General features: G+C 35.8%; 236 protein-coding genes, 10 tRNA genes and 1 pseudogene (2 of these 247 only partly in view). 86 read left to right on the plus strand and 161 right to left on the minus strand.

Annotated elements, in window-relative coordinates; all coding sequences use genetic code 11:
• Positions 1-733, minus strand: the 5' portion of a protein-coding gene (gene flhA, locus CIG1485E_RS05725; RefSeq protein ID WP_038455650.1) for a flagellar biosynthesis protein FlhA. Its footprint begins 1,412 nt before the window's first position; the window shows 733 of its 2,145 coding nt (coding positions 1-733); it begins with the start codon at positions 731-733; its stop codon lies off the left edge, out of view.
• A gap of 26 nt (positions 734-759) precedes the next feature.
• A complete protein-coding gene (locus CIG1485E_RS05730) occupies positions 760-1,164 on the minus strand; it encodes an RrF2 family transcriptional regulator (protein WP_038454557.1) in 405 nt (134 codons plus the stop codon).
• A 162-nt stretch (positions 1,165-1,326) separates the two neighbouring features.
• Between CIG1485E_RS05730 and rpsO the strand changes: the two genes are divergently transcribed.
• The 3 genes from rpsO to CIG1485E_RS05745 are packed head-to-tail and all read left to right on the plus strand — an operon-like array spanning position 1,327 to position 3,094.
• Positions 1,327-1,599 (plus strand): 30S ribosomal protein S15, encoded by a 273-nt coding sequence (gene rpsO / locus CIG1485E_RS05735; protein WP_038454558.1) that lies wholly within the window; start codon positions 1,327-1,329, stop codon positions 1,597-1,599.
• Between the two features lie 27 nt (positions 1,600-1,626).
• Entirely contained in the window at positions 1,627-2,544 is a 918-nt protein-coding gene (locus CIG1485E_RS05740; protein ID WP_038454559.1) for an aminodeoxychorismate synthase component I, read from the plus strand.
• Complete coding sequence (locus CIG1485E_RS05745; protein ID WP_038454560.1) at positions 2,507-3,094, plus strand: aminotransferase class IV; 588 nt, start codon at positions 2,507-2,509, stop codon at positions 3,092-3,094. The genes CIG1485E_RS05740 and CIG1485E_RS05745 overlap by 38 nt, the downstream gene beginning before the upstream one ends.
• Here the strand turns inward: CIG1485E_RS05745 and CIG1485E_RS05750 are convergent.
• The 15 genes from CIG1485E_RS05750 to CIG1485E_RS05820 form a co-directional block, all read right to left on the minus strand.
• The gene (locus CIG1485E_RS05750) at positions 3,087-3,734 is read right to left on the minus strand and encodes an HAD family hydrolase (RefSeq protein WP_038454561.1); all 648 of its coding nucleotides are present in this window, start codon (positions 3,732-3,734) and stop codon (positions 3,087-3,089) included. The genes CIG1485E_RS05745 and CIG1485E_RS05750 overlap by 8 nt on opposite strands.
• Complete coding sequence (locus CIG1485E_RS05755; RefSeq protein ID WP_038454562.1) at positions 3,718-4,719, minus strand: ABC transporter ATP-binding protein; 1,002 nt, start codon at positions 4,717-4,719, stop codon at positions 3,718-3,720. The genes CIG1485E_RS05750 and CIG1485E_RS05755 overlap by 17 nt, the downstream gene beginning before the upstream one ends.
• A 1-nt stretch (position 4,720) precedes the next feature.
• Positions 4,721-5,500 carry an ABC transporter permease gene (locus CIG1485E_RS05760; protein WP_038454563.1) on the minus strand — a complete coding sequence of 260 codons (780 nt, stop codon included), beginning with the start codon at positions 5,498-5,500 and terminating at the stop codon, positions 4,721-4,723.
• Positions 5,497-6,339, minus strand: a complete 843-nt coding sequence (locus CIG1485E_RS05765; RefSeq protein ID WP_038454564.1) for an ABC transporter permease — start codon at positions 6,337-6,339, stop codon at positions 5,497-5,499. The genes CIG1485E_RS05760 and CIG1485E_RS05765 overlap by 4 nt, the downstream gene beginning before the upstream one ends.
• A complete protein-coding gene (locus CIG1485E_RS05770; protein ID WP_038454565.1) occupies positions 6,336-7,139 on the minus strand; it encodes an alkaline phosphatase family protein in 804 nt (267 codons plus the stop codon). Before CIG1485E_RS05770 ends, CIG1485E_RS05765 begins: the two co-directional genes overlap by 4 nt.
• Positions 7,140-7,148: 9 nt before the next feature.
• Positions 7,149-8,195, minus strand: a complete 1,047-nt coding sequence (locus tag CIG1485E_RS05775; RefSeq protein ID WP_038454566.1) for an ABC transporter substrate-binding protein — start codon at positions 8,193-8,195, stop codon at positions 7,149-7,151.
• A 72-nt stretch (positions 8,196-8,267) separates the two neighbouring features.
• A complete protein-coding gene (gene cmoA / locus CIG1485E_RS05780; RefSeq protein WP_038454567.1) occupies positions 8,268-8,972 on the minus strand; it encodes a carboxy-S-adenosyl-L-methionine synthase CmoA in 705 nt (234 codons plus the stop codon).
• Positions 8,969-9,853 carry a bifunctional riboflavin kinase/FAD synthetase gene (locus CIG1485E_RS05785; protein ID WP_038454568.1) on the minus strand — a complete coding sequence of 295 codons (885 nt, stop codon included), beginning with the start codon at positions 9,851-9,853 and terminating at the stop codon, positions 8,969-8,971. The genes cmoA and CIG1485E_RS05785 overlap by 4 nt, the downstream gene beginning before the upstream one ends.
• Positions 9,819-10,517 carry a 23S rRNA (cytidine-2'-O)-methyltransferase TlyA gene (gene tlyA / locus CIG1485E_RS05790; protein WP_038454569.1) on the minus strand — a complete coding sequence of 233 codons (699 nt, stop codon included), beginning with the start codon at positions 10,515-10,517 and terminating at the stop codon, positions 9,819-9,821. The genes CIG1485E_RS05785 and tlyA overlap by 35 nt, the downstream gene beginning before the upstream one ends.
• Complete coding sequence (gene ligA, locus CIG1485E_RS05795; protein ID WP_038454570.1) at positions 10,514-12,448, minus strand: NAD-dependent DNA ligase LigA; 1,935 nt, start codon at positions 12,446-12,448, stop codon at positions 10,514-10,516. The genes tlyA and ligA overlap by 4 nt, the downstream gene beginning before the upstream one ends.
• Positions 12,448-13,584, minus strand: coding sequence for a dihydropteroate synthase (gene folP / locus CIG1485E_RS05800; RefSeq protein WP_038454571.1), 1,137 nt, complete (start codon positions 13,582-13,584; stop codon positions 12,448-12,450). The genes ligA and folP overlap by 1 nt, the downstream gene beginning before the upstream one ends.
• A complete protein-coding gene (locus CIG1485E_RS05805) occupies positions 13,581-14,198 on the minus strand; it encodes a DNA polymerase III subunit delta' (RefSeq protein ID WP_038454572.1) in 618 nt (205 codons plus the stop codon). The genes folP and CIG1485E_RS05805 overlap by 4 nt, the downstream gene beginning before the upstream one ends.
• Before the next feature lie 8 nt (positions 14,199-14,206).
• A complete protein-coding gene (locus CIG1485E_RS05810; RefSeq protein WP_038454573.1) occupies positions 14,207-14,749 on the minus strand; it encodes a HobA family DNA replication regulator in 543 nt (180 codons plus the stop codon).
• Positions 14,749-15,960: an aspartate kinase gene (locus CIG1485E_RS05815; RefSeq protein WP_038454574.1), complete on the minus strand. Its 1,212-nt coding sequence runs from the start codon at positions 15,958-15,960 to the stop codon at positions 14,749-14,751. The genes CIG1485E_RS05810 and CIG1485E_RS05815 overlap by 1 nt, the downstream gene beginning before the upstream one ends.
• Positions 15,960-16,430, minus strand: a complete 471-nt coding sequence (locus CIG1485E_RS05820) for an RNA pyrophosphohydrolase (RefSeq protein ID WP_038454575.1) — start codon at positions 16,428-16,430, stop codon at positions 15,960-15,962. Before CIG1485E_RS05820 ends, CIG1485E_RS05815 begins: the two co-directional genes overlap by 1 nt.
• 142 nt (positions 16,431-16,572) lie before the next feature.
• Here CIG1485E_RS05820 and hemW point away from each other — a divergent pair, with 142 nt between their 5' ends.
• From hemW to CIG1485E_RS05845, 5 genes are read left to right on the plus strand one after another with little or no spacing between them, the layout of a single operon-like run.
• Positions 16,573-17,610: a radical SAM family heme chaperone HemW gene (hemW, locus tag CIG1485E_RS05825; protein WP_038454576.1), complete on the plus strand. Its 1,038-nt coding sequence runs from the start codon at positions 16,573-16,575 to the stop codon at positions 17,608-17,610.
• Between the two features lie 50 nt (positions 17,611-17,660).
• On the plus strand, positions 17,661-18,131 hold the full coding sequence (tatB, locus tag CIG1485E_RS05830; protein ID WP_038454577.1) for a Sec-independent protein translocase protein TatB: 471 nt from the start codon (positions 17,661-17,663) through the stop codon (positions 18,129-18,131).
• A complete protein-coding gene (gene tatC / locus CIG1485E_RS05835) occupies positions 18,131-18,892 on the plus strand; it encodes a twin-arginine translocase subunit TatC (RefSeq protein WP_038454578.1) in 762 nt (253 codons plus the stop codon). Before tatB ends, tatC begins: the two co-directional genes overlap by 1 nt.
• On the plus strand, positions 18,885-19,901 hold the full coding sequence (gene queA / locus CIG1485E_RS05840) for a tRNA preQ1(34) S-adenosylmethionine ribosyltransferase-isomerase QueA (protein ID WP_038454579.1): 1,017 nt from the start codon (positions 18,885-18,887) through the stop codon (positions 19,899-19,901). Before tatC ends, queA begins: the two co-directional genes overlap by 8 nt.
• A 9-nt stretch (positions 19,902-19,910) precedes the next feature.
• On the plus strand, positions 19,911-21,134 hold the full coding sequence (locus CIG1485E_RS05845; RefSeq protein WP_038454580.1) for a hypothetical protein: 1,224 nt from the start codon (positions 19,911-19,913) through the stop codon (positions 21,132-21,134).
• Here the strand turns inward: CIG1485E_RS05845 and CIG1485E_RS05850 are convergent.
• From CIG1485E_RS05850 to ilvC, 5 genes are read right to left on the minus strand one after another with little or no spacing between them, the layout of a single operon-like run.
• Positions 21,131-22,000 carry an SAM-dependent methyltransferase gene (locus tag CIG1485E_RS05850; RefSeq protein ID WP_038454581.1) on the minus strand — a complete coding sequence of 290 codons (870 nt, stop codon included), beginning with the start codon at positions 21,998-22,000 and terminating at the stop codon, positions 21,131-21,133. The genes CIG1485E_RS05845 and CIG1485E_RS05850 overlap by 4 nt on opposite strands.
• Complete coding sequence (gene ruvX / locus CIG1485E_RS05855; protein WP_038454582.1) at positions 21,997-22,374, minus strand: Holliday junction resolvase RuvX; 378 nt, start codon at positions 22,372-22,374, stop codon at positions 21,997-21,999. The genes CIG1485E_RS05850 and ruvX overlap by 4 nt, the downstream gene beginning before the upstream one ends.
• Positions 22,374-23,135: a DNA-processing protein DprA gene (locus CIG1485E_RS05860; RefSeq protein ID WP_038454583.1), complete on the minus strand. Its 762-nt coding sequence runs from the start codon at positions 23,133-23,135 to the stop codon at positions 22,374-22,376. Before CIG1485E_RS05860 ends, ruvX begins: the two co-directional genes overlap by 1 nt.
• Positions 23,119-24,231, minus strand: coding sequence for a divergent polysaccharide deacetylase family protein (locus CIG1485E_RS05865; RefSeq protein WP_051870942.1), 1,113 nt, complete (start codon positions 24,229-24,231; stop codon positions 23,119-23,121). The genes CIG1485E_RS05860 and CIG1485E_RS05865 overlap by 17 nt, the downstream gene beginning before the upstream one ends.
• Complete coding sequence (ilvC, locus tag CIG1485E_RS05870) at positions 24,232-25,254, minus strand: ketol-acid reductoisomerase (RefSeq protein ID WP_038454584.1); 1,023 nt, start codon at positions 25,252-25,254, stop codon at positions 24,232-24,234.
• A 143-nt stretch (positions 25,255-25,397) separates the two neighbouring features.
• On the opposite strand from ilvC, the gene CIG1485E_RS05875 reads away from it, so the two are divergent.
• The 6 genes from CIG1485E_RS05875 to rpsR all read left to right on the plus strand — a co-directional run bounded on the left by CIG1485E_RS05875 (position 25,398) and on the right by rpsR (position 30,430).
• Complete coding sequence (locus CIG1485E_RS05875) at positions 25,398-26,210, plus strand: HDOD domain-containing protein (protein ID WP_038454585.1); 813 nt, start codon at positions 25,398-25,400, stop codon at positions 26,208-26,210.
• On the plus strand, positions 26,207-28,135 hold the full coding sequence (locus tag CIG1485E_RS05880) for an RNB domain-containing ribonuclease (RefSeq protein WP_038454586.1): 1,929 nt from the start codon (positions 26,207-26,209) through the stop codon (positions 28,133-28,135). The genes CIG1485E_RS05875 and CIG1485E_RS05880 overlap by 4 nt, the downstream gene beginning before the upstream one ends.
• Positions 28,128-29,120 carry a DNA polymerase III subunit delta gene (locus CIG1485E_RS05885; protein WP_038454587.1) on the plus strand — a complete coding sequence of 331 codons (993 nt, stop codon included), beginning with the start codon at positions 28,128-28,130 and terminating at the stop codon, positions 29,118-29,120. Before CIG1485E_RS05880 ends, CIG1485E_RS05885 begins: the two co-directional genes overlap by 8 nt.
• Before the next feature lie 86 nt (positions 29,121-29,206).
• A complete protein-coding gene (gene rpsF, locus CIG1485E_RS05890) occupies positions 29,207-29,593 on the plus strand; it encodes a 30S ribosomal protein S6 (protein WP_038454588.1) in 387 nt (128 codons plus the stop codon).
• 14 nt (positions 29,594-29,607) lie between these two features.
• On the plus strand, positions 29,608-30,159 hold the full coding sequence (locus tag CIG1485E_RS05895; protein ID WP_038454589.1) for a single-stranded DNA-binding protein: 552 nt from the start codon (positions 29,608-29,610) through the stop codon (positions 30,157-30,159).
• A gap of 10 nt (positions 30,160-30,169) precedes the next feature.
• Positions 30,170-30,430, plus strand: coding sequence for a 30S ribosomal protein S18 (gene rpsR, locus CIG1485E_RS05900; protein WP_038454590.1), 261 nt, complete (start codon positions 30,170-30,172; stop codon positions 30,428-30,430).
• A 36-nt stretch (positions 30,431-30,466) separates the two neighbouring features.
• On the opposite strand, the gene dnaJ is transcribed toward rpsR, so the two are convergent.
• Complete coding sequence (gene dnaJ, locus CIG1485E_RS05905) at positions 30,467-31,564, minus strand: molecular chaperone DnaJ (RefSeq protein ID WP_038454591.1); 1,098 nt, start codon at positions 31,562-31,564, stop codon at positions 30,467-30,469.
• A 184-nt stretch (positions 31,565-31,748) separates the two neighbouring features.
• Between dnaJ and CIG1485E_RS05910 the strand changes: the two genes are divergently transcribed.
• The 3 genes from CIG1485E_RS05910 to recR are packed head-to-tail and all read left to right on the plus strand — an operon-like array spanning position 31,749 to position 34,224.
• Complete coding sequence (locus tag CIG1485E_RS05910; RefSeq protein ID WP_038454592.1) at positions 31,749-32,420, plus strand: response regulator transcription factor; 672 nt, start codon at positions 31,749-31,751, stop codon at positions 32,418-32,420.
• On the plus strand, positions 32,417-33,655 hold the full coding sequence (locus CIG1485E_RS05915; protein ID WP_038454593.1) for an ArsS family sensor histidine kinase: 1,239 nt from the start codon (positions 32,417-32,419) through the stop codon (positions 33,653-33,655). Before CIG1485E_RS05910 ends, CIG1485E_RS05915 begins: the two co-directional genes overlap by 4 nt.
• Positions 33,655-34,224, plus strand: a complete 570-nt coding sequence (recR, locus tag CIG1485E_RS05920) for a recombination mediator RecR (protein WP_038454595.1) — start codon at positions 33,655-33,657, stop codon at positions 34,222-34,224. The genes CIG1485E_RS05915 and recR overlap by 1 nt, the downstream gene beginning before the upstream one ends.
• Here the strand turns inward: recR and CIG1485E_RS05925 are convergent.
• The 9 genes from CIG1485E_RS05925 to gatC are packed head-to-tail and all read right to left on the minus strand — an operon-like array spanning position 34,221 to position 41,441.
• Complete coding sequence (locus CIG1485E_RS05925) at positions 34,221-35,006, minus strand: shikimate dehydrogenase (protein ID WP_144242179.1); 786 nt, start codon at positions 35,004-35,006, stop codon at positions 34,221-34,223. The two genes, recR and CIG1485E_RS05925, sit on opposite strands and share 4 nt — an antisense overlap.
• Positions 35,006-35,740 carry an SPOR domain-containing protein gene (locus CIG1485E_RS05930; RefSeq protein ID WP_038454597.1) on the minus strand — a complete coding sequence of 245 codons (735 nt, stop codon included), beginning with the start codon at positions 35,738-35,740 and terminating at the stop codon, positions 35,006-35,008. Before CIG1485E_RS05930 ends, CIG1485E_RS05925 begins: the two co-directional genes overlap by 1 nt.
• Positions 35,741-35,751: 11 nt before the next feature.
• The gene (locus CIG1485E_RS05935; RefSeq protein ID WP_038454599.1) at positions 35,752-36,294 is read right to left on the minus strand and encodes a DUF1882 domain-containing protein; all 543 of its coding nucleotides are present in this window, start codon (positions 36,292-36,294) and stop codon (positions 35,752-35,754) included.
• Complete coding sequence (locus tag CIG1485E_RS05940) at positions 36,294-37,538, minus strand: serine hydroxymethyltransferase (RefSeq protein ID WP_038454601.1); 1,245 nt, start codon at positions 37,536-37,538, stop codon at positions 36,294-36,296. Before CIG1485E_RS05940 ends, CIG1485E_RS05935 begins: the two co-directional genes overlap by 1 nt.
• A gap of 10 nt (positions 37,539-37,548) precedes the next feature.
• Positions 37,549-39,045: a lysine--tRNA ligase gene (lysS, locus tag CIG1485E_RS05945; protein WP_235183870.1), complete on the minus strand. Its 1,497-nt coding sequence runs from the start codon at positions 39,043-39,045 to the stop codon at positions 37,549-37,551.
• Positions 39,046-39,060: 15 nt separating this feature from the next.
• Positions 39,061-39,525: a Fur family transcriptional regulator gene (locus CIG1485E_RS05950; RefSeq protein WP_038454605.1), complete on the minus strand. Its 465-nt coding sequence runs from the start codon at positions 39,523-39,525 to the stop codon at positions 39,061-39,063.
• Positions 39,522-40,088, minus strand: coding sequence for a CvpA family protein (locus tag CIG1485E_RS05955; protein ID WP_038454606.1), 567 nt, complete (start codon positions 40,086-40,088; stop codon positions 39,522-39,524). Before CIG1485E_RS05955 ends, CIG1485E_RS05950 begins: the two co-directional genes overlap by 4 nt.
• A complete protein-coding gene (locus CIG1485E_RS05960; protein ID WP_038454607.1) occupies positions 40,089-41,150 on the minus strand; it encodes a type IV pilus twitching motility protein PilT in 1,062 nt (353 codons plus the stop codon). It abuts the gene before it with no gap.
• 3 nt (positions 41,151-41,153) lie between these two features.
• Positions 41,154-41,441 (minus strand): Asp-tRNA(Asn)/Glu-tRNA(Gln) amidotransferase subunit GatC, encoded by a 288-nt coding sequence (gatC, locus tag CIG1485E_RS09525; RefSeq protein ID WP_038454608.1) that lies wholly within the window; start codon positions 41,439-41,441, stop codon positions 41,154-41,156.
• 192 nt (positions 41,442-41,633) lie between these two features.
• Between gatC and CIG1485E_RS05970 the strand changes: the two genes are divergently transcribed.
• The 8 genes from CIG1485E_RS05970 to CIG1485E_RS06005 are packed head-to-tail and all read left to right on the plus strand — an operon-like array spanning position 41,634 to position 47,948.
• The gene (locus CIG1485E_RS05970; protein WP_038454609.1) at positions 41,634-42,194 is read left to right on the plus strand and encodes a hypothetical protein; all 561 of its coding nucleotides are present in this window, start codon (positions 41,634-41,636) and stop codon (positions 42,192-42,194) included.
• Between the two features lie 4 nt (positions 42,195-42,198).
• Complete coding sequence (locus tag CIG1485E_RS05975; protein WP_038454610.1) at positions 42,199-43,200, plus strand: PQQ-binding-like beta-propeller repeat protein; 1,002 nt, start codon at positions 42,199-42,201, stop codon at positions 43,198-43,200.
• Positions 43,200-43,526: a hypothetical protein gene (locus tag CIG1485E_RS05980; protein WP_038454612.1), complete on the plus strand. Its 327-nt coding sequence runs from the start codon at positions 43,200-43,202 to the stop codon at positions 43,524-43,526. The genes CIG1485E_RS05975 and CIG1485E_RS05980 overlap by 1 nt, the downstream gene beginning before the upstream one ends.
• Positions 43,513-44,139, plus strand: a complete 627-nt coding sequence (locus CIG1485E_RS05985; protein WP_038454614.1) for a type III pantothenate kinase — start codon at positions 43,513-43,515, stop codon at positions 44,137-44,139. Before CIG1485E_RS05980 ends, CIG1485E_RS05985 begins: the two co-directional genes overlap by 14 nt.
• Positions 44,133-44,744 (plus strand): ATP phosphoribosyltransferase, encoded by a 612-nt coding sequence (gene hisG / locus CIG1485E_RS05990; protein ID WP_038454616.1) that lies wholly within the window; start codon positions 44,133-44,135, stop codon positions 44,742-44,744. The genes CIG1485E_RS05985 and hisG overlap by 7 nt, the downstream gene beginning before the upstream one ends.
• An 8-nt stretch (positions 44,745-44,752) precedes the next feature.
• Complete coding sequence (gene brnQ / locus CIG1485E_RS05995; protein ID WP_265182797.1) at positions 44,753-46,051, plus strand: branched-chain amino acid transport system II carrier protein; 1,299 nt, start codon at positions 44,753-44,755, stop codon at positions 46,049-46,051.
• Positions 46,048-47,154 (plus strand): metallophosphoesterase, encoded by a 1,107-nt coding sequence (locus CIG1485E_RS06000; RefSeq protein WP_051870943.1) that lies wholly within the window; start codon positions 46,048-46,050, stop codon positions 47,152-47,154. The genes brnQ and CIG1485E_RS06000 overlap by 4 nt, the downstream gene beginning before the upstream one ends.
• A 2-nt stretch (positions 47,155-47,156) precedes the next feature.
• Positions 47,157-47,948 carry a phosphatidylserine decarboxylase gene (locus CIG1485E_RS06005; RefSeq protein ID WP_038454618.1) on the plus strand — a complete coding sequence of 264 codons (792 nt, stop codon included), beginning with the start codon at positions 47,157-47,159 and terminating at the stop codon, positions 47,946-47,948.
• A 60-nt stretch (positions 47,949-48,008) separates the two neighbouring features.
• On the opposite strand, the gene CIG1485E_RS06010 is transcribed toward CIG1485E_RS06005, so the two are convergent.
• The 16 genes from CIG1485E_RS06010 to folD form a co-directional block, all read right to left on the minus strand.
• Positions 48,009-48,344 (minus strand): chaperone NapD, encoded by a 336-nt coding sequence (locus tag CIG1485E_RS06010; RefSeq protein WP_038454620.1) that lies wholly within the window; start codon positions 48,342-48,344, stop codon positions 48,009-48,011.
• On the minus strand, positions 48,341-49,243 hold the full coding sequence (locus CIG1485E_RS06015) for a WD40 repeat domain-containing protein (protein ID WP_038454622.1): 903 nt from the start codon (positions 49,241-49,243) through the stop codon (positions 48,341-48,343). The genes CIG1485E_RS06010 and CIG1485E_RS06015 overlap by 4 nt, the downstream gene beginning before the upstream one ends.
• A 3-nt stretch (positions 49,244-49,246) precedes the next feature.
• Positions 49,247-49,717: a 4Fe-4S dicluster domain-containing protein gene (locus tag CIG1485E_RS06020; RefSeq protein WP_038454624.1), complete on the minus strand. Its 471-nt coding sequence runs from the start codon at positions 49,715-49,717 to the stop codon at positions 49,247-49,249.
• Complete coding sequence (locus CIG1485E_RS06025) at positions 49,717-50,229, minus strand: nitrate reductase cytochrome c-type subunit (protein ID WP_038454625.1); 513 nt, start codon at positions 50,227-50,229, stop codon at positions 49,717-49,719. Before CIG1485E_RS06025 ends, CIG1485E_RS06020 begins: the two co-directional genes overlap by 1 nt.
• A complete protein-coding gene (gene napH / locus CIG1485E_RS06030) occupies positions 50,226-51,011 on the minus strand; it encodes a quinol dehydrogenase ferredoxin subunit NapH (RefSeq protein WP_038454626.1) in 786 nt (261 codons plus the stop codon). Before napH ends, CIG1485E_RS06025 begins: the two co-directional genes overlap by 4 nt.
• Positions 51,008-51,763, minus strand: coding sequence for a ferredoxin-type protein NapG (napG, locus tag CIG1485E_RS06035; protein WP_038454627.1), 756 nt, complete (start codon positions 51,761-51,763; stop codon positions 51,008-51,010). Before napG ends, napH begins: the two co-directional genes overlap by 4 nt.
• A 2-nt stretch (positions 51,764-51,765) precedes the next feature.
• A complete protein-coding gene (napA, locus tag CIG1485E_RS06040; protein WP_038454628.1) occupies positions 51,766-54,543 on the minus strand; it encodes a nitrate reductase catalytic subunit NapA in 2,778 nt (925 codons plus the stop codon).
• Positions 54,544-54,990: 447 nt separating this feature from the next.
• Positions 54,991-55,776, minus strand: a complete 786-nt coding sequence (locus CIG1485E_RS06045) for a transporter substrate-binding domain-containing protein (protein WP_038454629.1) — start codon at positions 55,774-55,776, stop codon at positions 54,991-54,993.
• Between the two features lie 23 nt (positions 55,777-55,799).
• Positions 55,800-56,903, minus strand: coding sequence for a redox-regulated ATPase YchF (gene ychF, locus CIG1485E_RS06050; protein ID WP_038454631.1), 1,104 nt, complete (start codon positions 56,901-56,903; stop codon positions 55,800-55,802).
• Complete coding sequence (locus tag CIG1485E_RS06055) at positions 56,903-58,375, minus strand: leucyl aminopeptidase (protein ID WP_038454633.1); 1,473 nt, start codon at positions 58,373-58,375, stop codon at positions 56,903-56,905. Before CIG1485E_RS06055 ends, ychF begins: the two co-directional genes overlap by 1 nt.
• Complete coding sequence (locus tag CIG1485E_RS06060; protein WP_038454635.1) at positions 58,356-58,967, minus strand: DedA family protein; 612 nt, start codon at positions 58,965-58,967, stop codon at positions 58,356-58,358. The genes CIG1485E_RS06055 and CIG1485E_RS06060 overlap by 20 nt, the downstream gene beginning before the upstream one ends.
• Before the next feature lies 1 nt (position 58,968).
• Positions 58,969-59,517 (minus strand): adenine phosphoribosyltransferase, encoded by a 549-nt coding sequence (locus CIG1485E_RS06065; RefSeq protein ID WP_038454637.1) that lies wholly within the window; start codon positions 59,515-59,517, stop codon positions 58,969-58,971.
• A gap of 10 nt (positions 59,518-59,527) precedes the next feature.
• Positions 59,528-59,860 (minus strand): membrane protein, encoded by a 333-nt coding sequence (locus tag CIG1485E_RS06070; protein ID WP_038454640.1) that lies wholly within the window; start codon positions 59,858-59,860, stop codon positions 59,528-59,530.
• A complete protein-coding gene (rpiB, locus tag CIG1485E_RS06075; RefSeq protein WP_038454643.1) occupies positions 59,850-60,302 on the minus strand; it encodes a ribose 5-phosphate isomerase B in 453 nt (150 codons plus the stop codon). The genes CIG1485E_RS06070 and rpiB overlap by 11 nt, the downstream gene beginning before the upstream one ends.
• A 75-nt stretch (positions 60,303-60,377) precedes the next feature.
• On the minus strand, positions 60,378-61,241 hold the full coding sequence (gene lepB / locus CIG1485E_RS06080) for a signal peptidase I (protein WP_038454644.1): 864 nt from the start codon (positions 61,239-61,241) through the stop codon (positions 60,378-60,380).
• Positions 61,241-62,089: a bifunctional methylenetetrahydrofolate dehydrogenase/methenyltetrahydrofolate cyclohydrolase FolD gene (gene folD, locus CIG1485E_RS06085; RefSeq protein WP_038454646.1), complete on the minus strand. Its 849-nt coding sequence runs from the start codon at positions 62,087-62,089 to the stop codon at positions 61,241-61,243. The genes lepB and folD overlap by 1 nt, the downstream gene beginning before the upstream one ends.
• A gap of 77 nt (positions 62,090-62,166) precedes the next feature.
• On the opposite strand from folD, the gene CIG1485E_RS06090 reads away from it, so the two are divergent.
• Genes CIG1485E_RS06090 through CIG1485E_RS06120 form a run of 7 tightly spaced genes read left to right on the plus strand, consistent with a single transcriptional unit; the run spans position 62,167 to position 67,784 of the window.
• Positions 62,167-62,523, plus strand: a complete 357-nt coding sequence (locus CIG1485E_RS06090; RefSeq protein ID WP_038454648.1) for a c-type cytochrome — start codon at positions 62,167-62,169, stop codon at positions 62,521-62,523.
• Positions 62,520-63,791: a glutamate-1-semialdehyde 2,1-aminomutase gene (hemL, locus tag CIG1485E_RS06095; protein WP_038454650.1), complete on the plus strand. Its 1,272-nt coding sequence runs from the start codon at positions 62,520-62,522 to the stop codon at positions 63,789-63,791. Before CIG1485E_RS06090 ends, hemL begins: the two co-directional genes overlap by 4 nt.
• On the plus strand, positions 63,788-64,078 hold the full coding sequence (locus CIG1485E_RS06100) for an AtpZ/AtpI family protein (RefSeq protein WP_038454652.1): 291 nt from the start codon (positions 63,788-63,790) through the stop codon (positions 64,076-64,078). Before hemL ends, CIG1485E_RS06100 begins: the two co-directional genes overlap by 4 nt.
• A complete protein-coding gene (locus tag CIG1485E_RS06105; protein ID WP_038454654.1) occupies positions 64,065-64,547 on the plus strand; it encodes a hypothetical protein in 483 nt (160 codons plus the stop codon). The genes CIG1485E_RS06100 and CIG1485E_RS06105 overlap by 14 nt, the downstream gene beginning before the upstream one ends.
• Positions 64,537-65,751, plus strand: a complete 1,215-nt coding sequence (locus tag CIG1485E_RS06110; RefSeq protein ID WP_038455657.1) for an MFS transporter — start codon at positions 64,537-64,539, stop codon at positions 65,749-65,751. Before CIG1485E_RS06105 ends, CIG1485E_RS06110 begins: the two co-directional genes overlap by 11 nt.
• A complete protein-coding gene (locus tag CIG1485E_RS09215) occupies positions 65,738-67,519 on the plus strand; it encodes a flagellar hook-length control protein FliK (protein WP_051870944.1) in 1,782 nt (593 codons plus the stop codon). Before CIG1485E_RS06110 ends, CIG1485E_RS09215 begins: the two co-directional genes overlap by 14 nt.
• 1 nt (position 67,520) lies before the next feature.
• Complete coding sequence (locus tag CIG1485E_RS06120) at positions 67,521-67,784, plus strand: FlhB-like flagellar biosynthesis protein (RefSeq protein WP_038454656.1); 264 nt, start codon at positions 67,521-67,523, stop codon at positions 67,782-67,784.
• Positions 67,785-67,931: 147 nt separating this feature from the next.
• Here the strand turns inward: CIG1485E_RS06120 and CIG1485E_RS06125 are convergent, their stop codons facing one another.
• From CIG1485E_RS06125 to CIG1485E_RS06195, 15 genes are all read right to left on the minus strand, one after another.
• Positions 67,932-70,259 (minus strand): autotransporter family protein, encoded by a 2,328-nt coding sequence (locus CIG1485E_RS06125; RefSeq protein ID WP_038454658.1) that lies wholly within the window; start codon positions 70,257-70,259, stop codon positions 67,932-67,934.
• A 737-nt stretch (positions 70,260-70,996) separates the two neighbouring features.
• Positions 70,997-72,799 carry a penicillin-binding protein 2 gene (gene mrdA, locus CIG1485E_RS06130; protein WP_038454660.1) on the minus strand — a complete coding sequence of 601 codons (1,803 nt, stop codon included), beginning with the start codon at positions 72,797-72,799 and terminating at the stop codon, positions 70,997-70,999.
• On the minus strand, positions 72,796-73,284 hold the full coding sequence (locus CIG1485E_RS06135; RefSeq protein WP_038454661.1) for a hypothetical protein: 489 nt from the start codon (positions 73,282-73,284) through the stop codon (positions 72,796-72,798). Before CIG1485E_RS06135 ends, mrdA begins: the two co-directional genes overlap by 4 nt.
• On the minus strand, positions 73,251-73,709 hold the full coding sequence (locus CIG1485E_RS06140; RefSeq protein ID WP_038454663.1) for an N-acetyltransferase: 459 nt from the start codon (positions 73,707-73,709) through the stop codon (positions 73,251-73,253). The genes CIG1485E_RS06135 and CIG1485E_RS06140 overlap by 34 nt, the downstream gene beginning before the upstream one ends.
• Entirely contained in the window at positions 73,709-74,305 is a 597-nt protein-coding gene (yihA, locus tag CIG1485E_RS06145; protein WP_038454665.1) for a ribosome biogenesis GTP-binding protein YihA/YsxC, read from the minus strand. The genes CIG1485E_RS06140 and yihA overlap by 1 nt, the downstream gene beginning before the upstream one ends.
• 1 nt (position 74,306) lies before the next feature.
• Positions 74,307-74,774, minus strand: a complete 468-nt coding sequence (gene lptA / locus CIG1485E_RS06150) for a lipopolysaccharide transport periplasmic protein LptA (RefSeq protein WP_038454667.1) — start codon at positions 74,772-74,774, stop codon at positions 74,307-74,309.
• Positions 74,756-75,214, minus strand: coding sequence for an LptA/OstA family protein (locus CIG1485E_RS06155; RefSeq protein WP_144242181.1), 459 nt, complete (start codon positions 75,212-75,214; stop codon positions 74,756-74,758). Before CIG1485E_RS06155 ends, lptA begins: the two co-directional genes overlap by 19 nt.
• 50 nt (positions 75,215-75,264) lie before the next feature.
• On the minus strand, positions 75,265-75,753 hold the full coding sequence (locus CIG1485E_RS06160; protein ID WP_038454671.1) for a KdsC family phosphatase: 489 nt from the start codon (positions 75,751-75,753) through the stop codon (positions 75,265-75,267).
• The gene (hisB, locus tag CIG1485E_RS06165) at positions 75,750-76,322 is read right to left on the minus strand and encodes an imidazoleglycerol-phosphate dehydratase HisB (protein ID WP_038454673.1); all 573 of its coding nucleotides are present in this window, start codon (positions 76,320-76,322) and stop codon (positions 75,750-75,752) included. Before hisB ends, CIG1485E_RS06160 begins: the two co-directional genes overlap by 4 nt.
• 2 nt (positions 76,323-76,324) lie before the next feature.
• Positions 76,325-77,101 (minus strand): septal ring lytic transglycosylase RlpA family protein, encoded by a 777-nt coding sequence (locus CIG1485E_RS06170; RefSeq protein WP_081867145.1) that lies wholly within the window; start codon positions 77,099-77,101, stop codon positions 76,325-76,327.
• Complete coding sequence (locus CIG1485E_RS06175) at positions 77,085-78,296, minus strand: lytic transglycosylase domain-containing protein (RefSeq protein WP_038454675.1); 1,212 nt, start codon at positions 78,294-78,296, stop codon at positions 77,085-77,087. Before CIG1485E_RS06175 ends, CIG1485E_RS06170 begins: the two co-directional genes overlap by 17 nt.
• 8 nt (positions 78,297-78,304) lie before the next feature.
• Positions 78,305-79,069, minus strand: coding sequence for a TatD family hydrolase (locus tag CIG1485E_RS06180; RefSeq protein WP_038454677.1), 765 nt, complete (start codon positions 79,067-79,069; stop codon positions 78,305-78,307).
• Entirely contained in the window at positions 79,066-80,310 is a 1,245-nt protein-coding gene (locus tag CIG1485E_RS06185) for a GGDEF domain-containing response regulator (protein WP_038454679.1), read from the minus strand. Before CIG1485E_RS06185 ends, CIG1485E_RS06180 begins: the two co-directional genes overlap by 4 nt.
• 49 nt (positions 80,311-80,359) lie before the next feature.
• Positions 80,360-81,889: a DNA repair protein RecN gene (locus tag CIG1485E_RS06190; RefSeq protein ID WP_038454680.1), complete on the minus strand. Its 1,530-nt coding sequence runs from the start codon at positions 81,887-81,889 to the stop codon at positions 80,360-80,362.
• Positions 81,879-82,742, minus strand: a complete 864-nt coding sequence (locus CIG1485E_RS06195; protein WP_038454682.1) for an NAD(+) kinase — start codon at positions 82,740-82,742, stop codon at positions 81,879-81,881. The genes CIG1485E_RS06190 and CIG1485E_RS06195 overlap by 11 nt, the downstream gene beginning before the upstream one ends.
• Positions 82,743-82,886: 144 nt before the next feature.
• Here CIG1485E_RS06195 and aspS point away from each other — a divergent pair, with 144 nt between their 5' ends.
• From aspS to ppa, 3 genes are read left to right on the plus strand one after another with little or no spacing between them, the layout of a single operon-like run.
• Entirely contained in the window at positions 82,887-84,641 is a 1,755-nt protein-coding gene (gene aspS / locus CIG1485E_RS06200) for an aspartate--tRNA ligase (RefSeq protein WP_038454683.1), read from the plus strand.
• Entirely contained in the window at positions 84,638-85,213 is a 576-nt protein-coding gene (locus CIG1485E_RS06205; protein WP_038454684.1) for an adenylate kinase, read from the plus strand. Before aspS ends, CIG1485E_RS06205 begins: the two co-directional genes overlap by 4 nt.
• A gap of 3 nt (positions 85,214-85,216) precedes the next feature.
• Positions 85,217-85,735 (plus strand): inorganic diphosphatase, encoded by a 519-nt coding sequence (ppa, locus tag CIG1485E_RS06210; protein WP_038454685.1) that lies wholly within the window; start codon positions 85,217-85,219, stop codon positions 85,733-85,735.
• A 22-nt stretch (positions 85,736-85,757) separates the two neighbouring features.
• On the opposite strand, the gene CIG1485E_RS06215 is transcribed toward ppa, so the two are convergent.
• The 14 genes from CIG1485E_RS06215 to CIG1485E_RS06280 all read right to left on the minus strand — a co-directional run bounded on the left by CIG1485E_RS06215 (position 85,758) and on the right by CIG1485E_RS06280 (position 101,121).
• Entirely contained in the window at positions 85,758-86,291 is a 534-nt protein-coding gene (locus tag CIG1485E_RS06215) for a hypothetical protein (RefSeq protein ID WP_038454687.1), read from the minus strand.
• Positions 86,292-86,349: 58 nt separating this feature from the next.
• Positions 86,350-88,173, minus strand: a complete 1,824-nt coding sequence (mnmC, locus tag CIG1485E_RS06220; protein WP_038454688.1) for a bifunctional tRNA (5-methylaminomethyl-2-thiouridine)(34)-methyltransferase MnmD/FAD-dependent 5-carboxymethylaminomethyl-2-thiouridine(34) oxidoreductase MnmC — start codon at positions 88,171-88,173, stop codon at positions 86,350-86,352.
• Positions 88,170-89,684, minus strand: coding sequence for an N-acetylmuramoyl-L-alanine amidase family protein (locus CIG1485E_RS06225; protein ID WP_051870945.1), 1,515 nt, complete (start codon positions 89,682-89,684; stop codon positions 88,170-88,172). Before CIG1485E_RS06225 ends, mnmC begins: the two co-directional genes overlap by 4 nt.
• Positions 89,668-90,780, minus strand: a complete 1,113-nt coding sequence (locus CIG1485E_RS06230) for a nitronate monooxygenase (protein ID WP_038454690.1) — start codon at positions 90,778-90,780, stop codon at positions 89,668-89,670. The genes CIG1485E_RS06225 and CIG1485E_RS06230 overlap by 17 nt, the downstream gene beginning before the upstream one ends.
• A complete protein-coding gene (gene tyrS, locus CIG1485E_RS06235) occupies positions 90,780-91,985 on the minus strand; it encodes a tyrosine--tRNA ligase (protein ID WP_231723705.1) in 1,206 nt (401 codons plus the stop codon). Before tyrS ends, CIG1485E_RS06230 begins: the two co-directional genes overlap by 1 nt.
• Before the next feature lie 3 nt (positions 91,986-91,988).
• Entirely contained in the window at positions 91,989-94,073 is a 2,085-nt protein-coding gene (locus tag CIG1485E_RS06240) for a RelA/SpoT family protein (RefSeq protein ID WP_407637586.1), read from the minus strand.
• Positions 94,074-94,170: 97 nt separating this feature from the next.
• Positions 94,171-94,392, minus strand: coding sequence for a DNA-directed RNA polymerase subunit omega (locus tag CIG1485E_RS06245; RefSeq protein WP_038454694.1), 222 nt, complete (start codon positions 94,390-94,392; stop codon positions 94,171-94,173).
• Positions 94,393-94,404: 12 nt separating this feature from the next.
• Positions 94,405-95,121: a UMP kinase gene (pyrH, locus tag CIG1485E_RS06250; protein WP_038454695.1), complete on the minus strand. Its 717-nt coding sequence runs from the start codon at positions 95,119-95,121 to the stop codon at positions 94,405-94,407.
• Between the two features lie 55 nt (positions 95,122-95,176).
• Positions 95,177-96,370: a murein hydrolase activator EnvC family protein gene (locus tag CIG1485E_RS06255; protein WP_038454697.1), complete on the minus strand. Its 1,194-nt coding sequence runs from the start codon at positions 96,368-96,370 to the stop codon at positions 95,177-95,179.
• A complete protein-coding gene (locus tag CIG1485E_RS06260; RefSeq protein WP_038454698.1) occupies positions 96,367-97,179 on the minus strand; it encodes an FtsX-like permease family protein in 813 nt (270 codons plus the stop codon). The genes CIG1485E_RS06255 and CIG1485E_RS06260 overlap by 4 nt, the downstream gene beginning before the upstream one ends.
• Complete coding sequence (locus CIG1485E_RS06265) at positions 97,166-97,837, minus strand: cell division ATP-binding protein FtsE (RefSeq protein WP_038455666.1); 672 nt, start codon at positions 97,835-97,837, stop codon at positions 97,166-97,168. Before CIG1485E_RS06265 ends, CIG1485E_RS06260 begins: the two co-directional genes overlap by 14 nt.
• On the minus strand, positions 97,822-98,997 hold the full coding sequence (gene trmB / locus CIG1485E_RS06270; RefSeq protein ID WP_038454700.1) for a tRNA (guanosine(46)-N7)-methyltransferase TrmB: 1,176 nt from the start codon (positions 98,995-98,997) through the stop codon (positions 97,822-97,824). Before trmB ends, CIG1485E_RS06265 begins: the two co-directional genes overlap by 16 nt.
• Positions 98,997-100,214, minus strand: a complete 1,218-nt coding sequence (locus tag CIG1485E_RS06275; protein ID WP_038454701.1) for a fibronectin type III domain-containing protein — start codon at positions 100,212-100,214, stop codon at positions 98,997-98,999. The genes trmB and CIG1485E_RS06275 overlap by 1 nt, the downstream gene beginning before the upstream one ends.
• A complete protein-coding gene (locus CIG1485E_RS06280) occupies positions 100,135-101,121 on the minus strand; it encodes an RluA family pseudouridine synthase (protein ID WP_081867146.1) in 987 nt (328 codons plus the stop codon). The genes CIG1485E_RS06275 and CIG1485E_RS06280 overlap by 80 nt, the downstream gene beginning before the upstream one ends.
• Before the next feature lie 50 nt (positions 101,122-101,171).
• Here CIG1485E_RS06280 and CIG1485E_RS06285 point away from each other — a divergent pair, with 50 nt between their 5' ends.
• A complete protein-coding gene (locus tag CIG1485E_RS06285; protein WP_038454704.1) occupies positions 101,172-102,278 on the plus strand; it encodes an FtsW/RodA/SpoVE family cell cycle protein in 1,107 nt (368 codons plus the stop codon).
• Here the strand turns inward: CIG1485E_RS06285 and CIG1485E_RS06290 are convergent.
• From CIG1485E_RS06290 to putP, 3 genes are all read right to left on the minus strand, one after another.
• Complete coding sequence (locus CIG1485E_RS06290) at positions 102,275-102,829, minus strand: SCO family protein (protein ID WP_038454706.1); 555 nt, start codon at positions 102,827-102,829, stop codon at positions 102,275-102,277. The genes CIG1485E_RS06285 and CIG1485E_RS06290 overlap by 4 nt on opposite strands.
• 119 nt (positions 102,830-102,948) lie before the next feature.
• Positions 102,949-103,025: transfer RNA gene (locus CIG1485E_RS06295), tRNA-Ile, on the minus strand.
• 87 nt (positions 103,026-103,112) lie between these two features.
• On the minus strand, positions 103,113-104,621 hold the full coding sequence (gene putP, locus CIG1485E_RS06300) for a sodium/proline symporter PutP (RefSeq protein WP_038455668.1): 1,509 nt from the start codon (positions 104,619-104,621) through the stop codon (positions 103,113-103,115).
• Between the two features lie 117 nt (positions 104,622-104,738).
• On the opposite strand from putP, the gene CIG1485E_RS06305 reads away from it, so the two are divergent.
• Genes CIG1485E_RS06305 through CIG1485E_RS06330 form a run of 6 tightly spaced genes read left to right on the plus strand, consistent with a single transcriptional unit; the run spans position 104,739 to position 109,082 of the window.
• Positions 104,739-105,449, plus strand: a complete 711-nt coding sequence (locus tag CIG1485E_RS06305) for an amino acid ABC transporter permease (RefSeq protein ID WP_038455670.1) — start codon at positions 104,739-104,741, stop codon at positions 105,447-105,449.
• Entirely contained in the window at positions 105,442-106,170 is a 729-nt protein-coding gene (locus CIG1485E_RS06310) for an amino acid ABC transporter ATP-binding protein (protein WP_038454707.1), read from the plus strand. Before CIG1485E_RS06305 ends, CIG1485E_RS06310 begins: the two co-directional genes overlap by 8 nt.
• Before the next feature lie 11 nt (positions 106,171-106,181).
• Positions 106,182-106,907 carry a basic amino acid ABC transporter substrate-binding protein gene (locus tag CIG1485E_RS06315; RefSeq protein ID WP_038454709.1) on the plus strand — a complete coding sequence of 242 codons (726 nt, stop codon included), beginning with the start codon at positions 106,182-106,184 and terminating at the stop codon, positions 106,905-106,907.
• A 27-nt stretch (positions 106,908-106,934) separates the two neighbouring features.
• Positions 106,935-107,660 carry a transporter substrate-binding domain-containing protein gene (locus CIG1485E_RS06320; protein ID WP_038454711.1) on the plus strand — a complete coding sequence of 242 codons (726 nt, stop codon included), beginning with the start codon at positions 106,935-106,937 and terminating at the stop codon, positions 107,658-107,660.
• A gap of 36 nt (positions 107,661-107,696) precedes the next feature.
• The gene (gene thiE, locus CIG1485E_RS06325; protein WP_038454712.1) at positions 107,697-108,305 is read left to right on the plus strand and encodes a thiamine phosphate synthase; all 609 of its coding nucleotides are present in this window, start codon (positions 107,697-107,699) and stop codon (positions 108,303-108,305) included.
• Positions 108,306-109,082, plus strand: a complete 777-nt coding sequence (locus tag CIG1485E_RS06330) for an undecaprenyl-diphosphate phosphatase (RefSeq protein ID WP_038454714.1) — start codon at positions 108,306-108,308, stop codon at positions 109,080-109,082.
• Between the two features lie 2 nt (positions 109,083-109,084).
• On the opposite strand, the gene CIG1485E_RS06335 is transcribed toward CIG1485E_RS06330, so the two are convergent.
• Positions 109,085-110,350, minus strand: coding sequence for an aminotransferase class V-fold PLP-dependent enzyme (locus CIG1485E_RS06335; protein WP_038454716.1), 1,266 nt, complete (start codon positions 110,348-110,350; stop codon positions 109,085-109,087).
• A gap of 73 nt (positions 110,351-110,423) precedes the next feature.
• On the opposite strand from CIG1485E_RS06335, the gene CIG1485E_RS06340 reads away from it, so the two are divergent.
• Together CIG1485E_RS06340 and CIG1485E_RS06345 are read left to right on the plus strand one after the other, a co-directional pair.
• On the plus strand, positions 110,424-111,254 hold the full coding sequence (locus CIG1485E_RS06340; RefSeq protein ID WP_038454718.1) for a DUF234 domain-containing protein: 831 nt from the start codon (positions 110,424-110,426) through the stop codon (positions 111,252-111,254).
• On the plus strand, positions 111,251-112,240 hold the full coding sequence (locus CIG1485E_RS06345) for a sensor histidine kinase (protein ID WP_038454720.1): 990 nt from the start codon (positions 111,251-111,253) through the stop codon (positions 112,238-112,240). Before CIG1485E_RS06340 ends, CIG1485E_RS06345 begins: the two co-directional genes overlap by 4 nt.
• Here the strand turns inward: CIG1485E_RS06345 and dnaE are convergent, their stop codons facing one another.
• From dnaE to CIG1485E_RS06360, 3 genes are all read right to left on the minus strand, one after another.
• A complete protein-coding gene (dnaE, locus tag CIG1485E_RS06350) occupies positions 112,241-116,251 on the minus strand; it encodes a DNA polymerase III subunit alpha (RefSeq protein WP_038454722.1) in 4,011 nt (1,336 codons plus the stop codon). It lies immediately after the preceding gene.
• A gap of 89 nt (positions 116,252-116,340) precedes the next feature.
• Positions 116,341-116,586, minus strand: a complete 246-nt coding sequence (locus tag CIG1485E_RS06355; protein ID WP_038455672.1) for an RNA recognition motif domain-containing protein — start codon at positions 116,584-116,586, stop codon at positions 116,341-116,343.
• Positions 116,587-116,721: 135 nt separating this feature from the next.
• On the minus strand, positions 116,722-117,270 hold the full coding sequence (locus CIG1485E_RS06360) for a DJ-1 family glyoxalase III (RefSeq protein WP_038454724.1): 549 nt from the start codon (positions 117,268-117,270) through the stop codon (positions 116,722-116,724).
• Positions 117,271-117,362: 92 nt separating this feature from the next.
• Here CIG1485E_RS06360 and CIG1485E_RS06365 point away from each other — a divergent pair, with 92 nt between their 5' ends.
• The gene (locus tag CIG1485E_RS06365) at positions 117,363-117,605 is read left to right on the plus strand and encodes an Rdx family protein (protein ID WP_038454726.1); all 243 of its coding nucleotides are present in this window, start codon (positions 117,363-117,365) and stop codon (positions 117,603-117,605) included.
• Positions 117,606-117,734: 129 nt separating this feature from the next.
• Entirely contained in the window at positions 117,735-117,974 is a 240-nt protein-coding gene (locus CIG1485E_RS09655) for a SelT/SelW/SelH family (seleno)protein (RefSeq protein ID WP_255349555.1), read from the plus strand.
• A 24-nt stretch (positions 117,975-117,998) separates the two neighbouring features.
• Here the strand turns inward: CIG1485E_RS09655 and efp are convergent, their stop codons facing one another.
• The 8 genes from efp to pheS all read right to left on the minus strand — a co-directional run bounded on the left by efp (position 117,999) and on the right by pheS (position 127,843).
• On the minus strand, positions 117,999-118,568 hold the full coding sequence (efp, locus tag CIG1485E_RS06370; RefSeq protein WP_038454728.1) for an elongation factor P: 570 nt from the start codon (positions 118,566-118,568) through the stop codon (positions 117,999-118,001).
• 14 nt (positions 118,569-118,582) lie between these two features.
• Positions 118,583-120,160: a phosphoglycerate dehydrogenase gene (gene serA, locus CIG1485E_RS06375; RefSeq protein WP_038454730.1), complete on the minus strand. Its 1,578-nt coding sequence runs from the start codon at positions 120,158-120,160 to the stop codon at positions 118,583-118,585.
• A gap of 3 nt (positions 120,161-120,163) precedes the next feature.
• Positions 120,164-120,601, minus strand: coding sequence for a hypothetical protein (locus tag CIG1485E_RS06380; protein ID WP_235183842.1), 438 nt, complete (start codon positions 120,599-120,601; stop codon positions 120,164-120,166).
• Between the two features lie 42 nt (positions 120,602-120,643).
• Positions 120,644-122,317, minus strand: a complete 1,674-nt coding sequence (locus tag CIG1485E_RS06385; protein WP_038454734.1) for a 30S ribosomal protein S1 — start codon at positions 122,315-122,317, stop codon at positions 120,644-120,646.
• A 109-nt stretch (positions 122,318-122,426) separates the two neighbouring features.
• Positions 122,427-123,251, minus strand: coding sequence for a 4-hydroxy-3-methylbut-2-enyl diphosphate reductase (locus CIG1485E_RS06390; RefSeq protein WP_038454736.1), 825 nt, complete (start codon positions 123,249-123,251; stop codon positions 122,427-122,429).
• Positions 123,241-124,521 carry a 3-phosphoshikimate 1-carboxyvinyltransferase gene (aroA, locus tag CIG1485E_RS06395; RefSeq protein WP_038454738.1) on the minus strand — a complete coding sequence of 427 codons (1,281 nt, stop codon included), beginning with the start codon at positions 124,519-124,521 and terminating at the stop codon, positions 123,241-123,243. Before aroA ends, CIG1485E_RS06390 begins: the two co-directional genes overlap by 11 nt.
• Positions 124,518-126,854: a phenylalanine--tRNA ligase subunit beta gene (pheT, locus tag CIG1485E_RS06400; protein WP_038454740.1), complete on the minus strand. Its 2,337-nt coding sequence runs from the start codon at positions 126,852-126,854 to the stop codon at positions 124,518-124,520. Before pheT ends, aroA begins: the two co-directional genes overlap by 4 nt.
• The gene (pheS, locus tag CIG1485E_RS06405) at positions 126,851-127,843 is read right to left on the minus strand and encodes a phenylalanine--tRNA ligase subunit alpha (protein ID WP_038454743.1); all 993 of its coding nucleotides are present in this window, start codon (positions 127,841-127,843) and stop codon (positions 126,851-126,853) included. Before pheS ends, pheT begins: the two co-directional genes overlap by 4 nt.
• Positions 127,844-127,958: 115 nt before the next feature.
• Here pheS and CIG1485E_RS06410 point away from each other — a divergent pair, with 115 nt between their 5' ends.
• Positions 127,959-128,318, plus strand: coding sequence for a histidine triad nucleotide-binding protein (locus tag CIG1485E_RS06410; RefSeq protein ID WP_038454745.1), 360 nt, complete (start codon positions 127,959-127,961; stop codon positions 128,316-128,318).
• 28 nt (positions 128,319-128,346) lie between these two features.
• Here the strand turns inward: CIG1485E_RS06410 and CIG1485E_RS06415 are convergent, their stop codons facing one another.
• The 9 genes from CIG1485E_RS06415 to guaA form a co-directional block, all read right to left on the minus strand.
• Entirely contained in the window at positions 128,347-129,198 is an 852-nt protein-coding gene (locus CIG1485E_RS06415) for a universal stress protein (protein WP_038454747.1), read from the minus strand.
• 10 nt (positions 129,199-129,208) lie between these two features.
• Complete coding sequence (locus CIG1485E_RS06420; protein WP_038454749.1) at positions 129,209-131,395, minus strand: polyribonucleotide nucleotidyltransferase; 2,187 nt, start codon at positions 131,393-131,395, stop codon at positions 129,209-129,211.
• 9 nt (positions 131,396-131,404) lie between these two features.
• Positions 131,405-132,085: a phosphoribosyltransferase gene (locus tag CIG1485E_RS06425; protein ID WP_038454751.1), complete on the minus strand. Its 681-nt coding sequence runs from the start codon at positions 132,083-132,085 to the stop codon at positions 131,405-131,407.
• On the minus strand, positions 132,082-134,271 hold the full coding sequence (locus CIG1485E_RS06430) for an LPS-assembly protein LptD (RefSeq protein ID WP_038454753.1): 2,190 nt from the start codon (positions 134,269-134,271) through the stop codon (positions 132,082-132,084). The genes CIG1485E_RS06425 and CIG1485E_RS06430 overlap by 4 nt, the downstream gene beginning before the upstream one ends.
• On the minus strand, positions 134,261-134,716 hold the full coding sequence (locus CIG1485E_RS06435; RefSeq protein ID WP_038454755.1) for an RDD family protein: 456 nt from the start codon (positions 134,714-134,716) through the stop codon (positions 134,261-134,263). Before CIG1485E_RS06435 ends, CIG1485E_RS06430 begins: the two co-directional genes overlap by 11 nt.
• Positions 134,713-135,960, minus strand: a complete 1,248-nt coding sequence (gene purD / locus CIG1485E_RS06440) for a phosphoribosylamine--glycine ligase (RefSeq protein WP_038454757.1) — start codon at positions 135,958-135,960, stop codon at positions 134,713-134,715. Before purD ends, CIG1485E_RS06435 begins: the two co-directional genes overlap by 4 nt.
• Before the next feature lie 254 nt (positions 135,961-136,214).
• Complete coding sequence (locus CIG1485E_RS06445) at positions 136,215-136,847, minus strand: uroporphyrinogen-III synthase (RefSeq protein WP_038454759.1); 633 nt, start codon at positions 136,845-136,847, stop codon at positions 136,215-136,217.
• A complete protein-coding gene (locus tag CIG1485E_RS06450; protein ID WP_038454761.1) occupies positions 136,844-137,317 on the minus strand; it encodes a DNA-deoxyinosine glycosylase in 474 nt (157 codons plus the stop codon). Before CIG1485E_RS06450 ends, CIG1485E_RS06445 begins: the two co-directional genes overlap by 4 nt.
• The gene (gene guaA, locus CIG1485E_RS06455) at positions 137,317-138,849 is read right to left on the minus strand and encodes a glutamine-hydrolyzing GMP synthase (protein WP_038454763.1); all 1,533 of its coding nucleotides are present in this window, start codon (positions 138,847-138,849) and stop codon (positions 137,317-137,319) included. Before guaA ends, CIG1485E_RS06450 begins: the two co-directional genes overlap by 1 nt.
• 173 nt (positions 138,850-139,022) lie before the next feature.
• Here guaA and CIG1485E_RS06460 point away from each other — a divergent pair, with 173 nt between their 5' ends.
• From CIG1485E_RS06460 to CIG1485E_RS06480, 5 genes are read left to right on the plus strand one after another with little or no spacing between them, the layout of a single operon-like run.
• Complete coding sequence (locus tag CIG1485E_RS06460) at positions 139,023-139,475, plus strand: hypothetical protein (RefSeq protein ID WP_038454764.1); 453 nt, start codon at positions 139,023-139,025, stop codon at positions 139,473-139,475.
• Positions 139,465-141,276, plus strand: a complete 1,812-nt coding sequence (gene uvrC / locus CIG1485E_RS06465) for an excinuclease ABC subunit UvrC (protein WP_038454766.1) — start codon at positions 139,465-139,467, stop codon at positions 141,274-141,276. The genes CIG1485E_RS06460 and uvrC overlap by 11 nt, the downstream gene beginning before the upstream one ends.
• Positions 141,277-141,321: 45 nt before the next feature.
• Positions 141,322-142,074, plus strand: coding sequence for a hypothetical protein (locus CIG1485E_RS06470; RefSeq protein ID WP_038454768.1), 753 nt, complete (start codon positions 141,322-141,324; stop codon positions 142,072-142,074).
• Positions 142,071-145,142, plus strand: coding sequence for an ATP-binding protein (locus CIG1485E_RS06475; RefSeq protein WP_038454770.1), 3,072 nt, complete (start codon positions 142,071-142,073; stop codon positions 145,140-145,142). Before CIG1485E_RS06470 ends, CIG1485E_RS06475 begins: the two co-directional genes overlap by 4 nt.
• A complete protein-coding gene (locus CIG1485E_RS06480; protein ID WP_038454772.1) occupies positions 145,139-145,519 on the plus strand; it encodes a response regulator in 381 nt (126 codons plus the stop codon). Before CIG1485E_RS06475 ends, CIG1485E_RS06480 begins: the two co-directional genes overlap by 4 nt.
• Here CIG1485E_RS06480 and CIG1485E_RS06485 read toward each other — a convergent pair.
• Complete coding sequence (locus CIG1485E_RS06485) at positions 145,508-145,912, minus strand: pyridoxamine 5'-phosphate oxidase family protein (protein WP_038454774.1); 405 nt, start codon at positions 145,910-145,912, stop codon at positions 145,508-145,510. The genes CIG1485E_RS06480 and CIG1485E_RS06485 overlap by 12 nt on opposite strands.
• 94 nt (positions 145,913-146,006) lie before the next feature.
• Between CIG1485E_RS06485 and CIG1485E_RS06490 the strand changes: the two genes are divergently transcribed.
• From CIG1485E_RS06490 to CIG1485E_RS06520, 7 genes are all read left to right on the plus strand, one after another.
• Positions 146,007-146,525, plus strand: coding sequence for a hypothetical protein (locus tag CIG1485E_RS06490; protein WP_038454776.1), 519 nt, complete (start codon positions 146,007-146,009; stop codon positions 146,523-146,525).
• Positions 146,526-146,594: 69 nt separating this feature from the next.
• Positions 146,595-147,290, plus strand: coding sequence for a dUTPase (gene dut / locus CIG1485E_RS06495; protein WP_038454778.1), 696 nt, complete (start codon positions 146,595-146,597; stop codon positions 147,288-147,290).
• Positions 147,287-148,021 (plus strand): EI24 domain-containing protein, encoded by a 735-nt coding sequence (locus CIG1485E_RS06500; protein ID WP_038454780.1) that lies wholly within the window; start codon positions 147,287-147,289, stop codon positions 148,019-148,021. Before dut ends, CIG1485E_RS06500 begins: the two co-directional genes overlap by 4 nt.
• A gap of 74 nt (positions 148,022-148,095) precedes the next feature.
• On the plus strand, positions 148,096-149,790 hold the full coding sequence (locus CIG1485E_RS06505; protein ID WP_235183843.1) for a Na/Pi cotransporter family protein: 1,695 nt from the start codon (positions 148,096-148,098) through the stop codon (positions 149,788-149,790).
• Between the two features lie 60 nt (positions 149,791-149,850).
• Positions 149,851-150,042 carry a hypothetical protein gene (locus CIG1485E_RS06510; protein ID WP_038454784.1) on the plus strand — a complete coding sequence of 64 codons (192 nt, stop codon included), beginning with the start codon at positions 149,851-149,853 and terminating at the stop codon, positions 150,040-150,042.
• A 237-nt stretch (positions 150,043-150,279) separates the two neighbouring features.
• A complete protein-coding gene (locus CIG1485E_RS06515; RefSeq protein ID WP_038454786.1) occupies positions 150,280-150,612 on the plus strand; it encodes a DUF485 domain-containing protein in 333 nt (110 codons plus the stop codon).
• On the plus strand, positions 150,609-152,225 hold the full coding sequence (locus CIG1485E_RS06520; protein ID WP_038454788.1) for a cation acetate symporter: 1,617 nt from the start codon (positions 150,609-150,611) through the stop codon (positions 152,223-152,225). Before CIG1485E_RS06515 ends, CIG1485E_RS06520 begins: the two co-directional genes overlap by 4 nt.
• Positions 152,226-152,254: 29 nt before the next feature.
• Here the strand turns inward: CIG1485E_RS06520 and CIG1485E_RS06525 are convergent, their stop codons facing one another.
• Positions 152,255-152,665, minus strand: coding sequence for an acyl-CoA thioesterase (locus tag CIG1485E_RS06525; protein WP_038454790.1), 411 nt, complete (start codon positions 152,663-152,665; stop codon positions 152,255-152,257).
• Between the two features lie 76 nt (positions 152,666-152,741).
• Complete coding sequence (gene msrB, locus CIG1485E_RS06530) at positions 152,742-153,752, minus strand: peptide-methionine (R)-S-oxide reductase MsrB (protein WP_038454792.1); 1,011 nt, start codon at positions 153,750-153,752, stop codon at positions 152,742-152,744.
• A 115-nt stretch (positions 153,753-153,867) separates the two neighbouring features.
• Between msrB and ciaB the strand changes: the two genes are divergently transcribed.
• From ciaB to CIG1485E_RS06545, 3 genes are all read left to right on the plus strand, one after another.
• Positions 153,868-155,688 carry an invasion protein CiaB gene (gene ciaB / locus CIG1485E_RS06535; protein WP_038454794.1) on the plus strand — a complete coding sequence of 607 codons (1,821 nt, stop codon included), beginning with the start codon at positions 153,868-153,870 and terminating at the stop codon, positions 155,686-155,688.
• Between the two features lie 107 nt (positions 155,689-155,795).
• Positions 155,796-156,098: a F0F1 ATP synthase subunit C gene (locus CIG1485E_RS06540; RefSeq protein ID WP_002850080.1), complete on the plus strand. Its 303-nt coding sequence runs from the start codon at positions 155,796-155,798 to the stop codon at positions 156,096-156,098.
• 43 nt (positions 156,099-156,141) lie between these two features.
• Positions 156,142-156,227: transfer RNA gene (locus CIG1485E_RS06545), tRNA-Leu, on the plus strand.
• Positions 156,228-156,403: 176 nt separating this feature from the next.
• Here CIG1485E_RS06545 and CIG1485E_RS06550 read toward each other — a convergent pair.
• The 5 genes and pseudogenes from CIG1485E_RS06550 to CIG1485E_RS06570 form a co-directional block, all read right to left on the minus strand.
• A pseudogene (locus tag CIG1485E_RS06550) lies at positions 156,404-156,640 on the minus strand (thioredoxin family protein).
• A gap of 9 nt (positions 156,641-156,649) precedes the next feature.
• Complete coding sequence (locus CIG1485E_RS06555) at positions 156,650-157,606, minus strand: permease (RefSeq protein ID WP_038454796.1); 957 nt, start codon at positions 157,604-157,606, stop codon at positions 156,650-156,652.
• 127 nt (positions 157,607-157,733) lie between these two features.
• Positions 157,734-158,048 carry an ArsR/SmtB family transcription factor gene (locus CIG1485E_RS06560; RefSeq protein WP_038454798.1) on the minus strand — a complete coding sequence of 105 codons (315 nt, stop codon included), beginning with the start codon at positions 158,046-158,048 and terminating at the stop codon, positions 157,734-157,736.
• An 18-nt stretch (positions 158,049-158,066) separates the two neighbouring features.
• On the minus strand, positions 158,067-158,357 hold the full coding sequence (locus CIG1485E_RS06565; RefSeq protein ID WP_038454800.1) for a TFIIB-type zinc ribbon-containing protein: 291 nt from the start codon (positions 158,355-158,357) through the stop codon (positions 158,067-158,069).
• 54 nt (positions 158,358-158,411) lie between these two features.
• Positions 158,412-159,668, minus strand: coding sequence for an arsenic transporter (locus CIG1485E_RS06570; protein ID WP_038454802.1), 1,257 nt, complete (start codon positions 159,666-159,668; stop codon positions 158,412-158,414).
• On the opposite strand from CIG1485E_RS06570, the gene CIG1485E_RS06575 reads away from it, so the two are divergent.
• From CIG1485E_RS06575 to argH, 6 genes are all read left to right on the plus strand, one after another.
• Positions 159,622-160,632: an AraC family transcriptional regulator gene (locus CIG1485E_RS06575; RefSeq protein ID WP_235183844.1), complete on the plus strand. Its 1,011-nt coding sequence runs from the start codon at positions 159,622-159,624 to the stop codon at positions 160,630-160,632. The genes CIG1485E_RS06570 and CIG1485E_RS06575 overlap by 47 nt on opposite strands.
• 92 nt (positions 160,633-160,724) lie before the next feature.
• Positions 160,725-161,873: an iron-containing alcohol dehydrogenase gene (locus CIG1485E_RS06580; RefSeq protein WP_038454804.1), complete on the plus strand. Its 1,149-nt coding sequence runs from the start codon at positions 160,725-160,727 to the stop codon at positions 161,871-161,873.
• Positions 161,874-162,097: 224 nt separating this feature from the next.
• Positions 162,098-163,474 carry a sodium-dependent transporter gene (locus CIG1485E_RS06585; protein ID WP_038454806.1) on the plus strand — a complete coding sequence of 459 codons (1,377 nt, stop codon included), beginning with the start codon at positions 162,098-162,100 and terminating at the stop codon, positions 163,472-163,474.
• Positions 163,475-163,495: 21 nt separating this feature from the next.
• Positions 163,496-165,319 carry a biotin/lipoyl-containing protein gene (locus CIG1485E_RS06590; protein WP_038454807.1) on the plus strand — a complete coding sequence of 608 codons (1,824 nt, stop codon included), beginning with the start codon at positions 163,496-163,498 and terminating at the stop codon, positions 165,317-165,319.
• A gap of 142 nt (positions 165,320-165,461) precedes the next feature.
• The gene (pckA, locus tag CIG1485E_RS06595) at positions 165,462-167,036 is read left to right on the plus strand and encodes a phosphoenolpyruvate carboxykinase (ATP) (protein ID WP_144242191.1); all 1,575 of its coding nucleotides are present in this window, start codon (positions 165,462-165,464) and stop codon (positions 167,034-167,036) included.
• Positions 167,037-167,131: 95 nt separating this feature from the next.
• Entirely contained in the window at positions 167,132-168,523 is a 1,392-nt protein-coding gene (gene argH, locus CIG1485E_RS06600) for an argininosuccinate lyase (protein ID WP_038454811.1), read from the plus strand.
• On the opposite strand, the gene CIG1485E_RS06605 is transcribed toward argH, so the two are convergent.
• Positions 168,511-168,780 (minus strand): metal/formaldehyde-sensitive transcriptional repressor, encoded by a 270-nt coding sequence (locus CIG1485E_RS06605; protein ID WP_038454813.1) that lies wholly within the window; start codon positions 168,778-168,780, stop codon positions 168,511-168,513. The genes argH and CIG1485E_RS06605 overlap by 13 nt on opposite strands.
• A 70-nt stretch (positions 168,781-168,850) precedes the next feature.
• Here CIG1485E_RS06605 and dmeF point away from each other — a divergent pair, with 70 nt between their 5' ends.
• The 3 genes from dmeF (at position 168,851) to feoB (ending at position 172,182) form a co-directional block, all read left to right on the plus strand.
• A complete protein-coding gene (dmeF, locus tag CIG1485E_RS06610; RefSeq protein WP_038454815.1) occupies positions 168,851-169,762 on the plus strand; it encodes a CDF family Co(II)/Ni(II) efflux transporter DmeF in 912 nt (303 codons plus the stop codon).
• 81 nt (positions 169,763-169,843) lie between these two features.
• Entirely contained in the window at positions 169,844-170,074 is a 231-nt protein-coding gene (locus CIG1485E_RS06615) for a FeoA family protein (protein ID WP_038454817.1), read from the plus strand.
• Positions 170,071-172,182: a ferrous iron transport protein B gene (gene feoB / locus CIG1485E_RS06620; protein ID WP_038454819.1), complete on the plus strand. Its 2,112-nt coding sequence runs from the start codon at positions 170,071-170,073 to the stop codon at positions 172,180-172,182. The genes CIG1485E_RS06615 and feoB overlap by 4 nt, the downstream gene beginning before the upstream one ends.
• An 89-nt stretch (positions 172,183-172,271) precedes the next feature.
• Here feoB and CIG1485E_RS06625 read toward each other — a convergent pair.
• From CIG1485E_RS06625 to CIG1485E_RS06755, 27 genes are all read right to left on the minus strand, one after another.
• Positions 172,272-172,348: transfer RNA gene (locus CIG1485E_RS06625), tRNA-Arg, on the minus strand.
• 74 nt (positions 172,349-172,422) lie between these two features.
• Complete coding sequence (fusA, locus tag CIG1485E_RS06630) at positions 172,423-174,498, minus strand: elongation factor G (RefSeq protein WP_038454820.1); 2,076 nt, start codon at positions 174,496-174,498, stop codon at positions 172,423-172,425.
• 12 nt (positions 174,499-174,510) lie between these two features.
• Positions 174,511-174,981, minus strand: a complete 471-nt coding sequence (rpsG, locus tag CIG1485E_RS06635; protein ID WP_038454822.1) for a 30S ribosomal protein S7 — start codon at positions 174,979-174,981, stop codon at positions 174,511-174,513.
• Positions 174,982-175,047: 66 nt separating this feature from the next.
• On the minus strand, positions 175,048-175,431 hold the full coding sequence (gene rpsL, locus CIG1485E_RS06640; RefSeq protein WP_002850111.1) for a 30S ribosomal protein S12: 384 nt from the start codon (positions 175,429-175,431) through the stop codon (positions 175,048-175,050).
• Positions 175,432-175,603: 172 nt separating this feature from the next.
• Positions 175,604-180,121, minus strand: a complete 4,518-nt coding sequence (rpoC, locus tag CIG1485E_RS06645) for a DNA-directed RNA polymerase subunit beta' (RefSeq protein ID WP_038454824.1) — start codon at positions 180,119-180,121, stop codon at positions 175,604-175,606.
• Positions 180,114-184,253, minus strand: a complete 4,140-nt coding sequence (gene rpoB / locus CIG1485E_RS06650) for a DNA-directed RNA polymerase subunit beta (protein WP_038454826.1) — start codon at positions 184,251-184,253, stop codon at positions 180,114-180,116. The genes rpoC and rpoB overlap by 8 nt, the downstream gene beginning before the upstream one ends.
• 97 nt (positions 184,254-184,350) lie before the next feature.
• Positions 184,351-184,722 carry a 50S ribosomal protein L7/L12 gene (gene rplL / locus CIG1485E_RS06655; protein WP_038454828.1) on the minus strand — a complete coding sequence of 124 codons (372 nt, stop codon included), beginning with the start codon at positions 184,720-184,722 and terminating at the stop codon, positions 184,351-184,353.
• Positions 184,723-184,760: 38 nt separating this feature from the next.
• The gene (rplJ, locus tag CIG1485E_RS06660; RefSeq protein WP_038454829.1) at positions 184,761-185,246 is read right to left on the minus strand and encodes a 50S ribosomal protein L10; all 486 of its coding nucleotides are present in this window, start codon (positions 185,244-185,246) and stop codon (positions 184,761-184,763) included.
• 99 nt (positions 185,247-185,345) lie between these two features.
• The gene (gene rplA, locus CIG1485E_RS06665; protein WP_038454830.1) at positions 185,346-186,050 is read right to left on the minus strand and encodes a 50S ribosomal protein L1; all 705 of its coding nucleotides are present in this window, start codon (positions 186,048-186,050) and stop codon (positions 185,346-185,348) included.
• Positions 186,051-186,109: 59 nt separating this feature from the next.
• Positions 186,110-186,535, minus strand: a complete 426-nt coding sequence (gene rplK / locus CIG1485E_RS06670) for a 50S ribosomal protein L11 (protein WP_038454832.1) — start codon at positions 186,533-186,535, stop codon at positions 186,110-186,112.
• A gap of 17 nt (positions 186,536-186,552) precedes the next feature.
• Positions 186,553-187,083 (minus strand): transcription termination/antitermination protein NusG, encoded by a 531-nt coding sequence (gene nusG, locus CIG1485E_RS06675; RefSeq protein WP_038454834.1) that lies wholly within the window; start codon positions 187,081-187,083, stop codon positions 186,553-186,555.
• 9 nt (positions 187,084-187,092) lie between these two features.
• A complete protein-coding gene (secE, locus tag CIG1485E_RS06680; RefSeq protein ID WP_002850125.1) occupies positions 187,093-187,272 on the minus strand; it encodes a preprotein translocase subunit SecE in 180 nt (59 codons plus the stop codon).
• A 13-nt stretch (positions 187,273-187,285) separates the two neighbouring features.
• Positions 187,286-187,361 (minus strand) — tRNA-Trp (locus CIG1485E_RS06685).
• Between the two features lie 28 nt (positions 187,362-187,389).
• Positions 187,390-187,557: a 50S ribosomal protein L33 gene (gene rpmG, locus CIG1485E_RS06690; protein WP_038454836.1), complete on the minus strand. Its 168-nt coding sequence runs from the start codon at positions 187,555-187,557 to the stop codon at positions 187,390-187,392.
• A 50-nt stretch (positions 187,558-187,607) separates the two neighbouring features.
• Positions 187,608-188,807: an elongation factor Tu gene (gene tuf / locus CIG1485E_RS06695; RefSeq protein ID WP_038454838.1), complete on the minus strand. Its 1,200-nt coding sequence runs from the start codon at positions 188,805-188,807 to the stop codon at positions 187,608-187,610.
• 75 nt (positions 188,808-188,882) lie between these two features.
• Positions 188,883-188,957, minus strand: a tRNA-Thr gene (locus CIG1485E_RS06700).
• A gap of 142 nt (positions 188,958-189,099) precedes the next feature.
• Positions 189,100-189,176 (minus strand) — tRNA-Gly (locus CIG1485E_RS06705).
• Between the two features lie 9 nt (positions 189,177-189,185).
• Positions 189,186-189,270: transfer RNA gene (locus CIG1485E_RS06710), tRNA-Tyr, on the minus strand.
• A 57-nt stretch (positions 189,271-189,327) separates the two neighbouring features.
• Positions 189,328-189,403, minus strand: a tRNA-Thr gene (locus tag CIG1485E_RS06715).
• Between the two features lie 185 nt (positions 189,404-189,588).
• Positions 189,589-189,679 (minus strand) — tRNA-Ser (locus CIG1485E_RS06720).
• 84 nt (positions 189,680-189,763) lie between these two features.
• Complete coding sequence (gene pyrF, locus CIG1485E_RS06725) at positions 189,764-190,450, minus strand: orotidine-5'-phosphate decarboxylase (RefSeq protein ID WP_038454840.1); 687 nt, start codon at positions 190,448-190,450, stop codon at positions 189,764-189,766.
• Positions 190,447-190,848, minus strand: a complete 402-nt coding sequence (nusB, locus tag CIG1485E_RS06730; protein WP_038454842.1) for a transcription antitermination factor NusB — start codon at positions 190,846-190,848, stop codon at positions 190,447-190,449. The genes pyrF and nusB overlap by 4 nt, the downstream gene beginning before the upstream one ends.
• Position 190,849: 1 nt before the next feature.
• Positions 190,850-191,320 (minus strand): 6,7-dimethyl-8-ribityllumazine synthase, encoded by a 471-nt coding sequence (ribH, locus tag CIG1485E_RS06735; RefSeq protein WP_038454844.1) that lies wholly within the window; start codon positions 191,318-191,320, stop codon positions 190,850-190,852.
• Between the two features lie 9 nt (positions 191,321-191,329).
• Complete coding sequence (locus CIG1485E_RS06740) at positions 191,330-191,653, minus strand: DMT family transporter (RefSeq protein ID WP_051870946.1); 324 nt, start codon at positions 191,651-191,653, stop codon at positions 191,330-191,332.
• Positions 191,650-191,976, minus strand: coding sequence for a DMT family transporter (locus CIG1485E_RS06745; protein ID WP_038454846.1), 327 nt, complete (start codon positions 191,974-191,976; stop codon positions 191,650-191,652). The genes CIG1485E_RS06740 and CIG1485E_RS06745 overlap by 4 nt, the downstream gene beginning before the upstream one ends.
• A gap of 1 nt (position 191,977) precedes the next feature.
• A complete protein-coding gene (kdsA, locus tag CIG1485E_RS06750) occupies positions 191,978-192,778 on the minus strand; it encodes a 3-deoxy-8-phosphooctulonate synthase (RefSeq protein ID WP_038454848.1) in 801 nt (266 codons plus the stop codon).
• A 56-nt stretch (positions 192,779-192,834) separates the two neighbouring features.
• A complete protein-coding gene (locus CIG1485E_RS06755; RefSeq protein WP_038454850.1) occupies positions 192,835-193,725 on the minus strand; it encodes a DMT family transporter in 891 nt (296 codons plus the stop codon).
• Positions 193,726-193,851: 126 nt separating this feature from the next.
• Here CIG1485E_RS06755 and der point away from each other — a divergent pair, with 126 nt between their 5' ends.
• Genes der through CIG1485E_RS06785 form a run of 6 tightly spaced genes read left to right on the plus strand, consistent with a single transcriptional unit; the run spans position 193,852 to position 200,848 of the window.
• Entirely contained in the window at positions 193,852-195,246 is a 1,395-nt protein-coding gene (der, locus tag CIG1485E_RS06760) for a ribosome biogenesis GTPase Der (protein ID WP_038454852.1), read from the plus strand.
• Positions 195,236-195,763 (plus strand): shikimate kinase, encoded by a 528-nt coding sequence (locus tag CIG1485E_RS06765; protein ID WP_038454853.1) that lies wholly within the window; start codon positions 195,236-195,238, stop codon positions 195,761-195,763. Before der ends, CIG1485E_RS06765 begins: the two co-directional genes overlap by 11 nt.
• Positions 195,760-196,269: a shikimate kinase gene (locus tag CIG1485E_RS06770; RefSeq protein ID WP_051870947.1), complete on the plus strand. Its 510-nt coding sequence runs from the start codon at positions 195,760-195,762 to the stop codon at positions 196,267-196,269. The genes CIG1485E_RS06765 and CIG1485E_RS06770 overlap by 4 nt, the downstream gene beginning before the upstream one ends.
• Positions 196,266-197,237, plus strand: coding sequence for a tryptophan--tRNA ligase (gene trpS, locus CIG1485E_RS06775; protein ID WP_038454854.1), 972 nt, complete (start codon positions 196,266-196,268; stop codon positions 197,235-197,237). The genes CIG1485E_RS06770 and trpS overlap by 4 nt, the downstream gene beginning before the upstream one ends.
• An 8-nt stretch (positions 197,238-197,245) precedes the next feature.
• Positions 197,246-198,490 (plus strand): serine--tRNA ligase, encoded by a 1,245-nt coding sequence (gene serS / locus CIG1485E_RS06780; RefSeq protein WP_038454856.1) that lies wholly within the window; start codon positions 197,246-197,248, stop codon positions 198,488-198,490.
• 9 nt (positions 198,491-198,499) lie between these two features.
• Entirely contained in the window at positions 198,500-200,848 is a 2,349-nt protein-coding gene (locus tag CIG1485E_RS06785; RefSeq protein WP_038454858.1) for a tetratricopeptide repeat protein, read from the plus strand.
• 20 nt (positions 200,849-200,868) lie between these two features.
• On the opposite strand, the gene CIG1485E_RS06790 is transcribed toward CIG1485E_RS06785, so the two are convergent.
• The 14 genes from CIG1485E_RS06790 to mraY all read right to left on the minus strand — a co-directional run bounded on the left by CIG1485E_RS06790 (position 200,869) and on the right by mraY (position 214,773).
• Positions 200,869-202,386 (minus strand): 2-isopropylmalate synthase, encoded by a 1,518-nt coding sequence (locus tag CIG1485E_RS06790; RefSeq protein ID WP_038454859.1) that lies wholly within the window; start codon positions 202,384-202,386, stop codon positions 200,869-200,871.
• 154 nt (positions 202,387-202,540) lie between these two features.
• Positions 202,541-203,278 carry a CDP-diacylglycerol--serine O-phosphatidyltransferase gene (gene pssA, locus CIG1485E_RS06795; protein WP_038454860.1) on the minus strand — a complete coding sequence of 246 codons (738 nt, stop codon included), beginning with the start codon at positions 203,276-203,278 and terminating at the stop codon, positions 202,541-202,543.
• The gene (locus CIG1485E_RS06800; RefSeq protein WP_038454861.1) at positions 203,278-203,895 is read right to left on the minus strand and encodes a phosphatidylserine decarboxylase; all 618 of its coding nucleotides are present in this window, start codon (positions 203,893-203,895) and stop codon (positions 203,278-203,280) included. Before CIG1485E_RS06800 ends, pssA begins: the two co-directional genes overlap by 1 nt.
• A 3-nt stretch (positions 203,896-203,898) precedes the next feature.
• Positions 203,899-205,827 carry an ATP-dependent zinc metalloprotease FtsH gene (ftsH, locus tag CIG1485E_RS06805; RefSeq protein ID WP_038454863.1) on the minus strand — a complete coding sequence of 643 codons (1,929 nt, stop codon included), beginning with the start codon at positions 205,825-205,827 and terminating at the stop codon, positions 203,899-203,901.
• Between the two features lie 8 nt (positions 205,828-205,835).
• Positions 205,836-206,645, minus strand: a complete 810-nt coding sequence (locus tag CIG1485E_RS06810) for a 50S ribosomal protein L11 methyltransferase (protein WP_038454865.1) — start codon at positions 206,643-206,645, stop codon at positions 205,836-205,838.
• The gene (locus CIG1485E_RS06815; protein WP_038454867.1) at positions 206,645-207,010 is read right to left on the minus strand and encodes a chemotaxis response regulator CheY; all 366 of its coding nucleotides are present in this window, start codon (positions 207,008-207,010) and stop codon (positions 206,645-206,647) included. The genes CIG1485E_RS06810 and CIG1485E_RS06815 overlap by 1 nt, the downstream gene beginning before the upstream one ends.
• 64 nt (positions 207,011-207,074) lie before the next feature.
• The gene (gene hisA / locus CIG1485E_RS06820; RefSeq protein ID WP_038454868.1) at positions 207,075-207,785 is read right to left on the minus strand and encodes a 1-(5-phosphoribosyl)-5-[(5-phosphoribosylamino)methylideneamino]imidazole-4-carboxamide isomerase; all 711 of its coding nucleotides are present in this window, start codon (positions 207,783-207,785) and stop codon (positions 207,075-207,077) included.
• Positions 207,785-208,396 (minus strand): imidazole glycerol phosphate synthase subunit HisH, encoded by a 612-nt coding sequence (gene hisH, locus CIG1485E_RS06825; RefSeq protein ID WP_038454869.1) that lies wholly within the window; start codon positions 208,394-208,396, stop codon positions 207,785-207,787. Before hisH ends, hisA begins: the two co-directional genes overlap by 1 nt.
• Positions 208,380-209,285 carry a PDC sensor domain-containing protein gene (locus tag CIG1485E_RS06830; RefSeq protein ID WP_038454871.1) on the minus strand — a complete coding sequence of 302 codons (906 nt, stop codon included), beginning with the start codon at positions 209,283-209,285 and terminating at the stop codon, positions 208,380-208,382. Before CIG1485E_RS06830 ends, hisH begins: the two co-directional genes overlap by 17 nt.
• 1 nt (position 209,286) lies before the next feature.
• Entirely contained in the window at positions 209,287-211,074 is a 1,788-nt protein-coding gene (gene pglF / locus CIG1485E_RS06835; protein WP_081867149.1) for a UDP-N-acetylglucosamine 4,6-dehydratase (configuration-retaining), read from the minus strand.
• Positions 211,068-212,162, minus strand: a complete 1,095-nt coding sequence (pglE, locus tag CIG1485E_RS06840) for a UDP-N-acetylbacillosamine transaminase (RefSeq protein WP_038454875.1) — start codon at positions 212,160-212,162, stop codon at positions 211,068-211,070. Before pglE ends, pglF begins: the two co-directional genes overlap by 7 nt.
• A gap of 179 nt (positions 212,163-212,341) precedes the next feature.
• Positions 212,342-212,417 (minus strand) — tRNA-Phe (locus CIG1485E_RS06845).
• 82 nt (positions 212,418-212,499) lie between these two features.
• Positions 212,500-213,705 (minus strand): UDP-N-acetylmuramoyl-L-alanine--D-glutamate ligase, encoded by a 1,206-nt coding sequence (murD, locus tag CIG1485E_RS06850; protein ID WP_038454877.1) that lies wholly within the window; start codon positions 213,703-213,705, stop codon positions 212,500-212,502.
• A 3-nt stretch (positions 213,706-213,708) separates the two neighbouring features.
• Entirely contained in the window at positions 213,709-214,773 is a 1,065-nt protein-coding gene (mraY, locus tag CIG1485E_RS06855) for a phospho-N-acetylmuramoyl-pentapeptide-transferase (RefSeq protein WP_038454879.1), read from the minus strand.
• Between the two features lie 97 nt (positions 214,774-214,870).
• Here mraY and gpmI point away from each other — a divergent pair, with 97 nt between their 5' ends.
• Positions 214,871-216,334 carry a 2,3-bisphosphoglycerate-independent phosphoglycerate mutase gene (gene gpmI / locus CIG1485E_RS06860; RefSeq protein ID WP_038454880.1) on the plus strand — a complete coding sequence of 488 codons (1,464 nt, stop codon included), beginning with the start codon at positions 214,871-214,873 and terminating at the stop codon, positions 216,332-216,334.
• Between the two features lie 103 nt (positions 216,335-216,437).
• On the opposite strand, the gene CIG1485E_RS06865 is transcribed toward gpmI, so the two are convergent.
• On the minus strand, positions 216,438-216,881 hold the full coding sequence (locus tag CIG1485E_RS06865; RefSeq protein ID WP_197408307.1) for an isoprenylcysteine carboxylmethyltransferase family protein: 444 nt from the start codon (positions 216,879-216,881) through the stop codon (positions 216,438-216,440).
• A gap of 120 nt (positions 216,882-217,001) precedes the next feature.
• Between CIG1485E_RS06865 and fabG the strand changes: the two genes are divergently transcribed.
• The 4 genes from fabG to CIG1485E_RS06885 are packed head-to-tail and all read left to right on the plus strand — an operon-like array spanning position 217,002 to position 220,209.
• Positions 217,002-217,745: a 3-oxoacyl-ACP reductase FabG gene (fabG, locus tag CIG1485E_RS06870; RefSeq protein ID WP_038454882.1), complete on the plus strand. Its 744-nt coding sequence runs from the start codon at positions 217,002-217,004 to the stop codon at positions 217,743-217,745.
• A 59-nt stretch (positions 217,746-217,804) separates the two neighbouring features.
• Complete coding sequence (gene acpP, locus CIG1485E_RS06875; RefSeq protein WP_038454884.1) at positions 217,805-218,038, plus strand: acyl carrier protein; 234 nt, start codon at positions 217,805-217,807, stop codon at positions 218,036-218,038.
• Positions 218,039-218,059: 21 nt separating this feature from the next.
• A complete protein-coding gene (locus CIG1485E_RS06880) occupies positions 218,060-219,274 on the plus strand; it encodes a beta-ketoacyl-ACP synthase II (protein ID WP_038454886.1) in 1,215 nt (404 codons plus the stop codon).
• Positions 219,274-220,209, plus strand: a complete 936-nt coding sequence (locus CIG1485E_RS06885) for an acetyl-CoA carboxylase carboxyltransferase subunit alpha (protein ID WP_038454888.1) — start codon at positions 219,274-219,276, stop codon at positions 220,207-220,209. Before CIG1485E_RS06880 ends, CIG1485E_RS06885 begins: the two co-directional genes overlap by 1 nt.
• A 432-nt stretch (positions 220,210-220,641) precedes the next feature.
• Here the strand turns inward: CIG1485E_RS06885 and CIG1485E_RS06890 are convergent, their stop codons facing one another.
• The 3 genes from CIG1485E_RS06890 to prfB all read right to left on the minus strand — a co-directional run bounded on the left by CIG1485E_RS06890 (position 220,642) and on the right by prfB (position 222,544).
• Positions 220,642-221,025 carry an SEL1-like repeat protein gene (locus CIG1485E_RS06890; protein WP_051870948.1) on the minus strand — a complete coding sequence of 128 codons (384 nt, stop codon included), beginning with the start codon at positions 221,023-221,025 and terminating at the stop codon, positions 220,642-220,644.
• Positions 221,026-221,095: 70 nt separating this feature from the next.
• A complete protein-coding gene (locus CIG1485E_RS06895; RefSeq protein ID WP_038454890.1) occupies positions 221,096-221,419 on the minus strand; it encodes a hypothetical protein in 324 nt (107 codons plus the stop codon).
• Positions 221,420-221,440: 21 nt separating this feature from the next.
• Entirely contained in the window at positions 221,441-222,544 is a 1,104-nt protein-coding gene (gene prfB / locus CIG1485E_RS06900; RefSeq protein ID WP_038454891.1) for a peptide chain release factor 2, read from the minus strand.
• Between the two features lie 168 nt (positions 222,545-222,712).
• Here prfB and panC point away from each other — a divergent pair, with 168 nt between their 5' ends.
• Genes panC through tilS form a run of 3 tightly spaced genes read left to right on the plus strand, consistent with a single transcriptional unit; the run spans position 222,713 to position 225,846 of the window.
• Positions 222,713-223,534 carry a pantoate--beta-alanine ligase gene (gene panC / locus CIG1485E_RS06905; RefSeq protein ID WP_038454892.1) on the plus strand — a complete coding sequence of 274 codons (822 nt, stop codon included), beginning with the start codon at positions 222,713-222,715 and terminating at the stop codon, positions 223,532-223,534.
• A 1-nt stretch (position 223,535) separates the two neighbouring features.
• The gene (gene rimO, locus CIG1485E_RS06910; RefSeq protein WP_038454894.1) at positions 223,536-224,840 is read left to right on the plus strand and encodes a 30S ribosomal protein S12 methylthiotransferase RimO; all 1,305 of its coding nucleotides are present in this window, start codon (positions 223,536-223,538) and stop codon (positions 224,838-224,840) included.
• On the plus strand, positions 224,833-225,846 hold the full coding sequence (gene tilS / locus CIG1485E_RS06915) for a tRNA lysidine(34) synthetase TilS (protein ID WP_038454896.1): 1,014 nt from the start codon (positions 224,833-224,835) through the stop codon (positions 225,844-225,846). Before rimO ends, tilS begins: the two co-directional genes overlap by 8 nt.
• On the opposite strand, the gene CIG1485E_RS06920 is transcribed toward tilS, so the two are convergent.
• Genes CIG1485E_RS06920 through CIG1485E_RS06945 form a run of 6 tightly spaced genes read right to left on the minus strand, consistent with a single transcriptional unit; the run spans position 225,788 to position 230,059 of the window.
• Positions 225,788-226,345 (minus strand): hypothetical protein, encoded by a 558-nt coding sequence (locus CIG1485E_RS06920; RefSeq protein WP_038454899.1) that lies wholly within the window; start codon positions 226,343-226,345, stop codon positions 225,788-225,790. The two genes, tilS and CIG1485E_RS06920, sit on opposite strands and share 59 nt — an antisense overlap.
• Complete coding sequence (locus CIG1485E_RS06925) at positions 226,338-226,859, minus strand: hypothetical protein (protein WP_038454901.1); 522 nt, start codon at positions 226,857-226,859, stop codon at positions 226,338-226,340. Before CIG1485E_RS06925 ends, CIG1485E_RS06920 begins: the two co-directional genes overlap by 8 nt.
• The gene (locus CIG1485E_RS06930; RefSeq protein ID WP_038454903.1) at positions 226,856-227,854 is read right to left on the minus strand and encodes a hypothetical protein; all 999 of its coding nucleotides are present in this window, start codon (positions 227,852-227,854) and stop codon (positions 226,856-226,858) included. Before CIG1485E_RS06930 ends, CIG1485E_RS06925 begins: the two co-directional genes overlap by 4 nt.
• A gap of 54 nt (positions 227,855-227,908) precedes the next feature.
• The gene (locus CIG1485E_RS06935; protein ID WP_038454905.1) at positions 227,909-228,535 is read right to left on the minus strand and encodes a lysophospholipid acyltransferase family protein; all 627 of its coding nucleotides are present in this window, start codon (positions 228,533-228,535) and stop codon (positions 227,909-227,911) included.
• Positions 228,519-229,817 carry a tRNA (N6-isopentenyl adenosine(37)-C2)-methylthiotransferase MiaB gene (gene miaB / locus CIG1485E_RS06940; RefSeq protein WP_038454907.1) on the minus strand — a complete coding sequence of 433 codons (1,299 nt, stop codon included), beginning with the start codon at positions 229,815-229,817 and terminating at the stop codon, positions 228,519-228,521. Before miaB ends, CIG1485E_RS06935 begins: the two co-directional genes overlap by 17 nt.
• Positions 229,817-230,059: an HP0268 family nuclease gene (locus tag CIG1485E_RS06945; protein ID WP_038454909.1), complete on the minus strand. Its 243-nt coding sequence runs from the start codon at positions 230,057-230,059 to the stop codon at positions 229,817-229,819. Before CIG1485E_RS06945 ends, miaB begins: the two co-directional genes overlap by 1 nt.
• Positions 230,060-230,250: 191 nt before the next feature.
• On the opposite strand from CIG1485E_RS06945, the gene nusA reads away from it, so the two are divergent.
• Positions 230,251-230,686, plus strand: the 5' portion of a protein-coding gene (nusA, locus tag CIG1485E_RS06950) for a transcription termination factor NusA (protein WP_038454910.1). Its footprint extends 659 nt past the window's final position; only the first 436 of its 1,095 coding nucleotides appear in the window; it begins with the start codon at positions 230,251-230,253; the stop codon falls past the right edge of the window.

Raw genomic sequence — 230,686 nt, forward strand, 5'->3', positions numbered from 1 at the left:
CCAAACCATCGCCGATAGTAAGGATTGTGTAGGCTTTTGCAGCTTCTCCCATATCCAAATCGTGTTGAAAAGCACCAATCAAAAATCCGCCGATTATATTTATGATAGTGATGATGATACCAGCGACTGCGTCACCTTTGATAAATTTAGACGAACCGTCCATCGCACCATAAAAGTTTGCCTCAGCTATGATCTCTTGACGTCTTGATCTTGCTGTTTGCTCATCGATGAGTCCAGCGTTTAGATCGGCGTCTATTGCCATTTGTTTTCCTGGCATCGCATCAAGAGTAAATCTAGCTTGAACCTCGCTCACGCGTGTTGAGCCCTTTGTCACGACCATAAAATTTATAAGTACCAAAATACAAAATACAATTATACCTATTACGTAGTTTCCACCCACGACAAACTGTCCGAAACTAGCGATGATCTCGCTCACAGCTTCAGGGCCGTTGTGTCCTTCGCTAAGAATCATACGAGTTGTAGCTATGTTTAAAGATAGCCTAAAAAGCGTAACGATAAGAATCAAAGTAGGAAAAGTGCTAAGATCTGTTGGCTTTGGTATATAAATAGAAATAAGTATGATAAGCACAGATATAGATAGCGACAAAGCTAGGAAAAAGTCCAGCACCGGACTTGGCAGCGGGACAATAATAATAGCTAGTATCGCGATGATAACAAAAACAACAGTTAGCCCTTTAGCCTTTACAAATGGTGCTAAAAAAGGAGCAACCATTGTTAAAATGTTGCGTTTTTCCAAATTTACTTCTTGATAATGTCAGCTAAGGTTATATCATCTAAAAAGTCATCAACCTTGCGTTGCAAAGTATTAAACATAGGCCACATCTTGCATATATTGCCTTTGTTGCTAGGACAATCTCCCCTATCATTGCTACACTCAAAAACATAAGCCTTTCTTTTTTCAGCGCTTTCCAGGATTCTTCTTATGCTTATGTTTGATGGTTTATCTGCTAAAACAAATCCACCGTTTGCACCTTTAAATGAATTTAAAATGCCCTCTTTTGCTAAATTTTGTAGAATTTTGGCTAAAAAACTTTTTGAAATTTGAAGTTCATTTGACATAGTATCAACGTCTTTTGGCGAATTGCTATGAGATAAAAATATAAGCGACAATAGAGCGTATTCACTAGCCTTAGTAAATAACATATGCTCTCCTTAAAAATTAATTCTATAATTCTACCCAATTTTATTTTAATTTTGACTAAGATTGTCTTATTTTATTTTGGACTGCGATGATTAAGCTTTGTTTTGGCTAATCTTGGCTATAATCAGCGCTCAATTTTAAAAATACCGCTCAGGAGGTCAAAAATGGCTTTAGATTCGGCTAAAAAAGCAGAAATAGTTGCGAAATTCGCTAGAAAAAGTGGAGATACAGGTTCTCCAGAAGTTCAAGTAGCTCTTCTTACTACAAGAATCGCTGAACTTACTGAACACTTAAAAATCAACAAAAAAGATTTCAGCTCTCGCTTAGGTCTTCTTAAACTAGTTGGTAGAAGAAAAAGACTTTTAAAATACCTAAAAGCAAATAACTACGAGTCATTTACAAAACTTGTAAGCACTCTTGGACTAAGAGATAAATAATCAAAAGCCCTTTTTAGGGCTTTACCTATGACTAAGCATTCTTTAAATTTCCCACAAAACAAACCATTTATCGCTCTTATCAGCTATGACAAACCAGAAGAAAATATCATCTGCAGTCTTGAAGATATAGCTAAATTTGGCATTAAATTTGAGCTAAATAAAACTGGCAAACTAGCCCCAAACTATGAATTACACAAATTCCCAATATCTTTTGAAGAGTATAAAAGTAAATTTGATCGCGTCATAAACGAGCAAAAAAATGGCAATAGCTACCTTTTGAATTTATGCTTTAAAACCAAAATCCAAACAAATCTGAGTTTGGAGCAAATTTATGAGTATTCATCAGCCAAAGCAGTAATCTACAAAAAAGACGATTTCGTCTGCTTCAGTCCTGAGCCGTTTGTATTCATTGAAGATGGATTTATCCATACTTTTCCTATGAAAGGCACTATAGACGCGAGTTTACCAAACGCAAAAGAGCTACTTTTAAATGACGCAAAAGAGCTTAGCGAGCAAGCCATGATGACTGATCTTATGCGAAATGACCTATCAATGGTAGCAACAGAAGTGAGAGTGGAGAAATTCAGATACATCTCAAAAGTCAAAAATCTATACCAAACAAGCTCACATATAAGCGGAAAATTAAATCCAGGTTTAAGCCTTAGCGAGATTTTTACTAAAATTTTGCCAGCTGGAAGCATAAGCGGAACGCCCAAAATCCAGACTTGCAATATCATAAAAGAGTGCGAAAATGAGCCACGCGGATTTTATACTGGGGTTTTTATATATTTTGACGGGGTAATTTGCCAAAGTTTTGTTATGATACGGTTTGTCAAAAAGCAAAGAGATGAGCTATATTTTTTTAGTGGTGGTGGGATAACAGCGATGAGTGATGCGAAAAAGGAGTATGAAGAGCTTGGAAACAAAGTCTATTTTCCTTTTTGAGACGATAAAAATCGTCAATTTTGAGCCGCTAAATTTGGATTTTCACATCGATAGAGCTGTAAATTCCACAAGTCAAAAGCTTAAATTTGACTTCAAAAGCATTTTAAAATCACCATTAAATGGGCTTGTGAGAGCAAAAGTAGTTTTTGAAATAAATGGAAATTTACATAGCGTGGAATATTTTGCGTATAAAATGCGTGATTTTTACGAGTTTAAACTAACCAAAATAGATTTTGACTACTCTAAAAAATACCTTGATAGAGGCAACATAGAGAAAATAACGCCACAAAATAGCGAAATAGTCATGCTAAAAAATGACTTGGTAACCGATACAAGCATAGCAAATATAGCTATTTTTGATGAAATTTCTGGCTCGTGGATAACGCCAAAAATCCCACTTCTTAAAGGCACCACTAGAGCAAGACTGCTTCAAAATGGCTTTTTAAAGGAGGCAAATATCACAAAAGATATGCTTTTAAAGGCTAAAAGATTTGCCATAATGAACGCAATGATTGGTTTTTATGAGCTAAAAAGCTTCAAATTTAGCTAAAAGCTAGCTCATCAAATTTGATTATCTCAAATTTAAACTCGTCATTTAGCTTTAGCAAAAGCCTATCTGGATTTACCAAAATCCCAGTCTTTGCAGCTTTTAAAAGTGGCAGATCATTTATACTATCGCTGTAAAAAACGCTTTTCTTAAGCTCTCCACCACTTAAAATCTCTTTGATTCGTTCCACTTTGCCATCTCTAAAAGCAGGAACGCCCTCCATAAATCCACTATAAACGCCGTTTTTGATCTGACTATTTGTCGCGACAAACTCCTCAATACCCAAAAACCCGCAAATCGCCCCCACGATAAAATCATTCGTCGCAGAAATAACAATAGCCCGACTGCCATTTCGCCTAATCAGATCCAAAGCACCTTTATAGACAACTGGGCGGATTTTCAGCTCTACAAATTTAGCCAAAAGCGGCTTCAATTCATCCACGCTCTTGCCCTTTACCACGCTTAAAAAGTGCCTTTGATACTCATCCATATCAAGAATGCCCTTAGCATAATCATCTTCGTACTTTTCTTGAGCTTTTACAAACTCACTTCCCACAAGCCCCTGCTCGCACAAAAAATCCATCCAAAGCTTGGCACTATCTTCTTTTATAAGCGTTTTGTCAAGATCATATAGATAAATCATCTAGCTCCTTTATCATTTCTTTGTGAATTGTCAAAAACACACTATCGCCGATATTATACAATGAATTTAAAGAATAATTTAGTGTATCGATCTTTAGTTCCACACCTTTTACTATGACAAAGTAGCGAATGACATTTCCTAAAAACATTTTTTCTTTGATAAGAGCTTCTATCGAGCCATATTTTGCTATTTCTATGGTTTCTGGTCTGATTGCCACGTCTGTTTTGAAACTATGTTCTATTAAATTTGAAAGCGCCTCTGGCGAGAGTATATTATAACTTCCTATAAAACTAGCTACAAATTTATTTTTTGGTTTGAGATACAACTCCAAAGCGTCGCTATTTTGGGCTATTTTGCCATTTTCCATAAGTATTATTCTATCACTCATCGCTAGGGCTTCTTCTTGATCGTGAGTTACAAATATAGTCGTTAAGTTCATCTTTTTGGTGATTAGTTTTATCTGTCCTCTTAGATGTTTTCTTATCTTTGCATCAAGAGCAGAAAGTGGCTCATCAAGCAAAAGTATACTTGGCTTAGTCACAAGTGATCTTGCTAGTGCCACTCTTTGGGCTTGACCGCCACTGAGATTATGCGGATAGCTTTTTATCTCTTTTTCAAGTCCAACTATCTCAAGCATTTTTTTAACTCTTTTTTCTATATCTTTTTTATCTAAATTTTTGATTTTTAATCCATAAGCAATATTCTCATAAACGTTTAAATTTGGAAATAAAGCGTAATTTTGAAAAACCATACCGATATTTCGCTTTTTGATGCTAACTTTTGTTATGTCTTTGTCATCTAAGATTATTTTCCCACTTTGTGGATCGCTAAGCCCACAAATACATCTTAAAAGCGTGGATTTGCCACATCCTGAAGGGCCTAAAAGTGTAACTAGCTCGCCTTTTTTCGCACTAAAGTTTATATCATCAAATACTAGTTTATCTTTGTATGATTTTTTTAAATTTTTAATTTGTAAATATGACATTTTATCCCTTTTTTCTATGGCTTATGTATGAGCTTATAAAATTTGCTATAAATATCAAAAGCAAATAACTAACAATAGCCGCACTTGAGACGTGACCGCTTTTGTTTTTGATATTATAAAGATATACTTGAAGAGTTTCAAACTGCGTGCCTACAAGTATATTGGCATACAAAAACTCACCTATCAAAAATGAAAACGACAAAAAAATAGATATAAGCAAAGCATCTTTTAAATTTGGAATTATCACTCTAAAAATAGCTCTAAATATTCCATTTCCAAGAATATAGTTTGAATATACTATCTCTTTTAAATTTAGGGCTGCAATATTGTTATCAATGCTTCTATATATAAAAGGCGTCGCGATACATACATAACAGCCTATAAGGATGTACGGCGTCCCGCTTATCGTATCACTATATAGGTTCAAAAGCCCGACGCTAAGCACAATAGGAGCAATAGCAAATGGCAAAATCGATATGAAACTCATCAGATTTTTTAAATTTAAAAAGTAAAAATTCGCACAAAATACCACTGGAAATATAACTATAATAGCCAAAAATATTGAAGCAAAACAGACTAAAAGTGAGTTAAAAAGAGCCTCAAAAAATCTAACATCGCCTAAAAGCTCTTTGTAATGAGCTAAGCTAAAGCCATCAGGCAAGATATTTGATGACCAGCTCGATGAAAAAGAGTAGATCAAAGTAGCCACCATAGGCAAAACTATGATACAAAACAGCACTGAAACGACGCTATAATGATAAATTTGGGATATTTTATTCATTTTTGCCTCTTGTAATTAAATAAATTTGATACGCAAAATAGTGTCAAAGACACAACTAGCATTAAGCAAAATAGCATAACACTAAGCGCACTAGCAAGATATGGATTTAGGCTTATATCTCCTGCGATGAGTGAGGCGATACGCACTGGAATGACATTAAAGTTTCCACTACTAAGAGCGTAAATCGTGGCGTAAGCTCCGATTGCGTTTGCAAATAAAACTATAAAAACTCCAATGATTGGTGGCATCATAATGGGCAAAGCCACTTTAAACCAGTAAGTCGCTCTGCTAGCTCCAAGTATATCACTAGAATCGCTACTTCCTTGATCTAGCGTGTGAAACGCAGGATATAAAAGCAAAATCGCAAGTGGAATTTGGAAATAAATATAAACCAAATTTATCCCAACGCTACCATAAATATCTATCATAAAATCTATTCCCAAATCCCTAAAAAGCAAATTTATAGCGCCATTTGCACCCATTAAAATAATAAATGCAAAAGCTAGTGGAACTCCTGAAAAGTTGCTTGTCATGGTATTGAGCGATAAAAACATATTTCCAAAATGCGAAGCTTGGATTTTATAAAGCGAATACGAACCAAACAATGAAATAATCAGTGCTATAAAACTAGAAATAAAACTTATATAAAATGAGTTTAAAAAACTCTGCATAAAAAATCTACTCTCAAATATCTCTCTATAATTATAAAATCCAAAATCCCCGTCTTCACTAACAAAACTATTTATCAAAATCCAAATAAAAGGAGCTACAATAAACATAAAAAATATGATAAAAAATGGAAGCAGAAATATAGTTGCAATTATCTTTTCTCTATTCATTTTAGAAGCTCTTTGTTAAAATTTTTACCTTGTTTTACACCTAAAAGCTCGCAAACCAAACCACAAATCTCGCTTTGTTCCACTTTAGCTTTACTAAGGCTAAATTTATCCCCAAAAACAAAAAACGCCACATCTCTTTCTATATCCAAATTGCCACCATGTGTCATATCATCATTCATGCCATGATCGCTTGTGATTATCACGCTAATGCCCTCTTCTAGCCACTTTAATACTAGAGATGACAAAATAATATCAACTCCCCTAGCTGCATTTCTATACTCTTTGCTATTGTGACCAAATTTATGACCAATATCATCGATATTCATGGAGTGAAAAAGCGTAAAATCAAGATCAAATTTGACCCTCAAACACTCTCCGTCACTAAATAAATGGCTATCATTGTAGTCATCTTCATAGTAAAACACGCCATAAGGTATATTTAAATCTTGCTCGTTTATGATTATTCTATCTTTTACTCTATCAAATACAGTCTTATTATACAGTTCACTCACCCAGTAATACGCAGCCGCACCAGCCTTGAGTCCAGCTGATTTGGCATATTCAAATATGCTTTTAGAACTACTAAAAGGCTTTGAATAGTTGTTTAAAATACCGCTAATTGCTGGTTTGACACCTGTTAATATACACTCATAAAGCGGCCTAGAAATAGAAGGAAGCTCACATTTTATCTTATAAACCTTGCCGATATTCTCATCGCAAAGCGCCCCCAGTCCTCCCATGCACTCTTTTGCCACGCTATATTCCAAACCATCTAATATGACCAAAACTACCTTTGACATTCCATTGCCTTATTTCATATTGATAATTACGTTTTCTTGCCAAAGTCTTGGAAGTTTTTTCGCAGTTTTTTCCCACTCTTGTGGATTTTTTATAGGTTTAGCATTTTTATACTCACTCTCAGGAATGAGCTTGTCTTTTACATCTTGTGGAAAATCTATATAAGCACTTCTTATAGGTCTTGCATAGCCTTTTGCTAAATTTATCTGACCTTCATTAGAAAATATATACTCTCTAGCAAGCTTTGCTGCATTTGGGTTTTTAGCATATTTGTTTATGATGGTTGTATAGCCGCTCATTATTGAGCCATCTTGTGGGATGATGACAGAGTATCTATCTTTGCCTACCTTATCTCTATAGTTAAGTGCGTTAAAATCCCAAATCACAGCTACATCGATTTCGCCTTTTTCTAAGTTTGCGATGCTAGGATCTACCATAGCTAGGCGTCCTTGTTTTGCCAAATCTCCAAAGAAATTTAAAGCTGGTTTTAAGTCTTTTTCATCTCCGCCAAGAGCGTAATTCGCAGCTAAAACTCCGCTAACTGCTTGAGCTGCTACGCTTACATCGCCGACTGTGACTTTATACGTTCCATTTTTTAGATCGCTCCAAGTTTTAGGCGGATTTTTTACTGTTTGATTGTTGATTATAAAAGATATGGTTCCAGTATATGCAAGCATCCAGTGGCCGTCTTTGTCTTTTGCCCACTGAGGCACTTCATCCCAGTAGCTAGTCTTAAATGGCTCGCTAACGCCCTCTTTCATAGCTATGGGTCCAAAGCTTTGTCCTACATCTCCGATGTCTGCAGTAGCGTTTTTCTTCTCAGCTTTAAATTTAGCTATCTCTTGAGCTGAGCTCATATCAGTATCGCTGTGTTTTAACGAATATAATCTAGATAGATCGTTCCAAGTGTCTTTCCAGTTTGCCCAGCTATCAGGCATTCCGACGCTATTTACCACGCCCTCTTTTTTAGCAGCTTCTATCAAATTTGGATCAATATTAGCTGCGTTTAACGCATTAAAGCAAATAGCCGTACAAAGAAAAGTTTTTAATAATCTCATTTTGTCTCCTTAAAAATTTGGCAAATTGTAAATTTTTTTGGAAACAAAACGATTACAAGTTATATTTATGATTTATTTAAACGCCACAAAAGTAGTGAAATTCGCCCATTTAAAGATGGTTTCAACACTTTTAAAACCAGCTTTTAAGCAAAGCTCTTTATTTTCGTTTTCGGTGTATGGGATCAGCACATTTTCTAAAGCTTGACGCTTTTGAGATATTTCAAATTTAGAATAACCTTGATTTGATTTGTAATTTTCATATATTTTTATCATCTCATTTGTGAGCTTTTTGTCCTCAAAAACAAGCTTTTCGCTAAATACAAAAACGCCATTTGGATTTAAATTTGCAAAGATTTTTGCTACGAACTCTTCTCTTTTTATCGGTCTGATGAATTGCAAAGTGTAATTAAGTAGCACGCAATCGCTCTTAGAAAAATCGCATTTTAGGATATCTGCGACGTCTAAGCTTAGATTTGCACCATACGCTAAGGCTTTGTTTTTGGCTGTTTTTATCATAGGCTCACTACTATCAACACCGTGCAAATCAAGGTCATTTCTAAGTGAAAAAAGCTTCAAAAGCGTGGTCGCAGTCGAGCAGCCAAGATCAAAAACTCTTGCATTTTGCCCTAAAGATAGTGCCAAATATTCGCACACTAAAGCTTGCACCTCTGCGTAAAATGGCACTGAGCGACTCACCATATCATCAAAGACACTTACCACGCTCTCATCGAACTCAAACTGCTTTTTAACAGGCTCTTTGAAGACCTCATCTCTCACAATATATCCCTTGAATGTATGAAATCGTCTTTCAAGCTTAGATCGCAGACTTTGGCGACATTTCTTGCTATAAGCATATCTTTTGTGATTTGCTCTTTTAAAAGCTCAAGTGAGTCAAATTTGATATTATCGCGAATTCGCTCGATAAAACAGACCCTAACATCATCAAATTTGCCACTAAGTTTAGCATCTAAAATATGGCTTTCTACGCTAAATTTGGCGTCCGTGCTAAGCCTACAACCTATAAAAGTAATTGAGCTATAAGTCACGTCGCCTATTTTCGTCCGTGTCGCATAAACGCCGTCTTTTGGGAGTAAATACGGATCAACGACTAAATTTAAAGTAGGATAAATCTTGTCTTTACCTATGCCTTGACCCTCCACGACTTTGCCTTTTATGCTGTATTCACGCCCCAAAAGGCGGTTTACTCTATAAATATCTCCATCTCTGATAAAACGCCTTATGGCTGAGCTATGCACGCCAAGTCCATCGAAGCTAAACTCATCGACAAACACAACTTCCCCACAAAATAGATTTTTCAAGTCGTGTTTATCCCAAGCTCTATCTTTGCCAAATTTAAAATCATACCCGACTACTATTCGTTTTAGGTTTGGGAACTCGCCAGTCAAAAGCTCTAAAAACTCATCGCCTCTAAGCTCACTAATATCTTTAAGATTATAATAAAAACAAGGCACGCCAGCGTATTCTTCTCTTCTATCTCCTGGCGTGATACAGGCTTTTGAGCTATCAATTACGACCAAAGCTCCGTTATTTCCAAGCTTTTTTATCAGCTCTTTGTGACCTTTATGAATACCATCAAAATGCCCTATGGCGATGGCTTCTATCTCATTTTTTTGTGTAGTAGTAGAAGATTTCAAGATTTCCCTCCTTGCCTGGTATTACGGACTCTTTGCTGGCTTTTAGCTCCCAGCCAAAGCTGGTACAAGCAGATTCAAATTTAGCCATAGCTAGTTTGATTTGCTTAGTGTCTTTGACGACGCCTTTTGAATTGCGTTTGGCGTTTTTGCCAACTTCGAATTGCGGTTTAAAAAGTATGATTATATCTTTTTTGGCTAGTTTGTCTATATGCTCTAAAATTTGCACCACAGATATGAAGCTCACATCGACGCTTATTAGATCAAATTTGCCAGCCTTAAACTCCCTAATATCAGTGTTTTCTTGTATTATAATACGTTTATCATCTCTTAAATTTGAGCTGAGTTGAGCTGTCCCTACGTCAAGCGCTGTGACGCTTTTCACGCCATTTTCAAGCAAAATTTGCACAAATCCACCAGTGCTTGAGCCAATATCAAGAGCATTTAAACCGCTAAAATCATACTCTAAATCGTTCAAAAATCCCTTTAATTTCAAGGCTGCCCTACTGACATAAATAGTCTCATCGACGCTAAAATTTGGCTCATCGACTTCAAGGCTTGGCTTATCTATGATAGCGCCATTTAGGCTTACCTTTCTTGCTTTTATCAGCTCGCTTGCCTTATTTCTGCTGATATTTAGTGAGTTTGCAAGTGCTAAGTCGGCTCTCATTTTAATGCCTCGTATTCTTGCTCGTTTATGGTTTTTACTCCAAGACTTAGAGCTTTTTCTAGCTTACTTCCAGCCTCATCGCCATACAGTACATAATCGCTCTTAGATGAGACTGAGCCGCTCACCTTTGCTCCAAAGCTCTCAAGCTCGGCTTTTATCTCATCTCTTGGGCGAGAAAGTGTGCCAGTGATGACAAATGTTTTGCCAGAAAATGCGTTTTGCGTGGTTTTTATTTCTACTATTTTTGGAGTTATGAAGCCAAGAAGCTCTTTAATTTTGTCTAAATTTACTCTCATAAACTCAAGATAGCTAAGCGCCATTGCTTCGCCAAATCCGTCTAAGCTAATTAACTCTTCAAAGCTTAGCTCTAGCCAATTATCTGGGTAAGCTATGGCTATTTTTTTAGCCGCAACTTCGCCGATATGCTCTATTCCAAGAGAGGTTATGAAACGCTCCAAATTTGGGGTTTTAGATAGCTCGATTGCGTTTAGCAAATTTGATATTTTTTTGGTTTTAAACCCTTCAATCCCCATAAAACTAAGCTCATCAAGCCTGTAAATATCAGCGATATTTTGCACTATTCCACGCTCATACAAAAGCTCAACTATAGCCTCACCTAGCCCATCTATATTCATACATTTTTTTGACGTAAAATAGATAATTGAGCTTACGACTCTTGCTTTACAGCTTAGATTTTGACACTTGATAAAAACACCCTCATCAAGTAGCTCACTACCACACTGCGGGCAGTTTGTCGGGCGACTTATAGGAGTTTGGCTTCCATCTCTACGCTCAGCAAAAACCCCAGTAATCTTAGGTATCACATCGCCGCTTCTGATGATTGTAACCAAATCATTCTTCATCAAACCAAGCCTATTTATCTCATCAAAATTATGCAAAGTCACGTTTTTGACAAAGGCTCCGTCGATATTTACCCCATCAAGCAAGCCCACAGGAGTCACCACACCAGTGCGACCAACTTGCAAAACAATATCAATTAATCTAGCAGTTTTCTCTATGGCTGGGAATTTATAAGCCACCATAAATTTAGGAAACTTCACAGTATATCCAAGCGAGTTTGCCCTGCTTAAATCATTTACCCGAATAACCATTCCATCTATTAAAATAGGCTTTTCATCTCTTTTGCTTACAAGCTCTTTATAAGCATTTCTAAGCTCATCAACGCTAGAGCAAATTTTGCAAAACTCATCTCTCAAAAACCCAAGACTACGCACGAAATCCATCACTTCAGAATGCTTAGCAAACTCAAGTGAGTTCTCACCAACACCCCATGGATAGAATTTAAGTTTTCGCTGTTTTACCACGCTATTATCAAGCTGTCTAAGGCTCCCCGCTGCTGCATTTCTTGGATTGGCAAGTGGTGGCTCACCACTCGCAGCTCTTATGGCGTTTATGGATTCAAAATCACTTTTTTCTATGACGACCTCGCCACGGATTTCGATTCTGCCTAGATATGAGATTTGAAGCGGGATTGAGTTTATGACTAGAGCGTTGTTTGTCACATCTTCGCCTATGCTTCCATCGCCTCTTGTCGCGGCTTTTATTAGTTTGCCATTTTCGTAAAGCAAATTTAGGCTCGCCCCGTCAAATTTAGGCTCAGCAAAAAACTCTCCACTCTTGTCTCCGTGCCCTATCCATGCTAGAAGCTCATCGTCGCTAAAAATATCTTCCATCGACCACATTTTGGCTAAATGCGTGGATTTTTTGAACTCATCAAGCACCGCTCCGCCAACTCTATTTGTAGGAGAATAGCTAAGCTTCAAACTTGGATTTTGCTCTTCAAACTGCTCTACTTGCCTGTAAAGCTCATCATATTCAGCGTCACTTGCGATAGGCTTATCGTCTGTGTAGTATGCTTTTGCCCATAAATTTAGGCTAGTGATAGCTTTTTCATATTCAATTTTATCCATTAAAACTCCAAATTCGCATAAGCCTGCGCCATATCAAACATCTGCTTATGCGCCAATACATCGTGCGTTCTGATGATACTTGCTCCATTTTCAAAGGCTTTGAGATGAAGATATAAACTCCCTGCTAGCCTATCGCTCACATCGCTTGGACTATAAGCATTTATCACGCTTTTTCTACTCGCACCCACAAAAAGCGGATACCCAAAATGCAAAAAATGCTCCAAATGCTTAATCAAAATCATATTGTCCCTAGCAGTTTTGCCAAATCCAATTCCAGGATCAAGCCAGATATCTTTTTGTCCAAGAGTATCCAAAATCTCAAGTTTTCGCTCAAAAAACTCATCGACAATCCCCAAAATATCACTATCTTTGACACCAACTTGCATGGTTTGTGGATCGCCATTTTTATGCATTAGACAATAGCTTGCGCCGTACTGCTTAGCAAGAGTTGCCAAGGAGCAATCCCCGCTTATATCATTAACCATGCTAAAACCACGCTCCAAAGCGTATCTAAGGCATTTTTCATCAAAGCTATCAAGGCTAAATTTAACCCTTTTTGTAAAGCCGTTTTGCTCTATTATATCAACGACTGGTTTTACTCTTTCAAACTCAACTTCGCTGCCAACATAAATGCTTCCAGGACGTGAGCTAACCATTCCAATATCGATAAAATCAGCACCGTCATTTATCATTTTTTCTATTTTTGAAGCGCACTCATCAGCAGTGGTTCTGCTTGCTGGATTGAAGCTATCTGTGTTGAAGTTCAAAACGCCCATTATAAGTGATTTGGCTGGTTTTTTGAAATCTTTTGAGATAAATTTAGCCAAATCTTTTAGCCCAAAATCTTGCAAAAGCTCCTTTTTAGTCAGCAAATTTATCTGCTTTTGGTTTGCAATAAGAAGTGCGTTTTCGCTCTCCAAGCCACCAAAAACGCTATCTTTTGAGCATACAAGCTCAGCCCCCAAGCTCAAGGCATCTTGTTTTAGGATATTTGCAGCAACTCTTTTGATATCTTTTATGTAAAAAAAGTGCAAACTAGACTTATTTTTCATAATTTTAAGCCCAGCAATTTGCGGCTTTATGGTGGAGCAAATTTCGTCAAATCCACTACTTGCATCTATTTTGAAAATTTTCATTTTGACCTTTGCATAATGAGTAATAAAAGTGGTGTCAAAGCTGGAGCGGCTTTGGTGTTTAGATCTACAAGTCTGTAAAGTTTGTAAAAATACTCATAATCTTCTTCTTTGAATTTGACTCCGACTTCTATCGCTTCGCAGACTATGGATTTGACTAAATTTAAAAGCTCGTTTTTGCTTAGGCTTTCGGTTTTTTCAAGGTTTGATTGCTCTTCTATAAAGTTATATATATCTTTTAAATTTAATCTTTTTAAATTTAACTCCAAAGCCATTCTCGGGGTCTCTTTTTTCCTAATTTCAATCATAAGCCTTGAGCGAATGGTGGGAAGAAGCAGATTTTTTGACTTGGCGACTATAATAAATGTAATGTTTCTTGGCGGCTCTTCTAGGATTTTTAGCAAGGCATTTTGCGGATCTATGCCAAATTTCAAAGCCATTACAACGATGATTTTCTCCCTGCTTTCAGCGATATAAGCTTCATTTATGACCTCTTTTGCATTTTCAATCAAAAAGCTTTCATACTCAAAAATCCTGACGAAATTTGGGTCATTAAAGCCTATAATATCTTGTTTAACACTCTCAAAATCATCGCTGATTATAATCTTACTATGCAAAATTTGCCTTATATTTTTACTTTGCCAAAGAGTACTGCATCTATACTTTTGTTAAATAACCTAAACAAAGAAAGCAGCTTGATGTCGAGCATATCGTCATTTGAGCTTAGATAAAAGCTGTTTTGTGCTTGCTCATCAAAAAGCCACATATAGCTATCGTCTTTGCCTTTTGCTATAGCTGAGATTTTTGAGCTTGATTTTCCAACATAAAAATAGACAAAACCGTTTGGAAATGCGATGCTTAGCATATCTTCAAGCAAGCTTATCTCTTCTTTGGAGTTTATCTCGCCCAAAGATGGGTAAAGTGATTTGAGCGATACAAAAGGAAGTATCGGTCTGGCATTGTCTTTGCGGTTTATATTTCGCAAAAAGTAGCTCTCGAACCACTCCCTTTCTTCGTCACAAATCACTATAAAAGTAACGCCATCAAGCAGATATTTTATCCTAGAAGTAAGAAGCGGAACCCACTCCACTCTTCTTTCTTCCATCCAGCTCATAAGCGAGCCTTCATCTCTGATAGCGTCTAAAGTCCATTTTATAAGTTCGCTCATTAGATATCTAACTCATAAGCTTTATGTAGTGCTCTTACAGCTAGTTCGCCGTATTTTGCAGCTACTATCATAGAGATTTTTATCTCGCTAGTTGAGATCATTTGGATATTTATGCCCTCATTTGCTAGAGTTGAAAACGCTAAACTAGCTACGCCACTATGGCTTTTCATACCTACACCAACTACGCTTACTTTTACGACGTCGCTATCTATCTCTACTGATTTTGCAGTGCCCTCTACTACGCTTCTAGCTGCTTCCATTTCGTTTTGTGGGACTGTAAATCCAAGGCTAGTAGTGCCGTCCTCATGGCTTGTATTTTGGATAATCATATCTACGTTTATGTTTTTTTCAGCAAGTTTTTTAAATATAGAAGCCGCAACACCTGGTCTATCTACAACCCCACGCAATGTAACTCTTGCTTGGTTTTTGTCTAGTGCGATGCCACTTATTAATGCTTGTTCCATATTATTTTCCATATTTGCCTCTCCTGTTATCAATGTTCCTTCGTTATTGTTAAAACTGCTTCTTGTTACTAAATTTACGTTTAATTTTTTTGCAAGCTCAACGCTTCTGTTTTGCAATACTTTTGCACCCATACTCGCAAGCTCTAGCATCTCATCATAGCTTATGCGGTCTAGTTTTTTAGCTTTTGGCTCGATTCTTGGATCAGTTGTATAGACTCCGTCCACATCGGTGTAAATCTCGCACACATCAGCACTAAGCGCGCCAGCTACTGCAACTGCGCTTAGGTCGCTTCCACCACGCCCCAAAGTAGTCACAAAACCATCTTCGCTCACGCCTTGAAAACCAGCTACAACTACGATTTTGCCAGAGTCTAGCTCATTTCTCATATTTGTGCTATCTATATTTATGATTCTAGCTTTTGTGTGTGAATCATCTGTAACTATGCCAGCAGCTCTTCCGCTCATAGAAATAGCTGGGTAGCCTTTTTCATTTAGAGCAATAGCTAAAAGTGCGCTTGTCACTCTCTCTCCAGCACTTAGAAGCATATCCATATCTTTGCTGCACGGAGCTTCTTTTGTGAAATATTCGGCATATTCAATAAGTTTATTTGTCACACCGCTCATAGCTGAAACTACGACGACAACGTCATTTCCGGCTTTTTTAGTTTCTATAACCCTTTTTGCGACTTCTTCTATTCTCTCAAGCGTTCCCACGCTTGTTCCGCCGTATTTTTGAACTACAAGCATTAAATAAATCCTTCCTCTTTAAAATATTTCAAAACTTTATTGTAAACAGCTTTTTTAAAGTGATTTACACTAGCTAAGACTTCTTCTTGTTTTATAAACCTATAATCATTAAATTCAGGGTGCTTTGTATTTAGATTAATCTTAGCTTTTGGCTTTAATCTAACCAAAAAATACTTCTGAATTTGCCCGTCATATGGCGACATTTTTTTAGCTATATTTTCAGGAAAATCATAGCTAAGCCATTCTGGATGCTCGCAAAGTATCTCTACGCTATTTGTGCCTATCTCTTCTTCTAATTCTCTTAAAAGTGCTTGTTTAGGAACCTCTCCTTTGTCGATTCCACCTTGTGGAAACTGCCAAGCTCCGTGTATATCATAGCGTTGAGCTATAAAAATTCTACACTCAAGAGGATAAGAAGGAGAGAGTATCACTGCAGCCACATTTGGTCTATAGTTTTTTTCTTTCTCCATTTTTAATCCTAATTTTTAGCAAAAATGCTACCCTAAAAGCGTTTAAAGTTTAATAAATAACAGCTTTTTAAGATATTTTTTTATACAATTTTTGTCTTAAAAATCAAATTTAAAGCTCCTGAAATTTTGTAGAAAGGTTTTTTTGCAAGTATATATACATATTCCATTTTGTGAGTCAAAATGCCCGTATTGCGCGTTTGGGTCGCATAGTGATAAATTTAAACAGACAAAAAGCTATTTTCAAGCTTTGCAAAAAGAGATAGCCACTAGCTTGCAAAAAGTAGAAAAAATCAGCACAGTTTTTATCGGTGGCGGAACTCCAAGTAGCGTTGGGGGTGAGTTTTATGAAGAGATTTTTGCTCTTTTAAGCTCAAAACTAGCCAAAAATGCTGAGATAAGCTGCGAAGCAAATCCAAACTCAGCCAATCAAAAATGGCTTGAAAATATGCGTAAATTTGGGGTAAATAGAATAAGTTTTGGGGTGCAAAGTTTTGATGAAAAAAAGCTCAAAATGCTTGGGCGTATTCACTCCAAACAAACCGCCATAAATGCCCTAAATTTAGCCAAAGAAGTTGGATTTAAAAATATAAATTTAGACATCATGTATGGCACTAAACTAGACACCAAAAAACTGCTCGAAAGTGAGCTAAAAATCATATCAAATTTGAAAATAAATCACATCTCAGCATATTCGTTGATGCTTGAAGATAACACGCCTTTTGAGGCTAAATTTGAACTAAAAAAAGATAGCCCCAGCTTGGCTAAATTCCTTATAAACTCACTTGAAAGCTTAGGTTTTAAGCAGTATGAAATCTCAAATTTTGGCAAGCCATGCAAGCATAATCTTGGCTATTGGAGCGGGAAAGATTATCTTGGATTTGGTGCTTATAGCGTGGGGACACTGGGAAATCAAAGATTTTACTCACCATCAAATTTAGATGAATATATCGCAAATCCATTGCAAAAAAGAGTAGAAAATCTAAGCAAAAATGATAGAATTTGTGAGTATATATTTTTAGGACTTAGAAGCAAAGTCGGCGTAAAACTTGCAAATTTAAACAATGAGCAGCTAGAAAAAGTGCAAATTTTGCTAAAATCAAAAAAAATATATCAAAAAAATGGACGAATTTTTAACACAAATTTCTTACTTAGCGACGAAATTTCTCTATTTTTAACCTAGTAATTAGTAAAATCATTGTAAAATGAACAAAATTTTTGACAGGAAAATATATGTTTGGAATGAGTTTTCCAGAAATCATCATTATAGCAGTTGTTGCTGTTATTTTTTTGGGTCCAGATAAGTTGCCAGATGCCATGGTAAAAATAGCTAAATTTTTCAAGGTATTCAAACAGACCGTAAACAGTGCAAAAAGCACATTTGAGCAAGAAGTCAAGATAGCAGAACTCAAAGAAGATGCGAAAAAATATAAAGAAAATTTCACCGAAGCTGCTGGAGCCGTTCGCAAAAAGCTTACTTTTGAAGAGCTTGACGAGCTTAAAAACACAGTCGCAAGCACAAAAGATGGCTTTAATGAGAGCTTAAATAGCCTAAAAGACGAGCTAAACATCATCAAAGATCCGCTAAATTCTCTAAATAGCGAAGTTGAGTTTGACCATACGCCAAAACAAGCTCAAACCATAGCTCAAACTACGCCAGCTACGCAACCAAATGCAAATTTAGAAACTAAAAAAGAGGCATAATGTTTGAAGATTTAAGACCGCATTTAATAGAACTAAGAAAAAGACTAGTCATAAGCGTAATAGCCGTCATTGTGTGTTTTATCATCTGTTTTAACTTTTGGAATCCATTGCTTGCCTACATGACCGCGCCTTTAAAAGCAGTTTTGCCATCTGGCAGCAACATCATCTTTACACAAGTCGCTGAGCCATTTTTTACTGCGATGAAAGTTGCGTTTTTTGCTGGACTTATGATATCTTTGCCAGTTATTTTTTGGCAATTTTGGCTATTTGTGGCTCCTGGACTTTATGACAATGAGAAAAAATACGTAATACCTTTTGTTCTTAGCGCTACTGTTATGTTCTTAGCTGGAGCTGCGTTTTGTTATTATTTTGTCGTTCCTGTCGGGTTTCACTTTCTTATCACATTTGGTGGAGAGCTGTTTCAAGCCCTGCCAAGCATAGGCGATTATGTAGGTTTTTTTACTAAGCTTGTCGTTGCTTTTGGTATTAGTTTTGAGCTTCCTGTTGTGACATTTTTCTTAGCTAAGCTTGGAATGGTTGATGATAAGGCGTTAAAAGGATTTTTTAGATACGCAATCGTTGCTATTTTTATCTTTGCAGCTATTATGACGCCTCCAGATATTTTAAGTCAGTTTATGCTAGCAGTTCCTTTGATCGCACTTTATGGGCTTTCAATACTCATAGCAAAAATGGTAAATCCAGCTCCAAAAGACGATGATGAAGACGACGAAGAAGAGAGCCAAGAGAGCAAAGATGAATAGCATTTTTGATATTTCTAGCTATGATTATGAGCTTCCAAAAGAGCTTATAGCAAACGCTCCAACATTGCCAAAAGAAGATGCTAGGCTTCTTGTATATGATAGAAAAAACGATAAAATCTCTCATCTTAAATTTAAAAATCTAAGTGAAATTTTGCCACCTTGCGATATTATATTTAACGATACAAAGGTTGTCAAAGCTAGGATTTTTGGTAAAAAAGATAGTGGCGCAAGCATAGAGCTACTTCTAAACTCGCCATTAAATGATAATAAATTTAGCTGCTATATCAGAGGCAAGGTAAGAGAGCAGACAAGGCTATATTTCGATGATTTAGAAGCAGAGGTTTTAGAGCTTTTTGAAGATGGAAGCAGGATAGTTAAATTTAGCCAAAATCAAAAAGAGCTTTGCGTGAGCGAACTCTACGAAATCTTGGAGCATATCGGTCACGTTCCACTGCCACCATACATCAAAAGAGCCGACCAAAAAGAAGATGAAAGCTGGTATCAAAGCATATTTGCCAAAAATCAAGGCGCAGTCGCCGCTCCAACTGCTAGTTTGCATTTTGATGAAAAGATCCTAAACGAGCTAAAGCAAAATCATAATATTTCATATATCACGCTCCACGTTGGCGCTGGGACGTTTAAAGGCGTGGAGGCTAGCGATATAAGAGAGCATAAAATGCATAGTGAGTTTTATGATATCCCTAACTTGGCAGCAGATTTGATAAGCAGCAACAAGCCTATTTTAGGCGTTGGGACGACTGTGACTAGAAGCGTTGAATACTTTGCTAGGACTAAGCAAAAAAGCGGATTTTGCAATCTGTTTTTAAATCCAGATAACAGACCAATACGCCAAAACTATCTACTTACAAATTTTCACCTACCGAAATCAACGCTAATAATGCTAGTAGCTAGCTTTATAGGGCTTGAAAAAACAATGGAACTTTATAAAATAGCAGTAGAAAACAGATATAAATTCTACTCTTACGGCGATGGAATGCTAATAATCTAGGAGAAAGTCATGATCATACCTTTAGTTATTGTCACTTTTATTGTAAATATGCTTTTTGCAAGCACCGCAGAAGATAATAAAACAGATATCGCTTATACCTATATAGACAAATCCATAAACTTCCAGACTAGCTCTCTTTTTTCTAGTGGCTTTAAAGGCAAAGAACAGATGATAACCGATATCATGCTGTGTTTGTTTGGCTTGATTGCTTTTATCGCTCTAATGATTTTATTATCAAAAAAAATAAAAGCAATAAGAAATAAAAAAACCATAGTTATAGAAACCATCAAAAAACCACTTTATATGGCAAAAATCAACACAGATCCAACGCCGAGCAAGTTGGCACCAGCAGATATCACACATAGGATTTCGTTTTCGTTTAATGTCATTTATAAAAAATGTGCCAAAAATAACAACACTGTGATTTTTGACTTTGATCCATCTTTTCATAGGCATTTTTTAGCAGATCACAAGTCTACCACTTATCTTATACATTTTATTTTAGAATTTTGCATAAATTTAGTCAAAAACTCGACTATAGTGGTGAGCTTTGATCCTATAAATTTGCAAAAAGATATCCACACATACAATGTATCTATAAAAATCAACCAAAATATTATAGAAATTGAAAACAAAATAAAAGACGCCCTGCTCCAAAAAAGCAATTATTTGCACTACAAAAAGCTAGTTTTAGCAAGCAAAATCGCAAACAATCTTGGCACGCATATAAATTATTCAAATGGTTATGATGAGTTTCAGTTTGACTTCGATCTGAATTTAATACCACAAGATCAGTTTGTAGCAACTAAATTTATCCAAACACCAGATCCTACTAAAGCCGTAATAGCTAGCGACGACATGGATTCATACAATACACTTGTGAAACAACTTACATTTTTTGGCATAAAAGTAGAGCCAATCAATGAATGGGCAATAGTCAAAAAACACATAATAACAACTATTTTCAATCCAAATTTAGTATTCATACAAGCAAAAATTTTAGCAAGACTTCCACAAGCAGAATTAACTGAGTTAAAAGAAGCCAAAGAGAGAAAATCTCTATCTATTATAGTGATTTCAAACAATACAAACTATGATAAAATCATCAATTCATTGGATTTTGAAGTCTACAAACTAAAGCAACCTTATACTAGCGATTATCTACTTGCGATTTTAAATAAAACTCAAAAAAATGCAATCTCCAAGCTATGGGGGGGGTATGAGGTATATTAAGCGAGCTTAACTATCTTTGATACAAAAAACGCATCCATGGTCTCATCTGGGATAATTCTAACCCCAAATTCGCTTGATACGGCTTGTTTCAAGCCTAGATTTAATGGCTCTAATTTGAGCTCAAATTTAGAGTTTAAAGCGTTTTGGATTACCTCTTCGTTCTCTTCTTCATAAAATGTACAAGTGCTATAAACAACGCTTCCACCGACTTTTAAAGCAGTTAGTGCTGAGTTTAGAAGCTGTTTTTGAAGCTTTGCTATGGATTTTATCTCTTTATAGCTTTTTTCTTTGAAGCTCACCCCAAATTGCGAATAGCTCGAACACGGCGCATCAAGCAAAATCTTATCAAATCTGTTAGCGCAAGTATGCGACACGCTCCTAGCATCTTTGTTAAATGTCTTTGCCTTATTACAACCATATTTTTTTAGGTTCATTTTCAAGGTAAAAAATCTATCCTTGTTTGCCTCCATAACCGCTAAGTTTTTAGCCCCGCCCATTAGGTTTGCTAAGACTATGCTTTTACCGCCAGGACTAGCACACATATCTAAGGTAATATCACTTGGGAGTGGATTTAGCATCAGTGGCGAGAGATAACTGCTTGGATTTTGGATGTAAATTTTACCTTCATTAAAAAGCGATGAATGGCTCAAAATTTCTTTAAATTTAGGCTCACAAATATAAAAATTTGGCAAGTTAAATTGCTTAAATTCAACGCCTAAACTTTCTAACTCACTCTCCACACTTTTAGGCTCGCTCGCTAATAAATTTATAAAAAATCCAACAAATTTTGGCTCAAAAAAGCTATTCCAAACGCTATCAAATTTATCTTTTGGCACCAAAGTAGCCAAATCATCTCTAAAACTCATATCACAATCTTTAAATATCTTTTTAGTATTATCATAGCCGCAACGCTATCAAATCTGCCGTCTCTTGAATCGCTAAAAATCTCGCTAGCTTCACTACTGCTAAATGCCTCGTCTTGATAGATAATATCACCATCAAAGCCGATCAATCCTACAAAATGCTTTATCCTACGCTCCATTTCCTCTTCGCAGCTCCCGCCTTTTGGCAGTCCCACGACTAGGGTTTTTGCGCCTTTTTCTTTTAGCATTTTTAGAGTATCGCCTGCTGCTTGATTGCGGTTTTTTCTTAAAATCGGCTCACTTGGGACAACTAAAGTGCTGCTCAAAGCCACAGCCACGCCTATTCTTTTTAATCCTATATCGATACCAACTATCATCAAACAACCCTTACATAAATGCCATCAATGGCGATTTTGGACTCTAATTCGTATTCGTAAAGCTTGTCGCCAAATTTAGCATAGCATTCATCAAAGCTTGAATTTATTTTGATAAAACTCAAAATCTCATCATCTTCTTGATATAAACTTCCAAATTTAGCACTAAAAGCGTCAAAATCATCTATTAAATTTGCTTGATTTTTAGCTAGAAGCGAGTTTGTACCCCTGCTATCTTCAAGCCTTTGAGGCAAGACAAAGAGCGGGATTCCCATATCCAAAGCAAGCCTAGCACTAGCCATTGAGCCACTTTTGAAATCGGCTTGAGCGATTACTACAGCCTGGCTTAGAGCTACGACTATGCGATTTCTCTCCAAAAAGCTCCAAGAATGAGCCTTAAAATCTGGCTCATACTCACTTAGAGCAAGAGAATTTGAGTAAATTTGATTTATCATTTTTGCATTTTGAACTGGGTAAATTTCATCAAGTCCATTTCCAAAGATACCTATAGTAAGTGGAAAAGCTCCTTCATGAGCGTAGTTATCAACCCCGATAGCTCCGCCACTAAGTACGCAAACACCGTGTTTTCTAAGGCTTGAAGCAAGAGAGATAACCAAATTTTTTGTATATGGAGTGCATTTTCTAGCTCCAACAATGGCTACTTTTGGTAAATTTAAAAGCTCTAAATTGCCTTTATAATAGAGTTTTTGGACTGGTTTTTTGAGCCTGTCAAGCTCGCTTGGGAGTTTAGTTATAAAGTCCATAGATATCTTTCAAATACACAAGCTCTACATCTTTTAAAGCTCCATTTTTGGCTATTTTAAGTGCTTCAAAAGTGCTTTTATATGGATGACCTATAGCTATTGCTTTGCCATTTTTTTTCGCTTTTTTTACTGCGGTTTCTATCTGATTTAGAGCTGATTTGACATTTTGATCATTATCGATAAAAACATCTCTATAGACATATTTATATCCCATTTCCTTGCTAAGCATTCTTACTTTTGAGGCATTTGAAGTCAGACTATCGACAAAGAGCATACCGTGATTTGTGACGGATTCTAGAAGCATTTTAGTGGATTTATAGTTGCTTGTAAATTTACTTCCAGTGTGGTTATTTATATAGATAGCACCACTAAATTTTTTCTTGATAAATGCTATTCTATCATCTATTTTTTGAGCTGAATCGCCAACATTTAGAGTGTTTGGCTCATTTTTTTTAAAAAACATCGCTTCAAGCGGCAAATGAATCATGTAAAAATCAAATTTGTTAGCAATTTTAGGCGTATCAGGATGAGCGCTAGTCGGAGGAAAGAGCGATGGCGTAATCTTAAATCCAAGACTCAAAATCTCTCTTGCTTGATGCTCGTAAGCAATATCATCAATGATAATGGCAAGTTTTGGTTTGCTACTTGTAAAATGTGGCTTTTGCAAAACTGGTTGCACTGCCTTGTTTTTGCTAATTTTTGTGGTTTGATTTTGCTCTGTTTGGTTTGTATCTTTTTTTGTTTCACTAGATTTTATCGTATCAAAAACTGAATATTCAGTTCTGTTTTGCTCTGTTTTGTTTATATCTTTTTGGGTTAAATTTAGATCAAATTTAGGTATTATGAGTTTGGTTTGTTCTTTTGTTTGGTTTGTTTCACCCAAATTTACTTTTGGGGCTTGCTTTTTTTGGGAATCAAGGTATTTTTCTATTTTTTGTATTGTTTTTTGATCGTCTTTTTCTACTTGTTTTTGAGGTGAAGACGCTGATATAGCGTATATCATAGCTACTATGATAATCAAGCATGTCGCTATACCAAAATAAATTTTTAAAGCCCCTGCCTTTTTAGCAGGAGCCTTTTTCTTTCTCTTTGCCAATTAGTTTTTATCTTTATTAACTAATTTACCGTTGTTTATCCAAGGCATCATAGCGCGAAGTTTTTCGCCAGTTTGATTTAACAAGCTAGCATCACTGATTTTTCTCTCAGCGTTCATTTTTGTATATCCAGCTTTTCTTTCTAGGATAAAGTTTTTAGCAAATGTGCCGTTTTGGATCTCTTTTAAGATCTCTTTCATAGCCGCTTTGCTGCTTTCATTTACTACTCTTACGCCACTTACATAATCACCATATTCAGCAGTGTTTGAGATGGAGTATCTCATATCGCTCATTCCGCCTTGATAGATTAGATCTACTATTAATTTCATCTCATGTAAGCACTCGAAATACGCCATTTCAGGCTCATATCCAGCTTCAGTAAGTGTCTCAAATCCAGCATTGATAAGAGCGCAAAGTCCGCCACACAAAACAGCTTGCTCACCAAAAAGATCAGTCTCTGTTTCGTCTTTGAATGTTGTTTCGATGATACCAGTTCTACCGCCACCAATAGCACTTGCATAGCTTAGAGCGATATCTTTTGCTTTGCCGCTTGCATCTTGAGCTACAGCGATAAGATCAGGTATGCCTCCACCTTTGACAAACTCACCTCTTACAGTGTGTCCTGGAGCTTTTGGAGCTATCATGATACAATCTACGCCTTTTGGAGGTGTGATTTGACCATAGTGGATATTAAAACCATGTCCGAAAGCTATGGCATTACCTTCGCTTAAATTTGGCTCGATTTCAGCTTTAAAAATATCAGCTTGAAGCTCGTCTGGAGTAAGTATCATGATGACATCAGCGTATTTTGTAGCATCCCCTACGCTCATTACTTTAAATCCTTTTGCCTCAGCTTTTGCCCAGCTTTTGCCTTTTGGATTTAGCCCTACAACAACCTCAACACCACTATCTCTTAGATTTTCAGCGTGAGCATGACCTTGAGAACCAAAACCAATCATCGCAACCTTTTTTGATTTGATCAAACTTAAATCACAGTCCTTGTCGTAATAAACAGTTATTGCCATAACCTTTCCTTTGTTTAAAATTTATCGTGAAATTATACTACTATAGAAATTTAAAATCACTGAAATTAAAAAAATATCTAAATTTAAGAGTTATAAAAAGCACATTATTGTAAAATTACACAAAATTACCAAGAGAGGTTACAATGAATCAAGCAATATATAAAAGTATAAAAACGCTACCCCCGCTTGATGATACTATCATAAAAATACAACAAATTTGTTCAGATCCAAACGGTCAAATGTCTGATTTAGTAAATATCATACAAAAAGATCCAATGCTAACAGCAAACATACTTCGCTCAGCAAATAGCCCACTTTATGGCTTCAGCAGAGAGATAACTGACGTAAATAGAGCAGTTATGCTCTTTGGCATAGCTACAATACGCGGTTTTGCACTTAGTGGAGCTATCAAAAAGACATTTTCTATGGATTTAAAGCCTTATGGCATCACAAATGAAGAATTTATGCAAATCGCTTCTATGCAAAATGCTTTGATTTTTAACTGGTATAGTAAAGTTGATAGGGATCTGCTTAAGATTTTGGCTCCAGCTAGCTTCATGATGGAAGTTGGAAAAATAATAATCGCAAAAGAGCTTATCGAAAATGATAAAACTCCATTTTTTCAAGATAAACTAAAGCACATAAACACTCCAGCTGATCTATCTGACCTAGAAGTAGATATGGTCGGTATATCAAATGAAGATGTTACTGCCAAGATATTTGAGCAATGGAATCTTGAAACTGAGATGATAGATGCGATTTTTTATTCAAACAATCCAGATGACGCACCAGACCACATAAAACCATGTGCCATCGCGCTTAAAATAGTAAAAAATGCTATAAATACATTTGGTAAGCTAACAGATGAAAACTTGCAAAATACACTAGCCTTACTTGATACTTATGGATTTGAGCAAGCAGCATTTATAGAAGCTGTTAAAAAAGTAAAAGGGTGAAAGAATTTTTAAACTCTCTACTAACTGGCGTAGATGATAAATTTATAAAAGTTGATGAACGCGAAATACTTCGCGTTTTAGAAACTATAAAAGCTGTAAGCAAACACAAAAACAAATACTATCTAAACGATGGCTATATCTGCGGAAAACTTGATATAAGTAGTGGCGGAACTGGCTTTTTGATGCCTTATGATAGGCGTTTTAAACAAGATATAATCATCGAAAACAAAAACATAAACGGAGCCCACTTTGGCGATATAATCCTTGCAAAACTCACAAACTCCAAAAAAGCAAGGCTCCACGCTACTGTTATAGCAGTTTTAGTTATGGCAAACGAAACTAGCGTTGTTTATACCAAAAAATTTGGCATGGCTATAATGGGCGTAAATATCACAAACGGCTTATCGATACCTTTAAAAGCAAGTCAAAAATCGCTCAAAACCTTGCCTCTTGGAACTGTTTTAAAAATAAATAATCTCGATAACGACATAACAGAAGTCTTAGGCACACTAGACGACCCACAAGTCGATGAAAAAATCTCTCTAGCTATTTATAATAAAAAAGATAAATTTACCAAAACCTGCGAAAATGAAGCCAGTAGTTTTGGCGATAGCGTCGATAAAAGTATGTATAAAGAACGTGTGGATTTAACTCATCTGCCATTTTGCACCATTGATCCAATAGATGCAAAAGACTTTGACGACGCTATTTATTTTGATAAAGAAAATAGAGTTATTTACGTAGCCATCGCTGATGTGAGCGAATACGTTGCGGCATACAGCGCGCTTGATAAAGAGGCTAAATTTAGGGGATTTTCTATATATTTTCCGCACAAATCAGTCCCGATGCTCCCACGCTCTTTAAGTGAAAATATCTGCTCACTCAATCCAGATTGCGACCGCCTAGCATTTGTGTTTAAAATCAGCCTTGATAGTGAGCTAAACGCGGTAAATGAGGAGCTTTTTGAAGCTGTTATCCACTCCAAAAAACGCTTTAGCTATGACGAAGTTGATGAGATTTTAGCTCTCAAAAAACAAACAGACAAAGAGATCCAAAGCTGGATTTTGCCACTTTTTGAAATCACTAAAAAGCTTAAAATAAATAGGCTAAAAAACGGCTTTGATTTTCGCAGTAAAGAGCTTAGAATGACTATCGATGAAGGCGGTCATATCTTAGCTACAAGGTTTGAAAACGAAACCCCATCACACGCTCTTATAGAAGACTGCATGCTCTTAGCCAATAAAGCAGCCGCAAAACGCATAAATAGGGGCGTTTTTAGAAACCACGCACCAGCCGATCTCAAAAAGATAAATTTGCTTCTTGATGATCTAGCATTGCTTGGTATTGAGATGGTTTATGAAAGCGATTTAGTAAGCTTAATAGCTAAAATTCAGCAAAAAGCTGATGAGATTGGCATCAGAGAAGATGTCGATAAACTCATAATCAAAGCCCAAAAACGCGCTGAATACTCCAGCTCGCCAAACGGACACTTTGGACTTGGATTTGATCTATATACGCATTTTACCAGCCCTATTCGCCGTTATTCGGACTTGATATTACATAGACTTTTAAAGGCAAATTTAGCAAACAACAAAAAATTATTTGACTATCTTCTTTTAGACATAGAAAATACCTGCACCAAACTAAATGAGCTAGAGCGTGAAGCAGACAGGGTCGCATGGGATTTTATGGACCGTAAATTTGCACGCTGGGCTATGCAAAATATAGACAAAACATTCCAGTGCTACATCAGCGAAACTGGTAACCAAACAGTAGCCAAGCTTGACGACGAGCTAAAAGGCGCTAGAATATTTTTAGAAAACTACAACTGTCCACTTCTGACAAAAGTCATAGTCAAGATAAAAGACGTCGATCTAGGATCCGCAAAAATCATTGGAAAAGTCATAGAAAAACTAGATGTATAAAAAAGAGCTTCAAAATTTACTAAACTTGACAACATTTCCAAATTTATTTTTATTATTTGGGAATGATTCATACCAAATAGAAGTATTTACAAAAGAAGTTTTGGCTAAATTTAGTGATGAAAATTTGCTTAGCTTATATTTTGATGAGTATGATTTTAATGTGGCAAAATCACATTTAAGCGAATCTTCACTTTTTGCAAATACAAATTTACTCCACGTAAAAAGTGACAAAAAAATACCAGCTAAAGAGCTAAAAATACTAATTGAATTATGCAAAAAAAGCAAAGATAATATATTCATTTTTGAGCTTCACGAAGGCGATACAAAGCTACTTTTTGATACGCAAAAAGCTTTCGAGCAAAATTTCGCTAGATTTTTTGCCCCTTCAACACTAGGAGAGGCTGTTAATCTCCTATCATACCATGCCTCAAAGCTTGGTCTTAGCATATCTGATGAGGCTTTGTATCAGATTTATTCCTTGCAAAATGAAAGCTTATATCTAGCCAGCAGCGAACTAAATAAGATAGCAAATTTAACCAAAAATGTAGATAATAGCATGATTTCAAAGCTGGTTTTTAGTCTAAATGGAGTTAGTTTTGAGACATTTTTTAACAAAATAATATCGGTTCAAAATATCAAAGATGATTTTTTTAGCTACTCAAATGATTCAAATTTCAGTGAAATAATGCTTGTAAATTCGCTCTACAAAGCCTTTTTGCGACTATTCAAAATCCAAACATACGTTAAAATTTATGGTAAATTTGACATTAAAGAAGCCATAGGTTACACGCCACCACCAAACATAGCAAATACATTAAAAAATCAAGCTTTAAGCATGCCAATAGAGCTTTACAAAGATATTTTTATTAAATTAAATTTAATAGAGTATGATTTAAAGACTAAAAAAGATCTTGAAAAAGAGAGTTTTTTACTCTCTTGCTTACTCTCCATACAAAACCTCATCAGCAAAAACAGAAAAGCTTAAGCAAATTTTTGGTATTATATTAAATTGCTTTTTAGCAAAAATCCTTGCTCTTACAAAATAGAGCTAAATATCCATAAGGAGAACAAATGAAACATTACGAGCTTTTATTCATCTTAAAGCCGACATTGACTGAAGATGAAGCTAAAGTTAAAGTTGACTTCATTAAAGAAGTTATCACAAAAAATGGTGGCGAAATCGCTAGCGTTGTAGAGATGGGAACTCGCAAACTTGCTTATAAAATAGACAAGTACGAAAGAGGAACTTACGTAGTTATATACTTCACAGCTCCAACTCAACTAATCGCTGAGCTAGTAAGAAACATCAGAATAACTGAAGATGTCATTAGATTTTTAACTGTAAAATATGAGAACAAAAGAGAGATTGCTGCTTGGGATAAATTAAGCAAAGGTCTAAAACTAGTTCCAGCTAAAAAAGAGTTGAGAACTCCAGAAAAACCAGCTGACGCTGAATAATTAAAGGGTTTAATATGTTTAATAAAGTCGTTTTAGTAGGAAATCTAACAAGAGATATCGAACTTAGATACGCCCAAAGTGGCTCGGCCATAGGAAATACAGCTATAGCAGTTACTCGTAAATTTAGTGGTGCAAATGGCGAAAAAAGAGAAGAAACGTGCTTTATTGACATTACTTTTTTTGGCAGACAAGCTGAAATAGCAAACCAATACCTAAGCAAAGGCAGCAAAGTCTTAGTAGAAGGTAGATTAAAGCTAGATCAGTGGCAAGACCAAAGCGGAAATGCGCGTTCCAAACATAGCATAACTGTAGAAAATATGGAGATGTTGGGCGCTCAAGGCGGATCTCAATCTCAAGGCACACAAAATAATTACCAAAATAGTTCATACCAAAATGGCGGATACAACAACCAATACTCTAATGAAAATAGCCAACAAAGCTACAATAGAGTAGAGCCATCATACGCTCAAAAACAACAACCAAAAGCTATGAACGAACAGCCTGAGGAAAAAATCCCAGAAATAGATGTCGATAAATACGACAATGAAGAAACTATTCCATTTTAAAGGATAAATTATGGCAGAAAAAAGAAAATATAGTAAAAAATATTGCAGATATACTGAAGCTAAAGTTGAATTTATAGATTACAAAGATACAACACTTTTAAAGTATTGTCTATCTGAAAGATTCAAAATCATGCCAAGACGTCTTACTGGCACAAGCAAAAAATACCAAGAAATGGTAGAAAAAGCTATAAAAAGAGCTAGACACGTTGCACTTATACCATACATAGTAGATCGTGACAGCGTAGTTACTAACCCATTTGAGGGTCTATAATAACTCAAGTTTGGTCTAATATTAGACCAAACTTACCTATTTAAACCAACTTTTTATCTTATCAAATATCCCATCACCGTCTGAACTTTCACCACTTTTTATACCAAAACTATTTTGTAATTTTTCTAAAAGCTCTTTTTGTTCATCTGTCAGTTTTTTAGGAGTATTTATAGAAATTTGAGCTATAAGTCTACCATTTTTCTTAGTTCTTGTATTCTTTATACCCTCATTTTCAAAGACAAACTGCTCTTTATCTTTTGCGCCAATTCCAAGTTTTAGCTCAGTGTCGCCACGCAAAGTAGGTATCTTGATACTCTCTCCAAGCATAGCTTGAGTGAAGAAAACAGGAATCTCTATATAGACATCATCACCATGTCTTACAAAGTTTTCATCTTCTTTTACGCTAATTCTAACATATAAATCGCCAGCATCTTTTGTGCCGACATTTCCTTTGCCAGCAACCCTAATACGCATATCATCATCGACGCCCTCTGGAATATTTATCGTGATATTTGCTTCTATTTCATTATATCCGTTGCCATAGCAGTCTTTGCACTTTTCTTTGATCTGTTCGCCAGTCCCAGAGCAATACGGACAAGCTTGAACAAAACTCATAAAGCCTTGTCTTTGACTTATCTTGCCCCTACCACCGCAATGTGAGCAAGTAGCTTTTTTGCCATCTTTTGCGCCAGTTGCATTACATGTTTTGCAAGGTGTTTTGTATTTGTATTTTATCTCTTTTTCGCAGCCAAAAACAGCCTCATAAAACTCAAGTCTAATTCCAACTTCCAAATCCAAATTATATTTATCGCTTCTTTTGGATTTTGTTCCGTTAAAACCGCCGCCAAAAAATGAGCTAAAGATATCTCCAAGATCAAAATCGGCCTCAAAGCCACCAAATCCACCAGATGAATTTAGCCCATCTTTACCGTATCTATCGTATATTCCACGTTTTTCTTCATTGCTTAAAACTTCATAGGCTTCATTTATTTTTTTAAATTTTTCTTCAGCTTCTTTATCGCCCTGATTTCTATCTGGATGGTATTTTAGAGCTAATTTTCTATAAGCTTTTTTTATAGTATCTCCATCTGCGTCTCTTGAAATCTCTAAAATTTCATAGTAATCAAACTCCAAATTGCTTCCTTATATCGTAAATTTTTAATCTGATATTTTATCCAAACAATACTAAATTTATTCATAAATTTATTTTCATGATTGTATTAATTTTATGGCAAATTTATAATTTATTTACCAAATTTAGATTTAGTTTTTACTTATTTTTGGATATAATAGTAAATAAAATATATAAGGAGTCAAAATGATAAATGTTTTAATGATTGAAGACGATCCAGAATTTGCACAAATTTTATCTGAGTATTTGCTGAAATTTAATATCAAAGTCACAAACTATGAAGATCCATATCTTGGACTAAGTGCAGGCATTAAAAACTATGATTTGCTAGTGCTAGATTTAACTCTGCCTGGTATGGACGGGCTTGAAGTCTGTAAAGAAATCAGGGAAAAATATGATATTCCTATCATTATAAGCTCAGCTAGAAGCGATGTAAATGACCGCGTTGTTGGTCTTCAAATAGGCGCTGATGATTACTTGCCAAAACCTTATGATCCAAAAGAGATGCACGCTAGAATCATAAGCCTAATCAGACGTTACAAAAAAACAAACGAAATACAAGAAGTAGCAACAGATACGTCATTTAAAGTCGATGAAAAAAGACATGAGATATCTTACGCTGGAAATATTCTAACTCTAACACCAGCAGAGTATGAAATACTTGAATATCTCATAAAACAACATAGCTTTTCAGTATCACGTGAGCAACTAGTCTATCACTGTAAAAGCCTAAAAGACAAAGACTCTAAAAGTTTAGATGTAATCATTGGACGACTAAGAACTAAAATAGGCGATAGCTCAAAATCTCCTAAGCATATATTTTCAGTTCGCGGAATAGGATATAAACTAATAGGATGAGATACTCTCTAAGCACCAAAATTACCGTAATATTTGCTATTGGATTTACTGTTATTTGCGTCTTGTTTTTTATGTTTGCAAAGTTGCAACATGACAATATGCTAGACAAAATCAAAGAAAATCAGTATAACTCCATAAACTGGCTACTTTCTTTATATAAAAAGTCAAATATGCCAGAAAACTGGGAGCAGTACTTCAAAAATTTCAATCTAGCGTATGTCAAAAATCCAAAAATGGAAGAGCAAATTTTAAATGATGGTGATTTAATGGAGAGAGTAGACACTCCAATTGGCATGGTTGAAACCATATTTTATGATGGAAATCTATTTTTACGTATCAAAAATCAAAGCGTGACCATAATCCTTGAAAATACTTTAAAAGGGGCAAATGACTCTCTTTTAATCGGATTTTTGATAACTATTGCCTTGTTTGTGTCGCTTTATATATCTATTTTTAGAAGCTTAGTACCACTTAAAAAACTAAGAGATGACATAAGGAAATTTGCCGCAGGAAATATGGATAGCGTTTGCCACGTAAATATCGCAAAAGGCGAAGATGAGATAGCAGAAGTTGCTTATGAGTTTAATAATGCAGCTTGCAAGATCAAAGAGCTTATTATGTCTAGGCAACTATTTTTAAGAACTATTATGCATGAGCTAAAAACTCCTATCGGAAAAGGTAGAATAGTCAGCGAAATGTGCGAAGATGAAACTCAAAAAAACAGACTTATAGCTATTTTTGAGAGATTAAATATCCTTATAAATGAGTTTGCAAAAGTAGAACAACTACTAAGCAAAAGCTATGCATTACAGTATGAAAACTACCATTTTAGCTTGATTCTTGATCAGACTAAAGATATACTTTTACTAGATGATTTCGATGATAAAATCAGCGTGGATATACAAGCAGATCCGATGCTTAGAGTTGATTTCCAACTATTTTCGCTAGCGTTAAAAAATCTAATTGATAATGCACTGAAATATTCAGACAACAAAAAAGCTATCATAGTTTGCGATGAGGAGCATATTTGCATCAAAAATAGTGGTAAACCTCTTGAAAAACCAATCGAACACTACAAACAAGCATTCATCAGAGACAATAGCTCAAAAACCGCTGGAATGGGGCTTGGGCTATATATCATAGAACATATCTGTGCTATGCATAAATTTGGATTTACTTACAAATACATAGATGGATATCATACTTTTTGTATCAAATTTAAAAAATCAAAATAATGCAAACAACAAAAATAGAAAAATTTGACGCATTGGTATCGTGCTTCGAAAAAATACCAGGAGTTGGTAAAAAATCAGCCTTGAAATATGCATATAGTGTTTCTTTAGGAGATTCATTTTTAGGGCTAAATTTAGCTCATAGCATAGAAGATGCCATTAGATTTTTAAAGCATTGCTCAAGATGTGGAGGCATAAGTGAGAATGAAATTTGTGATATATGCAGCGACAATGCTAGAGATAAAAATACGCTTTGCATAGTTGAAAGTCCAAAAGATATCTTGACTATTGAGCAATCAAATTCATTCAATGGAGTCTACTTTGTTTTTAACAATGCTGATAGATTAGAAATATTACAAAAAAACATAATAGATAATGATATAAAAGAGATAATATTTGCACTAACCCCAAGTATAAATAGCGATGGACTGATGCTTTACATAGAAGATAGACTAAAAAATTTGGATCTAAATTTCACAAAAATAGCTCAAGGCATACCAACTGGAGTAAGCCTTGAAAATATCGATATGCTCTCGCTCACAAAAGCTATAAAAGATAGGCGAACTATCTAAAGAGTAAATGCCTCTTTCATATACCCTTTTATCACATCCAAATCAAAGCTATTGTCGTAAAATAGATTAAACGCTAACACAGCTTGAAAAAGCAGCATATCAGCCCCATCTTTTACTTGGAGATTTTTTTGCTTGGCTAAATTTAAAAATGGTGTTTGCCTGCCATAGATAACATCAAATGCAAATTTAGAGTTTGAAAACACACTATTAAGAGTGGTTTCTTGCATAGGCAATTCATTATTTACTAGACCAGCTGGAGTGGTATTTACCACAAGATCGTAAGATTTTGGCTCATACTCATCAAAGCTAAAAAAGTTATAGTCCTTAAACTCATCTGCTCTATTTTGGCTTCTATTTACCACATCTACATCTATTCCATTTGATTGCAAAATATAGCTGATGGCTTTAGACGTGCCACCAGCTCCTATGACAAGGGCATTTTGTACTTTACCAAAATCACTTATAGCCATCATAAATCCGGGTGCATCAGTGTTGAAGCCATAAAGCTTATTTTCTTTTTTTACTATTGTATTTACAGAGCCGATTTTTTTGGCATTTTGATCAAGCTCATCGCATTTAGCAAATGCAACTTCTTTAAATGGTATGGTTATGTTTGCCCCTTTTAAACTAAGTTTATTAAAAACATTAGTTAGCTGGGAGCTATCTTGTAAACAAACTCTACCATAAAAATCATCTAGCCCAAGACCACAAATAGCTAAATTATGCAGTCTTGGAGATATTGAGTGCGCTATTGGATTACCAAATACAGCGTAACAGTTCACTATTTTACCCTATAAACGAATGCTTTATCAGAGATATCTTTTTTTATCTTTTCCATATTTACAGTAAGCTCATTAGCATTAAATGGTCCTACTAGTACTTTAACAACTTTGTTGCCATTTACGCTAGTTTCATAAATATGGTATGCATATCCTTGCTCTTTGATCTTTTTAATCAAAGTTGCATTTGGGTTAAATTTAGACAAAGAAGCAAGCTGAATATAGCTACCTTTGCTTAAATTTGAAGTTGCTTGAGCTTGTTTTTTTGGCTCAGCTTTAGGTTGCTCTTTTTTTACCACTTTTGGAGTGACACTTTTTTGAGCTGGCTCAGCTTTAGGTTGCTCTTTTGGCGCAACGATAGGAGTGCTTGGCTCGGTTGTCACGCTTTGATTAGCGTCCATTGCTTGATTGTTTTTATAGTCATTTACTATATTTTCAAAACTATCTTTCCCAGCTGTATCTGGTATAATAGGAACTTGCTCAAAAATTTCATTATTTGGAGTATTTGTTTCTACTTTCAGTTCTGGTTCTGCTGGAAGTACTAAGCCATCATTCATATTTTCATTGGTGGCAGTATTTTCTTTAGAGTCACCATTTACTAACTTCATGATTATTAGTATAACAACAAATAAAACTACAAGCCCAGCCACGCCAACAAGTATTTTTCTAGTTTTTCCAGACTTTTCATCATCACTTTTATCTAGCAATATATCTTGTAAATTATTATTTTCTTCCATTTTCTTCTCCATTACATATGCTTAGACCAACTAGCCCCACGCTCTTTTTGATATAGTTCATAAGGCAACGCCAATATATTAAACTCTCTTGGCATCTCAAGACTAGGAAACATTCTCCACTCTTGAGGTAATCTTTGAGCCAGCATAATAGATAGCTTATTTGCTATTTGATATCCCTCATTTAGTGTGGTGTGACCCTTATGCACATAAAGATGAAGATGACCTGGTGTCTTGCTTTGATACGCAGTAAAGTTTATAAACCCCTCTTCTCTAAGCAAAAGCTGTGCCCTATGCCAAAATCTCTCAGGAGTTCTTCCATTGTAATCAAAAACTATATTTTCTACCTTGTCATCTTTGCTTATCAAAGAGTGAGCAGCTATTATTTTATCCTCTTCATGCTCTTTTTGAACACTATAGTTTAGCGGCTCATCAACTCTTTCAAATTTATCAAAGAAATATCTACCCTTGTATTCTATCTTATTTACTATAGTATCACGCTTGATAAAATAATGGCTTGTGATCATCTTTATAAGCGTTAAATCCGTACTTTGCATTAAAACATTGCCTTATCATAAATAATAAATTGATGTGCTAAATCTTTAAGCTCTGCTTTAATTTTAGCTTGCAAATCAGTGTTATTGATATCATCTAAAACATCAGCTATGCGACTAGCTATAAGCTCGAATTCGCCCTCTTTCATACCTCTTGCAGTAAGCGCTGGACTTCCTACTCTAATACCACTAGTAACAAATGGACTTCTAGTCTCACCCGGAACTGTATTTTTATTTACTGTGATACCTGCATTACCTAGAGCTATATCGGCATCTTTTCCACTAAATTCTTTATTTAAGAAGCTTACTAGAACAAGGTGATTATCTGTTCCGCCACTTACTAGGTCATACCCTCTTGCCATAAGAACTTCGCCAAGTTTTTTGGCATTTGCTTTTACTTGTTTAGCATAAACTTTCCACTCATCACTTAAGTTATGTTTGAAGCCAACTGCTTTACCAGCAATAACATGCATAAGTGGTCCACCTTGGATACCTGGGAAGATTGAGCTGTTGATTTTTTTAGCAAATTCCTCATCATTTGTCATGATGATACCGCCTCTTGGGCCCCTTAATGTTTTATGAGTAGTTGAGCTTACTACGTGGCAGTGCGGGAATGGGCTATTGTGTTCACCTGCTACTACAAGTCCAGCGATATGTGCAACATCTGCAAATAGATAAGCTCCAACGCTATCAGCTATTTCTCTAAATCTTTTAAAATCAATCTCTCTAGCATAAGCACTAGCTCCACAAACTATCATTTTTGGTTTTGTGATATTTGCTATTTCTTCAACTTTATCATAGTTTATGCGACCATCTAGTTCAACGCCATAAAAGAAGCTTTCATAGTTTTTTCCAGAGCTTGAAACTTTTGAGCCATGAGTAAGGTGTCCGCCATGGCTTAGATCCATACCTAAAATCTTATCACCTGGTTTTAAAAATGCACCATAAACGCCTTGATTTGCTTGGCTACCACTATTTGGTTGGACATTTGCAAACTCACAACCAAAAAGTTTTTTACATCTGTCGATTGCGATTTGCTCGATCTCATCGACAAATTCGCAACCACCATAATATCTTTTGCCAGGATAGCCCTCAGCGTATTTATTTGTAAGAACCGAACCCATTACTTCCATAACATCTGGATATGTGAAGTTTTCACTAGCGATCATTTCAAGGTGATCACACTGTCTTTGTAGCTCTTTATTTACTAAAGAATATATATCTTTATCGAAATTTTCTAAACTCATTTTTATCTCCTTAATTTTCGTTTTTTAGTGGTTTCATCGCAGGGAAAAGTATAACATCCCTAATTGATTTTTTATTTAATAGCAACATTACTAACCTATCAACACCAAGCCCCCAACCAGCAGTCGGTGGCATAGCATAACCTAAAGCCTGACAGTAGTCCTCATCCATCTCATGAGCCTCATCATCTCCTGCGTTTTTCGCATCGATTTGAGCTTTAAATCTACCATATTGATCGATTGGATCATTTAGCTCATTAAATGCGTTTGCAAGCTCGCGTCCAGCGATAAATAGCTCAAATCTCTCAGCTACATTACTATCAGCGTCACTACGTCTTGAAAGTGGGCTTATAGAGATAGGAAAATCAACTATAAATGTAGGATTTATCAGCTTGTCTTCTACATAATTATCAAAAAGTTCAGCTTGTAAATGTCCAAGATCTAGCTTGTCATTTGCTTCAAATTTATCCTCTTTAAGTTTTGCTAAGATTTTTTCTTTGTTTGTAGCTATATCTCTGCTTATGCCGCCTATTTCAACAATAGCATCAATATAATTTACCCTTGCAAAAGGTTTTGAGAAATCTATCATTTTACCATCAAATTCAATTATTTTTGGTAAATTTAGCTTATCAAGAAGGGTAGCAAATAGCTCTTCAGTTAGATCCATTACTTCAAAATAATCATGCCAAGCCCAGTAAAACTCAATACTAGTAAACTCAGGATTGTGAGTAAGATCCATGCCTTCATTTCTAAAGCATCTATTCATCTCAAAGACAGCTTCCATACCGCCTACTACAAGCCTTTTTAAGTATAATTCTGGAGCTATCTTTAGGTATCTATCTACGTCCAAAGCATTGTGATGAGTTATGAATGGTTTTGCGTTTGCCCCGCCAGCAATCGGGTGCATCATAGGAGTTTCAACTTCTAAAAATCCCCTATCTTCAAAAAATCTTCTAATAGTACTAACTATTAAAGAGCGTTTAGCAAAATCACTTCTTACATCGCTATCCATAATCATATCAAGGTATCTTTGACGATATCTCATCTCGACATCAGTTAGCCCGTGGAACTTCTCTGGAAGCGGACTGATAGCTTTGCTGGCTAAAACTATCTTACTAGCATGTATACTAAACTCGCCAGTTTTAGTGATAAAAGCATATCCAGTCACTAAAATCACATCTCCGACTTCAAGATTTTTCTTAAATTTAGTATAATCTTCTTCGCCTATGCTACCTAAAGAATAGTAAATTTGAATATTGTCATTCTCATCTTCCATATTTGCAAAAGTTGATTTGCCAGCAACTCTTTTTAGCTTCAAACGACCAGATATGGTTACTTCTTCATCAGCTTTTTTCTCATCGCCTTCTATATCTTTTATGTATGCAAATTTGTTTTTAAACTCGCTTATGCTCATATCTTTTTTTAGAAAATGTGGATATGGATTTACCCCCATACTTCTAAGTTCATCAGCTTTCGCAAGCCTCGTTACTTCTTGTTCGTTTTCAAAAATCACTTAACTACCTTTTTAAATTTTTTTCTTATTACAGCTTTGACATATGCCATAAAGTTGCATCATGTGACCCGTTAGTTTAAATCCATGATCTTTTGCGATGATAGATTGTCTTTTTTCTATGGTTGGGTCTTCAAACTCTATGATATTTCCACACATTCTACATATCATATGATCATGATGAGGCTTTGTAGCAAGCTCAAATTTCTTGCCTTGAGCACCAAAACTTATAGAAGTCACCATGCCTGATTCTTCTAGCAAATTTAAAGTACGGTACACTGTAGCTATACCTAAATTTAGATCAGGATGACCTTCTTTTATATACAAATACAACTGCTCTGGTGTAAAATGATCACTGTTATTGTAAAGAGTTTTTAATAAAATTTCTCTTTGTTTTGTGTATTTTAAGCCATTATCTCTTAAAACTTTCTTGAATTTTTCCAAAAGAGTATCGTATTCTATATTATCAATGCCGTTCATTGCATATCCTTTGTGCTGTTTGTTTCGTTATTATCAGTTGGTATATCAAGTCTTTGCTCTACTTCTTGTTTTGTCTTATTTAAATCTACATTCATGATAAACTTACCACTAGCCAAAAGCACTGGATAAACCTTGCTATTTTCAAAATATGGCTCAACTTTTTGACTCAAAATGCTTATGTTTGAAACTATCGCAGCGAATATAGAAAAAACTAAAAATATCTTCGCACTTCCAACAAAAAATCCAAGAATCTTATCGATAAAACCAAGCCCGCTCATAGAAAGCATCTTTGAAAATAAATTTCCAACCAATAAACATAAAAGCCAAAATATAACCAAAGTAGCCAAAAATCCAAAGAAAAATGAAGAAGATTCGCTTAGTTTATATATGTTATCACTTATTAGTTGTCCGACTAAATTTGCATTTCTACTAGCGATAATAACGCCACCAATCAAGCCTATAAGCCCAAAAACCTCTTTTACAAGACCATTTATAATGCCCTTGATACCAAGTATTACGACAAGAGCTATAACTATAATATCAAACCATGTAATCAAATCCATTTATATTGTACCTATCTTTCCTGCAAGTTCTTGCTGATTTGTTGAGTAACGAATGGCATTTTCTCTACTTATAATGCCAGATCTTACCACCTTTTCCATTGCTTGGGTTTGGGTTTGCATACCAGTATTTTGCTGATTTAACTGCATTTGGGAGTAAATTTGATGTACTTTATTTTCTCTTATCAAATTTGAAATAGCTGGATTATTTATAAGTATCTCATGAACTGCAAATCTTCCACCGGCATTTTTAGGAACTAAAGTCTGAGATATCACAGCGTGAAGTGATATGCTAAGCATATTTCTTACTTGGACTTGCTCAACTTCGTCAAAACTATCTACTATTCTATTTATTGTTTGGATAGCAGAGTTAGTATGAAGCGTCCCAAAAACAAGGTGTCCAGTCTCGGCTGCTGCTATGGCTATAGATATAGTTTCAGGATCTCTTAGATCGCCCACAAGTATGATATCTGGATCCTCACGCAGGGCGTATTTTAAAGCTCTAGCAAAAGATTTTGTATCTGTTCCTACATTTCTATGAGAAAAAAGTGATTTTTTATTTTGGTGAACGAATTCTATAGGATCTTCTATAGTTATGATATGCTTTCTTTCGGTTAAATTTATCTCATTTAGCAATGCAGCAAGGGTTGTTGATTTGCCAGCTCCAGTTGGTCCAGTGACAAGTATAAGTCCTTTTTCTCTTTTTACTAATTCAGAAAAAATATCAGGAGCACCCAAATCTTTTAAACTTGGGATTTCTAAAGGAATAATCCTAAAAGCAGCCGCTAAGCTTCCATTCATAGTGTAGTAGCAGTTTCCTCTAAAACGACCAATTCCAGGTAACTCTAGGGCAAAATCAAGCTCTTTATTTTCTTCTAGCTCGCTTTTTTGCGAATCAGTTAGTATGGAATAGCATAAATTTTCTATATCTGCGCCATCTAAAACCCTATCAGCAAGAGGCCTTAATACGCCATCTATTCTAACTTGTGGCTCGCTTCTACCAACAAGATGCAAATCACTTGCTTTGTTGTGAGTAACTGTTTTTAAAAGTGTTTCTATATTCATAAATTACTCAATGATTTTTGGAACTTCAAAATACCTATCTTCTTTTTTAGGTGCATTTTGCAAAATTATATCTATAACATCTCCGGCTACTGGAGTGTCCTCTCTAAATGGAGTTCCGCCACTTATAGTACTTACTGCAGCTTCTACATTATCCAAATCTAATTCATTTAGAACCTCGACAAAATCAACTATATTTCCAAGCTGACTTTTGAATTCTTCGCGATTTCCTTCTGGTATTTTAAACGCACTAAGTTTTTCTAGTTTATCTAGCATTTTATCATCTATTTGCATATATCCACAACTCCAATTGGGTAATTTTCTAACAATTATAACACAATTTAGCTTTAATTAAATGAAGTTTTCAAAAATAAATTATCAAAATAGTGTTGATTTTGACTATAAAAAAGTTTTTTGCTTTGATTTTATTTTTTATAAGATTTTTTATGATAGAATTACGGAAATTTTACACTTAAGGACACCACCTTGGCTATCAAAGAAGATATTAATTATATAAAAAATGAGATAAGTTCGCAAGAACAATTTTTAGAAAATGCTATTAGAAGTGAAAGATTTCTTAAAAAAAATAAAAAGATTATAATAGCCATAGTAGTTATAGCATTACTTACTATATTTGTTTATGTCATAAAAACTATAGCATACGAAAAAAACTTAGAAACTACAAATCAAGCTTATAAAGCATTGCTCCAAAATCCAAACGATAGCGCAGCGCAAAGTATTTTAAAAGAAAAATCACCTTCTTTGTTTGCCTTATATGCTATAAAAAATGCTAATGACACAAACAGCACAGCTTTGATTGATGAAGCTTTAAATATGCAAATAGATCCACTTTTAAAAGAGGTTATAAATAGTGCAAAAAACCAAAACACTGACGGTCTGATGTCAAGCTACGCAGCATTAATAAGTGGATATGAGCTGCTAAAACAAAACAAAATAGAAGAAGCCAAGATTGAGTTTTCTAAAATACCACAAAATTCACCATTAGAAGGCATCTCTAAAAATTTACAACACTACCAAGGAAAATAAATTTATGAAATATATACTAGCTATCTGTATTGCTTTTGGGTTGCTTATATTTAGTGGTTGTTCGACAAAAAGAAAGTATTTTGAACCCCAAAATATTGACAAAGAGATGAGCTATAGCCAAAATCTCCCATCATCTATAAAATACACAGCAAGAGATGGAGCGACGCTAGAAGATGGGCAAATCATAACTAAAACAGGTCTAAAAAATACCGTAAAACTAGAAGAAAATGATAGATTTATTGGCGAATTTGACGGTAAATTTATAGTATCAAATTTAGACGGAACGCTAAAAATCCTAGATCTTCAAAACACAGTTTATGAGAGAAAATTTCCTCAAGCTATAGTCGCTGCTTCACTTAGCGGATCAAAGCTAGCAGCTCTGAGCTCAAGAAATACGATTTATCTCGTAGATATATATAGAGATAATGTGGATTTGGAATACGTCGTAGGCGATACTTACGCGCAAGATTCTAGAACTGCTGCTCCGATATTTTTAAGCTCTCTTATAGTTTATCCAACTCTTGATGGAAAAATCATGATAGTAGATAAAGCAAGCGGAAATATCATAAGAGACGCCGTAGTAAGTAGTGAGCCATTTTTCAACAACATTATATATTTAGATGTTTTTGAAGATAAGATGTTTGCCGCAACCGCTACAAAAGTTATGATGATAAGTCCTAGTCTTACCAAAGAATACAGCGGACAGATCAAAGATGTTATTCTTTATAAAAATAGAATTTATGTCTTATTAAAAGACGGATTTATCGAGGCAATGGATCTAAATTTAAACTCTATAGCAAAAACTGAGTTTAAATTTGCAATATTTTCAAACATAATTCCAAAAGGCGATTATCTATATATAATAGAAAAAACCGGGTACCTTCTTAAAACAAATTTAGATCTAACCAGCCAAGAGGTCATAGAGCTAAATGGTGAGATAGAAGATAAAAGTTTTGCTAGTAAAAATACATTTTATTATGATGATAAGATCCTAAAACTAGACTGATGGATAACCAAATTTCTGAAATTTTTAGCCAAAATAAGATACTTTTACGCAATCTTAAAACGCTTGATTTCTCAGAATTTAGTAAAAAAAGAAATTATCAGCTTTTTTTAGGAATTGATACAAATAGTTTTTATACTTTAGTTTTTTTAAGAACAGCAAAAAGTAAGGTGTTTAACAAAGAGATTGGCGATCTAGCCACTGTTTGCAAAGAGATTGAAAATAAATTTGATACGCTTATAAAGCGTAGGATATTGATTTATAATTCACAAATTTGCCAAAAAGTTATAAGTGCGAATAAGGATTGGAAATTCTATGCTTTTATGTGACATAGGAAATACAACAGCTACATTTTACAAAGATAGAAAAATTTGGAGTTTAGATATAGATAAATTTAGGCTATTTACTCCAGATGAAAAAGTCTATTATATCAGCGTCAATGACAATCTTGAAGATATTCTAAGCAATGATATATTTGTAAATCTTGAGCCATATATCAAATTTAGCACAACCTATCTCGGTCTTGGCATAGATAGAGCTGCAGTTTGCTACTCTATCAAAACAGGTTTTATAGTAGATGCTGGTAGTGCTATCACAATGGATCTTATGTCAAATAATATCCATCTTGGCGGCTTCATACTTCCAGGCATCACAACGACACTAAATAGTCTTAAAAAAATATCAAACCGTCTTGATAAACCACTAAATTCACAAATCGATCTTGACTGTATCCCTCAAAAAACAGCTGACGCAATAAGCTATGGCATCATAAAGCCCATAATCTTGCTTGTAGAAGAGCTATCAAACGATAAACCTATCTACTTCACAGGTGGAGACGGCGAGTTTTTATCAAGATTTTTTAAAAATGCAATCTATGACCGCGCGCTCATTTTTAGAGGAATGCTAAAAGCCATAGATGAAAATAAGGAGATCATTTGCTAAAAGTAGCATTACCAAAAGGCAGAATTGCCGAAGATACATTAGAAATTTTTACTAAAATTTTTGGAAACGAGTTTAAATTTGAAGATAGAAAGCTTACTATGACTCAAGGGAATTTTGAGTTTTTAATGGTAAGAAATCAAGATATTCCTACTTATGTCACTGAAGGAGCTGCTGATATCGGAGTCGTTGGGCTTGACGTGCTTGAAGAGCATAACGCAGATGTCCTAAGACTTCTTGATCTCAAACTTGGTAAATGTAAAGTCTGCATAGGCATAAAAAACGAAGATAAGCTTGACTACTCAAAACCAGAGATAAAAATCGCCACAAAAATGCCAAATATAACAAGAAATTATTTCGCCACTAAAGCAACTGCAGTCAAAATCATCAAGCTTTATGGCTCGATTGAGCTAGCTCCGATAGTTGGATTAAGTGATGCTATCGTCGATATAGTCGAGACTGGCACCACAATGAAACAAAATGGACTCAAAGTAGCAGAAGCGATCATGGATAGCTCAGCACACTTAATCGCAAACAAAAATAGCTTTATAGTAAAAAGAGAGGAGATACTCTCACTCTATCATAAAATCAATGATTTGATAAACTAAGGAGAAATTTGAGACAGGTCAGTATATCAAACAGAGATTTTCTCATCATATCTTTAATGCTTTTTTCCATGTTTTTTGGGGCTGGAAACTTTATATTTCCACCTATGGTAGGCAAAGAAGCTGGCATAAACTTTTATGAAGCCATACTATTTTTTTGTATAACTGCTGTTTTATTGCCTGTTTTAGGAATAGCCGCTGTCGCAAAAAGCGGGACTTTAGATAAGTTAGTTTATAGAGTGGATAAATACTTTGCCCCTATTTTTACCATACTTGTCTATATCATCATCGGCCCGCTTCTTGCCATACCAAGAGCTGCAAATATGCCTTATGAAATTAGTCTATCTCCTTATCTTGCAGATAGTTGGCTAGTCGTTTATATGGTAATATATTTTGTTTTAAATTACATAGTTTGCATAAACAAAACCGCCATGATAGACACTATGGGCAGGTGGCTGACACCTATAATGCTAGTGCTAATATGTCTATTTTTTATAGTTGCCATTGTAGGCAATATGGGAGAGTTTTCAACCCCTATTGGTAAGTATGCTACCTCACCAGCCTCTAGTGGATTTTTAGACGGATACCAAACAATGGACGCTATGGCGGCTCTTGTCTTTGGTATAGTCGTCGTCTCATCGATAAAACAAATCGGCGTCAATCAAAGCATAGTATCAACCACTATAAAATCAGGCGTCTTTGCTGGAATTATACTAGCTTGCATATATATCATGCTAGCCTACATAGGAGCTAGTAGTGCATCACTTTTCCCTGATACTAAAAACGGTGCAAACATATTATCACTGACTACGAACTATCTCTTTGGTGGATATGGGGCGATCATACTTGGAGCCATATTTTTACTAGCTTGTTTTACGACTACAGTTGGACTTATAAGCTCGGCTAGTGAGTATTTTAGTAAATTTAACCACAGATTAGGTTATAAATTTTGGGTTTTTGCGTGGAGTTTTTTAAGCTTTTGTATGGCAAATATCGGACTTAATGAAATTCTCAAATATAGCATTCCTATACTTACTACTTTTTATCCAGTTTCTATAGTGCTTATTATTTTGTCTTTGATAGACCACTTCATAGACTCATCAAAAATAGTATACAGAAGCTGTATTTATACTACTTTAGTAATCAGTTTGGTTCACTCTTTACAAGAATCAGGGCTATTAGATTATAAATTTAGTGTGCTAAATTTCTTACCATTTTACGATGCTGGGCTTGGCTGGATCATACCTACTTTAATCGCTTTTTGTATCTCTTACTTGATATTTAGAGCCAAAAAAAGAGGCGGGATTTGAATCCATATCTGTTTATAACAGTATCAAGTATACTGTTTTTTTTTATAAACTTTTACTGCTACAAGAGGATTAAGCAAAACTCTCTTGTATCTAAATTTAAAAAGCTAATAGCTTTTATCTTTATATTTTTATATCTCTTTGAACTTATGTTTTTTATCACGTTAAAAAGTGGCGAATTAACTGGACTTTTATATAAAATATCCATATTTTGCGTTGGCATAAGTTTTGTTTTATTTATGGTTTTACTGCCTTTTGATCTAGCCTTATTTGGAACAAGGAAGTTTAGCAAAGACAGGAGAAAGGCGTTAAAATTTATCTTTGACGTAAGTGTTTTACTTGGGTTTTTTGTATATGCTTTTAAAGGTATTTTTAATGCGAATTTTAATACCGTCATCACCAAAAGAGACGTAGAGATAAAAGGGCTAAAAGAGCCGCTAAACATAGCAATCATAAGCGATATTCACATAGGCGAGTTTTTGCAAAAGGAGTTCTTGCAAGGCATTGTTGATAAGGTAAACACCTTGCAAGCGGACGCCGTTTTTATAGTCGGCGATATAGTTGATTTAAGCAGCGACAAACTTGGTGATTTTTTAGAGCCATTAAATGAATTAAAATCTAAATTTGGTACGTATTTGGTCATCGGAAACCACGAATATTATCATGGCATAGATACTTTAATAGATAAATTTAAAACGCTAAATTTAAAACTTTTAGAAAATGAAAATGTTAAATTTGGCGGTATAAATTTAGCTGGAGTTTATGATTTAGCTGGTTTGAAATTTGGCTTGTATGAGCCTGATTTTGATAAAGCACTTTCAAATTTAGATCCAAATTTGCCAACAATTTTACTAACCCACCAGCCAAAATCGCTAAATTTATTAACCAAAGATGTGGATTTGGCTATCTGCGGACACACTCATGCTGGGCAGATTTTTCCGTTTTCGTTTTTTGTTTGGTTGGATCAAAAATACGTCTATGGGCTCTATCAAATTTCACAAAAAATGCAGCTCCTAGTAAGTAGTGGAGTTGGATTTTGGGGGCCACCACTAAGACTGCTTAGCAAAAGTGAGATTGTAAATCTGACTTTAAAAAACAAAGGATAATTATGAATTATAATAAATTTTCTAATTATTTTGGATTAATTGCACATTATAAATTTCCAAAGTGGCTGCAAACTCAGATAAATTGCTGGTACGTTGATAAATTTAAAATAGATATGAGTGAGTTTAAAAAAGCCGATGATTATGATAGCCTAAACTCACTTTTCACAAGAAAACTATTAAAGCAAAGAGTGCTAGAAGATGGCTTCATAAGCCCAAGTGATGGGCTTTGTTTAGAAGTAGCTAGAGGCGATAAACTCATGGCTTACAGCATCAAAAATCACTCTTATCAAGTGGGTGATTTGCTAAAAAATAGTCTAGCTAATGATGAACTTGAAGGAGAGTTTAACTACCTAAATATCTATCTTTCTCCAAGCGATTATCATCACTACCACGCACCTTGCGATATGCAAATTTTAAGCTTAGAATACGTGCCTGGAGAGCTTTTTAGCGTAGCGAAAAACTGGCTTAAAAAAGTAGATAATCTATATCCTAAAAATGAAAGAGTTATTCTAAAGGCAAAGCTAGAAAATAACAAAATCATTTGGCTAGTTTTTGTCGGTGCTTGGAATGTTGGCAAGATGAAATTCGACTTCGAGCCACGTATAAACACAAACTCAAATTTAGAGTATTGCTTTTATAAATATGAAAATTTAAAAGTAAAAAAAGGCGAACACTTGGGTAATTTTGAGCTTGGCTCAACCATAGTTTTGATAAGTCAAAATGAAGCTATAAGATACGATATAAAAGCAGATCAAAAGATTAAATTTGGAGAAAAAATCGGCGAATTATTATAAAACTAGTCGCCTAGATATAACATAAAAAAGTAGTTAAACGCCTTTTAAAGGCGTTTAAAATTAAATAATAGGGTTTCCATGATAAACAACATCTTTTGAATCAGCACTATCTAGCTTACGCACGATTTCGCCTATTTTGTTGTTGTTTGATTTTTCTATCTCTTCATCTAAATCTTGATAGCTATAGACCATTGACACAGTTGATATACCTTGTAATCTTTCTATGATTTTATAAGATTTGATCTCTTCATCAAAGTTTTTTGCTTCAATAGTTACTACTATTTTATCATTTTCGCACGCCACGACTTCACAGTTTTTAATTTCACAGATTTTTGCTTTGATGTTATCTATCATACTCAAATCAGCGACATTTACAACAAGGCTTGAAATATTCATTTTATGCTCCAAAAGTAAATTGCATTATCATAAGCGACAGTTATTAGCTCATCATTCCAAAATAACATATAATGAACTTGCTCTTTATCATAATCTATATGTTTAAATTTCTTTCCATCCAAAGTAAAGATATCGATTCCGTCTTCATTATAATACGCACCGAATTTATCACCAAGCCCTACTCTTAAAACGTGCTTGTCTTTGCTTTCAAAAATATGAGCCTTTTTGCCATCAAAATAATATGCTAAGTTCTCAGCTGATCCAGCGACAAATTTATCACCAATAGCTCCTACGCTATATAAAATATCTTTTTGGATAGGAAGCTCTTTTATGATTTTTTTGGTTTTTAAATCATAATAAATCACAACTCCACCCTCGCTCACTGCAACTAGCACATTTCGGTCTGCTAAGTACTCGCTATCGCCTATCCAAGATGAATAAGTAAGCTTTGTTTGGAAGCTAAGCTTGAATGTTTTAAGATCTAAATAATAAAGCTCACTACTCAAACCAACTACCAAAAGAGTATTATCATCTATGAAAAATAGCTCTTTTAAACCCTCTTCGACGTCCAAATAACTAAGTTTATTATTTTCAAAAATACCGATTCTTCTTTGTCTATTATCAGTCTCATAGATGATAGCTATTTTGCCATCTCTAATATCAATCGCACTGATTCTCGAACCTATATTTTCTTCAATAGTCGTAGAAATATTTGGTACTTCTAATACCTTGTTTAGGTTTTTGTTGATTAAATCATAGCTAAGAAGCTGACTGTTATCTGTACCGATAAACAGCTGGTTTTTGTATAGTTTAGCACTTACAGCATTAGCTGGAATATCTAGTTTATAATCAGCAAATAAACAAACAAAAAGACCCATTAAAACTACAAAAAATTTCATACTCTAATCCTTTTTTACGCTCATCAAAATAGCACTCTTAAAACAAGAGCTTAGACACTCACCACAATTAACGCACTTTTGGTTGATTACTGGACGAAACACACCAAAATACTCAATTGCTTTAAATTTACACACATCGTAACAATTATAGCAAATTACGTCATTCCACGCAAGACACGAATTTACATTTATAAAGGTTTTTGCATTTATAATAGCAGGATTTTCTAAGCTTAAAACACCATTTGGACAGACATTTGCACACTCTTTGCAAAAATCACACCCAAGCTTGGAAGTGTCAAATTTAACCCTACCTTCTTCGTATATCAAAACATCTCTATGACAAGCCTTAATACAAAGCAAGTCACACTCTAAACAATCAAATTTACCACCAAAATATGGTGGCATTATGTCTTGGGGCTTTTCATTTGCCCCAAGTATTTTTCCAAATAAAGCTCTTTTGGAAAGGTCAGGCATTATATACCTTGATTTAATACATCAAGCAAGTTTGAACTCTCATTGCTATCTTTATATCTAAAGTCAGCTTTGAAATTATTTTTCTTAAGAGGTTTAACATCTGCTTGAGCAACGTGACATTGAGTACAGTTAAATCTAGACTCGCTAAGCTGACCACCTAAATCTTTACCAGTTCTAAGGTCTGTTAAGTGACTTTTTGGAACTGGTAAAGTTCCTGCATCTTTTGCAACTTCAGGCATATGGCAAGTAACACACATATTGCTCTCAGCTGTGATAGGAATAAGTCCTTCTAGGCTATGTGGGATAAGTGGTGGAGCATTCTCGAAGCTTCTATCAAATCTCTTATTTGTTCCTGGAACATCTCCAAGCCATTTTATCTCTGGATTCTTGACACTGTTTTCATCAACTATATCAACTGTCCTTAGTCCTATTTCTGTATCGGTAACTTGTTTGCTAGAACCGCAAGCGACAAGTAACAGTGCAGCTGATAAGCAAAGCACAATATTTTTCATTTATTAACTCCTAATTTCAATATGCTAAAATTAATGGCATCATCATTGCAAACTTCTACGCATTTACCGCAGCTTATGCATTCGCTACTGATGATTCCACTTTTTGTTCCAACTATATCTAAAACTTTTTCTTCTGGACAAACTACCTTACATTTAAAGCATTTGCTACATTTATCGTAGTTGTATTTGACACGAATGAGACTAAATTTACTCACGATAGCATAAAATGCACCAAGCGGACAGATGTGAGCACAGATAAGTCTTTTGCCTACAAATGTCTCTATAGCTATGATTATCACAGCTATGCTAATAGCACTACTACCAAGATAAACAACCCCTCTTGTAAATCCACCTACAAAACTAACGCTCTCAAATGCTGCTATACCAAAGATAGCGCTAAATATTAGGCTTAAAACAAGCAGATAATATCTCAAATTTGGACTTAAATTTAAGATATTTTTGCCTATTTTTAATTTTGTTCTCAAAAAAGCTCCGCAATCTGTGAGTATATTTACAGGACAAACCCATCCACAAAACGCTCTAGGAGCAATAAGTGCATAAAAAATAAGCACTATAAAAGCTCCAGTTATTGCAACAGAAGATACACTAAAACTAGCTAAAAATAGTTGCAATACAGCAAACGGATCGCTTAGGTTGATTGTGTTTAGTAGCGTTGAGCTACTTAAACTTCCTTGTAAAATTTTAACCCCATAAATATTTCCAGCGATAAAAAGTGCCAATATACCAAATTGAACTAATCTTCTTAAAATAGTAATTTTCATAGTTCATCTCCATCGTTTAGATAGTTAAGACTTTTTTTGCTATTTAGCTTGATCTTGGTGTCAGGGTTTTTGATTCTATCAAAATCACCTTCATCCCAACCTTTTATATAATTGTCATTCATCTCGCCTTTTATCACCTCTCTTGGAACTACAGTGATAGACGCCTTTTTAGTTATACAAGATTGTTCGCATTTTCCACATCCAGTACATACATCAGTATCTACTATTGGAAGTAAGAATGCGTGTTTTCCTGTTCTTTCATTGTGTTTATACTCTAGCTTCAAGGCCTTATCGATCAAAGGACAATTTCTATAACAAGCATCACATCTAAGACCAAAATACGCTATACAAGTCTTATCATCTACGACTGCCATACCCATTCTTGACTTGTTTATATCAAGTTTGCTATCGCTCATCATAGAGCTAGCGTCTAAAGCCCCAGTAGGACATTTAACAGCGCAAGGTATATCAGTACACATATAACAAGGTATCTCTCTTGGTTTGAAAAACGGTGTTCCCATACCAATTCCACCATCTCTAAACTGTGCTAGTTTAAGTGTGTGAAATGGACACGCATCCACGCAGATACCACAACGAATACATAAAGATAAAAATTTATCCTCGTCCATTGCGCCTGGTGGGCGTAGTTTAAGAACAGGCGAAGCAGAGGCGAATTCGCCATAAGCAAATCCTCCAGCTGCTAGCAAGCCAACTAGACTAAAACCTTGTTTTATCGCTTCGCGTCTTTGCATAATTAAGCCTTATAAATCTTAACTGCGCATTTTTTAAAGTCAGTTTGTTTTGATATCGGATCTGTCGCATCCAAACAGACCTTATTTATAAATACGTTCTCATCAAACCATGGAACATAGATCAAACCTTCAGCTGGTTTATTTCTACCACGGAAGTCTACTCTTGCTTTTACTTTTCCACGACGACTCTCTACCCATACGATATCGTTTTGTTTGACACCAAATTTATTGCCATCGATTTCGTTCATATAGCATAGCGCTTCAGGAACAGCACGGTAAAGCTCAGGAACACGCATAGTCATAGTACCACTATGCCAGTGCTCTAGAACACGGCCTGTACATAACCATAGTGGATACTCTTTGCTTGGCATTTCTGGTGGATCCATGTATGGACGGAAGAAGATTTTTGCTCTACTTTTTAGCGCTTCTTTTTCTTTTGAAGTTGCTTTAAACAAGTCACCACTTAGAAGTGCACCTGCTTTATTTCCGTAGAATGCAAACTCACCATCTGGATTTGCTTTTTTAGCATATACGTCGTATTTGGTATTGAATCTCCAAAGAGTCTCTTTACCATCAACAACTGGCCATCTAAGACCACGAACTTTATGGTATGTATCAAAGTCAGCCAAATCATGTCCATGACCTGTACCAAACTCACGATACTCTTCCCATAGATATTTTTGAATAAAGAAGCCATAACCTTCAAATACTTTACCATCTGATCCGACAACTTTTCTGCTATCGCCAAATACCTCAGTATTGTCATAGTTTTCCATAATAGGATCTTGTGCGGCAAATTTCTTAGCTTTTTTATTTGCAAATAAAACATCAAATAGTGTATCTTCAGGAGATATACCCATTTTTGCTGCTTCATCAAGAACATTTGGCAATGTAAGTTTTGCATCTACTTTTACTTCGCCCCAGAAATCTTTGACTTTAAAGCGTTTTGCAAATTCCAAATATTGCCATGTATCACTCATAGCCTCGCCTACTGGTAGTACTTGTTGTCTCCAGTGTTGAGTTCTTCTTTCGGCATTACCATAAGCACCCCATTTTTCATATATCATTGCAGTTGGAAGTATCAAGTCAGCGACTTTAGCAGAGATTCCAGGATATGGATCACTTACTACAATAAAGTTATTCATCTCTCTAGCAGCTGCTATCCAGTGATTAGCATTTGCTGAGTTGTGCCATGGGTTATTTACGTGAACCCAAATAAATTTAATCTTACCGTCTTCAAGGTCTCTCATGATTTTCATATATGGAGCACCTGGTTTAGGGTTGATAGTTTTAGCTGGAACACCCCAAATTTTTTCACTTATTTCTCTGTGTTTTGGATTTGCTACAACCATATCTGCTGGAAGTCTGTGAGAGAATGTACCTACCTCTCTAGCTGTACCACAAGCACTTGGTTGTCCTGTTAGTGAGAATGCGCCACTACCTGGTTTTGCTTGTTTACCAAGTAAGAAGTGAACCATATAACTTTGTTCATTTACCCAAACACCTCTTGTGTGTTGGTTCATACCCATTGTCCAGAAGCTCACTACTTTACGATTTTTTTCTATATAAAGGTCAGCTAATGCTTTTAATTTTTTCTTGAATTGTTCCAAATCTTCGTTTGGATCGCCTTTTGCAAGTTCGGCAACAAAGTCTAGAGTATAAGGAGCTAAAGCTTTTTTGAAATCTTCAAATCCGATTATCCAGTGTTTATCTGCACTGCCACTATTTTTGTTTTCTAGTGTATCACCAGCTTTCATACCTAAATAAGCTAGAGTTACGCCTTCGTTTTTGCTAAGAACTGTTGATTTTTCTTTTGCTGCAGTATCTAGCTCGCTTGGTCTGTATTTAGGGTGGTTGATGTTTGTTCTCATACCATAACCGATATCAACTGGACCAGTTGTAAATACACAGTTATCTTTTACAAATTTCTCATCTATAGCTTCAGGATGATTGTAAACAATCTCTCTAGCTATGTAGTTCCATATAGCAAGGTCGGTATGTGGAGTAAAGATGATTTCTATATCAGCAATATTTGAAGTTCTTGTTGAATAAGTTGATAGGTTTACAACTTTTACTTTCTCAGGATCTCTTAGCTTTCTATCGCTCACTCTTGACCAAAGGATAGGGTGCATCTCTGACATATTTGCTCCCCAAGCTACTATAGTATCAGTAAGCTCAATATCATCATAACAACCAGCAGGCTCATCTATACCAAATGTTTGCATAAAACCAACAACAGCACTTGCCATACAGTGACGTGCATTTGGGTCTATGTTGTGGCTTCTAAATCCAGCTTTCATAAGTTTAGATATAGCAAAACCCTCAGGGATTGTGTATTGACCGCTACCAAACATACCTATACCGGTAGGTCCAAGCTCTTTGTAAGTATTGCGGAATTGTTTTTCCATCTCATCAAAAGCTCTTTGCCAACTAACTTCTTGGAATTTGCCTTTTTTGTCAAATTCGCCGTTTGCATTAACTCTTAAAAGAGGTTTTGTTATACGGTCTTCACCATACATGATTTTAGCATTAAAGTAACCTTTAATACAGTTAAGTCCTCTATTTACCGGAGCTAGTGGATCACCTTTTACGGCAACTATTTTTCCATCTTTTGTAGCAATCATGACACCACAGCCAGTTCCGCAGAACCTACAAGCTGCTTTATCCCAACGCCAACCGTTATCGGCTTCTGCAGCACCCAATGAACTAGGAGCAGCTATTCCAGCAGCTGAACAAGCAGCAGCGGCAGCTGAACTTTTAATAAATTCTCGTCTATCCATTTGTTACACCTTTCTTGCATATTGCAAAATCTCGCAAGAAAATTATATTTAATTTTTATCGTTTTGCAACTTAAAATCTGACTAACTCATAACATATAATTTTTTAATTTTAAATATTATTAATTTTTTAATCCATAAAATAAATTTATGAATATTATTGTGTGTAGCATATAGCTATATTTCATGGCACTTGCTTCCATGATAATTTTACTAAATTTACAATATTTTGATATCTGTTATTAATATGTTAAATATAAAGTTCAAATTTTATATTTAACATATTAATAATCCAAATAATCAAATTTGAGCTAAAAAATAAAAAATAAGCTAACAGTAGAGTAAGGAATTAAGATATTATTAAATTTAGCATCTATTTAATTTTTATTATTCAAAAAATCAGATTACTGTAAGTTTATAAACAACATAAGACCGTAAATTTAGAATGCTTTATTTAATATTCCATTTATTAATCAAATTTTGAATATCAGATTTATGTGTCTTTACAAATTCATCTATAAACTCAGCAAATTCTGGGTCATCTTTTCTAGTTGCTATACCGTAATTTTCTAAAGAAAAACCATAATCCAAAATATGTGTATGCTCATCAACATACCCAAGAAGCACTGCTCTATCTATGCAAAATGCATCTATATTTCCAGATATCAACTCAGCTTTTATCCAGCCATAATCTTGATATGTTTTGATATCAAATGTCATATTTAGATCAAGTGATAAATCATCTATAGCTTTTTTAGATGTCGAGCCACCAGATACACCTATGATTTTATTATTCAAGTCTTCTATAGAAGTTATGCTTGGATCTTTTTTGACTAAACAACCTATCTGGTTTTGATAATATGGCGAACTAAAGGTATAAATATACTCTCTAAGCTTTGTTGCGCTAAATGTAGCGATGATAGCATCGACTCTTTTGGTATCTAGCATTCTTCCACGCGTTCTATCACTTACTGGGATTGTGACGAGCTTGGTTTCATCGCCCAAAATAGCTTTAGTTAAAAGCTTTGCTATATCTATTTCAAAGCCGTCTATCTTTCCAGTTTCTTTGTTTAAATAACCAAAAGACGGCACATTGTCCTTTACTCCGATAACTAGCCTGTCTTTGATTTTTATAGATTCAATAGTAGAGAGTTGATTACTGTCTTTTGCACTATCACAAGCCACAAAGGCAAGACCAATAAACAATACAAATAAACTTCTCAATACTATTTTCATCGCATTTCCTAAGTAAATTTAAATCAAACGTTGAATCTAAAATGCATTACATCGCCATCATTTACGATATAATCTTTGCCCTCAAGTCTCATCTTGCCAGCTTCTTTGGCTTTGCTTTCGCCGCCACAAGCCACGTAATCATCATAGCCGATCACCTCAGCCCTGATGAATCCTCTTTCAAAGTCATTATGTATCACACTAGCAGCTTTTGGAGCTTTCCAGCCTTTTACTATAGTCCAAGCCCTAACCTCCACGACTCCAGCTGTGAAATAACTTATCAAATTTAACTTTGCAAAAGCCGTTCTTATGATACACTCAAGTCCGCTTTCTTTAGCTCCAAGACTCTCTAGCATCTCAGCAGCTTCTTCATCGCTCATTCCGATAAGCTCTTCTTCTATCTTAGCACAAAGTTTTATTACTTCGTGATTTGATTTTTTAGCATACTCTCTTACTTTTTGCACATATTCGTTGTCTATTGCGATGTTGTCTTCATCGACATTTGCGCCATATATGACTTCTTTTGCAGAAAGCAATCTTAGTTCTTTATTTAAATTTATAAAAGCTTCGCTATCAGCCCCTCTAAAACTACTTGCGCTATTGCCGTTATTTAGATGTTCAAGAAGTGCATTTGCGTACTCCAAGCTCTCTTTTGAGCCTTTTGCTCCAGCTTTTGCCTCTTTAAGAAGTCTTTCTATTTTTTTGTTTAATTGCTCAATATCAGCTAGTATCAGCTCAGTTTCTATTATCTCAATATCTCTTATAGGATCGACGCTGTTTTCTACGTGAGTGACATTTGAGTCATCAAAGCAGCGAACCATGTGCAGTATGACCTCAGTTTCTCTGATGTTTGAGAGAAATTTATTGCCAAGTCCTTCGCCCTTACTAGCACCTTTTACAAGTCCTGCGATATCGACAAACTCGATGGTAGAATACTGAATTTTGTTTGGATTTACTATTTTAGCAAGCTCATTTAGTCTTTTATCTGGAACTGGCACGATGGCTTTGTTTGGCTCAATCGTGCAAAATGGATAATTCGCAGCCTCAGCGTTGCTAGCCTTTGTCAAAGCATTGAAAGTCGTTGATTTGCCGACGTTTGGAAGTCCTACTATACCTACTGCTAAACCCATTATTTATTACCCTTTTCATAATTTCTTGCTAATTTATTTAAATAATACAAATTCGCCCTAACCCCAGCTCCAGTCGCGCCTATTTGGTTGTATCCCCATGCTTTTTCTGTGTATGCAGGGCCTGCGATATCTAAATGAAGCCACTTATCTTTATACTCATCTTTGATAAATTTATCAAGGAATATTCCAGCCGTGATAGCTCCGCCGTATCTGCTTGAAGCTGTGTTGCTAATGTCTGCGATATTTGATTTGACTAGCTCTCTTAAATGGTCGTTAAACTCCAAAATAGTCAGATTTTCGCCACTTCTTTTAGTGAAGTTTTTAAACTCGCTTTGAAGTTCATAACTGTTTCCCATAACTCCAGTTGTATACTCGCCAAGACCAACCACGCAAGCTCCAGTCAAAGTCGCCATATCTATTAGCAAGTCTGGATTTAGCTCACTTTGAGCCCAGTCTAGGCAATCAGCTAGCACAAGTCTACCCTCAGCGTCTGTGTTTCTCACCTCTACGCTCACACCACTTCTAGTGATAAGTACATCATCAGGTTTATAAGCGTCGCCACCTATCATATTTTCAGTCGCACCAAGAACTGCATGTATCTCAAAAGGAAGCTCAAGCTCGCACGCTGCTTTGATTATACCCATAGCAGCTGCTGCGCCGCTTTTGTCACTTTTCATAGTTAGCATATAGTCGCTCGGTTTTAGGCTCAAACCACCGCTATCATAAGTAAGACCTTTGCCCACAAAAACGATCTTTTTAAGGCTCTCATTTTTTGGAGTGTATTTTAGATGAATTAGGCGTGGCGGATGAGCGCTAGCTCTATTTACTGCTAAAAATGCGTTCATATTTTGAGCTTTTAGGTAGTTTTCATCGTGGATTTTGCACTCCAAATTTACATACTCTAAAGTTAGTTTTTTAGCATCTTCTTCCATTTTTATAGGAGTGTAGATTTCTGGGATTTCATTTACTATGTCTTTGGCAAAATTTGTAGCATTTGCGATTATTTTTCCATGATTTAAGCCCAAATTTGCCTCATAAAGCTTGATTTCTTTACCGCCAAACTCATCTGTGCTTATCAAAATTTCTGCCAAATTTAAGCTTTTTTTCTCGCTTTTGTATCTGTCAAATTTATAAGCACTAAGCACAAATCCCTCAGCTATGGCTTCAAAAGACATCTTGTAGCAGCTATCAACATAGCTTGCCATTTTTATGCTTTTTACATTTAGCTCTTTTATAGCGTTAAATGCCTTTGCCACGCCTTGGCGAATGCTCTCAGGCTCAGTGTTTTTGATACCTACATAAACACGCCTCAAGCTTGGCAAGTTTAAAACGCCCTCGCCTTTGAAATTATAAAACTCAAATTCCTTGCTATCTTTTATAAATTTATGATTTAAATCTTTATTCACGACAAAAATAAGCTCATAATCAGCATTTATTTCATTTAATGATTTTTCAATTATTGTGAAGTTCATGTCTTTTTTTCCTTTCGTTTAATATATTTTTTTCTAGTTGTTTAAAGCCAAAAAGCAATCCGCACAAAAATATAACAATTATAGGAATAGCCAAATACCAATGCTTCTCAGCCCAGTGAATCGCATTCCAAATAGTCTGCCCAAAATACCAAGCTAAAAGTATTGTGATACCAGCCCACATCCAAGCGCTTATTAAATTTATAAAGGCAAATTTTTTCGCGCTATATCTTGTGATACCAATACTCATAGGGATAACTGTCCTAAATCCATACATATAGCGTTGCACGAAGATAATTGGCCAACCATATTTTTTGAGTAGCAAGTGGGCTACGGCAAATTTCCGCCTTTGTTTGGTTAGTTTTCTTTGGATATATTTTTTATTGTATCTTCCTATAAAAAAGTAAATTTGATCCCCGACAAATCCACCAATACCAGCTACAAAAACTATCATAGCTAAATTTACATGGCCTTCGTGGGCTAAAATTCCTGCAAGTATAAGAGCGATTTCGCCCTCCATAATACACCAAACAAAAATAACCAAATACGCCCAATCTTTATACTCAAAAAGTAGAGTTTTTAATGTTTCTTCCATTTTAAACCTCTAAAATACTGTAAATTGGACAATACTTTTCAAGTTCTTTTGTTCCATTTAAATCAACTAAATTTAGTAAAAAGCAAGCTTCTTTTAAATTCGCACCGACTTCACGTATAAGCTCGCAAGCTGCTTTTGCCGTCCCACCAGTGGCGATAAGGTCATCTACAAGCAAGACATTTGGATTTTGAACCTTCTCAAACGCATCTACATGCATCTCAATCTCATCAAAACCATACTCCAAGCTGTATTTTTGCGATATTGTCATATATGGAAGTTTGTGTGGTTTTCTGATAGGAACAAAAGCGATATTTAGCCTATCAGCAAGTGGCGCTCCTAGTATAAATCCCCTACTTTCTATGCCTACTATATAATCTAAATTTGCGTTTTTGTATCTATTTTCAAGGTGATCAAGTAGAAATTTAAATGCGTCTTTATCGCCTAAAAGCGTTGTGATATCTTTAAAAAGAATGCCTGGTTTTGGGAAGTTTTGCACATCCCTAATAGTGCTTAAAAGATATTTTTTTTCATCATTTGATAATTTATTCATAAATTTCCTTTTATAGTAATGCTTCGATTTTGCCTTCAAGCTCTTTTATGCGTTGTCTAAGCTTGTCATTTTCGATTCTGTATTGTGAGTTTCTTGTTCTTAGGCTTGTTACATCTGCTTTGATTTTGTTTAATTCATCTGTTAAAATATCGATATTTCCAAGAGATCTTTGGAGTTGAACTTGCAGTTTTCTTATGACGATTTCTGTATCATCGAGATTATTTTTCATAAAATCACGCATAGAAATCTCTTTTTTAAGTAGAGTTTTATAGTAAAATACCATAACAACAGCGTAGATACTAAAGCATATTAAAGCAGTATAAATAACCCAATCAGCTAACATAGCAACTTCCTAATTTATCTATCCTATTTTGATGTCTTCCACCAGCAAATGGCGTAGCAAAAAAGATATTTATCATATCTTCAATTGTAGCCCTGCCAACTATCCTAGCCCCAAAGCAAAGCACATTTGCGTCATTGTGTTCGCGGCTTAGCCTAGCAGTGGTGACATCGTGACACAAGGCACAACGCACGTTTGCGTGTCTATTTGCTGCCACGCTTATGCCTATGCCAGTTCCACATATTAGCACGCCGTAAATCCCATTTTTTTCAGATATTTTATTAGATAATATATTTGCAAAATCAGGATAGTCCACGCTCACATCTTTTGAGTTTGTTCCTAAATCTTCAATCTCAAAACCAAGCTTAACCAAGCACTCTTTAGCAAATTCTTTTGCCTCAAATCCAGCATGATCGCTTGCTATAACAACTTTTTTAACATCCATTTTAAGTCTCTTTTTACTAAATTCACTCCATTATATCATAATGAAGTTTAAGTTTAATTACTAAATTTACTTAGTTTAGGGTTGCTCATATATGAGCGACTCGTCATTTTCTAAAGTTGTCGCTAGTCTGCCTATTCTCTCCCAGCGGATTTTGTAGTCCTTATCCCAGCTAAAATATACAAACCAAGGCTGTCCGACTACAAATTTATACTCGACACTTCCCCAAAATCTACTATCATTACTATTTTCGCGGTTATCTCCAACCATAAAAAAGCTATCATCTTTTACCTTGAAATAAAACGCATTAAAAGGAAGTCCATCAATGCTTTCAAGCTCATCTATTTTAGCTGGACTCATAGCAAATTTATTTTGTTGCATATAATATAGTGCGATTGTAAATGTATCTGCATTTTGCCCTACAAAATTGTCTTTGTCGCCACGGTTTTCATAGTGGATACCTTTAAATTTATACGGCTCGCGGACAAATTTTTTGCCATTTAAAACCACAATATCATTTTTATCATAATTTTTTTCGATAAACTCATCGCCCTCGTGTGGTCTTAGATACATTGTTTTTGGAGCAAAAATCACTTCATCGCCACCAACAGCAAAGTTTCTTTTGACATAGTAAATTTTTGGGTCATTTGGATAGCGAAATACGACTATATCACCACGTTTTGGGCGATCACCTTGCACCAAATGTCCGTCATCATCACTATCAAACCAAACAGGGATTTCTACCCACGGGATATGTGGCGTAGCGATACCATAAGCAAACTTCTTAACAAAAAGATGATCTCCTATAAGAAGCGTATTTTTCATAGAGCCACTTGGTATGACAAAGGCTTGAGCTATGAAAAATATAAAAAGCAAAACTATGACAACAGTTCCCGTCCAGCTACTAGAAAAATCATAAAGCTTGGCAAAAAATTTTCTCATTATTTGCACTTTCTACTTTTTGCTGATTTTAGAGTATTATTTAGTAGCATTGCGATTGTCATCGGACCCACGCCACCAGGTACTGGAGTGATGAGAGAGCATTTTGGAGCAACAGCGTCGTAATCGCAATCCCCAACAAGCTTGCCATTATCAAGGCGGTTGATACCTACATCGATCACGATAGCACCGTCGCTTACCATATCAGAAGTTAAAAAATATGGTTTGCCAACAGCGACTACTACAAGCTTAGCTCTTCTTACTACTTCGGCTAGATTTTTGGTTTTTGAGTGAGCCACTGTGACTGTAGCTCCTGCATTTATAAGTAAATTTGCCATAGGTTTGCCGACTATATTACTTCTTCCTATCACGACTGCGTCTATTCCGCTCAAATTTACATCATAATCTTTTAAAAGTTCCATTATTCCAAGTGGCGTACAAGGCACAAATCCATCAAGCCCACTTGAAAGCTTACCTACATTTATAGCGTGAAATCCATCCACGTCTTTGCTTGGATCTATTGCTTCAAGAACTTTGTTTGTGTCTATGTGTTTTGGAAGTGGAAGTTGGACTAAAATACCATCAATGCTATCATCAGCGTTTAGCACGTCTATCAAAGCCAAAAGCTCAGCCTCAGAAGTTTGCTCGCTAAGACGGTGCATAACTGAGCCCATTTCACAAGCAAGACAAGCTTTTTCTTTGCTTGCGACGTATGTTTGGCTAGCTTTATCAAGACCTACTAAAATCACTGCCAAAGTCGGAGTAATACCTCTGTTTTTCAGCTCTATTGTTTCGTTTTTAACTCTATCTTTTACTTTTTGACTTACGTTTTTTCCGTCTATTATCTGCAAAGTTTATCCTTTTATGCTTTTTTTATTACAAAAGTTGTATCATATCCAAATTTGAATTAAATTCAGGTAAGTGATAAATGAAATTTTTATATATTTTTTTACTATCTTGCACTTTTTTGGTAGCTGAGGACTTCATAACTAAATTTGAATACGCCAAAATGCTATACCAAAATCCACGTGGTATTGGGTGTAACAAATGCCATGGCGATAAGGGCGAGGGCAAAAATATAGTCGATTACAAAGACTATGATAAAAAAAATAAAAAATATATCAAAAAATCGCTCATAGCTCCACGCATAAATAACCTTGAGTTTAGCAAATTTAAATCATCTTTGAAAGAATCACGCGGCATAATGCCAAGCTATTTTCTCACAGATAATGAAATAGCAAGCCTTTATGGATACATACAAACTTTTAATAAGGACAAAAAATGACAAATAAACAAGCTTTTTTAGAAGCACAAAATTATATTCCAGGTGGTGTGGATTCGCCAGTACGCGCATTTGGTAGCGTGGGAAGTGATCCAGTTATCATAGAGCATGGCGAGGCTGAGTTTTTATACGACATCGAAGGCAACAAATACATTGATTACGTTCTTAGCTGGGGACCACTTATCTTTGGACATTGTGACAAGGATATAGAAAATGCAGTTATTAGTGCAGCAAAAAAGGGTTTAAGCTTTGGAGCTCCTTGTCTGCTTGAAACTAAGCTTGCTAAGCTTGTTTTATCAAAATTCCCTTGGCTTTCACAAATCCGCTTTGTAAGTAGTGGCACAGAAGCTACAATGAGCGCTATCCGTCTTGGTCGTGGATATAGCGGCAAAAACGGCATTATTAAATTTGAAGGCTGCTACCACGGACACAGCGATAGCTTGCTAGTAAAAGCTGGTAGTGGGGCTACAACTTTTGGATATTCTAGCAGTCTTGGCGTACCTGAAGATATAGTCAAAAATACTCATCTTGCTATTTATAATGATTTAAATAGTGTCGAAGAGTGCTTCAAAAGTGGCGATATAGGTGTCATCATAGTCGAGCCAATCGCTGGAAATATGGGCTTAGTTCCAGCTAAACAAGAGTTTTTAGACGGACTTAGAAAGCTTTGTGATAAATTTGGCGCCGTTTTGATCTTTGATGAAGTTATGAGTGGCTTTAGAGCTAGTTCAACTGGTAGCTATGAGTTTAATGGTATTGAGGCTGACATCGTGACATTTGGCAAGGTGATAGGCGGCGGAATGCCATGCGCTGCTTACGCTGGTAAGGCTGAAATAATGAAGCTTATTAGCCCACTTGGTGGCGTTTATCAAGCAGGCACTTTAAGCGGAAATCCAGTGGCAATGGCTGCAGGTCTTGCATCGCTAAACAAAATTTACTCTACCCTAAATTTATATGATGAGCTTAGCAAAAAGGCTAAATTTATCATCGACATTCTAAAAACTAGCGCGGACGGGGCTGGAATCCCACTTCAAGTAGATATGCGTGGCTCAATGTGGGGATATTTTTTCAATGAAAATCCAGTGAGCAACTACGCAGACGCACTAAAAAGCGATACAAAAATGTTTGCTCGTTTCCATGGCGAAATGCTAAAACGTGGCATTTATCTTGCTCCAAGTCAGTTTGAAACTGGATTTGTCTGCACCACTCTTAGCCAAAACAGTCTTGAGCTTACAGCAAACGCCATAAAAGAGAGTTTCAAAGCACTATGAGTGAAGAAAAAAGTTCAAGAGCAAAGAAAATAAACACCACAATCAAAGCCGCCGATAACCTAAGTCTTGGTATTTCTATGGTTGTGGCAGTTGCCATTGGCTTTGGTATCGGATATGGGCTTAAGAGCCTAACTGGCTCAAACTGGGGACTTGGAGTTGGCATATTTATAGGCGTAGCAGCAACGTTTAACAACGTATATAAAGCCTATAAATCGCAAGTCAAAAGCTATGAAGAGTTCAAAGACCAAAAACCACTAAAAACCAAAGACGATGATGATGAAATTTAAAAATCTCATTTTGTTTTATGTGGCGATTGATCTCGTGCTTATCGCTGTGGCTGGGTACTTTGGTGATATTTATCTGCTAAATTCACAAGTGGCGATGATATGCTCCATGCTTATACTTTTTGCTAGTTATCTTGGGTATAAAAGCAGAGTTGATACCAAATCGGTTAATTATCAGCTAAGTGACCAAGAAAAGGCGTTTTTTGAAGATGACTGGGACGCTGATGAGCCAAGCGAGCAGCAAGATTTAAAGCAAGATCTAAAGAAACTTCGCAAAAAGACGAAATTTAACAAAATGGATTTCATAGGAGCATTTAAGCCATTTAGATTAGTGGCTTACATCACGCTTATTGTGGCGTTTTTCATGCTTTTAAGAAGAGATTTATTTGAGCCGTTTTCATTCTTGGGCGGTCTTGTTGTTATGCCTCTTGGCGTATTTTTAGCAGGAGTTTTCACGCGTGATAGGAATTAGAAGAGTAATAGTCTCGCTTAGCGCACTATTTTTTGGGATGTCATTTATATTTGTCGCAAATGGTCTTGTAGTGAGCTCTGCTGGACTTCTTCTAAAAAATCTAAACGCAAGTGAGGCCATGATAGGCGTGGTTACTTCTTGCTTTTTTATCGGTGCATTAGTTTGCACTCTCATCTCTCACAAACTCATCTCAAAAGTCGGCCACGTCAGGGCTTATGCCATATTTAGCGCCGTATTTGCGATATCTGCCTTGCTTCATGATTTAAGCTCAAATTTAATCCTTTGGGCAGTGCTTAGATTTATGCTTGGATTTTGTTATTACAGTATAGTTATGGTGATAGAAAGCTGGCTAAATGCCAAAATCAGGAACTCAATCCGCTCAAGAATCTTATCATTTTATGAGATAGTTTTTTATCTATCATTTGGTCTTGGCTCTCTTATTATGAGCCTAAATTTAGATACTTCGACAGTATTTTTAGTCGGAACATTTTTCATTATACTTGGTTTAATTCCACTAAATTTAATCAACATCAAAGCACCAAAAATCCCACAAAAAGCCAACATCAGCTTCCCTAAAATTTACGATATTGCCCCACTAGCATTAGTTACAAGCATAATTGCTGGGCTTTGTATCAATGGCTTTTTTACTATGTCTACGCTTTTTGTTTTAGGACAAGGATTTGGCGCTTTTGAAGCTGGTATATTCATAGTTTGCGCTATGTGCGGCGGATTTATTTCGCATATGTTTTTTGGAGTTTTATCAGACAAATTTGGCAGAAAAGCAGCCATTATCTTAGCTTCATTCATAGCATTTTGCGCCGCTATTTTATTTATAGTAATTAAGCCTGGAATTTATCTCCAATACGTTATAGTATTTTTCTTAGGTGTTGGTATATTCGTGCTTTACGCACTATCCTTAGCTAGAGCAAATGATATTTTAAAAGACAAAAGTATGTGCGTGGAGGTCGGCAGGGCGTTGCTTTTTAGCTATTTAGTCGGCTCGTTTTTATCACCACTCATCATTGGTTTGCTTATAAATTTATTTGGCGAATTTGGGTTTATATACTTTTATGCTTGCGTTTTGCTCTTGCTTATGGTATTTGCCGTGTTTCAAAGAACAGCGCCAAAAGAGCTTGAAGTCGCCTTTGAGAGACACAGCGGACACAGCGTTTTGTTTGATGAGTTAAAACATGATAATAACTAACCAAAACCAAACCCCACTCCAGCCAAAAGATGACAAAACCACCAAAGATAGCCCCAAAAGTATATTTAAAACGCAAAATCTACCAAGCGTAGAAACCAGTGATTTAGACATCAAGTTAAGTAGTCTTACAAACAAGCTCCTTGACGCCTTAAAATCAGCAAACGACCAGATAGGCTACAAGCCGCAAATCCTAAACCAAGCCAAAAACGCACAAATAGCTCCAAATTTGACTAAAGATTTAAACGAGCTTGTCGCCACGCTAAAAAACGAGCCAAGCTTAGCCAAACTCACTGCCAAGCTTGAAGAGTTTCTAAAGCCAATTGAGCAGATCAAAAATACAAATATCGCAAAAACCATACAAAGCTCAGGCATAATGCTTGAAGCTAAAATCGCTAGCAGTCTTGAGCCTCAAACACTACCCTCAAGCATAAAAGAGCTTTTGAGCCTGATGAAAAACGTCTCAAGCAAAGAGCTTGCCAAAAGCTTCATCGCCCTAGCCAGTGATGAGAGTGGTGACACCGCAAAGAGTTTTAGTGAGCTAAAGCAAATCCTAACAAACGCCAAAAAACTAAACAACGACATCATAAATAACTCAAATTTCAAAGACTTATCAAACCTGCAAAATAAATTTGAAAATGCGGTTAAATTTTTAGACAAAATGGCAAATTTAGACGCCCAAAAATCCCAGCCAAAAGCTCCAAATTTAACTACAAATCAAGCTCAAAGCTTAAACCAAAATCAGCCAACCAAAATCAGCCAAACCACGCAAAAAGAGCTTTTACCAAAGCAGATCCAAACGGTCATCAAAACCATAGAAAACCTACTCCAAGCCACCCAAAACAAGCTATCAAATACAAACTTCGAGCTTCCAAATTTAAAAGCTGTAAAAGCGATCAAAAACGATCTCGTGAGCTTGCTTAGCGAGATAAAAACCCAAATCGCCAACCTAAAAGAGCCACTATCTGGGCAAAACCAAGCTCTCCAAACCAAGCAAAACTTGCAAAGCCTACTTGAAAAATCTACGCAGGTAGCCATAAGCCAAGCCCAAACGGCTGAGTTTATCAAAAGCATAAGCACCGACATAAATAGCTCAAATCTCCAAGATAAGCTAACCCTAGCAGCCAAAAAGCTCTCAAATATCATCAACTTTTTTGACAAAAACACAAGCGACGCCAAGCTAAATTTAGCCGAAATCAAACACCTTCTAAAAGCCACTACAAGGGCTGCAAACGACATACCAAATATAGCAAAAACCGATGAGAGCGCAACTATGAAAAGCATAGAAAACGACCTAAAAGCCACACTTTTAAAGCTCAAAGATCAAGCCAGCACGAACCCAAATCAAGCAAGCATCAACCAAACAACAAGCAGACTTCTAAACCAAATCGAAATGCACCAGCTCATCAGCTACGCCCAAAACTCGCTCCAGACATATCTGCCTTATACTTGGGACGGCTTAGATAGTAGCTCGCTGGCTTTTAAACAAGGTAAAAAAAACAAATTCTACGCAAGACTGGAGCTTAATTTCATCAAATTTGGCTCAATCAGCGTCATACTTGGGCTCTCGCAGTCCAAATACATCGATATCTCAATCGCCACCCAAACAAACGAGTTTAAAGACATCATCTTAAACTCAAGTAAAGAGCTAAAGACATCTATCACGGATCTTGGGCTCATCATCAGTAGCTTTTCACTCATCCAAAAGACAAAGTCTGAACCATACAGCGATGAGAAGTCATTTGATCTTGGCTTTAGCGTAAAGGCGTAAAATGGCAAAAATCAAAAAAGCAGTCGCTCTAGGATACAACAAAAAGCGAGATAATGCTCCAAAAGTCTTAGCCAGTGGCAAAGGCGAAATCGCTCAAAAGATCATCAATCAAGCTGCCAAATACGACATTCCGATCAAAGAAGACTCCGACCTAGTAGAGATCCTAAGCAAGGTCGATATCAACCAAGAAATCCCACCAAATCTATACAAAGCAGTCGCTGAGATATTTAGCTTTTTATACCGTGCCACAAAGATAAAAAATTAAATTTGCTTTTTAACCGTCATTGTGAAGCTAAATTCGCTTTGCAATTGTAACCTATTTTATTATGAATTTATTTTAAGATTATTTAAAAATAAACAATTAGCCCAAGGCAAAAGCCTTGAGCCAAATAGAAAGAGAAAAACGAATAGATTAGAATTTGTATTTAAGTCCTAAGCTTCCATTTACATATCTATCATCGTTATTTGCTTTGATTCCAGCACTAAGTGTAGCTGAGAAATCTTTGCTTACAGCGTATTCGCCACCTACTATGATCTTACCATAAGTGTTTTTGCTCTCATCTGCTTTTGTAGTAAATGAAGTGCTAGCACCATTAAATTTAGATACTAAATCATCTTTGCTTACGCTAAGCTCTTGCTCTATACCAGGAGCTGCAAACATAAAGCTGCCATCGCTTAGGTATTGTCTAAACTCAACGCCAAGATTTGCGCTTAGTACTGCACCATCTACTTTGTCAAATTCTTGAGTGATTACATCATTTTTTAAATTAAAGCTATCGTTTTTGTTGTATGAATATGCAAGTCCGATGAATGGTTTGATGAAGAATCCATCTTGCATTTTAAATACATAACCATAGTTTGCAGCTATATTAGCAAACTTAGAATCATAATCACCATTTAGATATTCATCTACTAGTTTATAGTTGTTTATATCGTTTTTAGCTATACCAAAGCTTATAGATGTATCAAGCTCGCTTTGTCCGAAGTATGCTCTACTATAGATTCCAAGCTCGAAGTTGTCTGATTCGTTTTCTAAGTAGCTTGTATCGACTTTTGATTTTGCATAAGTGAAGTATGATCCAAGTATGAAGTTATCAAAGCTTCTATCATATCCTACGCTAAATCCATAAAGTTTAGGATCGCCATTATCAGTGCTACCTTTAGCTCCTAAGACATTTGCCCATAATGAGTTGTCTTGCTCGAATCTTTTTGTATATTCACTAATGACACTTGATAGTGCTGAGTTATCACCACTTGCTAGTTGCATACCATTCATATCTTTGATAGCACTAGCTAGTGCAAAGTCTTTAGAATATGGAGTAGATAGTTTAGCTAGTCTTGTCATTGTGTTGGTTTGAGCTGCTTGGTTTATGATAGCTGTAGTTCCCATAGCTCCACTAGTTAGATTTGATACGCTTTTTGAAGCTTCTTTGATAGGTTTTTCTATCTTCTCAGCAAATTGAGCTTTTAGATATGCTTCTTTTTGCTCTGCAGTAGTAACGCTAGCAGGGAATGTAGTCACATCTAGTTTGTTTGCAAATACCTTATAAGCTTGATCGCCTAGAGCGTTTGCTAGCTCAGATTTGGTGCCGACTGCTGTTTTGATTGTCATAGTAGTAAGCTCAGTTTGAAGCTCTGCAAGCAAAAGATTTAGCTTTTTGAATGCTGCGATTTGCTCAGCTGAAGTTATAGTGGTATCTAGGCTACCAAGTGCTGGATTTTCTGCACCTGCAGGATAAGATTGTACAAGTAGTGCAAGGACTTTTTTGATAGCATTGTTTTCAGTTATGCTTGGATTTATAGAAGTATCTGGATTGCTAGAAATATCAGTTTTGCTAGTGCCGACTTCAAGACCGCTAGTTCCTTTTAGGTTGTCGATTTTTGTTATATTGTCAGAAGAGCCGTCAGAACTAAATGCTTTTTTCCATTGTTCTGTTATAGCTGTTTTTAGCTCTTTTATCTTAGCAGTGTCTTTGAAACCATTGGTATCAGTGATAAACTCACCACCTTTAGTAGCAGCAGTAAATACGCTGTTTAGATTATTTACTGCTCCACTGAATTTATTAAGAGCAGATAGGATATCTTTCGCAGCAGCTTGTGCTTTAGCTAGGTTTTCTGGTGTCGCTGCTTCATTAGTAGTGCTAGCATCTTCTGCAAGTGCTACATTGCCATATACAGCTTCTACTAATTGTCCTACAGTAAGAGTTCCGTCATTACCGTCAATTCTACTGTCTGTAGTATCTGTGATTTTTGTGTTTAGGACTGCATATACTTTTGCTAGATTATCACTAGTTACAGCAGTAGAGCCGTTATTGTTTAAGAAACCTTTGATATCTTGCATAGCTTTTTGAGCTATTTTTACTGCGTCAGCTTTACTGCCGTCTTTGATAGTGATTTCTGTTGTTGTACCAGCTTCAGTACCTGGAACGTTAAATTTAAAATCACCATCTCCTAAAGTTGTAGTGATAGTAGCTGTTGTAACTGAAGTAAGGGCAGATGAAACTGTAGTGAAATCTTTTGATAGATTTTGTATATCTTTATAACTTGATTGTAAGTCGATGAAGTTGGTTCTAACTGTATTGTAGAACGATGATGAGTTGCTATATGCAGTTTTTGCTGCCTCTGCAGCTGTTTGTAACTGCTCGAATGTAGGAACTACCGGCTCTTCGGCTAAAAGGCTAGACCCCCCCCCCAATGTCATAAGTGCTGAACATAGCACCAAAGAATGTTTGAATTGCATTTTTTCTCCTTAAAAAATAAAATATCGGTAAATATATCATATAAAGTCTTAAAATACTTATAAAATAGATAATAAATTTGTTAAATTTATATTGTTTATGGGGGGGGGTACGGAGAGTATGAGAAATAGAGTGTTTTAGGAAAAATGGGCTTTGGGAAGAAAAGTAGCTTAAATGTGGTTGTTAAGTATTATTGTGAAGTGAATTTATCACTGAAGCAATCTAAATTTGATATTTATAGCGCTAGATTGTCACGATTTTCTAAAGAAAATCTCGCAATGACGAAGCTTTTCAAATTCACGCAGTGAATTTATTAATCTGTGCGATTAGCACAGCAACTCTGAAGCTTTTACAGGGAGATTTTGCTTCGTTACACTCGCAACTGCAAGCAGACGGGGATTGTCAAGGGGATAAGGGAAAATTTATGCAAAAATAAACTCGCAGGAGTTTATGGCATAAATTTGGAAATGTCTATCCCCCTTGTCCCCTTGATGAAATAAAAAAGAGTTTGAATTTATTGTTAAATTTAATTTGTGAATTTAAAGTTTTTTCTTTCTTAAGGGAGACAAGGGAAGAACTCTTTTTATCATAGTGCGTTACAGTTCTCCCCTTATCTCCCTTAAAATCCCTCGTCTGCTTGCAGTTGCGAGTGTAACGAAGCAAAATCCTCTCTCCCCGAACGTATTTGGCTATAAAAGTGGTTGGTTTATTTGAGTTTTGGTTTATTGTGAAGTCAAATTTACTTTTTCTTCAAATATTTCTTATCTATATAGCCTAGTTCGATTAGTTTATTATAGATTTTTGCGACGATCGGTCCAGCTGCACTACCGCCATGTCCGCCATGCTCGACCATCGCAGTCACCACAAATGCTGGCTCTTCTACTGGTCCATAAGTAGTGATCCAAGCGTGTGAGCGTTCATAGTATTTCATATCGTTTTCATTAATTCTGTTTTTGTCAGTTTGCGAGATGCCGACTACTTGAGCGGTTCCAGTTTTGGCACCAAGACGGATATTCGCCGAACTTAAAGCCCTAAATCCAGTTCCACCAAATATATTTGCAGTTTGATACATACCTTTTCTTACGTAAGCCAAATTTGCCTTTTCTTTGTCGCTCAAAATATCTCTAACTTCCCATTTTGTCACGTTTTCATCAATGCTATGTAAAAAATGCGGTGTCACGTCAAGTCCTGTGGCAAATATCGCCGTATCTCTTGCTACTTGGACTGGCGTGACAAGGAAGCTTCCTTGTCCTATGGATGTGTTTAGCGTGTCGCCTTGATACCAAGGCTCTTTTGTCTTTGTCCTCTTCCACTCTTTACTAGGAACGACGCCTATGTATTCGTTTGGAAGGTCTATACCGCTCTTGACCCCAAAGCCAAATTTTTCAAGCACTGGAGATATATCATCTATGCCGACCTTATAAGCACCTCTATAAAAATATGTATCACAACTCTCTTTTATGGCTTCGACTATAGTCATATTTTCATAGCCATAGTTTTTCCAGTTTCTAAATTTCCTACCACCAAGCTCAAAATACGGATCACACATAATTTTTGTAGTAGGATCTATCTTGCCGCTATTAAAAAACGCCATTCCCATAGCCATTTTGACGACACTTCCTGGTGGATAAAGAGCATTTACCAGCTTATTAGTAAAAGGCTTATCGAGGTCTTTTATGATCTCGTCCCACTCTTTTTGGCTGATTCCTGTGACAAATGGATTTAGATTATACTCTGGGAAGCTTCCAGCAGCAAGTATGGCTCCATCTTTTAAGCTCATTACTACAACAGCTCCAGCGTCCTTGCCAAAGGCTTCGGTGACAAATTTTTGAAGCTCCAAATCCAAAGTAAGCTTGATATTTTGACTAGTTGCACCCTTGTAATAGATCTCTTCGATCTCTTGATTTAGGGCAGTTACCTTTGTCTTTCTCTCTCCACTAGCACCTTGCAATACGCTATTGTAAAATCTTTCAATCCCGCTTCTTCCGGTGTAATTAGTAAGCTTCGTAAGCTCATCAGTTTGTATATCTTTTTGGTTTGCTCTGCCGACATATCCAATAACGTGGCTTGCTAAATAATCATAAGGATAGTGTCTTTTGCTAGCTGGTTTTATGAGTAAATTTGGCCTTAAACTAAGCTTTGCAAAGTGTGGAAGCATGGCGTCATAGTCTATAAACTCAACGACTTCGACGAATTCTTGATTATACGGAGAGTCGCTTTTGAGATAATTTTTTATAAGTTTTGTTGAGTTTAAATCCGTAAATGTGGAGGCTAGAGCTTCTATCTCATCTTTTAGTGTTTTATCATCTTTTCTTAAATGCGGTTTAAGCGACACGCTAAAGCCAAGCCTATTTACAGCTAAGGGATTACCTTTGATATCAAAAACCTGCCCACGAACAGGAGCTATGAGCTCTGTTTTTATCGCATTATTTTGAGCGATTTCTTCGTAATATTCATTTGATTTGATACTTAGATAATAGATCCTAACAAGCAAAATAGTCCAAACAGATATCAAAATAGCATACACTATACGCATTCTCATAGCACTCTCTCCTTAAAAAGAGCTATAGATATCAAAGACTCTATTGCTATGTATATAAAATATTCGTAACTCATACTATCCATTGGTTGATTTAAAATATATAAAATTATATTACTTGCTATAAACGTTCCGATATAGCCACTAAAGACAAAGATAACAAGCAACATTTGTCGCCATTTCATATTTATCCTAAGCCAATCATTGATAAAATAATAAAATATAATAAATGCCAAAACGGTAGAAAACAGCTCAAATCCGTGAATTTGCTCGGCAAATATTAAGAAAAATATAACAAGATACCATCTTTTATCTATGTTGGATATGTTTTTTTCACTCTCGTGCTTGAGTATAATCAAATAAGAGAAAAACAGCCCGATAAGCGGAGGCAAAATATGTGTAGCCGCAGTTGTAATCTCATAGCCTACAAGCAAAAAGCAAAAGAGTATAAATCTTAAGGATAGTAAATCAGAGCTATTTCGTTGCATACTGGAAAGTGCTTGCATTTTATACAATCAGCCCAAATTTTTTGTGCTGGGAGTTTTTCTTTTGAAATCTCTTCAAAACCTAAATTTTCAAAAAACGACTTTTGATAAGTCAGAGTAAATACCTGCTTGATTTCAAGGGATTTGGCTTCTTTTAAAAGTTCTCTTACAAGCCCACTTCCAATTCCTAAGCCTCTGCAACTATTTTTTATGATAAGGCTTCTAACTTCGGCTAAATTTGGAGCGTGGATATGCAAAGCACTGTACCCCACAAGCTCATCACCATTAAAAGCTAGAGTGTATGAACGGATATTTGTAGCTATCTCATCATCGCTTCTAGGAAGTATGATTCCGCTTTCAATCTCTTTTTTGACAAGAGTTTGCATGGAGCAAATTTGATTTAATTTAGCTTTTTTATACGTTATCATTATAGTCCAAAAATACTGTTATATATGGTTTCTACGGCTTTGTCTACGCCAGTTCTTTTAGAGCTTGAAACAAGCAGAGCCTTACTATCTACTTTTAAAACCTTTGATCTTTCGCTTTGGTTGAGCTTGTCAGCTTTGGTGTATAAATTTAAAATCTTTTGATCTGGGCGGACGAACTCACTTAGATATATGCCTAAATTTTCATCTTTTTGTAAGCTTGCATGTCGCGAATCTATGAGATGAACGAATGTTTTTATATTTATTCTTTTTCTTAGAAACTCATCTAAGTTTCTTTGCCAAGCATTTTGCATAGTTTTGCTGACTTTTGCATAGCCAAATCCTGGTAAATCCACGAAAATAACTGGAATTTTTGACTCGCCATTATCGAAAATCACTTCAAAAAAGTTGATAAGCTGAGTTTTGCCTGGAGTTGAGCTACTCTTTGCAAGCCCTTGGAAATTAGTAAGAGCATTTATAAGAGAGCTTTTACCTACATTACTACGACCCAAAAAAGCAACCTCGCTCATACCAAAATCAGGTGCGTCGCCTATGGCTTGCGATGAACTTATAAATTTAGCGCTTACTATTCTTATCATTTTATTTTTTATCTTCTATTTGGAATATAAATTTAACCGGCTTTTTATCTTTACTTTCTACTTGATAAGTCCCTTTGAGCTGATTTACGGTGATTTGGTCGCCATATACCTTTTTATCTGTTTGGACTTCGTGCAAATACGCATCACCTTTTAGCGTGTATTGTGATTTGGCTGGCTCATAAATAAGTTCTTTGCCGCTTCCGTCATAGTGTTTTTCGTTTAGCAAAACTTTAAATTTAGCATTTCCAGTTGCGACATATTTTATAGGTTGTTTATTTGCATCAAAATAAATTTTTACATTATCAGATGTCAGCGTGTCATAGCCGCCCTTTTTTATCACGACATTACCTTTAAGATCGCTTACTAGCGCCTTTTCATCAGCAAAAAAATCATCTCCAGTCACTTCTACTTGCTCAGCTTGCAAGGCAAAAACCAAGCAAAAAAGAAGAGCTATTTTGTGTAGTACCATCCACTTACCTTTTTAGCAAATATTTTTTTATCTTTCATATCATAAAGAACGCTTTTTCCGACTACTTTATCACTATTTTGAGTCATGATAAAATCGCTATCGCTCTTTAAATTTTCCAAGGCGATATTATATATAATACGCTCTGAATTGTAGTTTAGTTTATCACTATTTTTGTATTTTGCATCACCATAAAATGTTATTATATCTTTTGTGGCGGTGGCTTTATTTGAGCTTAAATAGTGCAATGTATTGCCTTTTAGTATCACACCATCAAAATTTGATATATCATCATAATTTTTATATCTAATTATATTATCAGCGTCATATCTAGCATAGGTTTTAGTCGCATTTAGCTCATAATCTACGATATTTTTAGCTTCCATATTTGCTATGGATATATCACCTTGCTCTAGCTTAGAAGAGTATGGATTTTGCGTCATCAAAAAAACCATACTAACACTAAATAACGATATAATAACATAAAAGATTTTTATAACCAACGCTTCATCCACTCATCTTTTAAATTTGATCTATCGATTATGATTTCTATCATCTGCCTAACTGCGCCATGACCGCCATTTTTGCTTAGTCTTATGCTTGGTTTTACAAGCTCGTGAGCGTCATTTGGGCAAAAGCTTAAAGCGACTTTTGATAAAAGTCTCATATCATTAAAATCATCGCCTATTGCAGCTGTGTTTTCCCAGCTAAGACCTTCAAGCTCTAAGATTTCTCCAGCCTTAGCTAGCTTATCTTTGACCCCTTGAAAGCAGTATTTTATGCCAAGCTCTTTTGCTCTTTGCTCGACTATGGTTGAGCTTTTGCCAGTTATTATGGCTGTGAGTTTACCCATTTTATTCCACTGCTCTACGCCAAATCCGTCTTTTACATCAAATCTTTTAAACTCATCGCCGCTATTTGTCTTATAAATCCCACCATCACTAAGGCATCCATCAACATCTAAAAATATTATCTCTATCATAAAACGCCTTTTGTGCTTGGAGTGCCAGTTCTTTCATTTTTAGCCAAAGCTCTACGCAAGGCAACGGCAAATGCCTTAAATGTGGCTTCTGCTATGTGATGAGAGTTTGAGCCTCTTAGCTTTGTTAAGTGCAGAGTAATTCCAGCGTTCATAGCTAAAGCTTGGAAAAACTCTTGAACCAAATCTGTATCAAAAGTGCCGATTTTTTCAGCCATTTTGCTTTCATAAACCAAAAAAGCTCTATTAGAAAGATCAAGCGCGCACTCGACTGCTGCTTCGTCCATCACAACTACGCTATTTCCATATCTCTCAACATTGCAAAGTGGATATATGCTCTCTTTAATAGCCCCTCCAAGCAAAATACCACAATCTTCCACGCTGTGGTGATCATCGACTTCTAAATCGCCCTTGCAAGTAAGCTTTAAATCCATTAAAGAGTGCTTTGCTAGGGCAGTTAGCATATGGTCGAAAAAGCCAATGCCAGTGCTTATTTCGCTTTTGCCAGTTCCGTAAATTTCAAGCTCTAGGCTAATATCAGTTTCTTTTGTCTTTCTATCTTTTTTTATCATAATTAATCCCTTACTATAAATGCACCTTTAAATTTGCTAGAAGCTATAAAATCTCTAGCTTCATCTTCGCTTCTAAATCCAGCCAAAAATACCCTATATATCGGCTCTGAATCAAGTATATAGTTTCTTACAGAAGTCCTATAGCCATTTGTTTTATCGTATTGATTTTTATAGCTATTTGCTCCATTTTTGTTTCTAAATGCACCGATTTGAACCATGAAATTACCACCAGAATAAGTGTGAGTAGAAGCTGTTCTTGTAGTAGGAGTTTCGACTTTACCATAAAATCCAACTACTTCTAATCTAACAGGAGCAGTTCCAGCACCTATCATTGAAATTTGGTTCGCAGCGGCCTTTGAGAGGTCAATAACTCTTCCAGAAACAAACGGCCCACGGTCATTTATCCTAACTGTAGTCGATTTGCCATTTTTTAAATTTAGCACTTTTACCATTGTATTCATTGGCAAAGTTTTATGAGCTGCTGTCATGGAGTTCATATTATATGTTTCGCCATTGCTTGTCTTTTTACCGTGAAAATTTGGACCATACCAGCTTGCGATTCCACTTGCTGTGTCGCCTACTTCGACGACTGTTGGATAGTATGTTTTGCCATTTATCGTATATGGTCTCATCGTTGCTTTTTGCATGCTTGACGAGTTATTTACGCCTTTATTTTTAAAATCATTATTTGGATAAAAAGGTATGTTTTTTACGACAGAACATCCAGTAAAAAAGAGAGCTAATACTCCAAACCATATACTTTTACTTAGGTATGACAATGCTGTCTCCTATATCTAAGTTTGAAGTTTTCATATCATTTGCTTCTAAAATATCACTGATTTTCACATCAAATTTTTTAGAAATTCTTATGAGAGTGTCGCCTTTTTGGACTTTATAACTAGAAAGCACAGCAGCGCTTTTTGAGGCTGGAATGACTATTTCTTGGTTCGCTTTTACGCTTGTTATGTTGTTGTATTTTTTAATCTCATTAGAGTTGGTTCCCCATTTTGAGGCTATTTTGGCTATTGTATCACCCTTTTTTACCTTATAAACATGAAAAACTTTATTGCTTTTTATAGCTTTAAAATTGCTAACAAATAGATCTTTTTTGCTTATTGGTATATACATGTGGTATTCTTTTAAATTTGGTGGCGTAAATCCAAATTTAAGATGAGCATTGAACTCTTTCATTTTTTTAAGGCTAAGCCCTATACTATCGCCAACACTTGCTAAGCTAGTACCGCCAGGAACCATGATTTTTGTTATGCTGATTTGGTTTGCATTATTTAGCAAAGATGAGTCTTTTGAGATGATAAAATCGCTATCTTCTGCCATGTAAGCTGATAATAAAATCTTTTTTATAAACATTCTAGTTTCTAAAGATAGGTATTTTTTATCTGGATCAACCAATACGCTTAAGCTATCAGTGCCAGCAGCTGCTATGGCTTTTTTTAGTTTTCCCTCGCCACAATTATAAGCTATGATTGCTAAATACCACTTACCAAACTGTGATTTTAACGCTTTTAGATAAGAAACTGCAGCCTGAGTAGCTGCTACTGGATCTCTTCTTTCATCTACATATTTGTTTATTTTTAAGCCGTAAATTTTAGCAGTTCCTTCCATAAACTGCCACATTCCAACTGCTCTTACATTTGAAACTGCCTTGTTTGACAAGCCACTTTCTACTATTGCAAGATACAAAAATGTCTTTGGCATATCCGAGTTTTTGATAAGCTCTTTAAGCATAGATATATGACTGTACTCTTCTTTTATAATATTAACAAAACTTTTTTTGGTTATATTATTTTCATCAAGACTCATAGCCAAAAAATACGGATCTTTCATATATTTTGGATCGATATCAAGCTCTTTGAAGACCTTTAGTTGGGCGCCATAGTCATTTCTTGTTTGGATATATCCAAAAAGTGAGCTAGCTGTAAAAATGCATATTAAAATTGATATAAAAAATTTCATTCTTCTCCTTAAATTTTAAACAATGTATGAGCGTTTTTGGTTGTTATCTCCTCGATTTCTTCTTTAGTTAAATTTAAAATATCTGCCATTTTCTTGGCTACTAAATTAGTAAATTTAGGCTCATTTCTACTGCCACGATGTGGCTCTGGAGTCAGATATGGACCGTCAGTTTCTATGATAAGCCTATTTAGTGGAATTTGAGGCAAGATTTCGACTAGTTTTTTGGCATTTTTAAACGTCAAAACTCCGCCAATTCCATAATAAAACTTCTCTTTTAGCTCCAGTAAAATCGGACTTGCATTAAAACAATGCAAATCTCCACCAACTAAGCTATCTTGATACTCTTTTAAAATATTTAAGCTATCTTCATTTGCATCTCTGATATGGACTATCAAAGGTTTTTTTAGCTCGCAAGCTAGCTTGATTTGATCTATGAAAACCTCTTTTTGTTTAGCTTTATACTCATCTACGCCATCTTCAGGAAGTCTGAAATAATCAAGCCCACACTCGCCTATGGCTACGCATTTAGGATGAATTGCATACTCAAGAAGTTTGGCTCTATCATAGCCACCTACTTCATAAGGATGCACTCCAGCTGCAAAAAATACATTTTCATAAGTTTGAGCTATTTTACAAGCTTTTGGTAAATCATTGATATCAGCGCCAGGAATTATAAGCTTTTTCACATTTTCTTTAGTAGCAGCACTGATAACATCGTCTAAATCACTAGCGTATCTTTCATCATCAAGGTGACAATGAGTATCTATAATCATAATATCTCCACTCTATTTTTGCCCGAATTCTTAGCGACATAAAGAGCTTGATCTGCTACTGAGATTAGTTTATCTATATCTGTAGCAAAATCTCCGTTTGTAACGCCAATCGAAACAGTAAACTTTACCACATTTTCTTTTATGTTTATTAAACAAGCAGCGATTTTAGCTCTGGTATTTACTATTATTTTAACGCCATCGTCAAATTTGGTATTTAAAAGCACCACGCAAAACTCTTCACCACCAAACCTAGCTACGACTCCTTTAGAGCCTACTTCTTGCAAAAGAAATATAGCTAATTTTTGGATAACAATGTCGCCTATATCGTGACCAAATTTATCATTGACTGATTTAAAATTATCAATATCAAACATCGCAACGACGAAATTTGAATCTTCATTATTTCTATAATAATCAGCCATAAATGAGTAAAAATATCTTCTGTTATAAACTCCAGTCAAAAAGTCTGTATTGGCGAATTTCGACATAGCGTTGATATTTTCCATAGATTCTATGGTGTTGTTTATACGACAAATTAACTCTTCTTTGCTAAATGGTTTTTTTATGTAATCATTCGCACCATTTTTTAAAAATTTAGCGCCAGTTCCGTCTTCATCATTGCTTGTTAAAACAATAACGGCTAGGCTATTTTTATCATATTTTTGCCTGATATTTTGCATTAGCTCAAAGCCGTCCATAACTGGCATATTATAATCAGTCAAAACAAATTTCATATCTGGATTGTCTTCTATGTAGCTCATCGCCTCTTCGCCGTGCGCTGCAGCAAATACCTTAAATTGCTGAGACATAAGAATTCTTTTGATTTCATTTCTCACAGGAGCTGAATCATCTACGACCATGACCTTGCAGCTTCTGTTTTTACTAAGTCTGTTTATGGTATCAAATATATAAGAAATGCTATTCATATTGTCTTTTATGACATAATCGACTATATCTTTATGCATAAAAAGCTTTCTAGTCTCTTCATCCATACTACCAGTTAAGACTATGCTAAGTATGTTTTTTGATAGTACGAAATCGACTATTTCGCCATTTGGAGCATCTGGTAAATTTAGATCTAAAAGAGCAAGAAAAAAGTCATCATTGTCTTCAATGATATTTTTAGCCTCTTCAAAACTATGAGCTACTACTATCTCCATATCTATGTTTTTTTCCATTTTTTTAGCTATAAGTTTAGCTAAAGCCTTATTATCATCTACTACTAAAATTCTCTCTCTCATACAAATAACCTTGAAATTTCATCGCTTAATTTTAACATAATTTACTTTTTTAATCTTTAATGCAAAGCAATTTTTTGGCAAATTGCCTAGCTTCTTGAGTTATGACCTCTCCACTTATCATTCTAGAAAGTTCCAAAATACGCTCATTTATATCAAGCTCTTTTACGCTAGATTTGTTACCATTTTTTTCTACCAAAAAGTGATGATGGGCTTTGGAGCTGAGTTGTGGCTGGTGAGAAATAGCAAAAATTTGATAAAAACAAGCTAGCTCAAGCAAGACATTTGCTATACTCATTGCCTCTTTTCCGCTCAAATTCGCATCAATCTCATCAAGAATCAAAACACCATTTCCAAACTCAGTAATGCTAACTTCACTAGCAATAAATGCAAGCCTTAGACGGTTTATCTCGCCACTACTTAGGTTTTTAAGGTTCGCACTATCAAGACTTAGGCAAACATCGTCGCTTCCGCTACTATCAAGCTCTTTTTGATTTAAGCTCACTGAAACTTTACTCATATATAAATTTGCCAAATATTCATTTAAAATAGTGCTAAATTTAACTATTTGCTCACTTCTACTAGCTGAAATTTGAGCTCCAAGAGCTTCTATTTCATCTTTGATCTTGGCAAATTTATTCTCCAAATCATGCTTTTCAAACTCGATTTTCTCATATCTAGCAAGCTCATTTTTTCTAGTTTCTAGCACGCCCAAAGCCTCTTTTATGCTTCCATATCTTTTGACAAGCGAGTTAAGAGCCTCTATCCTATCAAGGATTTTTTCTATATCCATATCTTCTATATCTTCAAAGTTCACGCTACTTCTAGCCACTTTTAGCTCATTTAGTGCATCACTAAAAAATCCCGCGTCAATGTCGCTAATATGCAAAGCATCCATCACGGCCTTTTCATAAGCAAAAATAGCGTCTGCCTTGCCCCAAGCCTCTTCTATCTTATCTTTTTTGCTGAGCTTTTTTTTGATTGCGATTAGCTCGTCAAACTCGCCCTCTTTTGGATTTATATTTGAGATTTTATTTATCTCAAAACTAGCAAATTCCTTTAGCTCTTCTATCTTTTTTTCATCTTCATTTATCTTTTCAAGCTCTTTTTTGACGCTACTAAACTCATCAAATTTAGCTCTAAATTTAGCCAAAATATCACCAAATTTAGGATTTTTTTTCATCGCTAAAGTATCAAGCACGTTTAAAAGTCTGGTGTTTTCAAACTCACTTATCTCTTTTGCGCTCAGATATTTCAGATGCAAGCTGGCGATTTTTGCAAGATTTTTTTTAGAGATTGATTGGTTATTTATAAAATACCTTGCCGATTTGTCTTTTAGAAGCTTAAACGTGTTTATATCGCTACTTTCTATGCCATATTCGCCCATATCAAACTCATATAAACAGTCAGCCTCAACTAGCCTTGCGTCGATATCTTTGAAGCCAAAAACTCCAAGCAATGCGTCCATCAAAACTGATTTTCCAGCTCCACTAACTCCAGTAAATACGCTAAGTCCGGAGCCAAAGACCAAATTTGCCTCTTCAAAACTAAGATGATCTTTTAAAAAAAGCCTATTTATCATTGTGTCCCCACCTTAATTTTTCTTTCAAAATTTCAAAATAATCACGGTTTTTACTACGCACCAAATTTACCCTAAACTCACTAATCCCGACTTCTACGCTGCTAAAATCCTTTAAATCTACCCTATCTTGACCATCGACCAAGACCACAACATCATCACCACTTTTAAACTCGACTTTAAACTCTTTTGGCAGTATCAAAGGGCGCTGCGTGAGGCTATGAGAGCAAACTGGCGTGAGACTAAAAACATCGCAAAGCGGATAGATGATAGCCCCACCTGCGCTCATATTATAAGCAGTTGAGCCCATAGCTGAGCTCACTATCACGCCATCGCCAAAGTATGAATTAAAGTGCTTTTTATTCATATAAGCTTCTATATTTGCCGTTGAGTTTACCTTTTTTCTCATCAAAACTATATCATTAAATGCTATTTTTCTAACTATCTTTTCATCTTTTTTAAATTTAGCTTCAAGCATATATGGGTGCTCTACTGAGTAGTTTCCAGCGAAAAACTCAGCGAAAAACTCCTCAGCTTGCTCCAAAGTAGCATCAGTCAAAAATCCCAAATGCCCAGTGTGGATCCCAAATACATAAGCCAAAGAATTCGCACATCTCCTACAAGTAGAGATGAAGCTCCCGTCGCCACCTACTGAGATTATGAAATTTGTCTTTTGCAAAATTTCTTCAAAACTAAGCCCATCTCTTGATATCTCTTTTGCCTTTGATTTTTCTAGCAAAATTTGTACGCCATACCTTTGAAGTATCGTCTCTATCGTCTCTACGGCTACTTTTTGCTGAGCGGCATCTCTTATAATAATTCCAGCAAATTTTATATTTTCGTGTATTTGTTTCATATTTTTTCCTAATTACATAATTTTATAAAAAATTTGCTTAAAATGACAAATCATAAAATTTATTGTCTAAATTTGGGCTATTTTTGATAAAAAATTTATAATAGTTATACTATAATATGAACTTTTACTTGAAAGGACAAAAATATGCGGAGTCATTATTGCACCGACCTCGATAAAAATGATATAGGAAAAGAAGTTAAACTTTGTGGTTGGGTAAATTCATACCGTGATCATGGCGGTGTTATTTTTATAGATTTAAGAGACAGAACAGGACTAATTCAACTAGTTTGCGATCCAGCAGATAGCAAAAGCGCTCATGAAATAGGCTCAAAACTAAGAGACGAATACGTCATCAAAGCAACTGGCAAAGTAAGAGCTAGAGGCGAGGGACTAACAAATCCAAAGCTAAAAACTGGCGAGATTGAAGTTGTCATTAGCGAGCTAATCATAGAAAACGAAAGCGCGCCACTTCCATTTGTCATAGGCGATAACAACGTCGGCGAAGATGTTCGCTTGAAGTATCGCTTTTTAGACCTTAGAAATACTGAGAGTTTTGATAAATTTAAACTTCGCTCAAAAGCGTCAATCGCTTGTAGAAACGCTCTTGATAGACTAGGATTTTTAGAAGTTGAAACTCCGATTTTAACTCGTGCTACTCCTGAGGGCGCAAGAGATTATCTCGTGCCAAGCCGTGTATATCCTGGAAGCTTTTACGCACTTCCTCAAAGCCCACAACTCTTCAAACAGCTTTTGATGTGTGCTGGATTTGATAAATATTTTCAAATCGCACGTTGTTTTAGAGATGAGGATTTAAGAGCTGATCGCCAACCAGAATTTACTCAAATCGACGTTGAGATGAGCTTTTGTACTCAAGAAGATGTCATAAAAGTCGGCGAAGAGGTTTTAAAAGATATATTCGCAGCTTGCGGTCATGATATACAAATTCCGTTTCAAAGAATGCAATACAAAGACGCGATGGAAACTTATGGTAGCGACAAACCAGATTTAAGATTTGAGCTTCCTATGGTTGATGTGATCGATATATTTGCTAAATCAAACAACGAAATTTTCAGTAAACCAGCAAATGATCCAAAGAAAAATCGTGCAAAGGCTATTAAAGTTCCTGGCGGCGATAATATATTTAGCAAACGCCAAATGCAAAGATTTGAAGAGTTTGTGCGTAAATTTGGCGCAAAAGGCTTAGCATTCATACAAGTCAAAGAAGACGGCTTAAAAGGTCCGCTTGTCAAATTCTTCGAGCAAGAGCAAGTTGATGAGCTTATCAAACGTTGCGATTTAAAAACTGGCGATGTTGTATTCTTTGGTATCGGGGATAAAAAAACCGTGCTTGATTATATGGGAAGATTTAGAATTTTCCTTGCAAATGAGCTTGGTATCATAGATGAGAACAAACTTGAGTTTTTATGGGTTGTTGATTTCCCTATGTTTGAGCAAAATGACGATGGTAGCTACTCAGCGATGCACCATCCATTTACAATGCCAAAAAATCCAGATGAGAGCGACCTTGAAGATATCACCAGTATCGCTTATGACGTTGTTTTAAACGGAGTTGAGCTTGGTGGCGGAAGTATCAGAATCCACAAAAATGATATCCAACAAAAGGTATTTAGACTTCTTAAAATAGAAGAAACAGAGCAAAGAGAAAAATTTGGCTTCTTACTGGATGCTTTAAGCTTTGGTGCTCCACCACATGGCGGTTTTGCTATAGGACTTGATAGACTTATCATGCTTGTGACAAAATCAGCTAGTATAAGAGACGTTATAGCCTTCCCTAAAACTCAACGCGCAAGTTGTTTGATGACAAAAGCACCAAGTGAAGTAGATAACGCTCAATTAAGAGAGCTAGGACTTAGAGTTAGAGAAAAGGAGACTAAATGAAAAAATTATTTTTGATAATCGGTGCACCAGGAAGTGGCAAAACAACAGACGCTAGCATAATTGCTGCAAATGACGCTAAATTCGCACACTATTCAACAGGAGATTTACTAAGAGCTGAAGTAGCTAGTGGCAGTGAGCTTGGCAAATTAATCGATAGCTTCATAAGCAAAGGCAACCTTGTCCCACTTGATGTAGTTGTAAATACTATAATTTCAGCTATCAAATCAAGCGACAAGGACTATATCTTAATAGATGGCTACCCAAGAAGCGAAGAGCAAATGAGAGAGCTAGATAGAGTTTTAGCTAGTCAAAATGAGGTAAGCTTGGATGGCGTTATCGAAGTGGATGTAAGTGAAGAGGTTGCAAGAGAGCGAGTTTTAGGCAGAGCTAGAGGAGTCGACGATAATAACGAAGTATTCAACAACAGAATGAAAGTCTACACCGCTCCAATAGAGGCTATAAGAGCATTTTACAAAGATAAGAGCTTGCTACAAGTCATAAACGGCGAACGAGGCATAGATGAGATAGTAGGCGATATGAAAAACCTAATTGAAAATTTAATAAAAGGATAATTTATGGATATCAGCAAAATCAAATACGGAAGCAATCCAGACAAACTAAACGCAGTCATCGAGATACCTTATGGCTCAAACATCAAGTATGAGATAGACAAAGAAAGCGGCGCCGTTGTCGTTGATCGCGTACTTTACTCAGCTATGTTTTATCCAGCAAACTACGGCTTTGTACCAAATACTTTAGCTGATGATGGTGATCCAGCTGATATACTAGTGCTAAACGAATATCCACTTCAAGCAGGCAGCGTGATACCTTGCCGTTTAATAGGCGTTTTAGTAATGGAAGATGAAGCAGGAATGGATGAAAAACTTTTAGCTGTTCCAGTTACAAAAATCGATCCAAGATATGCAAAAATCAACTCTATTGAAGATTTATCAGAAGCCACACTTAACCGTGTTAAAAACTTCTTTGAGACTTACAAACTACTAGAACCTGGCAAATGGGTAAAAGTAAAAGGCTTCGAAGATGCGAAAAAAGCTGAAGAAATCCTAGATAAAGCTATCAAAAATTACAAATAATTTAAGCGTGGATTTCCACGCTTTACTCATCCATATCTTCAAAATCCTCGAAATTTATCTCCAAATCATTGCGTTCATACTGAGCTAAAACTATACTTTCTATCTTTTGTTTTAGCGTTGCCAAATTTGAAAAATCATTAGATTTTATCTCGTCTAAATAAATTTGGCAGCCATCATCATCTATATTTTGCTTTAAAAATTTAATAGCGCCAGTTATGTTTTTGTTTGTTGTTATACTTTGTTCTATAAAACAAATCGCCCGCAAAACCTCACCACTGACAGTGTTTGCCATACCCATATACGGAAGTAGACTTTTATACATATCAGCTTTTAGGTCGCCAATCGTGCCAAGCATTTGGTTTTTACTCAGTTCGAAATCTCCATTTTGCGTCTGAGTGATGCTAAATGTATCGACGCCTATGACTTTGTGAAACTTATCTCCCACTCTATCGCCACACTCCCAACACCTTGAATAGCACTCCCCATCCCAGCCATTTAAGGCAAAAAATCTACCACCAATCTCCACAACTACTATTTCTTTATCAAGCCAGTGCATATTTATCCTTTTTTAGATAATTTTACACAAATTTTATAAATAAAAGAGGTATTAAGTCTTATTTAACTAATCCTTTTTTGAGTTTTCTTACTAAAAATCTAGCAGGATTTAGGCTATCAAGTATGGTTTTGGTAGTGCAAATTTGACGACCAAGAGCCATATCTAACAAAATCTCAGCCCCAAATATAGCAGTACAAAGCCCCCTTGAGCCATGAGCTGTAGTTATCAAGATATTTTCATAATGGGCTGGAGTTTGATGATTTTCGTGATTTTTCGTCCATAAAAGCGATTTGTAGCTTTGCTTAAACTCTCTAGCATTATGCACGCCTCCAATGAGAGGAAATCTATCGCCGCTATATCCACGAAAACCTACATTTGCGCCTATCACGGTTGGTTTTTGACTTATAAACTCAGATAAATTTGAGATATTTTCTTCATTATCGTTCAATCTAGTCTCCGAGCAAAAATCATTTCTAGCATAGGTCGCGCCGATGACTTGCACGCCATCAACAAATTTGCAAGCATAACCCCTTGCACTGTATGGATAGGCTAAATTGAGCGGCTCTTTGATGTGAGTTACTTGACCTCTTACGCTACTTAGTTGCATAAACTCATCTTCAAAGCTATTTTCAAAAAGCACCCTACTCTCATCACCAATAGCAAATATGATTAAATCAGCGTCTAAAGACTGCTTGTTTTTGAAATTTACCTTATAACCAGTTTTAGTTTTTTCTAAACTTTCAAATTCAAAATCATAATACATATTTAAATTTGCAGCTAAGCTTTGACAAAGTTTTTTAGGTCTTATCTGAGCAGCGTCATTTATAAAAGCCCTTGGATACGGGCTTGCATTTTTATCAAACTCAAAAATCTCATTTTTGCCCCAAGTTTCAAATCTCTGCTTTTCTAGCTCATTTTTAGCATAATCATAAACGCCACAAAAATCAGCAAATTCACTGCCTTTGTAGAAGTTTTTTGCAAACAAAAACGCACTCATGTGCATTTTTCCTAAATCTACTTCTGGTTTTGTGATAAGTGGCATCAAAATTCCAGCGTGATTTGAACTTCCATTTGTAGCTGGCTGGCTCATTTTTTCAGCTACGCTCACCTCAAATCCAGCTTTACAAAACTTCAAAGCCGCGCTCAGTCCTGCCACTCCAGCTCCAATGATTAGAACTTTTTTAAATGGTTTTATGGCTGGGACACTATACCAAGGCTGTCTGCTTACTTTTTGTTTTGGGGTTTGCAAAATAGCTTCAAGACTTTGTCTTTTTTTAGAGTGGCCTTTTATCTTAATTACGCTAAATCCAGCGTTTTTTAGATTATCTTGGACTATTCTAGCTGAGCTAAATGTCCGTAAAATTGCTCCACTTTTACAAAATGCACCGACCTTGTCAAATACCTCCAAGCTCCACATATCTGGATTTTTGCTAGGCGCAAAACCGTCCATATACCAAATATCAGCCTTAAAATCCAGCTCATCAAAAAAATCCAAAATATCACCAAAATAAATATCAAGTATGACGTTTTTAAATTTAATCCTAATCAAAGCATCATTTAGCACATCATACTGATCTATAAAAAGGCTAAAAAGCTCACTTAAGCTTGGAAATTTGGTGTAAATTTGACGAAGTTCAGCCTTGCTAAATGGATATTTCTCAACAGCGATATAGTGGAGTTTTTTATCTCCAGCCCTTAAAACAGTACTAAAAAAATTTAACCCCGCCCCAAATCCAGCCTCAGCTACGACTAGCTCGTCTTCACTGAGCAAATCAACAACGCTTGAATAAGTATGAAAGCACTCCTTTAAAGGCTCATCTGTGTTAAAATATATATCATCAAATTTAGATGAATAAAGCGTGTCTTGTTTAAATGCAATCATCTGTTTTTTATAAAATACGAATCCACGCCATCAGCTAAACCAGTAGCTAGCTTGCTTATATACTCATCGTTTGCGATTCTAGGGCCTTCAGTTGGATGAGTTATATAGCCTATCTCGACCAAAACTGCCGGCATCGAAGCCCCTACCAAAACCCAAAATGGAGCCTCTCTAACTCCGCCATCAGATACTGAATATTTTTTTCTAACAGAGCCTAGAAGCGAGCTTTGTATATCGATAGCAAGCTTATTTGAAGCGATTATTTTCTCCCTATTTAGAAAGTTTAGAAAGCTAATTTTAGTGAAATAATTCATCTCATCAGTGTCTGCTTTATTCTCCAAATTTGCAGCACTCATACTTCGCTCACTTCTAGTAGGACTTAAAAAAAACGTCTCTATGCCCTCCATACTTTTTGCTTTTTGTTTATTTGGCGCGGCGTTTGCGTGAACTGAGATAAATAGATCTGCCATCTTATCGTTGGCAAAGCTGGTTCTATTTCTTAGCCCTATAAACTTATCATTACTTCTAGTATAATGCACCTTGTAGCCTCTATCTTTTAGGATTTCACCAGTTTTTAAAGCTACTTTTAAGACTATGTGTTTTTCATAAAGCTTGCTCCCACCAACTGCTCCAGCGTCTTTTCCGCCATGTCCAGGATCTAAGACTATTGTTTTTGAACGTCTAAATTTAGTGCTTAGGCTATCTTGTGTTTTTGGAGTTTCAACTGCATTTTTGGTTTTTTTAACAGTTGCCACTTTTTCATTTTTTTCTTCTGCTCGATTATTTATGCCATTAGTAGTAGAAAAAATTAACTTATTTTTTTCTATTTTGAAGTTGATATCTTGTTTTTTGTCATTTGAGCATACAAGTCTGGTTGTGTTTTTGTCATACTGCGATATTCTGATTTCATCACAAATTCCAGATTTTATGGTTTTAGACACGAATACGGCGATACCTTCTATATCATAAATTTGCCTAAAAACAGCCTTCGAGTTTAGCTCAAAATCTTTAATTTCATCAGCACTTGGCTCTTTGTTTAAATTTAATACTAAAGTATTTTTATCACTAGTAACGCTTAATATTTTTAGAGTTTGCTTGTTGTTTGTAATATTTTTTGCGGTTTCTTTTGGAATTTCTTTTTTGATATTTTGTGTTTTAGTATTTGGAGTGTCTTCTTTTTTGGTGGTTTTTGTGGCTTGCGACTTTTTGATTTGCTTGTCTAATAAATCAAGTTTGCCGTAAGTCTTTAGCTCTTTTTCATAGTCTTTATAGTCTAGCCCAAGAGCTTTTGAGCTTTGAACTAGCCTTATAAGGGCATCTATTTTTAGCTCTTCTTTATCGTTTATGATAGATTGTATATAAACATTTTTCATTCTATGATACATTCTCATCTGCTCGCTTTTGCTTAAGGTATCAAATTTACTATCAAACTCTTTGATTTGAGTAGCGAAATTTGCACCAAAAACAAAAGTAGCAAATATAAATACTAAAAATAGTCTAGTTATTTTCCCCATGAACCAACTTTTTAAATAGCTCTTTTACGCTTATTATCTCTTTTAGTTTATATCCATTTGCTCCAGTAAAAAACAGTCCAGTATCTTTCTTGCCACTATATGCATCATATAATCTATCAGCTATGCAGTATCCGACCTCTTTAGCCTCTTTTCCGCGTTGGCAAGGACTTACACAGTTGCTTATGCACTGTATTTTTGGACCTGCTTTTTTAGCTACTAATTCGATTAAATTTGTCTTGATCCCTCTTGCTGGATAGCCAACTGGACTTTTGATAAGCTTAATATCATCCTTAGTAGCGTTTATAATGACTTCTTTAAACTCATCAGCGGCGTCACATTCGAAAGTGCCAATAAATCTAGTTCCCATTTGAACACCACTAGCTCCAAGACTTATAGCCTTAGCTATATCTTCATGATCCCAAATCCCACCAGCAGCAAAAACCGGCATAGGCTTTCCGCTTATTTTTTCCCACTCTTTTGCTTCGCTGACAACTGGAGCTATAAGTTTGTCTAGTTGATACTCAGGGTCAATGCACTGCTCATAAGTAAAGCCTTGATGGCCACCACTAAGTGGACCTTCAAGCACGACAGCATCAGGAAGCTTGCCATATCTTGCAAGCCATCTTTTGCAGATGATTTTTAGTGCTTTTGCGGAACTTACTATAGGCACGAGTGCTACTTCTTTGAAATTTTGAGTAAGTTCTGGCAGATTTGTAGGAAGTCCAGCGCCTGAAATGATGATGTTTATACCGTGCTCGCAAGCATCTTTAACTATTCTTGCATAATCATTACTAGCACACATTATGTTTGCGGCAAGTGGGCGATTTCCACAAATTTTTCTAGCATTGTCTATAATCGCCTTAAATCCAGCCCTTGAGTAGAAATTTTCACTATCATAAGGTTTGCCATTTATCTCTTTTGCGATATGGCTTTTGTTTTCATAATACCCTGTTCCAACCGAGCTAATCACGCCAAGACCACCATTTAAACTGACATTTCCAGCTAGCTTATCCCAGCTGATACCAAGCCCCATACCGCCTTGAATAATAGGATATTTTATCTCATAGTTGCCTATTTTTACGCTTTTTAGTTCCATCATATAACCTTTAATTTTGCATACAATCTTTTGCCGATTTGCAAAATATACTCACCTTTAGTGAGTTTAAGCTGCTCATCTCCTATTTTTGTCTGATTTACGCTAACTGCGTTTGCTTTTATATGGCGTCTTGCTTCGCCATTGCTAGCACAAAGTTTGCAATAACTAAGTGCTTCAACTATCCAAAACTCATCTGCTTTTATCTCAAATTCACTCATATCGCTTGGCAATTCATTTTTGCTATGAACCCTGTCAAATTCATCTTTTGCAGCTTTTGCAGCGTCATTGCCATGGAATCTAGCTGTAATTTCAAGAGCCAAATTTTCTTTTATTTTTTTAGGGTGAAGTTCGCCTTTTGCTACTCCAGCTTTTAACTCTTCTATCTCTAAAGCCGTCAAATCACTTAAAAGCTCATACCAAACCCACATCAAATCATCGCTCACGCTCAAAGTTTTTGCAAACATATCGTTTGGCTCATCAGTTACGCCAATATAGTTGCCAAGGCTCTTACTCATCTTATTAACCCCATCAAGCCCTACAAGAAGTGGCATCATGATGACGCCTTGTTCTTTGCCTACATTATAAGTTCTTTGCAAGGTTCTACCCATCAAAAGGTTAAATTTCTGATCTGTTCCACCCATTTCGATATCACATTTCATAGCCACGCTATCATAGCCTTGTAAAAGCGGATACAAAAACTCACTTATAGCAATTGGGGTTTCGTTTTTGTAGCGTTTAGTAAAATCATCACGCTCAAGCATACGAGCGACATTAAACGTGCTTGAAAGTGCGATAAGCCCATCTGCTCCAAGTTTGCTAAGCCAAGCTGAGTTAAACATAACTTCTGTTTTGCTCTCATCAAGTATCTTAAAAACTTGCTCTTTATATGTTTTTGCATTTTTTGCTATCGTTTCATCATCAAGGACTTTTCTAGTTACACTTTTGCCTGTTGGATCGCCGATTTTAGCAGTAAAATCACCGATCAAAAACTGAACTATACCACCATGACGTTGTAAAAATGCCATTTTGTTTAGCACGACAGTGTGTCCTAAGTGAAGATCTGGAGCTGTTGGATCAAATCCAGCTTTTATATAAAAATGTTTACCATTTTTGTAATAATCTTTTATCAAACCTTCAATTCTTTGAAAGTCGATTATCTCTGCAATACCCTTTTTTAGGTCTTGCATCACTAGATCTATATCAATCATTTAAGCTCCTTCATTGTGGTAAGCATCAGATAGGGATTTGAACTCAACTATCTTATATCTATCTTTTAGTTTATCTCTTATTTCATTACTATCTAAATTTTCATTTAGCTCAATTGTCACATCAAAATAATCAGCGACAACTCTTTCATCGCTTTCGCTTAGCGTTATTGTGACTAAATCAACATTTAATTTTGCTAAATATGTTAAAAATGCAGCTAGACTTCCTCTTTTGTTTTCTATGCTAAGAATGATTTTATAGCGGTGTGGAGCATTTCTGGTCCATTTGACAAAGACCATCTCTTCTTTGTCTTCCATGAGCTTGGCTGCTCTTTCACAAAGCTTATGATGAACTGCTACATTGTGACCGTTTTTAAAGCCGATTATATCATCGCCACGTTTTGGATTGCAGCAATAATCAAATTCTGTAGCATTGATTTTATAGTTTGAATAGACTACTATATTATCAAATTTTTGTTTTTTAACTTCGTATTTATCAGCAAATTTAAGGCTGAAAATCTTGTCTTGTCTTGGGTATTTTTTAAGCGCATTTACAACATCTTGAAGATAAACTGAATCAGTAGCAGCGCGCGCTATTTTTTTGCTAAGATTTTCTTTTTCAAGCCATTCTAAAATGATCTTTTCTTGGACGCTAAAAATCCCGACTAATATATCTATGGCGACTTGTCCGTTTATATCTCTTACTTTTTGCCTACAAAAGCTTCTTATGGTCGCTCTTGCTTTGCCTGTTTTAACACTAGTTAGCCATGAGCAGCGATAATGCGCCTCGTCTCCTGTGACTATGCGAACTATATCGCCGTTTTTTAGCTCGGTTAAAAGTGGCACACGAACACGGTTTACATAAGCTTCTTTTGCGTGAAGTCCTACTTCTGAGTGTATTTCATAAGCATAGTCAAGCGCTGTTGCGCCTCTTGGAAGTGTAAAAATCCCGCCTTTTGGAGAATAAACTGCGATATCTTCTACATATAAGCTATCTTTTGCATATTCATACAAATCTTCTATGCTCTTATCATCACCCTCAGCTGCACTAATGTCACTTAGCCAGTCTAGTTTTGGAGTTATCAGGCCACCACTTTTATACTTCCAGTGAGCCGCAACGCCGTATTCTGCAGTTTTATGCATATCAAGAGTGCGAATTTGAGCTTCAATGATAGCTTTATTATCAAAGATAGTAGTGTGGATTGTTTGGTAGCCATTTTGTTTTGGTAATGCTACATAGTCTTTAAATCTTGAAATAAGTGGATTGAAATTCATATGTAAAATTCCAAGAACCAAATAACAATCTTTTGGATTTTGTACAAGAACGCGAACAGCCAAAAGATCCAAAACTTCTTCTATGCTTATGCCTTTTCTTTGCATTTTAAGGTATATAGAATAGTAGTGTTTGATACGTTTTTGTATCCTAAAACTATCTTCAGTAAAGCCATTTGTGAGTAGCTTTTCGCTTACTTTTTGGCTGAATGAATTTATTTTTAACTGGAGTTGTTGTTTGTGCTCGTTTATGTATGATTCTATTGTCGCATACTCTTTAGACAAGACATATTTGAAGCTTAGATCTTCTAGAATGTTTTTCACAGATGAGATACCAAGTCTATGAGCGATAGGAGCATAAACGACTAAGGTCTCTTCTGCGATGCGTTTTTGTTTTTCTGGTCTAAGAGCTTCAAGGGTAAGCATATTGTGAAGTCTATCACAAAGCTTAATGACAAGCACTCTGACATCTTCTATAGATACTAAAAGCATTTTTCTAAAAGTAAGCGCTGAAGCGGCTAATTTTTCGTTTGAGCTAGAGCTTGCAAGCTCATTTTCACGTATGGCGACTATTTTTGTAAGCCCACGGACTAAATTTGTCACCTCTTCGCCAAACTCAAATTTGACCTCATCCTCATCGCACTGCGTATCTTCTACAACGTCATGCAATAAAGCAGCTATTAGCATACTCTCATCGCCACCCATATGTGCTACAAATGAGCAGACTAAAATCGGATGTATAGAGTATGGTTCGCCACTTTTTCTAAACTGCCCATCATGAAGCCTAATGCAATAATCAACTGCTTTTAGAAGCATACCGCTTGGCTTGGCAACAGAATATAGAATATCTTTTGCAGATTCTATATTTTTACAAGCAACAACGTTTTCGATTAATTGTTCTAATATCTCTTCACTATCTATTTGATTCAATTAAAGCCTCTAAAACAACTTTTCCAGCTGCAATCTCACGAAGTGCAATATCTGTAAATTTCATTTTTGGGTTACTAAGAGTGATGAGCGGAGTAGCTCCTTCAGCTAAAGCCTCTGCTCTTTTTGCAACTAGCAAGGCTAGTTTATATCTATCATTATCGACTGCATTCAGTGCTTTTGCTGCTATTTCTTCTGTTCTTTGCATAATTTCTCCTTATTAATTTTTAACTATTGAGCAATTTGAGTGATCGCCATTTATGATTTTTAGTAAGTTGCCCTCTTCAAACATATTGCATACTACTATTGGAAGTTTATTGTCTTTGGCTAGAGCTATAGCAGTATCATCCATAACCTTAATATTATCAGCCATTGCTCTTTCATAGCTTAGTTCGTTTAGTAAAACTGCATCGGTAAATTTCATTGGATCTTTGTCATACACGCCATTTACTTTAGTAGCTTTTATAATCATATTCGCATTTATCTCAATAGCTCTTAAAGTAGCAGCAGTATCAGTAGTAAAAAATGGATTTCCAGTTCCAGCAGCAAATATCACGACGCGACCTTTTTCTAAATGACGTTGCGCTCTACCGACTATGAAAGTTTCGCATATAGCTTCCATTTTTATAGCACTTTGGACCCTAACGCTGAGTCCGCTATACTCCAAAGCCTCTCTCATAGCTATAGCGTTTATTACAGTTGCAAGCATACCCATGTGATCGCCACTTGTGCGTTTGATGATACCGTCTTTTGCGGCGCTTACTCCACGTATGATATTGCCACCACCGATGACGATACCTACTTCAATACCGTTTGTAACTAAGCCTTTTATTTGCTCTGCTATAAATTTTAAAATACCAGTTTCTATACCAAAGCCATTACCGCCAGCAAGTGCTTCGCCTGAGAATTTGACTAAAACCCTTTTTTTATCGCTCATAATTATCTCCTAAAAATTGCTAATTATATCTAATAAACTCTTTAATCTTTTTTAACTATCTAAGGCTAATCATCTCAAGTGGATCTATGTGATAACTTTTTTGCGTGACTTCAAAGGTCAAATCTTGATTTACTCTGCCTATAACATAACCTTTTTTGACCTTGCTACCGACTTTTATGGTTGGTGCTATTTTGTTTAAATGAGCGTATATGGTGTGGATTCCATTTGTATTTTCTATGATTATTACCTTTTCTAAAATCGCAGTATCTTTAGCAAAAACAACAGTTCCAGGAAGCACACTTTTTACCTTTGCGTCAAGTTCGTTTGAGCGAAGCACGACCGATTCGTTGAAAATTTTAATATTATAAATCGGATCGACGTAATCTCCAAATTTTTGCTTTACACTAAAATTATCAAGTGGAGCTATGGTTTTTTCGCCATTATACTTTTTTACATTGCTTGTTTGATAGCTTGAGCCAATTTGCTTTATATCGCCTTTTGAAGCTATATTTGGAGCTTTTGCTGGTGTTTTTTGACTCTCTTTTTTGGCTAGAATTTGAAGTTGTTCTAGTGTTTTTCTAAGTTCATCTTGTTGATCTTGGATTTTTGCTAGTTTTTTAGAGTAGATTCCCTTATCTTGCTTTAGATCGGCTAGATTTCTTGTCTGCTTATTTTGGAGTTCTTTGAGTTTTGCTTGTTTTTGTTTGAATTCTCTTAGACTAAATTTGATTGTCTCTATCTTGTCTGATTGGCTTTTTATCAAATTTACGGTGCTTTCATAGTTTTTAGCAATCTTTTTAAACTCATCTCGCATAACCAAATTTAGCTTATCTAAAACTTCATTTGCGATGATGCTCTCTTCGCTCTCAAGATACTCATTTGGAGCTATAAGATCATAGGCGAAGTCCTCGCTGATGATTTTAATGAGCCTTTGCTCCATGTTTTTTTGGTCTTTTATAAGATTGCCATTTTGGCTAGTGAGCTTATCTAGCTCGCTGTTCGCGTCTTTTGCGCTATCCTCAAGCTCACCGACTTGTTTAGCTAGTTCATCTATTTGAGATGCTGTGTTTTTGACACTTTGTTCGCCTTTTATGATGTCGCTTGCTAGCTCTTCAAGCTTTTTGTTTAGCTGAGTTTCTAGCTTTTTGGCCGACTCAAGTGTCTCTTTTTTGTCTTGGATTTTTTCTTTTACACTAGCGCCAAAAACGCAAACTAACGCCAACGACAAAATAGCAAAAAACTTTATCATTTTGCCTCTTGGGATTTTATCATCACCAGACTTACTGCGATTATAGATACGATTATTGAAGCACCAAATAAAATCGCGCAGTCATTTATCAAATCTAAATTTGGTATCTCAAATCCAGCGCTAAATGCAGCGTCTTGAAATACAGCAACGCTTGGCAAAAACATATATATCACGCCAACTATCATTGTGGCAATTATGCTGTCTATTATAGAAAGCTTGTAAAGCATGGCTGATTTGAGCCAGTATGGAGCGCCAAAAAGAGTCATGATCTCAACTCTTCTTTTATGCTCGTAAAGCCAAATTTTCATCTGCTTAAATATCAAAACTATTCCCATTATGGCGATTAAAATCACAAAATATTCAAATATCCATTTTGCCAAGATTAGGATTTTGTAAATTTTATTATGCGTTTTTGAAAACGTTTCTACCTTTTTGACGCCATCTATCTTTAGAAGTCGCTCTTCTATCTTAGTCATATATGACGAGCTTGGCAAGGCGTTTAGCTTGAGTGAATAAAACTTTGGCAAGGCGTTGCTTAGCACGGTTAAATTTCTAGCTGAAATATCCTCTTTTAGTCTATCTAAAACGCTTTTTGTATTTAATGGTATAAGCTCTTTAAATGTGTCTATACTGTCTTTTACAAGTGTTGCATTTAGGTCATCGTTTGAAACTATTATTATATTGTAGTCACTTCCCATGGCCGATTCATAGTTTAGGACTATTTTATTTACCATTAGGCTAAACTCAACACTAAAAAGCAAAACCACAAGCGGAAAAATCACGCCTATGTGACTTTTAAAAGACCTCATTTATCTCTCCATTACTTAGCTCAAAATGACGATACGCTATCCTTAGGCTAGAAGGGATTTTGTGAGTTACGACAACCACGCAAGTCCCAAGCCCCTCTCTAGCTGATTTCAAAAGCGACCAAATAACATCGCTTGAATACTCATCCAAGCTTCCAGTTGGCTCATCGCAAAGCAAGAGCTGAGGATTGTGAGCCAAGGCTCTAGCCATAGCGACTCTTTGTTGCTCGCCACCACTTAGCTCAAGTGGAAATTTATCTGCTTTGTGGAGCAAATTTACGTGTTTTAGTAGTTTGGCTGCTTGTTTTTGGCAAACTGAGCTGTTAAAACCTTTGATGATGAGAGGCAGCATCACGTTTCTTTCTACGCTCCACTCATTTATAAGTCTAAAATCTTGAAAGATTATGCCAAGCCTTTGTCTAAGAGTAGCAAGATTTGATTTTGTTATGGAGTTTAGCTCACTTAGGCATACATTTAAGCTTCCGCTACTTATGTCTATATCGCCATACATGGATTTTAGCAGTGTTGATTTGCCGCTTCCGCTTTTGCCTGTGATAAATACAAAATCATTTACATTTATGCTGAAATTTGCACTATTTATGACATTTTGATGCCTGTCATAGCATATTGTTAGATTTCTTGCTTCTACGATATTTTGCAAGTTAAATACTCCCTCAAGCACTCATGAGCTTTTAAATTTTCACTAGTCAAAAGCGGTTTTTTGATAAAATAATTAGCCTCATTTGGCGTGATTAAAATATAGCAATGCTCAGGTCTATAAAACGAGCCAAAGGCCACTCTTATAAGCAAGTCGCCATTTTCTTTTTTGTATAATCTTTCAACGTGTAAGAAATAGTCATCACCTTTGAAAATTTTGTTTTCAAATTTAGCCGCCACTAGCTCTTTGTCGATATTTCCAAACTCAAAATCGCCTTTTAAGCTTTGCTTTGGTGAGTCTAATTCATTTGTAAAAATCATATCATAAATATTTTTATTTTGCCTTACCCATCTATCTTCATATTTACTAGAAACTTCTAAAAATCTATCTTTGTAAATTTGGATTTGAGCGTCTGGCAAATTTAAAAAATGGCCAATCGTAAAATCAGTATATCCCCTATCGTCGCTTCTAAGCTCAAATTTAGCACCTACTGCCAAAATCCTTTGCACTTCTTTGGCAAATGAAGCGCTCACCACGCGCCTTTTTTCTGACTTTTCCCAAGGAATTGGAAAATGCAAAAAGACTTTTTCTATGGAATTTGACTCAATAAGAGACAAAACAAGCCTTGCGTCTAAATTTAGCAGGGCGATATTTTTGAGATTTTGGTCTTTTGCTAGGTTATTTACTTGCTCGCAAGATGGCTTATAAACCTCAATTCCCACGACCAAAACTTCTGGATTGTTTCTTGCTTGATACAAAAGATGTCGCCCACTACCAAAGCCGATTTCCACAAAAATACGCTTAAATTTGGTCGTTTGAAGCAGATCCAAAAACTGCACGTCGCTAAGTATAAACTCTTTGGCTTGGAGCTGTTTTTCATTTTTAATAGCTATGGCTTGTGATTTAACCGCATTTACATTCAAATCACGAAAGCTTATCAAAGCCTTTTGCAAAACCCCAAGTCTAGCTGGACGAGTTAGCTTTTCGCCTTTGATGACGTAATTATCTTTTTTGCCTTTTACAGTTATGAAAAACTCGCAATCCTTAGCCATTGTGTAGATGAGATTTTCTTCACCAGCTTTTGCACTCCACAAAAACTGAGCTTCATCATTGCCAAATGGATACTCAAGATTCTTTAAACTAGTTGCAATAAAATTTGGCATTATTTAGCTACTACAACTGCTTTTTTTGAATCAAGTGAGTTGATTCCATAATCATCTACGCCGACAATTTTATAAGTGTATTCCATATTTAGCTGGATATTTGAGTCGCTGTAGCTAGTGCCAACGATATCGCTTATAACCTCATCACCAGCCGAGCTTGACTTTGTGATAGTGTATTTCACGCTTCTTGCGTCGCTTCCACCCTCCCAAGAAAGATCAACGCCTATGCCATTAAATGTAGCACCAGTGATTATAGGTGCTTTTGGATAGCCAAGAGTTGAGCCAACTATGCTGGTTTGTTGCTTTGGACTTTCTAGTCCATCTTTATCCACGGCTGTGATTTTGTAGTATCTTTGAGCACCGTTTTCGTTTATCAAGTCATCATAAGTAGTAGCAGATGTTTCAGTAACTTTTATAAGTGGAAAAATATCATTTGATGCACGGTAAATGTTGTAATGAGCAAAATCCTCATTCATATTTGCATCCCAATTTAGCGTAATTTTTTTAGGTAAATTTGTAGTTGCTTGGACGTTTGTTACTAAATTTGGTAAAGCTTTTGTTTGGGCTGAGATAACTTCGCTTGGTTTTGATACTATTCCATCTAAAGTTTTTACTAAAATTCTATATCTATAGTGATGATTTGAATCAAGTCCGTCGTCGATATACTCGGCATTTAATCTGCCTTTTACTTCAGCTATTTGATACCATTTGTCACTTGATATGTCGTTTCTTTCTATAAGATATGACGCTACTCTGCTATCAGGATGTGGACGCCAAAGTATCTTTACTCTTTTTGGTAAACCATATATTGCTTGAGTGAATGAAACTGATTCTATAAGCTTTGTTGTTGAGGCATTCACGATATCGCCACGATCTGAGACATTGCCGTTTTTATCATATGTTCTAAGCTCGTATTTATACTCAGTTGATGGGATAAGCCCAGTATCTACGTAATGAGTAGCGAATCTATCTTTGATTTTTGCTATTTGATTCATTTGTGCGTTGTCGTTTGGATTTGATCTATAAAGATAATATCCACTTACCCTCTCATCGCTTATTGGATTCCACTCAAAGGCTATCTGAGTCATATCGCTGATAGTTCTTAAATCTGTGATAGCAGGAAGTGTTGGATCAGTCTTAGCTGGAGAGCTTGGCGCACAACCACTTATCACAATCATCAAAGCTAGAGCTGACAAACTTAGGATTAATTTTTTCATCTAAAATCTCCTTATCTATTTTTTTATTTAAAATTTCATAAAAATCACTTGGAAGCGGGGATATAAACTGCATCGCTTGTTTTGTTTTTGGGTGAATTAAATTCAGCATATAAGCATGCAACATAACACGTTTTATTTTATCATCCTTGCTCTTAAAACCATATAAATTATCACCCAGAATGTGACGATTTAAGCTAGATAGATGAACTCTGATCTGATGAGTTCTACCTGTAAAAAGCTTAGCTGCTATTAAATTTACACCATCATAATTTATAATATTTGCAAAGGCCGATTTGGCGTGTCTGCCATTTGGTATAATAGCTTTTTTTAGGCGATTTTGCTCATTTCTGCCTATTGGTTTGTCTATGATTAAGTTTTCTTTAAGCGGTAAATCACAAAGCGCTAGATAAACTCTTCCCATACTTTTATCTACCAGTTGAGCGCAGAGTGCGGCGTGTGTGGCGTTGTTTTTTGCCACGACCAAAGCCCCACTAGTCCCACGATCTAGCCTATGGACGATGCCAGCTCTGATCTCGCCATTTATGGTTGAGAGAGTATAGTTTTTGGATTTGAGCCATTCTACAAGCGTGGCTTCTTTGACGCTTGGAGCTGGATGAGTTACTAAATTTGCCGGTTTATCAAGCACCAAAATATCATCATCTTCATATAAAATTTTTACATCGAAATCAACGTTAAATTTGCTCACTTCATCTTCTTTTGCTTCTGGAAAAATAACTTTTATATTATCACCCAAATTTAGCTTAAAAGATGGTTTTGAAACTACTTTATCATTTATAAAAATATTTGAGCTTTTTATGAGTTCACTTATTTGATTTCTTGAAATTTGAAGCTCTAAAGATAGAATCTGATCTAGTCTTCCGCAGCTACTTGAAGTAAATTCATGCAACATTAATCCTTTTTTAGTATAATTTTACCAAATTTTTCTTAGGTTTAAATTTGATAAGATTAGATAAGCGTATTTTGACGCACTTCGACTTCGTGCAGCCGATTTTAATTTTGCCAGTCATATTCATCTCATACTCTTTGGTTTCAGAAGCTAGTGACATGCTAGCAAACAAACAACTAGTGTATTTTGGCATTGGACTGCTTGCCTTTGTATTTTTCTTTTTGCTTCCGATACGAAAAATGGAGTGGCTGATACCTACAGTTTATTGGATAAATATCATACTTTTATTTAGCGTAGATATATTTGGGGTTAGCAAACTTGGGGCTCAAAGATGGCTTGAAATACCTTTTGTGCATTTCACACTCCAGCCAAGCGAAATCATGAAACCAGCTTTTATACTCATGCTTGCATATTTAATCAAAAAAAACCCGCCAGATATCGACGGATACAACTTCAAGCAGTTTTTAAAAATAAGCTTTTATATAATTTTACCATTTATTTTGATATTAAAAGAGCCAGATCTTGGGACTGCGCTTTTGCTTATCATCACAGGATATGGGATACTTTTTATAGTTGGTGTAAATAAAAAGATATGGATAAGCCTGATTGTAGCGATGTTTGTAGCTACGCCAATCTTATATGAGAGTTTGCACGACTACCAAAAAAAGCGAATAACTGACTTTATCAGTGAAGATCCAAGCTATCAAGTCAAGCAATCTATCATAGCAATAGGAAACGGTGGAATTACTGGCAAAAAAGCAGATGAAGCCACTCAGACTAAATTTAAGTTCCTGCCAATAGCAACTAGCGATTTTATCTTTGCTTATACTATAGAAAGATATGGATTTATCGGCGGTATGAGCTTAATACTTTTGTATGGATTTTTGATAGCGCATCTACTTAGCATGAATTACAAGCTAAAGAGTGATTTTTTTGCTAAAAGCGTTACTAGCGGAATTGCGATTTTGATATTTATATATGTTAGCGTAAATATATTTATGACTATTGGATTTGCTCCTGTTGTGGGAATCCCTTTGCCGTTTTATAGTTATGGTGGAAGTAGTTTTGTAACATTCATGTGCTTGTTTGGAATATTACAAAACCTACTTACATTTAGATTTGATCCAACCTATAGATTTGTAAAAATCAAATTTTAGTGATTTTTAATGAGGTTTTCAATCTCTTTTTTGACATTTTCATAAGTCAAATTTGAAACCTCTTTTACAAATCTACCTTTTTTGTCAAAAAGATATATAGAAGAGCTATGCGCTACTGAATACTTCATAACAGAGTCTTTCAAATCAACTATTTGGTATTTGACACCATAGCTTTTTGTTACTCTATCTAGTTCCTTATCATCAAATCTAAGGCAAGTTGAGTTTGGATAAAAATACTTGGCAAACTCATCGCAAGTCTTCACATCATCTCTTTTGATATCTAAAGTAGCAAATAGTATCTTCACGTCTTTGTATTTTAGATCATCTAAAGCAGTGGCAACCAAAGTAAGAGTAGTAGGACAGACATCTGGACAAAACACATAGCCAAAATATGCTATTTTGTATTCTCCATCAAAACTTTTCATTGTGACTGGACCATTTATGCTATCACCTTTGAAGTCGTACTTCATCAATTTTAGCTGATGATTAACAAGCAAAAACACGCCAGACGCAACCAATATAAGAACAATTACAAGAAAAAACTTTTTCACAATAATCCTTTTCTTTTAATTTGCTTGGTATTTTATCATAAAAAAGACAATATAAGAAATAGGCTATGCGAAATAAAAAGTCTAAAATAAATGTAAATTTGGGATTAAAAATATGTAAGTGGTGGGTTCACCAGGACTCGAACCTGGGACCATCCGGTTATGAGCCGGATGCTCTAACCAACTGAGCTATGAACCCACTTGAATTGAAGTTCGAATTATATAAATTTTTTACTTAAAAAATACTTAATAACCCAAACTTCAACAAAGCCAAATAGGAAGCAAACTAGTTTTTATTTTTTGCTTCCATTTTTTGAAATTCATCTTGAATAACACTCAAATTTGGCTCGCTATTCATCTTTTGGATCATTACATTGTATTTGTTTACCAAAGCTATTGCAATACTAGCAAAGACAAACCCAGGAAGCAACTCATAAACAACGCCACTTAACCCAAAAACTATCCATAAAAGTACAGTTGTTCCACCAACAAGCATTCCCACAAGAGCTGAAAGTGCGCTCATATGACGAGAATAAAGGCTAAAAAGTAGCACCGGGCCAAAGCTCGCGCCAAATCCAGCCCAAGCGTTTCCTACCACGCCAAGGACTGTATCAGTAGAGTTAAAGGCTATAATTGTCGCGATCAAAGCTACGACAACTACGGCAAATCTACCTACTTTTACTTGAGTTTTATCACTGACTTCTTTTTTGTAAAATGCAAATATAAAATCCCTTGTCACCGAACTAGCACTAACCAAAAGCTGGCTTGAAATAGTACTCATAATAGCTGCTAAAACAGCTGAAATAATAACTCCAACTATAAAAGGATGAAACAATGTATCGCCAAGCTTCAAAAAGACAGTTTCAGGGTCGCTTAAAGGAGCTCCGATTTGGTTGAAATACACATAGCCTATAAGTCCGCTAAGCATAGCGCCAATCAGTCCTAAAACCATCCAAGAAATCCCTATTCTTCTAGCACTGTCTAGCTCTTTGGAGCTTCTTATAGCCATAAATCTTACTATGATATGAGGCTGACCAAAGTATCCAAGCCCCCACGCCATAAGCCCTAAAACACCTAAAAATGTCTGACCAGCAAATAAATTTAGATGCTCTTTAGAGTCATTTGCACTATATTTTGCAATCTCACCAAAAAAGCTACTACCCTCTGGAATGTTTAAGCTCAAAAATCCAACTACAGGTATTAGCACAAGCACAAAAAGCATAAGCGTACCTTGAAAAGCATCAGTCAAACAAACCGCCTTAAATCCACCAAAAAATGTATAAAATACAACTATACAAAGCGTAAATATCGCTCCATAGTAAAAGTCAATCCCAAAAAAGCTTCCAAAAGTCTTGCCACCAGCTATGATACCACTACTTACATAGAGCGTGAAGAATATCAAAATAAATACGCCAGAAACCACTCTTAAAACCTTTGTTTTATCCTTGAAACGGTTTTCTAAAAAATCTGGAATCGTGATACTATCGCTAGCTACTTCGGTATATATCCTAATTCTTTTTGCAAGGAATTTGTAATTCGCCCACGCTCCAATGCTTAGCCCAATTGCTATCCACGCATTTGCGATACCACTAAGATACAAAGCTCCAGGAAGCCCAAGAAGCATCCATCCGCTCATATCACTAGCTCCAGCGCTAAGTGCTGTCATGATAGGCCCAAGACTTCTATTATCTAGCAAATACTCATTTAAATTTGACTTTTTATTGTATGAAAGTCTTCCGATAATAAGCAAAATACCAAAATATAGTCCAATAGCCAAATATGTGCTAAAACTCATCATTTAACCCCTATTTTGTAAATTTTGCTGATTGTATCAAATTTAAGTTTAAAGACATATATTTTTTTGTATAATTTTACCTTACTCAAAATATATAAAGGGCGCGTATTGACACGAATTTTCGATGAAAGATTCTTTAAAATTTTATTCTTTGTAGTTATCGTAACAGTGGGCTTATGCTACACTTATCCTGCCGAGCTTACATCAGCTCAAAAAAACGCTTACGTAAATTCATATCTCACAACTCTTGGGCTTACATTTGGCGGTATTGTCATAGGTATAGTTTTAGGATTTATACTTGCTTTTTTGAAGTTTTTAAACATAAAAGTTTTATCATTTTTAATAGATGAATATATAGACATCATTAGAGGCACGCCTGTTCTTTTGCAACTCATGATATTTGCTTTTGTTATACTAGCCACACTTAGCGACAACTTTTACGCAGCCGTTATCGCTCTTGGGCTAAATAGCTCAGCTTACGTAGCTGAAATAGTAAGAAGCGGTATCAATAGCGTGGATCGCGGTCAAATGGAAGCAGCTCGTGCAATGGGGCTAAGCTACAGCGTATCAATGCGTCAAATCGTCTTCCCGCAAGCCATTAAAAACATTCTCCCAGCTCTTGCAAATGAGTTTATAAGCCTTTTTAAAGAGACTTCAGTCGTAGGACTTATAGGGATTTTTGACTTAACCATGCAAAGCAAAAGCTTGCAGGCCGTGCTATTTACTCCAGAGCCGATTTTGTTTGCTGGAGTTATATATTATGTAAGCGTTAAATTCTTTTCATTGCTTGCAAAACTACTAGAAAATAGGCTAAATAAAAATGATTAAAATAGAAAATTTAACTAAAAATTATGGTGATTTGAAAGTCCTAAATAGCATAAGCACTCATATCACAAAAGGTGAAGTCGTAGCCATAATAGGACCAAGTGGTGGCGGAAAAAGCACATTTTTACGCTGTATAAACCGCCTTGAAGAGCCAACAAGCGGGCATATTTTTATAAACGGCAAAGACATACTTGACAAAAAAACAGATATAAATCAAATTCGCCAAAAGGTCTCTATGGTGTTTCAGCATTTTAACCTTTTTGCCAACAAAACCGTTTTAGAAAATCTAACCCTAGCCCCAGTCCAAACTGGCATTTGCGACCTAAAAACTGCGAAAGAAATCGCATTTGAGCTATTAGAAAAAGTAGGATTAAAAGACAAAGCTGGAGCATATCCTCACAAGCTCAGTGGCGGTCAAAAACAACGCATCGCCATAGCTAGAAGCCTTGCTTTAAAGCCAGATATTATACTTTTTGATGAGCCAACAAGTGCGCTTGATCCTGAGATGATTGGCGAGGTTCTTGGTATCATGAAAGACGTGGCAAAAGAGGGGCTAACAATGCTTGTCGTGACGCACGAAATGGGCTTTGCAAGAAACGTAGCAAATAGAATATTTTTTATGGATAAAGGCGTGATAGCAGTCGATGATAGCCCAAAAAATCTTTTTGAAAACTGCACCCACCCAAGACTAAATGAGTTTTTAAACAAAGTATTAAATCACTAAAAGGAAGTAAAATGAGTAAATTTTTTCAATTTGTAGTTGCGGCTTTTGCGATGCTTAGCTTGTCAAACGCTGCTGATCTAAGAGTAGGAACAAACGCAGCCTATCCTCCATTTGAGTTTATAAATGACCAAAATAAAATAGCTGGATTTGATATAGACCTTGTTGATGCGCTGTCTAAAAAAATCGGCTTTACTTATGAGATAGTAAATATGAGCTTTGATGGACTAATACCAGCTTTGAAAGCTGGAAAAATCGATGCTATAGCTGCTGCTATGAGTGCTACTCCAGATAGAGTAAAAGCAGTTGATTTCACAAAAGCATATTACATCACTGAAAATCTTTTTATCAAAAAAGCAGGCGATAATGCCATAAACTCAAAAGCTGATTTAAACGGCAAAAAAATCGCCGTGCAACTCGGTACAGTTCAAGAGATCGCAGCTCGTGAATTAAAAGGTGCAAAAGTCATGGCAAATGAAGATATATTTGCAGCTATTATGGCTCTTAAAAATAGCAAGGTTAGCGCTGTTTTGGTTGATAGCTCTATTGGATATGGATATTTGAAGAAAAATCCAGATTTAGCTGAGTTTTTAAAAGAACCAGATGGCAGCGAGGGATTTTCTTTAGCGTTTGATAAAAACAAAAAAACCGACTTGATAGCAAAAATAAATGCCGCTGTTGATGAGCTAAAACAAGATGGCGCTTATGACAAATTGCTTGAAAAATACGACCTTAAATAATAAATTTAACACGCAAAAAGGATGGAAATGAAAAAATTTCTAAAGCTTGTTTTAGCTGCTGTTTTGGCAGTTAGCTGCTTAAATGCAAAAGAGATAGTATTTGGCACAGACGCTGAGTATCCACCATTTGGATATATGAACGAACAAAATCAAATTTCAGGATTTGACATAGACCTAGTAGATGCTATTTCAAAAAAAGTTGGTTTTGAGTATAAATTTATCAAAGTCGGATTTGACGCTTTGATACCAGCGCTAAAAGCTGGCAAAATAGACGCGATAGCTGCTAGCATGAGTGCCACTGATGAAAGAAGAAAGTCAGTTGATTTTACTGATCCATATATTTTCACTAAAAATTTGTACCTAAAAATGGCTACAAACAAAGATATAACAAGCAAAGATCAGCTTAAAACCAAAAGAATCGGCGCAATGCTTGGCACAGTTCAAGAAAGCGTGGCAAACTCTATAAAAGGTGCTAAAGTTATGCCAACTGAAGGAATTGCAGGAAGTATAATGAATCTAAAAGCTGGCAAGGTAGATGTCGTCATCGTCGATAGCTCTGTAGGATATGGATATCTTAAAAAGAACAAAGACATCATAAACTGGCTTGAAGAAAGCGACGGAAGCGACGGATTTGCTATGGCTTTTGACAAAGACAAACAAACCGAGCTTTTGGCTAAATTTAACCAAGCATTAAAAGATATCAAACAAGACGGCACATACGACAAACTTCTTGAAAAATACGATCTCAAATAACATAAGCCCCAAATTTGGGGCTTTTAAGAAAGCCAAATGAATCAACTCTACATCTTAACAGACTCCAATTTCACCCCACCAAGTGAACTAAAAAACGCCGTCCAAGAGATACTAAACTCAGGTATAAAGCTAATCCAATACCGCAATAAATCCCAAAATCACGATATAAACTTACTAAAATGGGTAGTAAGCTTATGCGATGAATTTGGTGCAAAACTCATTATAAATGACGATCCGATTTTAGCCGTGAACTGCGGAGCACATGGCGTTCATGTAGGCAAAGAAGATGGTGGCGTCCTTAGAGCTAGAGAGATTTTAGGCGATAAGGCGATTATCGGAGCTAGCTGTTATAATGATATAAACTTAGCCATAAAAGCACAAAATGACGGCGCAAGTTACGTTGCCTTTGGAGCGATGTTTACTAGTCAAACCAAGCCAAATGCCAAACTTTGCGACCACGAAATAGTAAAAAAAGCAAAAGAGATTTTGAGTATTCCAGTTTGCGTGATTGGTGGGATAAATAGCTCAAATTTACAAAGCGTTTGTGCTTTAAAGCCTGATTATATCGCTATAATTAGCGCTGCATACAAGCCAAACTCAATCACACAAAATATAGTAAATTTACAAAATATCATAAGGAAATAAATGGATTTTTTTAGTGCAATTATTCTTGGCATAGTTGAGGGCTTGACAGAGTTTTTGCCAGTTAGCTCAACTGGACACATGATACTAGTCGCTGATCTTTTGGGGCTTGAACAAAATAACGTCCTAAAATGCTTTGAAGTAGTCATTCAGCTTGGAAGTATTTTGGCTGTCGTGTTTATGTTTTTTGATAGGCTTAAAGAGGACTTTTTGCTATGGATAAAGCTACTCATCGGCTTTGTTCCCACTGCTATCATCGGACTGCTTTTATACAAGCACATAAAAGCGCTTTTTGAGCCGACAACAGTGGCTTACGCACTCATAATCGGCGGTATAGTTTTCATAATCGTTGAGCTTTGGCATAAAAAAATAAACTACGATGGCGACACCAAAACGCTGCATGAAGTCAGCTTTAAACAAGCCTTTATCATTGGACTTTCGCAATGCCTTGCTATGATTCCTGGCACTTCGAGAAGCGGATCGACTATCATAACTGGGCTTTTATGCGGGCTAAGTCGTGAAGTGGCAGCAAGATTTAGCTTTTTGCTCGCCATTCCTACTATGTTTGCAGCCACCACTTATGATACGTACAAAAACAGGGAAATTTTCGCTCAAAATTTAGACGCTTTGTGGATGTTTTTAGTCGGTGGGGTGGTTGCTTTTGTGGTTGCTTTTGTGGTTATAAAATTATTTTTAAAGTTTGTATCCAAATTTAGTTATATTAGCTTTGGAATTTATAGAATAATCCTTGGGGCGATCTTTTTGATTTGGGTTTTATAGCCCTATTTTACGACCTCTTTTATAGAGTTTATAAGATAATCAATATCATCTTTGGTATGGGTGTAGTGCAAGCTCACTCTTACCCAGCCTGGCTTTTTATCTAGCAAAGCATCATCGACTAATCCCAAAAGCTCATGCCCATAAGGTCCAGCGCAAGCACATCCAGCACGCGATTGGATACCAAATTTAGTGCTTAGTTCATTTGCCACGTCATAAGGAGATTTATCTTTGATATTAAAAGCAAAAATTGGTAATCTTGCTTGATTATTAGGACAATAACAAATTAAATTTGGTATAGTTTTTAACCCTTCCCTAAAGTACTCAAGATTTTCTTGCTCTATCTTTTCTATCAGCTCAAGACCTATATCGTTTCTTAATTTAAAAGCCAAATACGCCCTTATAAGCTCAGTTATTCCAGGCGTTCCAGCATCTTCAAGTTGCTCTTTATTTTCTATAAATTTAGCACTTTTTCTACTTACGTAGCTCACAGTGCCACCACCTGCAAATGTCGGCTCATCGCTAGTGCAAAGCTCTTTTTTGATGACCAAAATCCCGCTTCCACCAACTCCTCCAAGAAGCTTGTGACTAGAGATGAACAAAGCATCATAAAGCTCGCAAGGCACATTTGCGTACGCAGCATAGCTAGATGCATCAAGGGCGATTATGCCGTTATATTTTTTGATGATTTTATGCAAATTTACGATATCTGTTTTGATACCAGTTACGTTTGAAGCCACGCTAAAGCTAGCTATGATTTTTCTGTTTTTATTGAGCTTCAAAGTCTTATCAAGCTCGCCCCAGTGCAAGCCGCCATCTCTAGCAAGTGGCACTCTATAAGTCTCGCACAGTCCTTGGCGAAAACTAACTTCATTGCTATGATGCTCATAAGGTCCTACTATCACGAGTGGAAGTTTGCTTTTGTCTAAATTTGCTAGAGAGTCTTTTAACACATCTCTTGTCGTAGGAGGGAGATAAATCCCCATAATTTCTTGAAATTTTTTGATAGCCCAAGTACTGCCAAAACCACAAGGCATAAGATAAAAATCATCACTCACACCAAGCAGTTTTTTAAGCCCACTTCTGGCATTTTCATAGTAGCTTGTTGTGATTTTCGCACAGTCACTGCACTCGCTATGAGTGTTTGCATAAGTATGCAAGACTCGTTTTAACTCATCTTCGATTGGAGCATATCCAAGCCCTGAAGCAGTCCAATCAAAATAGTAAAATCCGTCTTTAAAAATAATATTTTTTCTTACTTTATCTAACAATTTTCTCGCCTAAAAATTTATGCGAAATTATACAATACTTATGTTAAAATAACGTAAAGGAGCGTGAGTTAAAATGCAAGATTTGGACGCTAAGGAGCATTTGGAATATTATTTTGTTTTCGGAAATAGTCCTATAAATACAAAATATCCAAGCATATTTGAGGCCATAAATTGTGAAATATTGCAAAATTATAAAGAATTTCAAAGCAAATTTAAACTCCAAATTTGCCCAAAAGAGAGCGTAAAACTCCTTACAAAACTTGCCAAAAGTGACCGCAAACGCTTCAATCTCACAAAAAATATCCCAAGAAAACTAGCCACACAAATCCTAAATGAACTCATTGGCTCTGGTCTAATCCAAATCGAAAAATCAAAAGAGCCAAAACCGTTTAAATCCAAACATCAAAAGCTAAAAAAGGAGCTTCGTCACTACCAAATCCAAGACAAAATCCACTTCAAGGACAATCTTGCAAGATTTTGGTTTCGCTTTTGTCAGCCAAATTTAGAGCTTTTAGAAGCTGGCAAATTTGATGAAGTTCTAAGCCTAATCAAATCAGAGTTTGAAATGTACTGCTCGCTTCCTTTTGAGCTAGCCTCCATTAGACTTTTAGCCCACCATTTAAATATACCAAAAAACGCATTTACAAGCTACTGGACGAAAGATGATGAGATCGATATATTTAGCTCAATTGATGATTTTATAGTGGTTGGAGAGGTCAAATACAAAGATAGAAAAATCTGTAAAAACGTCTTAAATTTACTCAAATTTAAGTGCGAAAAAATAGGAATTAAGCCAAATTTAATAGCACTTTTTTCAAAATCAGGCTTTAGCAATGAGCTTTTAAATTTAAAAGATGATACAATACTTCTTTTTGATATTGACGATTTTAAGGATATTTTATGAATGATTTACAAGATACAAAACACATTACCGACGGGCTTGCAAACCTCATTGAGCAAACTTATCAAATAGAAAAAGAGTATAAATCCTTAAATGAATCTTATGCAAATTTGCAAAAATTTATCAAAGATATAGTAGAAAGCCTTGGGGCTGCTCTTTGGGTTATGGATAAAAACGGCAAAATCGTGCTAAAAAACGCAAAAGCAGACGCTCTTTTGGGGCTTATAAATCTTATAGATCTAAAAAAACAAAATTGCGAGGTGCAGTTTAAGGAGATGTATTTTGCTATCAAAATCACACAAAATGGCGACAATAAAATCATTCTAGCAACCGATATAAGCGATGAAAAAAGAAGTGCAAGGCTCGTTTCTATGGGTGCAGTCGCAGCTCATCTAAGCCACGAAATAAGAAATCCAATAGGCTCAATCGCTCTGCTTACAAGCTCACTTCTCAAACGCAGCGAACCCAAAAATATCCCGCTAATTAAAGAGATGCAAAAGGCAATTTTTAGGGTCGAGCGGATTATCAAAGCGACGCTTTTATTCACAAAAGGTGTCGTGATAAATAGGCAAATCGTCCAGCTTAAAACGCTGGAGCAAAACTGCAAAAACGCCATTAAACAATACGCTTTTAGCAAGGAAATTGAGTTTAAATTTGACGGATTTGATGGGCAAATGGAGGGCGATTTAGATCTTCTTGATATGGTTTTTAGCAACTTTATATTTAACGCAATTGATGCTATAGAAGAAGACGATAATGAAACTGGCACTGTGAGTTTGGAGCATAAATTTGATGAAAAAATGCATAATTTTTATATCAAGGATTCTGGTGTAAAGATAGATAAAAGCGTTGTTTTTGAGCCGTTTAAAACGACAAAACTCAAAGGCAACGGTCTTGGGCTGGCGCTTTGTATCGAAATAGTAAGGGCTCACAAAGGGAGCATAGCTCTCCAAAATGAGCCAAAAGTTTTTACGATCAGCTTGCCTTAATCACGAGCAAAAACTTTGATCTAGCTCAAACAAAGCATCTACTTTTTTAGCAAAATCATCGCTAACTATAAAATCAGTCGCAAAGATCATGACTTCGCTTTGGTGGTCATTTGTCACTCTTAAAACAAGCCTTTTATCACCATTTCTTTGGTGGGCTTGATGAGCCATTGTGTAGATCTCTGTAATTTTTGATTTATCTAAATTTGAGAGATCCAAGCTGAGTTCTAGTTTGCCTGCTATTGCTTTTATCTCTTGAGTTTCACTGCTTGTTTTGCTAAACTCAGGATTGTATTTTCTTCTTGCACTTTTTAAAGTGAAGTTACCATTTTTTGCATCTTCAAGACTTAAAACTTGATTTATGATAGGCTTAGAGTTTGCATCTTTGCTTGGAGCGACTTTAAAAGCGTATAGATTTTCTAGCTCATTATCGCTTAAATTTGATACAAATTTACTATTTGCATCAAAGGCGATCACCTCAGCATTTCCGCTTTTATCTACTAAATTTAAAATCGACATATCCATACCGCTTTTTGTGGTTCTTGTATTTATCTGATTTATCTTAGCAATGATGATTATTTCACCGTTTTTGCTGCTTGCAAGATCAGTGATAGCGCTGTGATTTATGGCTTCAAGATACTCTTTAAATTTAGTCAAAATATCTTCATCAAGCTTGCTAGATTTGAGCGTGAAATTTCCTTTTTTTGCATCTTCAAGGCTTATAATTTCATTGATTTTAAGCTTGATTTGCTGACCGTCTGTATTTAGAGTGACTTTAAAAGCGTGAGGTTCATCAAGCTCATTTTGACTCATATTTTCAATTTTTCTAAACTCATCAAATGCTGTTGCTTCCATACTTCCATGAATATCAAGTATGGTTATTATCGCCATTTTTTTACCACTTTTTGTGATTTTGACATTTGTATCTTCTATCTTTCCTACTATGAGGATTTCGCTTCCATCTTCGACACTCTCAAACTCACTAGAAACAGTATATTTGATACTTGCAATATCATCTTTATACTCATCAAGCGGGTGACCTGAGACGTATATTCCAAGTATTTCTTGCTCGAATTTAAGTATCTCTTTACTATCAAACTCATCTTTTACAATGCTTAAATTCACATCAATATCACTCATGCTTTCATCATCACTAAATAGCGAATTTGTCACATTTTTGCGTATATCGGCTGCTCTTTTTGAAGTATCTACTATGTTGTCTAAATTTACAATCAACATCTTTCTAGTATTGCCAAAATCATCAAAAGCACCTGCTTTTATGAGAGATTCATAAACACGTCTATTAACAGTGCTGCCATCGGTTCTTGAGATAAAATCACTCAAGCTATCAAATTTTTTCTCATTTCTGGCATTAATTATATTTTCCACAGCGCCTACGCCTACGCCTTTTATCGCTGCCATTCCATAGATAATGGCATCTTTGCCATCTTTTTGGATTACGCTAAACTCACGCATTGAGTGGTTGACATTTGGCGGAAGCAAGTCGATGTCTAGTCTTTTTATCTCATCAATGTATTTGACGACCTTATCGACGTTGTTTTCTTCGCTTGTAAGTAAAGCTGCCATAAACTCAGCTGGATAATAAGTCTTTAAATAAGCGGTTTGAAACGTGATAAGAGCGTAAGCTGCGGAGTGAGATTTGTTAAATCCATACTCGGCGAATTTCATAATCAACTCAAAAAGCGCGTCGGCTTTTTTCTCATCAAAGCCACCTTTTTTCGCACCTTCAAGATACTGAGCTTTTAGGCGGAGCATTTCATCTTCTTTTTTCTTACTCATCGCTCTTCGTACCAAATCGGCTCCACCAAGACTAAATCCACCCACAGTTTGAACGACTTGCATGACTTGCTCTTGATAGACGATGACGCCATAAGTCGGCTCAAGTATCGGCTTTAACGCCTCGAATGCAAATTCAATATTTTTTCTACCATGTTTTATATCGATAAAATCATCTACCATACCTGAATTTAATGGTCCTGGACGGTACAAAGCTATCATCGCAATGACATCCTCAAAGCAGTCAGGGCGAAGCTTAGCAGCAAGAGTTTGCATGCCACCTGATTCTATTTGAAATATTCCAAGAGTATTTCCGCTTTGGATAGTTTCGTATGTTTTTGGGTCGTTGAAATCCACCTTTTCCCATAAAATATCCACACCAAAACGCTCTTTTATCAGCTTTTTAGCATTGTCTATTACGGTTAATGTTTTTAACCCCAAGAAGTCAAATTTGATCAAATCAACATCTTCAAGGTAGTCCTTGGTGTACTGGGTGACATAGTGACCCTCTTCAGCATTTGTCTGCCTCCAAAGTGGAGCTTTTTTCCATAGCTCTTCATTGCTGATGACGATTCCTGCTGCATGCATACCTGGGTTTCTATTTAGCCCCTCAAGTTCGCAAGAATACTCCCAAACTTGCTTTGCAAGTTCGTTTGAATTGATAAGCTCGCCGATTTTTGGCTCTTTTTCAAAGGCGCCATCTTCCATTTCGCCTTTTTTGTTTTTGTGGGCTTTGAGCGTGATTCCAAGCTCATCTGGAATGAGCTTTGCCATCGCGTCAGCTTCAGAGTAAGGCATGCCCATCACTCTAGCCACGTCTCTTATAACACCTTTTGCAAGAAGTTTACCAAAAGTTGCTACTTGGGCGACGTTGTATTCGCCGTATTTTTCGATGACATAGTCGATGACCTCACCGCGGCGATTTTGACAAAAATCCACGTCAATATCTGGCATACTTATACGCTCAGGGTTCAAAAACCGCTCAAAAAGCAAGTTATACGGCAATGGATCAAGGTCGGTAATACGAAGAGCGTAAGCCACAAGACTGCCAGCAGCACTTCCCCGTCCAGGGCCAACTGGGATTCCTTTTGATTTAGCTTCATTGATGAAATCAGCCACGATCAGCATATATCCTGGAAATTTCATATTATTTATGGTATTTATCTCACGCTCCAAACGCTCTTTGTAAATTTGATGCTTTTCTTGCGGGATAAACTCAAGCCTTGCCTCTAAACCCTTTTTGCACTCATACTCAAACAAATAACTATCGTTTTCTAAGTCATATTCAAGCTCAGGATGAGGAAGAGTGATGTTTCTGGCTTTTGCGTATTCTTTGGTAAATTTGAAGTTTGGCGGGGTCGCATCGCCAAGTTTTATTTCTAAATTACATTTTTCTACAATCTCTTGAGTATTGGCTAAAATCTCAGGCATATCAGCGAAAATCTCTTCCATCTCTTCTGGAGATTTTGTATAAAATTGGCTCAAAACCTGACCTCTGACATTTTCATCAAAGTTTTTGTTGGCTGAGATATAGACAAATATTTTTTGAGGGACGGCACTATCTTTTGTAGTGTAGTGAGCGTCGTTTGTGGCTATGAGCTTTATGCCAGTTTCTTTTGAAAGACGCACAATATCATCATCTATTCTTTCTTGATCGCCTATGCCATGACGCATAATCTCAAGATAAAAATCATCGCCAAAAATCTCTTTATACTCAAGAGCGACCTTTTTAGCCATTTCATAGCCACCAGCCCCTCTTTTAAGATTTCTTTCACTTAAATTTAGATGGAAATTTACCTCACCAGCAAGGCAAGCAGAGCTACACACTAGCCCTTCGCTGTGTTCTTTTAGGATTTTTTTGTTTATTCTTGGATAGTAATAATATCCTTTTATGTAAGCCATAGAGCTAAGATACATCAAATTTTGATATCCTATCTCGTTTTTAGCAAATAGACAAAGGTGGAATCTCTGTCTGCTCTCTTTGTTGCTTAAATCTTCGTGATTGTGTATGTAAGCTTCCATGCCAATGATTGGCTTTATGCCTTCATTTTTCATGGTTTTATAAAAATCAATAGCACCATACATATTGCCATGATCTGTTATAGCGCATGACTTTATGCCCATTTCTTTAAGCCTTTTGGCTAGGACTTTTATCTTGTTGGCGCCGTCTAATAGGGAGTATTCTGTGTGTAAATGTAAATGTGTGAAATCGCTCATTTTAGTTCCTTATATGATAGATTTTATCATATAAGTACTAAAATGAAGCTTACTTATTTTATAAGTAAAGTTGTATTAATTTGTATTGATTAGTCTCTAGGTCTAGCTTCGTTTACTCTAAGTGCACGACCGCCAACCTCTTTACCGTTCATTCCATCAATAGCTTTTTTAGCTTCTGCATCACTGCTCATCTCAATAAATCCAAAACCTTTTGAACGGTTTGTCTCTTTATCTTTTACAATTTTCGCGCGTGTAACTTCACCAAACTCACTGAAAGCTTCTCTAAGCTCTGCCTCTGTCATACGATATGATAGATTACCTACATATATGTTAATCAACACTAATCCTTAGTTTTTATTCCGTAAATAAATCGGTTATAGATATGATACCCAAATTAAAAATAAAAAGCTATAGAAAAAGCATATTTTTTAAAATATTTTTGAAATTTTGTAAAAAATGGTTACACATTATTAAATTTGAAACAGTAACCCAGATTTTACTTCGCTATATACAACTTCTCCAGCCAAATCTCTTAATATTTCTAGAGCAAACTCCATTGCTGTGGCTGGACCTTTTGAAGTTATAATATTTTCATCTCTTAAAACATTTTGATTTGGATTATAGCCAGCTTTTGCCACAGTCGCTTCAAATCCGGGATAGCAAGTATAAGCATTTTTAAGCACTCCAGCAGTGCCTAAAGCCCAAGGTGCTGCGCAGATTGCGCCAAGTTTTTTGCCGCTTTTATCAAATTCTTGCAAGACTTTTTGTAACTTCACACTTTTTGCTAAGTATTCAGCACCAGGCAAACCACCAGGCAAGACTATCATATTAAACTCGCTGAAATTTACATCATCAAATTTAATATCAGCTTGGACTTTTACTTGATGAGCTCCTGCGACATCCAGCTCCTCAAGAGCCACAGCGACAGCATTTACCCCGCCACGTCTAAGAATATCCAAAATACTCATCGCCTCCATTTCTTCAAAGCCATTAGCTAATATCACTGCTACATTTTTCATAATATCTCCTTTTGATTTTACATTGTATCAAATATCACTTACAAATTTTACAATTTCTTATATCATAACAAATATTTTTAAAAGGATTAACAATGAACGTAAAAATTACATATTGTAGCTCTTGCTCGCAAATCACAGCAGAGTCTGTAAAAGTCGAAAACGAATTGAAAAAAAGTTTTCCAGATGCAAACATCACTAGAGTTCCTGGCGAAAAAGGCAATTTCACAGTAGAGGCTGATGGCAAAAAAGTCTATGATTATAATGGCTTTACAAGACCTAGATTTCCTGAAGTTGGAGAAGTTGGTGCAAGCATTATAAAAGAATTTGATCTATAACGATTTGTTGATTAAATTTAAAAGCTATAAGATATAAATTGAGATAAACTATCTTGATTTATATCTTGACATGATTAAATTTACTCAAATTATGGTAATATTCAAATTTATTAAATGAAAGGATAGAGTATGCAAGTAAAGATTTTTTATTGCAATTCTTGAAACTTTCGCCCACAAGCTTCTAGGTTAGAAGATGAACTACTCACAAATTTTTCGGGGATAGAAGTTTCTAAAGAAATAGGTAAAAGAGGTGACTTTGTAGTCGAAGTAGATGGAAAAGTGGTTTTCAATAATCAAGATTTTCCAAGACCTAGATTTCCTGAAGTCGGAGAAGTAAGTCAAAACATAAAAAGAGAATTTGGTCTCTAAAATAGGAGCCAAAAGGCTCCTTAATTATTTATTTGCTCTTTCGATATATTCACCACGAACCGTATCCACACGGATCACTTCGCCTTCAAGTATATGAAATGGTATTTGAACAACAGCACCGCTTTCTAATGTAGCTGGTTTTTTATTGCTACCTTGAGTATCACCTCTGAAGTTTGGAGCAGTTTCTACGATTTTAAGCTCTACTACTTGTGGAACCTCAACGCCGATAGCATTGCCATTGTGAAACAATATCTCAACCATCATTCCGTCTATCATCCACTTTTTAGCCTCGCCAACATCTTCATCGCTTATAGCTACTTGCTCATAACTCTCAACATCCATAAATTGGCAAAACTCACCATCATCATAAAGATATTGCATCTCTTTTTCTACCAAATTTGGAGATTCGCATTTATCTCCAGCGTGGAATGTTTTTTCTAAAACTTTACCATTTACAAATGATTTTAATTTTACACGCACAAATGCTGCGCCCTTGCCTGGTTTGACGTGTTGATATTCAACGATTTTATATGGAACACCATCTAGTTCTATTTTTAGACCTTTTTTTAAATCACCCATTGAATATGAAGCCATAAATTCTCCTTAAATTATAATACTGCGTATTCTGCCCAAACGCAAGTTTCTAGTGCGTTTAGTTTTGCTAGAATGTCTTTTTTAATATCTTGATCGACCAAAATAACCGCTAGTGCAAATCCATTATCATCACGACCCAAACGGAAGTCTGCGATATTGATTTTTTCTTCAGCCAAAATAGAGCTGATAGAGCTGATAACTCCAGGAACGTCAGTATTTTTAAATACTATCATTCTGCCTTTTGGTTTGAAATCAGTCTTAAAGCCGTTTATATTTACTATTCTTTGCTCTGTCTCGCCAAATACAGTTCCACCGATAGTCACAACGTCTTTATCGGTAAGTACTTTTACAGTAAGCTTGTTTTTATATCCACTTTCTGGAACTACACTAAATGATATGTCTATGCCTTTTTCTTCAGCTTTAAATTTAGCATTTACATAGTTTATACTATCGCCCAAAGTCTCTTTCAATGCTCCAACAATTGCAAAAGTTAGCATTGATTTTGCATAGTCACCGACACTACCCTCAGCTTCGATTTTAATGGCTCTAATAGGTCTTTTATTTAGTTGTGCTGCAAAGTAGCCCATTTTCGATATAAGCTCAACATAAGGTGCAACAAATGGAGGTAAATCTTCTGTTTTGATAGGTAAATTCAGAGCATTTGGATAGCAAATCCCTCTAGCTGCACTTATTGCTTGCTCAGCTGCTGCTATAGCGATATTTTTTTGAGATTCATAAGTATTTGCACCAAGATGTGGAGTAGCACTTACATTTTCAAGATCTAGTAAAGGATGTGTATTGCCTGGCTCTTTTACAAAAACATCTATACCAGCGTAAGCTATTTTGCCACTTTTTAGTGCCTTTAGAAGTGAATCTTCATTGTATAAACCACCTCTAGCGCAGTTGATCAGGCGAACACCATCTTTCATCTTAGCTATTTCTTCATCGCCTATCATATTGACTGTTTCTTTGTTTTTTGGTGTGTGAATTGTTATAAAATCGCAAGCCAAAATATCATCAAAGTTTCTAGTATAAGTAGCGCCCATATCAGTGGCTTTTGCAGGGTCGATATATGGGTCATAAGCTATCACTTTCATACCAAAAGCAAGACTTCTAAAAGATACTCTTGAGCCTATATTTCCAAATCCAATAACGCCCAAAGTTTTGCCATAAAGCTCATTTCCATACCATTTTTCGCGTTTCCAAGTTTTATTGATTTGCAAGTCATTTACTGAATTTACATATTTTCTAGCACTATTTAGTAAGTGACACATAGTCATCTCAACTGCTGCTATAGTGTTTGCTGTAGGAACGTTCATAACGATTATTCCTTTTTTAGAGCAACCCTCTATATCGACATTATCTACACCAACCCCAGCTCTTACTAATGCTTTTAAATTTTTAGAAGCTGCTATAAATTTCTCATCACAATCAGTAGAACTTCTAGTGATAGCCACGTCAGCTTCTGGTAAAATTTTTAAAAGTTCATCTTTTGGAGTACTTACAGCATCGATTACTTTGATATCACTTTGTGCATTTAACAACTCAAAACCAACTGGATGTATGGCATCGCATACTATAACTGTTTTCATAATTCAATCTTCCTTTATTTTAGAATGAATGTTGTATTTTTTCAAATTTAAAACTATATTTTGCGCTCTTTTTTGATCTGCTGTATTAAGATAAATAAGACTATCAAGTCCTCTTTTGACTATTGTTGCATCTACGCCAAATTCTTTTGCAACCCTTGTTATGCAAAATACAGAATAAAAATCGCATCTATCAAGTATAATCTCAAAAGATCCTTTTGACTCTCCAAATTCAGAGTTATTATCCATTTTGATAAGCATCAAATTTGTAGGTAAAACATAATCTTTTTTTGCAAACATAGCGACTTTTTCAAACCAGGAATTAGTCTGCTTATAGGCATAACTCAAAACGCTACTATCGGTTTTAGTAGTGTAAATTTGTGGTGTGGAGACTTGAGCAAATCTCCACAAAAAAACCACAGTGCCTAAGATTAGTAGGGCCAAGAAACCTAGCACTAAAAAGAGGCTATATAATTTCATTTTTTATTAAGCTAATTGCTCTTTTATAATGTCGCCAAGTGTCATTTTACCATCATCATTGATTTCGTTTAATACTTCGCGTTCTTTTTGTCTAGCAAGTCTTCTGATACTTAGACGGATTCTGTTTTTCTTCTCATCTATAAATGCTATAGCAGCTTCGATAGTATCACCTACTTTTAGAGTTTCAACATCAACGCTTCCTACATCTTCTTTTCTTATAAGAGCATCAACATTTCCCTCTAAAGATACAAATATACCAAAGTCTTTTATATCTCTTATAGTTCCAGTTACGATATCTCCAACTGAATGTCGTTTAGAATACTCACTAACTGGACTATCTTTTAGATCTTTTTGGCTAAGTGAAATTTTTTGGTTTTTGTCATCTATTTTAATGATTTTTACATCTATCTCGTCGCCACTTTTTAGAGTATCTTTGCATTTGTCATTTCTATCCCAAGATGAATCTTCATTATGTAAAAGACCCTCTAATGCACCAACACGCACAAAAGCACCGAAATTTGTAAGAGTTGTAACTACACCTTTTACTATATCACCTTCTTTAAATTTAGAAGCAAACTCATCGAATGGTTTTGGAAGTAGATTTTTAAGGCTCACTCTAAGTCTTCTGTCATTTGCATCTATTTCGATAACTTCTACATCAAGCTCTTCGCCCTCTTTGATGAAGTCTTTTGGATTTTTGATATTTTTATCCCAAGAAATTTCGCTGATATGCAAGAAGCCTTCTATGTCATTTCCAAGATCAACAAATGCACCGTATGGCTCTATGTTGCTAACGATAACTTTAATAGTATCGCCTACTTCAAGACCATCTTTTATCTCATCCCAAGGATCTGGAGTCGCTGCTTTGATAGATAGTGATAGGTGTTTTTTCTCATTATCATATTTTATAATTTTAACATCTACTTTATCGCCCTCTTTATAAAGAGTATTTGGGTTTACTGGTCCTTTGTAGCTGATTTCGCTATAGTGAACTAGTCCATCTATACCGCCAACATCAACAAACATACCATAAGTAGTGATTTTTTTGATTGTACCTTCGATAATATCTGTATTATCAACTATACTTGCTATAACTTCTTTACGTTTTCTTCTATCTTCGTCAATAAGCTTTTTGCGAGAAACAATAATGCTTTGCTCTGCTTTATCTATCTTTAGAACTTTAACTTTGAAAGTTTTGTTTATAACTTGATTTGTTTCTTTAAAACCGCTTTGAGATTTTGGCATAAAAAACTCAACGCCATCATCGCTAACTGCTACAAAGCCACCTTTGTTCTTAGATATTATTTTAACATCATAAATATTTTCAGCATTTTCATCGTAGTTGTCTATGAACGCTTTTACTTTCTCTTTTCTAAGAGCTTTTCTATGTGAAACGATAGGTCTGCCATTTCTAGAGCCAGTTACAGCTACTTTTATTGTATCACCTATTTTGTATTGTAAGCTACCATCGTTGCTTGTGATTTCAGATATATTCATCACACCTTCTGATTTTTTGCGAACATCCACAAATACTTCATCATCTTTTATATTAACGATGACGCCATCGCACACTGTACTCTCTTCAGCCTTTATAGACTCCTCAAACATAGCAGCAAAATCTTCTTCTAAATCGATATCACTGTTAATGTCATTACGAACATTTTTGTTCACCTCAGCCATCTTGGTCCTTTTATCTATATATTTTCTAGTGTCACTATTTGACCACAAGTGCATTATAATATCTTAATTTAGCTTTGAGTTACATTAACTTAATACAGAAAATTTATGTCTAAAATTTAGAGAGTTTGTCTACGACTTTTTGTATAATCCAATCAGGCGTGCTAGCTCCCGCACTTATACCGCATAATTTTTTATTTTCAAACCACTCTTTTTGAAGCTCATCTTCGCTTTCTATGAGATGGCTATCTTGGCATAAATTTTTAGCTATCAGATGAAGTTGTTTTGTATTTGATGAGTTTTTGCCACCGATTATTATCATCACATCTGCTCTACTTGAAAGCTCTCTTGCTGCTTCTTGGTTTTCTAAAGTAGCATTGCAAATAGTGTTAAAAACCCTTACTTCTTTAACTCTTTGCATCAAATAATCGACTATTTGAGAGTATTTTTTAAGTTTTTTAGTGGTTTGAGATACGACTGCGACTTTTGCAGGTAATTTGATGCCATCTAGTTCATGCTCGTCAAGTATCACGTGGACATTTGTCACTGAGTAGCTCATCACACCCTTGACTTCTGGATGATTTATATCGCCAAAAAATACTATTTCGTAGCCTTCATTACTCATTTTTTCAACTATTTGTTGTGGCTTGGTGACAAATGGACAAGTAGCGTCAATGATATCTATATTTTTTGATTTTAAATTTGCTAGATCTGTTTTTGTGATACCATGAGTTCTAATTATCGCTTTTTTTTCATCTTTTAGATCGGATATATCTTTTAGTGTTTTGACGTTGAAATTTGCTTTTAGCCTGTCTATTTCTAGACTATTGTGGATAAGTTCGCCTATGGTGGCTGCATCTTTTGAGTTTTCAGCTATTTTTATAGCTCTTTTTACTCCAAAACAAAATCCATAACTCTTAGCTAGCTCAATCTTCAACCCTAGCTCCTAATTCTTTTAAAAACTGACTAAATTTAGGAAATGAAGTTGCTATAAACTCGCTTTTTTCTATATCCATACCGCATTTCAGACCCAAAATAGCAAAGCTCATCGCAATTCTATGGTCGCCATGACTGTCTATAGTCGCCATTTTTGGCGATTTAGAGCCTGTTATCTCAAAGCCATCTTTAAGCTCTCTTGCTTCTATGCCACATCTTTTAAGAGCAGCTACAGTTACAGCTATACGGTCACACTCTTTTACTCTAAGCTCTTTTGCGTTTATAAGTCTGCTAGTACCATTAGCACAAGCAAAAGCTATAGCAAGAGCTGGGGCTTCATCTATGAGCCAAGAGATATTTTGAGAGACTTCTATAGCATTTAGTTCGCCATGCTCGACGCAGATATCACCGATCTCTTCATACTGGCTACTAGTGGTTTGGTATGAGATTTTGGCTCCCATTTTTTCTAAGACTTTAAAGGCTTCAATTCTAGTTTTGTTTAGTAAAATATTTTTGATTTTAACCTTTGAACCAGGTATTATGGCTGCAGCTACAGCGTAAAAAAAGCATGAACTAGGGTCATTTGGCACTGTGATTTCTAGTGGTTTTAGCTTTTTGCCATTTAGTGGTTCGATTGTCAAATTTAGCCCGTCTGTTTTAACTCCAGCTCCCATACCTTGAAGCATTTTTTCACTATGATCTCTGCTAAGCTCTGGCTCGCCAAACTTACATCCATTCGCGCAAAGTCCAGCCAAAATAAGAGCAGTTTTTACCTGAGCTGAAGCTATTTTGCTTTCATACTCAAAATGCTTTAATTTAGAGCCGCGAATAGCTATGGGAGCTTTATTGCCATTTTCTCTACCATCAATTTTTGCACCGACCTTAGTAAGTGGATCACCTACTCTTTTCATAGGTCTTTCATTTAGATATCTATCACCACTCAAAACAAAAAAGCCTTCATTTCCAGCTAAAAGCCCCATGAAGATTCTCATCGCAGTGCCTGAGTTGCCACACTCCAAAACTCTGTTTGGCGATGAGATACTTGAAGGTGGAGTTATCTCGTATGTGTCACCCTTTTTTTCTACTATTGCACCTAAACTCTTTATAATCTTTAATGAATTTAGTGTATCTTCTGCTTCAAGATAGTTTTTTATAATACTTTTTTGATCGCTAAGAAGTGAAAATATAGCACATCTATGACTTATGGATTTATCGCTTGAAAGCTCACTAAATTCATGGTTTATAGGCTTGTTTAAAGGCTCTATTCTCATCTTAAGCCTATACCTAATTTTTCTAGGGTTGATGTAATATTATCTATGATGCTTGAAACTTCTTCGTCTTCTAGTGTTTTATTTGCGTCTTGGAATGTAAATTTGATAGTCAAACTTACTTTGTCACCAAGATTTTCATCTGCGTAAATATCAACTGGCAAGAACTCTTTTAAAGCCCCTATTTTTAGCTCTTCAATGCAATTTTTAATATTCAAATATGCAAAATCTTTTTGGATAACTAAGCTCAAATCTCTACTTACACTTGGGAATTTAGAATAAACTTTTGCGATTTTATCTTCAAATTTCATACTTGCGAAATCTAATTCACAAACATAAGTTCGTGGCAAATCTCTTCTAAGCTCGACATTCAAATCAACCCTGCCGATGTATCCGATACACTCACCATTTTGGTAAATTTCAGCTTGTTCAAATTCGCTTAAAAATGGCACTTTATCGCTCTTTTTAAGCTCTATTTTTCCGATGATATTTTGGATTAAATTTGCAAACTCAAAAAAGTCTATATCTAATGGTTTTGCGCCATTTAGTAAAGTTGGTTCGCTTTTTAATCCGCTAGCCAAAAATCCAAATTTGCTAGATTGCTCGCCGTTCTCGCTAAAAACATCTCCAAGCTCAAATAATTTTACTGATTTTTTTGAGTTTTTGATATTTCTTTCACAAGAGTTTAATAAATGATTTATCAAAGTTGGCTTTAACGCGGCCAGTTCGTTATTTATAGGATTTACAATCTCTGCTTTGCATGGTTTAAAGCCCAAGCTTAGAAGCTCTTCAGCGCTATCAAATATATAATGAACGCATTCAAAAAACCCAACAGAAGCTGCTTTGTATCTTATATTTTTTGAATGTTGATAGCTAGAAAATGTATCATTTATCCTATTTTTTTCGCTAAATTTAAGCGGTTTTGATGGAATATTATCTATACCAATAATCCTTACAATTTCTTCGCAAATATCGTGAGTATTTAAAATATCATGTCTGTAAAATGGAACTTTAGCATAAATTTGCTCTTGTTCGCTATTTATATTTATATCAAATCCAAGTTTTTTGAGTATTTTTACCACTTCATTTGGAGCGACATCTGTGCCTATCATATTGCATAGATCAGCACAATTAAAACTTATGATATTTTGCTCTTTATCAAACAAAACTTGACTAGCGCCAGCGTAAGGAGTTATGCTCTTATTTATAGAAAAAAGATCAAACAAAACGTCCATTCCAAGGCTTAGTTTTGGCTCGCTTCCTCTACTTGATCTATAAACAGCTTCATCTTTTGGCTGTGATTTATCACCATGAGCTGCGTTTGCTACGACTACTGGATTGCTATAGCTTGCTTCTATCAAGATTACTTTTGAGTTTTCATCTATTTTTGCTACGTCTGTTTGATAAATTCCAGCTTGTCCAAGACATTTCTCGTCACAATAAATACCATATGAGCCGTTTTTTTCTATTTTGATGTCTATATTTATCTTATCGTCTTTTGATTTTGCTATTTTTTCAAAGTCATAAGCTCTGAAAATAACGCCAGTTGTGTGAGTCGCATAATCAAGAGCTTTTTGTATAGGGTGAGAACTATTGCACTCTATAGAGGCTAGTCTAAGACTAGTTCTTAGACAAATTTCAACCTCATCTTTTAGCTCTATTGCTCTAAATAGAAATGATCCATCTATCTTTTCATCACAATGAACGCTCAAAATCCTGCCTATTCCAAGCAGTTTTTCCTCTTCTTCTCTTTGGACTCTCTCTTTTAATGGAATGTCAAATGCAGCACTTAGATCTCTTGCGATACCATTGATGCTTAGACAATCTCCCCTATTTGGTGTAAGCTCAACTTCTATAAGCTCATCATTAAGCACTTCATACTCGCTAAGCTCTTTTCCAAGCACAAGCTTTCCTATGCTCTCATCAAGCACCATAATTCCATCATTTAGCTTAAGCAAACCAAGCTCAGTAGCACTACAAAGCATACCAGAACTAGCCACGCCACGCAATTTTGCTGCTTTTATCTCAAGTCCACTTGGCATAACTGCACCTATCAAAGCGCAAGCCACAAACTGTCCAGCAGCTACGTTTGGCGCTCCACAAACTATCTGCAATGCCTCATCTTTGCCGACATCGACTTCACATACATGTAAGTGATCGCTATTTTCATGATTTACGCAGCTTTTTACATATCCTACAACTATATTTTTTGGTATATTAAATTTAGTTAAACTATCTACTTCAAGACCTATTGAATTTAACTTTTGGCATATTTCATCTACACTTATATTTGATACATCTATTCTTTCATTTAACCAGTTTTTACTTATTATCATTTAAATTGCTCCAAAAGTCTTATATCGCCCTCAAATAGGCTTCTTAAATCTGGAATTTGGTGGAGCAGCATAGCAAATCTCTCAACACCAAGCCCAAATGCATATCCACTAACATTTTTATAGCCAACAGCTTTAAATACATTAGGATCTACAACGCCACTACCAAGGACTTCTAACCAGCCAGTTTGCTTACAAACCCTGCATCCCTTGCCGCCACAGAAAATACAGCTTATATCTACTTCAGTGCTTGGCTCGGTAAATGGGAAAAAGCTAGGGCGAAAGCGTACTTTGACATCGCCAAACATATAGCGTAAAAAATCTTCTAAAATGTATTTTAAATTTGCAAAGCTTACTTTGCTTTCATCTTCTACCACAAGACCTTCTACTTGGTGAAACATCGGTGTATGGGTCAGATCAAGGTCACGTCTAAAAACTGAACCTGGAGCTATCATGCGGATAGGTGGTTTTTCTTTTAGCATGGTTCTTACTTGAACTGGACTTGTGTGGGTGCGAAGAAGCCTAAAATCTTTTAGATAAAATGTATCTTGCATATCGCGAGCTGGGTGGTATTTTGGCAGATTTAGAGCCTCGAAATTATGAAAGTCATCTTCTATAAGTGGTCCAGTTTCGACACTAAAATTTTGAGCTACAAAATACTCAATTATCTTATCCATAGTAGCCATAACCGGGTGAATTGCACCAGATGAAAGTGGCTCATTAAAAAGAGTTATATCCACGCCATCTGATTTCATTTTTGATTTTATAAACTCTTTTTCTAAAATCTCTTTTTTCTCTAAAATCCTAGCATTGAAAGTATCTCTTTGTATGTTTAAATTCTCAGCAAAAGCTTTTTTTTCTTCGTTTGGAATATCTTTAAGTCTGGCAAATCCAGCTGTTATTACACCTTTTTTTCCAAAAAGCTCAACTCTGATTTTTTCAATTTCGTCAAGATTTTTGGCATTTTCTATTTTTTCTATAATCTCTTGCAAATTAACTACCTTGTCTAAAATTTGGCTAATTGTACCCTAAAAATGATTAAAAATATCCTAAATTTAACAAATAATTGGATATAATTAGGCTTAAAATTTAAATTTGGAGATAATCATGAATTGTATTTTTGAAAAGATAGTTGCTGGCGAAATTCCTTCAAATAAAGTGCTTGAAAATGATAAATTTTTAGCTTTCCACGACATCAATCCAAAAGCACCTGTGCATATACTCATCATCCCAAAACAACACTATGCAAACTTCCAAGAGATGGATCCTGCTTTAATGGGAGAGATGACTAAATTTATCCAAGAAGTTGCGATCACTTTGGGTGTTGATAAAAGCGGATATAGACTTGTGACAAACTGCGGTGAAAACGGAGGACAAGAAGTTATGCATTTGCATTTTCATCTGCTTGGCGGAACTATGCTTAAATGGACAGATAACCACGCTGCAAACACAAAAGACAACTTCTAAATTTAAAAAGAGCCAAAAGGCTCTTTTGCTACATAAATACTGGGATTTTTGTATTTTGCAAGAAATACTTAGTTGTTCCACCAAGCGACATTTCTTTTAGTCCATTTTCACCTGAACTACTTGCTATAACCATATCAAAGTTTCCTTTAACAGCATTATTCAAAAGTGCCTCGCCTGGAGTGTTTGTAGGAACAACCTCTTCAAAAGTCGCATTCACGCCATGAAATGCCAAATACTCTAATAAATTTTCTTTAGCATTTGGTGCTACTGACAGATATTTGCTTGTTGATATTACATGAACTCTTTTTGCTTGTTTTAGCAAAAACATCGCTTGAGTAACAGCTCTAGAAACATTTATAGTGCCACTCCAAGCTATGAGTATATCATCAGTTTTAAACTCTTTAAGAGCTCTTGGTATTACGATAGAGCTTTTTCCGCTTTTCATAACAGCAGCTTCAAATGTAGCTGTTATATCGCCATTTGGCGGGCAAGCCACTACTAGCAAATCGCAAAATTTAGACTCAAATTCAACCACCTTGCTTCTTACGCCTTGTTTAGTTTCAAACTCAGCAGTGGCTTCGTTTGCGATATTTTTATCTGATATTTTGATATCTGCTTTTTTGCAAAGCGATTCAAATATATCTTGATTTTTTTGTCTCTCATCATCGAGCTCAGCTAACATTGTATCTTTAAATGCGTTAAATACAGCGCCGCCTTTCATGACCATTTGCATATCATAGACTAGTCCAAGATCCATTTGCGAAGCAATAAATTTAATATGAGCGTTTAGATATTTTGCTACTACTAATGCTCCGTAAATTCTCTCTTCAAAGTTCGCACCGCCGCCGATTGGGAAAAATAGTTTTTTTACTGAATCCATCACAACTCCTTTAATTTAAATCTAAAGATATCTTGCCACCTTTTAGCTCACTTACTTTTACTTTGACTTTGTCGCCTTCATTTAGTGGTGAGCTCATTTTTGAGATATGCAAAAGCCCGTCCACGCCATCTCTTAGAGATATAAATACACCAAATGTAGCGACTTTTTTAACCTCACCTTCAAACTCATCTCCGACATTAAACGGAGTTACATTTCTATTGTCTCTTTTACCTTTAAATCCACCACCTCTTGGCTCTTTTTGAGTGATTTGGATTATATAATCTTTTGCCGCTTCGACCTTGCCTTTTTGTCCGCCAGCTATCTTGACTTCGCCTTTTTCTCTATCAAGATCGATACTAACTTCAAATTTTTCTATAATCTCTTTTATAGTTTTTCCTGCTTGTCCTATTATATCAACTATTTTGCTAGGATCTACGCTAAATAGCTCTAGTTTAGGTAGTACTTCTTCATTTATGACAATCTCATCATTTGCTCTTTGCATGATTTTTAAGATATGCTCTCTACCCTCTTTTGCTTGATAAAGTGCTTCTTTTAGAACTTCTAAGCTGATGCCACCAAGCTTAATATCCATTTGAAGAGCTGTGATACCATCCATGCTTCCAGCTACTTTGAAATCCATATCTCCATCATGATCTTCAAGTCCCATAATGTCTGTTAAAACTGCGTGTTTGTCACCCTCAAAAATAAGTCCCATAGCAACGCCAGCTACTAGCTTAATAGTCTCAACTCCAGCTGCTCTAAGAGACAATGAACCGCCACAAACTGACGCCATAGAGCTTGAGCCGTTGCTTTCTAGGATTTCGCTTACTACTCTTAGTGAGTATGGGCTGTTTAAATCTACGCTTGGATAAAGAGCTCTTTTAGCCAAATTTCCATGTCCTAACTCACGTCTACCAGGAGCTTTTAGTGGGCTTGCTTCACCTACGCTAAAGCCTGGAAAATTGTAATTAAACATAAATTTATCAGCTGTAGCTCCTTTTTCAGTTAAAAGCTCATTCATTTGAGCGTCGCTGTCAGTGCCTAAAGTAGTAACCACAAGTGCTTGAGTTTGACCTCTTGTAAAGAGGCAGCTACCATGCGCGCTTGGAAGTATATTTGTCTCAATGGTGATTGGACGAACCTCTTTTAATCCTCTGCCATCTGCGCGTCTTGATTCTTCTATGATTTGGGTTCTTACTATTTTCTTTTTGTATTTGCCAAGTATATTTGAGATAGTGTTTTCATCCCAACCCTCTTGCACGGCTACTTCGCTAGCTGCAATTTGCTTAGCTATTTTGGTTAGCTCGCTTGCACGCTCACTTTTTGCCATTTGATTTATGGCAAGCTTAACATCTTCTTTGTAAAACTCATCTATGTATAAAGCGATATTTTCATTTTCGATTTCTGGCTTGAACTCTAAATTTGCATCTTCTTTTTTGTGGTGAGAGAATGCCTCTTCATAAGCCATGCTTCCTTTTAAGATAGCCTCTCCTGCAAATTTGATAGCATCTACCATCAAATCTTCGCTAAATTCATTCATATTTTGTCTAGCAACAAAGCCTTCATTTAGACTAGGATCTATCATAGGATCGATAGCGATAACTGGAACTATCTCGTTTTGCTCGTTTGGAAGACTTCTCATCTCTATCATTAAAAGCTCGTCATTCACGCCAGCCACATATAGGTCAAGAGCTGATTTTTTAAGCTCGCTATTGCTTGGATTTATGATAAATTTATTATCTATATAGCCAACTCTTACGCCACAAACTGCTCTATTTACTGGAATATCACTAAGATAAAGTGCAACGCTAGCCGCATTTAGGGCTGCGACTTGCAAATCAACTTCAGGGTCGCTGCTAAGTACCATAACCACGATTTGAGTCGGATATGCATAACCTTTTGGGAAAAGTGGTCTAAGGCTTCTATCTATTATACGGCTTGTAAGCGTCTCGAAATCGCCTGGCTTGGTCTCTCTTTTGATGTATCCACCAGGAATCCTGCCTGCTGCGTATTGTTTTTCTATATATTGCACTGTTAGAGGCAAAAAGTCCTCAGTGACTTGAGTGTCTTCTCTAGCAACTGTAGCTAGTATAACTGTATTTTTCACACGCAATAAAACTGCACCTGCAGCTTGTTTTGCAACTTTATTTATATCGTAAATTTCAACCTGATTATTGACTTCAATCGAGCATTGCATAAAAACTCCTTATTTTTGTAACGGTAAATAATATGGACTCTCTTCAAGTATAGACATAATGGTTTCTGGAGCCTGATCTATCTTGTTTTTATAATAAAAATCCACATCGACAAAATTTGCTATTTTTCTAACACAAAAAATGCTATCAACTAATGTATTTAGATATGAAACTAAGCTTAAAGGCATAAGTGGCGTCGCATAAACTATGGATTTTACTTCCAAATTTATGAGCGTTTTTATGCTTGTAAGTGCTGTAGTTCCAGTCTCGCACCCCTCATCTATGAGTAAGATGTTTTTACCTTTTAAATCCCAAAGCAACTTTCCTTTTCTATATTTATAAACATTTTTTAAGATTTTTTCTTCGTATTTTCTATGGGCTTCACCATATATAAAATCCAAAGTAATATTAAAAGCCTTTATAAGCTCCTCATTTACCACTATCTCTTCAGTTTCGCTAACCATTCCTACTTCACATTCTGGGTTGTTTGGAGCTGTGATTTGCTCGCTAAAAAGTAGTTCATAGCTAAGTCCTAAGCCAGTAGCAACCTTGTCAGCTAAAACAACTGATTCCAAAGATGAGCAAATGATGACATAATCACCATTTATAAGCTCATTTTTTGGCAAAATTTCTAATAATTTTTCTGCGGCATCTAGTTGGTTTTCAAATTTCAAATCATTTGGGCTTATCACTGATTTGCCCCATTGTTATCTTGCTCTATAGAAAAGTTATAGCCAACATTTCCGAGCGGATAAAAGCTAAAATACAAGAAAAATCCTTGACTTTTTTTAGACTGTAGTCCTGCACTTGTATTTTTTGGCTCAATATCTTCTTGGTAGATAAATGTGTAATTCCAGCATTTTCTTTGGTAATTTAGCCCTAAACGCCACATTTTGGTATATTCTCTTTCTACGTCATAATCAAATGCACCAAGGAGCTTATAATTTTTTGGCAATTTAAAGCTTAAAGATGATGTTAAGTAGCTTTCTTTATCGTATTTTCTTATATCTTTGACTTGCTCTTGATATGTATGATAGATATTTGAGCTTATTAAAGAGTTTGAGTAGCCAACGCCAGTTTGAATTTTAGCAAAACGATCATAGATATGAGAATACTCTACTTTGTTTGCAAAAGTAAAGTTGCCAAGGTATAAATTTAGTCTATTTTGTAAGTTATTAAACTCTTTATCATCAAAGTTATATCCTTGTTTGATGCTGTGTCTTAAAAACTTTCTACCCTCATCATCATAAAAATATTGAGTAAAATTTGCAGCGCCGTTTTCGGTGGTGTATTCATCGCTTAACTCAGCTAAAAAATTGTCTTCGAACAAACTATCGCTAATGTTTTGCAAATTTGCACCATTTGGCAACATATAGTATTTTAAAAGTTTTTTATCTATCATTCCACTAGAATATCCTGGTTTTATATAATCAAGCTTAATATTCATAGTGTGATAAAAATCTTCATAAGCTTTAGCAAGATCGGTTTCTAAAGCGATATTGTGGTAGTGGTTTATATAGTCATTTGTATCATCATCTAAAAGGTGATTCCCGCTTACGTATTTATTATCATTGTAATCAATATGAGTTGCGTATAGGTTTTCTGTGATAGATAAATTTGCAAAGTCATTTAGGACGTTGAAATTTACTCCAACTGGCACGTTAAACTCGTATTGCGACGCTGTAGCTCCTACTTGCCTTGTGTAATTATGATATTTTGAATCAAATGAATATGTCAAATTTGGCACAATAAAAGTGTCTAAAAAGCTGTGATATTGGATAGTTGGTAGCTCTTGGACGGTGTCTTTGTTTTTATACGGATCGCTTAGTTTTGCTGTATCGATATAATACTTTCCATATACGCCAAGATAATTTTCGCTAGAACTAAGAAAATAATTGAGTTTTGATTGGACTAAAGAGTCATAATCCTCTTCGCCTTTGCCTCTTAAATTTAGATAATCTATATCATTTAAACTTATATATCTAAGGTATAATCCTTCACTCAAATCATCACTTATAAGGTGCTTGACAAGCCTATCTCTGTCATATTCTATCTCAAATCCGTGATGTCTTTTGTTTTTTAGCTCTTCTTTTTCTTGATAGCTGGTTTTTTCTTCAAAAAATCCAGCTCTTATAAGTCCATTAGAGTAAGGCGAATCAGCAAATCTAAAAGTAGAATACCCTCCAAGCCCACGGTTTGTCCTAATCTGCGGGTCAAACTCCAAATCCCACCATTCATCAACAGCTACATAAACTGGCTGAATGTATATAAGCCCTTCATTGCCACTGTAGCCAATTTGTGGTTTTAAAAGCCCACTTCTTCTTGTTTTATCAGTAGAAAATCCAAAATACGGCAGATAAAACATAGGCACATCGCCCACGTAAAATACTGGATTATAAAGGTGTAAAAATTTGCTTTGTTTGTTTAGCTCGCCACTACTAAATTTAATATGCCAGTCAGGATCTTGGACGTTGCAGCTTGATACTATTGAGTTTTTTACATCGTATTTTTCATCGCTGCTACAACTCTCATCGCTTTGTATCCATAGCTCTTTGCTTTTATCCATAGCAAAGCTGCTATCTAGCTCCACTTCATTTGTTTTTAAATTTATCTTTGCGTAGTTTGAGCGAGAAGTTTCGCTCTGACCTTTTAGCATATTTACATTTCCAAATAGCTCAACTATTTCGTTTGCTTGGTCATATTTTGCTTTATTTGCGGTGGCTAAGTATGTTTGAGAATATAACAAAACATTGCCATTTGCATCTATAATTTCGCCATTTTTTTCTACTTGATCAGCCAGAAACTCTACATTTTCGACATTTCCACCAAACGCAACGCTGGCTAAAAATACAAGTGAAAGAGATTTTTTAATAAGCATTGCAAACCACTGTTCTTGCTAATTTATCATGCCATGTTTGTCTGCACGGATTACCTAAAGCCCATACGTATCCAAGATAAAAACACCACTCGCTAAAAATCCTAATAGTGGCTCTTAAAAAGCTAGCACTAAGGGTTGGTTTGCTAAGCATAACTGTATCTATGCAAATTATCTTAAACATCATTTTTCCAAGTGTCGCACCATAATACCATGTAAAAAATGTATGATAAACCACTCTCAAAAGCGTGATTTGAAAAAATAAATTTGACACCATTAATACAAGCTTTTCGACATCGCCAGAAACCGACATCAAACTATCCCAATAAACTATAAGAAACAAAACGCTTACTATGATTTCATCAACACTATAAGCCAAAATACGCTTGTTTATAGAAGCTACAGTTATATTTTCTCTATATAACTTATCTAGCAAATTTTCGCTCATTTAAGCGCCTGATAAGCTATGTCTTTGCGGTAGTGACTGCCCTCAAATTTAATATTTTCTATAAGCTCATAAGCCTTAATTTGAGCCTCTTTTATGCTTTTGCCTTTTCCTACTGCTACTAAAACTCTGCCGCCATCAGCGTAAATTTCGCCATTTTCACTGCTTACCCCTGCGTAATCTATATATGAGCCAACAGGCACATTTTCTACTGTTATTTTTGCTTTTGGAGTTGAGCTATATGGGTAATTTTTGCTTGACATTACCACGCCGACTGCAAACTCATCTCTAAGCTTAATTTGGTTTAGCTTTCCAGTAGCAGCGTCAAGTAAAATTTGGCTCAAATTTCCGTCTATTAAAGGCATCAAAACCTCACACTCAGGATCACCAAAACGCACATTAAACTCAAGCACGTAAGGAGTATCATTTACTACCATTAAGCCAACAAAAAGTACTCCACAAAATGGTGCATTTTCGTTTTTCATACCTATTAAAGTCGGTTTTACAACTTCTTCTTCAACTCTTGCTATAAGCTCTTTACTAGCTAGTGGGCTTGGCGCGTAAGCTCCCATTCCACCAGTGTTTGGTCCTTTATCATTATCAAGTAGTCTTTTGTGATCTTGAGCTACTGGCAAGCTTACGAAGCTATCTCCATCGCAAATCGCAAAAAAGCTTAACTCAAATCCGTCTAAAAACTCTTCTACAACCACTCTTTTTCCAGCTTCGCCAAAGCTATCTCCACTTAGCATATCACGCACAGCCTCTTTGGCTTCTTCATGGTTTGTAGCGATTATCACGCCTTTTCCAGCACATAAGCCATCGGCTTTTACGACTACTGTTTGACCTAAAGTTTCAATAAATTTATCTGCTTCATCTTGGCTATTTGTGTTTATAAATCTTGCTGTTCTAATGCTATTTTTAGCCAAAAATTCTTTCATATAAGCCTTACTGCTTTCAAGTCTAGCTGCAGCTTTGCTTGGACCAAAAATATTAAGTCCAAGTTCTTTAAAAATATCAACAACTCCAGCACTTAAGGCATTTTCTGGACCTACTATAGTTAGGCTTATGTTGCTATCTTTAGCAAATTTAGCAAGTTCATTAAAGTCTTTTGTGATTATATTTTTTCCGATTTTTTGGGTTGCCCCGTTTCCTGGGCTAAAGTAGATATTTGTTACGTTTTTGTCTTCTTTAAGTCTAAGTCCTATGGCGTACTCTCTGCCGCCACTTCCGATAATCAAAATATTCATATTTATCCTAAAAATTTGATGAAACACCCAAATGGCCGTTGCGTAGTAGAATCGGCCCATAAAAAAGCCAATCTTGCACCTAGACATAGACTTTAGGTCGCAATTTCTCGCTTCAGTGAGTTACAAACGAAACCACGTCACACAGTCCACGCACATCAGCGCCTATACTATAATGTTGGACCCTCAAAAAAACGCTATCGCACCACTCAGGCTTTTGAGATTATATACAAATTTTGCTTAAAAAACAAAGAATATTAAAGGTTTTTTGCCAAATTCAAGCACTCATCTAAACTTTGAGTTTTACTGATGATACTAGTAGTAAAATTATTTAGCGATTTTGCTGTTGTATTGCCGATAGCAACGGCTTTGTAGCTACTATCCCAGCCAAAATTACGCACAAATGCTTCTACGTTTTTTGGACTTGTAAATACTATAATTGAGCTTTTTGGCGGTTTTAAATGTGGCTCAAGGCTTAAAATTACATTTTCATAGCCAACGATTGTAGTTAAATTTACGCCATTTTGACTAAAAAACTCGCTCAAATTTGAAACAGTTTCTTTAGCCCTTATGTAAAGTACTTTTTTGCCAATCAAATTTGGTAAAATTTCATCTCCAAACTCACGCCCATGTGAATTTTTAGCTTGAATTACATTGCTAAATCCAAAATCTTTAGCAGCTAAAGTTGTCGCCTCACCTATACTAAAAACTCTCAAATTCACAGGCACAATCTCGCTAAATTTAAGAGCATTTATGGCATTTTTGCTTGTTAGTATAAGCACGTCAAACTCGCTCAAATCAATATTAAATTTATTAAATTTGATCTGGCAAACTTGCAAATTTACTACATTTTCATCGTTTGATAATGTGTTTGAAACTAGATAAATCATTTTGTATATTCCAAGATTATAGACCATTTTTGTTTTAGTTTTTCTAAATCAAATTTGATATTTAAAGGGCTGGTTGATGGCAGTTTAATAGGCTCAAAATCATAAAATTTTTTGCATATTTCATAGGATTTATTACCATTTGCAAATACCATTTTTATGTTTGCATTATCAAAAATTTGACTTAAATCTGCTGGCACAACCTCGCAAATACTGCTATCTGACGAGCCTTTTATCTCACATTTGTAAGCAGCGTCATAGACGGCTATATTATGATCTATTAAAAATTTGATTTTTTCTTCTTTTGTGATTAAATTTTGGCAGTTGTAAATAGCTGATAAAACGTCCCAAAATCTATTTTTTTTATGTCCGTAATAAAATCCATCGGCTCTTGAGCTTACAGAAGGAAAAGAGCCGAGGATTAAGACCTTTGAGCCACTATCAAAAATCGGCTCAAAAGGGTGTGTTTGCATTATTCCCACTCGATAGTTGCAGGTGGTTTTGAGCTGATGTCATAGACTACGCGGTTTATCCCATCAACTTCATTTATAATGCGGCGACTGCAGTTTTCTAGCAGGTCATAAGGAAGTCTTGAAAAGCTCGCCGTCATACCGTCGCTTGCATCTACTACACGGATACAAACTGCGTTTTCATAAGTGCGGTTATCACCCATTACGCCCACGCTATTTACATTTAAAAGCACGCAAAATGCTTGCCAAGTTTTGTCATACCAGCCACTACTTTTTAGCTCATCTCTTAGTATTACATCAGCTTTGCGAAGTAGCTCAAGACTTGGTTTATTTACCTCGCCCATGATGCGTATAGCAAGACCTGGTCCAGGGAATGGATGACGGAAAACTACATCACGGCTAAGTCCAAGCTCAAGTCCAAGTTTTCTTACCTCATCTTTAAAAATCTCACGCAAAGGCTCGATAAGCTCAAATTTCATCCACTCAGGAAGACCACCTACATTGTGATGACTTTTGATAGTTTTTGACGCTCCTGCGACGCTACTTTCTATTATGTCAGTATAAAGCGTGCCTTGAGCTAAATATTTTACATTTTCGTGTTTTTTAGCTTCAGCGTCAAAGACTTCTATAAATGTCTCGCCAATGATTTTGCGTTTTTTCTCTGGATCGCTGACGCCTGCAAGTCTGCCTAAAAACAGCTCACTTGCGTCTATGCTTATTAAATTTATACCAAGTTTGAGCCTAAATATCTCTTCTACTTGTTTGGCTTCGTTTGTTCTAAGAAGTCCATTATCCACAAAAACCACGATTAGATTTTCTGGGACTGCGTGAGCTAAAAGAGCAGCTACTACTGAGCTATCCACGCCGCCACTTACTGCACAAAGCACCTTATCGTTGCCTACTTTTTCTTTGATAGCAGCGATCTCTTTTTTAGCAAAGCTTCCCATATTCCAAGTACTTTCACATCCGCAAATTTTGGCAAAGTTTTTAAGCATCGCGTCGCCAAACTCACTATGAGCTACTTCTGGGTGAAATTGCAAAGCGTACATTTTTTTAGCTTCATTGCCAAAAACGCAAAATTCGCTATTTTCTGAGTTTGCTAACACTTCAAAGCCGCTAGGAAGCTCATTTACTTTATCAGAGTGACTCATCCAAACTACGCTTTGAGCTGGAATTCCTTTTAAAAGATCACACTCTTTTACTATATTTAAATTTGCTTTGCCATATTCTTTGTGTCCAGCAGGAGCTACGACAGCACCGTTTTTGTGAGCTAGGAGCTGCATACCATAGCAAATTCCCAAAATCGGCAAACCAAGATTAAAAATCTCATCATCGCAAAAATAAGCATCTTTTGCATAAACGCTTGCTGGTCCACCGCTTAAAACGATACCTTTTGGATTTTTGGCTTTTATTGCTTCAACACTAGCATTAAAAGGCATAAGCTCAGCATAAACGCCCTGCTCTCTTAATCTTCTAGCGATAAGCTGAGTGTACTGAGAACCAAAGTCCAGCACCAAAATATCTGCATTTTTCATTATTTACCAACCTAAATTTGTTATTAAAATCATAGCATTCTACCCAAAATGACTTAAAACTTTGGTTATTTTGCTATTAAAGTGCTATTATTTTCATCACTTACGTATTTTGGGTCTGCTTTGTAGCCACAACCAACAAGAAAAATTAATAAAAAAGATGTTAAAATCGCCAAATGAAAAGTTCTGAAATTATTAACCATATCTTAGAAAATCCTTTGTATAAAAATTTAAAATCAAGCAAAGAATGCAAGGATTTTTTAAATTTACTTGGCAAAAACAGGGTAAATTTAATCAAATTTGCATACATAAAAGAAGCTACGCTTTTTATCGCAGTTTCTCATCCACTCGCCTTGCAAGAACTAAAAAACGATAATATCATAAGCCAAATAAAAACTCTTTTAAAGAGCTATATAAATTTTAACCCCAAAACCAGCCTAAAACCTTGCAATGATGTTAAGTTTTTCGTAACCAAAATAGTTAAATTTAAAAAAGCAAGCCCAACACCAAGTAAAATTATGATAGAAAAATCAAATGGAGAGTTTGTAAATTTAGCCCAAAATAGCGAGATTTACACCTTGTTTGAAAACCTTAGAATAGCTATAAAAAAGGCGAAAAATGCTAGCTGATGAGTTAAAAAGTCTGCCAAACTCGCCTGGAGTTTATCAGTATTTTGACGCAAACTCAAAGCTACTTTATGTAGGCAAGGCAAAAGTCCTAAAAAACCGCGTCAAAAGCTACTTTAGCTTCACTCCTACTCTCGCCCCAAGCCCTCGCCTAAGCCCACGCATAGCCAAAATGATAAGCGAAGCTGTGCATATAGAATGGATAGAAGCCCCAAGCGAAAGCGACGCACTCATACTTGAAAACTCATTTATCAAGCAGCTCAAACCAAAATACAATATTTTGCTTAGAGATGATAAAACCTATCCATATATTTATATCGATTTAAGCCTTGATTTTCCACGTTTTGAGATCACAAGAAAGGTAATAAAAGGCAAAAATATCAAATATTTTGGACCATTTTTCAAAGGCGCAAAAGAGATACTTGAAGCACTTTATCTTGAGTTTAAACTAGTCCAAAAAAAATCTTGCCTAAAAGACAAAAAAGCTTGTCTTTTTCATCAAATCGGACGCTGCGAGGCTCCTTGTATTGGTAAAATTTCAAAAGAAAACTACTCAAAAATAGTAAATGAAGCCATAAAAAAGCTAAAAAATCCAGAACAATTGATAGAAAATCTATCAAATTTGATGACAAATTATGCCATAAATGAAAACTACGAAGAGGCCGCCAAACTGCGAGATAGCATAAACACAATAAAAGATATAAGCATCAAAGTCGAAGTCGATATCGCTAGGCTTGAGGATTTTGAAGCCATAGCCATAAGCTGTGAGCGTGGATTTGTCTGCTCTGTGCGTCTGTCTATCAGAGATGGCAAAGTCGCCTTTGCTAATCACACTTTAAGTAAGGCAAATGATATATCAAATTTAGACTCTTCAAGCTTGTATAAGCAGATTTTGCTTGAAGCTTTTCCACCCGATGAGCCAGTGGCGACTGGCAAAATTTACACCAGAGATGAGTTTGAAGATATGGAGCTTGTGAGTGAGATTTTAAGCAAAAGACACGGCAAAAAATTTAATATCTCCTCCCCAAAAAGCGGAGATAAAAAATCAATTTGTAATGTCGCATTCACAAACGCCAGCTCTTTCATAGACAAACACCTAAAAACGCATAATTACGAGTTTTTGAACGAGATAAAAGACTACTTCAAGCTTACAAACTTACCTATCAAAATCGAGTGCTTTGACAACTCTCATCTCTTTGGCAGTGCTCCAGTAGCTGGAATGATCGCTTGGGAGCTTGATAAATTTAAAAAAGAGCATTACCGCCATATTCATCTAAAAACCACTAATGATTATGATCAGATGAATGAAATGCTAACTCATAGAGCTTTGGGCTTTGAGAAGCTTAGCCCACCAGATCTTTGGGTGATTGATGGTGGTGAAGCGCTTTTAAACTTGGCTAAAAATATCATCGCAAGCAGTGGAGCAAACGTCGATATAATAGCTATTTCAAAAGAAAAAGTAGATGCTAAGGCTCACAGAGCAAAAGGCAGTGCAAATGACAAAATTTACACTGAATTTGGCAAGCTAAGCTTAAGCCCAAATGATAAAAAGCTCCAGTTTTTTCAACGCTTAAGAGATGAAGCTCACAGATTTGCTATCACCTTTCATCAAAACACTAGAAAAAAACAAGATATGGCTAGCTCAAAACTAGCAAATTTAGGCGTAAGCCAAGGCAGTATTAAAAAGCTACTAAATTTGTTTGAAAACTTTGAGAATATCCACAATGCAAGCTTTGAAGAGATAGCAAAGGCAACGAACAAGAGCGTTGCGACAAAAATTTTTAACTCTAAAAGCTCTTATTAAAATATACTTTGATAAAATAATGCAATTTTATAAATAGGTTTTTATATGATATTATATGACCAGAATTACAAAATACTGGCTATTAGCAGAGATTCTTTAGAGCTTTTGGGCTACAGTGATTCAGATCTTTTTTTTCAAAAACATAGTGATATTTCTGATATGTTTTTGTACCAAATATCTTTATATGATGAGCAAAAACACTTTATAGATTATATAATCAAACATCCAGAATACAACCTACAAAGCATCAAGCTAAAGCTAGATGATGGAAATATTATAAGCATTCACATTGATATAGATATTATGTTTTTCAAAAATAGCAACTTTTGCTACCAAGTAAAACTAAACAAAAATGTAGGCGATCACACCTACAAAACTCCAGCCAAGCCAGAGCTTAGGATACCAAAACTCTTTGAAGATGCTATGGCTAAAAAACCAGCCCAAACCACAAACGCAGCAGATGGCATTCGGCTTACAAAAGAGTGGCTTTTTGGTATTCCAAATTTCATCGGAATGAAGAGAAATGCATTTTTGGTGCGTGTTGCGGAGTTTATCAAAATCTGCAAAGACAAGTATGAAGAGCTGAGCGAAGCCACACTTCTTGATGATAAAAATCATATAAAAGAGATTTCTGCAGATATTCGTGATAGAGCGTGCGAGCTTAAATTTGACCCATTTTTAGGAATACTTATAAAGCTACAAACACTCTCAGACCCAAAAGAAGTAGCGGCATTTTTAAATTTATATATGGATTTCATACACCAAATAGAAAATATACTAAAAAAAGAGCTTAAATGAAAAATATATTAAGCACATTAAATATCATAAGGCTCACAGCGAGCTTCCCACTTATTATTTTGCTTGCCATAGTGACCTTTTATATTCTTGAAACTTATAAAGATTACCGAAATGTAGTTGCTCTAAATAACGATTTCCAAAAGACAAAAACCATGCTTCCTTTGATAAAGGAGATAAATTTAGAAAGAGGACTTAGTGTCGTATATCTTGGCTTAAAAGGAAATCTTGATAAAGATATTTTAGACGCTCAAAGACAAAAAACCGATAAAGCTATTCAAGATGCGAAAAATTTATACTCAATAGGTAACAAAAAAGATGTTTTAGAAAATTTGCTAAATGGACTAGATATAGTGCGTGATAAAATAGACACACTTAGTATAAATTTTGACGAGATGTTTTTTGAGTATTTTGATACAGTAAATTATAATTTGGCAAACAGAATAAACAGCTTCACAAGCTATAACCTAAATCCAAAAATAACAGCTTTGCTAAATTTGCTCGACCTATCTTTAACCAACAAAATCATAATCAACGAAAGAAGAGATTATGTAGCAGATATTCTCATGCAAAACAGACCATTTAGCGATGAGGAGTTTAGAGCATATGTCGGTATTTTAAATTTAAATCAGTTCAACGCCCAATTATTCCCAAATTCAGACATAAAAAAGAAAATTACAAATATACTAGATCATCCAGAACACATAAATGTCAGTTTAAATTTAGAAAACTTTATATCAACTATCTTAAAAGAAGCATCTGATGGAAACTACTCTATCAGTATCGCCCAATGGTTTAAGCAGTTCAACTCATATTTAAATATCGCAGACAAAATAGTCATGCTTATAGAAGCAGAAATACAAACCTCAATCAATGCTTTCAAAAAAGAGCTTATGATAAATGGCACAGTAGCAATACTTGTATGGATGGTATCTTTTATATTTTTATTGCTAACTTATTTTGCTAGAAACAAAATCAAACGAAACGTAACCCAACTAGATAGAATTATAAAAAATCTATCAAATTTACCACTAAATCACAAGATAGATTTATCAGGTGCAGGTGCGACGCAAAAAGCCTATGAGATGATAGAAGAAGCTATATCTATAATGAATGACAAACAAATAGCAGCCGAAGATGCAAACAAAGCAAAATCAATATTTTTGGCCAATATGTCTCATGAGATAAGAACGCCACTAAATGGCATAATCGGCTTTACTGAACTGCTTGAAAATAGCAATATATCAGCCAGCGATAAAGAGCTAGTCCATATAATCTACCAAAGCAGTGAAAATCTACTAAAAATCATCAATAACATACTTGATATTTCCAAAATAGAAAGTAATAAAATGAAGCTTGATGAGGTCATCTTCTCTCCGATGAAAGAGTTTGAAAGCCTCGCAGATATTCACGCGGTAAAAGCTTATGAAAAAAATATCAAGATAAATTTATTCATCGATCCGAAGCTAAATACTGGGCTCCAAGGCGATGTAGTAAAAATCAAAGAGATCTTGATGAATCTCATAGGAAATGCTATCAAATTTACGCCAAACGGCGGTCAAATCACAATCAAAATCGAAAAAACGCCAGAAAACTTCCCAACACGAATGGGTATAAACTTTAGCGTGAAAGATACAGGAATTGGCATAGAAGAAGGCAAAATCAAGCATATATTTGATAGTTTTACACAAGCAGACAATACCATAACAAGACTTTATGGAGGAACTGGACTTGGGCTTAGCATATCTAGCCAATACGCTAAAATGATGAACTCAAAAATAAACGTAACAAGCAAACTTGGCAAAGGAAGTGAATTTAGCTTTGTTATAAATTTTGCAGAAACAAAAACACTAGATTACAACTACTTTAATGAGTTCAAAGATAAAAAACTAGCAGTCTTAACACTCAAAAGAACAGACATAGAAAATTCATTCATCTCAAGATATTTAGAACATCTTGGTGTGAATGTCAAATTCATAACCAGCCAAAACGACATCAAAGAAGATGATGAGTTTGAAGCTATCATAACAAATCTTCAAAACTATAGCCTACTAGGCGAAAATAACAAGATTTCAACTATCGTATTTTCTACACCAAAAGAGTATCAAACAAATACGCTAGATATGAAAAATATAGTCTGGGTAATAGAGCCACTCACTCTATCAAAACTCGCAAATGCGATCAAAAAAGCAACAGATAGCAAAAGCTCAAATGATATAAATTTGAACTTAAAAACTAAATTTGATGCAAATATATTAGTAGCAGAAGACTCTATAGCAGATCAATCAAATATCAAAAATATTTTAAAAGAGTTCTGCAACCAAGTAACGATAGTCAGCAACGGTCAAATAGCCGTAGAAGAGCGTAAAAATAGAGATTATGATATTATTTTTATGGATACTGTTATGCCTGTACTAAATGGCGTTTTATCAGCTGGAATGATAGCTGATTATGAAAGACAAAACGACCTTCCTCATGTCCCTATCGTAGCGATGACGACTTATGCGCCAAGTATCACTATTGATAGTTTTTCGCAAAAAGGCTTTGACGCTCACATAACAAAACCTATAAATAAAGACAACGTACTCATGGCGTTAGATAAATTTTTATCAAATAAAATCATACCGCACAAACAATTACAAAGCAAATCAAACGCGAAAACAAAAGCAGACGGTGAAACTTACAATAATCACAATATGAGAGATGCCCTACTCTTCAAAAAAAGCACAATAGAAAATAAAATTTTTAGTAGCGTGCTAAAGGGATTTTGCCAAAGTGTGGATGTGGTATCTAGCTTCGATGATTTCAAAACAAAGTTAGAAGAGTATCCATATAAGCTAGTATTTATAGACTATAAAATACCAAATTTCCAATCAAACATAATAGCAAACTGGATTCAAACAGCCAAAGAAGCCCACAATGCAGATATTAAATCAATCCTATTTGTCGATCCAGCTATGGAAATAAATGAAAATTTAGATGATAAATTTGATGAGATACTCAAAAGCTCTATCAGCAAAACTCAGCTTGAAACCATGATAAAACCTTATATAAAAAATGAGATAATATGAAAAAAATAAATGTTCTAGCAATAGATGATGATGAAATAAGCCTAAAACTAATCAAATTAATCTTGGAAAAAAATTCTTTTGTAGATACTATCATAACAGCCACAAATGGGCTAGAAGCACTTGAAATTCTAGAAAAAAGATTTGACATAGACCTTATACTTTTAGATCTCATAATGCCAGTGATGAATGGCTATGAATTCCTAGCAAATATACAAACTAGAGATTATTTATCTATGATTCCTATCATCGTAGTAAGCACAGATGAAACAGCCAAACAAAAGGTCTTTGAGTATGGGGCTTATGACTTCATACTAAAGCCAATAAGAGAAAAAGAGCTAAGCTCAGCCGTGCAAGAGACATTAAGCCTACTCGCCTAAGCTCCAAGTAAGCTTAGTCCCAAAGCCAAGAGCGTTGTCTGTGTATTTTATCCATTCTAGTTTAATCTCATAAAGCTTTGGATTTAGCGCCAAGGCGTATGGAAATCTTTTGAAATATACATTTTTATTTGTCGCTTCGCGTGCCGCTCCTGTAGCTTGAACTCCTTTTATGATACCAACTATTTTTGTATCAAGAGCTATATTTATAGCGACTTTTGGCTGTTTTTTTATAGCTTTTATATGTTTTGAGCTATCATCACTGGCAAAAACTAGCGAATTATTAATCTCATCATAAGCATAAAAGCAGCTACAAAGATAAGGCTGCTCATCACAGACAACGCCCAAACTAAATATATGCATTTTTGTTATAAACTCAACTATTCTTTCATCCATCGCCCTACTCTTTTGATACTTTTTATAGTGTGATTTTATCATAAATGGCTTAATCATTTTGTGAATTTACCGATCTTGGCTTCAAGGAGTTAAAATGATATCTTCAAATTCTTATTTAAACGCATCGCTAAATAACTTGGATTTTAGCTTTAAAACAAGCTCTGGCGATGAGATAAATCTATCTATGTATGACAACAAAAGCCTAAGCTACAAAAATACAACTACGAAAAACCAAAGTACCACAGAACTTACTTTAAGTCATCAATACGGATATAGTTTTGAGTTTAAATCAAACGGCATAACTGCACAAGATATGAAAGAGATCAAAAAAGCCATAGAAGATCTAACTCCAAAAATCAATGATTTTATGAAAAACGTCCAAAAAAACGAGCCATTTTCAGATCAAACTATCACAAATTTAGCAAATTCAATCAAAAAAGAGCTTCCAGATTACCAAAATCAAAATGAAAAAAATCTAGTCTCAAGCAACTTACTTGATCTTTTTGACAATCTTTTAGAAAAAAATAAAGCAGATATGAAACTCTTGCAAAATTCCAAAAAACTATTTGATGAGATCCAAAAACAGCTAGATAGTTTTAGCCTATACGCATAGTTTTGACTAATCTCATTTACTATTTTTACTATTTTTTGATATAATAAATCAAAAATTTAAGGAATTTTTATGCAATATGTAAGATTAGTAGAAGAGATGTTAAAGCTCCAACAAAAACTCAACGACGACACAAATGGCAAAGGCTGGGAGAGCGGTCTAACAGCTCAAAACAAACTCATAAGCTGGAAAAGATGCATATATATGGAGTGCGCTGAGCTGATAGATAGTTTTGCTTGGAAGCACTGGAAAGCAATCTCAAAACCAACAAACAAAGAAAATGTCATCATAGAAATAGTAGATATTTGGCATTTTATCATGAGTCTTGGACTTGAAAATTACACTTCAAAAAAGATAGGTGACATACATCAACTCGCCACAGATATAGCTAGTTGTAGCGGATTTAGCGAGTTTTGCAAAGATGCTTATCACATCAACCAATACAACATTTACGAGATCATAAACGACGTCGAAGCTATCATAAATCGCTGCAGTGGATTTGATATAAACTTCTTTGATTTAGTCAAAGATTACTTTAGATTGGCTTTGAAATGCGGAGTAAATTTGGGCGTATTATTTGAAATGTATATGGGAAAAAACGTCTTAAATAAATTTCGCCAAGACAACGGATATAAAGAAGGAAGTTACAAAAAGCTTTGGAATGGCGTCGAAGACAATGTCGTAATGGGCGAAATTCTAGCTTCAGGTATAAACTCACCAGAGCAAATTTACAGCGCACTTGAGCTAAAATACAAAAACGTCAAATGATAAATTTACTACGTTTAAGTATTAATGATTTTTTTACCAAAAAATTTATCCTACTCTCATTGTTGCCGTTTTTTATATCGATTTTGCTTTTTAGCACGCTTATGATATTTGGTGGCAATGAGCTATTTGAGATACTTAAGGCTGGTGCTATCAGTGGCGATTACTCATTTATTGATGAGAGTGAGCATGGGTTTTTGGTAGCTATTTTGTCTTTTCAAGCAGTTAAATTTTTAATAGTTGGTATGTTTTATATTTTGAGTGGATTTTTTGCTGTCATGCTAAGCATTATATTTGCAGCCATTATAGCTGGATTTTTGACCCCTACAGTGACTAAATTTGTCAATCAAAAATATTATAAATTCACGCTCAAAGATGACATCTCCACGCTCAAAATTATCAAAATTTCGCTTGTGATATTCGCCAAATTTTTACTTATTTTGCTTATTTGTTTGCCATTTTTGTTTGTTCCAGTGATAAATTTATTCGTCATAAATATCCCGTTTTTTTATCTATTTTATAAATTTATGCTAATCGATATCGCCTCAAATACGCTAAATTCATTTGAGTTTGATATCATGCTAAGAAGCGATGCTGGCTGGGATTTTAAATTTGCTTGCTTAGTCTTTTATATTTTAGCCTTAATTCCACTTGTTGGTATATTTTTCCAGCTATTTTTTGTTATGTTTTTAAGTCATTTGTTGTTTAAAAAAAGTCAAATTTATAGGTTCTAATCTTGAATAAAATCTTAATTTCTCTACTCGTTCTAGTACTGTGCGTACTAATGTTTATCAGCAAAAGTTTTTTAGTGATAATATGCGGCGTTTGCATATTTTTGTACGCTATGGTGGTTTTAGAAAGCAGCTTTTCTATGTTTACTGCTATAGAAAATTTTCTAAAAAAAGCCACCAAAAATAGGATTTCTGGATTTGGTTTTGGGTTTATCACAGTCGTTATTATGCAATCAAGCGGTCTTATTAGTGTTCTTACTATATCATTTTTAAGCGCTGGACTTATAAGCCTTACTTCTGGACTTTCTATCATTTATGGGGCAAATTTAGGCACAGTTGTTGGGGCTTGGCTCGTTGCTGGGCTAGGGCTAAAAGTCGATATCGCACTTTATGCAATGCCGCTTATTGTAATTGGTGTTTTGTTTATATTCAATAAATCCGAAAAACTAAAAGGCTGCGGATACTTTTTGCTTAGCATTGGGCTTTTGTTTTTAGGTATTGCTTACATGAAATCGGGATTTGATAATATCAAAGAGACGATAGATCTCTCAAAATATGCAATGACAGGAGTCGGCGGGCTTCTTATTTATACATTGATAGGTCTTGGCGTGACAGTCATTTTACAAAGCTCCACAGCGACCATAACTATAGCCATAACAGCTCTTGGAGTAAGCCAAATCAGCTACGAAAATGCAGTTGCCATAGCCATTGGCTCAAATGTAGGAAGTACGATTATGGCGATCATCGGCTCGATAAACGCAAACCCTGAGGGCAAAAAACTAATGGTAGCCCACGTGATATTTAACGTCACAAGCGCTATTGTCACGCTTATTTTCATCAACTTTTTTATATTTATCACCGATGAAACTGCTAAACTAATAGGTATCAGAAGCGATGATTATACGATGAAACTTGCGATTTTCCATACGTTTTTCAACTTAACTGGCGTTTTGATATTTTATCCATTAACAGATCTGATGGAGAAATTCTTAAATAAATATATCAAATTTGAGTACAAAAGAAGCAAAATAGATAGAGCCTATTATCTAAATGAAAACTCCATGCAGTTTAGCGATAGTGCGCTTGAGGTTTTGACAAAAGAGATGCAGCACCTCTACGCAAACGCAAGCTCGATAATAGCAAAATCAATAAGCATAAGCAAATCTGATATAATTTCAAATTTAAGCGCAGAAGAGATCATCGCTATGCGTCAAAATCCTATAAAAATCGACTTTGACGAGCTATACAATAACAGATTTAAAGAAATTTACAGCCAAATAATCGACTTTGCCATAGCAGCCAGCTCAAAGGCAAAAAAAGAAGATTTGAGTAAATTTATGGATATAAGACGCGTAACTTTGATGCTTGCTGAAGCATTAAAAGATATGAAAAACTCTCAGCCAAATATCTATAAATTTATGACTTCAAGCAATATCGATGCTAAAAATGAGTATGACAAACTAAGAGTAAAAATGCTAAAAAGCCTAAGGATTATGGATAAAATAGCAAATATAAACGATGAAAGTAGCCTAAAAACAGAGTTAAAAGAGCTTAAACAGATATATTATGACTATGAAAAAGACGAAATCAGCCTTGATACGCTTCTAGGTGGCAAAAAAATCACAAACAAAATGGCGACTTCTCTTATGAACGACACTGCTTTGATACAAAATATAACAAAAAATATGCTAAGGATTATTGAGGTTATATTTATTCATAATAACAGCAAAGAGGATTTTGAGTTTGTTAAACAAAGCATAGGAGAAAGTTGAGCGAAATCAATTTTTTTGCTTTAAAAACTTGGTAAAATAACTAAATTTTAAGGAGAAACAATGAAAAAAGACGGTCAAATTTACTGTAACATCTGCCTAGCAAACGACAAAGAAGAGCCAAACATAGTATTTATCCAAGCTATTCATAAGGGTCAAAATATAGATATTTGCACATCTTGTATGCCTACAGTGATACACGGCTCAGGCTCATCTATCAAAAGCAACGAAGAAGTTCAAAACGAAATCAAATAATCCAACATTTAGCCAAATTTACTTATAATTTGGCTAAATACTATCACAAATCCACTCATAATTTTATTTTTAATTTTAATAAATTTTACTATATTACTTATTTTTGCATATTCTTGTTACTTTTAGTAACTATTAATAATTATTTTTACTTAAAGTTACATTTATAAATAAGAAAAATGATACAAATTTATAACTACTTGCTATAATCAATCCAAATTTGTAATATAAGGAGAAAAAATGCGAGCAGAAATAGCAAATTTTAATATCTTAGTTAAGATTCGCAGCCATTTTGCATGGTTTTTGGTAGCAGTTGTAGTGATCTTGTACTACTCAATGATGTTACTCATTGGTTTAGCACCGGAGTTTTTGGGGCTTAAAATCGGAGAGTTTCCTATCAGTCTTGGGATACTTATTGGCGTGTTTATTATAGCCACTTGTGTCAGCGTGACATGGCTTTATACATACGTGGCAAATACATTTTTAGACCATGAGTTTGGCGAAGCGACAAAAAGACTTTACAAAGCAGATCTAATAGATGAAGATGGTAAACTAAAAGGAGATAATCCATGAAAAACTTACTTACATTAATGCTTTTATCAGCTTTTGCATTTGGTGCCGAGCCAATTATTGGGGTTAAGAGCGAACTAAATTTAACTGCTATAATTTTATTTTTGATATTTGTCGCAGCCACTCTTGGCATAACATATTTTTCAGCCAAAAAAGCAAAAGTTGGCAGTAGCTTTTATACCGCAGGAGGCGGCATTTCTGGACTAAATAATGGTATGGCAATGGCTGGGGATTTTATGAGTGCGGCATCATTTCTTGGTATTTCAGCACTTGTTTTTACAAATGGATTTGATGGGCTTGTTTATGCGATAGGATTTTTGGCTGGTTGGCCTATTATGCTATTTTTAATCGCAGAAAAATTTAGAAATCTTGGCAAATTTACCTTTACAGATGTGGCTGCTTTTAGACTAAAACAACGCCCCATAAGAGCAGTTTTAGCCATATCTGGGCTTGTGACTTTGTGTTTTTATCTAATAGCTCAAATGGTCGGAGCTGGCGAGCTTATCAAGATGCTTTTTGGGCTTGAGTATAATATAGCTGTGGTTATTGTGGGGCTTTTGATGGTTATATATGTAGCATTTGGTGGTATGCATGCGACTACTTGGGTGCAAATTATAAAAGCTGGATTGCTTTTATTTGGAGTAAGTATTTTGGCATTTTTGGTTCTAAAAGCTAGCAACTTTGACATAGCTAAATATTTTAATAGCGCCATTGAAATCCACCCAAAAGGAGCTGATATCTTGAGTCCTGGCGGATTTATCACTGACTGGGTAAGTGCTGTATCTCTTGGAATGGCACTGATGTTTGGCACTGCTGGACTTCCACATATTTTGATGAGATTTTTTACAGTAAACTCAGCAAAAGAAGCTAGGAAAAGTGTGTTTTGGGCCACTATATTTATGAGCTACTTTTATGTGCTAGTCTTCATCATCGGGTTTGGAGCTATAGCATTTTTGACTGGTAAAGATGTTATGGGTGGTATAAATATGGTAAGTATCGAACTAGCTAGAATACTTGGTGGAAATGCATTTTATGGATTTATATGTGCTGTTGCTTTTGCTACTATACTTGCAGTCGTTTCTGGGCTTACGATAAGTGGAGCAAATGCCATAGCTCACGATCTTTATGCTAATGTTATACATCATGGCAAAATAAGCATGGAAAAAGAGCTAAAAGTAGGAAAGATTTCTACTCTTTGCATAGGTGTATTTGCTATAGTTTTAGGCATTGTTTTTGAGGGTCAAAACGTGGCGTTTATGGTAGGACTTGCTTTTGCCATAGCAGCTAGTGTAAATTTTCCTATACTTTTTTATTCGATTTATTGGCAAGGTTTGACAACAAGAGGTGCGTTTTGGGGTGGACTGATAGGGCTTGTAGTGGTCGTAGGGCTCACCATACTTGGACCTGGAGTCTGGGTCAAGAGTTTTGGATTTGAGACGGCTATTTTCCCGTATAAAGATCCAGCTATATTTTCTATGCCAGCGACATTCATACTTGTTTATTTAATATCCAAATTTGACAATTCATACAGAGCAAAGGTAGATAAAAGCGGATTTGAGATGCAAAAATTTAGAGCAGAAAGTGGAATAGGAGCTAGCAAAGAGGCTACTCACTAGAGCAATTTGGTCAGTTTAACTGACCAAATTTAATTAACAAAACCATGAAGCCTTTTTAGATCTGGATCAATTGGTTTTTTATTGCCTTGTTTATCCACACTCACATAAGTCACATCAGCAGTAGTCACAGGCACACACTCAGTAAATCCACCGTCATTTAGTCTTTGGACTACTACTTTTACAGCGACTGTGATAGATGTATTTCCCACGTGTTTTACCTTTGCATAGCAGCTAACTATATCACCGATAAAAACTGGTTCTTTGAAAATAACTTCTTTCATAGAGATAGTCACAACCCTAATAGGAGCAAGCTCTCTAGCTGCGATTGCTCCAGCAAGGTCGATTTGAGATAAAATCCAACCACCAAATATATTTCCAGCTGGATTAGTGTCGCTTGGCATAGCGACGATCTTTATGCGTGGTTCACCCATATCTTTCATAATTTATTTTCCTTAATTTTGCGATTTTAATTCGCGAACTCTACCCAAAATAAGTTAATACAAATTTAAAATTGCACTATTTTACATAAACCTTATATTCGCTGTATCCCTCTTTGTCCATATCCTCAAGTGGGATAAATTTAAGTGAAGCTCCATTTATGCAGTATCTTAGCCCTCCTTTATCTCTGGGGCCATCATCAAAAACATGCCCCAAGTGATTTTGCCCTATTTTAGAAGTTACTTCTGTGCGAGTCATTCCATGGCTTAGATCTTTGTTGTAATTTAACGCATCGCTAGTGATAGGTTTAGTAAAGCTTGGCCACCCGCACCCTGCGTCAAATTTATCATTTGAGCTAAAAAGCGGCTTGCCAGTTGCGACATCTACGTAAATTCCCTTTTTATCAAATTTATCATATTCGCTGCTATATGGACGCTCTGTAGCTTTTTCTCTAATAACTGAGTATTGCAAATCAGTTAATTTCTCTTTTAAATCACTTTGCGATGGCATCTTAAATTTACTCTCATCATAAAGTGGCTTTTTGGCAAGCTCTAGGTCGATATGACAGTATCCATTTGGATTTTTATCAAGGTATTTTTGGTGATAATCCTCAGCTAAAATATAGTTTTTTAGCATTTCTACTTCGACCACGATTTTTTTATCAGTTTTGCCTTGCTCGTACGCCATAAATCTATCTATATCAGCTCTCAAAGCTAAATTTTTATAGTAAATCCCAGTCCTATACTGCACGCCTACATCATTGCCTTGTTTGTTTAGCGAAAATGGATTTATAATCCTAAAATAATGCGCCAAAATCTCTTCAAAACTTATAACATTTCTATCAAAAACTATATGCACAGTCTCAGCGTGAGCAGTTTGTTTCAAAGAGCGGTAGTTAGTCTCATCTGTGATGCCATTTGCATAGCCGACATCTGTTTTGATGACGCCATTTATTTTATCAAAATACGCTTGAGTTCCCCAAAAACATCCACCAGCTAGATAAATTTCTTCCATATTTTGCATATTATTCTCCTTTGCGTTAGAAAAAATCGCCAAAAATAGCATAGCTACGACTAATATTTTTTTCATAAAAAATCCTTTAAAATAACTTTTTGCATTTTATCACACATTCATTAAACAATTATGTTACTATTTATAAAAAAGTGATAAAATTTATCAAAATAAAAATAAGGATAACAAAAATATGAGTAATTTCAAAGAGTTAAATTTGATAGTAAAAAAGTATAAAGAAGAGCTAAATTTGCTATACAAAGATATGGATAATAAAATCATAAAAGAGGCTAGCGAGATTTGTGGGCTTGATGATAGCAAAGAGTCTAAAATAGCCGTCTTACGCCGTATTGTGGATCTCAAAGAAGAAGGCATTATAAACACCCTTGAAAATCTTGGTAAAACCAGCGATGAGATAGAGCAAATCAAAGCCAAAATGTATGATTTTGTCAGTGAGTTTTATATAAAAAGACATGCAAATTTGATAAATGAAATCACAAACGCAAACATCTTAAATGCTTTTGACCTTGAACTCATCAAGTCCACTCACAAAATCGGCGTCGCACTCACAAAAATGCAAAAAACTTGGCAAGCCCACATCATCGATGGGATAAATAAAGAATTTGACACTAAATTTAAGAGCATTTCAGACGCTAGCGAGTTCATCACTGCAAACAAACTCTACCAGCCAAATAGCGATAAAAGCAGATGTGACAGAGTTTATGGAGCAGTCATCAAAAACGCTGGAAATTACGAGCTAGTGCCTTACGCAGTGGCTTTTGAAGATGAGATGAAGCTAGTCATAAACGCCTTTGATGAGAGCCTAAAAGCCCTTAAAAACCTTAGCCAAAATGACAGTGATGAGAGCTATATAACCTATCTTAACGCCCTTAAAATCGCCTTTAAAGAGCGTGAAAATGATAAAGTCATACCAGCGTGGCAAGACGCTGAAATGGCTTGGATGGATACAAAAGGCGATATCCAAATCGGTCATCCACTTGAGTATTATGAAGACGCCTACACTCACGCAGTCGCCTTAGAATGGGATATAAGACTAGTTGATGACCTCAGCATAAACGAGGCTAAATTTAAAAATGATATAAAAGAAAGCTTCGAGCAAATTTATTCAAGCCTAGACGTCCAAAACGCAAAAATGAAAAAACTAGTCTATTCAAACATTGATAAAACCCAGCTCTACATCTCAAATCCTATGGTTTATTATGGCGCAGAGTTTAATGGGCTTTTCTCAGCTCAAGTAGTCCCAAATGATGAAATAGTCAGCAAGGAATGCGGCAAAAAAATATTTGCATTTGTAAATTTCGTATATGAAAGCGCTAAGGCAAAGCCATTTATGAAGCTTGCAAGTGAGATTTTTAGCAAAGATTTTCTTGATTTTGGTAGAGAAATTTTATACAAAAAGCCTGAAATTTGGAAAAAAGTCTATGAGATTTCGACTATCGGGCATGAGTTTGGCCATATTTTGTTTATAGATAGCGACACAGAAAATTTGATGAATGCAAACGGCGAATTTAAGTTTATCGAAGAGTACAAAGCCACCACTGGCGGACTTGTAAATTTCTTTTTACATGAAGATGAAACGTATAAAATGCCAGTTTTTGCTGAGCTTATCAAACGCAGCGTTGGGCTAATTTCATGGCAAAAAGTCACCGAAACAAGGGCGTATTATTGCGAAGGGCTTATTCATTTAAGCTTGCTTTTTGGCTCAAAAGTTTTAAGCTTTAATGATGACAAACTTAGCATAGATTTCACCCCAAGAGCCTATGAAAGATTTAAAAGCGTAGTCATGCAAAACTACCTAGATCTAGCCACACACTACACAAACAAGCTAGACGCAAGCGAATTTTTAGCTAAATTTGCTAGCTTTAATGGTGAAGTTTACTTGCCAAACGATAAGCAAACTTGTGAATTTGTCAAATACTACTACTCAAGATACGAAAAAATCGCAAACGAAATCGACGAAAGTGGCGAATGGCAAAGATGGCAATTAGCGTAATAATTTAAAGCAAATTTAAAGTAAATTTAAATATAATTACGCGTTTTGAGTTTTAAGTAGGGAATTTATCCGAACTAACTTAAACATTAAATTTTTAGGAGTATTTTATGAAAAAAGTTCTTTTTCTTGTAGTAGCTTTAGCTAGCTTTGCTTTTGGTGCTGATGGCGAACAAATCAAAGCATTTTCAGTTGTAGCAGCTGGTATCGGTCTTGGTGTTGCAGCTCTTGGTGGTGCTATCGGTATGGGACATACTGCAGCAGCAACTATCCTTGGAACAGCTAGAAACCCAGGTCTTGGCGGTAAGCTTTTAACTACAATGTTTATTGCTCTTGCGATGATCGAAGCACAAGTTATTTATGCACTTGTTATCGCTCTTATCGCACTTTATGCTAACCCATTTTTAGGTTAATTTTTAGCCCCGATTTGGGGCTTTTCTTCTTTAATTTACTTCTGCGACCGTGGTGGAATTGGTAGACACGCTATCTTGAGGGGGTAGTGCAGTTACTGTGTGCGAGTTCGAGTCTCGCCGGTCGCACCATTTGCATTTAAGGCACTTTGAGGCACTTTAAGACTTACTTTAAGTTTGCTTAAAATTAGCCATTTACACATATTTACCCAAGTGTATATTTTGAAATCTCAAAACGGCTTTTAAGCTTAGAAATAAAACCATTTGTATGCCTAATTCATTCTTAATTTGATACTTGTATTTTAAATTTACTCACTTTGTAGCAAGCCCATTATCTCATCTACACTTAGAAGCTTTCCGCTACTTTTGACCACCCCATCCACTACTAGAGCTGGCGTACTCATGGCGCCGTATTACATGATAAGCGATATATCTTCTATCTTTTTGATTTCGTGGAAGCCGCCTATTTTCGCTACTGCTTTTTGGGCAACTTCATACATTGCCTTGCATTTCGCACATCTTGTTCCTAAAATCTCTATTTTCACACTTAATCCTTATAAAATGATATTAAAAATATAACCTATTGCGATGATACTTGGACCAACAACCCAAAAAAATATTCCAATGAGCTTCAAGCTCAAAACTCGCTTCAAAATCATGGCTTCAGGCAAACTAAGCGCCACTATCGCCATCATAAATGACAAAGCAGTCCCCATCAAAACACCCTTTTGCGTAAGTACTTCAATGAGCGGCAAGATTCCTGCTGCGTTTGAGTACATAGGAATTCCAGCTAAAACCGCTATGATAGGAGCATACCAAACATCACCGCCACCGTATTTGGATATAAGCTCAGCTGGAGCATATCCATGTATCAAAGCTCCGATAAATATACCTATCACGACGTATTTATAGACTTTTTTAAATATAAAAAACGTATAATCTAAGGCCTCTTTTGCCCTTGTTTTTAGATCTAGCGTTTGTAAATTTGAGCAGCCACAACTAGCTGGCTTAATGTCTAACAAAACCTCTTTTTCTAAGCTCAAAGCCCCTATAATCAGCCCAGAAACAACAGCCACCAAAAGACAAGCTAAAATATAAAAAATCGCAACTTTATATCCAAATATTGAAATGAGTAAGGCTATGACTACAGCGTCGTTTAAAGGCGCTGAGACGAGATAAGAAAACGTTATTCCAAGTGGGATTCTAGCTTGCAAAAATCCGATAAAAAGCGGCACTACACTACACGAGCAAAACGGTGTAAGCATACCAAAAACAGAGGCTAAAAGGTGAGCAGCGATTTTGTGTTTTTTGCTTATAAAATCCCTTGCTTTTTCTACTGGAAAGTAGCTTCTTATAAATGTCACGGCGTATATAATGACTATCAAAAGTATAAAAATTTTGATAGTATCATAGATAAAAAAGTGTAAGCTTTGCACCAAATGCGTGGTTTTATCAAGCCCAAAAAGCTCAAAAACTATGTAATTGCAAATTTGAACCAGCCATTCAAACATCTGTTTCTCCTAAAATTTGAGAAATTATAGCAGAGATTATTTAATATATCAAGATATATTGATATATTAATTTTTATATATGATTTGCGGATTTGAAAAGCAATAAATTTACACCAAAACGTTAAAATTATAACTCATTTTCGCAAGCATTTTGCATATCTGGAAGATCCGCTTGCAAGCTCAAAATCTCTTTTAAAGCAGCCTGCCTAAACTCATCAAGTGGCGATCTTATAGAATAATACGCCCATCTTCCATCTCTTCTAACCCGCAAAAATCCAGCTTCTTTGAGTATTTTTAAGTGCCTTGAAAGGCGAGATTGTATCATCTCAAACGCACTTTCTAGGTTGCAAACACAATACTCGCCATTTATGCTCAAAAATTTAAGAATCCTTACTCTAGTTTCATCATTCAAAGCAGAAATACTTTTTAAAAAAATTTCCATCTCACACCAAAATTTAAACTAAAAATCAAATAATTCAGATAAAAAGCTCTCTTTTTTCTTATGCGGATAGCCTTTATGATATCCATTATCGTATCTTTTATCATCATATCTACGCTCATCTTTATAACCGTCATTTGATCTGTTGAAATACTCTCTTGGTTGCTCTTTTGGCGTAGCACTTCTTTCTAAAATTTTATCTAACTCACCACGGTCTAGCCAAACACCTCTACAACTCGGACAATAATCGATCTCAACACCACTTCTTTCGCTCATCACTAGATCTAAATCTTTGCAAACTGGGCATTTCATAATATCTCCTAAGATTGATTTTGAATGATTTTAGCCAAAAATGGTTAATATAATTTACAAAAATAGAGCAAATAAAGTCGCCAAAAGCACTGGCGGTGTGACTATCAGACCAAATTTAGTGTATTGCCAAAAGCTGATTTTCACACCCTTTTTGGATAGCACATATATCCACAAAAGCGTAGCAAGTGAGCCAAATGGCGTCATTTTTGGACCTAAATTTGAGCCGATTATGTTGGCATATATCATCATCTGGCTACCTAAGTTTTCAAGTGAAATATTCATTATCATCACCGTTGGCAAGTTGTTCATAAATGCACTCAAAAAAGCCGATATAAAGCCCGTTCCAAGCACGCTTGCAAGCTCACCGTACTGGGCTAAATTTGACAAAATTTCACTTATCCAAACAGCCAAATTCGCATTTTTCAGCCCATACACCACGACATAAAGCCCAAGGCTAAACCAAACTATTCCCCAAGGCGCAGCTCTCATAATTTTAAGCGAATTTACGCATTTTGATAAGTTTGCAATCATCAAAAACAAAAGCCCTCCACCAAGAGCAAAAATGCTAATTGGCACACCAAAATGATCGCTCAAAAAATACGCCAAAAATAACAATGCCAAAAACACCCACGAAAACGCAAACAAAGCCCTATTTTTGATGATTTTATTCTCATTTGGAAGAAGTGACAAATCCACATTTTTAGACAAACTCTTTCTAAAAACAAGCCACAAAACCAAGATAGAAGCCACCACGCTCACACAAAATGGCATTATCATCGCCCCAAAATACTGTCCAAATCCTATACTAAAAAAATTCACACTCAAGATATTTGTAAGATTTGAAAAGACAAAAGGTAAAGAGGCAAAATCGCTGATAAATCCACCAGCCATCACAAAGGCAAAAATCTCTTTTGCGCCCATTTTTAGGGCTTTGACTTTGGCTAAAAGTATTGGCGTGAGGATAAGCACAGCTCCATCATTGGCAAAAAACGCCGACACCAAAGCCCCAAAAATCATAGTCGAAACAAACATCACCATGGTTTTGCCCCTTGAGAGCTTGGCAAATTTGATAGCACACCACTCAAAAAAGCCGATTTCATCAAGGCTCAAAGACAAAATAATAATCCCCACAAGCGTCAGCGTCGCATCCCACACCATATCCCAAACGCTAAAAATATCTTCCAAGCTCACACATCCACTGATAAAAGCCACCACCGCTCCAGCTACAGCGCTAAAGCCGACTTTTATCCCAAAAGGCTGAAAGATGATAAAAAACAAAGTTGTAAAAAATATCGCAAATGCCATTTTAATCTTTTTATTAAATTTAAAAGCAAATTATACTCTAAAAATTTATCAAAAAATAGTAAAATACAAAAAAATATTTGAGGTAAAAATGGACTACAAAAAAGAACTAATAAACTTAATATCGAGCCAAAAACTCCCTTTAAATGAGGATTTAGACGCAGATAGCGGAGTGAAGTTTTATATGCAAAATACCACTAGCGAGTTTTGCTCTACTTTGTATCAACCAAGTTTTTGCGTGGTTTTACAAGGTGCTAAAACTCTATTTTTTAACAAAAAATATCTTCACTACGACAGCGATTCATACCTGATTTCTACTACATACATTCCAGCAAAAATAAAAATAGAACAACCAGCTCCAAACACGCCGTATATGGGATTTGTGGTTAAATTTACCTTAGAACAAATTTATGAAATCATCAAAGAAATAGACGATGATAGGATTTATAATAGAAAAAATGTCAAAGACGGCTTTTGCATCAGTCCATTAAAAGATGATATGCTTGAGCCAATCTACAGACTGGCAAAATCCATAGCCAGTGGCACTTACAGCAAATTTATAGAAAATTTAATCATAAAAGAGATTATTTACATGCTCTTGCAGACAAACGGCGACTTGCTAAAAGAGTATGTTTTGGAAGGCAATTTAGCAAATCAAGTCATCAAAGTCATAGAGCATATCAAACTAAATTGCTTTGAAAATATAAATATAAAAGAACTGTCAAGAAAAATAGGCATAAGTGAGTCATCTTTGTATCAAAACTTCAAAAAAATAACCTCTCTAAGCCCAATCCAATACCAAAAAATGCTTCGCCTTGAAGAGGCAAAAAGTATGCTGACTTATACAAATGAAGGCATCGGAGATATCGCATTTAAAGTAGGATATGAAAGTCCATCGCAGTTTAGCAGAGAGTATGCAAGAATGTTTGGCGTCCAGCCAAAAATACACGCAAATATATTAAAACAAGAGTAAATTTGGAGAATTAGGCAATAAATTTGGAGGATTTATCTAACCAAATTTAAAAAGCCGAGTGTATAATTACTCTCAAATTTTAAGGAGCAAAAATGCAAAATTTTTCATTTTATAACCCAGTTCAAATAGAATTTGGCAAAGACAAAGAAAACCATATAGGCGAATATATAGCCAAATTTGGCGTAAAAAAAGTCTTGCTAATGTATGGCAGCGAACGTATAAAAAAAGACGGGCTTTTTGATAAAGTAGTTGCAAGCTTAGCTAAAAATGGAGTTGAGTTTGTACAGTGTGGCGGAGTGGTCAGCAATCCAGTGCTTTCAAAAGTCTATGAAGCCATAAATTTAGCCAAATCCAGCAACGTAGACGGCGTCCTAGCAGTGGGTGGCGGCTCAGTGCTTGATAGCTCAAAAACCATAGCAGCTGGAGCGAGATATGATGGCGATGTTTGGGATTTTTTCATAGGAAAAGCAAGCCCAAAAGACGCTTTACCACTCTTTGATATCATCACTTTAGCAGCCACTGGTAGTGAGATGAATGACGGCGCAGTCGTGACAAATGAGCAAACAAAACAAAAATACGCCTTTAGCTCGCCACTAGTCTTCCCAAAAGTCTCAGTGATAAATCCAGAGCTCATGAAATCAATATCAAAAGATTATCTTGTATATTCGGCTTCTGATATCATCGCTCACAGCATTGAGGGATATTTCACTGCTTCAAGTCACCCAGAGCTTATCAGCAAATACATAGAGGCAAATATCACAACTATCATCAAAACAACTGAGATTTTGCTAAAAAATCCAGATGATTATGAAGCCAGAGCTGAGTTTGCTTGGGCTGCGACAAATGCACTCAATGGCACGACTTATGTCGGAGTTGAGAATTTCAGCTACCCAAATCACATGATAGAGCATTCGATTTCTGCCCTTTATAACGTGGCTCATGGCGCAGGACTTTCAGTCGTTATGCCAGCATGGATGCAATGGTACAAAAGCAAAAACGAAGCTAGATTCAGTAGATTTGCGAAAGAAATCTTTGGCAAAAATAGTGCTGATGAGGGCATTAAAGCTCTAAAAGATTGGTTTGAAAAGATAGGAACTCCAACAAAACTAAGAGATTTCAATCTAAATAAATCAAGCATAGATGAGATCACAAAAGTAGCACTTGAACATGCAAAAGCCTTTGGCTTAGCTGATATCTACACAAAAGAAGTGCTTGAAGAGATACTAAATCTAGCCTACTAATCCAAATTTGCACCAATTTATGGTGCAAATTTAATCCAAATACTCAAATTTCAATAAATAAATTTCATTTCTAAAAGCTTTTATGTAACTTTTTATATCTATTTTTATATAAATTAATTCCAAAAAGTTACACAATTATAAAAAAAATTCATTTTTTAGCCTCGTAAAAGAATTTAAAAGAATAAATTTGTTAAACTACTTGATATTTATTTTTAAGGTTAAAAATGACAGAAAAATTTACGAAAATAGGCTTTGTTCTAGCTATGGCAGGAAGCGCTGTGGGGCTAGGAAATGCTTGGAAATTTCCAACAATGGTCGGAAATAACGGCGGGTCAGCTTTTATATTGCTATATATACTACTAACTTTAGGAATCGCAGTAGTTGCGTTTTTGGCTGAGCTTGCTATAGGAAGACTAGGTGAAACCGATATAGTAGGCTCTATGCACAAACTAGCTCCAAAGCACAAAAAACAGTGGTCTATAGCTGGATTTTTCATGATAGGCGCTGTGCTTATAGCATCGTTTTATATGATAGTTATCGGATGGATTTTAAAGTATATTTATCTAAGCTTTGGATCACTTCCTGCAGACACTGCGAGCGCTGGAGCTGCATTTGGCAATCTAGTAACAAACGATTTTGTAAGCGTTCTTGTATGCTTTAGTATAGTTTTTGCTATAGTTTTTTATGTAGTTTCAAAAGGTATTAAAAGTGGCATAGAAAGACTAAATTTGTGGATGATGCCATCGCTTTTTGTATTGCTTGTTTTACTACTTTTATACGCTATGTTTGCAAGTGGTAGATTTGTAGAAGCTTTGGAGTTTATATTTATCCCTGATTTTAGTAAGCTTTTAAACCCTGCTTTGATACTTCAAGCTCTTGGGCTTGCGTTTTTCTCTATGTCAATGGGCGTGGGTACGGTTACGACTTACGCAGCAAGCTTGCCAGATGGAACAAATTTAATTAAATCAACATTTTCAATCGTATTTATAAACATCTTAATTGGTATCATGATGGGATTAGTTGTATTTTCGTTTATACCTATAGTAGATGGTCAGCCAGCTAGTGAGGGCGCTGGACTTATATTTGTCAGTCTTGCTTCACTATTTGCTCAAATGGGGCTTGTAGGAAATGTCTTAGCTGTTGCATTTTTTGTTTCACTACTTTTTGCAGGAATTACCTCAGCAGTATCTATGATAGAGCCATTTGCATTGTATCTTATCAACAAATTTAACTTCACAAGAAAAGGTGCTATAGCTTGTATAGGCGTATTTGTTTATATGCTTGGACTGTTTTGTATACTCTCTTATTATGGTGCTACTAGTGAAGCATTTTCTCTATCTCAAAGCGTATTTGGCACTCAAAAACCAGTTCCGTTTTTTGATGTTTTAGACTTTGCTACATCAAATATCATCATGCCTCTTGGAGCTCTTACATTTAGTATTTTTGTCGGTTGGATTATCAAAAAAGATGGACTTTATATATTGTTTAGTGGATTTATGAGTAAGGTGTGGTTTGAAATTTGGTATTTTGCACTTAGATTTATCATACCAATTGCGATTATAGCAATTGGTGCATACCAACTTTATGACAAACTTAGTTAATAAAATTTAAAAGGAATAAAAATGGCAAAGAAATTTATTGATGTGATGGATACCACATTCCGTGATGGTTTCCAGTCTGTCTTTGGTGCAAGAGTTCTTATGGATGACTTCTTGCCAGCAGTAAGCGCGGCAAAAGAAGCCGGAATCAACCACTTTGAATTTGGCGGTGGAGCTAGATTTCAAAGCCTATACTTCTATCTAAATGAAGACGCATTTACAATGATGGATAAATTTAGAGAAGTCGCTGGAGCTGATGCAAATCTCCAAACTTTAGCACGTGGGGTAAATACTGTTACTCTTGATACTGGAAGTCGTGAGCTAGTAGATCTTCACGCAAAACTTTTTGCAAAACACAGCACAAATACAATCAGAAACTTTGATGCTCTAAACGATGTCAAAAACTTGCAATATAGCGGTGAAAGAATAGTTCATCATGGGCTTAAACACGAAGTAGTCGTGACTATGATGGATCTTCCGCCAAACTGCTTTGGTGCTCATGACGCTGCATTTTATGAAAAAAGCTTAAGAGATATACTTGATAGCGGTATTAAATTCCACAGCGTCTGCTTCAAAGATGCAAGTGGCACAAGCAGCCCACAAAAAGTCTATGAAACTATAAAAATGGCTAGAAGACTTCTAGGGGATAGCGTTCATTTAAGACTTCACACTCATGAAACTGCTGGTGTTAGCGTGGCTTGTTACCTTGCAGCTCTTGAGGCTGGTGCTGATGGAATCGACCTTGCTGCAAGTCCAGTAAGCGGCGGCACAAGCCAACCAGATATCCTTACTATGCTCCACGCTGTAAAAGGCAAAAACTTTGACCTTGGCGGTCTTGATGTAGAAAAAATCCTAAAATATGAAGAGGTTTTAAAAGACTGCTTGAAAGATTATTTTATGCCACCAGAAGCTACACAAGTTAGCCCACTTATACCATTTTCTCCTATGCCAGGAGGCGCTCTGACTGCAAATACTCAAATGATGAGAGACAATAACATCTTAGATAAATTCCCAGCAGTTATAAAAGCTATGAGAGAAGTAGTAGAAAAAGGTGGATTTGGCACAAGCGTAACTCCAGTTAGCCAATTTTACTTCCAACAAGCATTTAACAACGTAATGTTTGGACCGTGGAAGAAGATAGCTGAAGGATATGGCAAAATGGTACTTGGATACTTTGGCAAAACCCCAGTCGAGCCAAATAGAGATATAGTAGCGCTTGCTAGCGAACAGCTTGGTCTAGAGCCTACTAAAGAAAGCGCGATAGACATAGCTGACCGTGACGAGAGCAAATCACTTGCATATACAAAAGCCATACTTGAAAAAGAAGGCATCGAGCAAAGTGAAGAAAACATCTTTATAGCAGCAGCTTGCAAAGAAAAAGGCATCGTATATCTCAAAGGCGAAGGCAAGGTCATGGTAAGAAAACTTAGCGATATGCCAGCTCCTGCAACTAAAAAAGATGCAAAAGACGTCAACAAATACAGCGTCGTAGTCAATGGCAACAAATACAATGTAGAAGTAAGCGATGGTTTTGATAACTTTGCTATCAAGTCTGTCACTCCTGCAAACACTCCAAAAAAAGAGGCAGAGTCTAGCAAAAAAGAGGAGAAAGAACCAGTTCAAAGCAGTGGCGGCTCAAATGAAATAGTCTCTCCTATGACAGCTGGAGTATTTAAAATCCAAGTAAAAGTCGGCGATACAGTTGGCAAAGGTCAATCAGTAATAATACTTGAAGCTATGAAAATGGAAATTCCAGTAGAATCTCCAAGCGCTGGCGTTGTTGAAGAGATTTTAGTATCTCAAGGTCAGTCTGTAGAAGACGGTCAACTTTTAGTAAAATTAAAATAAATTCTAATTATCCATACTTAGGTATGGATAATTTTTCTTATCCAAAATTGAAATTTATTATCCAAAATATACGAATATTAAGCAAAGAATTATTAAAATTTGAATAAACTTCAATAAAGATTTTTACAAGAGGTATAAAATGATTCAAGAGCTAGATAAATTAGGACTAAGTGATATTAAAGAAATATATTATAATTTAAGTTATGACGAACTTTTTGAACATGAAAAAAACAATCAAGAAGGCTATATAACGGACAACGGCACATTTGGTGTAGATACTGGTATTTTTACTGGTAGAAGCCCTAAAGATAAGTACTTTGTCAAACAAGATCCAAGCCAAAAACATATAGCTTGGGGCAAAGTAAACAAACCAATCAAAAAAGAAACATTCGACAAACTTCTGGCAAAAGCAAAAAAACAACTCAGTGGCAAAAATATCTACATTCAAGACGTATATTGTGGCTCTAGCTTAGCTAGCAGAAAAAGCGTTAGATTCGTTACTGAAGTGGCATGGCAAGCACATTTTGTCAAAAATATGTTTATCCGCCCAAGCGATGAAGAATTAAAGACATTTAAACCTGACTTTGTCGTATATAATGCTTGCAAATGCGTCAATGAAGATTACAAAGCTGACGGGCTAAACTCTGATGTATTTGTTTTATTTAATATAGAAGAAAATATCTCAGTTATCGGCGGCACTTGGTATGGCGGCGAGATGAAAAAAGGTATATTTTCTATGATGAACTACTGGCTTCCACTAGAAAATAAACTCTCTATGCACTGCTCTGCAAATGTTGGTAAAAACGGCGATACGGCACTGTTTTTTGGACTATCTGGCACAGGCAAGACTACACTTTCAACAGATCCAAACAGAGCTTTAATCGGTGATGACGAACATGGCTGGGATGATGAGGGCGTGTTTAACTTTGAAGGTGGTTGCTACGCAAAATGTATAAATTTAGACCCAAAAAGTGAGCCTGAAATTTATGGAGCTATTAAAAGAAATGCACTTTTAGAGAATGTATGTTGTAATGATTGTGGTTGCGTCGATTACAGCGACGATAGCAAAACAGAAAACACAAGAGTAAGCTATCCGATCGAACACATAGAAAATCACGAACCAAGCCTAAAAGCTGGTCATCCTAAAAACATAATCTTCCTAACAGCAGATGCATTTGGTATTCTTCCTCCAGTTAGCAAACTTACAAAAGAACAAGCAATGTACTATTTCCTAAGTGGCTACACAGCAAAAGTAGCTGGCACTGAGCGTGGTATCACTGAGCCTCAAGCTACGTTTTCTGCTTGTTTTGGAGAGCCATTTATGCCACTTCACCCAACAGTTTACGCAAGACTTCTAGGCGAAAAAATCGACAAACACGGCGTAAATGTATATCTAGTAAACACAGGCTGGAGCGGTGGTGCTTATGGTGTAGGTAAAAGAATGAGTATCAAAGCAACTCGTGCTTGTATCAACGCAATACTTGATGGTAGCATCACAAAATGCGAATTTGAAAACTTTGATAAATTTAACCTTGCGATTCCAAAAGCTCTCGATGGCGTAGAGACAAACCTGCTAAATCCAATCAACACTTGGACTAGCAAAGATGAATATATAAGCTCTAGAGATAAACTTGCTGCTATGTTCGTCGAAAACTTCAAAAGATATGAAGATGTAGCTGAAGGCGTTACTTTCGCAAAAGCTGGACCAAATTTATAATACAACTCTTGGGGCTTAAAAGCCCCTTTTTTTAAATCACCTTTTACAAAAATAATGTTAAAATAATCCAAATTTACGACTTACAAAGGACAACTATGCAAAAAATGTGGCAAGGACGCTTTAGCGCAGATAGTAGCGAGCTTTTGGAGGCTTTTAATGCTTCTATTGAATTTGATAAAGAGCTTTACAGGCAAGATATCGCAGGTAGCAAAGCCCATGCCACAATGCTTGGAAACTCAGGTATTTTAGACAAAGAGCAAAGCAAAGAGATCATTCGCGGGCTGGATTTGGTCAAAGAAGAGATAGAATCTGGTAAATTTGAGTTCAGAACAGAAGATGAAGATATACATATGTCTGTAGAAAAAAGGCTATCTCAGATCATAGGCAAAGAACTTGGCGGTAAGCTTCACACCGCAAGAAGTAGAAACGACCAAGTAGCACTTGATTTTAGATTATTTTGCCAAGATGAAACCAAGAGCATAGCAAATTTGGTGCTAAATTTGATCCAAACCCTAAATAATATTGCCAAATCTCACAAAGATACGCTTATGCCTGGATTTACTCACCTCCAACACGCCCAACCAGTCAGCCTTAGCTATCACATGCTAGCTTACGCTTTTATGTTTAAAAGAGATTTCGAAAGACTGCTCTCAAGCCATGCTAGAAACAACCTTTGTCCGCTTGGAAGTGCAGCTCTAGCTGGAACTCCACACAATATAAACAGAAACGAAGTCGCTGCGGCTCTTGGTTTTGATGGTATAACCCAAAACGCAATGGATAGCGTCAGCGATAGGGATTTTGCTTTGGAGCTGCTTTTTAATATCAGTTTGATTTTTACCCACGCTTCAAGACTTTGCGAGGAGCTGATTTTATGGAGTTCTAGCGAATTTAAATACATAAATATAAGCGATACATTTAGCACAGGCTCAAGCATAATGCCTCAAAAGAAAAATCCAGATGTAGCTGAGCTTATTCGTGGCAAAACTGGTAGAGTTTATGGCAATCTTATGGGACTTTTGACCGTGATGAAAGGCATTCCGCTAGCTTACAATAAAGATATGCAAGAGGATAAAGAGGGTGTTTTTGATAGCGTTAAGGCTGCTAAAACTTCACTTGTCATACTATCTGAAATGCTAAAAACAACTGAATTTTTAGAAAAAAATATGCTAAAAGCTTGTCAAAGCGGACATCTCAGCGCTACTGATTTGGCTGATTATCTTGTGCGTGAGCAAAACGTGCCATTTCGTGAAGCTCACTTCATTACAGGTAGATGCGTAGCTATGGCTGAGAGCCTCGGCAAAGATATAAGCGAACTTAACCTAGAAGAGCTTCAAAGCGTCGATAAGGATATTAAAGCCGACGCTCTTGAAGTGCTAAAACTAGTAAATTCAAAAGAGGCCAGAAAATCTCTTGGCGGCACAAGTAACCAAAGCGTAGAAATCCAGCTGGGTCAGATAGAAGAATTTTTGCAAACTCATTTAAAATAACTTTTCAAAAGAGATGTGAGATTTGCTATCTCTTCATCTCTTTGCTCGTTTGTCGCACTATTTCCTAAATGTTCCTTGATATGTCCGTCTAAAACTTCACCCATCAAAGATGTGGTTGCTCCACGCACAGCACTGATTTGTTGAAGCACTTTAAAGCAATCCTTTTCGTCTTCTAAAGCCCTTATAATCGCTTCTACTTGACCTTTTATCTTTTTAGTTCTTAATAAAAGCTTCTCTTTATTTGCCACTGTATGCATAGAAATCCTTTCAGTAATTTTTAATATATACTAGGGTATAGTATCAAAATAAATTTAAAAAGGAGATTAAATGAATTCACAAACACTACTAAAAAATAGAACTTATAACCACAATTTTCATAGCCCAAATAATCTAGCCAAAAAAGGCACTTTGCAAGCCATGATCTTCACTCTTATCATGATGATAGTTGAGATAATTGGCGGAATGTATTATGGCTCTATGGCGCTTTTAGCCGACGGCTGGCATATGAGCTCTCACGCTCTAGCTCTTGGACTTGCATTTTTTGCTTACGCTATGGCAAACAAATATGCAAATGATGTTAAATTTAACTTTGGAACGTTTAAAATAGAGATTTTAGCAGCTTTTACAAGTGCTATTTTTCTTTTAGGAATTGCTTTTTTTATGATTTATGAATCTATTTCTAGGCTGATAAATCCCACAATCATAGCGTATAAAGAAGCAATAATAATAGCTTTGATTGGTTTAGTTGTAAATTTAATATGCGCCTATTTGCTACGTGGCGAGCATTCCCACGACCACACGCATGAGCATTCGCACCCAAACGACCTAAACCTAAAAGCAGCTTATATTCACGTAATCACCGATGCGATGACTTCAGTTTTTGCTATCATAGCCTTGATTGCAGGTTTAGTATTTGGTGCGACTTGGCTTGATCCATTGATGGGAATAGTCGGCTCTATTTTGATATTTATATGGGCTGTTTCTTTGATAAAACGCTCGTCAAAAATCCTCCTTGATGCAAATATGAATGATGAGATCGTAAACGAAGTCTTAGAAATCTTAACTAGCAAAAAATACAACAACTTAAATTTAGAAGACTTGCATATACTTCAAGTTGCTGGCGATAAATATGCTTGCATAATTTCTGTTAGCAGCGACGAGCTTGTCGATATAAAAGAGATTAAAAACGATCTTTTAATCCACGAAGAACTTGTTCATATAATTATCGAAGTTAAGTAATCAAATTTTAGGTGGTATTATACTTTTTGTTAAGTCGATTTTAGGTACAATTATCAAATTAAAAATTTTTAAGGATTAAGGGTGAATCTCACAGAGCTAGATAAAGATCAAAAAGCCATACTTAAAAGTATAGATGGCGAGCAATCTACCAAAAGAAGACTTAGGTCTTTTGGGCTTGATGTAGGATCTCAAATTCAAATAAAACAAAAAAGTATATCCGACCTAAATATAGAACTCTCAAGCGAATTTGGACTAATTGCTTTAAGAAAAGAAGAAGCACAAATGATAGAATGCGAACCAATCAAACAATGAAGCAAGAATTTATAATAGCCTTAGTCGGCCAACCAAATGTCGGAAAGAGTCAGCTCCTAAATGCGATAAGTGGAGCAAATCCAAAGATAGGCAATTTCGCTGGAGTAACAGTAGAAAAGTATGAAGCAAGCCTTATAAAAGATGATTATGTACTTCATTTTGTGGATCTTCCTGGACTTTATAGTTTTGATGATTTTTCCAAAGATGAGACCGTCACGAAGGAATTCTTGCTTCACAATAACTACGATTTGATACTAAATGTCGTGGATTCTACAAACTTAGAAAGAAATCTTTTTTTGACTGCTGAGATGATGGCAATGGGTAAAAAAATGGTCGTCGCTCTAAATATGGATGATGAAGCTAAAAAAGAAGGCATCGAAATAGACGCAAATCATCTAAGCTCTATATTGAATATCCCAACGATAAGAATTTCATCAGTCAAAAAGACAAATTTATCAAATTTGATTGATGAAATGATAAAAGTATTGGTAAGCCCATACACGCCAAATAAGCTCAAATTTAGCGATTCAATCGAGGAAGAGCTGATATATCTAGCAAACCAAATAGACAAAGTTGGCTTTAAACAAAACGGTATTTGCTCAAGACAGGCTGCTATACTTTTTTTACTTGAAGATAAGAAGTTTTACGACCTTTCACACAAAAATCCAAAAATGGTGTTTTTGATACCTGAGATCAACAAGGTATTTGAAAATCTAAAGAAAAAAACGCTTGATAACTCTATAGAAGATACTATAATCGACGAATACCATTCATTTGCCAAAGGCGCGGCATTCGAAACTCAAAAGATCACTAGCTCCAAAACAACAAGTCTAACCAAAAAAATCGATAGCATTTTGATACATAAAATTTTTGGTTTGCCTATATTTTTATTTTTTATGTGGATACTCTTTCAAGCCACCTTTACCTTTGGCGAAATCCCGATGCAATACATCGAAATGGCGTTTGCTTGGCTTGGAGATAGCGTGGCAGCGAATCTAAACGATGATATGCTAAAATCAATCATAGTAGATGGAATCATAGCTGGCGTGGGAACTGTTGTGCTGTTTTTGCCAAATATCATCATACTTTTTTTGGGTATTGCGTTGCTTGAAACGACTGGTTATATGGCTAGAGTTGCGTTTTTACTCGATGGATTTTTCCATAAATTTGGACTTCATGGCAAAAGCTTCATTCCGTTAGTTACTGGATTTGGCTGTTCGATACCTGCATATATGGCGGCAAGAACGCTAAAAAGCCAAAAAGACAGGCTGCTTACTATGTTTATCATAGGATTTATGAGCTGTGGGGCTAGACTTCCAGTGTACGTGCTGTTTGCTGGGGCTTTTTTCAAACCAGAAAATGCTGGAAATGTGCTGTTTTTTATCTATATTTCTGGAGTAATTCTTGGGCTGATGGCTGCAAAAATTTTAAGGATTTTTGTGTTTAAAGGCGGAGATGAGCCGTTTGTCATGGAGATGCCAAAATACCGCTTGCCAAGTCTAAAGCTGATTTGGTTTACAATATACTCAAAATCTTTAATGTATCTTAAAAAAGCTGGAACATTTATCTTGGCTGCTTCTATTTTGGTCTGGTTTGTTAGCACTTTTCCAAAAAACGAGCAAATTTCACAAAGCTATGATAGTCAAATTGAGTTAGCTCAAAATGATACTCAAAAACTAGAATTAGAAAACCTAAAACAACAAGAACTCATGGAAAATACATATCTTGGAATGTTTGGCAAGGCTATTGAGCCACTTTTTGCACCACTTGGATTTAACTGGAAAATGTCTGTAGCTACAGTAAGTGGCCTAGCAGCAAAAGAGGTCATAGTATCTACTCTTGGTGTGCTTTATTCACTTGGTGGAGATGTCACAGAAGATAGCACAACTCTTCAAGAAACATTAGCCAAAAACATTTCATTTGCTTCTGCTATGGCTTTTGTAGTGTTTGTGATGGTCTATCTCCCATGTCTTGCTGCAACTAGCGTATTTTCAAAAGAAGCAGAAAGTAAAAAATATACTTTTTATCTTATAGCCTTTACTTTTGCAACAGCATGGATTTTGGCATTTTTGACTTATAATATTATAAATATTTTGGGGATTAATTAAATTTAGTGTGAGCCCCACGCTAAATTTAATCCCTATCTTAGGCAAGAAAATAAATTAAATTTGATATACAAAGACGATCAATAAATAAGTGGTGTCCCCAGCGAGATTCGAACTCACGGCCTCAGAATTAGGAATTCTGCGCTCTATCCAGCTGAGCTATGAGGACAATGCAAATTTAAGATGAAAAACCGCTCAAGAACTGAGCGGTTATAAAATAAGCTTTAGAAGTTATTTTGGTTATTAGCCATTTCTCTTTTTAATGATCTCTTCAGATACATTTTTAGGAACTTCTTCATAGTGATCAAATTCCATAGAGTAAGTAGCACGGCCTTGAGTTTGGCTTCTAAGGTCAGTTGAATATCCAAACATTTCAGCCAGTGGGCAGAATGCTGTAATGATCTTATTTCCAGCTCTTTCGTCCATTGAGTTGATTTGTCCACGGCGTTTGTTAAGGTCGCCGATAACATCACCCATGTACTCTTCTGGAGTTTCAACTTCGACTTTCATCATAGGCTCTAGGATTACAGCGCCAGCCTTTCTAGCACCCTCCTTAAAGCCCATTGAAGCAGCTAGTTTAAATGCCATTTCAGATGAGTCAACTTCGTGGTAGCTACCATCAAAAAGTGTAACTTTAACATCTTCAACAGGATAGCCAGCAAGAACACCGTTTTGTAGTGCTTCTTGACAACCTTTTTCAACAGCTGGGATGTATTCTCTAGGAACAACACCACCTTTGATATCATTAACGAACTCAAATCCGCCACCTGGCTCAAGTGGCTCAAGACGCAAGTATACGTGACCGTATTGACCACGACCACCTGATTGTTTAGCGTATTTATACTCTTGCTCGATAGATTTTTTGATAGTTTCACGGTAAGCAACTTGAGGTTGACCTACTTCAGCTTCTACTTTAAACTCTCTTAGCATACGATCTACAATGATCTCAAGGTGAAGCTCACCCATACCAGAAATGATAGTTTGACCGCTTTCTTCATCAGTGCTAACTTTGAAAGATGGATCTTCTTGAGCTAGTTTTTGAAGTGCTATACCCATTTTTTCTTGATCAGCTTTAGTTTTTGGCTCAACTGCAACGCTGATAACTGGATCTGGGAAGTCCATTCTCTCTAGTATAACTTGATCTTTTTCACCAGTTAAAGTATCACCAGTCACAGTGTCTTTTAGACCTACAACAGCACCGATCTCGCCAGCGTAAAGAACTTTTGTCTCTTCTCTTTTATTTGAGTGCATTCTAAGAAGTCTTCCGATACGCTCTTTTTTACCTTTTACAGTGTTATAAGCATAGCTTCCGCTTTCTAATTGACCACGGTAAACTCTAACGAAAGTTAGCTGTCCAACAAATGGGTCAGTCATGATTTTAAATGCAAGACCAGCAAATTCGCCTTCATCAGTACTATCTACAGTTACTTCTGTGCCATCTTCATATTCACCTTTTATAGCTGCAACTTCATCTGGAGCTGGAAGGAAACTACAAACAGCATCAAGAAGTGGTTGAACGCCTTTATTTTTAAACGCAGTACCACAAAGCATAGGTATCATAGTCATAGAAAGACATCCTGCTTTTATACCAGCTCTTATCTCTTCGTTGCTTAGCTCTTCGCCGCCAAAGTATTTTTCCATTAAAACATCATTAGTTTCAGCAACTGCTTCAACCATTTTTGCTCTGTATTCTTCAGCTTTTTCTTTTAGCTCAGCTGGGATTTCTTTAACTGCATAATCAGTTGGTTTGCTCTCATCCTCCCAAACAAGTGCTTTCATTTCGATAAGATCGATCACACCTTTGAAGTTGTCTTCTGCGCCGATTGGAATTTGGATTGGAACTGGATTAGCTTTTAATCTGTTTTTGATTTGTGCTTCAACATTAAAGAAGTTAGCACCAACTCTATCCATTTTATTTACAAATACCATTCTTGGAACGCGGTATTTATTTGCTTGTCTCCAAACAGTCTCAGATTGTGGTTGAACACCACCAACAGCACAAAATACTGCAACAGCACCGTCAAGTACACGCATAGAACGCTCAACTTCAATAGTAAAGTCAACGTGTCCTGGAGTGTCTATAAGGTTAATTTGATGGTCTTTCCAAAAACAAGTTGTAGCAGCAGAAGTAATAGTAATACCTCTTTCTTTTTCTTGTTCCATCCAGTCCATAGTAGCAGCACCATCGTGAACCTCACCTATTTTGTGGCTCATACCAGTAAAAAACAAAATTCTTTCTGAAGTTGTAGTTTTACCAGCATCGATGTGTGCAGCGATACCTATGTTTCTTACCATATGCAATGGGGTTTTTCTTGACATCTAGGCTCCTTATTACCAGCGATAATGAGCAAATGCTTTATTTGCCTCAGCCATTTTGTAAGTATCTTCTTTCTTCTTGAATGATGCACCTTTGCTATTTGCAGCATCTAGCAACTCAGCTGCTAGTTTTTCCATCATTGTTCTTTCGCTTCTTTTTCTAGCAAAGCCGATTATCCAGCGAATTGCAAGAGCTTGTTGGCGAGCTGGGCGAACCTCTACTGGAACTTGATATGTAGCACCACCAACGCGGCGTGACTTAACTTCCATGATAGGTTTTACATTGTCGATTGCATCATTGAATACATCGATACCTTTTAGTTCGCCACCTTTTGCGTCGATAGTTTTAAGAGCGCCATACATAATCTCAGTAGCTACGCTTTTTTTACCATCGTACATAAGTGAATTAATAAATTTAGTTATTATTTTGTTGCCATAAATTGGATCAGGCATTACTTCCCTAACAGGGGCTTTTCTTCTTCTCATAACTTTCCTTCAAATTTAAATTTTACTCAAACTTAACTAAAACAACGAGTTAGTCTGTGCGAATTCTTACTTCTTAGCATCTTTAGGGCGTTTAGCACCGTATTTAGATCTAGAAACTGTTCTTTTTGCAACACCAGCTGTATCAAGCGCACCACGAACGATGTGATACTTAACACCTGGTAAGTCTTTTACCCTACCGCCACGAACTAGCACGATGCTGTGTTCTTGTAGGTTGTGGCCTTCACCGCCGATATAGCTGATGACTTCAAATCCACTTGTTAGCCTTACTTTGGCAACTTTTCTCAAAGCTGAGTTTGGTTTTTTAGGAGTTGTAGTATAAACCCTAGTACAAACACCTCTTCTTTGAGGACACTCTTTCAACGCTGGTGATTTTGATTTTACGATCACTTTTTTGCGTTCTTTTCTGACCAATTGATTAATGGTTGGCACAATAATTCCTTTCAACTAAATTTATTAAAAAGAGCTTATTTTACTAAAAAGTATCTTAAAAGTGAATGAATTTGAAAAGTATGCCTAAAATAGAATATTTTAAGGATATAAAATAAAAGATAAAGTAAATTTGTGGTGCAAATTTACACCACAAATTTTATTAATTCAAGTTTTAGTTAGTTTTGATTTTGACTTTTTTGTCTTGATAAAGTCCAGTACCAACTGGTATCATACGACCTAAAATAACGTTTTCTTTTAAGTCTTCAAGGTAGTCAAATTTAGCCCCGATACTTGCTTCGGTTAAGACTTTTGTAGTCTCTTGGAATGATGCAGCTGAGATAACACTATCACTACCGATCGCCGCTCTTGTAACACCAAGCAATACTGGCTCAGCGATCGCTGGCTCGCCACCCATTTTCATGATGCGTTCATTTTCTTCTTTAAATTTACGTCTACTTACCATGTCGCCTACGATAAATTTAGTATGACCACTATCTACTATTTTAACTTGTCTTAGCATTTGAGAAACGATAATTTCAATGTGTTTATCACTGATCGCAACACCTTGTGAGCGATAAACTTGTTGAATCTCACTAATCAAATAATAGTGAAGTGCCTTTTCTCCAAGTATTCTAAGCACATCATGGCTACTTACTAGTCCATCAGTTAGCTTCTCGCCAGCGTGGACAAACTCGCCATCTCTTACTTGAATTTGACGTGATTTGTCGATCAAATACTCAGTCGTAGATCCATCTTCAGACATGATAATCAAACGCTCTTTTGAACGTAAAGGTTTATCAAATTTAACAACACCGTCAATCTCAGCTATGATAGCTGTATTTTTAGGGCGTCTTGCTTCAAATAGCTCAGATACTCTTGGAAGACCTCCGGTGATATCTTTTGATTTCGCGACGGCTTTTGGAGTCTTAGCTAAAGTATCAGCTTGCTCTACACTTTGACCGTCTTTTACAAATATCGCTGTTTTTGGCTCAAGTTGATAACGAATGAGTCTTCCACTTGCTGTAGATATCGTAATAGTTGGTTTTACGCCACTTGGCAAGTACTCATTGATAACTAGACGGCTCTCACCTGTTGTCTCATCGTATTGCTCTGCTGCGCTGTATCCTGGCTCGATATCCTCATAGGCGACCACACCGCCCTCTTCAGCGATAACTGGAGTTGAATATGGATCCCACTCAGCAATGATAAGTTTTTCATCGCTTTGAGGTTTTACTATGATGTCTTTTGATTCTACGCTTTGGCTATCATCAAATTCTATCACACTGCCTCTTGGGATATAGTGACGAACTGCTTCTCTGTCATCATCATCAGCTACAACAACAAAAAGTCCTTTTTCGTTTACGATATGACCTTTTTTGACATCTCTGATTCTTTCTAGATAATCACCTTTTAAGATGTAAAATTTAAGCATACCTTTTGCGCCAGCTACTATGGTTTGAGTTACAGGATCGCCGTCAGCTACTTTTACTTCACTAGCAAATGGGATACGATTTGGAATATTCCAACCCTCTTTGATAACTTCAACGATACTTTCGTTTTCTTTTACCATATCGCCTTTTGCGTAAGGGACATAGAATTTACCCTCAACCTTACCGCTAACACCAGCTAGTTCATTTGGTTTTGCAAGATCGTGTTTTCTTAATACATACTTAATCTCATCGGTTTTACTTTTTACAAAGATATTTACATCTTCGTGAGCGATTTCTATATCTATTTCACCGTCAAATGGAGCTTTTATCTTTGGTTCAACTAGCAAAATAGCAGCATTTCTACGGTTAATTACTATAGATTTGCCTTTATTTTCATAAGTTTTAAGATTATAATATCTTATGAAGCCCTCTTTTTGAGCTATAACTTGACGATCTTGTTGCTCTGTTGAAGCAGTACCACCGATGTGGAATGTTCTTAGAGTTAGCTGAGTTCCTGGCTCACCAATTGATTGAGCCGATATGATACCAACAGCCTCGCCTGGCTTAACAAGTTTGCCCTCACCAAGGTTGATACCATAGCATTTTGCACAAACTCCCTTACCAGCCTTACAAGTGATAGGAGTTCTGATGCTTACTGATTTTATACCAGCTTCGCTTATTGTCCTAGCCTTTGTCTCATCCATCAAGGTTCCCTCTGTAAAGAGGATTTCGTTTGTAATAGGATCGATTACATCATCGCTTAAAACTCTACCCAAAACTCTTTCTTCAAGGCTTTCGATCAACTCACCGTTTTCTGTAATCTCTGTGATTTCTACACCCTCGTGAGTGCCGCAATCATCCATAGTTACTTTAACATTTTGAGCTACGTCTATAAGCTTTCTAGTAAGATAACCAGCATTTGCTGTTTTAAGCGCGGTATCTGCTAGACCTTTTCTTGCACCATGCGTTGAGATGAAATACTCTAATACATTTAGTCCTTCGCGGAAATTTGATGTAATAGGAGTTTCGATAATCGAACCATCTGGTTTTGCCATAAGACCACGCATACCTGCAAGTTGGCGAATTTGAGCTGCACTACCACGAGCTCCTGAGTCTGCCATCATATAAATAGAGTTAAATCCATTTTTATCTGTTTTGATAAGCTTCATCATTTCAGCTGCAACTTTATTGTTTGTATCTGTCCAGATATCAACGATTTTGTTGTATCTTTCTGAATCAGTTAGCAAACCTGAACCATATTGATTTTGGATTTCACGAACTTTTTTCTTAGCCTCATCGACATAGCTATATTTGCTTTCTGGGATAATAATATCAGCTATTGATATACTAACACCAGCTTTTGTAGCATAGCGGAAACCAAGATTTTTAAGCTTATCCAAAAATCCAGCAGTTACTTCTAAACCACCATTTTTATAGACATAATCAACTAAATTTGCTATGTCTTTTTTCTTCATGATTTTATTCCACATATTTTCTGGAATAGAATTCTCTAAATTTGGAAGTATAGAGTTGATAATCAAACGTCCAGCAGTTGTAAATATTGTTCTATTTCCAACCATTGTTTTGATTTTTGCATGGATATCAAGGTAGTGAGCCTCAACTGCTATCATAACTTCATCAACACTAGCAAAGATTTTATTTGCACCAACTGCACCATCTTTTTCAAGGCTTAGATAATAAATTCCAAGAACCATATCTTGAGATGGAACTGTTACAGCCTTACCACTTGCTGGAAGCAAGATATTCATAGAGCTTAGCATAAGTATTTTGCACTCTGCAATGGCTTCTTGAGAAAGCGGAACGTGAACTGCCATTTGGTCGCCGTCGAAGTCCGCGTTGAACGCTGAACAAACAAGTGGGTGAAGTTGGATAGCTTTACCTTCTATTAGGACTGGGTGGAACGCTTGAATAGACATTTTGTGAAGTGTCGGCGCACGGTTAAGCATAACAGGATGATCTGCAACCACCTCTTCAAGGCACTCCCAAACTTCATTTGTCTTATCTTCGATCATCTTTTTAGCTTGTTTTACTGTTGTTGCGTAACCTTTTTCTTCAAGGCGAGCTAAAAGATGTGGTTTGAATAGCTCAAGAGCCATTTTTTTAGGAAGACCACATTGATCCATTCTAAGTTTTGGTCCAACAACAATAACGCTACGACCTGAAAAGTCAACACGCTTACCAAGCAAGTTTTGACGGAAACGACCTTGTTTACCTTTGATAATCTCACTAAGTGATTTTAGCGGACGTTTGTTTGCGCCTTTTACGGCATTTGCTCTACGGCCATTGTCAAATAAAGCATCAACTGCTTCTTGGAGCATTCTTTTTTCATTACGGATAATGATTTCTGGTGCGTCAAGCTCCATTAGTCTTTTAAGGCGTGCATTTCTATTTATAACACGGCGATACAAATCATTTACATCTGATACTGCAAATTTACCACCATCAAGACTAACAAGAGGTCTAAGATCTGGTGGCAATACAGGTAAATTTGTTATCATCATCCATTCAGGACGGTTGCCTGAATTTAAAAAGCTCTCTACGACTTTTAAGCGTTTTACGATAGTTTTTTTCTTAGCTTCACTATTTGTGCTTTCTATCTCTACTTTTAGTTGCTCAAGTATGCTAACTAAGTCTAAATTTGCAAGCATATCACGGATGACTTCGCCACCCATTCTAGCTCTAAATCCACTGTCGCTAAATTTTTGCTCTAATAATACATATTGCTCTTCATTTAAAACATCATAAAACTCAACTTTTTTGTTGTTTTCATTATCATAAGATGCGTCACCTGGATTTTCTACTATATATGCTTCATAGTAAAGTACGCGCTCTAAATCTTTCATCTTTATGCCAAGCAATGTTCCTATACGACTTGGAAGTGAGTTTACATACCAAATATGAGCCACTGGAGTTACAAGCTCAATGTGTCCCATACGTGAACGGCGGACTTTTGAAGTTGTTACTTCAACGCCACATTTTTCGCACTTAATGCCTTTATAACGCATTTTTTTGTATTTTCCGCAAAGGCACTCATAATCACGAATAGGTCCAAAAATTTTCGCACAAAACAGACCGTCACGCTCTGGTTTAAGCGTGCGGTAGTTGATAGTTTCTGGTTTTTTTACTTCGCCATGGCTCCATGCTTTTATACGCTCTGGACTAGCAAGTCTTAACTGAAACGCTTCAAAATCTCTTGGTTTTGCGTCTTCTTTTATTTCAATAGGTTTTAACTCACTCATTATTTTTATCCTCATCATAGATCTCTACATCAAGAGCTAGAGATTTTAGCTCGTTTGTAAGAACAAAGAATGTCTCAGGGATACCAGTGCTTGGCACATTTTCTCCTCTTGTTAGAGCTTTATAAGCTGCTAAACGACCTTCTACATCATCAGATTTTACTGTTAGCATCTCCCTTAGAGTATGAGCTGCACCATACGCCTCAAGAGCCCAAACTTCCATCTCTCCAAATCTTTGACCACCACTTAATGCTTTACCACCAACTGGTTGTTGAGTGACAAGTGAGTATGGTCCAGTGCTTCTTGCGTGAACTTTTTCATCAACTAAGTGGTGAAGTTTTAGCATATACATACATCCGACATGAACACGCTCTTGCATTTTTGAGCCAGTTTTACCGTCGTAAAGCTCAGTTTTACCGTCCATATCTATTTTAGCCATTTCAAATAGCTTTTTAAACTCATCAGCTTTTACACCCTCAAAAATCGGAGTTGCAAATCTAACACCATTACTCCAATCTCTTGCATAGCTTATAAGTTTTTCATCGTCTATTTTGTTTAAGATAGCTTTTGCGTCCATAAGCCTTGAAACATCCGCTATTTCTATCATTTTTGCTCTAAGATCTTTGATCCACTCTGCTTTTTTAGTGTCAAATATCTCTTGAATTTGCTCACCAAGTCTCATACCTACAACACCCAAGTGGCTTTCTAGAATTTGACCGATATTCATACGGCTTGGAACGCCTAGTGGGTTTAAGACAATATCCACTGTACGACCATTTGGCAAGTATGGCATATCAACATCTGGAACGATATTTGAGACAATACCTTTATTTCCGTGACGTCCAGCCATTTTATCTCCGACTTTTAGCTTACGTTTTGTTGCAATATAAACTTTTACAAGCTTTACAACTCCACTTGGCAAGATATCATCTTTTTCTAAAATTTCAAGCTTCGCATCATGCTCATCTTTTAGTTTTTTCTTCTCATTTTGGAAGTATGTTTTCATATCTTCATATCTTTTTTGGATATCTTTTGAGAAAGATTTAACATACGAATTTAGAGTAAATCTGTTTATATTTTCAAGGTCAGATTTTTTGATTATATCACCTTGTTTATATGTCACTTTTCCTATCTCTAGTTCGCTTTCTAGCTGATTTTTAGATAATAAAGCGGTAACCCTAAGCATCTCTTCGCGGTCAAGCATAAGAAGTCTATCATGATGCTCTTTTTCAAGCATGTTTTTCTCATACTCATAAGCTCTAAATGATCTAGCGTCTTTTTCATAACCTTTTTTAGTAAAGATCTTAACATCTATAACCACACCCTCAAGGCTGGCTCCAGCGTAAAGCGATTTATTTACCACGTGACCTGCTTTTTCGCCAAAAATAGCTCTAAGAAGCCTCTCTTCTGGAGTTGGTTTTACTTCACCTTTTGGTGAAACTTTACCAACTAAAATCATACCTGGTTTGATATAAGTTCCGATTTTGACTATACCACTCTCATCAAGATGAAGAAGCTCTTCTTCTTTCATATTTGGTATATCTCTAGTTATCTCTTCGACACCATCTTTTAGCTCTCTAGCTTCAATCTCTTTTTCATAGATATGAACGCTTGTGAAAGCATCTTGACGAATCATTCTTTCACTCATAACAATCGCATCTTCGTAGTTATAACCATTCCATGGCATAAATGCAATTAGAGCATTTTTACCAATTGCTAACTCGCCTTGTTCCATACTTGGACCGTCTGCTATGATTTGGTTAGCTTTTATCTCATCGCCTTTTTTTACGATTGGGTGTTGAGTAAATGTAGTATTTTGGTTTGTTCTTAGGTTTTTTTCCATAGAATATTGATCTATATATGGACCATTCTCATCTTCGCCTAAGATAAATACATTTTTACTATCAACTTTTTCAACTACGCCGCCACGTCTAGCTTTTATAGCTTCCCATGCATCTCTTGCAACAATAGCCTCCATACCAGTACCAACGATAGGGGCTGTTGCATTTAGAAGTGGGACTGCTTGACGTTGCATGTTTGAACCCATAAGTGCACGGTTCGCATCGTCGTGTTCAAGGAATGGGATAAGTGAAGCAGCCACACCCATAACCATACCGCTACAAAGGTCAATCAAGGTTACGTCTTCACGTTTAGCAAGAAGCATTTCTCCATCTTGTCTTACCTCTATCAAATCCTCTTTGATAACATCGTTTTCATCAAGTAAAGTAGAAGCAGGAGCTATGATATGACCCTCTTCTTGAGTTGCTGTTAGATAAACAATCTCGCTTGTTACCTTGCCTTCAACAACCTTTCTATATGGCGATTCAACAAAACCAAGATCATTAACTTTCGCATAAGTCGAAAGAGTGTTAATAAGACCGATGTTTTGACCTTCTGGAGTCTCAACTGGACAAATTCTACCATAGTGAGTTGGGTGAACGTCACGAACCTCAAATCCAGCTCTTTCTTTTACCAAGCCACCTTCACCAAGAGCAGAAAGACGACGTTTGTGAGTAACTTCACTAAGTGGGTTTGTTTGATCCATAAATTGACTAAGCTGACCGCTAGTAAAGAACTCCATGATGGTAGTTGTAATCATTTTTGGATTTACTAAATCATAAGGCATAATCTCATCTACATTGTTGCTAAGGCTAGTAAATTTATCTCTAATAGCTTTTTGCATTTTGACAAAACCAAGGTGTAATTCATTTGCCAAAAGCTCACCAATAGATCTAATACGGCGGTTACCAAGGTGATCTCTATCATCTATGTGACCTTGACCATTTTTTACTTTTATTAGGTATTTTGCAGTTTTTATAATATCTTCATTTGTAAGAGTTGTGACATATTCAGGAACGCTAAGACCGAGCTTGTGATTCATCTTCATACGACCAACTTTTGTTAGATCATATCTTTCTGGATTGAAGAATAGATCATTTACAAATGTTCTAGCAGCCTCTTTTACTACTGGTTCACCTGGACGCATTACTTTGTAAATTCTAATAGCGGCCAAGTCATTTTCATCTTCAAGATCTTCGGTTTGTTTTAATAATTTTAATGTTTCATAATCTTGCAAGAATGAATTTATAATAGCGTCATCCACGCCGTTTGCTAAGTCGTTTGCGATTTCTATAGAATCTTCTTGAGCAACTATTTTAGCAAGTTTATTCTCATCAAGTTGAGTTAATGTATCGTATAGAACTTCGCCGCTTTCTTTATCTATTATAGGATTTGCTAAATATCTACTTACCAAAATATCAACTGGATACTCAACCCATTGCAATCCATCTTCTATAAGTTTATCGGCTTTTTTCTTTGTTAATCTTTTGCCTGCTTGATGCAGTACATTTCCTGCTTCATCTTTGATATCATAATCTACTCTTCCCATAAAATCATCTGGATTAAATGGAGTTAGGAATTTATTATTTTTTATATGCAATGTTTGTATAGGATAGAAAAGCTTTACTATATCTTGTTTTTTATAACCCAATGCTCTAAATAAAATTGTAATAGGAACTTTTCTTCTTTTATTAATACGTACGTAAAGTACATCTTTTGTATCATACTCAAAATACAGCCAACTACCACGATCTGGTATGATTTGAGCTGTGTATATAAGTTTATTTACAACTGTTGGGCTTTCTTCTTCTTTAAAGATAACACCTGGGCTTCTGTGAAGTTGATTTACAACAACTCTTTCTACACCGTTTATAACAAATGAAATTCTATCAGTCATAAGCGGAATTTCACGTATAAAAATTTCTTGTTCTTTTATATCTTTTACGCCGACTTTTTCGCCAGTTTTTTCATCTCTATCGTGGACGATAAGCCTTATTTTCATTTTTAAATTTACAGAGTAAGTAAGACCTCTTTCCATACACTCTCTTACTGTGTATCTTGGCTTACTTATATCGCTACCAACGTATTCTAGCGTAAGTCTATTTTGAGGATCATGAATAGGGAATATAGACTTAAATACTTTTTCAATACCACTTTCAGTTTGTGAATTATCAAGATTTAAAAAATGATCAAAACTCTTTTTTTGTAATTGTAATAAATTTGGAACATCTATCTCTTTAGGAACATTTGAAAAATCAACTCTGAGACGATTTCCAGAATATAGGCTATTTAGCATTTGACTACCTCATGGAATAGTTTGAAAGAAAATAAAACCACAATGACGTGGTATAAGCAATTTAGGAGCAAGTAGATTCTTGCTCCTCCAAATAAAATTATTTAAGTTCGACTTTAGCGCCAGCTTCTTCAAGCTCTTTTTTAGCTGCTTCAGCTTCGTCTTTGCTGATACCTTCTTTAAGAACTGAAGGTGTTCCCTCAACAGCGTCTTTTGCCTCTTTAAGACCTAGACCTGTTAAAGCTCTAACAACTTTAATAACGTTGATTTTTTTGTCACCTGAGTCAACAAGTACAACGTTGAATTCAGTTTTTTCTTCAGCTGCTTCAGCTGCAACACCAGCACCACCAGCTACCATAACTGGAGCAGCGCTTACGCCGAATTTTTCTTCAAATTCTTTTACTAATTCACTTAATTCTAATACTGAAAGATTAGAAATAAACTCTAAAACATCTTCTTTAGTTATTGCCATTTTAATTCTCCTAAATTTATTTTTAGCTCAAAATTATATTAAGCTGTTTGTTCTTTTTTTTCTTTAAGCGCATTTAAGCCGATAGTAAAGTTTTGTATTGGTGCATTCCAAACTTGCAATAGCATCGCGATAAGTTCATCACGAGATGGCATTTTAGAAAGAGCAACAACTTTGCTAACTGGAGCAACTTCACCATCAATGAATGCAGTTTTAATTTTGAAAAGATCAGTATTTGTCTCTTCAAATTTAGCTACAACTTTTGTAACTGCTAGTTGGTCTTCGCCCCATACAAATATATTTGTATCTTTAAGCTCCATACCAGATTTTCCACAGTTATTCAAAGCGATATTTGCAAGAGTATTTTTTATAACTTGTACTTTTACATTAAGTTCTCTAGCATTATTTCTTAGAAGTTCTAATTTTTTAACGCTAAGACCTTTATAGTCACAAACAACTATAGCATCGCTTGCTGTAAACTCAGCCTCAAGGTTTGAAATTATTTTAGCTTTTTCGTTTCTAGTCATTTTGTTTCTCCTTTCCGACCGGTGATTTCAAGTAGAGAGAGCCAGATGGCTCAATTAAGCTTTTGCCTCGACTATCTCCAATCTAAGATGTAATTTTAATTATTTAATATCCATAAGCTCTAGTGGTTCAAGAGTTACAGATGGGCTCATTGTTAATGAAAGTGCAGCAGATTTTATATATCTACCTTTTGAAGTAGCTGGTTTATGTTTATTTATAGTTTTTATAAAAGCAGTTATATTTTCATTTAGTTGCTCTTTAGTAAAACTTACTTTTCCTAAGCCAGCGTGGATATTTCCTTGTTTATCAACACGGAAGTTAACTTGACCGCTTTTTGCGTTATTAACTGCTTGTGCAACATCCATTGTAACAGTTCCAGTTTTAGGGTTTGGCATAAGACCTTTTGGTCCAAGTAAACGACCAACTTTACCAACTAGACCCATCAAATTTGGAGTAGCAATAAGTACGTCAAAGTTTATAACGCCTTTAGCTATATCATCAACAAAATCTTCAGCTCCAACTATATCAGCACCAGCTGCTTTAGCTTCATCAGCTTTTGCATCTTTTGCTATTACAGCAACTCTTACAGTCTTACCTGTACCAGCTGGCAACACTACAGATCCTCTAACCATTTGGTCTGCGTGTCTTGGATCGACGTTAAGTTTAAGTGCTATTTCAACTGTTTCATCAAATTTAGCAGATGACAATGTTTTAATTGTATCAACTGCATCATTTAAAGCATATATTTTATTAGAATCAACTTTTTTTAGTAATTCAGAAAATCTTTTTGTAACTTTTTTTGACATTAATTTCTCCGCATTTTTAAAGTGCTACCGCTATTTTTTAAAATCCCAGCGGTATTGGATTAATCGACTACGGTTATACCCATAGAACGAGCTGAACCAGAAATAATCTTAGCTGCTTGCTCTTTATCTTTAGTATTCATATCAACAATTTTTCTATCGACAATCTCAAGAATTTGTGCTTTTGTTAATTTGCCTACTTTATTTTTCAACGGATTATCCGCACCTTTAGTGATTCCAGCTGCTTTTTTAATCAAGTCAGTTGCTGGTGGTTGTTTTGTTACGAATGTAAAACTTTTATCAGCATAAACTGTGATAACAACTGGAATATTGTATCCAGCCATATCTTTAGTTCTTTCGTTAAATGCTTTACAAAATTCCATAATATTTACACCTTGTTGACCTAGTGCAGGACCAACTGGTGGACTTGGATTAGCCTTTGTAGCTGCAATTTGTAATTTGATTTCGCCTACAACTTTTTTAGCCATAAACTTTCTCCTTAAACTTATACTATCTTTTCAACTTGTGAATATAAAATCTCAACTGGTGTACTTCTTCCAAATATAGAAACATTAAGACGAAGTTTACCATGAACCATATCATACTCTTCAACCGTTCCATTAAAATTGGCAAATGGTCCTTCAGTAACGCGGACAATTTCACCTGTTTCAAATGAAATTTTTGGTTTAGGAGCTGCTCTTTTGTTAACTTTTTCTAATATTAAATCAATATCTTTATCACTCAAAGGAGTTGGCTTTTTAGATTCACCAATGAATCTACCAACCTTAGGAAGTGATTGAATTTTTTGCCAAAGAGCTGTGTCTAAATCTAAATGAGCAAAAGCATAACCGGGGTATAAGCTTCTTTCATTTATTTTTTGCTTTCCATTTTTAATTTCAATCACATCTTCTGTAGGAACTATAACTTCTAAAAGTTGTTTTTCTATACCATGATCGCGAACTAAATTTTCTATAGCTCTTTTAACACTCATTTCACTACCAGCATAGGTTTGAATAGCATACCATTTATGCGCCATTTTTATTCCTTATGCAAGTTTTGATACAGTAAATGACATTATCAAATCAACCAAAGCTAAAAATAGAGAAACTATAGCTACAACAGCAAAAACTGTTATAAATGCATTTCTTATTTGCTCTTTGGTAGGAAAAATAACCTTGCCAATCTCTGCTCTTGATAATTTAAAATAACTTATAAATTTTTCCATATTTAACCTTTTGTGGCAGGGCAGGAGGGATTCGAACCCCCAACCATCGGATTTGGAATCCGGCGCTCTACCGTTGGAGCTACTGCCCTATTGGCATACAGTTAAGAAGTATATGCCTTATTTAAGTTTAACTTCTTTATGCACTGTATGTTTTTTTAATCTTGGGCAATATTTTTTAAGTTCTAACTTTTCAGTTGTTTTTTTACTGTTTTTAGTAGTTGTGTAATTAATATCATTACATTCAACGCACTTCAAACCGATTTTAACTCTATTTGCACTTGCCATTAATAAATCCTTATTTAACTAGTGCGAGCCGAAGCCCGCAACTATAAAAATTAAGCTAATATTTTAGATACAACGCCTGAACCAACAGTTCTACCACCCTCACGGATCGCAAATCTTGTTCCATCTTCAAGCGCTACTGGAGCAATTAGCTCAACAGTAATTTTTAGGTTATCACCAGGCATAACCATCTCTGTACCTTCTGGTAGAGTGATTGAACCAGTAACATCTGTTGTTCTTACATAGAATTGTGGTCTATAGTTGTTAAAGAATGGAGTATGTCTACCACCCTCTTCTTTAGTCAAGATATAAACTTCACCCTCGAATTTAGTGTGAGGAGTGATTGATTTTGGCTTACAAAGAACCATACCTCTTTCAACATCCTCTTTCTTAGTACCACGTAAAAGAACACCAACGTTATCACCAGCCTCGCCTTGATCCATTTCTTTTCTAAACATCTCAACGCCAGTAACTGTTGTAGTTTGTGTATCTCTGATACCTACGATTTCGATTGTATCGCCAACTTTAACGATACCTTTTTCAATTCTACCAGTAACAACTGTACCACGACCTGAAATTGAGAATACATCTTCAATTGGCATCAAGAAGTCTTTATCAGTTGCACGAACTGGAGTTGGAATATAGCTATCAACTGCAGCCATAAGATCCATAATTTTAGCTGACCATTCACCATCAGTACCAGCTTTAGCTTCTTCAAGAGCTTGAAGAGCAGAACCGCTTACGATTGGAGTATCATCACCTGGGAAATCATATTCGCTTAGAAGCTCTCTAATTTCCATTTCAACTAACTCTAGAAGTTCAGCGTCATCAACCATATCAGCTTTGTTCATGAAAACAACTATATATGGAACACCAACTTGGCGAGATAGAAGAATGTGCTCTCTAGTTTGTGGCATTGGACCATCAGCCGCAGAAACAACTAGAATAGCACCGTCCATTTGAGCAGCACCAGTAATCATGTTTTTAACATAGTCGGCGTGGCCTGGGCAGTCGACGTGTGCATAGTGGCGATTTTCAGTCTCATACTCAATGTGAGAAGTAGCGATTGTAATACCTCTCTCTTTTTCTTCTGGAGCATTATCGATGTTATCGTAATCTTTAAGCTCAGCAAGACCTTTTCTTGAAAGAACAGCAGATATAGCAGCTGTTAATGTTGTTTTACCGTGGTCAACGTGACCAATAGTACCGATGTTTACGTGTGGCTTATTACGTGAAAATTTTTCCTTAGCCATTGTATCCTCCGTTATAAATTTTAACTTTTAAAATTTAAAGTTTGTATATTATGTATTTTCTTATTATATCTTAAATGGAGCTCATAGCGGGACTTGAACCCACGACCTCTTCCTTACCAAGGAAGTGCTCTACCTCTGAGCCATATGAGCGTTTCTAATAAGAAACAACTTAGCGTGGCAAAGCAGAGTTTTACAATAATAATACAAACACCAAAAAAACTTGTAGACTAGAATAACTGCATAATTTAAAGAATAGATAAATTAAGAAACAGCTCCCAGTCAAAAATCCAAATGGAGCGGGAAACGGGACTCGAACCCGCGACCCTCAGCTTGGAAGGCTGATGCTCTAGCCAACTGAGCTACTCCCGCAAATAGCAATGGTGGTGAGACGTGGATTCGAACCACGGAAGACAAAGTCAGCAGATTTACAGTCTGCCCTCGTTGGCCGCTTGAGTATCTCACCTAAAATGTAAAAAATTTGATTGCTATATGATATCTGGTCAAACACTGTAAAAATTAATGGAGCTGGTGAACGGAGTCGAACCGCCGACCTACTGCTTACAAGGCAGTTGCTCTACCAACTGAGCTACACCAGCACCTTTAACTTGTGAGCTGGAATTATATCTTATTTTTTATTTGATGTCAAGGGTTTTTTATCTTTTTATTGATAATTTTTAAATTATTAAAAATGAGTATAAATTTATAGCAAAATGGCAATAAATTAAAAAAATTAGCTAAAAAAATAAAAGATTAAAAAAATGATTTAAAATTAAAATTGTAGTGGCGGACAGAGAGGGATTTGAACCCTCGAAGCCCGATTAAGACTTGCACCCTTAGCAGGGGTGTGGTTTCAGCCGCTCACCCATCTGTCCTTAAAAAGTGAAATGCAATTATATCCCTAAGTCTCTTATAAAATGCTTAAATTTACAAATGAAAATTGCATTTTATATTTACTACTATGAATTTATATATGATAATATCTTTGCAGCTATCTCATTTGGTTTTTGTACTTGGTATATAGGGCGACCTACTACTATGAAATCAGATCTATTTTGAATAGCCATTTCAAGATTTGCCACTCTTTTTTGGTCGTTGCTAGCCTCACCAAAAGGACGTATGCCAGGAGTCAAAGTAATCAATTTATCGTTTGTAGCATTTTTGATCGCCAAACTCTCAAATACAGAGCAAACCATTCCATCAAGCCCACACTCATAAGCAATTTTAGAAAATCTACTCACACTATCACCAATATCAGCGCTATAAATTTCTCTAAAAGTTGGCTCATCGAAACTAGTCAAAGCAGAAACCCCAAGCACCAAAGGTCTATTTGGCAATTTTGCTAAACGCTCCATTACAGTGCTCATAGCGACCCTACCACTGCTAGCATGCAAATTTATCATATCAACGCCAAGCTTTGAGATAACCTCACAAGCATCAGCCATTGTATTTGGGATATCGTGTACTTTAAGATCCAAAAATATCTTGAAATCCCCAATATTTTTTAGCTCTTCTATAAATTTAGCCCCATCACGCAAATAAGCTCTAAGCCCGACTTTTAGCCAAAGATCAAGCCCCTTTAGCTCGCTAGCTAAATTTAAGCATTCATTTTTGCTCTCAAGATCCAAAGCGACGCAAAGTTTCATTTGGCTTTGTCCTTGCTTATAGCATCAAGAACGCCGTTTATTAGGCGAGTTGATGAATCACTTCCAAGCTCGTTTGCTAGTAAGATTGCTTCATTTATGATTATTGCGCCATCTATGTCGCTAAATTTGATCTCATAAGCCCCAAGTCTAAGTATGGCCCTTTCTACAGTTCCTATCTCTTCAAGTTTCCATTTGCCAAGGTGAGAGTTTAGCTCTTCATCTATCAAATTTAAATTATCCAAAACGCCATTATAAAGGCTTAAAGTAAAGCTTTTTTGGTCGTTTCTTATCTTTTTTTCTTCAAGAAATTCGCTTGAGAACTCCTCCATTTCGCTGCCCATTTCATTTGCATAAAGCAAGCTAACGACGCTTTGCCTTACTTGATGTCTTGTTGCCATATTAAGCCTTTATATTTTTGTATAAACTTAGAAGCTCTACTATTCCAGTCATCGCTTCAAAGCCCTTATTTCCAGCTTTTGAGCCTGCTCTTTCTATGGCTTGCTCGATGCTATCAACTGTCAAAACCCCAAATGTAACTGGTTTACCATATTTTAAAGTAACACTCGCAATGCCTTTTGTGGTCTCAGCACTCACGTAATCAAAATGTGGCGTACTTCCCCTAATCACAGCTCCCACGCAACACACTGCATCCCATTTGCCAGTGCTTAGAGCTTTTTCAAGCGCCATTGGGATTTCAAAAGCACCAGGTACAAGTATCAAATCTAGATTTTCTTCCTTGCCGCCATGTCTCAAAAACGCATCTTTTGCACCTTCAACCAATCTATCTGTTATTATATGATTAAATCTTGCATTGATTATTGCTACTTTTTCATTTCCACTTAGGCTTAAATTTCCTTCTATTACGTTCATATTTTCTCCTTAAATTATTTTCAACATTATAACACTAAAAATTATCAAAAAAAGATAAAAGCACTTTTTTGGGCTTAATTTTTCGTGATTGAAAAATACCCCCACAAAAACAGCTCCCACAGCACCTATACCAGTCCAAATAGCATAAGCCACAGACATAGCTATTACATTCATTGAGTAACTAAGTAAGCTTAAAGAAGAAGCAAAAGTAGCAACTAAAAATATAAAACTTGCAGCCTTTTTGACACCTTTAGCCTTCGCCATGTTGTTTAGAAAAATCACACCAACAACTTCGCAAAGCCCAGCTAAGAGCAAAGCAGCTATATAGATCACTTCTCTAGCCTTTTAAGCCCAAAAACTCCAGCCAACAAAGTGGCTATAAAAAATACTCTTAATAAATTTATCTCATTTCCATTATAATAGTCAGTCGCCATCTCAGCCAAAACTATAAAAAACGCACCAAACCCAACAAACAAAGTATAAGCCACGCTCGCTGGCAAATACTTAAATGCTTGCATAAATATAAAAAAACTAGCACAAACTAGCAAAGCCGTGATGCCGTATTCTAAATTTGAATTAGCGTGCTTTAGCCCATACGCCCAGCCACACTCGACAATAGCGCCGATTATTACAAAAACAAAACCTTTGTTTGACAAATTACATTCCTAAAACGTCGCGGATAGCTTTTACTTCGTTTATATTTTTTTCCAAAGCGTCCAAATTTAGCATATTTGGCCCATCACAAAGCGCCTCACAAGGATTGATGTGTGTTTCATAGAAAAATCCATCTACTCCCACGCTAGCAGCAGCTCTTGCAAGATAAGGGACAAATCTACTATCGCCGCCGCTTGTAGCTCCATTTGCGCTAGGCATTTGTACGCTATGAGTCGCATCAAAAATCACAGGCGCAAACTCACGCATGATGACTAAACTCCTCATATCTACGACTAAATTTCCATAACCAAAGGTGCTTCCCCTTTCACAAAGATAAACGCCATTTTGTTTAGCTACTTCATAGCCAAACTCACTCACGCCACGAGTTTCAAGGACTTTTTTTACGCTGTGTTTCATCGCATCTGGAGCTAAAAACTGACCTTTTTTGATATTTACCATCGCTTTTGTTTTAGCAGCAGCCACTAGCAAATCAGTCTGACGGCACAAAAACGCTGGAATCTGAAGAGCGTCAGCCACGTCAGCTACTGGAGCAGCTTGATAGCTTTCGTGAATGTCAGTTAAAATTTTATATCCAAACTCTTTTTTAACCTCATCAAGTATTTTGCAGCCCTCTTCAAGTCCAGGCCCTCTAAAGCTACTTATGCTAGTTCTATTTGCCTTATCAAAGCTAGATTTGAAATAAAAATCAATCCAGCCCATTTCGTTAAATTTAGCCAATTTCTCAGCGACTTTAAACACTAAATCTCTATTTTCGATGACACAAGGTCCAGCTATCAATATCATATTTTTTCCTAAAATTTTTGCCGATTTTAGCTAAATTCCACTAAATATTTGCTTACTTACTTCTCTTTAGCTATCAAAATTCCGCTAACGACAATCAAGCATATACCACACATTGCAGCCCAGTTTGGCAAACTATCACCAAGCAAAAGCCCAAAAAGCATACTAAATAAAACGTCACTGTAGCTGACAGCTGCCACAACTCCTGCTTTTCTGCTAGCTGCGTAAGCTTTGGTTAGATAAATTTGAAACCAAGCGCCACAAACTCCCATAAATGCTATATATATGAAACCAGTTAAATTTGGCATAGCAAATTTAGAAAATATAAAATCCAAATTTGCAGGCGAATAAAACTCACCCACAACCATACACAAAAGCGGTATAAGTGTCCCAAAAGTCATAAAAGATAAAACTATAATCCTAGTATCATAATATTTTCTAAGCTCTCTGATACTTGTATAAGCCATCGCCGCCCCAACACCACTCAAAAGCCCAACAAGGTCATTTTTGTTTAGCCCCAAATTTGGCTGGACGATAAAAACTATACCAATAAATCCGATAAAAATCGCAATCCAACCAAGCTTGCTAAGCTTTTCTTGGAACAAAAACATAGCGATGATAGCTGTAAAAATCGGAGCTGTTTTTTGAAATGTAAAAGCTGTAGCAAGATTTATTTGAGCGACATTATAAAAAAATGCAAGCAAACCAAGAGTGCCTATAACTCCACGAAAAATAAGCACAAATGGTCTGCCACCTTTTTGGTGAAGTGGTTTTTTGCCAAGTGCAAAAAGTATGAGAACAAAGCCGATTGCATTTCTAAAAAACACAACTTCAATCGAGCTCATATCACTACTTAAAAGTTTAGCAAAAGCCCCAGTAGCCGCAAAAAGCAGTGAAGCAATAAGCATATAATAAATACCTAAATGTCTCATCAAAAAACTTCTATACATAGATAATCCTAAAATTATTTTTAAATTTAATTATTAATTAAAGCCCAAATATTAGCATTTACTTGCATAATAATTTATAAATTTAGCTAATTTTAGGTATAATTGACCAATTTTCAAAGGGATTATATGAAAAAAATTATACTTATAGGGCGTCCTAATGTCGGAAAAAGTTCGCTCTTTAACAGACTTGCTAGACAAAGAATCGCCATCACAAGTGACGTGAGCGGCACCACAAGAGATACAAATAAAGCCGAAATTACTATAGATGATAAAAGCTGTATTTTGATAGATAGCGGTGGACTTGATGAGAGCAATGAGCTGTTTAAAAATGTCAAAATCAAAACACTAAGCGAAGCTAAAAACGCTGATATAATCGTATTTATGGTAGATGGAAAAATGCTACCAGATGATATAGATAAGAAGTTTTTTTATGAATTATCAAGCCTAAATAAACCAATAGCACTTTGTGTAAATAAAGTTGATAGCAAAAAAGATGAAGAAAGAAGCTGGGAGTTCAATGAATTTGGCGCCAAAACGGTTTTTAACCTATCAGTTAGCCACAATATCGGCACAGATGAGCTATGTGCGTGGATCTACAACTTCCTTCCAAAAGAGACATTAAAAGCAGATACTAGCGAATTTGACGAGTTTTTAGATGATTTTGATGAAAAAGGCGAAATAGACATCCAAAAACCAGCAGTTGATTACGAAACCAAAAACATAAATGTCGGAATAATCGGCCGCGTAAATGTCGGCAAATCAAGCCTTTTAAATGCTCTGGTTAAAGAAAATCGCTCAGTAGTAAGCACCATCGAAGGAACCACGATAGATCCAGTAAATGAGAGCTTTGTCTATGAAGATAGGGTTTTTGAGTTTGTAGATACTGCAGGTATCAGAAAACGTGGCAAAATCGAAGGAATCGAGAGATTTGCACTCAATAGAACAGAAAAAATACTTGAAAACTCAGACATCGCCTTACTTGTCCTTGATGCAAGCCAGCCTCTAACAGAACTCGATGAGAGAATCGCTGGAATCGCTGCTAAATTTGAGCTTGGAGTTATCATCGTTTTAAACAAATGGGACAAAGATCATGATGAATTTGACAAGGTGGTTTATGAGCTAAGAGATAAATTTAAGTTTCTTGCTTACGCTCCAGTTGTCAGTGTTTCAGCACTTGGCGGCAAAAGAATACACAAAATCTACCCACTAATTCTTGAAGTCTACAAAAACTACACCCAAAAAATCAAGACTTCAAGACTAAATGAAGTCTTGCAAGACGCTATTTCTTGCCACCCAATCCCAAGAGATCATGGCAAAATCGTTAAAATATTTTATGGTGCTCAGTTTGGTTTCGCACCACCAAAAATAGCTTTAGTCATGAACAAACCAAGATCTTTGCACTTTAGCTATAAACGCTATCTTTTAAACAAATTAAGAGAGAGCTTCGAGCTAAATGGAACTCCAGTCGTGCTAATACCAAAAAATCGTGGCTCAAATGACGAGGAAAACAATGAAAATTGATAAAAATATAGTTTTAATCGGTTTTATGGGCGTTGGAAAAGGCACTATAGCAAGAGAACTAGCCAAGCAAACGGGGATTTTTGCCATCGATGGCGACGATATGATTGAGAGCTTTGCAAATAAAAAGATAAAAGAAATTTTTGAAGATGATGGCGAAGATGAGTTTAGAAAAATAGAGTTAAATTTAGCCAAATTTCTAGAAAAATCAGTTTCAAATGCTATTATTTCCACAGGTGGTGGATTTTATAAAGTAAAAAATTTAAACAAAATCGGTACCGTAATTTACCTAAAATCTAGCTTTGAAAAAATCATCGATAGAATGAAAAAATCAAGTAATTGTGAGAAAAAATTTGCCAAAAGACCGCTTTTATCAAATTTAGAAAAAGCCAAAGAGCTTCACGATCAAAGAGATAAAGAGTATGAGAAAAAGGCTGATTTTGTAGTTATTATAGAAGACAAATCCGCAAAACAAATCGCAAAAGAGATAATCAAATTTATCCAAAAAGGTAAGAATTGAGCACTCAAAATATAGTTTTGAGCGGATTTATGGGAAGCGGCAAAAGTACCATAGCTAAAGCTTTGGCTACAAATTTGGATAAATTTATGCTTGATTGCGACTATATTTTAGAGGGTTTTAACGCAATGAAGGCTAAAGATATGAGGGCTAAATTTGGTGATTTGGCATTCAAAATTAGCCAAGAAAAAATGTTTTTGTTTTTGAAAAACAGTGTCAAAAACTCAGTCATCGCAACTGGCGGAAATATGCACTGGCTAAGCTTAAACGAACTTGGGGTAAATTTTTACTTAAAAACTAGCTTTGAAACTATCATTGATAGGCTTTCAAAAGATAAAAATGAGCTAGAAAAAAGACCAATCTTTCAAGATATGCAAAAAGCTTGCAAGCTACACGTTCAAACACAAGATAAATTTAGTCAAATGGCTGATTTTACCATTGTTACAGATGATAAATCAATAGAGCTTGTAAAGGACGAGATTTTAAATTTAATAAAGGAAAAATTATGAGAACATTGACTGGACTTCAGCCTTCAGGGAAGTTCCATTTAGGCAATTATTTTGCTAGTATAAAACCTATGGTAGAAGCTCAAAATTTAGGCAAAGATGATATGTTTATGTTTATCGCAAATTATCATGCCATGACTTCAGTAAGCGAAGCAAAGAAACTAAAAGACGCTACTTTTGAGGCTGCGGCTGCGTTTTTAGCTCTTGGCATAGACCCAGACAAATCGACATTTTGGGTGCAAAGCGATGTAAAAGAGGTCTTGGAGCTTTACTGGATTTTGAGTCAGCTCACGCCTATGGGCTTGGTCGAGCGTGCTCATGCTTACAAAGACAAAGTGGCAAAAGGCGCTGAGGCTCATCATGGGCTTTTTAGCTATCCAGTTTTGATGGCTGCTGATATATTGCTTTTTAATTCAAATTTAGTCCCAGTTGGCAAAGATCAGATCCAGCACGTCGAAATAGCAAGAGATTTGGCACTTAAATTTAACAACGCTCATGGCGAGATTTTTGTCTTACCTGAGGCTAAAGTTGAGGCAAACATAGCCACAGTTCCAGGAACAGATGGAGCCAAAATGAGTAAAAGCTACGGAAATACAATAGATATTTTCAGTGACGCAAAGACGCTTAAAAAACAGTGCTCTAGCATAGTGACTGACTCGACTCCACTTGAAGAGCCAAAAGAGTGGAAAACCTGCAATGTCTTTGCAATTGCTAAGCTATTTTTGGATGACGCAGGTCAAGCTGAGCTAGCTAAAAGATACGAAAAAGGCGGCGAAGGATATGGGCATTTTAAAATGTATTTAAATGAGCTTGTTTGGAACTATTTTGGCGATGCTAGAGATAAATTTGATTATTACATAAATCACAAAAATGAAGTTTATGAGATGCTCGACACTGGTGCGAATAAAGCCAGAAAAGTAGCTAGGGCGACTATGGAAAAAGTAAGAGACGTAGTTGGAATTTATAGATAGGAAAGACGATGATAAATTTAAAATTAATTGAAACAAACTTTGATGAGTTTAATGCCAAACTAAAGGCAAAAAAGGTTGATGAAGGCGTTTTAAAGCTACTTTTAGACACTCATAATGAGCTAAAACAAAAGAGACAAGAGCTAGAAAATCTCCAAGCAATCCAAAATGCAAAATCAAAAGAGGTCGGAAATCTAGCTAGAAATGGCGGAGATGTATCGTCTCTAAAAGCCGAGCTCGAAGAAAATAAAAAATCCATGCAAAATGCTGCAAATTTAGTAAATGAACTTGAAGCTAAACTAGACCTTGTCGCTAGTCGTGTGCCAAATATAATAGACGATGATGTTCCATTTGGAGCTGATGAAGATGAAAATGTCTGCATCAAGACAGTTCTTGAGCCGACTAAATTTAACTTCAAACCAAAAGAGCATTTTGAGCTTGGAGAGAGCCTTGGTTGGCTTGACTTCACCACTGGTGCCAAGCTTGCTGGCAGCCGTTTTACCGTGCTTAGAGGAGTTGGGGCTAGACTTAGTAGAGCGTTAGTTAATTTTATGATTGATTTTAATACTTCAAGAGGATTTGAGCTAGTAAATGTACCGTTTTTAGTAAATTCAAACACACTTTATGGCACAGGACAACTACCTAAATTTGAAGAAGATTTATACAAAATGAGAGATGAAGACTTGTATCTTATCCCTACAAGTGAAGTTCCAGTGACAAACATATATAATAACGAAATCATTCCAGTAGAAAATCTGCCTATCAAAATGACTTGCTATTCTGCTTGTTTTAGACAAGAAGCAGGAAGCGCTGGACGTGATACTCGTGGCATGATACGCCAACACCAGTTTGAAAAAGTAGAGCTCGTGAGCATAACAACTCCAGAACAAAGCTCAAAAGTCCTTGATGATATGATAAGCTGTGCTTCAGATATGCTTAGTGCTCTTGGGCTTCCTCACAGACACATGATGCTTTGTAGCGGAGATCTTGGATTTAGTGCAGCTAAGACTATCGATCTTGAAGTTTGGCTTCCAGGTCAAGGCAAATACAGAGAGATAAGCTCTATCTCAAATACTAGAGATTTCCAAGCAAGACGTGCTAAAATCCGCTTCAAAGATGGTAAAAAAAATAGCTTAGTAAATACGCTAAATGGCTCAAGTCTCGCAGTAGGCAGAACATTAGTAGCTATCATGGAAAACTATCAAAATGAAGATGGAGCAATAAGCATACCAGAAGTTCTTAAAAAATATATGTAAGGCTAAAAAGTGGCAGACGTAGAGCAAACCAAAGATGATGAAGTAGTCATACTTCAAAAAGATGAAGAGCAAAAAGATGAAGGCATAATCCCTCTTGAAGAATTAGACAAAAAAGAGGAAGTGCAACCAGAAATCAAAGATGAAGAGAAGCCAAAAAGCAAGCTCATAATCTTTGGTGCAGCTGGGGCGTCTTTGCTTGTTTTTATAATCATCATCTTAATCTTTGCTCTAAGAAGCAGCGATAGTGAGCCTGAGATGCCAACTACCACGCCAACTGAGCCAAAACAGACAATAACTCAGAAATTTAATCCATCAAAAATAGACGACCTAATAAAAAAAGCAAATAGCCTTTATGAAAGTGGAAATAAATTTGAAGCACTAAAAATTTATGAAAATATAGCAATATATAATGAAGCCTTATCAAACTATAATCTTGGCGTATCGCAGATGAATCAAGGCAGATTTGAAGAGGCTATTGGATCATTTAAAAAAGCCATAGAAAATCAAGAAAATACTTCTGCTAGTGCTTTGAATGCTGCTATATCTGCACTTGAGCTTAAAAATGACAAGCTTTTTAAATATTATATAGACATCGCTGGAGCGTTTTTATCTCAAGAATCAGACTCGGTTTTATATGATCACTATAATGCACTTATAAATTTTTATAAAGGATATTATATTGAAGCTTTATATATTTTAGATAGTATGGGCGAAGGCAAATACTATGAAAACCAAAAAAACTATATAAAATCAAAAATTTTAAGCTACATATATCAAGATAAAGATGCCATAAAATCGCTTGAGCTCATAAATGGATACAATCCAAATTTGCCACTTGGACTTCTTTATGCAAGAACAGGACAATATGACGCCGCTCTAAAGCATTTAAACAAGGCGTTAGTCGATGAAAAAAATCAAAATTTGATAAAGCTTGCCATCTCTTTAGTCAATATCAAAATTGGCAATTTTGAATCGGCGGCTCTAAATTTAAAAAGCATAAACGACCAAAATCAAACATTTATCACAGCAACTTATCCTATCAAAGCTATTTTAAAACCAGATTTTTTCGATATAGATATAGCTCAAAAAAACTTTAGTATTAATACTTTTTTTGATACAAGAAATGTCTATGAAATGCTATTTTATTTTGCGCCTTATAAGGTTTTTGATGCTAAGCAGACGATTGATTATATAAGAAAAGGTGGAATTAGCGCATTTGTAGATGAAAACGCACAGGCTGATGAATACCTAAAAACAAGCAGCATCATATCAAAGGTAAATTTAAATATTTCAAAGACTATAGCAAAAGCTTTGAATTATGATTTAAGAGAAGCAAATAAGGAGTTTTTAGATATCATAAATATCTACTCAGGGCACTCTATCTTACACTACAATCTAGCTCTTACTTACGCTCAGCTTGGCAACTTCGCGCAAGCCTATAAGCACTTTATCACAAGCTATCACTTAGATCCAAGCAACTATCTTAGTGGAGTTTTTGCCATCACGACTTCGAGCATGATAGGAAAAACAAATGCCAAACTCATAGAAGAGGTCTTAGAAAATCTAAATCAAGATGGAAATATAGAGCCAAATAATATATATGAAGCCATTATTCAGCTAGTTCTTGGCAACGAAAATGCCCTTCTTAGATGGCTTGAAAATGATAAAAGCGAACAAGTTTTAGACCTTTCATTTGCCTCAATAATAGCCCATATATCTGGTCTAAACCAAATAGCCATACAAAAAACTGAGAAACTAAAAGAGATTTTGCCTAATGATATCATTACAAATATATTATATTTTACAACTAGATTTACTGGAAATAATATAAAAGAATATGCAAAAAATGTTCAATACAACTATTTTAGCAATAATCTAAATTCAAAATCATTTTACGGTGGGCCAAATATAGTAAGAGTTCAATATATAAAACTTCTTCAAATAGCAGGACTTTTGGACGTGCAAAGAGATAAGATAAAAGCTGATTTGGACAATGCTTCGAGTGATTATCAAAATATCATGCAAACATTAGCATATATAGATCTATTTACCAGAAATTATGAAGAATCCTATACAATTTACAATGAGCTGATAAACAAATATGAGATGAATGACGCAAATACTCTATTTTTAGCAAGCGTGGCTAGCATAGGAGCAAACCACCCAGAAAGTGCCATAGGATACATCAGACTGTCAAAAATAATAGATCCGACTTCGGTAGAAAATATCATAGCACTTGCTTTGCTCTATCAAGAGGTCGGAAATATCGATGCCGCAGTCGGTCAGTATAATATACTAAAAGACAACGGCTATCAAAGTAAGTTTTTTACCTTTAAGCTTTTAGATCCAGAGCTTTGAATCAAGCTCTGGCAACTTAGCTATTTATTTTTCATAGATAAATAGCTGTTTAGTGCGCCTATATATGCTTTAGCGCTAGCTAGCATTGTATCGATATCAAGTCCATGCCCTATAGTCGGCACTGAGTTTTCAAATGCTACTTTAACTGTTACTTTTGCAAGTGCGTCTTTACCTTGAGAAACTGCACCTACTTTATAATCTTTTAGTTCGCCATTCACTCCACTTATTCTATCAATAACCTTAAATATCGCATCTGCTGTGCCATTTCCTAAAGCCGCGTCTTGTATGATTTCATCTTCAAATTTAATACTTATGGCTGCACTTGCGTGACCTGCATTGCATGAGCTTGTGCTTAGCTTTTCTATATCATAAATTTGAGGGACTTTTGTGATTTCGCTACTTACAAGCGCTCTTATATCATCATCAAAAATCTCTTTTTTCTTATCGCATAGATCTTTAAATTTAATAAATGCGTCATTTAGTTCATCATTGTCAAGATCAAAGCCTAAATTTATAAGCTTGTCTTTGAAAGCGTGACGACCACTGTGTTTGCCAAGAACCAAACTATTTTTTTCAGCTCCGATATCTTCAGCTTTGATGATTTCATAAGTTTGAGCGCATTTTAAGACGCCATCTTGGTGAATGCCGCTTTCATGGGCAAAAGCATTTTTGCCTACTATTGCCTTGTTTGGTTGTGGCTCAATGCCTGTGATACTAGCCACCAAACGGCTTGTAGCGTAAATCTCTTTTGTCACAATATCAGTATAAAGTGGTGCAAATACATCATTTCTGGTTCTTATAGCCATGACTATCTCTTCAAGAGCGGCGTTTCCAGCTCTTTCCCCTAGTCCGTTTATCGTACATTCCACCTGTCTTGCACCAGCTTGGACGCTAGCTAGAGTATTAGCCACAGCAAGACCCAAATCATTGTGATTATGCACTGAAATAATAGCGCGATCACCAATAAAATCTACCATTTCTTTTATCATCACAGCTATTTCATTTGGAAGTCTAAAGCCCACGGTATCTGGCAAATTTAGCGTCCTTGCTCCAGCTTCAACCACAGCAGCGCAAATTTCTTTTAAAAATACTATATCGCTTCTTCCAGCATCTTCACAGCTAAACTCAACATCATCAACAAAAGTTTTAGCATAGCTAACTGCTTCAACTGCTTTTTTGATTACTTGATCTGGAGTCATTTTAAGTTTATGCTCCATGTGTATTGGGCTTGTCGCTATAAAAGTATGAATTCTTTTATTTTTTGCTGGAGCTATCGCTTCGCCAGCTGCTTTTATGTCGTTTTGCAAAGCTCTTGCAAGACTCGCAACTCTTATATTGCTAACTTGTTTTGCTATTTGATTTATCGCATCAAAATCGCCACTACTAGCAGCAGCAAATCCAGCCTCCATCACATCTACGCCAAGACGCTCAAGCTGAAGTGCGATTTGAATTTTTTCTTCTGTATTCATAGAAGCGCCAGGGCTTTGTTCGCCATCTCTTAATGTTGTATCAAATACTATTATTTTATTCTTATCCATTTTATTTTCCTATTAAAGTTTGTAAATTTATTGCATTATAGCAAAGACTGGTTTATTATTAGATTAAATTTAGTTATTAATAATTATTATCGCAGCAGATTAAGGAGAGAGAGTTTATAGATAAATATATAAATTTTATTTGAAATACGCGTCGTCATTCGTTCTCCTTGTTGATAAATTTGATATTTTTAGCAAAGCAAATTGCCCAAACGGCTCTTATTATACCATAAATTACATAAAGCGTGATAAGAGCGGTTGCACTTTCTAGTGGATACAAATATAGCATAGAAAATACTAAAACTAGCATCACAAGAGCTTTTATATAATTTGCCCTTTTGAAATCGACCTTTTTAAAGCTAGGATAGCGGACATTTGATACCATAAGTACCGAAAGTCCACCCACTATAAAGATAAAAATCCACTCAAAACCATGCATAAAATCATAACTTGTATAAATCCCAACCCAAAATGCACACACTATCGCCGCACTTGGTATAGGAAGCCCGATAAATACATTTGGCTCATAAGTTCCAGTCATTACATTAAACCTTGCAAGCCTTATAGCGCCAAACACCACAAAAACAGCTGCAAGAAGCGAGCCAAAGCGACCAAAATAATGACCTATACTAAAATAAAAAAGCATAGCAGGAGCCACGCCAAAAGCCACTAAATCAGCCAAGCTATCAAACTCAACACCAAATTTAGAAGTAGTTTTAGTGAGCCTTGCTACTCTGCCATCAAGCCCATCAAGGACAAGAGAAAGCACAATATATATGATAGCTTTGCCATACTGTCCATTCACAGATGCAATGATACTAATAACTCCTAAAAACGCACTTCCAGCTGTAAATAAATTTGGTAATATATATATTAATTTTGGCTTATTTTCCACTATTTATCTCCTAAAAATCCGATAAGTTCAGTAGCTTTTATACTATTTCCAACAGAAACATTCAGCCTTGTATCGGTTGGCAAAAATAGACTAACTCTACCAGATACGATAAAACCAAATCTCCTACCGGCCTTTAGCTCTTTTATATTTTCAAAATGAACTTTTCTTCCAAAGCCCAAATTTACTCTCACTATGACTTCTTTGCCAGATATATCACAAACCAAAGCCATTCTCGAATTAATAAGGTTTTTATTCACATCATTAGATAGTAAATTTAGACCATCTTTTGCTCTAATCTCTTTGATTTTCAAATTTGCAATAGATCTTAAAACTCCTGAGTCAAAAAGACTATTTTTTATCATAATCTCTGTATATTCTTTGGAGTTATATATACTTTTTTTGATATATTCTATCTTGCCATCTACCGGAGAAAGCACGGCATTTTCATCATCGATAGCCGGAAGTCTTTCTGGATTTCTATATATAAAAATAGAAAGTAAAAGTAAAAATCCAAAAAGATATTCGCAAACACCAAATAAAAGTGATAAGATAAATAATCCTGCAAATATTGCAACTTTTGAATATCCGTATTTGCTTATCACTTTTAAATTATCCATTTGCTATTCCTTATTTTTTGCTTCTAATATATCACTATTTTCGTCTTTTTCATCTATTAGTCTACTTTGTAGGCCGTTTTCTTCTTCATACTCTTTTATGATTTGACGAACTTTCGCACCCTCTATAGTTTCTTCTTCGTAAAGCGCTTCAACCATTTTTTCTATAGCCCCTTTGTATAGCTCAAGCGTAGCTACCACACTCTCAAATCTCTCTTGTAAGAAATTTTTAACATATTCATCAAGCTTGTGAGCCATATCGTCGCTATAATCTTTTATGCTTTGACCGCCATTTAAGAACATATTTCTTTGTTTTTCAAGCACCATAAGTCCAGCTACATCTGTCATACCATACATAGATATCATAGCTTTTATAATATCTGTTGCACGCTCTAAGTCATTGCTAGCTCCTGTGCTTATCTCTTTTATAAACACATGTTCAGCAGCGCGACCCCCCAAAAGCACATCAACTTTAGCTATAAGCTCATGCTTTTGCATAAGAAATTTATTCTCTTCTGGTGTGTTTAGAGTATATCCAAGTGCAGCGATACCTCTTGGGATAACTGAAACTTTTGTGACCTTATCTGCACCTTTGGTGGTTTCTGCTATAAGAGCGTGTCCACACTCATGGTATGTGACTATTTTCTTTTCTTTTGGATTTATGCGACGAGATTTTTTCTCAAGTCCTGCGATAGCTCTCTCAACTGCTTCGACTAAATCTTGTTGTTCGATGTTGCTTTTGCTAGCACGACCTGCTAAAAGTGCCGCTTCGTTTATGATATTTGCAAGGTCAGCTCCAGCAAGTCCAGCTGTCAAGCGACCTATCTCATCCATGTCTACATTTTTAGCTAGTTTTACCTCTTTGCTATGGACATTTAGTATCTCAACCCTGCCTTTGAAATCTGGTTTATCAACTAAAACTTGTCTATCAAAACGACCCGGTCTTAAAAGTGCTGCGTCCAAAACCTCAGGTCTATTTGTAGCTGCTAAGACTATAACTGGACTTTTGTCGCTATCAAATCCATCCATTTCAGCTAGAAGTTGATTTAGAGTTTGCTCTCTTTCATCATTTCCACCCATCATAGCTCCAGCAGATCTGCTTTTACCAATGGCGTCAATTTCATCTATAAATACAATAGCTGGGGCTTCTTTTTTAGCATTTTCAAACAAATCCCTTACGCGGCTTGCTCCAACGCCCACAAACATCTCTATAAAGCTCGATCCTGAAACTGAGAAAAACGGCACATCAGCTTCGCCTGCTACTGCTTTAGCAAGAAGTGTTTTACCAGTGCCTGGAGGTCCTACAAGTAAAACGCCTTTTGGTATTTTGGCTCCAAGTCTTATATAACGCTCTGGATTTTTAAGGAAATCCACTATCTCTTTAACCTCTTCTTTAGCCTCTTCTACGCCAGCTACATCGCCAAATTTGACCTTTGGTCTTTCGCTATTTACTAACTTTTTGCTACTTCCCATTCCAAGAATGCCACCACCCATATTTTTTTGCATTCTGCTAGCAAGAAACATCCAAATTCCAAAAAATATAAATATAGGTATCACCCAAGAAAATAACATATCACTTAGCCAGTTTGTTTCGCTATATGCTTCGTATTTCACGCCTTCACTCTCAAGCAATGGAACTAGTGTTTGATCATTTACCTTTTTAGTTATAAACGAGCCACCATTCCCGCTTGCTTTGATAGTTGTTTGTCCGATTGCGACTTGATTTATCTGTTTGCTTTTGATAAGTTCTTTTAGTTCAGAGTAAGTTATTGTCTTAGAAGCTGTGTTTGAGCCAAATTCACTCATGCCATCAGGCGCAAAACTTCTAAATACAAGAACCATTATTATAGCAAATGCAGCAAATACTAAAATAGGATTTTTATTGAAAAAATTTCCATTATTATTTTGCTGATTTTTGTTGTCGTTATTTTCCATCTTTTTCCTTATTTTTTAAATATAAAGCTTTCCCACTCGTTTAGAGTGATATTTTCTACAAGCGTAAGATCTTTGAATGTATCTAAAATCCTATCTTTGTATTTTGTTAGAATACCAGACAAAATTAAATAACCATTATCATTTATGGAATTTTTCAGATCTTTGCTTAAAAGAAATATAACATCAGCTATAATATTTGCAACAACAATATCGTATTTTTTATCAGCATCTGTGATAGAACCAGTCCAAATTTGGTTAAATTTAACGCCGTTTTTTTGAGCATTTTCTTGTGAGCTAAGCACTGCAAGCTCATCGGTATCACAAGCGTCCACGCTTACTCCAAGCTTCGCAAGAGCTATGCTTAAAATGCCACTTCCACATCCCACATCAACAGCTGATAAATTTTGGTTTGTAGATATGAATTTACTTATCAAATTTAAGCAAGAATTTGTGCTTTCGTGATGACCTGATCCAAAAGCAAGTGCTGGATCTATGATGATATCTATAAGCCCATTTTTAGGCTCTTCCCAGCTTGGTCTTATGTAAAATTTACCTACTTCAAGAGGCTTTATGCCTTTTTTATACTCATTAATCCAGTCTATGTTGTCTTTTTGGACTATGTTTGTAGATATATCAAATTTAGCCTTTTTAGCAAACTCTTCTAAGCCCCATTTGATATCTTCAAGCTCATCTTCATCTCTAATTATAAAGCCATCAGGCAACTCTTCTACGCATGTTACGCCAAGTTCAAAGGCAAAATCTTTTAGGATTTCATAATGCGAACTTTGAACTTTTAATTCAAAAAATTTTTCTTTCATTAACTAAGTACGTCTTCAAGTTTTTCTTTTAAAACTTGTGGGGTGAATGGTTTTACGATATAGTTATTCACACCAGCTTTCAAAGCCGTTATAACCTCTGCTTTACCACCTTCAGTAGTTACCATAATGATTGGCATATCTTCATATTTTGACTCTGCTCTGACCTTTTTGACAAGTTCTAGTCCGTTCATTTCAGGCATATTCCAATCAGTAATCAAAACGCTAATATCAGGATTTTGTTGCAAAATATCCCAAGCCTCAAGTCCATGCTCGGCTTCTAAGATATCTTTATGTCCAAGTCTTTGAAGTGTATTTTTTATAATTCTTCTCATAGTAGAGCTATCATCAACAACGAGTAACTTCACTAACGATCCTTTCGTAAATTTGAGCTATTTTATCAGAATTTAGTTTTAAAAAAACTTTAATCATCTATAAAGCGATTTTAAAAGCCTCTTTTAAGTCGATTTTGCCTTCATAATACGCCTTGCCAACGATAGCCCCAGCTATACTTTTGTTAGCTTTTAAGCTAATTATGTCTTCTATGCCTTTTACGCCGCCACTTGCTATGGTATCAACTCCACTTGCATTTGCGATGCAAGCTGTGAAATCCACATTTACTCCACTTAGCATTCCATCTTTGCTAATATCAGTAGCTATAATGGCATCTACGCCAGCGTCTGCGTACAATTTGGCAAGATCGGTTGCTCTTACTTTGCTTACCTCAGCCCAGCCTTCAACTGCTACAAAGCCATTGTTTGCGTCTATTCCGACTGCTACTTTGTATTTTTTGGCTACTAGTTTTACAAAATCTGGATTTTTCAGAGCAATTGAGCCTAAAATAACTCTGTAAATACCTAAATTTAGATAGTCTTGTATCCTTTTTTCATCTCTTATACCGCCACCAATTTCTATTTTCAAATTTGTCTGACTGGCGATTTTTTCTATTATTTTAGCATTTACTGGCTCACCTGCAAACGCACCATCGAGGTCTACTATATGAAGCCAGCTTGCCCCCATATCTTCAAACTCTTTTGCAAGCTCCCAAGGCCTGTCTGAGTAGATTTTTGCACTATCCATAAGCCCTTTTGTAAGTCTTACGGCCTTGCCTTCTTTTAGATCAATTGCAGGTAAAATATCCATTATAACTCCGTGAAATTTTTTATAATCTTTAGCCCATTTTCGTGTGATTTTTCTGGGTGTGGCTGGAAACCATAAACATTGTCTTTGTAAATCGCACTTACAAACTTATAGCCGTAATTTGTAGTGGCTAAGACCTGATTTGCAGGACAAATTGCGTGGTATGAATGCACGAAATACAAATACGCTTGTTTGTTTAAACCTTTATTTACCTTGGTTTGAGCTTTGAAATCACATACATTCCAGCCCATATGAGGGACTTTTAGATATTTATCAAATTTAGCTTCGTCAAATTTAACCACGCTGCCTTCCATAACTCCAAGCCCGTCATGTTCACCAAACTCAAATCCCTTTTCAAATAAAAGCTGCATTCCAAGACAAATCCCTAAAAACGGCTTTCCTGTTTTGATAAACTCAAGTATGGCACTATCTAAATTTGAGCTTTTAAGCTTATTCATCGCGTCCCCAAAAGCCCCAACTCCAGGAAGCAAAAGCTTGTCATAATTTTTAAGCTCATTTGCGTCGCTTACTAGTTCGCTTTTTGCCCCCACGTAGCTAAAAGCATTGATAACGCTTCTGATATTTCCAGCACCATAATCAATTATCCCTATCAAATTTACTCCTTTTTGACGACCATAAATACACGCTAAGCGAAATCATCAAAAGAGCAACTCCTCCGATGAGATAGATCGCGTATATTATTTCACTTGGATTTGTGATAGCGAATTTAAACACAAGCATTAACGCTTCAATAGCTAGAGCTATAATGATACTACCGACGAACCTAACCATAGTCCTACTAACGCCGTCGTTTGAATGATGAGATTTACCCAAAACCTCAGCTTCAAAAATCGCCTTTACAAGATCAAAAATCGCCAAAGCCAGAGTCAAAACTATGGTCGATTCAAAAACTTCGCTAATATTTATATCATGAAAACTTTTTAAAACAAAACTCTTAACGCCATGTATAAAAAGCACGATTGCCACAACAAACAAAGCCAAAGAAAAAAGCGAATAAATAGCCTTTGTAAATTTACCAAACAGACTATCTACTGAGCTTGGGCTTACTAGTTTGAGAATGGATTCTAGGCTGATATCCATACAAACAACGTACAAAAGCTCATCATTATCATTGTAAACTGGCATTGCAGCAGTCACGCACAAGCTGTTTGTGAGACTTGAAGGATATGGATCAGTTAGGACGCACCTTTTTTCTCTAACTGCTCTGTAATAATAAGCCTTATTGCTTCTATTTACGTCTTTTCCGATCAAATTTTTAGTATCAAGGCTGATATTATTTTCTACTTGGATACCATTTTTATCAAGTATATAAAATGCCTCAAAGCCCTCTACTTCGTGCGCTATCTTGTCAAAACCCTCTTTTATCAAAGAGGTATTTACTCCAGGGAGTTTATTTGGTATATTTCTATTAAAAAGATAGCACAAATATGCTCTAGCTTTGTAGCGAATATCGCTAAATTCTTGTATCTCTTGTATAAGCATTTTACTCCTTGTTTAGTGCGTGATTAAACTCTGGAACTATTAGTTTGAGCTTTTCTTCTATGCTTTTTTCATCGCTAGTACCTGCTAAATTTGCTATTTGGGATTTTAATAAATCTAGATCATAGCTTCCTGATTTAGTCACAAATATACTTTCAAATTTAGTAGCGACATCGTTTTCATCTATCAAAAGCTCTTCATATAGCTTTTCGCCTGGCCTAAGTCCGACAAATTTAATACCAAGCTCCTCTTTGCCACTTAGCTTTAGCATTCTTGCTGCAAGGTCGGCTATCTTAACTGGTTCGCCCATATTTAAGACAAAAAGCTCTCCACCCTCAGCGATACTTGCTGCTTGAAGCACAAGCTGACAGGCCTCACTAACAAGCATAAAATATCTTGTGATATCTGGATGAGTTACGCTTAGAGGCTCATTTGCGGCTATTTGGGCTTTAAATTTAGGTATAACGCTACCGCTACTGCCAAGAACATTGCCAAATCTCACCGCTACAATCTCTGTTTTTCCAGTTTCGTTTGAGTTTAGCGAATAAAGCTCACAAACCCTTTTTGTAGTTCCCATGATGTTTGTAGGGCGAACTGCTTTATCTGTGGAGATGAGAACGACTCTTTTGACGCCATATTTTTTAGACAGATCTATAACGTTTTTTGTGCCAAAGATATTGTTTTGCACCGCGCTTATAGGATTAAACTCACAAAGTGGAACATGCTTATAAGCAGCTGCGTGTATGACAATTTCTGGCCTAAATTTAGCAAAAATATCGTCAAATTCTTTTGTGTGAGTTATGTTTAGCATAACAAGATGATTTCTAGGATCGCTTTTGGTGGCTTCATTGATTTGATAAAGGTTGTATTCGCTATGCTCCACCATAATAAGGCTTTTACAGCCAAATTTCAAGCACTGCTTACATATCTCACTTCCTATAGTTCCGCCAGCTCCAGTGACCATCACGACCTTGCCACCGATGAAGTTCTCAACCACCTTGCTATCAAGGTCTTTTGGTTTTCTAGCTAGAAGATCTTCGATGCTAATATCGGCGATTCCTTCTTTTTTACCATCGAGCAAAGAGAAAATTTTGATATCTTTAAATCCGATTTCATCAAGCTCATCATAAAGCTCTTTTAGCTCATTTGGAGCGAGTTTTAGAGCTATTATGGCTGTTTTCACGCCATCAGTGATGTAGTGCTTTAGCTCACTTTTATCACCGACTAAATATCCATCACAATACGTCCCAACTACATCTTTTCTTCCATCTACGATGCCACTTACATAATAATCAGCGTAGCCGCTTTTAAGCCCCTTTAAAACTTGCAAAGTCTTGCTTGTGCTTCCGATTATCACACAAGGCTCACCGCCTTTGTCTTTTTTAAAATCCAAAAATACGCGTTTTAAAATCCTAAGAGAGCCAACCATAAGAGCCGAAATAATAGCATCTATGATAATTACGCTTCTTGGAAATGGATTAAAAAAATCTTCGTAAAAACTAAATAAAGCAAAAAACAGCAAAGCAGAAACAGTTGTCACAGAAAATATTTTTCTAGCTTCATTTAGCCCAAAAAATCTCCAAGGAACCTTATATAGCCTAAATAACCACATCAAAAATATTTTAAGTGATACCAATACAATACCGCTATAAATCATTCCATCAACAAAAATATCTGGAATTTCACCGCTAAATCTAAGTAAAAATGCAAAGTATATGCTAAGCGAAAAAAGAACAATATCGCAAGTTAAAAAAAATGCAGTTCTTCTACTTTTAGTGGCTCTTATCACAATGCTTGCCTTACTATATTTGCTACCCTTTCTATGGTTTGCTCGCTCATATCACATCCACTTGGCAGACAAATTCCCCTACTAAAATAATCCTCACTAGTGCCATCTGTGAAATTTAAACTACCATTAAAAATTGGTTGCATATGCATAGGTTTCCACAAAGGTCTACTTTCTATATCATTTTTATTTAGAGCTTCAATCACTCTTATGTGAGCGTTTTTTTCTTTAAATAGCAAGGTTGTAAGCCAGCGATTTCCTTTTGAGCCAGATATTTCAGGCATAAACTCGCCAATATCACCCAAAAGCTCATTATAGATATCAAATATCTCTCTTTTTCTTTTTATTCTATCGTTTAAAACTTCCATTTGACCTACGCCAATAGCACCCAAAACATTGCTTAAACGGTAGTTATATCCATAGTCTAAATGCTCATAGTGAAGCAGTGGCTCTCTTGCTTGAGTGCTGTAATACCTTGCTTTAGAAGAGAGCTCTTTATCATCGCTTACTAGCATTCCGCCACCACTAGTTGTGATGATTTTATTTCCATTGAAACTATAAACGCCAATATCGCCAAACGTACCAAGTGCTTTATCTTCGTAAAATCCACCAAGTGCTTCGGCTGCGTCTTCGATGACTTTTATATCTTCATTTTTACAGATTTCCATTATCTCTTTTATCTTTGCAGCTTGTCCGTAAAGATGAGTTACGACCACCGCTTTTGGCTTTTTTGGTGAGTTTTTGATAGCTTTTTTTAGAAGCTCTGGGCTTAGATTCCAGCTTTCATCAGAGTCGATAAAAACAGGAACGCATCTTTCATAAAGTATAGGATTTACACTCGCTGCGAATGTAAATGATGAGGCTAAAACCAAATCGCCGTCTTTTATATCAAGCACTCTTAAAGCAAGGTGGAGTCCAGCTGTGCCTGAGTTTAGCGCAAGGGCTGATTTTGCTTTAGTAAAATCTTTTATACTATCTTCAAATTTATTTACATATTCTCCAAGTGGGGCTATATAATTGCTCTCAAATACCTTTTTAACATACTTCTCTTCATTGCCACCCATAAAAGGAGGACTTAAAAAAACACGTGCCATAACGCATCCTTAAAATAATTTTGGGTATTTTATCAAAGCTTGTATAAACTAAAGTTAAAAGCTTGGAATTTTTGTTTATTTTGTCTTTTGAAGTGAATATTTTGACATATATTTAGATATGATATAAAGAATTAATAATTTATAATGAAAAAATAATGGATTGATTTAAAAAAAGTAGATGGTGGTTAGAGGCAGAATCGAACTGCCGACACGCAGATTTTCAGTCTGCTGCTCTACCGACTGAGCTATCCAACCACCTTAAAATGGAAGTGACATTATATCAAGCAAAACTTAAATGCAAATAAAATATTAGCATTTTTTGCATTAAATTTATAATTTACAGCTCTTTTACATATTTTTTGAAAAGATCACCACGCTGGGCGTATGATTTGAACTGATCTAAACTAGCGCAAGCTGGGCTTAAAAGAGCTATTTCGTTGCTATTTTTATCTTTTGACATATTTTGCGATATGTTTTTTACCGCAACTTCCAAAAACTCGCATTTCACGCATTTGATATCAAATTTAGCCGATAAATCAACTAATTTATCTGTATTTGAGCCAATCGCATAAATGACTACGGTTAGAGGCTTCAACGCTTCAAAAACTGAATTTAGATCCACGCCTTTATCATCCCCACCAAGTATGATATGGATTTTTTTGTCTTTATATCTTTTTAGAGCTTGAAGAGTTGCATCTAAATTTGTAGCCTTAGTATCATCCACCCAAAGCCTTAAATACGCGTCTTTAAACTCTTCAAGCTTGTGAGCTTCGATGACAAATTTATTTAATAAATCATAATTAGCATAGCCAAAAATCAGCTTCGCAGCACAAAGTGCAAAAACGGCGTCCATCAAAAACGGCGTTTTAAAGTTTATCTTTTGTATGTCTATATCAAATTTAGCCGCCAAATCAAACTCATCTTTGTAGCCAACCACCTTAGCCGCAGACGCCCTGTGAGCGTAGATCTCTGGCACGATTGCGATATTTCCCTCGCTCATCATAGATAGCGGTTTTAGCTTTGCTTTTTCATATTCGCTCATACTTCCATGCCAGCTTAGATGATCTGGCGTGATCGGAAGCAAAAAATAGATATTTGGCTTAGCGTGGTTTGTGTAATGAAGCGTAAAAGAGCTGGTTTCTAGTATCCAAATTTTAGCTTTTTTATCTAAATTTGCAAGCGGTGTTCCTACATTTCCACCCATCACTGAGCCGTGAGGCTCTAAGAGCCACTGCGTCATTTTCGTCGTTGTAGTTTTGCCATTTGTACCGCTTATCCAGATACTTTTTGGCATAACTGGCTCAAAATAATCATATTCGCTAATTAAATTTTTGGCGGATTTTATGAGATTGTGATGCGGTGGAAATCCTGGACTTGGTATCTCAAGCTCACTTAAATTTGGGTCAAATTTAGCTGGATTTAAAAGATTATTGCCAAACTCATCGACGCTGCAAATTTCAAAATTATCATCATAAATATCCCAGCCGCCGCTCTTAGCTAGTGCCTTTGTGGTAAGTCCATATCCAAATAGCGATTTTTTCATATTTTACCTCAACTTTAAAGCTGTCAAAGCTATCAAATTTGCTAAAAGTGCAATCATCCAAAAACGCACAATTATCTTATTTTCATTCCAGCCTTTTATCTCAAAATGATGATGTATTGGCGCCATTAGAAAAATGCGTTTTTTGCGTATTTTGAAGCTTCCAACTTGCAAAATAACCGATAAAGTCTCCATGACAAAAACAAAACCTATAATAATAAGTAGTAGCTCGTTTTTGGTTGCGATTCCCATATATCCGACAAACGCCCCGATGCTAAGACTTCCACTATCGCCCATAAAAACCTCAGCTGGATAGCAATTAAACCACAAAAATCCAAGCAACGCACCAATGAGAGCCGATACTAGTATCACAAGCTCACCAACGCCTACAAATTTAGGCAGCAACAAATAAGAGCTATAAACTGCATTTCCCATCAAATAAGCAAAAGTCCCAAGGCTAATTAATGCAAATATGCTTGGCACAGTCGCAAGCCCGTCAAGTCCGTCGGTTAAATTTACAGCATTTGAAGCAGAAACTAACACAAGCGCCCAAAACAAAATCCCAAAATAACTCATATCGAAAATAGCGTATTTGTAAAATGGCAGATAAAAAGCCGTATTTAACTCACTAAATGCAAACAAAAGAGAAGCCACGATGAAGCCAAGCCCCCATTGAAGAGCAAATTTAGCTCTAGCTTTTAGCCCTGCGTGGTTGCTTTTGCCAATTATTTTTTCTATATCATCGACAAATCCAATAGCACAAAATCCACCCAAAACAAGCAGACCGATAATCACAAAAATATTATCTAATTTTGCCGATAAAAGTGTCGCTATGATAGCTGAAAGCACAAAAATCACACCACCCATTGTGGGGATTTTGTTTTTTTTCTTATGCGAGTCTGGAGCTAGCTCATATATTGGCTGGCTAGCGTTTTTACTCTTTGCCCAAGCTATAAATTTAGGCATCAAATACACAGTCAAAACAAAGGCCAAAAAGAAGCTCACACCAGCTCTTACAGTTATATAACTAAATAAATTTATACCAAAAACACCATACAAATAATAAAACACTTTTAACCTTTATTTAAAAGCCAAAATTATACAAGAGAGTTGATAAAAGTAAGTTAAAATTTAGGATTAGCTGATAAAATTACGCAAAAGGATTTTTATGAATAAAAAATGTATCTTAGTAATAACTGATGGTATAGGATATAACAAAAGTAGTGAATATAACGCGTTTGCGGCTGCAAATAAACCGACTTATGAGTGGCTATTTAAAAACGCTCCAATGAGCTATCTTAAGACAAGTGGCTTAGCTGTGGGCTTGCCTGATGGTCAAATGGGAAATAGCGAAGTGGGTCACATGACTATAGGAAGTGGTCGGATTTTGTATCAAAATTTAGTCAAAATAGACAAAGCCATAAGCGACAACACGCTCAAAGACAATAAAGCTCTTTTAAATTTGATAAATAAAGTCAAAAGAGTGCATATAATCGGGCTTTATAGCGATGGTGGAGTGCATTCTCATCTTAGACATTTTGACGCTGTAGCTCAGATCTGCAAGGACAAAGGGCTTGATGTTTTTGCTCACGCAATAACAGATGGAAGAGACGTCAGCCCTAGCTCAGGACTTGAGTTTATCAAATCTTTAGAGTCTAAATTTAACCTAGTTAGCGTTAGCGGTAGATTTTACGCGATGGATAGAGACAAAAGATGGGATAGAGTAAAAGCTGCTTATGAAGTAATCGCAAATAATGCAAATTTAGTCCAAATAAGCCCAAGTGAGTATGTGAAAAACTCTTATGAAAATGATATTTTTGATGAGTTTATAGCTCCAGCGAGTTTTAGCGATTTTGGCGGCATTAAAAGTGAAGATGGAATAGTTTTTATCAATTTTAGAAATGATAGAGCAAGGGAAATTTGCTCAGCTCTTAGCGTGCATGAATTTGATGATTTTGATAGATTTAACGTATGCGATAATCTAATTACAATGACAAATTACGATGATAAATTTAGCTTTCCAGTTATGTTTGACAATGATGAGATAAAACAAACTTTAGCCGAAGTCATCGCACAAAACGGCTTAAGACAGCTGCACACCGCAGAAACTGAAAAATACGCACACGTGACATTTTTCTTCAATGGTGGCAAAGAAGATCTTGTAGAAAATGAAATGAGAGTTTTGATCCCTAGCCCAAAAGTCAAAACCTACGATGAAAAGCCAGAAATGAGTGCTTATGAAGTCACTGATGCTGTGACAAAAGCTCTAAATGACAAAGTTGATTTCATAGTAGTGAACTACGCAAATGGCGATATGGTCGGACACACTGGAGACGTCGCAGCTGCTACAAAAGCAGTAGAGGCAGTAGATACTTGCCTTGGCAAAGTCATAAAAGTAGCTAAAGAAAATGATTATGCTTACATCCAAATCAGCGATCACGGCAACTGCGAAGCCATGCGAGCTAAAAACGGCGAACCACTCACAAATCACACTACTTTTGATGTATTTTGCTTCATCTTAGCTGATGGCATCACAAGAGTAGATGCAGGTGGACTTAGCAATGTCGCTCCAACTATTTTAAAACTAATGGGGTTAGAAATCCCAAAAGTAATGGATAAACCACTAATTTAGTGTCAAATTTGACACTAAATTTCCCCATTTGGGATGATTATTTCTTTGATTAACCTATCCTCTGCTTTTATTCGTTTAAAAATTATAACTAGATAAATCGGCATTAATACCACAAACGACCGTAAGCATGACTAAGCAAAGCAAGCCCGATAAGCTCTGGAAAAATATTTAGATAATAATTTGGGTGTTTTATGTATCTAAAAAGCCAGTAAGGATTGTATTTGTGATTTTTAGCTATCATTAATTTAACAGTCCAAATGCCTTTTAGTAGATGATTTACTATAAAATACAACATCGCAAAAGCAAATATCACCAAAAATGTCCCCACAGACGATATGAAATCAAATTTAACGCCTTTTAGTATAGCCTCAGCAAAGCAAGAAAAATAAAAAATCACGTGGATTATGGTCAAAAACCTTGTATTTTTCGCATCATACTCCGCCCCTCCACCAAGCAAAATGGCCTTTTCATTTCGTTTTGAAATCCTCAAAAAACAAAGTCTCAAGGCAAATATTGCCAACAGTAAATTTAAAACAGTAAAATCCATAGAATTTCCTTTATAAAATTAAGTAAAATCGGTTTAACAAAAAAAGATAGAATTATCCGAAATTTAAAATTATTAATGATATAATTGATAAATTTGAATAACTTCATACAAGGAATAATAATGAAATTTAGTGGAAAAAATGTCGTAGTGACTGGCGGAAGTCGTGGAATTGGAGCTGAAATTTGCAAAACTTTGGCTGAATTTGGCTTAAAAGTTTGGATAAATTATAGAAGCAAACCAGAGCTTGCTGACGCTTTAAAAGATGAGATAGAAAAATCTGGTGGCAAAGCAGCTGTGATTAAATTTGACGTGACAAACGAAGAAGAGTTTATAAACGCCCTAAATTTAATAGTAGAAAGCGACGGCGAGCTATCATATCTAGTAAATAACGCAGGCATCACAAATGACAAACTAGCGCTTCGCATGAAAACAGAAGATTTCACAAGCGTGATTGATGCAAACCTAACAAGTGCATTCATAGGCTCAAGAGAAGCTCTAAAACTAATGAGTAAAAAACGCTTTGGCTCAGTCGTAAATATAGCTTCAATAGTCGGTGAAATGGGCAATGCAGGACAGGTTAATTACGCAGCTAGCAAAGGCGGAATGATAGCGATGAGTAAATCATTTGCCAAAGAAGGAGCCTCAAGAAACGTACGTTTTAACTGCGTAACCCCTGGATTTATCGCTACAGATATGACAGAAGTCTTAAGCCAAGAAGTTAAAGATGCCTATATAAACAACATTCCACTAAAAAGACTAGGCGATCCAAAAGAAATAGCAAACGCCGTTGCATTCTTGCTTAGCGACCATGCTAGCTACATAACTGGAGATGTTTTAAAGGTCAATGGCGGCTTATATATGTAGAAAACTTTAAGCAAAAATATTGTATCATTTGGGTTATTTTTATTTATTAGGAGAAAATTATGGCAGTATTTGATGAAGTTAAAGATGTAGTTGTAGAGCAACTAAGCGTAGCTCCAGATGCAGTTAAAATGGAATCAAAAATCATTGAAGATCTAGGTGCAGATTCTTTAGATGTTGTTGAGCTAGTTATGGCTTTAGAAGAGAAATTTGACGTAGAAATTCCAGATAGTGAAGCTGAAAAACTAATAAGCATATCTGATGTTGTAAATTATATTGACGGTTTAAAAAAATAATTTAAACAAAGGAGAGTAGCATTGAAAAGAGTTGTAGTAACTGGTATAGGTATGATAAACGCACTTGGTCTTGACAAAGAGACATCTTTTAAAAATATTTGCGATGGCAAAACCGGAGTTAAAAAGATAACTTTGTTTGATGCTACTGATTTTCCAGTTCAGATAGCTGCAGAGGTTTTAGACTTCGATCCAGCTACTGTAATGGAAGCAAAAGAGATCAAAAAAGCTGATAGATTTATCCATCTTGGTCTTAAAGCAGCTGATGAAGCGATAAAAGATGCAAATTTTAACGAATTTGATCCAAATGAATTTGGTATTAGCTCGGCTGCTGGTATAGGTGGATTGCCAAATATAGAAAAAAACTCAAATGTTTGCTTTGAAAAAGGTGCAAGAAAAATATCTCCATTTTTTATTCCATCATCACTTATAAATATGCTTGGTGGATTTATAAGTATAGCACATAATCTAAAAGGTCCAAATTTATCAAGTGTTACAGCGTGTGCAGCCTCAACACATGGCATATGCGAAGCAGCAAAAACTATCATAGTAGGCGAAGCTAAAGCAATGCTAGTTGTGGGTGCAGAATCTGCAATATGCCCTGTAGGTATCGGAGGATTTGCATCTATGAAAGCGCTTTCTACTAGAAATGATGATCCAGAGCATGCTTCACGTCCATTTGACAAAGAACGTGATGGATTTATCATGGGTGAAGGAGCTGGTGCTTTAGTTTTAGAAGATTATGAAAGTGCAGTAGCAAGAGGCGCTAGAATATATGCTGAGCTTATAGGATTTGGCGAAACTGGCGATGCTCATCACATGACAAGTCCTAGCCAAGACGGACCACAAAGAGCTATGGAAAAAGCACTTAAAATGGCAAATAACATAAAAATAGATTATGTTAATGCTCATGGTACTTCGACTTATGCAAATGACAAAAACGAAACCTCAGCCCTTAAAGCCGTATTTGGTGATAATGTCCCAGTAGTAAGCTCTACAAAAGGACAAATAGGTCATTGCTTGGGTGCTGCTGGTGCTATAGAAGCAGTTATTTCTATCATGGCTCTTCAAGCAGGCATCATACCTCCTACAATTAACCAAATCGTAAAAGATGAAGAGTGTGATTTAGATTATGTACCAAATGTCGCTAGAAAAGCTGAGTTAAATACTATAATGAGTAACTCTTTTGGTTTTGGTGGCACAAATGGTTCAGTTATATTTAAAAAGTTGGATAAATAATGGCTAGCTACCTAGGCTTTGAAAATGCTATCAAACAAATAGATGATGACATAGCAAATGCCAAGATAAAGGGCGATGAGCACGCAGTCGAGATTTTGAAAAAAAACCTCGAAAAAGAGATAAGCAAAACATACAAAAATCTAAATGAATTTCAAAGACTTAGCCTAGCACGTCATCCAGATCGCCCTTATGCGCTTGATTATATCCGTGCATTGCTAACTGATAGTTATGAAATACACGGCGATAGAGCTTTTAGAGACGATCCGTCTATTGTGTGCTACAGCGGATATCTAGCTGGCAAAAAAGTCATAGTCATAGCAGAGCAAAAAGGTAGAGGTACAAAGTATAAAATTATGAGAAACTTTGGTATGCCTCATCCTGAAGGCTATAGAAAAGCTCTTAGAATAGCTAGACTTGCTGAAAAATTCGAAATACCAGTTATATTTCTCATAGATACTCCAGGAGCTTATCCAGGAGTTGGGGCTGAAGAGCGTGGTCAAAGCGAAGCAATAGCAAGAAATCTTTTTGAGTTAAGCAATCTAAGAACTAGAACCATAGCGATCGTCATCGGAGAAGGTGGAAGTGGCGGTGCTTTGGCAATAGGCGTTGCTGACAGATTTGCCATGATGAAAAACTCAGTTTTCTCAGTCATATCTCCTGAGGGTTGCGCTGCTATACTTTGGAACGACCCGACAAAAATCGAAGCAGCAACAAAAGCTATGAGAATTACCGCCGATGATTTAAAAGAGCTAAATCTTATAGATGACGTCATAGAAGAGCCTATCATGGGAGCTCATAGAGACAAAGAAGGCGCTATAAAAGCACTTGGTGCATATATATTAAAAGAGTTAGAAGCACTAGAAAGCCAAAGTCTAGATGAAATATTAGAAAAAAGAATGGCTAAAATACTTTCAATTGGCGCATACTCTGAGTAATAAATTTAACCACTAAACAGAAGTTTTAGTGGTTTTCTACTTTATAAAAATCATTTTAATTCAAATATCTATTATGCCTATCAAAAAGCAAATATGACACAAATTTATCCAGAAGTACATAGTTTAGAAGAGAGTTTGGCGATACTTAACAAATACAAAAATGAGTTTACAAAATAGTAGTATGATAGTATAAAATCTACAATACATAACTTTTGCTATTAAAAGTATGTATGCCAATGAAAGAGATATTTTAAATATGTTAGAGTGCATAAAAAATTACATCAGATGAAATTATCACTTAATACAAAAAAGAATGAGCGTAAATTGACACTTAAATAAATAATTTTATAAAATACTTTTAGTTTCGAATTTCTCAAATTTAAATCCAAAAAACCAAAACAGTCAAACATAAATCCGCTTAATAAACAAATCTTATCTTATCTTAGTACAGCTTTGTTTGTCACCACTATAACAAGCTCTAGTATATATATCTTTTGCTACGTTTAGATCTTGTTTCACGCCTTTTCCTGTTTCAAAAAGATGAGCCAAGCTCAAACACGCTGGGATATACTGAAATTTCACACAAGTGTAGTCATATATTTTTGCCGCCTCTTCAAACTCACCTTTGCTTTGCAGGCTATCGGCAAGCTCTTTGCAAGCCTCTTTTTTGCCATTAAAGCACTCTTTTTCAAGGTTTTCAAGCTTTATATCGCGTGGTTTTGAGGTTTGTAAATTTGATGATTTTTGTAAATTTTGTGAGTTATTTGCACAGCCCAAAAACAGAGCAACAAATAAAAAAAGAACTAATTTTCGCATCAAAATCCTTAATCAAATGATTTTAAAGTCTAAATTTATAACTCCAGCTTGACCGGAGTTATAGTAGTTGTTATTCCCAGCCAAGAACGTAATAAGTCTCTTTGCCGTCAAGTTTTTTGACTTTAAATCTGTATTTTGACGCCCACTCTTTAACAAGATCGTTAAAGCCGTCTTTGTCTTCTTTGCTTGCTGATTCACATTTGATTTTGAAAACATCTTCACTGTTTGACATAGCAACAAAACCGCTAAAAACTTTTAGTTTTTCATTTAATGCCAAAATATGTGAAATTTTTGCATCATCTAGATCAGCGTTTGAAAGAATTCTCTTTGCTTGATCCACCAAAGCGTCATTTGGAGTGTATCCAAGACCTGCTAAAATATCGTTAAAATTCATTTTTTCTCCTTTAAAATTGGTTTATTCTTCTGTTGTTTTTTGACTTATTAAAACTGCTTCGATTATCTTTTTTATATCTCCGTCAAGCACAGCGTCTGTCTGGCTATAAGCCTCACCGCTTCTATTGTCTTTGACTTGTTGATACGGGAAAAGCACGTATGAGCGGATCTGATGACCCCAGCCTATCTCGCTTTTTTCTACAGCGTTATTTGCTTCTTGTTGTTTCATCAGCTCAAATTCATAAAGCCTTGATTTTAGCATTTTCATAGCTGTGGCTTTGTTTTTGTGCTGACTTCTGTCGTTTTGACATTGCACGACAATGCCTGTTGGGATGTGAGTGATACGCACTGCACTTTCAGTTTTATTGACGTGTTGCCCGCCAGCCCCACTCGCACGGTAATAGTCTAATCTCAAATCTTTTTCTTCTATCTCTATAGCTATATCATCGTCCACCTCAGGGCTCACCATCACACTTGAAAAACTAGTGTGCCTACGCCCTGCACTATCAAATGGACTTGTCCTTACAAGACGGTGGATACCGTTTTCAGCTTTTAAATAGCCATAAGCGTTTTCGCCTTTTACGATGAAGCTTACATCTTTAAGCCCTGCCTCATCGCCCTCTTGGAAGTCCAGAGTTTCTACCTTAAAGCCCTCACGCTCACAAAACCTCAAATACATACGGTAAAGCATACTAGCCCAGTCATTACTCTCAGTTCCGCCAGCTCCTGGATGAATGCTGACGATGGCATTTTTGTTGTCATCTTCACCACTAAGCATCATAGAAATCTCTAAATTTGTTATCTTATCTTCCAAATTTGGAGCATCGTCAAAAAGCGAATTCACAGTCTCTTCGTCGTTTTCACTATTTGCAAGCTCATAAAGATCAAGCGCGTCATCAACTGCTGCTTTTGCGGCCTTAAATTTATTCAACATTCCAGATATTTTTGTTTTTTCTTTTTGGATTTCTCCAGCTTTTTTAATATCATTCCAAAAAAGCGGATCGTTTTCCAAATCTCCAATCTCTTCTAATCTTTTTTCTATAAATTCAGGCCTTACAATCGAGCCTATATTTTGAATTTTTGTGTTTAACTTTTTCAATAACTCTGTGTATTCGTAGTTATCCAAATTTAGTCCTTGATTTTTTGTGAGATTTTACCCTATTTTTGGTTAAAATTTGGTTATGAAATCACTAAATTGGCAAAAGTATATTTCAAATATTTAAAATTTGATAAAATACTTTTTACTAAATTTATGATAAAATGTCAGATTAAAAATTTAATAAAGAGTTTAGAAATGCAAATATTAAAAAGTATTAGCGAAGTTTTGGAATTTCGTAAAAACTGCACTGGAAGCGTCGGCTTCGTGCCTACAATGGGGGCTTTGCACGCAGGGCACGCCAGCCTAATCAAAAAATCAGTAGAGCAAAATGACAACACGATTGTGAGCATTTTTGTAAATCCTACACAATTTTTGCCTGGAGAGGATTTAGACAAATATCCACGAAACGAGGTAGGAGATACTAAAATTTGCGAGCTTTGTGGGGCGAGTGCTGTGTTTTTTCCAGATGCAAATGAAATGTATGGCAAAGATGAGCCTTTGATTTTAGCCCCAAAAGAGCTATCAAGCAGCCTTGAAGGCGCTTTGAGACCTGGACATTTTGACGGGGTTTGTAGGGTTTTGAATAAATTTTTTAACATCATCAGACCAGATCGTGCTTATTTTGGCAAAAAAGACGCTCAACAACTCACAATAATCCAAAATATGGTAAAAAACTTTTTTATGAACTTAGAAATAGTCCCTTGCGAAATAGTGCGTGAAAGCGACGGCTTAGCGCTATCAAGCAGAAACTCATATCTTGGAGATGATGAGCTATGCTACGCTTTGAAACTCTCAAGATCAATCATGAAAGCTTCAAATTTAATAAAAGCAAATGAGCTAAATGCACTCAAAATCAAAGCTGCGATGAGCGAATGCTTGGAGCCTTTAAAGGTCGATTATGTCGCGATCGTGAATAGAAACTTCGAGCCAATAGAAAATGTGGAGCTTGGAAATACCATAATCTTAGTCGCTGCGTATGTCGGCAAAACGCGTCTAATAGATAATTTGTGGGTATAAAATGGCAAATTTATACTTAGTTTCACTTGGATGTAATAAAAATTTGGTCGATAGCGAAATAATGCTCGGACGCCTTAGCAACTACGATATTGTGGATACTCCAGATAACGCCGATGTCATGATAGTAAATACTTGTGGCTTCATAGAAAGCGCTAAAGAAGAGAGCATAAGGGCGATTTTGGAACTTGCGAGCTATAAAAAAGAAAATAGCGTATTAGTCGTGACTGGCTGTCTCATGCAAAGATACCGTGATGAGCTAATGCGTGAGCTTCCTGAAGTAGATATTTTCACAGGCGTGGGGGATTATGCTAAAATCGATGAGCTCATTCTCAAAAAACAAAATTTATTCAGCCCTGAGACATATCTGCAAACCAAAAATACAAAACGCATCATAACAGGCTCAAGCTACCACGCCTACATCAAAATCGCAGAGGGTTGCAACCAAAAGTGCAGTTTTTGCGCTATTCCGACATTCAAAGGCAAGCTAAAAAGTAGAGATATTGATAGCATAACTAGTGAAGTCAAAGAGCTAATAAACGCTGGATATAGCGACTTTAGCTTCATCGCTCAAGACACAAGCTCATTTTTAAGAGATCGCGCACAAAATGACGGACTTATCAAGCTCATTGATGAAATCGACAAGCTTGATGGCGTAAAATCGGCTAGGATTTTGTATCTTTATCCAAGTACTACAAATTTGGAGCTAATTAATCGCATTATCGCTTCGCCTAAATTTGCTAATTATTTTGATATGCCAATCCAACATATAAATGATGAAATGCTAAAAATCATGAGAAGAGGCGCGAATAAAGCTAAAATCATGGAGCTTCTAAATGCGATGAAATCAGCACCTAATAGCTTTCTAAGAACTGGGATTATAGTGGGGCACCCTGGTGAAACCGACGAGGCTTTTGATGAGCTTTGCGAGTTTTTGAGCGAGTTTAAATTTGATAGGATTTCAGCTTTTGCCTACTCTAAAGAAGAGGACACTCTAGCTTATGAAATGGAGCAAATTCCAAGTAAACTCATCACAAAACGCCTAAATAAAATAGAAAAAATCATCCAAAAAAGTATAGATGAGAGTTTCAAAAACCTAATTAATCAAACCATAAAAGTCCAAATAAATGGGCAAAGTAGCGAGGGTGAGATGTTTTTTGGAGCAAAAGACGTAAGATGGGACAGAGAGATTGACGGCGAAATACTCATAAATGATAGCGAGATAAAAGATCTAAAAGTCGGTCAAATTTACAACTGCCTTATCACAGACTGGGCAAGCAACAAGCTATTTGGGACGATAATTGCCTAAAATCGAACTTCTAAATTTAGACAAATTAAAGGACGCTAAGTGCTTGCTGGCCTTTAGTTATGGCGTCGATAGTGCGGCGCTTTTTCATCTGCTAGTGCGTGGTGGTGTGGAGTTTGATTGTGCGTTTATCAACTACAAAACAAGAGATCAAAGTGACACTGAAGAGCAATTTGCTAAGGAGCTTTGTGCTAAATTTGGTAAGCAAATTTACACCAAAACTGTCCCACTTGATCTGCAAAATGGATCAAATTTCGAGCAAACTGCAAGGCAGATTCGCCATAGCTTTTTTGATGAAATTTGTATTAAATTTGACTACGAAACATTGATATTTGCTCACCAGCTAAATGACGCTTTGGAGTGGCTTTTTATGCAGCTTTCCAAAGGCAGTGGTTGTGTTGGTTTGAGCGGATTTGATGAGACAAAAATAGCTAAATTTAATGGAATTAGCAAAAAGATAAATATAGTAAGACCACTGCTTAATACACCAAAAAGCGAGCTTTTAGACTACCTTAAAAATAATAATCTAAAATACTTCATCGATAGTTCAAATTTCGATACTAAATTTAAACGCAACTTCATAAGGGCAAATTTCAGCGATAAATTTATAGATGAGTTCAGGAGTGGAGTTACTAAAAGCTTGGAGCTTTTAAGAGCTGATAAAAAGCAACTTTTAGGCGATTTTGTCTATGAAGATGAAAACTTTTTTATAGTGCGAAAATCCCCAAATGCTATAAATTTAATAGATATCGCTTGCAAAAAACTAGGCGTTTTGATGAGCTTGAAAACCAGAAATGAATGCCTCAAAACCGACTGCGTGATTTCTCATAAAATCAGCGTCACTTCAGATGAAAACTACTACTTCATAGCACCATTTGTGGTTAAAATTATGGATAAAAAATTCAAAGAAAAATGCAGAATTCTAGGAGTTCCACCACTTTTAAGAGGATTTATTTTTGAGCGGCTGGAGCTTCTTGATATTCTAAAGAAGTATAAACCTTTATCTTAAAACTAGTATCGATTTTTTCGCCATCGCTTTTCATAGAAATAGGGAAATCAACCCGAACTATACTCTCATACTCATTCACAAAATCCAAGAAATCATATAAATTTTGCGGGCTTTTCATAAGTCCAGTTACGTTTAGTTCATAACGCAAAAAATTCTCTTTTTCATCGATTTTTGGCAATTTATTTAGTTTTACATTGCTAAAAAACTTGCCAGTTTGAGCGACGAATTTTATCTCACTAAAGGGATGATTAATAGCATCTAATGGCTTTTTACTTATGGTTTTTAGGCTTTGTAGATTGTCATAATGAGAGTTATAAACCTGCTCGATTTTGGCTAAATTTACTATTTTATCACTGTTTTGTAGCTTTGCATTTTTATACTCTTTGATACTTGGAATCAAAAATATGACTATCATAATGATACAAGCTATCACAAAAATCAGTGCGTATAGCAAAAGTTTTACTAGATCTACCTCTTCTAGGCTTCTGTCTTTATTCATTAAATCCCTCTGAAGTGTCTATTTTATTTATACTGACAAAATTTAGCCAACCATTTTTAAGCTGATAAAATGTCGTGTTTGAGCTATTAAATATCGATTTTAGCGGAGCTTCCATGAGTAGTTTATATGTCTCTTTTGTAGGAGTTGTACCTTTTATGGTAAGTAAGTTTCTATCAAGAAAAACATCATTTAAAGTGATAGAATCTGGCACCAAATCAAATAAATTATTCATACTTTTTTTAAGTATATTGTTTGATGAGTAAATATCAAGAGCGGCGTCTCTTTGCTTGGTTGCTACTTCTATCTCTTCTTTTATGGAGTTGATTTTGAGATAAATCGCATCGTATTTGGCTTGATTTTGCACAGAATGCCTGTCTAAAGAGTATGTATAAAACTTAACAAAAATATTTATAATTCCGAAAAATACAATGATAAAGATGATAACCGATATCCAAATTTTAGAAAATAGCGAAAATATAGGTTTTAATCTAGGTTTTATAAAGCTATAACTCATTGTTTAAGCTCTCTTATCATGATTTCACTCATATCTTTTATTGTGTTTATAGGCTCTATTTGGGCTTTTATCATAAGTTCTGAATTTAATGTATCAATAAAAGATTTATTTAGTTTATCACTATCAAATATAACTATTTCTTCTATAAAATCACTATCATATAAATTATTTTTATAGTATTCTAAAATGGCTGAGCGTATATCGTTTAGCAAGACAGTCTCTTTTCCTATATCTCTTACAGAGTCTTCTAGCGTCTTACCAATGTCGCTTTCGATATTTTGAATATCTTCAAAGGTATCTTTTTTGCCACTGCCGACAACATTGCCTAGATCATCCAAGCTTCCAAGTTCGTTAAATTTATCCTCTTCAGTAAGTATGATATTATCGAGATCTGTTGTATCTTCTGGCTTCAAATCCCTATCATCTCTAAAGCTATCTCTTGCTTTTGCAGTTACGAAAAATGCAGAAAATTTCATCTGATTATCTCTAAAAACCATCATAGAAACACAATCTTTTTGATTATAAATGTATAGGATTTCTCCGGATTTTGCTCCATTTTTGATAATTTTATCATATAAAAGTGCAAATGGAGAATACACTAAATTTGGCTCTAAACCATTTAAAAATGTAGTTAAATTTGAAAATTCAGCTTTAGGAATAAAAATCGACCAATCGCCAGGCATAAAGACTATATTTGCATTATTAAAATCTATATTAAACTTTTCATAACCATCTTTTGTGATAGTAGGAACTGCCCATTGTTTTGGATTGTAAAGCAAAGCAGAAACATAAAGCGAGTGAACGTTTGCTTCTTGTCTTTTAATGTATTCGTTAAATTTAGGATCCACTCTTAGTGAGTTGCAGTCAAAAACAGCTTCCATTGTTTTTAAAATTTTTCCATTCTTTACAAGAACGCCATAAACTTGGCACTCTTTATCTTCAATAACAACGCTAATGTAAAGACTCGAAAGAAATTTTCTAATCCAAGAAGCCATATCCAACCTTAAAAAATTATGCTATATGGTATCAAATTTAGTATTAAAAACACTTTATGAGGCGAATTCTTGCATCTTTTGGGATATAAAGATTTTAGCCTCGTCCATACTCATATCTTGCACGCTAAATGGCTCGCTTATAGTGTAAGTTATCTTGCTAAATGGCTTTGGCAAAATCATCCCGTCCCAGCTTTTAAACTGCCAAAATTTGCTAGCATTGTAGTTTAATATAACCAAATCAGACTTTGTTTTTTGTGGTATGATAACGCATCCATCAGACACGCTATGTCTTGGACCTCTTGGACCATCTGGAGTGATTACTACATCTGTACCAGATTTTATCTCTTTAAGGGCTTGCAAAAGTGCCTTTACTGCACCTTTGCTAGAGCTACCTCTTATCGTCCCTATCCCAAAGCTTGCAGATACACCACTTACTATTTGTCCGTCTTTGTGGTCTGAGATGATGACCTTTGCTTGCTTATTTATCCACCATTTTTTAAAAACAAATGGAAGCATAGCGATTTTGCCATGCCAAAACAGTACCACGCAAGCTTTTTGACCTACTGGCTTGCCTATGAACTCTTTTTTGCAAGTCATATAGATAATTCGCATTATAAGAAGAATGATAAATTCAGCAAGCCATATAAAAATTTTATCTTTAAGTTTAAATGATTTGTCCATATAAAACCATTCTTTTTGGATCTGTTATCTTGACATTAGCAAGCTTGCCAAGCAGTTCTTCACTGCCCTTTACTTGGACTAAAAAGTTATTTGAAGTTCTTCCGACCACGTATCCACCAGCCCTTAGCTCTTCAAAATACACTTCAAAAACCATATCTCTCATACTCTCAACTATCTCATCAAGTATCACGGTATGTCTTGCTTGAAGAGTGGCTAAGCGTTTGCTTGCTACTTCATCACTTATTTGATTAGTCATCGTCGCAGCTGGAGTTAGTGGGCGAGCAGAGTATTTAAAAGAAAAAAGCTGCTCGAACCTGACTTTTTCTAGTACGTCCATTGTATCAGCAAAATCCTCATCGCTCTCACCAGGAAATGCTACAATGATGTCAGTTGAGATCGACACGCTAGGACAAAGCTCTCTTAGTTTTGCAGCCCTATCCAAAAACCACTCTTTTGTATAGCCCCTTTTCATAGCTTTTAAAATGCTTGTTGAGCCGCTTTGCAGTGGCATATGCATGGATTTACAAATTTTAGGATTTGAGCTAAACTCTTGTAAAAATTTATCATCCATGTGAAGCGGATGTGGGCTAGTAAAGCGGATTCGCTCCACGCCATCAACCTTGCTTATTAAATTTAGCAAGTCACTAAAGTCGATTTTATCATGATTTCCAGAAAATCTTTTGCCATAGTTGTTTACATTTTGTCCGAGCAAAAATATCTCTTTAGCCCCGTTACTAGCGGCTTTTGCAACTTCGTTTAAAATAATATTTGATGGTATGCTGATCTCATCGCCTCTAGTTTGTGGCACGATGCAATACGTGCATTTTTTGTCACAACCTATCATAATATTTACAAAGCTTTTATAAGGGCTTGAGCGAAAATCCCCAAAGGCATACTCGCTCTCATCGTGATTTATGTCTACGCTTACAAATTTAGGCGTTTTAACGGCTGTTTTTATCTTTGAAATATTTCTAGCTCCAAGGACAAAATCCACATAAGGAGCACGCTTAAAAACGTCGCTTCCAAGGTGGCTTGCCGTGCATCCACAAACGCCGATTTTTGCCCCTTGTTTTTTGATCTTTTCATACGCGCCAACCTCGCTAAAAAGCTTATGGACTGGTCTTTCTCTAACAGAGCAAGTGTTGATAAGTATAAGGTCGGCTTCTTTTATCTCTTTAGTTACTTCATAATCGCCCTCAAGCTCAGCGATGATATGCTCAGTGTCACGCACATTCATCGCGCAGCCCAAAGTCTCGATAAAAAGCCTCTTTTTGCCGCTCATCAAAGGATATGCACCTCATACATATAGTCGTTTTCATCAAGGCCGTATTTTACAGTGCGGTGATACACACTAAGTCCCTTTTGCTCAAAATATTCAACTAATGCGATTAGTTCTTTATGTGAGTTATCTTTATCAAAATAGAAAATTTTGCCACCGTCTTTGCTTACAGCTGCTTCAATTTTATCGATACTTATAGTTTTTGGTTTGTTATCAAGTTCTGTTCTGGCTAGCTTTAACTCCATTTTACATCCTTTTTTGGTTTTTAACTTGTGAGTATATCAAAACTGCTATAAAATTTCGTTTAAAGCCAATTTTAAAATTACTAAATTTAAAGAAAATAAAAGTAATTATTGGCTATAATCATCCAACTTGCAAATTTTAAATCCCCCACAGTTTATTATTTCAAACAAATTACTTTTAAAAAGGGTTTTTTATGGAAAAAATTTCTGACATAATCGAATCTATAGCAAACGAAAAAGGCCTTGCATACGATGACGTAAAAGAGAGAATTTGCAGAGCATTTGTAAATGCAGCAAAAAGACTTTACGGCTTTGAATGTGAGTATGAAGCCACACTTGATCAAGCAACTAAAAATATTCATTTATACCAAAAAATTCTAGTCGTAGATGAAGATGATGAAAGACTAGATGAAGAGCATTTCATAAGCCTTGAGAAAGCTCATGAGGTTGATAAAAGCCTAGAAATCGGCGATAGCCTAAACTATGAGCTAAACATCGACGAGCTTGGTAGGACTGCAGCTGGAGCTTTATCAAGAGAGATAGATTATCACATCCAAAGACTAATAGAAGAAAAAATTCACGAAAAATACAGCTCAAAGGTAAATACTTTGGTTTTTGGAACTGTCGTTA

Origin of the sequence: Campylobacter iguaniorum (assembly GCF_000736415.1) — a bacterium.
GTDB classification, from domain to species: domain Bacteria; phylum Campylobacterota; class Campylobacteria; order Campylobacterales; family Campylobacteraceae; genus Campylobacter; species Campylobacter iguaniorum.

Excerpts from the sequence above, each read along its gene's own strand:
- CIG1485E_RS05730 (WP_038454557.1), bottom strand. The coding sequence starts at position 1,164 with ATGTTATTTACTAAGGCTAGTGAATACGCTCTATTGTCGCTTATATTT.
- rpsO (WP_038454558.1), top strand. The coding sequence starts at position 1,327 with ATGGCTTTAGATTCGGCTAAAAAAGCAGAAATAGTTGCGAAATTCGCT.
- CIG1485E_RS05740 (WP_038454559.1), top strand. The coding sequence starts at position 1,627 with ATGACTAAGCATTCTTTAAATTTCCCACAAAACAAACCATTTATCGCT.
- CIG1485E_RS05745 (WP_038454560.1), top strand. The coding sequence starts at position 2,507 with ATGAAGAGCTTGGAAACAAAGTCTATTTTCCTTTTTGAGACGATAAAA.
- CIG1485E_RS05750 (WP_038454561.1), bottom strand. The coding sequence starts at position 3,734 with ATGATTTATCTATATGATCTTGACAAAACGCTTATAAAAGAAGATAGT.
- CIG1485E_RS05755 (WP_038454562.1), bottom strand. The coding sequence starts at position 4,719 with ATGTCATATTTACAAATTAAAAATTTAAAAAAATCATACAAAGATAAA.
- CIG1485E_RS05760 (WP_038454563.1), bottom strand. The coding sequence starts at position 5,500 with ATGAATAAAATATCCCAAATTTATCATTATAGCGTCGTTTCAGTGCTG.
- CIG1485E_RS05765 (WP_038454564.1), bottom strand. The coding sequence starts at position 6,339 with ATGAATAGAGAAAAGATAATTGCAACTATATTTCTGCTTCCATTTTTT.
- CIG1485E_RS05770 (WP_038454565.1), bottom strand. The coding sequence starts at position 7,139 with ATGTCAAAGGTAGTTTTGGTCATATTAGATGGTTTGGAATATAGCGTG.
- CIG1485E_RS05775 (WP_038454566.1), bottom strand. The coding sequence starts at position 8,195 with ATGAGATTATTAAAAACTTTTCTTTGTACGGCTATTTGCTTTAATGCG.
- tlyA (WP_038454569.1), bottom strand. The coding sequence starts at position 10,517 with ATGAGAGCCGACTTAGCACTTGCAAACTCACTAAATATCAGCAGAAAT.
- ligA (WP_038454570.1), bottom strand. The coding sequence starts at position 12,448 with ATGGATAAAATTGAATATGAAAAAGCTATCACTAGCCTAAATTTATGG.
- folP (WP_038454571.1), bottom strand. The coding sequence starts at position 13,584 with ATGAAAATTTTCAAAATAGATGCAAGTAGTGGATTTGACGAAATTTGC.
- CIG1485E_RS05810 (WP_038454573.1), bottom strand. The coding sequence starts at position 14,749 with ATGAGCGAACTTATAAAATGGACTTTAGACGCTATCAGAGATGAAGGC.
- CIG1485E_RS05815 (WP_038454574.1), bottom strand. The coding sequence starts at position 15,960 with ATGCTTGTAGTTCAAAAATACGGCGGAACAAGCGTGGGAACGCTTGAG.
- CIG1485E_RS05820 (WP_038454575.1), bottom strand. The coding sequence starts at position 16,430 with ATGGAGAAAGAAAAAAACTATAGACCAAATGTGGCTGCAGTGATACTC.
- tatB (WP_038454577.1), top strand. The coding sequence starts at position 17,661 with ATGTTTGGAATGAGTTTTCCAGAAATCATCATTATAGCAGTTGTTGCT.
- tatC (WP_038454578.1), top strand. The coding sequence starts at position 18,131 with ATGTTTGAAGATTTAAGACCGCATTTAATAGAACTAAGAAAAAGACTA.
- queA (WP_038454579.1), top strand. The coding sequence starts at position 18,885 with ATGAATAGCATTTTTGATATTTCTAGCTATGATTATGAGCTTCCAAAA.
- CIG1485E_RS05845 (WP_038454580.1), top strand. The coding sequence starts at position 19,911 with ATGATCATACCTTTAGTTATTGTCACTTTTATTGTAAATATGCTTTTT.
- CIG1485E_RS05850 (WP_038454581.1), bottom strand. The coding sequence starts at position 22,000 with ATGAGTTTTAGAGATGATTTGGCTACTTTGGTGCCAAAAGATAAATTT.
- ruvX (WP_038454582.1), bottom strand. The coding sequence starts at position 22,374 with ATGATAGTTGGTATCGATATAGGATTAAAAAGAATAGGCGTGGCTGTG.
- CIG1485E_RS05860 (WP_038454583.1), bottom strand. The coding sequence starts at position 23,135 with ATGGACTTTATAACTAAACTCCCAAGCGAGCTTGACAGGCTCAAAAAA.
- ilvC (WP_038454584.1), bottom strand. The coding sequence starts at position 25,254 with ATGGCAATAACTGTTTATTACGACAAGGACTGTGATTTAAGTTTGATC.
- CIG1485E_RS05875 (WP_038454585.1), top strand. The coding sequence starts at position 25,398 with ATGAATCAAGCAATATATAAAAGTATAAAAACGCTACCCCCGCTTGAT.
- CIG1485E_RS05885 (WP_038454587.1), top strand. The coding sequence starts at position 28,128 with ATGTATAAAAAAGAGCTTCAAAATTTACTAAACTTGACAACATTTCCA.
- rpsF (WP_038454588.1), top strand. The coding sequence starts at position 29,207 with ATGAAACATTACGAGCTTTTATTCATCTTAAAGCCGACATTGACTGAA.
- CIG1485E_RS05895 (WP_038454589.1), top strand. The coding sequence starts at position 29,608 with ATGTTTAATAAAGTCGTTTTAGTAGGAAATCTAACAAGAGATATCGAA.
- rpsR (WP_038454590.1), top strand. The coding sequence starts at position 30,170 with ATGGCAGAAAAAAGAAAATATAGTAAAAAATATTGCAGATATACTGAA.
- CIG1485E_RS05910 (WP_038454592.1), top strand. The coding sequence starts at position 31,749 with ATGATAAATGTTTTAATGATTGAAGACGATCCAGAATTTGCACAAATT.
- CIG1485E_RS05915 (WP_038454593.1), top strand. The coding sequence starts at position 32,417 with ATGAGATACTCTCTAAGCACCAAAATTACCGTAATATTTGCTATTGGA.
- recR (WP_038454595.1), top strand. The coding sequence starts at position 33,655 with ATGCAAACAACAAAAATAGAAAAATTTGACGCATTGGTATCGTGCTTC.
- CIG1485E_RS05930 (WP_038454597.1), bottom strand. The coding sequence starts at position 35,740 with ATGGAAGAAAATAATAATTTACAAGATATATTGCTAGATAAAAGTGAT.
- CIG1485E_RS05935 (WP_038454599.1), bottom strand. The coding sequence starts at position 36,294 with ATGCAAAGTACGGATTTAACGCTTATAAAGATGATCACAAGCCATTAT.
- CIG1485E_RS05940 (WP_038454601.1), bottom strand. The coding sequence starts at position 37,538 with ATGAGTTTAGAAAATTTCGATAAAGATATATATTCTTTAGTAAATAAA.
- CIG1485E_RS05950 (WP_038454605.1), bottom strand. The coding sequence starts at position 39,525 with ATGAACGGCATTGATAATATAGAATACGATACTCTTTTGGAAAAATTC.
- CIG1485E_RS05955 (WP_038454606.1), bottom strand. The coding sequence starts at position 40,088 with ATGGATTTGATTACATGGTTTGATATTATAGTTATAGCTCTTGTCGTA.
- CIG1485E_RS05960 (WP_038454607.1), bottom strand. The coding sequence starts at position 41,150 with ATGAATATAGAAACACTTTTAAAAACAGTTACTCACAACAAAGCAAGT.
- gatC (WP_038454608.1), bottom strand. The coding sequence starts at position 41,441 with ATGCAAATAGATGATAAAATGCTAGATAAACTAGAAAAACTTAGTGCG.
- CIG1485E_RS05975 (WP_038454610.1), top strand. The coding sequence starts at position 42,199 with ATGAAATATATACTAGCTATCTGTATTGCTTTTGGGTTGCTTATATTT.
- CIG1485E_RS05980 (WP_038454612.1), top strand. The coding sequence starts at position 43,200 with ATGGATAACCAAATTTCTGAAATTTTTAGCCAAAATAAGATACTTTTA.
- CIG1485E_RS05985 (WP_038454614.1), top strand. The coding sequence starts at position 43,513 with ATGCTTTTATGTGACATAGGAAATACAACAGCTACATTTTACAAAGAT.
- CIG1485E_RS06005 (WP_038454618.1), top strand. The coding sequence starts at position 47,157 with ATGAATTATAATAAATTTTCTAATTATTTTGGATTAATTGCACATTAT.
- CIG1485E_RS06010 (WP_038454620.1), bottom strand. The coding sequence starts at position 48,344 with ATGAATATTTCAAGCCTTGTTGTAAATGTCGCTGATTTGAGTATGATA.
- CIG1485E_RS06015 (WP_038454622.1), bottom strand. The coding sequence starts at position 49,243 with ATGAAATTTTTTGTAGTTTTAATGGGTCTTTTTGTTTGTTTATTTGCT.
- CIG1485E_RS06020 (WP_038454624.1), bottom strand. The coding sequence starts at position 49,717 with ATGCCTGACCTTTCCAAAAGAGCTTTATTTGGAAAAATACTTGGGGCA.
- CIG1485E_RS06025 (WP_038454625.1), bottom strand. The coding sequence starts at position 50,229 with ATGAAAAATATTGTGCTTTGCTTATCAGCTGCACTGTTACTTGTCGCT.
- napH (WP_038454626.1), bottom strand. The coding sequence starts at position 51,011 with ATGAAAATTACTATTTTAAGAAGATTAGTTCAATTTGGTATATTGGCA.
- napG (WP_038454627.1), bottom strand. The coding sequence starts at position 51,763 with ATGCAAAGACGCGAAGCGATAAAACAAGGTTTTAGTCTAGTTGGCTTG.
- napA (WP_038454628.1), bottom strand. The coding sequence starts at position 54,543 with ATGGATAGACGAGAATTTATTAAAAGTTCAGCTGCCGCTGCTGCTTGT.
- CIG1485E_RS06045 (WP_038454629.1), bottom strand. The coding sequence starts at position 55,776 with ATGAAAATAGTATTGAGAAGTTTATTTGTATTGTTTATTGGTCTTGCC.
- ychF (WP_038454631.1), bottom strand. The coding sequence starts at position 56,903 with ATGGGTTTAGCAGTAGGTATAGTAGGACTTCCAAACGTCGGCAAATCA.
- CIG1485E_RS06055 (WP_038454633.1), bottom strand. The coding sequence starts at position 58,375 with ATGAACTTCACAATAATTGAAAAATCATTAAATGAAATAAATGCTGAT.
- CIG1485E_RS06060 (WP_038454635.1), bottom strand. The coding sequence starts at position 58,967 with ATGGAAGAAACATTAAAAACTCTACTTTTTGAGTATAAAGATTGGGCG.
- CIG1485E_RS06065 (WP_038454637.1), bottom strand. The coding sequence starts at position 59,517 with ATGAATAAATTATCAAATGATGAAAAAAAATATCTTTTAAGCACTATT.
- CIG1485E_RS06070 (WP_038454640.1), bottom strand. The coding sequence starts at position 59,860 with ATGTTAGCTGATTGGGTTATTTATACTGCTTTAATATGCTTTAGTATC.
- rpiB (WP_038454643.1), bottom strand. The coding sequence starts at position 60,302 with ATGGATGTTAAAAAAGTTGTTATAGCAAGCGATCATGCTGGATTTGAG.
- lepB (WP_038454644.1), bottom strand. The coding sequence starts at position 61,241 with ATGAGAAAATTTTTTGCCAAGCTTTATGATTTTTCTAGTAGCTGGACG.
- CIG1485E_RS06090 (WP_038454648.1), top strand. The coding sequence starts at position 62,167 with ATGAAATTTTTATATATTTTTTTACTATCTTGCACTTTTTTGGTAGCT.
- hemL (WP_038454650.1), top strand. The coding sequence starts at position 62,520 with ATGACAAATAAACAAGCTTTTTTAGAAGCACAAAATTATATTCCAGGT.
- CIG1485E_RS06100 (WP_038454652.1), top strand. The coding sequence starts at position 63,788 with ATGAGTGAAGAAAAAAGTTCAAGAGCAAAGAAAATAAACACCACAATC.
- CIG1485E_RS06105 (WP_038454654.1), top strand. The coding sequence starts at position 64,065 with ATGATGAAATTTAAAAATCTCATTTTGTTTTATGTGGCGATTGATCTC.
- CIG1485E_RS09215 (WP_051870944.1), top strand. The coding sequence starts at position 65,738 with ATGATAATAACTAACCAAAACCAAACCCCACTCCAGCCAAAAGATGAC.
- CIG1485E_RS06120 (WP_038454656.1), top strand. The coding sequence starts at position 67,521 with ATGGCAAAAATCAAAAAAGCAGTCGCTCTAGGATACAACAAAAAGCGA.
- CIG1485E_RS06125 (WP_038454658.1), bottom strand. The coding sequence starts at position 70,259 with ATGCAATTCAAACATTCTTTGGTGCTATGTTCAGCACTTATGACATTG.
- mrdA (WP_038454660.1), bottom strand. The coding sequence starts at position 72,799 with ATGAGAATGCGTATAGTGTATGCTATTTTGATATCTGTTTGGACTATT.
- CIG1485E_RS06135 (WP_038454661.1), bottom strand. The coding sequence starts at position 73,284 with ATGCAACGAAATAGCTCTGATTTACTATCCTTAAGATTTATACTCTTT.
- CIG1485E_RS06140 (WP_038454663.1), bottom strand. The coding sequence starts at position 73,709 with ATGATAACGTATAAAAAAGCTAAATTAAATCAAATTTGCTCCATGCAA.
- yihA (WP_038454665.1), bottom strand. The coding sequence starts at position 74,305 with ATGATAAGAATAGTAAGCGCTAAATTTATAAGTTCATCGCAAGCCATA.
- lptA (WP_038454667.1), bottom strand. The coding sequence starts at position 74,774 with ATGGTACTACACAAAATAGCTCTTCTTTTTTGCTTGGTTTTTGCCTTG.
- CIG1485E_RS06155 (WP_144242181.1), bottom strand. The coding sequence starts at position 75,214 with ATGACGCAAAATCCATACTCTTCTAAGCTAGAGCAAGGTGATATATCC.
- CIG1485E_RS06160 (WP_038454671.1), bottom strand. The coding sequence starts at position 75,753 with ATGATAGAGATAATATTTTTAGATGTTGATGGATGCCTTAGTGATGGT.
- hisB (WP_038454673.1), bottom strand. The coding sequence starts at position 76,322 with ATGATAAAAAAAGATAGAAAGACAAAAGAAACTGATATTAGCCTAGAG.
- CIG1485E_RS06175 (WP_038454675.1), bottom strand. The coding sequence starts at position 78,296 with ATGAAATTTTTTATATCAATTTTAATATGCATTTTTACAGCTAGCTCA.
- CIG1485E_RS06180 (WP_038454677.1), bottom strand. The coding sequence starts at position 79,069 with ATGATTATAGATACTCATTGTCACCTTGATGATGAAAGATACGCTAGT.
- CIG1485E_RS06185 (WP_038454679.1), bottom strand. The coding sequence starts at position 80,310 with ATGAGAGAGAGAATTTTAGTAGTAGATGATAATAAGGCTTTAGCTAAA.
- CIG1485E_RS06190 (WP_038454680.1), bottom strand. The coding sequence starts at position 81,889 with ATGATAAATAGGCTTTTTTTAAAAGATCATCTTAGTTTTGAAGAGGCA.
- CIG1485E_RS06195 (WP_038454682.1), bottom strand. The coding sequence starts at position 82,742 with ATGAAACAAATACACGAAAATATAAAATTTGCTGGAATTATTATAAGA.
- aspS (WP_038454683.1), top strand. The coding sequence starts at position 82,887 with ATGCGGAGTCATTATTGCACCGACCTCGATAAAAATGATATAGGAAAA.
- CIG1485E_RS06205 (WP_038454684.1), top strand. The coding sequence starts at position 84,638 with ATGAAAAAATTATTTTTGATAATCGGTGCACCAGGAAGTGGCAAAACA.
- ppa (WP_038454685.1), top strand. The coding sequence starts at position 85,217 with ATGGATATCAGCAAAATCAAATACGGAAGCAATCCAGACAAACTAAAC.
- CIG1485E_RS06215 (WP_038454687.1), bottom strand. The coding sequence starts at position 86,291 with ATGCACTGGCTTGATAAAGAAATAGTAGTTGTGGAGATTGGTGGTAGA.
- mnmC (WP_038454688.1), bottom strand. The coding sequence starts at position 88,173 with ATGATTGCATTTAAACAAGACACGCTTTATTCATCTAAATTTGATGAT.
- CIG1485E_RS06225 (WP_051870945.1), bottom strand. The coding sequence starts at position 89,684 with ATGGGGAAAATAACTAGACTATTTTTAGTATTTATATTTGCTACTTTT.
- CIG1485E_RS06230 (WP_038454690.1), bottom strand. The coding sequence starts at position 90,780 with ATGGAACTAAAAAGCGTAAAAATAGGCAACTATGAGATAAAATATCCT.
- CIG1485E_RS06240 (WP_407637586.1), bottom strand. The coding sequence starts at position 94,073 with ATGCTTCTAAAAGCAGTTGATTATTGCATTAGGCTTCATGATGGGCAG.
- CIG1485E_RS06245 (WP_038454694.1), bottom strand. The coding sequence starts at position 94,392 with ATGCAAAGAACAGAAGAAATAGCAGCAAAAGCACTGAATGCAGTCGAT.
- pyrH (WP_038454695.1), bottom strand. The coding sequence starts at position 95,121 with ATGAGCGATAAAAAAAGGGTTTTAGTCAAATTCTCAGGCGAAGCACTT.
- CIG1485E_RS06255 (WP_038454697.1), bottom strand. The coding sequence starts at position 96,370 with ATGATAAAGTTTTTTGCTATTTTGTCGTTGGCGTTAGTTTGCGTTTTT.
- CIG1485E_RS06260 (WP_038454698.1), bottom strand. The coding sequence starts at position 97,179 with ATGAGGTCTTTTAAAAGTCACATAGGCGTGATTTTTCCGCTTGTGGTT.
- trmB (WP_038454700.1), bottom strand. The coding sequence starts at position 98,997 with ATGCCAAATTTTATTGCAACTAGTTTAAAGAATCTTGAGTATCCATTT.
- CIG1485E_RS06275 (WP_038454701.1), bottom strand. The coding sequence starts at position 100,214 with ATGAAAAAATTAATCCTAAGTTTGTCAGCTCTAGCTTTGATGATTGTG.
- putP (WP_038455668.1), bottom strand. The coding sequence starts at position 104,621 with ATGAGTTTTAGCACATATTTGGCTATTGGACTATATTTTGGTATTTTG.
- CIG1485E_RS06310 (WP_038454707.1), top strand. The coding sequence starts at position 105,442 with ATGATTAAAATAGAAAATTTAACTAAAAATTATGGTGATTTGAAAGTC.
- CIG1485E_RS06315 (WP_038454709.1), top strand. The coding sequence starts at position 106,182 with ATGAGTAAATTTTTTCAATTTGTAGTTGCGGCTTTTGCGATGCTTAGC.
- CIG1485E_RS06320 (WP_038454711.1), top strand. The coding sequence starts at position 106,935 with ATGAAAAAATTTCTAAAGCTTGTTTTAGCTGCTGTTTTGGCAGTTAGC.
- thiE (WP_038454712.1), top strand. The coding sequence starts at position 107,697 with ATGAATCAACTCTACATCTTAACAGACTCCAATTTCACCCCACCAAGT.
- CIG1485E_RS06330 (WP_038454714.1), top strand. The coding sequence starts at position 108,306 with ATGGATTTTTTTAGTGCAATTATTCTTGGCATAGTTGAGGGCTTGACA.
- CIG1485E_RS06340 (WP_038454718.1), top strand. The coding sequence starts at position 110,424 with ATGCAAGATTTGGACGCTAAGGAGCATTTGGAATATTATTTTGTTTTC.
- CIG1485E_RS06345 (WP_038454720.1), top strand. The coding sequence starts at position 111,251 with ATGAATGATTTACAAGATACAAAACACATTACCGACGGGCTTGCAAAC.
- dnaE (WP_038454722.1), bottom strand. The coding sequence starts at position 116,251 with ATGAGCGATTTCACACATTTACATTTACACACAGAATACTCCCTATTA.
- CIG1485E_RS06360 (WP_038454724.1), bottom strand. The coding sequence starts at position 117,270 with ATGAAAAATGTAGCAGTGATATTAGCTAATGGCTTTGAAGAAATGGAG.
- CIG1485E_RS06365 (WP_038454726.1), top strand. The coding sequence starts at position 117,363 with ATGAACGTAAAAATTACATATTGTAGCTCTTGCTCGCAAATCACAGCA.
- efp (WP_038454728.1), bottom strand. The coding sequence starts at position 118,568 with ATGGCTTCATATTCAATGGGTGATTTAAAAAAAGGTCTAAAAATAGAA.
- serA (WP_038454730.1), bottom strand. The coding sequence starts at position 120,160 with ATGAAAACAGTTATAGTATGCGATGCCATACATCCAGTTGGTTTTGAG.
- CIG1485E_RS06385 (WP_038454734.1), bottom strand. The coding sequence starts at position 122,317 with ATGGCTGAGGTGAACAAAAATGTTCGTAATGACATTAACAGTGATATC.
- aroA (WP_038454738.1), bottom strand. The coding sequence starts at position 124,521 with ATGAGAATAGAGCCTTTAAACAAGCCTATAAACCATGAATTTAGTGAG.
- pheT (WP_038454740.1), bottom strand. The coding sequence starts at position 126,854 with ATGATAATAAGTAAAAACTGGTTAAATGAAAGAATAGATGTATCAAAT.
- CIG1485E_RS06410 (WP_038454745.1), top strand. The coding sequence starts at position 127,959 with ATGAATTGTATTTTTGAAAAGATAGTTGCTGGCGAAATTCCTTCAAAT.
- CIG1485E_RS06415 (WP_038454747.1), bottom strand. The coding sequence starts at position 129,198 with ATGGATTCAGTAAAAAAACTATTTTTCCCAATCGGCGGCGGTGCGAAC.
- CIG1485E_RS06420 (WP_038454749.1), bottom strand. The coding sequence starts at position 131,395 with ATGCAATGCTCGATTGAAGTCAATAATCAGGTTGAAATTTACGATATA.
- CIG1485E_RS06430 (WP_038454753.1), bottom strand. The coding sequence starts at position 134,271 with ATGCTTATTAAAAAATCTCTTTCACTTGTATTTTTAGCCAGCGTTGCG.
- CIG1485E_RS06435 (WP_038454755.1), bottom strand. The coding sequence starts at position 134,716 with ATGAGCGAAAATTTGCTAGATAAGTTATATAGAGAAAATATAACTGTA.
- purD (WP_038454757.1), bottom strand. The coding sequence starts at position 135,960 with ATGAATATTTTGATTATCGGAAGTGGCGGCAGAGAGTACGCCATAGGA.
- CIG1485E_RS06445 (WP_038454759.1), bottom strand. The coding sequence starts at position 136,847 with ATGATTTATCTAGTTTCAAACACATTATCAAACGATGAAAATGTAGTA.
- CIG1485E_RS06450 (WP_038454761.1), bottom strand. The coding sequence starts at position 137,317 with ATGCAAACACACCCTTTTGAGCCGATTTTTGATAGTGGCTCAAAGGTC.
- guaA (WP_038454763.1), bottom strand. The coding sequence starts at position 138,849 with ATGAAAAATGCAGATATTTTGGTGCTGGACTTTGGTTCTCAGTACACT.
- CIG1485E_RS06460 (WP_038454764.1), top strand. The coding sequence starts at position 139,023 with ATGAAAAGTTCTGAAATTATTAACCATATCTTAGAAAATCCTTTGTAT.
- uvrC (WP_038454766.1), top strand. The coding sequence starts at position 139,465 with ATGCTAGCTGATGAGTTAAAAAGTCTGCCAAACTCGCCTGGAGTTTAT.
- CIG1485E_RS06470 (WP_038454768.1), top strand. The coding sequence starts at position 141,322 with ATGATATTATATGACCAGAATTACAAAATACTGGCTATTAGCAGAGAT.
- CIG1485E_RS06475 (WP_038454770.1), top strand. The coding sequence starts at position 142,071 with ATGAAAAATATATTAAGCACATTAAATATCATAAGGCTCACAGCGAGC.
- CIG1485E_RS06480 (WP_038454772.1), top strand. The coding sequence starts at position 145,139 with ATGAAAAAAATAAATGTTCTAGCAATAGATGATGATGAAATAAGCCTA.
- CIG1485E_RS06485 (WP_038454774.1), bottom strand. The coding sequence starts at position 145,912 with ATGGATGAAAGAATAGTTGAGTTTATAACAAAAATGCATATATTTAGT.
- CIG1485E_RS06490 (WP_038454776.1), top strand. The coding sequence starts at position 146,007 with ATGATATCTTCAAATTCTTATTTAAACGCATCGCTAAATAACTTGGAT.
- dut (WP_038454778.1), top strand. The coding sequence starts at position 146,595 with ATGCAATATGTAAGATTAGTAGAAGAGATGTTAAAGCTCCAACAAAAA.
- CIG1485E_RS06500 (WP_038454780.1), top strand. The coding sequence starts at position 147,287 with ATGATAAATTTACTACGTTTAAGTATTAATGATTTTTTTACCAAAAAA.
- CIG1485E_RS06510 (WP_038454784.1), top strand. The coding sequence starts at position 149,851 with ATGAAAAAAGACGGTCAAATTTACTGTAACATCTGCCTAGCAAACGAC.
- CIG1485E_RS06515 (WP_038454786.1), top strand. The coding sequence starts at position 150,280 with ATGCGAGCAGAAATAGCAAATTTTAATATCTTAGTTAAGATTCGCAGC.
- CIG1485E_RS06520 (WP_038454788.1), top strand. The coding sequence starts at position 150,609 with ATGAAAAACTTACTTACATTAATGCTTTTATCAGCTTTTGCATTTGGT.
- CIG1485E_RS06525 (WP_038454790.1), bottom strand. The coding sequence starts at position 152,665 with ATGAAAGATATGGGTGAACCACGCATAAAGATCGTCGCTATGCCAAGC.
- msrB (WP_038454792.1), bottom strand. The coding sequence starts at position 153,752 with ATGAAAAAAATATTAGTCGTAGCTATGCTATTTTTGGCGATTTTTTCT.
- ciaB (WP_038454794.1), top strand. The coding sequence starts at position 153,868 with ATGAGTAATTTCAAAGAGTTAAATTTGATAGTAAAAAAGTATAAAGAA.
- CIG1485E_RS06540 (WP_002850080.1), top strand. The coding sequence starts at position 155,796 with ATGAAAAAAGTTCTTTTTCTTGTAGTAGCTTTAGCTAGCTTTGCTTTT.
- CIG1485E_RS06555 (WP_038454796.1), bottom strand. The coding sequence starts at position 157,606 with ATGTTTGAATGGCTGGTTCAAATTTGCAATTACATAGTTTTTGAGCTT.
- CIG1485E_RS06560 (WP_038454798.1), bottom strand. The coding sequence starts at position 158,048 with ATGGAAATTTTTTTAAAAAGTATTTCTGCTTTGAATGATGAAACTAGA.
- CIG1485E_RS06565 (WP_038454800.1), bottom strand. The coding sequence starts at position 158,357 with ATGAAATGCCCAGTTTGCAAAGATTTAGATCTAGTGATGAGCGAAAGA.
- CIG1485E_RS06575 (WP_235183844.1), top strand. The coding sequence starts at position 159,622 with ATGATAAAAAACAAAGTTGTAAAAAATATCGCAAATGCCATTTTAATC.
- CIG1485E_RS06580 (WP_038454804.1), top strand. The coding sequence starts at position 160,725 with ATGCAAAATTTTTCATTTTATAACCCAGTTCAAATAGAATTTGGCAAA.
- CIG1485E_RS06585 (WP_038454806.1), top strand. The coding sequence starts at position 162,098 with ATGACAGAAAAATTTACGAAAATAGGCTTTGTTCTAGCTATGGCAGGA.
- CIG1485E_RS06590 (WP_038454807.1), top strand. The coding sequence starts at position 163,496 with ATGGCAAAGAAATTTATTGATGTGATGGATACCACATTCCGTGATGGT.
- argH (WP_038454811.1), top strand. The coding sequence starts at position 167,132 with ATGCAAAAAATGTGGCAAGGACGCTTTAGCGCAGATAGTAGCGAGCTT.
- CIG1485E_RS06605 (WP_038454813.1), bottom strand. The coding sequence starts at position 168,780 with ATGCATACAGTGGCAAATAAAGAGAAGCTTTTATTAAGAACTAAAAAG.
- dmeF (WP_038454815.1), top strand. The coding sequence starts at position 168,851 with ATGAATTCACAAACACTACTAAAAAATAGAACTTATAACCACAATTTT.
- feoB (WP_038454819.1), top strand. The coding sequence starts at position 170,071 with ATGAAGCAAGAATTTATAATAGCCTTAGTCGGCCAACCAAATGTCGGA.
- fusA (WP_038454820.1), bottom strand. The coding sequence starts at position 174,498 with ATGTCAAGAAAAACCCCATTGCATATGGTAAGAAACATAGGTATCGCT.
- rpsG (WP_038454822.1), bottom strand. The coding sequence starts at position 174,981 with ATGAGAAGAAGAAAAGCCCCTGTTAGGGAAGTAATGCCTGATCCAATT.
- rpoC (WP_038454824.1), bottom strand. The coding sequence starts at position 180,121 with ATGAGTGAGTTAAAACCTATTGAAATAAAAGAAGACGCAAAACCAAGA.
- rpoB (WP_038454826.1), bottom strand. The coding sequence starts at position 184,253 with ATGCTAAATAGCCTATATTCTGGAAATCGTCTCAGAGTTGATTTTTCA.
- rplL (WP_038454828.1), bottom strand. The coding sequence starts at position 184,722 with ATGGCAATAACTAAAGAAGATGTTTTAGAGTTTATTTCTAATCTTTCA.
- rplJ (WP_038454829.1), bottom strand. The coding sequence starts at position 185,246 with ATGACTAGAAACGAAAAAGCTAAAATAATTTCAAACCTTGAGGCTGAG.
- rplA (WP_038454830.1), bottom strand. The coding sequence starts at position 186,050 with ATGTCAAAAAAAGTTACAAAAAGATTTTCTGAATTACTAAAAAAAGTT.
- rplK (WP_038454832.1), bottom strand. The coding sequence starts at position 186,535 with ATGGCTAAAAAAGTTGTAGGCGAAATCAAATTACAAATTGCAGCTACA.
- nusG (WP_038454834.1), bottom strand. The coding sequence starts at position 187,083 with ATGGCGCATAAATGGTATGCTATTCAAACCTATGCTGGTAGTGAAATG.
- secE (WP_002850125.1), bottom strand. The coding sequence starts at position 187,272 with ATGGAAAAATTTATAAGTTATTTTAAATTATCAAGAGCAGAGATTGGC.
- rpmG (WP_038454836.1), bottom strand. The coding sequence starts at position 187,557 with ATGGCAAGTGCAAATAGAGTTAAAATCGGTTTGAAGTGCGTTGAATGT.
- tuf (WP_038454838.1), bottom strand. The coding sequence starts at position 188,807 with ATGGCTAAGGAAAAATTTTCACGTAATAAGCCACACGTAAACATCGGT.
- pyrF (WP_038454840.1), bottom strand. The coding sequence starts at position 190,450 with ATGAAACTTTGCGTCGCTTTGGATCTTGAGAGCAAAAATGAATGCTTA.
- nusB (WP_038454842.1), bottom strand. The coding sequence starts at position 190,848 with ATGGCAACAAGACATCAAGTAAGGCAAAGCGTCGTTAGCTTGCTTTAT.
- ribH (WP_038454844.1), bottom strand. The coding sequence starts at position 191,320 with ATGAACGTAATAGAAGGAAATTTAAGCCTAAGTGGAAATGAAAAAGTA.
- kdsA (WP_038454848.1), bottom strand. The coding sequence starts at position 192,778 with ATGATATTGATAGCTGGACCTTGTGTCATCGAAAATAGAGATTTAGTG.
- CIG1485E_RS06755 (WP_038454850.1), bottom strand. The coding sequence starts at position 193,725 with ATGTATAGAAGTTTTTTGATGAGACATTTAGGTATTTATTATATGCTT.
- der (WP_038454852.1), top strand. The coding sequence starts at position 193,852 with ATGAAAAAAATTATACTTATAGGGCGTCCTAATGTCGGAAAAAGTTCG.
- CIG1485E_RS06765 (WP_038454853.1), top strand. The coding sequence starts at position 195,236 with ATGAAAATTGATAAAAATATAGTTTTAATCGGTTTTATGGGCGTTGGA.
- trpS (WP_038454854.1), top strand. The coding sequence starts at position 196,266 with ATGAGAACATTGACTGGACTTCAGCCTTCAGGGAAGTTCCATTTAGGC.
- serS (WP_038454856.1), top strand. The coding sequence starts at position 197,246 with ATGATAAATTTAAAATTAATTGAAACAAACTTTGATGAGTTTAATGCC.
- CIG1485E_RS06790 (WP_038454859.1), bottom strand. The coding sequence starts at position 202,386 with ATGGATAAGAATAAAATAATAGTATTTGATACAACATTAAGAGATGGC.
- CIG1485E_RS06800 (WP_038454861.1), bottom strand. The coding sequence starts at position 203,895 with ATGGATAATTTAAAAGTGATAAGCAAATACGGATATTCAAAAGTTGCA.
- ftsH (WP_038454863.1), bottom strand. The coding sequence starts at position 205,827 with ATGGAAAATAACGACAACAAAAATCAGCAAAATAATAATGGAAATTTT.
- CIG1485E_RS06810 (WP_038454865.1), bottom strand. The coding sequence starts at position 206,645 with ATGAAAGAAAAATTTTTTGAATTAAAAGTTCAAAGTTCGCATTATGAA.
- hisA (WP_038454868.1), bottom strand. The coding sequence starts at position 207,785 with ATGGATATTTTACCTGCAATTGATCTAAAAGAAGGCAAGGCCGTAAGA.
- CIG1485E_RS06830 (WP_038454871.1), bottom strand. The coding sequence starts at position 209,285 with ATGCTTATACAAGAGATACAAGAATTTAGCGATATTCGCTACAAAGCT.
- pglE (WP_038454875.1), bottom strand. The coding sequence starts at position 212,162 with ATGGCACGTGTTTTTTTAAGTCCTCCTTTTATGGGTGGCAATGAAGAG.
- murD (WP_038454877.1), bottom strand. The coding sequence starts at position 213,705 with ATGAAAAAATCGCTATTTGGATATGGACTTACCACAAAGGCACTAGCT.
- gpmI (WP_038454880.1), top strand. The coding sequence starts at position 214,871 with ATGAATAAAAAATGTATCTTAGTAATAACTGATGGTATAGGATATAAC.
- CIG1485E_RS06865 (WP_197408307.1), bottom strand. The coding sequence starts at position 216,881 with ATGGATTTTACTGTTTTAAATTTACTGTTGGCAATATTTGCCTTGAGA.
- fabG (WP_038454882.1), top strand. The coding sequence starts at position 217,002 with ATGAAATTTAGTGGAAAAAATGTCGTAGTGACTGGCGGAAGTCGTGGA.
- acpP (WP_038454884.1), top strand. The coding sequence starts at position 217,805 with ATGGCAGTATTTGATGAAGTTAAAGATGTAGTTGTAGAGCAACTAAGC.
- CIG1485E_RS06885 (WP_038454888.1), top strand. The coding sequence starts at position 219,274 with ATGGCTAGCTACCTAGGCTTTGAAAATGCTATCAAACAAATAGATGAT.
- CIG1485E_RS06890 (WP_051870948.1), bottom strand. The coding sequence starts at position 221,025 with ATGCGAAAATTAGTTCTTTTTTTATTTGTTGCTCTGTTTTTGGGCTGT.
- CIG1485E_RS06895 (WP_038454890.1), bottom strand. The coding sequence starts at position 221,419 with ATGAATTTTAACGATATTTTAGCAGGTCTTGGATACACTCCAAATGAC.
- panC (WP_038454892.1), top strand. The coding sequence starts at position 222,713 with ATGCAAATATTAAAAAGTATTAGCGAAGTTTTGGAATTTCGTAAAAAC.
- rimO (WP_038454894.1), top strand. The coding sequence starts at position 223,536 with ATGGCAAATTTATACTTAGTTTCACTTGGATGTAATAAAAATTTGGTC.
- CIG1485E_RS06920 (WP_038454899.1), bottom strand. The coding sequence starts at position 226,345 with ATGAATAAAGACAGAAGCCTAGAAGAGGTAGATCTAGTAAAACTTTTG.
- CIG1485E_RS06925 (WP_038454901.1), bottom strand. The coding sequence starts at position 226,859 with ATGAGTTATAGCTTTATAAAACCTAGATTAAAACCTATATTTTCGCTA.
- CIG1485E_RS06930 (WP_038454903.1), bottom strand. The coding sequence starts at position 227,854 with ATGGCTTCTTGGATTAGAAAATTTCTTTCGAGTCTTTACATTAGCGTT.
- CIG1485E_RS06935 (WP_038454905.1), bottom strand. The coding sequence starts at position 228,535 with ATGGACAAATCATTTAAACTTAAAGATAAAATTTTTATATGGCTTGCT.
- miaB (WP_038454907.1), bottom strand. The coding sequence starts at position 229,817 with ATGAGCGGCAAAAAGAGGCTTTTTATCGAGACTTTGGGCTGCGCGATG.
- CIG1485E_RS06945 (WP_038454909.1), bottom strand. The coding sequence starts at position 230,059 with ATGGAGTTAAAGCTAGCCAGAACAGAACTTGATAACAAACCAAAAACT.